General features: G+C 72.5%; 201 protein-coding genes, 1 tRNA gene and 3 pseudogenes (1 of these 205 cut by a window edge). 91 read left to right on the plus strand and 114 right to left on the minus strand.

What is annotated here, in order from left to right; all coding sequences use genetic code 11:
• Nucleotides 1-1,040, minus strand: a 1,040-nt coding sequence (locus A6A08_RS22980; RefSeq protein ID WP_242422834.1) for a DNA cytosine methyltransferase, incomplete at its 3' end; no start/stop codon positions are given.
• A gap of 526 nt (nt 1,041-1,566) precedes the next feature.
• Between A6A08_RS22980 and A6A08_RS22985 the strand changes: the two genes are divergently transcribed.
• Nucleotides 1,567-4,977, plus strand: a complete 3,411-nt coding sequence (locus tag A6A08_RS22985) for a hypothetical protein (protein WP_143181824.1) — start codon at nt 1,567-1,569, stop codon at nt 4,975-4,977.
• A 28-nt stretch (nt 4,978-5,005) separates the two neighbouring features.
• Nucleotides 5,006-10,420 carry a DEAD/DEAH box helicase gene (locus A6A08_RS22990; RefSeq protein WP_073704730.1) on the plus strand — a complete coding sequence of 1,805 codons (5,415 nt, stop codon included), beginning with the start codon at nt 5,006-5,008 and terminating at the stop codon, nt 10,418-10,420.
• 283 nt (nt 10,421-10,703) lie between these two features.
• On the opposite strand, the gene A6A08_RS27750 is transcribed toward A6A08_RS22990, so the two are convergent.
• The 6 genes from A6A08_RS27750 to A6A08_RS23015 form a co-directional block, all read right to left on the minus strand.
• On the minus strand, nt 10,704-11,081 hold the full coding sequence (locus tag A6A08_RS27750) for an ABC transporter permease (protein WP_158069300.1): 378 nt from the start codon (nt 11,079-11,081) through the stop codon (nt 10,704-10,706).
• Nucleotides 11,082-11,093: 12 nt separating this feature from the next.
• Nucleotides 11,094-13,235, minus strand: coding sequence for an ABC transporter permease (locus A6A08_RS22995; RefSeq protein ID WP_143181826.1), 2,142 nt, complete (start codon nt 13,233-13,235; stop codon nt 11,094-11,096).
• Between the two features lie 436 nt (nt 13,236-13,671).
• Nucleotides 13,672-14,562 (minus strand): dihydrodipicolinate synthase family protein, encoded by an 891-nt coding sequence (locus A6A08_RS23000; RefSeq protein WP_073704731.1) that lies wholly within the window; start codon nt 14,560-14,562, stop codon nt 13,672-13,674.
• A 491-nt stretch (nt 14,563-15,053) separates the two neighbouring features.
• Entirely contained in the window at nt 15,054-15,281 is a 228-nt protein-coding gene (locus A6A08_RS23005; RefSeq protein WP_073705021.1) for a DUF397 domain-containing protein, read from the minus strand.
• A 56-nt stretch (nt 15,282-15,337) separates the two neighbouring features.
• The gene (locus A6A08_RS23010; protein ID WP_073704732.1) at nt 15,338-15,547 is read right to left on the minus strand and encodes a DUF397 domain-containing protein; all 210 of its coding nucleotides are present in this window, start codon (nt 15,545-15,547) and stop codon (nt 15,338-15,340) included.
• Complete coding sequence (locus tag A6A08_RS23015) at nt 15,544-16,410, minus strand: helix-turn-helix transcriptional regulator (protein ID WP_242422837.1); 867 nt, start codon at nt 16,408-16,410, stop codon at nt 15,544-15,546. The genes A6A08_RS23010 and A6A08_RS23015 overlap by 4 nt, the downstream gene beginning before the upstream one ends.
• A 196-nt stretch (nt 16,411-16,606) precedes the next feature.
• On the opposite strand from A6A08_RS23015, the gene A6A08_RS23020 reads away from it, so the two are divergent.
• The 5 genes and pseudogenes from A6A08_RS23020 to A6A08_RS23040 all read left to right on the plus strand — a co-directional run bounded on the left by A6A08_RS23020 (nt 16,607) and on the right by A6A08_RS23040 (nt 21,623).
• Nucleotides 16,607-17,122 carry an ATP-binding protein gene (locus A6A08_RS23020; protein WP_378699174.1) on the plus strand — a complete coding sequence of 172 codons (516 nt, stop codon included), beginning with the start codon at nt 16,607-16,609 and terminating at the stop codon, nt 17,120-17,122.
• A gap of 10 nt (nt 17,123-17,132) precedes the next feature.
• Nucleotides 17,133-17,360 (plus strand): hypothetical protein, encoded by a 228-nt coding sequence (locus A6A08_RS23025; protein ID WP_073704733.1) that lies wholly within the window; start codon nt 17,133-17,135, stop codon nt 17,358-17,360.
• 106 nt (nt 17,361-17,466) lie between these two features.
• Entirely contained in the window at nt 17,467-17,973 is a 507-nt protein-coding gene (locus tag A6A08_RS23030) for a hypothetical protein (protein WP_083609239.1), read from the plus strand.
• A 172-nt stretch (nt 17,974-18,145) separates the two neighbouring features.
• Complete coding sequence (locus A6A08_RS23035) at nt 18,146-20,689, plus strand: penicillin acylase family protein (protein WP_242422858.1); 2,544 nt, start codon at nt 18,146-18,148, stop codon at nt 20,687-20,689.
• A 56-nt stretch (nt 20,690-20,745) separates the two neighbouring features.
• A pseudogene (locus A6A08_RS23040) lies at nt 20,746-21,623 on the plus strand (IS5 family transposase).
• 121 nt (nt 21,624-21,744) lie between these two features.
• Here A6A08_RS23040 and A6A08_RS23045 read toward each other — a convergent pair.
• The gene (locus A6A08_RS23045) at nt 21,745-22,638 is read right to left on the minus strand and encodes an oxidoreductase (protein ID WP_073705025.1); all 894 of its coding nucleotides are present in this window, start codon (nt 22,636-22,638) and stop codon (nt 21,745-21,747) included.
• 80 nt (nt 22,639-22,718) lie between these two features.
• Here A6A08_RS23045 and A6A08_RS23050 point away from each other — a divergent pair, with 80 nt between their 5' ends.
• The 6 genes from A6A08_RS23050 (at nt 22,719) to A6A08_RS23075 (ending at nt 30,207) form a co-directional block, all read left to right on the plus strand.
• Nucleotides 22,719-23,303, plus strand: coding sequence for a TetR/AcrR family transcriptional regulator (locus A6A08_RS23050; RefSeq protein WP_073704736.1), 585 nt, complete (start codon nt 22,719-22,721; stop codon nt 23,301-23,303).
• A gap of 158 nt (nt 23,304-23,461) precedes the next feature.
• Nucleotides 23,462-25,084, plus strand: a complete 1,623-nt coding sequence (locus A6A08_RS23055) for a nucleotidyl transferase AbiEii/AbiGii toxin family protein (RefSeq protein WP_073704737.1) — start codon at nt 23,462-23,464, stop codon at nt 25,082-25,084.
• 209 nt (nt 25,085-25,293) lie between these two features.
• Nucleotides 25,294-26,931 (plus strand): sensor histidine kinase, encoded by a 1,638-nt coding sequence (locus A6A08_RS23060; protein WP_073705026.1) that lies wholly within the window; start codon nt 25,294-25,296, stop codon nt 26,929-26,931.
• A gap of 122 nt (nt 26,932-27,053) precedes the next feature.
• On the plus strand, nt 27,054-27,707 hold the full coding sequence (locus A6A08_RS23065) for a response regulator transcription factor (RefSeq protein ID WP_073704738.1): 654 nt from the start codon (nt 27,054-27,056) through the stop codon (nt 27,705-27,707).
• Between the two features lie 174 nt (nt 27,708-27,881).
• Complete coding sequence (locus tag A6A08_RS27755) at nt 27,882-28,445, plus strand: hypothetical protein (RefSeq protein WP_073704739.1); 564 nt, start codon at nt 27,882-27,884, stop codon at nt 28,443-28,445.
• A gap of 460 nt (nt 28,446-28,905) precedes the next feature.
• Nucleotides 28,906-30,207: an alpha/beta hydrolase gene (locus A6A08_RS23075; protein WP_073704740.1), complete on the plus strand. Its 1,302-nt coding sequence runs from the start codon at nt 28,906-28,908 to the stop codon at nt 30,205-30,207.
• Between the two features lie 136 nt (nt 30,208-30,343).
• Here A6A08_RS23075 and A6A08_RS23080 read toward each other — a convergent pair whose 3' ends face one another.
• Nucleotides 30,344-31,243 carry an ABC transporter permease gene (locus A6A08_RS23080; protein WP_073704741.1) on the minus strand — a complete coding sequence of 300 codons (900 nt, stop codon included), beginning with the start codon at nt 31,241-31,243 and terminating at the stop codon, nt 30,344-30,346.
• A 185-nt stretch (nt 31,244-31,428) separates the two neighbouring features.
• Nucleotides 31,429-32,484: an ABC transporter ATP-binding protein gene (locus A6A08_RS23085; RefSeq protein ID WP_073705027.1), complete on the minus strand. Its 1,056-nt coding sequence runs from the start codon at nt 32,482-32,484 to the stop codon at nt 31,429-31,431.
• A 246-nt stretch (nt 32,485-32,730) separates the two neighbouring features.
• Between A6A08_RS23085 and A6A08_RS23090 the strand changes: the two genes are divergently transcribed.
• Entirely contained in the window at nt 32,731-32,925 is a 195-nt protein-coding gene (locus A6A08_RS23090; protein WP_073704742.1) for a DUF1918 domain-containing protein, read from the plus strand.
• A gap of 132 nt (nt 32,926-33,057) precedes the next feature.
• Here A6A08_RS23090 and A6A08_RS23095 read toward each other — a convergent pair whose 3' ends face one another.
• The 3 genes from A6A08_RS23095 to A6A08_RS23105 form a co-directional block, all read right to left on the minus strand.
• The gene (locus A6A08_RS23095; protein ID WP_073704743.1) at nt 33,058-33,549 is read right to left on the minus strand and encodes an FBP domain-containing protein; all 492 of its coding nucleotides are present in this window, start codon (nt 33,547-33,549) and stop codon (nt 33,058-33,060) included.
• A gap of 195 nt (nt 33,550-33,744) precedes the next feature.
• Nucleotides 33,745-34,296, minus strand: a complete 552-nt coding sequence (locus tag A6A08_RS23100; RefSeq protein ID WP_073704744.1) for a GNAT family N-acetyltransferase — start codon at nt 34,294-34,296, stop codon at nt 33,745-33,747.
• Nucleotide 34,297: 1 nt separating this feature from the next.
• Nucleotides 34,298-35,020: a TetR/AcrR family transcriptional regulator gene (locus tag A6A08_RS23105; RefSeq protein WP_242422839.1), complete on the minus strand. Its 723-nt coding sequence runs from the start codon at nt 35,018-35,020 to the stop codon at nt 34,298-34,300.
• Nucleotides 35,021-35,457: 437 nt separating this feature from the next.
• On the opposite strand from A6A08_RS23105, the gene A6A08_RS23110 reads away from it, so the two are divergent.
• Nucleotides 35,458-36,324, plus strand: a complete 867-nt coding sequence (locus A6A08_RS23110) for an LLM class F420-dependent oxidoreductase (protein ID WP_073704745.1) — start codon at nt 35,458-35,460, stop codon at nt 36,322-36,324.
• Nucleotides 36,325-36,548: 224 nt separating this feature from the next.
• On the opposite strand, the gene A6A08_RS23115 is transcribed toward A6A08_RS23110, so the two are convergent.
• Both A6A08_RS23115 and A6A08_RS23120 read right to left on the minus strand, forming a co-directional pair.
• A complete protein-coding gene (locus A6A08_RS23115; protein WP_073704746.1) occupies nt 36,549-36,953 on the minus strand; it encodes a four-helix bundle copper-binding protein in 405 nt (134 codons plus the stop codon).
• A gap of 160 nt (nt 36,954-37,113) precedes the next feature.
• Nucleotides 37,114-37,704, minus strand: coding sequence for a DUF2975 domain-containing protein (locus tag A6A08_RS23120; protein WP_143181827.1), 591 nt, complete (start codon nt 37,702-37,704; stop codon nt 37,114-37,116).
• A gap of 110 nt (nt 37,705-37,814) precedes the next feature.
• Here A6A08_RS23120 and A6A08_RS28960 point away from each other — a divergent pair, with 110 nt between their 5' ends.
• Together A6A08_RS28960 and A6A08_RS28965 are read left to right on the plus strand one after the other, a co-directional pair.
• Entirely contained in the window at nt 37,815-38,084 is a 270-nt protein-coding gene (locus tag A6A08_RS28960; RefSeq protein ID WP_242422840.1) for a hypothetical protein, read from the plus strand.
• Nucleotides 38,085-38,128: 44 nt separating this feature from the next.
• Nucleotides 38,129-38,527 (plus strand): CPBP family intramembrane glutamic endopeptidase, encoded by a 399-nt coding sequence (locus A6A08_RS28965; RefSeq protein WP_242422841.1) that lies wholly within the window; start codon nt 38,129-38,131, stop codon nt 38,525-38,527.
• Nucleotides 38,528-38,762: 235 nt separating this feature from the next.
• Here A6A08_RS28965 and betT read toward each other — a convergent pair whose 3' ends face one another.
• A complete protein-coding gene (gene betT / locus A6A08_RS23130; protein WP_073705028.1) occupies nt 38,763-40,901 on the minus strand; it encodes a choline BCCT transporter BetT in 2,139 nt (712 codons plus the stop codon).
• Nucleotides 40,902-41,202: 301 nt separating this feature from the next.
• Here betT and A6A08_RS23135 point away from each other — a divergent pair, with 301 nt between their 5' ends.
• Nucleotides 41,203-41,643, plus strand: coding sequence for a hypothetical protein (locus A6A08_RS23135; protein ID WP_073704748.1), 441 nt, complete (start codon nt 41,203-41,205; stop codon nt 41,641-41,643).
• 287 nt (nt 41,644-41,930) lie between these two features.
• On the opposite strand, the gene A6A08_RS23140 is transcribed toward A6A08_RS23135, so the two are convergent.
• The 5 genes from A6A08_RS23140 to A6A08_RS23160 form a co-directional block, all read right to left on the minus strand.
• The gene (locus tag A6A08_RS23140; RefSeq protein WP_073704749.1) at nt 41,931-42,434 is read right to left on the minus strand and encodes a macro domain-containing protein; all 504 of its coding nucleotides are present in this window, start codon (nt 42,432-42,434) and stop codon (nt 41,931-41,933) included.
• A gap of 269 nt (nt 42,435-42,703) precedes the next feature.
• Nucleotides 42,704-43,045, minus strand: a complete 342-nt coding sequence (locus tag A6A08_RS23145; protein ID WP_073704750.1) for a VOC family protein — start codon at nt 43,043-43,045, stop codon at nt 42,704-42,706.
• A gap of 187 nt (nt 43,046-43,232) precedes the next feature.
• Complete coding sequence (locus A6A08_RS23150; protein ID WP_073704751.1) at nt 43,233-43,619, minus strand: VOC family protein; 387 nt, start codon at nt 43,617-43,619, stop codon at nt 43,233-43,235.
• Between the two features lie 48 nt (nt 43,620-43,667).
• Complete coding sequence (locus A6A08_RS23155) at nt 43,668-46,262, minus strand: tetratricopeptide repeat protein (protein ID WP_073704752.1); 2,595 nt, start codon at nt 46,260-46,262, stop codon at nt 43,668-43,670.
• A gap of 159 nt (nt 46,263-46,421) precedes the next feature.
• Nucleotides 46,422-46,494 (minus strand) — tRNA-Thr (locus A6A08_RS23160).
• A gap of 243 nt (nt 46,495-46,737) precedes the next feature.
• On the opposite strand from A6A08_RS23160, the gene fdhA reads away from it, so the two are divergent.
• A complete protein-coding gene (gene fdhA / locus A6A08_RS23165) occupies nt 46,738-47,958 on the plus strand; it encodes a formaldehyde dehydrogenase, glutathione-independent (protein ID WP_073704753.1) in 1,221 nt (406 codons plus the stop codon).
• A gap of 48 nt (nt 47,959-48,006) precedes the next feature.
• On the opposite strand, the gene A6A08_RS23170 is transcribed toward fdhA, so the two are convergent.
• The gene (locus A6A08_RS23170) at nt 48,007-48,966 is read right to left on the minus strand and encodes a cyclopropane-fatty-acyl-phospholipid synthase family protein (RefSeq protein ID WP_083609243.1); all 960 of its coding nucleotides are present in this window, start codon (nt 48,964-48,966) and stop codon (nt 48,007-48,009) included.
• Between the two features lie 283 nt (nt 48,967-49,249).
• Here A6A08_RS23170 and A6A08_RS23175 point away from each other — a divergent pair, with 283 nt between their 5' ends.
• Nucleotides 49,250-50,644, plus strand: coding sequence for a YcaO-like family protein (locus A6A08_RS23175; protein WP_073704754.1), 1,395 nt, complete (start codon nt 49,250-49,252; stop codon nt 50,642-50,644).
• A 103-nt stretch (nt 50,645-50,747) separates the two neighbouring features.
• On the opposite strand, the gene A6A08_RS23180 is transcribed toward A6A08_RS23175, so the two are convergent.
• The 4 genes from A6A08_RS23180 to cysS all read right to left on the minus strand — a co-directional run bounded on the left by A6A08_RS23180 (nt 50,748) and on the right by cysS (nt 54,811).
• Nucleotides 50,748-51,770, minus strand: a complete 1,023-nt coding sequence (locus A6A08_RS23180; protein WP_073704755.1) for a DNA topoisomerase IB — start codon at nt 51,768-51,770, stop codon at nt 50,748-50,750.
• 52 nt (nt 51,771-51,822) lie between these two features.
• Entirely contained in the window at nt 51,823-52,104 is a 282-nt protein-coding gene (locus A6A08_RS23185) for a hypothetical protein (RefSeq protein WP_073705030.1), read from the minus strand.
• Nucleotides 52,105-52,313: 209 nt separating this feature from the next.
• Complete coding sequence (gene rlmB, locus A6A08_RS23190) at nt 52,314-53,276, minus strand: 23S rRNA (guanosine(2251)-2'-O)-methyltransferase RlmB (RefSeq protein ID WP_073704756.1); 963 nt, start codon at nt 53,274-53,276, stop codon at nt 52,314-52,316.
• Nucleotides 53,277-53,407: 131 nt separating this feature from the next.
• Complete coding sequence (cysS, locus tag A6A08_RS23195; RefSeq protein ID WP_073704757.1) at nt 53,408-54,811, minus strand: cysteine--tRNA ligase; 1,404 nt, start codon at nt 54,809-54,811, stop codon at nt 53,408-53,410.
• 294 nt (nt 54,812-55,105) lie between these two features.
• On the opposite strand from cysS, the gene A6A08_RS23200 reads away from it, so the two are divergent.
• On the plus strand, nt 55,106-56,932 hold the full coding sequence (locus tag A6A08_RS23200) for a DUF2637 domain-containing protein (protein WP_073704758.1): 1,827 nt from the start codon (nt 55,106-55,108) through the stop codon (nt 56,930-56,932).
• 190 nt (nt 56,933-57,122) lie between these two features.
• On the opposite strand, the gene ispF is transcribed toward A6A08_RS23200, so the two are convergent.
• The 3 genes from ispF to phoU form a co-directional block, all read right to left on the minus strand.
• Nucleotides 57,123-57,593 carry a 2-C-methyl-D-erythritol 2,4-cyclodiphosphate synthase gene (ispF, locus tag A6A08_RS23205; protein WP_199867031.1) on the minus strand — a complete coding sequence of 157 codons (471 nt, stop codon included), beginning with the start codon at nt 57,591-57,593 and terminating at the stop codon, nt 57,123-57,125.
• Nucleotides 57,594-57,628: 35 nt separating this feature from the next.
• Nucleotides 57,629-58,111 (minus strand): CarD family transcriptional regulator, encoded by a 483-nt coding sequence (locus A6A08_RS23210; RefSeq protein WP_026129182.1) that lies wholly within the window; start codon nt 58,109-58,111, stop codon nt 57,629-57,631.
• Nucleotides 58,112-58,470: 359 nt separating this feature from the next.
• A complete protein-coding gene (gene phoU / locus A6A08_RS23215; protein WP_073704760.1) occupies nt 58,471-59,133 on the minus strand; it encodes a phosphate signaling complex protein PhoU in 663 nt (220 codons plus the stop codon).
• A 148-nt stretch (nt 59,134-59,281) separates the two neighbouring features.
• Here phoU and A6A08_RS23220 point away from each other — a divergent pair, with 148 nt between their 5' ends.
• A complete protein-coding gene (locus A6A08_RS23220; RefSeq protein ID WP_083609244.1) occupies nt 59,282-60,451 on the plus strand; it encodes an ATP-binding protein in 1,170 nt (389 codons plus the stop codon).
• Nucleotides 60,448-61,143 carry a response regulator transcription factor gene (locus tag A6A08_RS23225; protein ID WP_073704762.1) on the plus strand — a complete coding sequence of 232 codons (696 nt, stop codon included), beginning with the start codon at nt 60,448-60,450 and terminating at the stop codon, nt 61,141-61,143. Before A6A08_RS23220 ends, A6A08_RS23225 begins: the two co-directional genes overlap by 4 nt.
• A gap of 185 nt (nt 61,144-61,328) precedes the next feature.
• Here the strand turns inward: A6A08_RS23225 and dtd are convergent, their stop codons facing one another.
• On the minus strand, nt 61,329-61,754 hold the full coding sequence (gene dtd / locus A6A08_RS23230) for a D-aminoacyl-tRNA deacylase (RefSeq protein WP_073704763.1): 426 nt from the start codon (nt 61,752-61,754) through the stop codon (nt 61,329-61,331).
• Nucleotides 61,755-61,786: 32 nt separating this feature from the next.
• Nucleotides 61,787-63,628, minus strand: a complete 1,842-nt coding sequence (locus A6A08_RS23235) for a DUF2207 domain-containing protein (protein ID WP_073704764.1) — start codon at nt 63,626-63,628, stop codon at nt 61,787-61,789.
• Nucleotides 63,629-63,715: 87 nt separating this feature from the next.
• On the opposite strand from A6A08_RS23235, the gene A6A08_RS23240 reads away from it, so the two are divergent.
• The 3 genes from A6A08_RS23240 to A6A08_RS23250 all read left to right on the plus strand — a co-directional run bounded on the left by A6A08_RS23240 (nt 63,716) and on the right by A6A08_RS23250 (nt 68,409).
• On the plus strand, nt 63,716-64,684 hold the full coding sequence (locus A6A08_RS23240) for a neutral zinc metallopeptidase (protein WP_242422842.1): 969 nt from the start codon (nt 63,716-63,718) through the stop codon (nt 64,682-64,684).
• A gap of 75 nt (nt 64,685-64,759) precedes the next feature.
• On the plus strand, nt 64,760-65,758 hold the full coding sequence (locus A6A08_RS23245) for a neutral zinc metallopeptidase (RefSeq protein WP_073704765.1): 999 nt from the start codon (nt 64,760-64,762) through the stop codon (nt 65,756-65,758).
• A gap of 203 nt (nt 65,759-65,961) precedes the next feature.
• The gene (locus A6A08_RS23250; protein WP_073704766.1) at nt 65,962-68,409 is read left to right on the plus strand and encodes a hypothetical protein; all 2,448 of its coding nucleotides are present in this window, start codon (nt 65,962-65,964) and stop codon (nt 68,407-68,409) included.
• 10 nt (nt 68,410-68,419) lie between these two features.
• Here A6A08_RS23250 and A6A08_RS23255 read toward each other — a convergent pair whose 3' ends face one another.
• The 3 genes from A6A08_RS23255 to A6A08_RS23265 form a co-directional block, all read right to left on the minus strand.
• Complete coding sequence (locus A6A08_RS23255; RefSeq protein WP_073704767.1) at nt 68,420-68,719, minus strand: DUF2516 family protein; 300 nt, start codon at nt 68,717-68,719, stop codon at nt 68,420-68,422.
• Between the two features lie 183 nt (nt 68,720-68,902).
• Entirely contained in the window at nt 68,903-69,847 is a 945-nt protein-coding gene (locus A6A08_RS23260) for a M56 family metallopeptidase (RefSeq protein WP_073704768.1), read from the minus strand.
• A 5-nt stretch (nt 69,848-69,852) separates the two neighbouring features.
• Nucleotides 69,853-70,215, minus strand: coding sequence for a BlaI/MecI/CopY family transcriptional regulator (locus tag A6A08_RS23265; protein WP_073704769.1), 363 nt, complete (start codon nt 70,213-70,215; stop codon nt 69,853-69,855).
• Nucleotides 70,216-70,407: 192 nt separating this feature from the next.
• Between A6A08_RS23265 and A6A08_RS23270 the strand changes: the two genes are divergently transcribed.
• Nucleotides 70,408-70,938 (plus strand): O-acetyl-ADP-ribose deacetylase, encoded by a 531-nt coding sequence (locus tag A6A08_RS23270; protein WP_073704770.1) that lies wholly within the window; start codon nt 70,408-70,410, stop codon nt 70,936-70,938.
• A gap of 46 nt (nt 70,939-70,984) precedes the next feature.
• Here the strand turns inward: A6A08_RS23270 and A6A08_RS29270 are convergent.
• Nucleotides 70,985-72,294: pseudogene (locus tag A6A08_RS29270) on the minus strand (cryptochrome/photolyase family protein).
• Between the two features lie 95 nt (nt 72,295-72,389).
• Here A6A08_RS29270 and A6A08_RS23280 point away from each other — a divergent pair.
• From A6A08_RS23280 to A6A08_RS23295, 4 genes are all read left to right on the plus strand, one after another.
• Nucleotides 72,390-73,373: a DUF523 and DUF1722 domain-containing protein gene (locus A6A08_RS23280; protein WP_073704771.1), complete on the plus strand. Its 984-nt coding sequence runs from the start codon at nt 72,390-72,392 to the stop codon at nt 73,371-73,373.
• A gap of 328 nt (nt 73,374-73,701) precedes the next feature.
• On the plus strand, nt 73,702-75,000 hold the full coding sequence (gene mshA / locus A6A08_RS23285) for a D-inositol-3-phosphate glycosyltransferase (protein ID WP_073704772.1): 1,299 nt from the start codon (nt 73,702-73,704) through the stop codon (nt 74,998-75,000).
• Nucleotides 75,001-75,011: 11 nt separating this feature from the next.
• Entirely contained in the window at nt 75,012-75,533 is a 522-nt protein-coding gene (locus A6A08_RS23290) for a YbjN domain-containing protein (RefSeq protein WP_073704773.1), read from the plus strand.
• Nucleotides 75,534-75,584: 51 nt separating this feature from the next.
• A complete protein-coding gene (locus A6A08_RS23295) occupies nt 75,585-76,331 on the plus strand; it encodes a phosphoglyceromutase (RefSeq protein ID WP_073704774.1) in 747 nt (248 codons plus the stop codon).
• Between the two features lie 180 nt (nt 76,332-76,511).
• Here the strand turns inward: A6A08_RS23295 and A6A08_RS23300 are convergent, their stop codons facing one another.
• On the minus strand, nt 76,512-76,874 hold the full coding sequence (locus A6A08_RS23300) for a DsrE family protein (protein ID WP_073704775.1): 363 nt from the start codon (nt 76,872-76,874) through the stop codon (nt 76,512-76,514).
• Nucleotides 76,875-76,888: 14 nt separating this feature from the next.
• Entirely contained in the window at nt 76,889-77,662 is a 774-nt protein-coding gene (locus A6A08_RS23305; protein WP_073704776.1) for a GIDE domain-containing protein, read from the minus strand.
• Between the two features lie 209 nt (nt 77,663-77,871).
• On the opposite strand from A6A08_RS23305, the gene A6A08_RS23310 reads away from it, so the two are divergent.
• Both A6A08_RS23310 and A6A08_RS23315 read left to right on the plus strand, forming a co-directional pair.
• Nucleotides 77,872-78,411, plus strand: a complete 540-nt coding sequence (locus A6A08_RS23310) for an FABP family protein (RefSeq protein WP_073704777.1) — start codon at nt 77,872-77,874, stop codon at nt 78,409-78,411.
• A 364-nt stretch (nt 78,412-78,775) separates the two neighbouring features.
• Nucleotides 78,776-79,798, plus strand: coding sequence for a folate-binding protein YgfZ (locus tag A6A08_RS23315; protein ID WP_073704778.1), 1,023 nt, complete (start codon nt 78,776-78,778; stop codon nt 79,796-79,798).
• 92 nt (nt 79,799-79,890) lie between these two features.
• On the opposite strand, the gene A6A08_RS23320 is transcribed toward A6A08_RS23315, so the two are convergent.
• From A6A08_RS23320 to A6A08_RS23370, 12 genes are all read right to left on the minus strand, one after another.
• Nucleotides 79,891-80,595: a DUF4352 domain-containing protein gene (locus A6A08_RS23320; RefSeq protein ID WP_242422843.1), complete on the minus strand. Its 705-nt coding sequence runs from the start codon at nt 80,593-80,595 to the stop codon at nt 79,891-79,893.
• A gap of 88 nt (nt 80,596-80,683) precedes the next feature.
• A complete protein-coding gene (locus A6A08_RS23325) occupies nt 80,684-81,604 on the minus strand; it encodes an NADP-dependent oxidoreductase (RefSeq protein ID WP_073704779.1) in 921 nt (306 codons plus the stop codon).
• Between the two features lie 119 nt (nt 81,605-81,723).
• Nucleotides 81,724-82,434 carry a type 1 glutamine amidotransferase gene (locus A6A08_RS23330; protein ID WP_073704780.1) on the minus strand — a complete coding sequence of 237 codons (711 nt, stop codon included), beginning with the start codon at nt 82,432-82,434 and terminating at the stop codon, nt 81,724-81,726.
• A gap of 12 nt (nt 82,435-82,446) precedes the next feature.
• The gene (locus tag A6A08_RS23335; protein WP_073704781.1) at nt 82,447-83,703 is read right to left on the minus strand and encodes a MurT ligase domain-containing protein; all 1,257 of its coding nucleotides are present in this window, start codon (nt 83,701-83,703) and stop codon (nt 82,447-82,449) included.
• Between the two features lie 22 nt (nt 83,704-83,725).
• Nucleotides 83,726-85,963, minus strand: coding sequence for a hypothetical protein (locus A6A08_RS23340; protein ID WP_378699217.1), 2,238 nt, complete (start codon nt 85,961-85,963; stop codon nt 83,726-83,728).
• Nucleotides 85,964-86,173: 210 nt separating this feature from the next.
• Nucleotides 86,174-86,479 (minus strand): DUF1416 domain-containing protein, encoded by a 306-nt coding sequence (locus tag A6A08_RS23345; protein ID WP_073704782.1) that lies wholly within the window; start codon nt 86,477-86,479, stop codon nt 86,174-86,176.
• Nucleotides 86,476-87,321 (minus strand): sulfurtransferase, encoded by an 846-nt coding sequence (locus tag A6A08_RS23350; RefSeq protein ID WP_073704783.1) that lies wholly within the window; start codon nt 87,319-87,321, stop codon nt 86,476-86,478. Before A6A08_RS23350 ends, A6A08_RS23345 begins: the two co-directional genes overlap by 4 nt.
• Before the next feature lie 79 nt (nt 87,322-87,400).
• Nucleotides 87,401-87,823 carry a DUF4395 domain-containing protein gene (locus A6A08_RS23355; protein WP_073704784.1) on the minus strand — a complete coding sequence of 141 codons (423 nt, stop codon included), beginning with the start codon at nt 87,821-87,823 and terminating at the stop codon, nt 87,401-87,403.
• An 82-nt stretch (nt 87,824-87,905) separates the two neighbouring features.
• On the minus strand, nt 87,906-87,992 hold the full coding sequence (locus A6A08_RS29410) for a putative leader peptide (RefSeq protein WP_352983320.1): 87 nt from the start codon (nt 87,990-87,992) through the stop codon (nt 87,906-87,908).
• 95 nt (nt 87,993-88,087) lie between these two features.
• Nucleotides 88,088-88,426 (minus strand): thioredoxin family protein, encoded by a 339-nt coding sequence (locus A6A08_RS23360; protein WP_073705033.1) that lies wholly within the window; start codon nt 88,424-88,426, stop codon nt 88,088-88,090.
• A gap of 182 nt (nt 88,427-88,608) precedes the next feature.
• Nucleotides 88,609-89,307, minus strand: a complete 699-nt coding sequence (locus A6A08_RS23365; RefSeq protein ID WP_073704785.1) for a DUF2993 domain-containing protein — start codon at nt 89,305-89,307, stop codon at nt 88,609-88,611.
• Between the two features lie 254 nt (nt 89,308-89,561).
• The gene (locus A6A08_RS23370; RefSeq protein WP_073704786.1) at nt 89,562-90,713 is read right to left on the minus strand and encodes a putative quinol monooxygenase; all 1,152 of its coding nucleotides are present in this window, start codon (nt 90,711-90,713) and stop codon (nt 89,562-89,564) included.
• A gap of 264 nt (nt 90,714-90,977) precedes the next feature.
• Here A6A08_RS23370 and A6A08_RS23375 point away from each other — a divergent pair, with 264 nt between their 5' ends.
• Nucleotides 90,978-91,781 (plus strand): HAD family phosphatase, encoded by an 804-nt coding sequence (locus A6A08_RS23375; RefSeq protein ID WP_073704787.1) that lies wholly within the window; start codon nt 90,978-90,980, stop codon nt 91,779-91,781.
• Between the two features lie 377 nt (nt 91,782-92,158).
• Here A6A08_RS23375 and A6A08_RS23380 read toward each other — a convergent pair whose 3' ends face one another.
• From A6A08_RS23380 to A6A08_RS23400, 5 genes are all read right to left on the minus strand, one after another.
• Nucleotides 92,159-93,094, minus strand: a complete 936-nt coding sequence (locus A6A08_RS23380; protein ID WP_073704788.1) for an NAD-dependent epimerase/dehydratase family protein — start codon at nt 93,092-93,094, stop codon at nt 92,159-92,161.
• A 224-nt stretch (nt 93,095-93,318) separates the two neighbouring features.
• Nucleotides 93,319-93,417 (minus strand): 30S ribosomal protein bS22, encoded by a 99-nt coding sequence (locus A6A08_RS23385; protein ID WP_013155353.1) that lies wholly within the window; start codon nt 93,415-93,417, stop codon nt 93,319-93,321.
• A 219-nt stretch (nt 93,418-93,636) separates the two neighbouring features.
• On the minus strand, nt 93,637-94,272 hold the full coding sequence (locus tag A6A08_RS23390) for a histidine phosphatase family protein (protein WP_073704789.1): 636 nt from the start codon (nt 94,270-94,272) through the stop codon (nt 93,637-93,639).
• A gap of 31 nt (nt 94,273-94,303) precedes the next feature.
• Nucleotides 94,304-95,611 carry a glutamate-1-semialdehyde 2,1-aminomutase gene (gene hemL, locus A6A08_RS23395; RefSeq protein ID WP_073704790.1) on the minus strand — a complete coding sequence of 436 codons (1,308 nt, stop codon included), beginning with the start codon at nt 95,609-95,611 and terminating at the stop codon, nt 94,304-94,306.
• A gap of 124 nt (nt 95,612-95,735) precedes the next feature.
• The gene (locus A6A08_RS23400) at nt 95,736-96,419 is read right to left on the minus strand and encodes a phosphatase PAP2 family protein (protein ID WP_083609245.1); all 684 of its coding nucleotides are present in this window, start codon (nt 96,417-96,419) and stop codon (nt 95,736-95,738) included.
• Nucleotides 96,420-96,665: 246 nt separating this feature from the next.
• Between A6A08_RS23400 and rraA the strand changes: the two genes are divergently transcribed.
• Entirely contained in the window at nt 96,666-97,154 is a 489-nt protein-coding gene (rraA, locus tag A6A08_RS23405; protein ID WP_073705034.1) for a ribonuclease E activity regulator RraA, read from the plus strand.
• Between the two features lie 71 nt (nt 97,155-97,225).
• Here rraA and A6A08_RS23410 read toward each other — a convergent pair whose 3' ends face one another.
• From A6A08_RS23410 to A6A08_RS23450, 9 genes are all read right to left on the minus strand, one after another.
• Nucleotides 97,226-97,420 carry a hypothetical protein gene (locus A6A08_RS23410; protein ID WP_073704791.1) on the minus strand — a complete coding sequence of 65 codons (195 nt, stop codon included), beginning with the start codon at nt 97,418-97,420 and terminating at the stop codon, nt 97,226-97,228.
• A 36-nt stretch (nt 97,421-97,456) separates the two neighbouring features.
• Nucleotides 97,457-98,110 carry a bifunctional DNA primase/polymerase gene (locus tag A6A08_RS23415; RefSeq protein ID WP_073704792.1) on the minus strand — a complete coding sequence of 218 codons (654 nt, stop codon included), beginning with the start codon at nt 98,108-98,110 and terminating at the stop codon, nt 97,457-97,459.
• Between the two features lie 94 nt (nt 98,111-98,204).
• Nucleotides 98,205-99,203, minus strand: a complete 999-nt coding sequence (gene hemB, locus A6A08_RS23420; RefSeq protein ID WP_073704793.1) for a porphobilinogen synthase — start codon at nt 99,201-99,203, stop codon at nt 98,205-98,207.
• 53 nt (nt 99,204-99,256) lie between these two features.
• Nucleotides 99,257-100,939: a bifunctional uroporphyrinogen-III C-methyltransferase/uroporphyrinogen-III synthase gene (locus tag A6A08_RS23425; protein WP_073704794.1), complete on the minus strand. Its 1,683-nt coding sequence runs from the start codon at nt 100,937-100,939 to the stop codon at nt 99,257-99,259.
• A 104-nt stretch (nt 100,940-101,043) separates the two neighbouring features.
• The gene (gene hemC, locus A6A08_RS23430; protein WP_073704795.1) at nt 101,044-102,036 is read right to left on the minus strand and encodes a hydroxymethylbilane synthase; all 993 of its coding nucleotides are present in this window, start codon (nt 102,034-102,036) and stop codon (nt 101,044-101,046) included.
• A complete protein-coding gene (locus A6A08_RS23435) occupies nt 102,033-103,538 on the minus strand; it encodes a glutamyl-tRNA reductase (protein ID WP_073704796.1) in 1,506 nt (501 codons plus the stop codon). The genes hemC and A6A08_RS23435 overlap by 4 nt, the downstream gene beginning before the upstream one ends.
• 135 nt (nt 103,539-103,673) lie before the next feature.
• Nucleotides 103,674-104,369, minus strand: coding sequence for a redox-sensing transcriptional repressor Rex (locus A6A08_RS23440; RefSeq protein ID WP_073704797.1), 696 nt, complete (start codon nt 104,367-104,369; stop codon nt 103,674-103,676).
• A gap of 328 nt (nt 104,370-104,697) precedes the next feature.
• Nucleotides 104,698-104,964, minus strand: a complete 267-nt coding sequence (locus A6A08_RS23445) for a glutaredoxin family protein (protein ID WP_073704798.1) — start codon at nt 104,962-104,964, stop codon at nt 104,698-104,700.
• Nucleotides 104,965-104,998: 34 nt separating this feature from the next.
• The gene (locus A6A08_RS23450) at nt 104,999-105,256 is read right to left on the minus strand and encodes a MoaD/ThiS family protein (protein WP_073704799.1); all 258 of its coding nucleotides are present in this window, start codon (nt 105,254-105,256) and stop codon (nt 104,999-105,001) included.
• 107 nt (nt 105,257-105,363) lie between these two features.
• On the opposite strand from A6A08_RS23450, the gene A6A08_RS23455 reads away from it, so the two are divergent.
• The 7 genes from A6A08_RS23455 to A6A08_RS23490 all read left to right on the plus strand — a co-directional run bounded on the left by A6A08_RS23455 (nt 105,364) and on the right by A6A08_RS23490 (nt 113,301).
• Nucleotides 105,364-106,131 (plus strand): response regulator transcription factor, encoded by a 768-nt coding sequence (locus A6A08_RS23455; RefSeq protein ID WP_073704800.1) that lies wholly within the window; start codon nt 105,364-105,366, stop codon nt 106,129-106,131.
• Nucleotides 106,132-106,413: 282 nt separating this feature from the next.
• Nucleotides 106,414-107,616, plus strand: a complete 1,203-nt coding sequence (locus tag A6A08_RS23465; protein WP_143181828.1) for a hypothetical protein — start codon at nt 106,414-106,416, stop codon at nt 107,614-107,616.
• Between the two features lie 118 nt (nt 107,617-107,734).
• Nucleotides 107,735-108,727, plus strand: a complete 993-nt coding sequence (mshD, locus tag A6A08_RS23470; RefSeq protein WP_073704803.1) for a mycothiol synthase — start codon at nt 107,735-107,737, stop codon at nt 108,725-108,727.
• 330 nt (nt 108,728-109,057) lie between these two features.
• Nucleotides 109,058-110,023 (plus strand): phosphate ABC transporter permease subunit PstC, encoded by a 966-nt coding sequence (pstC, locus tag A6A08_RS23475; protein WP_073704804.1) that lies wholly within the window; start codon nt 109,058-109,060, stop codon nt 110,021-110,023.
• Complete coding sequence (pstA, locus tag A6A08_RS23480) at nt 110,020-111,105, plus strand: phosphate ABC transporter permease PstA (RefSeq protein ID WP_073704805.1); 1,086 nt, start codon at nt 110,020-110,022, stop codon at nt 111,103-111,105. Before pstC ends, pstA begins: the two co-directional genes overlap by 4 nt.
• Nucleotides 111,106-111,160: 55 nt before the next feature.
• Nucleotides 111,161-111,940, plus strand: coding sequence for a phosphate ABC transporter ATP-binding protein PstB (pstB, locus tag A6A08_RS23485; protein ID WP_073704806.1), 780 nt, complete (start codon nt 111,161-111,163; stop codon nt 111,938-111,940).
• 395 nt (nt 111,941-112,335) lie between these two features.
• The gene (locus A6A08_RS23490) at nt 112,336-113,301 is read left to right on the plus strand and encodes a nucleoside hydrolase (protein WP_073704807.1); all 966 of its coding nucleotides are present in this window, start codon (nt 112,336-112,338) and stop codon (nt 113,299-113,301) included.
• Between the two features lie 169 nt (nt 113,302-113,470).
• Here the strand turns inward: A6A08_RS23490 and A6A08_RS23495 are convergent, their stop codons facing one another.
• A complete protein-coding gene (locus A6A08_RS23495) occupies nt 113,471-114,088 on the minus strand; it encodes a DUF47 domain-containing protein (protein ID WP_073704808.1) in 618 nt (205 codons plus the stop codon).
• Between the two features lie 424 nt (nt 114,089-114,512).
• Here A6A08_RS23495 and A6A08_RS23500 point away from each other — a divergent pair, with 424 nt between their 5' ends.
• The 3 genes from A6A08_RS23500 (at nt 114,513) to purM (ending at nt 117,653) form a co-directional block, all read left to right on the plus strand.
• Nucleotides 114,513-114,989 carry a sterol carrier family protein gene (locus A6A08_RS23500; protein ID WP_073704809.1) on the plus strand — a complete coding sequence of 159 codons (477 nt, stop codon included), beginning with the start codon at nt 114,513-114,515 and terminating at the stop codon, nt 114,987-114,989.
• A gap of 9 nt (nt 114,990-114,998) precedes the next feature.
• Nucleotides 114,999-116,495, plus strand: a complete 1,497-nt coding sequence (gene purF / locus A6A08_RS23505) for an amidophosphoribosyltransferase (RefSeq protein WP_073705035.1) — start codon at nt 114,999-115,001, stop codon at nt 116,493-116,495.
• Nucleotides 116,496-116,594: 99 nt separating this feature from the next.
• On the plus strand, nt 116,595-117,653 hold the full coding sequence (gene purM / locus A6A08_RS23510; RefSeq protein WP_073704810.1) for a phosphoribosylformylglycinamidine cyclo-ligase: 1,059 nt from the start codon (nt 116,595-116,597) through the stop codon (nt 117,651-117,653).
• Between the two features lie 150 nt (nt 117,654-117,803).
• Here the strand turns inward: purM and A6A08_RS23515 are convergent, their stop codons facing one another.
• The gene (locus A6A08_RS23515) at nt 117,804-118,031 is read right to left on the minus strand and encodes a DUF3073 domain-containing protein (protein ID WP_073704811.1); all 228 of its coding nucleotides are present in this window, start codon (nt 118,029-118,031) and stop codon (nt 117,804-117,806) included.
• Nucleotides 118,032-118,266: 235 nt separating this feature from the next.
• Between A6A08_RS23515 and A6A08_RS23520 the strand changes: the two genes are divergently transcribed.
• Together A6A08_RS23520 and bldC are read left to right on the plus strand one after the other, a co-directional pair.
• Nucleotides 118,267-119,118, plus strand: a complete 852-nt coding sequence (locus A6A08_RS23520) for a hypothetical protein (RefSeq protein ID WP_073704812.1) — start codon at nt 118,267-118,269, stop codon at nt 119,116-119,118.
• A 704-nt stretch (nt 119,119-119,822) separates the two neighbouring features.
• The gene (gene bldC, locus A6A08_RS23525) at nt 119,823-120,026 is read left to right on the plus strand and encodes a developmental transcriptional regulator BldC (RefSeq protein WP_013155387.1); all 204 of its coding nucleotides are present in this window, start codon (nt 119,823-119,825) and stop codon (nt 120,024-120,026) included.
• A 384-nt stretch (nt 120,027-120,410) separates the two neighbouring features.
• Here the strand turns inward: bldC and A6A08_RS23530 are convergent, their stop codons facing one another.
• Together A6A08_RS23530 and A6A08_RS23535 are read right to left on the minus strand one after the other, a co-directional pair.
• Nucleotides 120,411-121,727, minus strand: coding sequence for a hypothetical protein (locus A6A08_RS23530; protein ID WP_242422844.1), 1,317 nt, complete (start codon nt 121,725-121,727; stop codon nt 120,411-120,413).
• Nucleotides 121,728-122,190: 463 nt separating this feature from the next.
• A complete protein-coding gene (locus A6A08_RS23535; RefSeq protein WP_073705036.1) occupies nt 122,191-123,504 on the minus strand; it encodes an LPXTG cell wall anchor domain-containing protein in 1,314 nt (437 codons plus the stop codon).
• Between the two features lie 573 nt (nt 123,505-124,077).
• On the opposite strand from A6A08_RS23535, the gene A6A08_RS23540 reads away from it, so the two are divergent.
• The 4 genes from A6A08_RS23540 to A6A08_RS23555 all read left to right on the plus strand — a co-directional run bounded on the left by A6A08_RS23540 (nt 124,078) and on the right by A6A08_RS23555 (nt 127,274).
• Nucleotides 124,078-124,971, plus strand: a complete 894-nt coding sequence (locus A6A08_RS23540) for an N-acetylmuramoyl-L-alanine amidase (protein WP_073704814.1) — start codon at nt 124,078-124,080, stop codon at nt 124,969-124,971.
• An 82-nt stretch (nt 124,972-125,053) separates the two neighbouring features.
• Nucleotides 125,054-125,374: a hypothetical protein gene (locus A6A08_RS23545; protein WP_073704815.1), complete on the plus strand. Its 321-nt coding sequence runs from the start codon at nt 125,054-125,056 to the stop codon at nt 125,372-125,374.
• Nucleotides 125,375-125,401: 27 nt separating this feature from the next.
• Nucleotides 125,402-126,118, plus strand: a complete 717-nt coding sequence (locus A6A08_RS23550; RefSeq protein WP_073704816.1) for a DivIVA domain-containing protein — start codon at nt 125,402-125,404, stop codon at nt 126,116-126,118.
• Between the two features lie 223 nt (nt 126,119-126,341).
• Nucleotides 126,342-127,274 (plus strand): M48 family metallopeptidase, encoded by a 933-nt coding sequence (locus A6A08_RS23555; RefSeq protein WP_199867026.1) that lies wholly within the window; start codon nt 126,342-126,344, stop codon nt 127,272-127,274.
• Nucleotides 127,275-127,279: 5 nt separating this feature from the next.
• Here A6A08_RS23555 and A6A08_RS23560 read toward each other — a convergent pair whose 3' ends face one another.
• The 3 genes from A6A08_RS23560 to A6A08_RS23570 all read right to left on the minus strand — a co-directional run bounded on the left by A6A08_RS23560 (nt 127,280) and on the right by A6A08_RS23570 (nt 128,775).
• Nucleotides 127,280-127,540, minus strand: coding sequence for a DUF6504 family protein (locus tag A6A08_RS23560; RefSeq protein WP_073704817.1), 261 nt, complete (start codon nt 127,538-127,540; stop codon nt 127,280-127,282).
• A 135-nt stretch (nt 127,541-127,675) separates the two neighbouring features.
• Nucleotides 127,676-128,146, minus strand: a complete 471-nt coding sequence (locus tag A6A08_RS23565; RefSeq protein WP_073704818.1) for an NUDIX domain-containing protein — start codon at nt 128,144-128,146, stop codon at nt 127,676-127,678.
• A gap of 44 nt (nt 128,147-128,190) precedes the next feature.
• Nucleotides 128,191-128,775 (minus strand): GNAT family N-acetyltransferase, encoded by a 585-nt coding sequence (locus A6A08_RS23570; RefSeq protein ID WP_073704819.1) that lies wholly within the window; start codon nt 128,773-128,775, stop codon nt 128,191-128,193.
• Nucleotides 128,776-128,889: 114 nt separating this feature from the next.
• Here A6A08_RS23570 and A6A08_RS23575 point away from each other — a divergent pair, with 114 nt between their 5' ends.
• A complete protein-coding gene (locus A6A08_RS23575) occupies nt 128,890-130,158 on the plus strand; it encodes an ROK family transcriptional regulator (protein ID WP_073704820.1) in 1,269 nt (422 codons plus the stop codon).
• A 6-nt stretch (nt 130,159-130,164) separates the two neighbouring features.
• Here the strand turns inward: A6A08_RS23575 and A6A08_RS23580 are convergent, their stop codons facing one another.
• On the minus strand, nt 130,165-132,996 hold the full coding sequence (locus A6A08_RS23580) for a glycoside hydrolase family 3 protein (protein WP_073704821.1): 2,832 nt from the start codon (nt 132,994-132,996) through the stop codon (nt 130,165-130,167).
• Between the two features lie 197 nt (nt 132,997-133,193).
• Here A6A08_RS23580 and A6A08_RS23585 point away from each other — a divergent pair, with 197 nt between their 5' ends.
• The 3 genes from A6A08_RS23585 to A6A08_RS23595 are packed head-to-tail and all read left to right on the plus strand — an operon-like array spanning nt 133,194 to nt 136,796.
• Entirely contained in the window at nt 133,194-134,858 is a 1,665-nt protein-coding gene (locus A6A08_RS23585; RefSeq protein WP_073704822.1) for an extracellular solute-binding protein, read from the plus strand.
• Entirely contained in the window at nt 134,851-135,888 is a 1,038-nt protein-coding gene (locus tag A6A08_RS23590) for a sugar ABC transporter permease (RefSeq protein ID WP_073704823.1), read from the plus strand. The genes A6A08_RS23585 and A6A08_RS23590 overlap by 8 nt, the downstream gene beginning before the upstream one ends.
• Nucleotides 135,885-136,796, plus strand: coding sequence for a carbohydrate ABC transporter permease (locus A6A08_RS23595; protein ID WP_073704824.1), 912 nt, complete (start codon nt 135,885-135,887; stop codon nt 136,794-136,796). The genes A6A08_RS23590 and A6A08_RS23595 overlap by 4 nt, the downstream gene beginning before the upstream one ends.
• A gap of 322 nt (nt 136,797-137,118) precedes the next feature.
• Here the strand turns inward: A6A08_RS23595 and A6A08_RS27765 are convergent, their stop codons facing one another.
• Entirely contained in the window at nt 137,119-137,592 is a 474-nt protein-coding gene (locus A6A08_RS27765; protein ID WP_073704825.1) for a MarR family winged helix-turn-helix transcriptional regulator, read from the minus strand.
• 70 nt (nt 137,593-137,662) lie between these two features.
• Here A6A08_RS27765 and A6A08_RS23610 point away from each other — a divergent pair, with 70 nt between their 5' ends.
• Complete coding sequence (locus A6A08_RS23610; RefSeq protein WP_083609247.1) at nt 137,663-138,928, plus strand: multidrug effflux MFS transporter; 1,266 nt, start codon at nt 137,663-137,665, stop codon at nt 138,926-138,928.
• An 83-nt stretch (nt 138,929-139,011) separates the two neighbouring features.
• On the opposite strand, the gene A6A08_RS23615 is transcribed toward A6A08_RS23610, so the two are convergent.
• On the minus strand, nt 139,012-141,747 hold the full coding sequence (locus A6A08_RS23615; protein WP_073704826.1) for a cellulose binding domain-containing protein: 2,736 nt from the start codon (nt 141,745-141,747) through the stop codon (nt 139,012-139,014).
• 144 nt (nt 141,748-141,891) lie between these two features.
• A complete protein-coding gene (locus A6A08_RS23620) occupies nt 141,892-144,255 on the minus strand; it encodes a glycoside hydrolase N-terminal domain-containing protein (protein ID WP_073704827.1) in 2,364 nt (787 codons plus the stop codon).
• Between the two features lie 83 nt (nt 144,256-144,338).
• Here A6A08_RS23620 and A6A08_RS23625 point away from each other — a divergent pair, with 83 nt between their 5' ends.
• The 3 genes from A6A08_RS23625 to A6A08_RS23635 all read left to right on the plus strand — a co-directional run bounded on the left by A6A08_RS23625 (nt 144,339) and on the right by A6A08_RS23635 (nt 148,333).
• Nucleotides 144,339-146,342, plus strand: coding sequence for a beta-galactosidase (locus A6A08_RS23625; RefSeq protein WP_073704828.1), 2,004 nt, complete (start codon nt 144,339-144,341; stop codon nt 146,340-146,342).
• Between the two features lie 56 nt (nt 146,343-146,398).
• Nucleotides 146,399-147,556: a xylose isomerase gene (gene xylA, locus A6A08_RS23630; RefSeq protein ID WP_073704829.1), complete on the plus strand. Its 1,158-nt coding sequence runs from the start codon at nt 146,399-146,401 to the stop codon at nt 147,554-147,556.
• Between the two features lie 210 nt (nt 147,557-147,766).
• Entirely contained in the window at nt 147,767-148,333 is a 567-nt protein-coding gene (locus A6A08_RS23635; protein WP_073704830.1) for a hemerythrin domain-containing protein, read from the plus strand.
• Between the two features lie 555 nt (nt 148,334-148,888).
• On the opposite strand, the gene A6A08_RS23645 is transcribed toward A6A08_RS23635, so the two are convergent.
• The 7 genes from A6A08_RS23645 to A6A08_RS23675 all read right to left on the minus strand — a co-directional run bounded on the left by A6A08_RS23645 (nt 148,889) and on the right by A6A08_RS23675 (nt 155,992).
• Entirely contained in the window at nt 148,889-150,319 is a 1,431-nt protein-coding gene (locus tag A6A08_RS23645) for an FAD-dependent monooxygenase (RefSeq protein WP_073704832.1), read from the minus strand.
• An 86-nt stretch (nt 150,320-150,405) separates the two neighbouring features.
• Complete coding sequence (locus A6A08_RS23650; protein WP_073704833.1) at nt 150,406-151,008, minus strand: TetR/AcrR family transcriptional regulator; 603 nt, start codon at nt 151,006-151,008, stop codon at nt 150,406-150,408.
• Nucleotides 151,009-151,101: 93 nt separating this feature from the next.
• On the minus strand, nt 151,102-152,085 hold the full coding sequence (locus A6A08_RS23655) for a LacI family DNA-binding transcriptional regulator (protein ID WP_073705039.1): 984 nt from the start codon (nt 152,083-152,085) through the stop codon (nt 151,102-151,104).
• A gap of 183 nt (nt 152,086-152,268) precedes the next feature.
• The gene (locus A6A08_RS23660) at nt 152,269-153,027 is read right to left on the minus strand and encodes an ABC transporter ATP-binding protein (RefSeq protein ID WP_073704834.1); all 759 of its coding nucleotides are present in this window, start codon (nt 153,025-153,027) and stop codon (nt 152,269-152,271) included.
• On the minus strand, nt 153,024-154,028 hold the full coding sequence (locus tag A6A08_RS23665; RefSeq protein WP_073704835.1) for an iron chelate uptake ABC transporter family permease subunit: 1,005 nt from the start codon (nt 154,026-154,028) through the stop codon (nt 153,024-153,026). Before A6A08_RS23665 ends, A6A08_RS23660 begins: the two co-directional genes overlap by 4 nt.
• Nucleotides 154,015-155,040: an ABC transporter permease gene (locus A6A08_RS23670; protein WP_073704836.1), complete on the minus strand. Its 1,026-nt coding sequence runs from the start codon at nt 155,038-155,040 to the stop codon at nt 154,015-154,017. Before A6A08_RS23670 ends, A6A08_RS23665 begins: the two co-directional genes overlap by 14 nt.
• Nucleotides 155,041-155,044: 4 nt before the next feature.
• Nucleotides 155,045-155,992 carry a siderophore ABC transporter substrate-binding protein gene (locus A6A08_RS23675; protein WP_073704837.1) on the minus strand — a complete coding sequence of 316 codons (948 nt, stop codon included), beginning with the start codon at nt 155,990-155,992 and terminating at the stop codon, nt 155,045-155,047.
• A 322-nt stretch (nt 155,993-156,314) separates the two neighbouring features.
• Here A6A08_RS23675 and A6A08_RS23680 point away from each other — a divergent pair, with 322 nt between their 5' ends.
• Nucleotides 156,315-157,436 carry a hypothetical protein gene (locus A6A08_RS23680; RefSeq protein ID WP_083609249.1) on the plus strand — a complete coding sequence of 374 codons (1,122 nt, stop codon included), beginning with the start codon at nt 156,315-156,317 and terminating at the stop codon, nt 157,434-157,436.
• 22 nt (nt 157,437-157,458) lie between these two features.
• Here A6A08_RS23680 and A6A08_RS23685 read toward each other — a convergent pair whose 3' ends face one another.
• The gene (locus A6A08_RS23685) at nt 157,459-159,966 is read right to left on the minus strand and encodes a PEP/pyruvate-binding domain-containing protein (RefSeq protein WP_073704839.1); all 2,508 of its coding nucleotides are present in this window, start codon (nt 159,964-159,966) and stop codon (nt 157,459-157,461) included.
• A gap of 202 nt (nt 159,967-160,168) precedes the next feature.
• Here A6A08_RS23685 and A6A08_RS23690 point away from each other — a divergent pair, with 202 nt between their 5' ends.
• On the plus strand, nt 160,169-160,465 hold the full coding sequence (locus A6A08_RS23690) for a hypothetical protein (protein ID WP_073704840.1): 297 nt from the start codon (nt 160,169-160,171) through the stop codon (nt 160,463-160,465).
• A gap of 34 nt (nt 160,466-160,499) precedes the next feature.
• Here the strand turns inward: A6A08_RS23690 and A6A08_RS23695 are convergent, their stop codons facing one another.
• From A6A08_RS23695 to A6A08_RS23715, 5 genes are all read right to left on the minus strand, one after another.
• Nucleotides 160,500-161,162, minus strand: a complete 663-nt coding sequence (locus A6A08_RS23695) for a bifunctional 2-polyprenyl-6-hydroxyphenol methylase/3-demethylubiquinol 3-O-methyltransferase UbiG (RefSeq protein ID WP_073704841.1) — start codon at nt 161,160-161,162, stop codon at nt 160,500-160,502.
• A gap of 10 nt (nt 161,163-161,172) precedes the next feature.
• On the minus strand, nt 161,173-161,544 hold the full coding sequence (locus A6A08_RS23700; protein ID WP_073704842.1) for an STAS domain-containing protein: 372 nt from the start codon (nt 161,542-161,544) through the stop codon (nt 161,173-161,175).
• A gap of 352 nt (nt 161,545-161,896) precedes the next feature.
• Nucleotides 161,897-162,943, minus strand: coding sequence for a methylmalonyl Co-A mutase-associated GTPase MeaB (meaB, locus tag A6A08_RS23705; RefSeq protein WP_073704843.1), 1,047 nt, complete (start codon nt 162,941-162,943; stop codon nt 161,897-161,899).
• A 179-nt stretch (nt 162,944-163,122) separates the two neighbouring features.
• Nucleotides 163,123-165,345 carry a methylmalonyl-CoA mutase gene (gene scpA, locus A6A08_RS23710; RefSeq protein WP_073704844.1) on the minus strand — a complete coding sequence of 741 codons (2,223 nt, stop codon included), beginning with the start codon at nt 165,343-165,345 and terminating at the stop codon, nt 163,123-163,125.
• Entirely contained in the window at nt 165,342-167,327 is a 1,986-nt protein-coding gene (locus A6A08_RS23715) for a methylmalonyl-CoA mutase family protein (protein ID WP_073704845.1), read from the minus strand. The genes scpA and A6A08_RS23715 overlap by 4 nt, the downstream gene beginning before the upstream one ends.
• Nucleotides 167,328-167,707: 380 nt before the next feature.
• Here A6A08_RS23715 and A6A08_RS23720 point away from each other — a divergent pair, with 380 nt between their 5' ends.
• Nucleotides 167,708-168,445, plus strand: a complete 738-nt coding sequence (locus tag A6A08_RS23720) for a hypothetical protein (protein WP_073704846.1) — start codon at nt 167,708-167,710, stop codon at nt 168,443-168,445.
• A gap of 33 nt (nt 168,446-168,478) precedes the next feature.
• Nucleotides 168,479-169,240, plus strand: coding sequence for a DUF4184 family protein (locus A6A08_RS23725; protein WP_073704847.1), 762 nt, complete (start codon nt 168,479-168,481; stop codon nt 169,238-169,240).
• A 9-nt stretch (nt 169,241-169,249) separates the two neighbouring features.
• Here A6A08_RS23725 and A6A08_RS28980 read toward each other — a convergent pair.
• From A6A08_RS28980 to A6A08_RS23740, 3 genes and pseudogenes are all read right to left on the minus strand, one after another.
• Nucleotides 169,250-169,402, minus strand: a pseudogene (locus A6A08_RS28980) (spore-associated protein A); the annotation flags it as partial.
• 1 nt (nt 169,403) lies between these two features.
• Entirely contained in the window at nt 169,404-170,960 is a 1,557-nt protein-coding gene (locus A6A08_RS23735; RefSeq protein WP_073704848.1) for a PQQ-binding-like beta-propeller repeat protein, read from the minus strand.
• 118 nt (nt 170,961-171,078) lie between these two features.
• Nucleotides 171,079-171,699: a YigZ family protein gene (locus A6A08_RS23740; protein WP_073704849.1), complete on the minus strand. Its 621-nt coding sequence runs from the start codon at nt 171,697-171,699 to the stop codon at nt 171,079-171,081.
• 126 nt (nt 171,700-171,825) lie between these two features.
• Here A6A08_RS23740 and A6A08_RS23745 point away from each other — a divergent pair, with 126 nt between their 5' ends.
• The 3 genes from A6A08_RS23745 (at nt 171,826) to A6A08_RS23755 (ending at nt 173,680) form a co-directional block, all read left to right on the plus strand.
• The gene (locus A6A08_RS23745) at nt 171,826-172,479 is read left to right on the plus strand and encodes a metalloregulator ArsR/SmtB family transcription factor (RefSeq protein ID WP_073704850.1); all 654 of its coding nucleotides are present in this window, start codon (nt 171,826-171,828) and stop codon (nt 172,477-172,479) included.
• A gap of 33 nt (nt 172,480-172,512) precedes the next feature.
• Entirely contained in the window at nt 172,513-172,995 is a 483-nt protein-coding gene (locus A6A08_RS23750) for a DUF3291 domain-containing protein (RefSeq protein ID WP_242422845.1), read from the plus strand.
• Nucleotides 172,996-173,059: 64 nt separating this feature from the next.
• Nucleotides 173,060-173,680 carry a superoxide dismutase family protein gene (locus A6A08_RS23755; protein WP_073704852.1) on the plus strand — a complete coding sequence of 207 codons (621 nt, stop codon included), beginning with the start codon at nt 173,060-173,062 and terminating at the stop codon, nt 173,678-173,680.
• 76 nt (nt 173,681-173,756) lie between these two features.
• On the opposite strand, the gene A6A08_RS23760 is transcribed toward A6A08_RS23755, so the two are convergent.
• Both A6A08_RS23760 and A6A08_RS23765 read right to left on the minus strand, forming a co-directional pair.
• Nucleotides 173,757-174,473 carry a YidC/Oxa1 family membrane protein insertase gene (locus A6A08_RS23760; RefSeq protein WP_073704853.1) on the minus strand — a complete coding sequence of 239 codons (717 nt, stop codon included), beginning with the start codon at nt 174,471-174,473 and terminating at the stop codon, nt 173,757-173,759.
• A 189-nt stretch (nt 174,474-174,662) separates the two neighbouring features.
• The gene (locus A6A08_RS23765) at nt 174,663-174,953 is read right to left on the minus strand and encodes a DUF6412 domain-containing protein (protein WP_073704854.1); all 291 of its coding nucleotides are present in this window, start codon (nt 174,951-174,953) and stop codon (nt 174,663-174,665) included.
• 228 nt (nt 174,954-175,181) lie between these two features.
• Here A6A08_RS23765 and A6A08_RS23770 point away from each other — a divergent pair, with 228 nt between their 5' ends.
• A complete protein-coding gene (locus tag A6A08_RS23770) occupies nt 175,182-175,499 on the plus strand; it encodes a hypothetical protein (protein WP_073704855.1) in 318 nt (105 codons plus the stop codon).
• A 3-nt stretch (nt 175,500-175,502) separates the two neighbouring features.
• Here A6A08_RS23770 and A6A08_RS23775 read toward each other — a convergent pair whose 3' ends face one another.
• Nucleotides 175,503-176,465: a sugar kinase gene (locus tag A6A08_RS23775; protein WP_073704856.1), complete on the minus strand. Its 963-nt coding sequence runs from the start codon at nt 176,463-176,465 to the stop codon at nt 175,503-175,505.
• A complete protein-coding gene (locus tag A6A08_RS23780; RefSeq protein WP_073704857.1) occupies nt 176,465-178,060 on the minus strand; it encodes an amidohydrolase family protein in 1,596 nt (531 codons plus the stop codon). Before A6A08_RS23780 ends, A6A08_RS23775 begins: the two co-directional genes overlap by 1 nt.
• A gap of 209 nt (nt 178,061-178,269) precedes the next feature.
• On the opposite strand from A6A08_RS23780, the gene A6A08_RS23785 reads away from it, so the two are divergent.
• Nucleotides 178,270-178,650 carry a RidA family protein gene (locus A6A08_RS23785; RefSeq protein ID WP_073704858.1) on the plus strand — a complete coding sequence of 127 codons (381 nt, stop codon included), beginning with the start codon at nt 178,270-178,272 and terminating at the stop codon, nt 178,648-178,650.
• A 47-nt stretch (nt 178,651-178,697) separates the two neighbouring features.
• On the opposite strand, the gene A6A08_RS23790 is transcribed toward A6A08_RS23785, so the two are convergent.
• The 4 genes from A6A08_RS23790 to A6A08_RS23805 form a co-directional block, all read right to left on the minus strand.
• Complete coding sequence (locus A6A08_RS23790) at nt 178,698-179,354, minus strand: cyclopropane-fatty-acyl-phospholipid synthase family protein (RefSeq protein WP_073704859.1); 657 nt, start codon at nt 179,352-179,354, stop codon at nt 178,698-178,700.
• Between the two features lie 99 nt (nt 179,355-179,453).
• Nucleotides 179,454-180,065, minus strand: coding sequence for a TetR/AcrR family transcriptional regulator (locus A6A08_RS23795; RefSeq protein WP_073704860.1), 612 nt, complete (start codon nt 180,063-180,065; stop codon nt 179,454-179,456).
• Nucleotides 180,066-180,254: 189 nt separating this feature from the next.
• Entirely contained in the window at nt 180,255-180,704 is a 450-nt protein-coding gene (locus tag A6A08_RS23800) for a GNAT family N-acetyltransferase (protein ID WP_073704861.1), read from the minus strand.
• Nucleotides 180,705-180,902: 198 nt separating this feature from the next.
• Complete coding sequence (locus tag A6A08_RS23805) at nt 180,903-182,159, minus strand: cell division protein DivIVA (RefSeq protein WP_073704862.1); 1,257 nt, start codon at nt 182,157-182,159, stop codon at nt 180,903-180,905.
• Between the two features lie 395 nt (nt 182,160-182,554).
• On the opposite strand from A6A08_RS23805, the gene A6A08_RS23810 reads away from it, so the two are divergent.
• The 3 genes from A6A08_RS23810 (at nt 182,555) to A6A08_RS23820 (ending at nt 184,856) form a co-directional block, all read left to right on the plus strand.
• Entirely contained in the window at nt 182,555-183,106 is a 552-nt protein-coding gene (locus tag A6A08_RS23810; RefSeq protein WP_073704863.1) for a gamma carbonic anhydrase family protein, read from the plus strand.
• A 286-nt stretch (nt 183,107-183,392) separates the two neighbouring features.
• Nucleotides 183,393-183,971 carry a hypothetical protein gene (locus A6A08_RS23815; protein WP_073704864.1) on the plus strand — a complete coding sequence of 193 codons (579 nt, stop codon included), beginning with the start codon at nt 183,393-183,395 and terminating at the stop codon, nt 183,969-183,971.
• A 150-nt stretch (nt 183,972-184,121) separates the two neighbouring features.
• Nucleotides 184,122-184,856, plus strand: coding sequence for a hypothetical protein (locus A6A08_RS23820; RefSeq protein ID WP_073705040.1), 735 nt, complete (start codon nt 184,122-184,124; stop codon nt 184,854-184,856).
• A gap of 16 nt (nt 184,857-184,872) precedes the next feature.
• On the opposite strand, the gene A6A08_RS23825 is transcribed toward A6A08_RS23820, so the two are convergent.
• The 4 genes from A6A08_RS23825 to A6A08_RS23840 form a co-directional block, all read right to left on the minus strand.
• Nucleotides 184,873-186,063, minus strand: coding sequence for a sensor histidine kinase (locus A6A08_RS23825; protein WP_073704865.1), 1,191 nt, complete (start codon nt 186,061-186,063; stop codon nt 184,873-184,875).
• A gap of 140 nt (nt 186,064-186,203) precedes the next feature.
• Nucleotides 186,204-187,043, minus strand: a complete 840-nt coding sequence (locus A6A08_RS23830; RefSeq protein ID WP_073704866.1) for an ABC transporter permease — start codon at nt 187,041-187,043, stop codon at nt 186,204-186,206.
• Between the two features lie 54 nt (nt 187,044-187,097).
• Complete coding sequence (locus tag A6A08_RS23835; RefSeq protein WP_073704867.1) at nt 187,098-188,093, minus strand: ABC transporter ATP-binding protein; 996 nt, start codon at nt 188,091-188,093, stop codon at nt 187,098-187,100.
• Nucleotides 188,094-188,186: 93 nt separating this feature from the next.
• A complete protein-coding gene (locus tag A6A08_RS23840) occupies nt 188,187-188,831 on the minus strand; it encodes a TetR/AcrR family transcriptional regulator (RefSeq protein WP_073704868.1) in 645 nt (214 codons plus the stop codon).
• Nucleotides 188,832-188,882: 51 nt separating this feature from the next.
• Between A6A08_RS23840 and A6A08_RS23845 the strand changes: the two genes are divergently transcribed.
• Nucleotides 188,883-190,187: an alpha/beta hydrolase gene (locus tag A6A08_RS23845; protein ID WP_073704869.1), complete on the plus strand. Its 1,305-nt coding sequence runs from the start codon at nt 188,883-188,885 to the stop codon at nt 190,185-190,187.
• Between the two features lie 118 nt (nt 190,188-190,305).
• Here A6A08_RS23845 and A6A08_RS23850 read toward each other — a convergent pair whose 3' ends face one another.
• Complete coding sequence (locus A6A08_RS23850; RefSeq protein ID WP_073704870.1) at nt 190,306-192,516, minus strand: (Fe-S)-binding protein; 2,211 nt, start codon at nt 192,514-192,516, stop codon at nt 190,306-190,308.
• Nucleotides 192,517-193,133: 617 nt separating this feature from the next.
• Here A6A08_RS23850 and dnaK point away from each other — a divergent pair.
• The 5 genes from dnaK (at nt 193,134) to clpB (ending at nt 200,341) form a co-directional block, all read left to right on the plus strand.
• Nucleotides 193,134-194,984: a molecular chaperone DnaK gene (gene dnaK, locus A6A08_RS23855; RefSeq protein ID WP_073704871.1), complete on the plus strand. Its 1,851-nt coding sequence runs from the start codon at nt 193,134-193,136 to the stop codon at nt 194,982-194,984.
• Nucleotides 194,985-195,019: 35 nt separating this feature from the next.
• Nucleotides 195,020-195,790 carry a nucleotide exchange factor GrpE gene (gene grpE / locus A6A08_RS23860; RefSeq protein WP_073704872.1) on the plus strand — a complete coding sequence of 257 codons (771 nt, stop codon included), beginning with the start codon at nt 195,020-195,022 and terminating at the stop codon, nt 195,788-195,790.
• Nucleotides 195,791-195,928: 138 nt separating this feature from the next.
• Nucleotides 195,929-197,086: a molecular chaperone DnaJ gene (gene dnaJ / locus A6A08_RS23865; RefSeq protein ID WP_073704873.1), complete on the plus strand. Its 1,158-nt coding sequence runs from the start codon at nt 195,929-195,931 to the stop codon at nt 197,084-197,086.
• Nucleotides 197,083-197,643, plus strand: coding sequence for a heat shock protein transcriptional repressor HspR (locus A6A08_RS23870; protein WP_073704874.1), 561 nt, complete (start codon nt 197,083-197,085; stop codon nt 197,641-197,643). The genes dnaJ and A6A08_RS23870 overlap by 4 nt, the downstream gene beginning before the upstream one ends.
• 85 nt (nt 197,644-197,728) lie before the next feature.
• Nucleotides 197,729-200,341: an ATP-dependent chaperone ClpB gene (gene clpB / locus A6A08_RS23875; RefSeq protein ID WP_073704875.1), complete on the plus strand. Its 2,613-nt coding sequence runs from the start codon at nt 197,729-197,731 to the stop codon at nt 200,339-200,341.
• 74 nt (nt 200,342-200,415) lie between these two features.
• Here the strand turns inward: clpB and A6A08_RS23880 are convergent, their stop codons facing one another.
• The 7 genes from A6A08_RS23880 to A6A08_RS23910 form a co-directional block, all read right to left on the minus strand.
• Nucleotides 200,416-200,820, minus strand: coding sequence for a type II toxin-antitoxin system VapC family toxin (locus tag A6A08_RS23880; RefSeq protein ID WP_073704876.1), 405 nt, complete (start codon nt 200,818-200,820; stop codon nt 200,416-200,418).
• Nucleotides 200,813-201,076, minus strand: a complete 264-nt coding sequence (locus A6A08_RS23885; RefSeq protein WP_073704877.1) for a type II toxin-antitoxin system Phd/YefM family antitoxin — start codon at nt 201,074-201,076, stop codon at nt 200,813-200,815. Before A6A08_RS23885 ends, A6A08_RS23880 begins: the two co-directional genes overlap by 8 nt.
• Before the next feature lie 120 nt (nt 201,077-201,196).
• The gene (locus A6A08_RS23890) at nt 201,197-202,180 is read right to left on the minus strand and encodes an NAD-dependent epimerase/dehydratase family protein (RefSeq protein ID WP_073704878.1); all 984 of its coding nucleotides are present in this window, start codon (nt 202,178-202,180) and stop codon (nt 201,197-201,199) included.
• An 84-nt stretch (nt 202,181-202,264) separates the two neighbouring features.
• Nucleotides 202,265-203,032, minus strand: a complete 768-nt coding sequence (locus A6A08_RS23895) for an ABC transporter permease (RefSeq protein ID WP_073704879.1) — start codon at nt 203,030-203,032, stop codon at nt 202,265-202,267.
• On the minus strand, nt 203,029-203,766 hold the full coding sequence (locus tag A6A08_RS23900) for an ABC transporter ATP-binding protein (RefSeq protein WP_242422847.1): 738 nt from the start codon (nt 203,764-203,766) through the stop codon (nt 203,029-203,031). Before A6A08_RS23900 ends, A6A08_RS23895 begins: the two co-directional genes overlap by 4 nt.
• A gap of 403 nt (nt 203,767-204,169) precedes the next feature.
• A complete protein-coding gene (locus tag A6A08_RS23905) occupies nt 204,170-205,438 on the minus strand; it encodes an RNA polymerase sigma factor (RefSeq protein ID WP_073704881.1) in 1,269 nt (422 codons plus the stop codon).
• 135 nt (nt 205,439-205,573) lie between these two features.
• On the minus strand, nt 205,574-206,014 hold the full coding sequence (locus A6A08_RS23910; protein ID WP_073704882.1) for a YciI family protein: 441 nt from the start codon (nt 206,012-206,014) through the stop codon (nt 205,574-205,576).
• Between the two features lie 389 nt (nt 206,015-206,403).
• Here A6A08_RS23910 and A6A08_RS23915 point away from each other — a divergent pair, with 389 nt between their 5' ends.
• The 3 genes from A6A08_RS23915 (at nt 206,404) to A6A08_RS23925 (ending at nt 214,359) form a co-directional block, all read left to right on the plus strand.
• On the plus strand, nt 206,404-207,045 hold the full coding sequence (locus A6A08_RS23915; protein ID WP_073704883.1) for an OB-fold-containig protein: 642 nt from the start codon (nt 206,404-206,406) through the stop codon (nt 207,043-207,045).
• 232 nt (nt 207,046-207,277) lie between these two features.
• Nucleotides 207,278-209,323, plus strand: a complete 2,046-nt coding sequence (locus tag A6A08_RS23920) for a flotillin family protein (protein ID WP_073704884.1) — start codon at nt 207,278-207,280, stop codon at nt 209,321-209,323.
• 11 nt (nt 209,324-209,334) lie between these two features.
• Nucleotides 209,335-214,359, plus strand: a complete 5,025-nt coding sequence (locus A6A08_RS23925; protein WP_073704885.1) for a DNA repair ATPase — start codon at nt 209,335-209,337, stop codon at nt 214,357-214,359.
• Nucleotides 214,360-214,511: 152 nt separating this feature from the next.
• Here the strand turns inward: A6A08_RS23925 and A6A08_RS23930 are convergent, their stop codons facing one another.
• The 4 genes from A6A08_RS23930 to A6A08_RS23945 form a co-directional block, all read right to left on the minus strand.
• The gene (locus tag A6A08_RS23930) at nt 214,512-215,171 is read right to left on the minus strand and encodes a response regulator transcription factor (RefSeq protein WP_073704886.1); all 660 of its coding nucleotides are present in this window, start codon (nt 215,169-215,171) and stop codon (nt 214,512-214,514) included.
• A complete protein-coding gene (locus A6A08_RS23935; protein WP_083609251.1) occupies nt 215,168-216,322 on the minus strand; it encodes a sensor histidine kinase in 1,155 nt (384 codons plus the stop codon). The genes A6A08_RS23930 and A6A08_RS23935 overlap by 4 nt, the downstream gene beginning before the upstream one ends.
• Nucleotides 216,319-217,155: a CPBP family intramembrane glutamic endopeptidase gene (locus A6A08_RS23940; protein ID WP_073704887.1), complete on the minus strand. Its 837-nt coding sequence runs from the start codon at nt 217,153-217,155 to the stop codon at nt 216,319-216,321. The genes A6A08_RS23935 and A6A08_RS23940 overlap by 4 nt, the downstream gene beginning before the upstream one ends.
• A gap of 227 nt (nt 217,156-217,382) precedes the next feature.
• Nucleotides 217,383-217,994 (minus strand): suppressor of fused domain protein, encoded by a 612-nt coding sequence (locus A6A08_RS23945; protein WP_073704888.1) that lies wholly within the window; start codon nt 217,992-217,994, stop codon nt 217,383-217,385.
• Between the two features lie 331 nt (nt 217,995-218,325).
• On the opposite strand from A6A08_RS23945, the gene A6A08_RS23950 reads away from it, so the two are divergent.
• From A6A08_RS23950 to A6A08_RS24000, 11 genes are all read left to right on the plus strand, one after another.
• Nucleotides 218,326-218,631, plus strand: coding sequence for a YrhK family protein (locus A6A08_RS23950; protein WP_073704889.1), 306 nt, complete (start codon nt 218,326-218,328; stop codon nt 218,629-218,631).
• A 322-nt stretch (nt 218,632-218,953) separates the two neighbouring features.
• Nucleotides 218,954-219,136, plus strand: a complete 183-nt coding sequence (locus tag A6A08_RS23955; protein ID WP_073704890.1) for a thiazolylpeptide-type bacteriocin — start codon at nt 218,954-218,956, stop codon at nt 219,134-219,136.
• 152 nt (nt 219,137-219,288) lie between these two features.
• The gene (locus A6A08_RS23960) at nt 219,289-219,471 is read left to right on the plus strand and encodes a thiazolylpeptide-type bacteriocin (protein ID WP_073704891.1); all 183 of its coding nucleotides are present in this window, start codon (nt 219,289-219,291) and stop codon (nt 219,469-219,471) included.
• 138 nt (nt 219,472-219,609) lie between these two features.
• Nucleotides 219,610-220,512 carry an ABC transporter ATP-binding protein gene (locus A6A08_RS23965; protein WP_073704892.1) on the plus strand — a complete coding sequence of 301 codons (903 nt, stop codon included), beginning with the start codon at nt 219,610-219,612 and terminating at the stop codon, nt 220,510-220,512.
• Nucleotides 220,509-221,360, plus strand: a complete 852-nt coding sequence (locus tag A6A08_RS23970; RefSeq protein WP_073704893.1) for an ABC transporter permease — start codon at nt 220,509-220,511, stop codon at nt 221,358-221,360. Before A6A08_RS23965 ends, A6A08_RS23970 begins: the two co-directional genes overlap by 4 nt.
• Nucleotides 221,357-224,044 carry a lantibiotic dehydratase gene (locus A6A08_RS23975; RefSeq protein ID WP_073704894.1) on the plus strand — a complete coding sequence of 896 codons (2,688 nt, stop codon included), beginning with the start codon at nt 221,357-221,359 and terminating at the stop codon, nt 224,042-224,044. The genes A6A08_RS23970 and A6A08_RS23975 overlap by 4 nt, the downstream gene beginning before the upstream one ends.
• Complete coding sequence (locus tag A6A08_RS23980) at nt 224,041-225,189, plus strand: lantibiotic dehydratase C-terminal domain-containing protein (protein ID WP_073704895.1); 1,149 nt, start codon at nt 224,041-224,043, stop codon at nt 225,187-225,189. The genes A6A08_RS23975 and A6A08_RS23980 overlap by 4 nt, the downstream gene beginning before the upstream one ends.
• Nucleotides 225,182-226,972 (plus strand): hypothetical protein, encoded by a 1,791-nt coding sequence (locus A6A08_RS23985; RefSeq protein ID WP_073704896.1) that lies wholly within the window; start codon nt 225,182-225,184, stop codon nt 226,970-226,972. The genes A6A08_RS23980 and A6A08_RS23985 overlap by 8 nt, the downstream gene beginning before the upstream one ends.
• On the plus strand, nt 226,963-228,894 hold the full coding sequence (locus tag A6A08_RS23990; protein WP_083609252.1) for a TOMM precursor leader peptide-binding protein: 1,932 nt from the start codon (nt 226,963-226,965) through the stop codon (nt 228,892-228,894). Before A6A08_RS23985 ends, A6A08_RS23990 begins: the two co-directional genes overlap by 10 nt.
• Nucleotides 228,891-230,279, plus strand: coding sequence for a hypothetical protein (locus tag A6A08_RS23995; RefSeq protein ID WP_338013139.1), 1,389 nt, complete (start codon nt 228,891-228,893; stop codon nt 230,277-230,279). The genes A6A08_RS23990 and A6A08_RS23995 overlap by 4 nt, the downstream gene beginning before the upstream one ends.
• A gap of 68 nt (nt 230,280-230,347) precedes the next feature.
• On the plus strand, nt 230,348-230,686 hold the 5' portion of the coding sequence (locus tag A6A08_RS24000; RefSeq protein ID WP_073704898.1) for a thiopeptide-type bacteriocin biosynthesis protein. 1,380 nt of this gene lie beyond the right edge of the window; only the first 339 of its 1,719 coding nucleotides appear in the window; the start codon lies at nt 230,348-230,350; its stop codon lies beyond the right edge, outside the window.

Raw genomic sequence — 230,686 nt, forward strand, 5'->3', positions numbered from 1 at the left:
TCCCAAACAGGCCCTAGCCCCTCGGGCTGCTCGGCAGGCGCTGCCGCACCTGCGTCAGCCGCCCGTAGGGCGGCAATGACGGATTCCCCCACCGCTTGGGCTACCGGGGGCGGGAAAGCGTTGCCGACCTGCCGGTAGGCAGCCGTCTTGCGGCCCTTGAACTCCCAGTCCTCAGGGAAGCCCTGGATGAGCGCGGCCTGGGCCACGGTCAGCTTCGGTCCCCTTTCCCCGAACAGGTCGCGGTCCTCGTCCTTGGTCTCGCCCAGAGCGTCAGCGACGCCGTGTGCGTCCACTCCCAGTTCAGCCCAGGCGCGTTTGGCCCGGGTAGGGCCCAGATCAGCTCCGCCGTGCTTCTTGGAGCCGCCGACCAAGGTGGGGGCGATTGACCGAGAAGCCTTCTCCAACCACTCGCTGTAGCGCCGCAGCACCTCTTCCCGCGGCCTCGAGGACGCTGCTTTATAGCGTTTGAGCATGCTCTTCTTCAGAGCCTGGGCAACGGTGACTTCCTGCTTTACACCGCGAGGCGGAAGGAAGAAGGAGGCATCTGGCTCGCGCATAGCGACCAGGATGGACCTGGGCCTCAACTGGGGCACCCCGTAGTCTCGGGCCTCCAGCACATCCCAGCCCAGGATTCGGTACCCCATAGCCTCCAGGCGCGCCCTGATCCTAGCGCGGTAGTCGGCGAACTTCTCGCGTGGTTCAAGCAGGCCGCGCACGTTCTCGATCATCACAGCTCGGGGCTTCAGCACCTCGGCTATGTCGAGCATGACGGGGAAAAGGTCCCGTTCGTCCTCTTCCCCCAGCTGCTTGCCGGCCACGGAGAAGGGCGGGCAGGGGACACCGCCCGCGAGCAGGCTCAGAGGGCCGTCCTTCAGCGCCTTTGCCTCCAGCTCGCCCATGTCGAAGTCGGTCAGGTCCCAGGACAGGACCTCACAGTTCTCCCAGTGCTGCTTGCGAGTGTTGTACTCCAGGGTCTGCACGGCGTGGGGGTCGACCTCGATGAGCGCCCGGTGGTGGAAGCCGGCGTTGTGCAGGCCCACGGCCTGCCCGCCTGCACCCGCACAGATCTCCAGGGACGTATACACGCCCGTACCACCCGACATTCTGCACCTTCCTGTCCGTTCCCAGCAGCCGGAGCGGCTTCCGTCGACACGGCATACATCGAACACCCGATCGGGCCTCGTATCCAACCACGATGGTGTCATGGGGGCGCAGGACGCTACCGGCGCGTCGTTGAAGGTTCTCATCGCGGGACCTAGATGCCTACGAAGTGCGATTCTACGCGTGCCTCAGGAGCTCCGCTCCTGTTTCCACAGGCTGCTGCAAGGTTGCCGTACCGTCAGCACCAGGCAGTGGGCTTGCCATCCGGACAGAACCGCCGAGGGCCTGCCGCCCGCACCGCCCTCCAGAGGCCCTCTCTGCATCACACATGCATCATTTTCGGGCAAAAGCCCCTGGCCGCCGACTTGCCCTGGTAGTTAAGTCGGAGTTGGAGTGAAGTAGAGCGGAGCCGAGAGTATGGGCGGGCGGGGACACCCGGGCAGCCAGGCGGCAGAGAAGTGCTACATGCAGTGGGCTGACGCCCTCGCCGACCACTTCTTCCATGACCGGGGCCAGTGGGCGCGACCCGTGGTGCTGTACGTCGACGACGAGATCGCAGGGGAGGTCCGGCAGAGGTACGGCCTCGCAGTGGATCTCGAATCAGCGGTGCGGCCTATGCTCTACCCGCAGTCCAAGACCGCTGTCTACCGGCGGATCGAACTATTGAGCACACGCTCTGCCCGGGCCAGCAGCCGACCGCCGGCTTCCCTGCCCCTGCTGGCCGCAACTGTGCTCGCAGCCTCACGGATGAAGCCGTCCGGAAAGCGCGGGCAGCCCCCCTACTACGAACCCCTGCGCAGGGTCCTCGGGGTAAAGCAGCCTCCCCCCGGACACCTCTGTACCGCCCAGAAGAACTTCCCTCGGGTCGTCGACCTGTGGAAGGGGCTGCGCAAGTGGGCGGAGAGCTGGGGAGGCAGGTACGGCGTACTGGTCCTTCCCCAGGACCCGCGCCCTTCCAGGATCGGCTATCCGCTGTCGCAGGCCCTGATCCGCAGGACGGACCACGAACCCCTGGACCGGTTCCTCACAGAGGTGCCCGGTACGTCCCACTGGAGCGGAGGGCAGCTGCTGGAAGGCCTGCGGGACTGGCAGAACGAACACCGCTCGGACTTCTCCAAGAAGTTCGCCGACCAGCTCCGCAGCGACGTCCTGACGGAGACGTGGTGCGACCTGCTGGAAGCCTTCAGGGACAGCCAGTACGGCAGGAAGGGGGCGGTGCCCGCTCCCCTGGAAGGCCGAGGAAGCATCCGGGTCTGGTTCGACCGCCGCAACCGGTCGTTCAGCTGGGTGGGGGAGTGGCCCGCCCCTGGGGGCCGGGACGCCTTCCAGGTGAGAGGGCCCACAGGAGAGCACAGTCTCGAACGCGTGCAGGACAGCAACCTCTACCTGGGCCTCAACGGGCTTCCCGTGACGTCCGAACGCCTGCTCAGCGGTTTCACCCTGGAAGGGGAGGACATCAGTCTGAACCGCTCCCCAACGCACGTCATCCCTCTCATCCAGAGCCCGGACATCGAGGGCTTCGTCGAGGCCGATGCCGCCCAGCTGTTCACTCAGTGCTGCCTGCTCGTACATTCCTCCGCCGCCCGCGCTGCACAGCAACTGCTGGAATACGCTCTGCCAGGAGCTAGGGAGATAACACGCAGGCGCTTGCCCGGCATGCCCCAGAACTGGTCGCTCTACATGCGGCTGCGGTTCGAGGACCCGGTGAGGCTCCGACAGGCGCTCAGCCGCTCCTCCTTGAAGCTCGGATTCGCCCGCTCCCCGGGGCGTATGAAGCTGTCGGGGGGCCTGAGGATCAGGTCTGTGCCGGAAACACGCACCTACCTGGACGAAGGGCTTCCCGAGATCGCTCTCAGCGGCGAACCCGTGGCAGGTGCGGACATTGACGGGCGTCCCCTCTCCGGAAATGCCGAGCGGACGCGTCTACGGCTCCCGGGAGACCTGCGGGAGGGCCCCCATGAGGTCACTGCGGACAATGCGGCCGCCCTGCGGTTCTCGGTCCGCGGAGAGGCAGTGGACAAGGCAGGGCGAGTCCCGGCCGAGTCGCAGTGCGGAACAGCGGTCGGGGAACGCGGCGCGGCAGCAGAGGCTGTCCAAGGACTTCCCGAGGCAGCCCCGCGTGTGAGGGGGTGCGCCTTCGAGAACCTCCCTGCCTCAGTCCTTCCGGCCGTGGCAGTCGCCCCCCGGGGCGCGGACCGCCTCTTCGCGGTCGGGAGCGACCTCAGCACCGTCGGACTCCGCCTGCCGGCCCGGCCGTCCTGGCGGGAGCGGGTCCCCCAGCTCTCCGGAAGCGATCGGTTCGAAGTCGAGATCCGCAACGGAAGCGGCTGGCTCGTGCAGAGCGCAGGCGACTTCTCCCGGGTCAGCTCCTTCTCCCCCCCTCCAAAGGGCTCCTCCACGGGCCCGGATGCCTCCCCCGTGGTACGCGAACTGCTCAACGAGGCACCCCGCGTTGCCCATCAGGTCCAGGAACCGCGCGCAGGTGCCTGGAAGGCCCCGCCGGAGGAGCACGGCGACGTCCTGCTCCGATGGGTAAGCGAACTCGGCTCGGGATCCGTCTCAGAGCTCCGCAGCGGACTCGAGTGGTATGCACGCTCTTCCGGGCTCCCCGACGACCGCGGCGCGGTCTGGGGATGGATAGGGGCCATGAGCGCGCTGGGCCACCTGGACGTGGCATGGCGCAACAGCACATGGTCCTGCTCTCCCCCCGCGGTCACACGGGTCCCCTACTCCGACGGCCTGGCCGCCGTCACCGGGGAGCGGAGGCGCTCGGCGCTGAAGACCCTCCTGGACCGCGGCCCGTCCCTGGGCCTGGAGGCCATGTGGGTCCGACCGCCCTGCCCTCCAGGGGAGCTGCCGCTCCCCATGAGCCTCCTCCTCAGCCACTGGTCCCCCGACCAGCTCGGGGAGCTGGCCTCCCTGACCGGAGCCGAGTACACACCGTGCTTCGCCTTCCAGGCCGCAACAGTGCTTCCCGGCACGAAGACGGAGGAGGTTGCCGCCGGTCCGCGTTTCGATGTCCGCGTCAGCCGCTATACGCCCTTTTCGAGAGAGGGGACGGGCCTGTGGACCGAAGTGGAAGGGCGTCTAAAGGACGGCCTCTACCGATGGCGGAAGACGGACTCCCGCACGGTGTTCCGGCTGCGGCGGGGAGGGTCCTGGTTCAAGCTCCCGAAGGAGGTCGGCGTCTACGCAGAACTGCAGCGCAACGGGATCTCCGTGCTCTCCTGGACGCAGGAGCCCGGCCCGGGGCGGTGGCGGATCGGCAGCCTGGCCGTGCACCGGAACGCCCCGCTGCCCCCTCTCCACGCCAGGACCGCGACCCTGTGTAGCGGCCTTCCGGCGCGCACAGGCCCTGGCGGCGCGTACGTGTACGACAACGTGCCGTGGCGCATAGCGCGCGCGATCGCCGAGAGCCTGGGGCAGCGGGTCTTCGTCGGTATCCGGCAGACTGCCGAACCACCTCGGAGCGATAGTCCACCGCCCTCCGCCGAAACTGCACCAGAACTGTCCGCCCCCGGTCCCCGCATCTCCGAACAGGACAAGGACACCCCCTCAGGAGCGGACAGCACGCCTGGACCAGCCCCGGTGCCCGCCGCACGCCGTCCCCGCAGCAACAGCCGGTTCCGCGAGCGCATCGACTTGGGCGGCGGCTTGAGCGTCACCGTCGACGAGGCGGAGCTCGCTCTCAGCAGGGCTGCGGAGGACTTCCGCCGACAGCAGAGGCTAGGAGAGCGGGAGCGAGCGGTGACTGAGCGGATGCGCATCAGCCAGGGAATCCGCGAATTCGACTCGGCGACATGCGCATGGATCAGGAAGGTGATGGCCGAACAGGCCGGGAAGACCGTGTCCCCCGCTGACCGGATGTACCGCTGACCCCGCAAACCCAGAGGGAAACGAGCCGATGGACGTACTGGGAACCTTCGACGCAGCACGCGAAGCCCTCTTCCGCTACTACGATACCCCTTTCGGGATCGACAACCCCGAGGTCCAGAAGAAGCGGAGGGAACTCCTCGACCGGGACGGGCAGGCCTGGCGGGAGCCGATGCTCGAGATCCGCCCCCGCTACAGGAGTTCAGGCGTGCCCCTGGCGCAGTCATTCGCCGAGGCGGGGGCCCCGGCCGACCTGTTCCCGCTGGCCTCCGCCGGTCTGCTCGGAGGCGTCAAGGAGCTCCACTCCCACCAGCACGAAGCGCTCGTCCACGCCTTCCGAGAACGGCGGAACGTCGTGGTGACGGCCGGCACGGGCTCGGGCAAGACGGAGTCGTTCCTGCTCCCAGTCCTGGCCTCGCTTGTCGCCGAATCGGCCTCCTGGACGGGCGGACCAGCACCGGAGAACGCCTGGTGGCGCTCGCCGGGAAGGGAGTTCACCGCGCAGCGCGAGGGAGAAACCGGGCGCAGGGCGGCAGTGCGCACTGTGGTCCTCTACCCGATGAACGCCCTGGTCGACGACCAGGTGGTCCGGCTCCGCAAAGCCCTGGACAGCCCTGCGGTCAGGGCATGGCTGGACTCCAACCGGCACGGCCACCGCTTCTACTTCGGCCGCTACACCGGCGCCACCCCCGTCCCCGGGGAGCCCGGCACCAAAGCAGCCCTGGAAAACCTGCGCAGCTACCTGTCCGCAACCGAGGAGCGGGGAGCCGCAGCCGAAGCGAACGCGAACCGCGATGCGCGGTACATGCTCCCCCGCCTCGACGGCGCCGAAATGCGGTCACGCTGGGACATGCTCTGCTCCCCTCCCGATGTCCTCGTCACGAACTTCTCGATGCTCAACGTCATGCTGCTGCGCCCGAGGGAGGACGACTTCTTCCAGCAGACCCGTGCATGGCTCGACAGCGATCCCGCCGCGGTATTCCGGATCGTCGTTGACGAGCTGCACTTGTACCGAGGTACGGCCGGAACCGAGACCGCGTACCTGCTCCGCAACCTCCGGCACCGCCTCGGGCTCGACGACAGGCCGGACCGGCTCCAAGTCCTAGCCGCATCCGCCTCCCTGGAGAAAGGACGCGACGAGGGCTTCCTCGCGGAGTTCTTCGGCCTGGAAGCGGACAGCTTCGAAGTCCTCCGGGGGGAGACGGTGAAGCCCCTGTCAGCCGTTGTCGACCTGTCGGACCATGCTGACGTCTTCGCACAGGCCTCCGGACAGCGGTCCGGGGCAGCGGAGTCACGAGCCCTCCTCGAGCGCACGCGTGCAGCCGACGCGCTCCAGAACGCCCTGACCGACAACGGAAAGCCGGTAGCCAGGCCCGTTCCGGAGATCGCAGGAGCGCTCTTCCCCCGCGAGGACGCCGAGACGTCCCGGAAGGCCGTACGCGGCGTCCTCTCAGTCCTCCGCAGCGCTGATACCAGGAGCCAGAACCTGCCCAAACTGCGGGTCCACTACTTCTTCCGCAACATCTCCGGGATGTGGGCGTGCTCCGACCCGGCCTGCCCGGACGCCGACCGTCCTCAGGACGCGGACCGGACTGTCGGCCGCCTTTTCACAAGGCCGACAACACGGTGCACATGCGGCGCGAGGGTATTGGAGCTGCTCTACTGCCAGACCTGCGGGGACCTGTACCTGGGCGGATACACGAGCACAGGTGCGAATGCGAACCCCGGTGCGTTCGAGGGCAGCCTGCTGGCCGACCTGCCCGAACTGGAGAAGCTCCCCGAACAGGTGCGCACCGGCGCGGCTGCCGCCAACTACGTGGTCTACTGGCCCCGCACGGACTCCCTCCTGCTGGACAAGCCGAAACGGCGCAGGGCCGCGCCCTGCAGGCAGCAGTTCACCTTCGAATTCCGGCGCAGCCGTTACGAGCCCTCGACCGGGCGACTGGCCAACAACAAGGCGGAGCCGACCGGCTGGTCGTTCCACGTCACTTCCCCCGCCTCCGGGAGGGGGACTTCCCTGGAGCAGATCAGCCCGTTCCCCACCGAGTGCCCGCGCTGCGGAGACGACTGGGAGATGCCCCGGCTCAAGGGGGACCCGCTCCCGATCACGGACCCTCTGAGGCTGCGCTCACCGATCCGCACGATGCGCACCGGCTTCGAGAAGGTCAACCAGGTGCTGACCTCCGCCCTCCTCTCAGCCCTGCCCGAGAACGAGCGGAAACTGATCGCCTTCTCCGACAGCCGCCAGGACGCGGCGAAACTGGCCGCAGGCATCGGATTGCGCCACTACCAGGACATGCTCAGGTTCGCCCTCGCCGAGGCAGTACGGAAACAGGGTGATCCGGTGGGAGATCTGGAACTGGTGCGAGCGGCTTACCAGGAGCTCCCGGGAACGAACCGCGACTTGGCGCGCAGTGCCCACCAGAGACTGAAGGCCCGGTACAAGGAGGAGGTGCTCGAGCTGGCTGAGATCTGGAAAGGGAGCCCCTTCGCCGAACCGTCCAGGGAAGAGGAACTGGTGCAGAGGGTCACAGCCCTGCCGTCCCTGCATCTCCAAGCCACACTCATAGAGGCGCGCCTCCTGGAGGCAGGCTTCAACCCCGGAGGTCCTAAGGCGTCCCTGCAGAACGATGAAGGCGCGAACGCTACTCCCTGGACCCGCCTCTACGCCTGGCCCGACGGTGACGGCTCGGCCTCCGGGCAGCCCGTCCGGCCGGTGCCGTCCGCAGCGATGAGCCGGGAGCAGGACGACCTCCGCCGGAGGATCGGCGAATCCCTCACTAAGGAACTCCTCGACGGGCTGTTCGCAAGCGCCAGACGCGACTTCGAGTCGCTCGGTCTCGGCTGGCTGTGCAGGTCCGATGACAACAAGCCCTCTGAGGGGGCGGGCCTCGGCACCGCACTCGCGCGGGCCAGCCTGAGGGTGCTGGGGCAGCGGAAGCGCTTCACCGGCCTCCGCGACGGAGCCGACGCGCCCCCGGCACCGCTCAGGAGGTTCTGGGAAGCCGTCGCCGAGAAGCACGGGATGGGAGCCGAACAGGTCCGGGAGCTGGTGGAGGCCTCATGGGGCGATGCAGTCACCGAGTACCTCATCCACCCTGAGCGCGTGTCCATACGCCCGGGTACAGGAGCCGTATGGACGTGCGGCAACTGCCGGATGCCCCACCTCCACTCCGGAGCGGGCGTCTGCACCAAGTGCTTCCGGCCCCTGCCCCCAGCTCCTGTGGAAGCACCGCCCGTCGAGGACGACTACTACACCTGGCGGGCAGCTGCGGAGGAAGATGTAACCCGGCTCCACTGCGCGGAACTCACCGGCCAGACCGACCGCATCGTAGCGCAGTCCCGCCAGGCGCATTTTCAAGACGTCTTCCTGGACCACGGCGAGGTCCCCCGGGCGGACGGAGTCGACCTGCTGTCGGTCACCACGACCATGGAGGCCGGCGTCGACGTGGGAGCACTCAGCGCGGTCCTGCTCGCCAACGTCCCGCCCACCCGCTTCAACTACCAGCAGCGGATCGGTCGCGCAGGACGCCGCGGCAGCCACGCGGCAGCCGCCCTCACCGTGTGCCGCGGGCGGAGCCACGACGACTACTACTTCCAGAACCCCCACCGCATCACCAACGAGCCCACACCGCGCCCGTACGTATCGATGGACATGCCCGAAGTGTTCCGGCGGGCGCTCCTGAGCGAAGTACTGCGGCAGGCCTTCTCCGACGTCTGGAGCCGAGCGGACACCGGCGAAGCGGATCCGACCAACAACACGCACGGGCGGTTCGGCACCGCAGAGGACTGGGGCGGGCACAAGGAGCACATCGCCCGGTGGATTGAGGACAACCCGGGCCGCATCCGCGGCATCGCCGCAGCCCTGCGCCTGGGCACCCGCGGCCCTGTCACCGGAGGCGACCCAGTGGAGATCGTCAGGGAGCTGCTGCCCGGTGTGGACCGGGCCGCGGAACGGGCGGCTGGCCACCGCGACCTGAGCCAGAGACTCGCAGAAGAGGGCCTCCTTCCCATGTACGGCTTCCCCACCCGGGTGAAGTACCTCTTCACAGAGCCGCCCAAGAGGACCTTCCCCTGGCCTCCCGCAGGCGCCATCGACAGGGACCTGTCCATCGCGATCGCCCAGTTCGCACCGAACGGGGAGACCGTCAGGGACGGCCGCGTGTACAGGGCGAACGGCATCGCGGCGTTCGAGCCCTGGGGGCGCAAGCCCAAACCGGTGGAGGATCCCCTCGGTGCCGAGGTCTCCGTCGGCCTGTGCCATCGGTGCGGACACATCGACGAGACCCCCGGCAGTGACGCCTCCGACCCTGAGTGTGACGCATGCGGAGCAGCAGCACCGTCCTACGCCGTCCTCCCGATGCGCGAGCCGGCCGGTTTCCGCTCCGACCGGCCCAGGGATTTCGACGGCACGTTCACCTGGTCACCCCGGTCGACCGCAGCCAGGGCGGCGGCCGACATGGAAGCCCTCGAGCACACAGACCAGGAGTGGCTCACTGTCCGCTCCGGGCGCGGCAAACGCTACGCGGTGAACGACAACGCCGGACACCTGTTCCGCTTCCGCCCCGCCAAGCCGACCGACCCCTGGTCCGGTTACCTGGCCACTGAGGGGCCGCTTCCGGAAGGGGGTGTGGCCACGGCTCTAGGGGCCTCCCAGCACACCGACCTGTTCTTCCTGGGAGCCGGGTCCGGAACGGAGGCCGACCGCGGGGTCCGCGTCGACCTCGACACCTCATCAGACGCCTCCGGCGACGTCCTCGGGCGCCGGGCCGCCTGGTTCTCCCTCGCTGCGCTCCTCCGACGGGCAGCCGGGCCCTTCCTCGACGTCTCGCCCAATGAGTTCGTCGCGGGGATCTGCGGTTCCCCCTCCCGAACTGCCGGACCCGTCTACGCCTACCTCGCCGACACCTTGGAGAACGGGGCCGGGTACTGCACACATCTCGCAACCCCCGGAGTACTGGGCCGTTTCCTCGAGCAGATCGACTCCTATACGGCGGAACTGACTTCGGACCACGGAACCTGCGCAGGTTCGTGCCCGGACTGCCTGCGCGACTACTCCAACATGCCGGTGCACCCCCTCCTGGACTGGAGGCTCGCCAGGGACCTGTTCGACCTGCTCCGCGGACGCGACATGAGGGTGGAGACCGGACTGCAGGATAAGCTCCTACGCCGATGGGCGGAGAGCTACGCCCCCGGCTCCGAGGAACTGTCGACCCCTGACGGCCTCGTACTCCTAGTCGACGACCTGCTTCACTGCGACGGACCTACACCAGTCGCGGTGAAGCACCCCCTGGAGGGCCTCGGCAACAAGAGACTGGCGACGCTTGAGTCCGCTTCCCGAGAGCAATTCGGGCACGGGCGCATCCTGTTCGCGGACCAGTTCACCCTGGACCGCACACCGGCTACCTTCGTCACCGCGCTCGCGGATTGGGAGCCCCAGCTCTGAGAAGCCCGTTGCCGCTACTTCAAGCAGCTGCCGCCGCGTTCAGGCGTTTATGAAGCCCACGCCTGTCAGGGCAGGCGCCTGAAGTCCGCTCCTCCGCTGACCATCTGGTCGAGGTGCTGGATTCCTGAGCTCACCGTGGGGGCGGGAGCGAGCGGCACCGGTGTCCTCCCCCATCGCGATCCAGGCCGGATTCCCTTCCCGGCCTTGGTGGGGATCAACGCGCACGCGTGGCAGGCCCCGGCCGGCGGCGATGCGGAACCGCCGCCGGCCGGGGCCTTTCCGGTCATTGGTCGGTCAGGGACTCGGTGATCGAGGCGCGGGCGGCCCTGCGGGCGGGCAGCACCCCGGCGAGCAGGCCGACCAGCCCGGCGCACACGAGGAAGACCGCGATCTCACCCGCCGGAAGGGCGAACAGCGTTCCCTCCACCATCGTCCGCCCCGCCAGGGCGCCGAAGACCACGCCCAGGGCGACGCCGACGACCGCGCCGATCCCCGAGACGATCACGGCCTCGGTCGCGAGCATGAGCCGCATCTGTCCCCGCGACAGCCCCAGGGCGCGCAGGAGCGCGGACTCGCGGGTGCGTTCCAGGACCGACAGGGCCATGGTGTTGGCGATGCCGAACACCGCGATGACGATCGTCAGCGCCAGCAGCCCGAGCACGGCCAGGAACAGCTAGTCCATCATGCCCGTGTACTGCTCCTTGATCGCCGCGGAGTTGTTCAGGGCGACGGTCGGCTCGTCCGCGACCACCGACTCCAGTTCGGCGCGCGCCCGTTCCTGGGGCACCCCGTCGGCCAGGGCCACGTACACGATGTCGTCGCTGTCGCGTTCGAAACCGGCGGCGAAGTCCTCCAGCGGGAGCGTGACCTCGGGGAGGATGCTCTCCCGGTCGGCGATCGCCGCGACCTCGACCTCCCGCCGGCCCTTCCCGGTCGTGACCGGGACCGTGTCCCCGACGCCCGCGCCCAGCTCCGCCGCCGCGTCCGCCCGGAGCACGGCTGTGCCCGGGGCCGCGTCCAGTCCGCCCTCCAGGACCGCCTCCCCGGCGGCCTCCTGGAGTGAGATCCCGGTGACCGCGCCCACCCGCGCCGTACGTGCGGCGACCTCGGCGTCCACGCTCCGCACCGTGTAGACCTCGGCGAAGTCGCCGTCCTCCCGGAGCCGCCGCGCGACGTGCCCGGGGATACCCGTGTCCTGCTCGTCGTAGTACTTGGAGAGCATGTAGTCGATGGGGAACCGCTCGTCGAGCTTGTGGTCGATCGTCCGCTCCATGGTGCTGCTGACCACCGAGAAGCCGGTGACGAGCGTGACCCCCACGGTGAGGGCGGCCATCGCGGTCGCGGCCCGCCTGGGACTGCGCCGGGAGTTGTCGGCGGCGAGCATGCCCGGCACCCCGGTGCGCCACAGCGGCCGGGCCACCAGGGACGTCAGCGCGCTCACCGACAGGGGGCCCAGGACCAGGACCCCGACGAACGCGAGCAGACCCGCGGCGGCGACCATGCCCATGGCGGTCTGCCCCGGCTCGGCCCGCAGGGCGAACGCGCAGACGGCGGCGGAGACGGCGAGGAACGGCAGCGCCGCCGCGACCCGCAGCACACCGGTCCGGCGCCCTCCGGGGGCGTGCGCGGTGGCACCGGTGCGCAGCGCGGCCAGCGGCGGGACGCCGGTCGCACGCAGGGCCGGGACCAGGGCGGACACCAGTGTCACGGCGGTGCCGACGGTCAGGCCCACCGCGATCGCCGTCGGTGTGATGACCGGTGCGGTGGCCATGTCCGGATCGACCGCGCCGAGCACCGCGAACCCGCCCGCGCCCAGCCCCGCGCCCGCGGCCGCTCCGACGGCGGAGGAGAGCAGGCCCACGATGAGGGCCTCCAGCAGCACGGAGCGGAAGACCTGGGCGCGCGTGGCGCCGACACAGCGCAGCAGGGCCATCTCGGTCTGGCGCTGGGCGATGAGGATGGCGAAGGTGTTGTAGATGACCAGCCCGCCGACGAACACCGCGACCCCGGCGAACAGCAGCAGCGCCATGGTGTAGACCTCGGCCTGGAGGCTGGCGGCGTCGGACAGGAGCGCCGCGTACTCCCGCCCGGTGGTGACGTCGACGCCCTCGACCCCGGCCGCACCGACGACCTCCGCCACGGCCTCGGCGACCTCCTCCTGCGACCATCCGTCGGCGCCCACGACGTCGATCTCCACGAAGTCGTCACGGCCGGTCATCGCGGCGGCGGTGGCGGGGGTGTAGAACAGGGTGCCCCGGAAGTTCATCAGGGAGTCGACTCCGGCGTTGACCAGGCCGACGACGGTGAACTCGTGCGTTCGGCCGTCGGCGCCGTGCACCTGCACCCGGTCGCCGACTCCGTGGCCGGTCTGGCGGTGCGTGGCGGTGGCGAGCGCGACCTCGTCGGCGGACCGAGGCCCACGCCCCTCGACGACGGGATAGCGGTGCAGGGCCTCCTCGCCCGACAGCGACACCGCCAGGGTCGCCACCTGGCCCGCCGCGCGGCCGCGTTCGTCCAGCAGGGCGGCGCTGCCGTGGACCAGGCCCGCGGCCGCGTCGACCTCCGGAAGCGCGCGGACCTCCCGCAGGAGCTCCCCGTCGAGCCCGGTCGGCGCGGCGCCCTCGTCCCGGTCGGCGACGGCGAGCGCGTCGAACTCGTCCACGCCGCTCAGGGCCTGCTTGCTGTAGCTCTCGCGCATGGTGTCGGTGAAGACCAGCGTTCCGGTGACGAACATGACGCCCAGCACGATGGCCAGGGCCGTGGTGAACAGACGGCCCCGGTGCAGGCGCAGGCCCGCCAGGGTGGTGCGCAGCATCTCAGGCCACCGTCCCGGTGCCCGTGTTCGGCTCTCGCGTCATCCGGTTCTCTCCGTGTCCTCGTCCTTGTGGGCCACGGGGAGCCTAGGTCCGGAGAGTCCTCCGGCACCTCTGGCGAAAGCAAGGACCTGGCTCGGTTTCCGGGAGGAGCTTCGTGCCTCCCGACCCCCTTCTTTCGTGGGTGCCGGGGCCGACTTCCGGCGATGCCCGCGGCCGCGGCTCGGAGCGGTGATGCCGGCGCGGGAGTGGAGAGGCCTCTACCGGTTCGACCGACAGGGCACAGGGGCGGGGTCAGGGTGCGATCCCACGCTTCCCACAGCAGACGGGCCTCGGATGGTGAAGCGCTCAAGCGGGGAGACCAGCGCCGCCGAGAGCGTGGGCGCGGCGGCCACGACATGGCGGGTCACCCCCACCTGGTGCGTGCGCTGGTGCGGTTCATGCCAGGTGCAGTTCCTCGGCCAGGCGGGCCACCCGCTCCCGGTCGGCGCTGGAAAGGCCCAGGACGGGGCGGGGGAGACAATGCGGAGCGACCAGTCCCAGGTGTTCGGCGATCGCGGCGGTCACGCGCAGGCTGCCGTGGGCGGCGAACATCTCCCACAGCGGCCGCAGCCGCTCCGACTCGGCCACAGCGGACGCGGCGTCACCGTTGAGGGCGGCGCGGGCCAGGGGCAGCACGGTGTCGGGCACGGTGCCTCCCACCACGGAGAACCAGGCCTGGCAGCCGGAGTTCAGCCCGGTGGCGGCGGCGCCGTCGCCGGAGACCCCGATGCTCACATGGTCGGGAACGGCTGCGCGGATCGCGCCGACGCGCTCGCGGGCGGCGGCCGAGTCGAGCGGGACCGGGGGGATCTTGATCGCGGCCACGTTGGGCAGCTCGGCGATGCGCGCGTACAACTCGTTCGAGAAGGTGAAGTGCGTCGTGCCCGGGTTGTCGTAGACCACCAGCGGCACCGACAGGTCCGCGGTGACCTCCTCGTAGAGCCCGAACACCTCCTCGTCGGTGAGCTGCTGGTAGCTCACCGGGGCCAGCAGCACAGCGGCCGCCCCGGCTTCCTGGGCGTCCTCGGCCAAGGCGCGCACCCGGGAGGTGCGCAGCGCGCCGATACCGACGAGCACCGGCACCTCACCCGCCGAGCGCACGGCGGCCCGGGCCACCCGAGCACGCTCCTCACGGTCCAGGTAGGCGTAGGAGCCGGTCGATCCCAGCGCACCGATCGAGTCGACACCCGCCTCGACCAGGCGGGTAATGAGTCCGGTGTAGGCCTGCTCGTCGAAGCGGTCATCGTTCAGCGGGGTCAGGGGGAAGGCGCTCAGGCCGGTGAACATGGTCTCTCCTGGTTGATCGGGCAAGGATGGCGGACCACCGGGCGGCGAAGGCTTCGGCGTGCGCGGGAAGGACGGTGGAGGTGGTGGCCCGGACGGCCGACCAGCATGTCAGGCTGAACAGCGTCCCGGTGCGCACGGCCCCCGCCCGTGGTCGGCCGAGTCCTCGACCACGGCCGACGCCGGGACACCGGTCAGCGGGATCCACACGTTGCCCCCGTCCGCCCCCGGCAACCAGGCAGGTCGCGAGCGGCCGACGCGTCGGTCAACAGTCTGCCCATCGCGACCGGGTCCCTGATCCGGGTCCTGCGCATGGCCCGGGCATCCGGGGATGGCGGATGGTGCGCCGAGGTTCTCGCGGAGCTGGGTCACCAGGCCGCCTACATCGGACGGCCGGCCGAAGCCGTGGACCTGGCGGAAAAGGCAGCCGGGAAACGGACCGTTGGCCCATCTCGGTTCGGGGACTCCGGGCGGTTCCGGGGTGCCCGGTGCGGCTACGGCTGGCGCGCTTTGAGAGTGCTGAGGAGACCGGCCCACTCAGGACTGGCGAAGGTGAGGTGGCCGAGCTCGCGGTTCTGGGTGTCGCGGATCAGAACGCTCCGCCCTTCCGCCGCCTCCACACAGTCACCACCGTTGGTGCTGTAGCTGCTCTTGTGCCAGCCAGAGATCTCGACACACTGGGGACCGTCGGGGTTGCTGTGACTGCTCTTACGCCACCTCATGTACCGCTCCTCCACGCCGTTGGACACCTGGGGTAGTTCCGAGGTACCCGATGCGACTACGGCTGACGCGCCTTGAGGGTGGCGAGCAAGCCGTTCCACTCAAGGCTGGCGAAGGCGAGATGACCGAGCTCGCGATGCTGCGTGTCACGCACCAGAACACTCCGCCCTTCAGAGACCTCAATACAGTTTCCACCGCCACCACCGGAGTAGCTGGACTTGTGCCAGGCCACACGCTCGGCCTCGTTGAAAACCACCTTGTGCCTCATCCTTCGTATCGTTCGCTGCGGACGCTCTGGATGCGTTTGACGGATTCCTCGGGGTTCCAAGCCTGGTGCTGGACACGCTGAAAGATGCGCGAGAAGAGGTCGATGTCAGGGTCCTTCTCCAAGTAGAGGGCACCTGCCCGGTACTCAACGAGAACGACGTCCCCGAAGCTGACATCAGCCAGCAGGTCAGGGAACTGCATGAGGACGAAACTTCCTTCGCTGGCGGCATGGGCACCAGACTCGAAAGGTAGGACCCGGAGATCCACGTTGGGCAGCTCCGCACGTTCCACCAGGAACGAGAGCTGTTCACTCATGATCTTCGCGCTACCGATGGTGCGGTAGAGGGCGCTCTCGTTGACCACCGCGTTGAACTGGAGAGGCGGATCCTCGGTCAGGCGTTTCTGACGTTGCATACGCACGGTGACATGAGCTTCCACCTGTTCGTCCGAATCGGCATCGACATCGGCCGAGAGCACGGCACGGGCGTAGTCGGCAGTCTGGAGCAGCCCGGGGATGGTGCCGTCCTCGTAGTTCAGCACGGTGTGCGCTTCGGATTCCAGGCCGACGTAGGACTCGAACCACTCGGGAATGTCCCGGTGCCTGTGCCACCAGCCGAGTTCCTTCTGTCTGGCCAGGTCGACGAGTTTGTCTCGGTCCTCTTGGGACAGCCCGTAGAACTCGCTGAGCACGTACACGACCGGTACGGGCCAGGGGTTCTCCGCCTTCTCGTACTTGGTCAGCGTGCCTGGGCTGATGTCGGCGTGGCGAGCCGCGGTCCCGCTCTTGATACCCGCCCGGATACGGGCGCGCTTCATGACGCGGGCGATGGTGCGCCGGGTGACGCCTGCTGGGCTCTGCCCCACCGATGACCTCCAGGAGCCGGGATGTGTCCAGTTTGGCGCATCCCTACCCAGAGAGCCAACTTGTGGCAATCAGCCTTCGCGCAAATTTCTCTAGAATCCATTGCGCATCGCCCTGCGTGTCTGCATACTCATTGCTTGGAGACAGACACACCAGGTGACTGTTGGCCTAAGGGGATTTGCGATGGACAGGTTTGGCGTGCCTCGACCGAGGCGGGCGGTGGAGGAGGAGTGGCGGGCGCCCGGGAGCGGGCTGCCGCGCCGGTTCCCCAGCGGGGGCACGGGAACGCGCACGGCGTTCTTCGGCTCCCAGCCTTCGCAGGCTGCGCAGATCCGCAGCTGGTGCCAGCGGGGCGTCCGCCTGCCCGCGCACCGCGCCTTCCCGGTGCTGCTGGTGGTGAGCGAGCTGGTGGCCAACGCCTGGCGGCACAGCGCTTCCGGCGCCGAATGCGGGCGGGTGAGGGTCCAGATGCGACACCTGCTGGAGCGCGTCCTCCTCGTGGCGGTCACCGACGACGGGCCGCGCCCCGGACAGCCCCTACACGTACCCCGGTTGGCCTCGGAAGCCGACGCCTTGACCACGTGCGGTCGGGGTCTGCGCCTCGTGGACCGGCTGTCCGTGGAGTGGGGCTGGGACGGCGAACCCGGCAGGCCCCTGACGGTCTGGGCGCACATCAACCCCTACGCGCCCGTGCCCGAGACCGTCGAGGCCTGAGGAACACGGCATGGCGTGGGACCGCGGCCAGGACGACGCCCAGTACGAGGCCGCCCGCCTCCTGGAGCAGCTTCACCACCCCTGGTGGTGGGTGCTGTGGGGACCGGGCTCGCGCCGCTTCTTCGCCTTCCACCTCGGCCCTCACCACGTCGCGCCGCTGAGCGCGGCCACGCCGCACCAGCTCGACGAGCAGATCCGCGCCACCGGGCGGGAAGCGCAGCCCCACCGGGGCCAATGACACCCGCCCGAACGCGAACCCAGAAGAAAAGAAGACGCCCCGAACCGGTGCTTGCACCCACCAGGCCGGGGCTCGATCAACCACCTGAGCAAGCAGGAGGAAGACCGTGGAACACCACCCTAGCGGGAGGCACCGCAGGCCCCGCCAGAGCCTGGCCGGACGCGTGTGGGCGCTGACCGCCGCACTGCTGGCCGTCGCCCTGGCCGCCGTGTTCGTCCCGCAGCACCCCCAGTGCCTCCGGCGCCCCCAGCCCCAGAGGGCCGCGATCACGCCGCCGCCCCATCGCCGGGAACTGCCGCCCGCGCCCTCGCGGCGGCGGCCAGGCGCCCAGGACCCGCCGGACTTCCCGGCCGATGACGTCTGGCGAAGGAGCGACCACCGCGACGACAGGCGCGGGACCGATCCCGACGAGGCCGCGGGCGCCCTGGTCCGCCCCTACATGCCCCCGCTCCCCCGGATCCCGGTCGGCGACCTGCTGGCCGAACCCAGCGAGCCCACCGGGCCCGCCGCCCCCGTCAGCCCCACCGAACCCGCCGCGCCCTCCGGGGACACGGCCGACGACATGGGCGACCTCGCCGCGGTGATCCGCCTCTACCTCGACCGGGTTGGGTGAGCCGACCGCGGGGAAACACTCCAACGGGCGGTGCCCGCCGCGGACACCGCCCGTTCACCGCCGCCTCCACGGGGATCCACCGGGACCTACCAGTTGGTAACAATTGGGATCACGTGTCGCCCGTCTCTGGATACCGTGACCGGGCGCACTCTAGGGTTCCGCCATGGGTGTAATGCGTAAGCGTGTCCTCGTTCGTGTGCTTTTGGGCCTTCTCTCCACCGCCGTGGTGCTGGCCCTGGTCGGCGCGCTCCTGGGAGTGTGGACGGTCCGCAGGTCCTTCCCCGAGACCTCCGGAGAACTCACCGTCCCGGGCCTGGAGTCCTCCGTCACCGTGCTGCGCGACGAGTACGGCGTCGCCCACGTCTACGCGGACAACACCCACGACCTCTTCATGGCGCAGGGGTTCACGCACGCCCAGGACCGCTTCTGGGAGATGGACTTCCGCCGCCACGTCACGGCGGGGCGCACGGCCGAGCTGTTCGGCCCCGACCAGGTGGAGACCGACGCCTACCTGCGCACCATGGGCTGGCGGCACGTCGCCGAGCAGGAGTACGACCTCCTCGCCCCCGAGACGCAGGGGTACCTGGACTCCTACGCGGCCGGGGTCAACGCCTGGCTGGCCGAGAACGACGGGGCGGAGGCCAGCCTGGAGTACGGGCTGCTCGAAGTGCTCAACGGCGGCCACGAGATCGAGGAGTGGACCCCGGTCGACAGCCTCGCCTGGCTCAAGGCCATGGCCTGGGACCTGGGCGGCAACATGCAGGAGGAGTCCGAGCGCGCCCAGCTGATCGACGCCGGACTGACGAAGGAGCAGGTCGAGGAGCTCTACCCGACCTACCCCTTCGAGGAGCACCGGCCCATCACGGACACCGACGAGCACGGGGCGGCCGGAACCGGGGCCGGGAGCGAGAGCGGCCTCCGGGAGGCCGACGAGCACCGCTCCCCCGAGCTTCCCGAGGGCGCCGTCCCCGCCCTCGCCGACGTGGCCGAGACCGCCGCGTCGCTCCCGCGGATGCTCGGCCCCAGCACCAGCCCCGACCTCGGCTCCAACTCGTGGGTGGTCGGCGGCGAGCACACCGAGAGCGGCAAGCCCCTGCTGGCCAACGACCCCCACCTGGGCGCGGCCATGCCCTCCACCTGGTACCAGATCGGACTGCACTGCACCGAGCTGACCGAGGCCTGCCCCTTCGACGTCAGCGGGTTCAGCTTCTCCGGCCTGCCCGGCGTGATCATCGGCCAGAACGAGTCGATCGCCTGGGGCTTCACCAACGTCAACCCCGACGTCATGGACCTGTACGTGGAGCGGATCGAGGGCGGGAACTACGTGGTCGACGGCGAGACCCGACCGCTGGAGACCCGCGAGGAGACCATCAGGGTCGCGGGCGGCGAGGACGTCGACATCACCGTGCGCTCCACCCACCACGGGCCGCTGCTGTCCGACACCGGCGCGGGCTCCGACCTGGCCTCGATCGCGGAGGAGCCCGACCTGGAGGGCGCCGGAGAGGGCGAGTACGCCGTCGCCCTGCAGTGGACCGCGCTGACCCCGGGGACCACGGCGGACTCCATCTTCACCATGAACCGCGCCCGCGGATGGGACGACTTCCGCGAGGCGGCCAGCCAGTTCGACGTCCCGGCGCAGAACCTCATCTACGCGGACGACGAGGGCAACATCGGCTACCAGACCCCCGGCACGGTGCCGGTCCGCGGCGAGGGCGACGGCCGCTACCCCGCCCCCGGCTGGGACTCCGACCACGACTGGAAGGAGTACATCCCCTTCGACGAACTGCCGAGCGTGTACAACCCCGAGTCGGGGGTCATCGTCACCGCGAACCAGTCGGTCGTGGACGCGGACTACGAGCACATGCTCACGGGCGACTGGGACTACGGCTACCGGTCGCAGCGGATCAACGACCTGCTCGACGAGGCGATCGCCGAAGGTCCGGTGACCGGTGAGGACATGTCGCGCATCCACATGGACTCGTTCCACGGCGGCGCCGTCGACGTCGTCCCGTACCTGCTGGAGGCGGACGTGGAGGGCACCACCGCACGGGCGCAGGAGCAGCTGGGGGACTGGGACCTGTTCACCGGCGAGGACTCCGCCGGTGCCGCGTTCTACCAGGCCACCTGGCGCCACCTGCTGCCGCTGCTGTTCGACGAGCTGGAGCCGCTGACCATGAGCGGCAGCTCGCGCGGGATGTACGTGGTCTCGGAACTGCTGGAGGACCCGGAGTCGCACTGGTGGAAGGGTGAGCGGGCCAGCGGGCGCGAGGAGGTGCTCGCCGCGGCGATGGACGCGGCGGCCGAGGAGCTGTCCGAGCGGCTGGGCGAGGACCCCGCCGACTGGCGCTGGGGCGACCTGCACACCCTGACCGCGACCCACGAGTCGTTCGGCACCTCGGGCATCGGCCCGGTCGAGTGGCTGTTCAACCGGGGTCCGGTGGAGAGCTCCGGCGGGTCCAGCATCGTCAACGCCACCGGCTGGGACCCGACCGAGGGGTACGCCGTCACCGCGGTGCCGTCGATGCGGATGGTGGTGGACCTGTCCGACCGGGACGCGTCCACGTGGGTGCACCTGACCGGCAACTCGGGCCACGCGTTCCACGACCACTACGACGACCAGCTGGAGCTGTGGAGCCGGGGCGGGACCCTGCCGTTCGCGGTCAGCGAGGAGGCGGTCCGCGAGGCCGCCGCGGACGAGCTGGTCCTCAAGCCCTAGGCACTGTTTTTTGGAAGTGGGAGCGGAGCGGGGCTCACGCTGGCATCGTGGTTGACGTGCCTGGCCGTCATGAACTCTCCGATGCCGAGTGGGCCCTGCTCGCCCCGCTCCTGCCCGCCGACCCTGCCAAGGGCAAGAAGTGGGCCGATCACCGCAAGGTCATCAACGCGATCCTGTTCCGCGCCCGCACCGGCATCCCCTGGCGCGACCTACCAGAGCGCTACGGTCCCTGGGAGACCGCCGCCGGGCGCCACCGCCGCTGGTCCCTGGACGGCACCTGGCAAAGGATCGCCGACCGGCTGCGCATCGACGCCAACAGCGGCGAAGAGCTCATCGCGAGCATCGACTCCACCACTGTCCGGGCCCATCAGCACGCTGCCGGGGCAGCGAAAAAGGGGACGCAGCGCGGGAGGAACCGGACGGGGCCGAAGCACTCGGACGCTCCCGGGGCGGGCTGACCACCAAGATCCACCTGATCGCCGATCAGTACCGGCGCCCGCTGGTACTGGCCACCAGCCCGGGCCAGCGTGGGGACGCACTCATGTTCACACCCCTGATGGGCGACCTGCGATTGCCGCGCACCGCGGGACGATCGCGCACCCGCCCGGACCGGTTGCTGGGCGACAAGGCCTACTCCAACAGAGCCAGCCGAGCCCATCTGCGCCGCCGTAAGATCAAGGCGACCATAGCCCAACCCCGTGACCAGCGCGAACACCGCCGACGCAAAGGTTCGGCGGGTGGTAGGCCCCCGGCTTTTGACCGGGTGGCCTACCGGGGCCGCAACACGGTGGAGCGGGCGATCAACCTGCTCAAGCAGAACCGGGCGGTCGCGACCCGCTATGACAAGCGGGCCGCGATCTACGACGGCACGGTGCAGGTGGCCTCGATCCGGATCTGGCTCCGCGACCTGACCCGTTCAAAAAACACGCCCTAGGCGGCCGCTCGGCGGGCCCCGACCGGTGCCGGATCCTCCGGCGCGGCGGGGCCCGGCGTGTGTCCGGGCGTGTGGTGGAGGGCGCGGGCGGAGCGGGGACGGGGCGTGGGAGGGGTGGGCGTCAGATCCGGTCGGCGGCCCGGAGCGGGAAGGTGACCCCGGTGAGCTCCTCCGAGAGGGTCCACAGGCGCTTGGCGGCGCGGCCGTCCCAGGCCTCCTCGCTCCGGCTGGAGAGGGCGGGGGCGCCGCGCGTGCCTCCCATGGCCTTGGGTCCGGCGTAGGCCGCGCCGGGCACGTCCTGGGTGGCGGCGAAGATCGTGGGCAGGGCGCCGTTGGCGGCGCTCTGGGCGAAGATCCTGTTGCCCAGCAGCGCGATCCCGCGGGAGAACGGGTTGGCGCCGTGGCTCTGCAGGTTGGTCGCCGCGTAACCGGGGTGGGCGGCGGTGGAGAGCACCGGGGAGCCGACGGCCTCCAGACGGCGCTGGAGTTCCAGCGTGAACAGCAGGTTGGCGAGCTTGGACTGGGAGTAGGCCCTGTAGGGGGTGTAGCTCCGTTCCAGGTTGACGTCGTCGAAGTCGATGCCCCGCGCCATCCGGTGGAAGCTGGAGGAGACGGTGACCACCCGGCCCGTGACGTGTTCCAGGAGGAGGTTGGTCAGGGCGAAGTGGCCGAGGTGGTTGGTGCCGAACTGCAGCTCGAAACCGTCCTTGGTCCTGCCCTGGGCCACCGCCATGATGCCCGCGTTGTTGACGAGCAGGTGGATGTCGCCCCGCCACTGTTCGGCGAAGGAGCGCACGGACGCCAGATCCGCCAGGTCCAGGCGGCGCACCTCGGTGTCGCCGTTGACGGTGTCGGCCGCGGCACGGCCCCTCTCCTCGTCGCGTACGGCCATCACGACGCGCGCGCCGGCCCTGGCCAGTACACGCGTGGTCTCGACGCCCAGGCCGCTGTTGGCTCCGGTGACGACCGCCGTGCGGCCGCTGAGATCGGGGATTCTGACCGCTGTGGTGTCCATCTCGCCACGGTAGGCGAGCTCCCGGGGGTTGTCCACGGGAGCAATGATGACGATGGAAACATCCGTTTATCCTGGGTCTCATGGCCGATCGCCCCTACCACCACGGAGACCTGCGCGCCGCTCTGCTCACCAGCGCCGAGCGCGCCCTGGCCGAGCGCGGTCCCGCGGCGCTGTCCCTGCGCGAGCTCGCCCGTGAGGCGGGGGTCAGCCACGCCGCTCCTGGCCGCCACTTCAGGGACAAGCAGGCGCTGCTGGACGCGCTGGCCCTGACCGGCTTCGAGCGGCTGATCGGACGGTTGGAGGATGCGGCCGCCTCCGGAGGGGACGTCCGCGCCCAGGTCCTCGCCCTGGCCAGAACCTACGTGGGGTTCGCGGCCGAGCACGAGGCGCTGCTCGACCTCATGTACACGCGCAAGCACGATCCCGACGTCTCCGAGCAGCTCTCCGACGCCGTGTCGCGGCTGCTGGACCTGGTGGTACGGCCCCTCCTCGACGGCCAGGCCGCCGGTGAGATCGCCGAGGGAGATCCGGTGACCCTCGCGTTCACCGTGTCCGCGACCCTGCACGGCCTCACCGTGTTCAGCGCCACGGCCTCCCCCGAGGAGATCGAGGCGGCCCTGGCGGACGTGGTCCGCGTGCTCTTCGAGGGCCTGGCCCCGCGCTGACCCGGACCCGCGCCGGCTCCCCGGCCGAAGCCGGTCGGCTGGCGGGATCGCTGCGGAAGCACGGGGTCCGGGCCGGAACCACCGGGCTCCCCCTCGCCCCGGAACCGGGTTCCGATACGTTCCAACGGCATACCGCCGAGGCAGAGGAAGATCCCCTGATGGAGTTCTCCGGATCCTTCGAGACCCACCTGACCCTGGACGCGCCCACACCCGGGCGCGTGGCGGAGGCGGCGGAGTGGGCACGGGAGAACGGGCTCAAGTTCACCCACATCGAACTGGACCGGGGCGAGTCCCCGTCGCAGCCGATGGTCACCTACCACGGGAGGGGCACCCTGGAGGGGGAGTTGGCCGTGGCGCGGCGGTGGGCCGCGCGGCTGGACGAGGCCGGTTTCGCGGTCACCCGCACCAAGATCGAGGTGCCCCGCGAGGCCGACGGGGTCCCGGCCTCGCGCGAGGCGGCCGAGCGGCTGCCGGAGTCGTGCTACTTCGAGACGCACGTCAAGCTGCTGCTGCCGCCGGGGGCCGACCTGGCGGCGCTCTCGGCGATCGTGGAACCGCACCGCGCGCGTTTGTCCCGCAACGCGCGCAGGGCGCGCGAGGACGGCTTCCAGGAGCGGTTCGTCACCCAGCGGTGCTCACGTGCGGGCCACCGGGAGGCCTCCCGCCTGGAGCGCCACCTGTTCCGGGCTCTGGAGACGTCCGGGGTGAGGTTCGAGCACAGGCACGGCCCCTGGTCCCGGGTCCTGTCGGTCGAGCGCGAGTTCGTCGTCCACGACACGGCCCTGTCCGTGGACGCCGGGTGGATGGACGCCGCGCCGGCCCCCGGGTACGGCGATGCCCCGCCGGACGTGGACGGGATCGGCGGCGACCGGGACAGGCACCCCGACACCTATCTGCCCAACACCTCCGGCCCGGAGGCCGTTCAGGAACCGGTGTTCGACCCGGCGCTCAAGCACCTGGACGACGCCTACCGGGCGGGCGAGCCCGTGTTCACCGACCCGGCCCTGGGATCCCGCTGGTGGGACGCCAACCAGCGGGCGATGGAGCTGGCCCTGCGCGCGATCGCGGCGACACCGTGGCGGGAGAACCTGGTGCTGCGCGGCAGCATGCTCATGCCGGTGTGGGTGGGTGAGGCAGCCCGGCGCCCGCGCGACCTGGACTTCGTGGTGGTGCCCGCCGAGACCGCCCCGTTCGGCGACCCCGCGGAGCGCATGCTGGCGGACGTCGTCGGGGCGGTCGCGTCCTCGTCCGCGGACGGGATCTCCTTCGCCGCCGAGGACGTGCGGCTGGAGAGCATCTGGACCTACGAGCGGGTGCCGGGACGCCGCGTGGTCGTGCCCTGGCACGCCGAGGGCCTGCCGCCGGGCACCGTGCAGATCGACGTGGTGTTCAACGAGCCCCTCCCCGAGCCCCCGGTGGCGGTCACCGTCGCGGGGGCGGACGTGCTGGCGGCCAGCGCGGAGCTGTCCCTGGCCTGGAAGGTGCTGTGGCTCTACACGGACATGCACACGCAGGGCAAGGACCTCTACGACGCCGTCCTGCTGGCCGAGAACGCGCGTCCGTCGCGCGAACTGCTGGTCAGTGTGCTGCGCCCGGAGATGGGGGCCGAGGCCGAGACCGTGGACGAGCGGTACCTCCGGCAGGAGGAGAGCCACGCCGGAGAGCTCGTGTTCGGCGAGTGGAGGCACTTCGTCCGCGACTGCCCGTGGGTGGAGGGCGGTCCGGGTGAGTGGCTCGACCGCTTCGAGGCCGCGCTGGCGCCCGTCTTCCGGCAGGGGTGAAAGGGATGCACCGGTGGGCGCGTGGGCGTCCGGAGGTGCGTGGAGGCGTTGCGCGGGATGCTAAAAGGGCCGGGAGCGGCACACGGGAGGCCGAGCGGGCCCGGAAACGGGGCGCGAGTGCCCGTAAGCGCGGGGGATGGGGTGCGGGAGGCCCAAGGGCCGGGAGGTGACCGGGAGGGCTCCCCGGGGAGACGGCCTAACCTGTGGTGATGCGGGAAAGACTGCGCCGGTGGATCCGCCCCGCCACCGAGGCCGCCCTGTGGACGCTGCTGGGCCTGGTCATGGTGGCCGAACTGTCCGGACCCCCCGACCGGCCGCCGTTCCTGGAGATGTGCGTACTCCTCCTCGCCCTGGGCGTCGCGGCCGCCCTGCGCCGCTCCCTCCCCCTCACCGCCGTGGGCGTCATGCTCACCGGTGCGACCCTGCAGACGTCGGCCTCCGTCCTCCTGCTGGTGCCCAACTCCGTGATCTCGCCGTGGCTGGCCGTGATGGCCCTGTCGTTCCTCGCGGGGACGCGCTCCGAGCGTGTGCGCCCCATGGTCGCGACGGTGGCCGTGGCGTGCGGGTTCACCTTCGTCCTGTACCTGCTGTCGGGGATCGTGCTCGGCTCCGACACCCGTACGTTCCTGTCCGACTCCGTGGACTGGATGGGCGGCGCCCTCGCCATCACCCTGAGCACGTTCGCCCCGTGGCTGTTCGGCCGGTACCAGCGGCTGTACCGCCGGGTGGCGCGGGGCGGCTGGGAGATCGCCGAACGCATGGAGCGGTCCCGTGCCGCCGAGGCCGACCGGGCCCGCCTGCGGGAGCGCGCCCGCATCGCGAGCCGGATGCACGACTCCCTCGGGCACGACCTCGCGCTGATCGCGGTCCGCGCCGCCGCCTTGGAGATGACCGCCCAGGAGGACCCCGAGCGGCGAAGGGCCGCCGGTGAGCTGCGCACGGCCGCGCACGAGGCCAACCTGCGGCTGCGGGAGGTCATCGGGGTGCTGCGGGAGGGCGGCGAGGACCCCGGTGACGGCGATGGCGCAGGCGGCGGCGACGCTCCCGAACCGGTGGCCTCCCTGGTGCAGCGCGCCTCGGACGCCGGGATGCCGGTCCGGCTCCTGCGGGAGGGCCCCGACCCGGACCCGGCGACCCCGGGCGGCGGGGTCGTGTACCGGGTGGTCCAGGAGGCGCTGACCAACGCGGCCAAGTACGCGCCGGGGGCCGAGGTGACCGTGCGGGTGGTCCGCGAGGCCGACCGGACCCGGGTGTCGGTCAGTGACACCGGCTCCGCCGCGGAGGCGCTCCTGCCCGCACGCAGGCGGGAGGGGTCCGGCCTGGCCGGACTGCGCTCCCTGGTGGAGGAGTCCGGCGGCGGCCTCGACGCCGGCCCGCAGGACGGCGCGGGGTTCACCGTGCGGGCGACCGTCCCGGACTCCGGCGTCGGCCGCGCGGACGGCGGGGCGGAGGACGGGGCCGGGGCCTGGGAGACCCGGCGCGCCCACAGCGAGGCCCGTGAGGGCGCCCGGCGCCGGCTGGTCGCCGCCGTGACCGTCCCGGCCGCCCTGGGCCTGGGGACGGTGCTGGCCGGTCTCGGGCTGCTGGCGTGGGTCGGTGTCAACACCGTCCTGCCGCCCGAGCGCTACGGGCGGCTGTCCGTGGGAGACGACCGGGAGCAGGTGGAACGGGTGCTGCCCCGGTTCGACTACCCCGAGCGGTCGGTGCCCGGCCGGCCGCCGGAGCCGCCCGGTGCCCGGTGCTCCTTCTACCTGGTGCGGTACGAGAACGGGCTGCCTCCGGTGTACCGGCTGTGCTTCGCGGACGGGGTCCTGGTGTCCAAGGACGAGATCCAGCGCTTCGAGTAGGGCGCGTTCGGCGGGCGCCGCCCCTCGTGCGGCGGGCCCGGTCGTCCGCCGCACGCGCCCCGAGCACGCCCCGGCCGGGTGCCGAGTAGGGTGTCGGCGTGAACGCGACAGACGGTGGCGGGGTGCTGAGCGTCGTTCTCGCCGACGACGAGGCGATGATGCGCGCGGGTATCCGCGCGATCCTGTCCTCGGTGCCCGGTATCGAGGTGGTGGGCGAGGCCGGGGACGGCGCCGCCGCCGTGGCCCTGGTGGCCGAGCACCGGCCCGACATCGCCCTGCTGGACGTGCAGATGCCCGGCACGGACGGCCTGGCCGCGACGGAGGCCATCGCCGCGGAGTACCCGGGGACGGCGGTCGTCATCCTCACCACCTTCTCCGAGGACGCCTACATCGCGCGTGCCCTCTCCGGCGGTGCCGACGGGTTCGTGCTCAAGAGCGGCGACCCCCGGCAGCTGGTGGACGGGCTCCGCGCGGTCGCGGACGGCGGAGCGTACCTGTCACCGGAGGTGGCGCGCCGGGTGATCGACGAGCTGGACGCCTCCGGAGGGCGGCTGTCCCGGGCGTCGCAGGCCAGGAAGCGGGTCGGACGGCTCACGGAGCGCGAACGCGAGGTGCTGGCGCTGGTCGGCGAGGGGTGCCCGAACGACGAGATCGCCCGCCGCCTGGCGATCGCCTCGGGCACGGTCAAGGTGCACGTGGGGTCGATCCTCACCCGGCTCGACGTGCGCAACCGGGTCCAGGCCGCCATCCTCGCCTACGAGGCCGGACTGGTCTGAGGTCCGGCCAGGCCGGGCCGGACCGGGCCGGACCGGGCCCTCAGGACCACCGTCCGCGCACCGCCGGGTCGACCACTCGTGCGTTTCGATCCGGTGAACTCCTGTCGCTCGGCCCGACCCCTGGTTAACGTGTGCCCCATCCCCCAAACCCCCTGTTCGGAGAGGGCTTCACCAGTGGTCCCGATCAAACGCACGTCCCGCCCCCGATCCGCACGCCCGCCGTACCGCGCCGCACCGGCGGGCCTGCTCCCGGTTCTGGCCCTGCTGCTCGCAGGGTGCGGCGGCTCCCCGGACGATCCGGGCGCCCCGCTCTCCGAGGCCGCCGAGTCGGACGCCCCCGCTTCCGCCTCCGAGACGGACGGTTCCCCGGACACATCGCGCTTCGACCGGTTCGACCCGGAGGTGGGAGCCCTCGACACCACGCTGTTCTACTGCGCTCCGGGGTTGGCCGACAGCGTCCGGGACGGCTGCGACCTGGACCGTATCCGCTCCACGGTCACCGACGACGTGGTCGAGCCCATACGGGAGGAGGTCGAGGCGAGCCCGGACCCGGAGGAGTACGCCGACGTCTCCGCCGCGCTCGACGGACTGGACGGGGCGGTCGAGGAACTCGGCGCCTGCGAGGACTGGTTCGGCTCCGAGGAACACGGCTCGACCACGGAGTGCGGCCAGGCGTGGAGCTCCCTGAACTCGTACTGGAGGGACCTCACCGACGCGGTGGGGTACGGGGTGCCCTGACCTCGGCCGCACCGAGGCGCGGGGGCCGTCGTCCACAGGCGCGGGCCGGGCCTGGCGGTGCGGGGGTCCGCTGCTGTCTCATGGAAAGTGGGGGTCCCCAGGGCCCTCCCGCGCACGCGTGCCCTCAGCGGGTCTCCCCGGTGGGTCTCCCCGCCGCCGGTACCGGACCTCACCGGCGGTATCGGACCCGCACTATCGGCACCGGGCCTCACTGCCTGCACCGGGCCGCTCGGTCCCCGTCCACACGCCTCTCCCTTCCGTTCCCGTCCGTTCCCTTCCGCCTCCGCCCTCCACCCCCTCCCGGCCGGGTCCGGCCACGCGTGCGACCACGTGGGCCCGCGCCCCGCCGCCCACTCCCGCGGTCCTTCTCCGGCCCTTCGGCCGTCTACCCCTTTGTGCCTACCCGACCGCTGCCGTCCAGGCGATGTGCGCGAAGGGCCCGGCGGCCGAGGATACGGACATGACCACCACCAGCTCCGTCCGGAGGAAGCGCGCGCTCGCCTACGGGTCGGCCGTCCTCGTCCTCGCCGCGACGTTCTCGATCCCCACCGTCGTCACCGCCGTCACCGATCCCGGAGGTCTGGTCCTCACACCGCCCGAACCCACCGGCCCGCACGCCGTCGGCCGGACCGAACTGCACCTCGTCGATCCCGACCGGGGACATCCGTGGGTGGAGGAGGCCGCCTCCCGGGACGTCATGGTCAGCGTCTGGTACCCGGCCGGGGAGGAAGACGGGGACGGCACCGAGCCCGAACCCGCGCCCTACATCACGCCGTCCGTCGCCGACGTGCTGATGAGCCAGCTGGAACAGGGCGGGCTCCACCGCGACACCGTCGACTTCGCCGCCTCCCGCGCCAACGCCCTCCAGGACGCGGCCGTCTCCGGCGCGGGCCCGTTCCCCGTGGTCCTCTACTCGCCCGGGTTCCGGGAACCCCGCTTCCTCAACACCTCCAACATCGAGGAACTCGTCTCCCACGGGTACGTGGTGGCGGCCATGGACCACCCGTACGAGACGCTCGCCGTGGACATGCCCGACGGCCGGGTCCTGCGCACGAACGCGCCCTCCTACGACGCCGACACCGCACGGGAGACCATCGCGGTCCGGCGCGCGGACACCCGACTGGTCCTGGACGGCCTGACCGAACTGGCCGAGGGCGCCAGCCCCGACGCGAGTGACCAGGAGTCGCCCGCCGGGCTGGGCGAGGCGCTGGACCTGAACGCCGTGGGCATGTTCGGCCACTCCGCCGGAGGGTTCACCGCCGCCGAGGCCATGCTGGTGGACGACCGCATCGACGCCGGAATCAACATGGACGGCAGCATCGGCTACCACTCGGGCGACGAGGTGTGGGCGGACGCCAACCTGCGGGGGACCGACCGCCCCTTCGCACTCCTGACGGCGGGGGTGTCCGGCAGTGGCCGGGAACCGCACCACAGCGGGCACGACAAGGGTTACCGGATGTTCGTCGAGGCCTCGTCCGCGCCCGTCCTGGAGGTGTACATGGCCGACGGCGAGCACATGGGCTACACCGACCAGCAGTGGATCCTGCCCGCCATCGAGGAGTTCCACCACCCGGGCGGCCGCGCCTGGGACGACCTGGTGGCCGGGGCGATCGGCACCGTCGACCCGGAAGGGTCGGTCCGCGCCCAGCGCGCCCACATCACGGCCTTCTTCGACGCCCACCTGCGCGGGGAGGACGCCCCGGTCCTGGAGGGCCCCTCCTCCGACCTCCCCGAGGTGGAGTTCATCGACCACGACTGGTGACGGGCTCCCCGGAGGGATCCCCCGGGGCGGGAAGCCACCCGTTCCAGGGACACCGCCGCCCCGGGGGCACCGCCACCGGGGACGGCACGGCGCGGTGGCGGGGCGGCAGGGGAGCCGCCCCGCCACCGGCCCCGGCCTACACGTCCCGGACGCGCAGCTCGGTGCGGGCCACGATCTGCGCGGCCAGGGCCCAGCCCGCCACCGCGGCGATGTTCACGGGCCCGTCGTGCGGCGCCGTGTAGAACCCCACGTCACCGCCCGCGTAGAACTCGATCCCCGCCAGCCCCGGCATCAGCGCCGCGAAGTCGTTGATCGCCTGCACCCCGGAGAGCTGCATGACCATCGGCAGCCCCATGAGAAGCAGGAACCCCACGGTGAACGTGCCCGACATGCTTCGCAGAGCCGTGCCGAGGCCCACGAACAGCACGGCGAACAGGGCCATGCACACGCCCGCTCTCAGCGCCGTCACCAGGGCACCGGGAACGTCGATTTCGGTGTACCAGCCGACGAACCCGGCCAGCACCGCCACCCCGGCCACCGTGGCGAGCGTGCCCACCGCGAAGGCCAGACCGGCGGTCACCAGCGTGCGCGCCGCCAGCACCGTCCCCCGGTCCGGCCGCCACAGCAGAGTGCTGGTGACACTGCGGTTGGCGAACTCCCCGGTCGAGGCGAGCGCGGCCAGGATCAGCACCGCGAACTGCACGAGGTAGAAGTGCCCCTGCGAGATGAGCCGCATGAACGCGCGGCCGTCCGCCTCGTCGGGGTTCTCCATGATCCGGGTCCACTCCGTGTAGCCCATGAGCGCCGCGAACACGGCCATGCCCGCCAGCGCGGCGGCGACGGCCCACCAGGTGGACCGCAGCGACGACTGCCGCACCCACTCGGCGGCGACCTCGCGCGGCAGGTCCCACCGGCGGCGGCCCACCGCCCCGGCCGCTCCGGCCCCGCGCTCCCCGCCCGCCCGACGCCCGGACTCCCCGGTCTCCGTCACCTCACGCGCCCCCGCGGCCTCCCGCGATCCCGTGTTCCCCGCCATCTCCCGTGTCCTCCGCGTCCCTGTCGCTTCCGCCGTCTCCGGGATGTCAGACCCACCCGGGCCACCCGGGCCACCCGACATGTCCGGCCCGCTCCTAGCGCCCGGCCCGGGCATACCGGCCTGCCCGCGCCTTCCGCTGTTCTCCGGCCCTCGCCCGCCGTCCGCTGGTCCACCGGGTCCTCGCATCAGCGCACCGACCCGGTCGTGCCCGCCGCTCCGCCCGGGGCGTCCGCCGCGCTCCCGGGCGCCCTCGGCGCCTCCGCCGTCCCGCCGCTCCCCGGACGGGAGCCGAACTCGACGGCCTCCCCGGTGAGTTCGAGATAGGCCTGCTCCAGCGAGGCCTCCTCCAGCCGCAGTCCGTGGACCCGGGCGCCCACCGCGTGCGCGTGGTCGCCGACCTCCGCCGCGTCCAGCCCGAACACCCTCAGGCCGGGGCTGCGCGCGATGCCGCCGCCCTGGGCCTCCTCCCCGCCGACGGCGTCCCCGTCGTCCTCCACGTCCTCGGTCCGCACCGGCGGCCCCAGCCGCTCCAGCCGTTCCCGAAGCCTTCCGGAGTCAGGGCTGCGCACCAGCACGTGCGTGCGCGACCACGCCGAGATCACGTCGCCGATCGGCGCGTCCGTGATCAGCCGCCCCCTGCCCACCACGACCAGGTGGTCGGCGACCATCTCCATCTCGCTCATCAGGTGGCTGGAGACGAACACGGTGCGGCCCTCGTCGGCCAGCCGCCGGGTCAGGTCCCGCATCCACCGCACACCGTCGAGGTCGAGCCCGTTCACCGGCTCGTCGAACAGCAGCACGCCGGGGTCCCCCAGCAGGGCGTCCGCGACTCCCAGGCGCTGCCGCATGCCCAGCGAGTACCCGCCGACCCGCCGGCGTGCGACGTCGGTCAGACCGACCTCCTCCAGCACCTCCCCCACCCGGCTCCTCGGGATGCCACCGCCCACGGCCTTCGCGGTCAGGTGGGCCCGGGCGCTGCGCCCCGGGTGGGCGGCGTCCGGCGACAACAGGGCTCCGACCTGTCTGGTCGGCCACGCCAGCCGCCCGTACTCACGGCCGTTGACCAGCGCCTCACCCGACGTGGGCCGGGCCAGGCCCAGCACCATCCGCATGGTCGTGGACTTCCCGGCGCCGTTGGGCCCCAGGAAACCGGTCACCCTCCCGGGTTCGACGGTGAAGGTGAGCCCCTCCACCGCCGTCCTGTCTCCGTAGCGTTTGGTCAGTTCGCGCACCGTGAGCACGGCCACCCCTTTCTCCGCTCCTGGGTGCACCACGCTAGGAACCGGTCGGCCGCCCCCACATCCGTGGTTCGTCGGGACCCGGCTACGCACTTGTGCCTACCGGACGGGGGCCCGCGGCGGTCGGCGCCCCGATCTGGCGCAAGGGCCGGGCCCGCCGCCCCGGGACCGTTTCACCGGGTCGGCGTCCCGGGTAGGTCCCGTTCGTGGCCAGTACACGACCCGACCGGCCGAAAGCGGGGGAGGACCATGCGGGCGTCCATCGGCGACTACGTGCACACTCACGGGATCGTCAGCACCGAGGGCAGGAGCACCGGGGAGATCGTGGAGGTACGCGGCGCCGACGACGGCCCGCCGTACGTGGTGCGGTTCCCCGACGGCGAGGAACGGCTCATCTACCCGGGGCCGGACACCGTGGTGGAGCCCCGGCACCCGGTGGACTGACGGAGCCGGAGGAGTTCCCGGAGCGGCCGGTACCGGGCAGGCTCCGGAGCGCGACGGCGCCCGGAGCGGCCGGTGTCCGCACCGGGGCGCGACCGGGCCGGCGGCGGGCGCGTGCCCGCCGCCGTTCGCGTGTCATGCGGACAACCGGTCCAGGAAGCCGGCGAGGTTGGCCGACGCGCGCTCGATCTGCTCCTCCATGGTGAGGGACTCCTCGAAGCGTCCGCCGGGCCCCGGGTCCTTCTTCCGCCGGATGTACAGCGAGCACGCGAAGTCGGCGCACATGCGCAGCCCCACGGTGTTGCCGTCCCGCCCGGCCTTTCCCGCCTTGGGCGCCGTCATCAGAGTCACGCCCTGTCCGCGGTGGGTGGTCAGGCACACCGAGCACACGCTCTTGCGCAGCCCGGTGCGCACGGTCGGCAGCCGAAGCGCCACACCCAGGAGACGGTCGTCGCGCTCGACGACCATGTAGGCGCGTTCGTGCGCGGTGTGGTCCCGCCAGCCGAGGAAGTCCAGGTCCTCCCACGGGAGCCGGTCCATGTCGCGCGGCAGGGAGAGCCGCTTGGCCTCCCCCTGCGAGCAGTTCACGAACGACTTCCGGATGTCCCGCTCAGTCACAGCTCTCATTGGACGAACGCTAAACCGGACAGATCGTCCCGGGCAAAGGATTTACCGCTCCCACCAGCGCCGACGAAGCACGGGACGCTCCCCCACGCCGGTGCAGGCCCCGGAAGGCGCACGGGGCTCCGGGCGCCTCACGCCCGCGCTCCGGTCTCCCGATCTCCCGGTCCTTCAGCCTCCCGGTGCCCCAACGCCCCGGTCTCAGGGGCGTGTGAACAGGTACAGCACGAAGGGCTCTCCCCTGTGGCGGAACTCGCGCGCGTAGTGGAAGCCGAGCCGCTCCATGACCGCGCGGGACCGGAGGTTGTGGATCTCGGTGAAGGAGGCCACCTCCACCGCGCCGAGGTCGCCGAAGGCCAGCGCCAGCCCCGCCCGACCGATCTCGCTGGCGTAGCCGAGCCCCCAGAACCGTTCGCGGACCGCCCATCCGATCTCCAGGCGCCGGGCGCCGTCCACCTCCGCGTAGGACAGGCCGCCGCGCCCCACCAGTTCACCGGACTCCCGGCCGTGGGCGATCCACTTGTGCACACCCTCGTGCGCCCAGGCGCGCTCCATGTACAGGGCGCTCTCCCAGGCCTCTCCGCGGCTCCACGTGCCGCCGTACCACCGCGCGACACCGGGGTCCCGGTGCAGGTGCCACAGGTCGTCGGCGTACTCGGGGCCGATGGGCTTCAGGACCAGTCTCTCCGTGAGGCGTGTGCCGGACGGTTCCGGGAGGCCGGAGGGGCCGAGGAAGCGGGGGAAGCGGCTCATGTCACGGGTACTCCAGCCGGGCGCGGGCTCCGGACGGGGCGGCGGCACCGCTCCCGTCCCCGGACGCGGGGTCGTCTCCGCGCCCGGCCCCGGAGCCGTTCCCGTGCTCCGGTGATCCCAGCTCCACCCCGACCAGGCGGCTGATGGCGTGCTCGGTGGCGGCGGCCATGTCCACGGTCTCCGGGCTGAGCAGCCACTGCACCTGGAGCCCGTCCATCACCGCGACGATCGAGGCCGCCACCGTCCGGCTGTCCAGGTCACCGCGTACCTCGCCCGTCTCGCGCGCCTCGTCGAGCGCGGCGGCCACCATCTCCCGCAGCCCGTCGTACCGGCTCCGGAAGTACTCCTGGGCGGGGTGCCCGTCGGTCACGCTCTCCGCCGACAGCACGGTGTACAGGCGCACGATGCCCTCACGGCCGGTGTTGCCCCGGACGGTCTCCACCAGGTGGCGCAGGAACGCCGTTCCGCGCGGGCGCCCGGAGCCGCCCGCGTCCGCCGAGGCGTCACGCAGGTCCAGCACCCCGGTGAGCAGTTCGACCTTGGAGGGGAAGTAGTGCAGCACCCCGGCCTGGGTGAGGCCGACGCGGTCGGAGATCTCCGCGAGGGAGGCCTTGTTGTAGCCGCGGGTGGCGAAGGTCTCCATCGCGGTCCGCAGGATCTCCTCCCTGCGCTGCTCGCGGTCCCCCCGCGGCGCGCGCGGCCTGCCCGCCCTCTTCGCTCCCACGCGAAGGAGTCTAGGTCCAGACCGCCCAAAAGCCCATACCCCCTGTGTACTGCGGTTTCCCTCCCCTCCGCCGAGCGCTCGGAGAAGAAGGGGCAGAAGGCACCTACCAAACACTCGTTAAGTGTGTTTTCATGCGTCGGTGACGGCACCGCCACAGGTGCCGTACACGTCCCCGCGGGTCCGGCGGCCGCGTTCGCGCAGGCCCCACCGGACCCCGCGGGGTTCGTCCGGTCCCCACCGGCCCGTCCCAGAAGCGGGTGCCCCGGCCAGCCCATCCCGCCGGGGCACCCGTCCTTCCCCGTGTTCCGGACCGTGCGGGCGCGTCCCGGCGCGGAGCACCCGCGGACCGGACCGTGTCACACACTGACCCGCGCGGGGGCCGGGGAGGAGACTGGGCCCCATCCGGGACGCTCCCGGAACCACGTCGAGGAGGACACATGGAACTCGGTCTGCACGTCGCCGACTTCACCTGGGACGGCGGGACCCCGGCCATCGGACCGACTCTCGCCGACACCGCCCGCCAGGCCGAGGCGGCGGGCATCTCGCGGCTCACGGTGATGGACCACTTCTGGCAGATGGGCGGTGACAGCGGCGCCCGGGAGAACGCCATGCTGGAGGCGTACACCACCCTGGGGTTCCTGGCCGCGCACACGGAACGGGTCCTCCTGCACGCCCTGGTCACGGCGGCCGTGTACCGCGAGCCGGGGGTGCTGGCCAAGCAGATCAGCACGCTCGACGCGCTGTCCGGCGGCCGCGCCGGACTGGGAGTGGGAGCCGCTTGGTACGCGGACGAGGCGCACGGCCTGGGCATCCCGTTCCCGTCCACCGCCGAGCGGTTCGAGCGCCTGGAGGAGACGATCCAGATCTGCCTCCGGATGTGGAGCGACGACGAGGCCCCCTACCAGGGCAGGCACTACAAGCTGGAGCGCCCCCTCAACTCCCCGCAGAACCTGTCCACGCCGCACCCGTACCTGATGGTCGGCGGCAGCGGTGAGAGGAAGACCCTGCGGATGGTGGCCCAGTACGCGGACGCGTGCAACGTCTTCGGCGGCCCCGGCGCGGAGCACAAGCTCGACGTGCTCAGGGACCACTGCGAGGCCCTGGGGCGCGACTACGACCGCATCGAGAAGACCACGACCTTCTCCTTCACCCCCGACAGCACGCGGGACGAACTGGTCCGGCAGCTCCTGGGGATGAGCCGGACCGGCTTCACGGTCGCTTACGTGTTCGGCCAGGGGTTCTCCGATCCCCGCAGGGCGGTCGAGCTGCTCGCCTCCGTCCTGCCCGAGATCGCCGACGCCTAGGACATCGAACAGGGCGGTCGTCCGGGGGCGGGCCCGGCCGGGGACGGACGGCCGGGAACGGTCTGCCGGGGGGAAGGCCGGCCGCCGGCGACGGGAGCCTCCGACCGTGGGGGCCGCACCCGTTTCCCGGGGTGACCCGGGAGGGTGCGGGCCCCGGCGGGCCCGTACGCACCCGCCGACGCCGCGGACCGGGCCCGGCGACGTTCCGCGGCCGGGCCCTCAGGTCACAGCGAGTCGATCAGCTCGCGGCAGGCGCGCTGGCAGCGCCGGCACGTCTCCGCGCACACGCGGCAGTGCTCGTGCATGGAGGCGTGCGCCTCGCACTCGTCGGCGCAGGTCTTGCAGGCCTGCTCGCAGGCCTCCAGGACCGCCCGGGTCAGGTTGGCGTCGTAGCCCGTGTGGCGTGAGAGCACACGCCCGGTCGTGTCGCACTGGTCCGCGCAGTCGAGGTTGGTGCGCACGCACTTGACGAGGTCGGCGGCCGTGTCCTCGCTCAGGCAGGCGTCCGCGCACGCGGTACACGACTGGGCGCACTCGAAGCACGCCTCGATACAGGCGAGCAGCTTCTCCCGGTCGACTCCGCCCAGGTCCTTGGGATAGGTCTCCAACATCTGGCGTGCCACACTCATGGCTCGGTTCCCCCTTGGCGTCGAGAATGTCTGGGACCTGCGGGCCGGAGCCGGCGGCACCGGCCCACGTCCCCCACTAACCCCCGCCCCCCGGGCCAAACCCCCACGGGGATGACCACCCGCCCTGGTCCGCGCGACACGTGCCGGAGCGGGCGGCCCCTCACACCAGGCCCTCCACGTCGTCGCGCAGCACCGCACCGCGGCGCATGAACTCCGCGGCGGCCGCGAGGCCGAGACCGAGGACCACCGCGGCCACCGGTACGTCGACGACGGCGTCCAGGGCCGGGGCTCCCGGGAGCGCACGGCCCGCCTCGTCCACGACGGCCCGGTGTCCGAACACCCGTGCCGCGGCCGCCAGCAGCGCTCCCGCCAGCACGACGACGGCGCACGCCCAGAGCCGGCGCGCGTTGACCGGAGTGAAGGGCTCCCCGGCCCGCAGCGTCCTCACCACGCGGAACAGCAGCAGCCCGACGACCGCCACCTGCACGGCGAGGACCAGTGAGGGCGCGAACGCCCACAGCCGGTCGCCGGCGGTCGGCTCGGCGATCTCCAGCACAGCGGTGACGGGACCCGTGAGCGCGAACCCGTCCCCCTCCCCGGCGGGCACGGCACCGGCCGCCGAGGTCTCGACGGGGACGAGGACGTTGTCCGCCACCAGGGCTCCGGCGGCGGCGAAGCAGGCCAGGAGCACTCCCACCGCGGTCGCCGCGAGGGCCGCCCACTCCGCGGCGCGTTGACGTACAGCCTTCACAGGTACCCACCACATCTCACGTTGCGCTTATCGAAAATCGATAAGATCCACGCCTAATGTATCGGTAATCGATATGGCAACGCATCCCCCACACATCCGAGGTCCTCCCCATGAGCGGCACCGCACCCGCCCCCGCCAACGACACCGCCCCCGTCCGCACGTCCGCCGTCTTCCTGGCCGGCACCGTCCTGTGCTTCGTCGCCCCGCCCCTGGCGGCGGGAGTCCTGGCCCCCGCGCCGCCCCCGCCCGGCGCCCTGCTCGCGCTCGCCCTGGTCGAGCTCGTGTCCGCGATCGCGCTCGTGTTCTGGTGGCCGCGCCGGCGGGGGCTGCCGTTCGACGCACTCGGGCTGACGTCGCGCTCCTGGGGCGCGACGCCCTGATCGGGGCCGCGACCGTCCCGCCGCGCCTGCTGCTGGAGTTCGCCGTGCTGATCCCCGCGGCCGACGGCGCCGACGACCCCGGGGTCCGGGAGGTGCTCGACAACGCCTCGGCGGGAGCGCTGGCGCTCACTGCGACGCTGGTACTCGGGGTGGTGGGAGGGGGTCTGGCCGAGGAGCTCTACTTCCGCGGCTTCCTGCTGGGAGCCCTGCCCGGGTTCTTCGTCCACCGCGGGGCCGCGCTGCACGGCGCGGCCCTGGTCTCGGTGCTCCTCTTCGCCGCGCTGCACCTGCCGTCCTCGGGCCCCGACGCGGTCGCCATCGTGCTCGCCGGGCTGGTCTACACGGCCCTGTTCCTCGCGACCCGCCGCCTGACCGCGACCGTCGTCGCGCACTCGCTGTGGAACGTCTCCGCCGTCGTCACCGTCCTCGCCCTCTACGGGTGAGCGGCGGACCGGGCGGCGGGACGGCCGGAGGAAGGACCGCGCAGCAGGGCGACCGGGGGGAAGGACCGTACGGCGGGACGGTCGGGAAGCAGTGTGGCCGGCCCCCGCGAGGATCCGGCCACGCTCTCACTTCCCGGGAGGGGCCGCCGGCGCGGTGCGGCGGGTATCCGCCGCACCGCGCGCGAAGGACGTGTCGGTGTCCCGTCCCGGCTCGGTACCGGCCCCGTCCCGCGCGTCAGCGCTCCTCCTCGCCCTGCTCGTAGATCTCGGCCGTCCCGGGGCCGTGGTCGGGCATCGCCGACCGGGCGGACGCCTCCCGGTGCAGCCGCAGGAACTCCAGGTGGCGCTCGTACTCGTCGAGGATGTTGCCGATGAGCTGTTCCTTGGTGAAGCCCATCACGTCGTAGCCCTGGCTGCCCTCGGTGAGGTAGACCTCGAAGCGCACGTAGCTGTCGTGCTCGGTGAGCGACCGCATGGCGAACGCCGGGGTGGGCATCACGATCGGCCACACCCGGTAGCTGAAGTCCTCCTCCGAGCCCATCGGCACCTTCAGGTCCAGGTGCGGGATTCCGGCCTCCTCGTCGGTCCCCTCGGTGACCGACGCCTCCACGCCCTGGTTGCGCAGCTCCTCGGCGACCTCCTGGAACGCGGGACGGCACACCTCGTGGACGAACCTGACGCCCGCACGCTTGCCGGGGAAGTTCACCGCCCTGGCGACACGCTGCCGCCAGTTCCTCTCCGGTCCCCGGCGTTCGGGCGCGGTCCGGTCCGACAGCGACGACGTCAGGGTGGTCCGGAAGGCGTCCTGCCGGAACCGCTCGACCCGGAGCGCCTTGTACAGGCCCCAGATGATCAGCAGCATGACGATCGAGAACGGCAGGCCCATGATGATGGTCGCGTTGGTCAGCGCGTCCACACCGCCGACGATGAGCATGGCGAGCGTGAGCAGGCCGGTCGCCGCCGCCCAGAAGATGCGCAGCCACGGGGAGGCATCGGTGATCGGCGTCGGCAGGTGGGAGCTGAGGTTGCCCATCACCAGCGCGCCGGAGTCCGCGGAGGTGACGTAGAGCAGCAGCCCGACGAAGGTCGCCAGCCCGGCGGTGAACAGCACACCCGGGTACTGCATGAGCAGTGTGTAGAAGCCCTGTTCGGGCACGTTCATGGCGGTCTCGCCGAACTCGGTGTTGCCCCGCATCACGACACCCAGCGCGCTGTTGCCGAAGATCGACAGGAACGTCAGCGTGTACAGCAGCGGGACCACCAGCGTCGCCGCGACGAACTGCCGGATGGTGCGGCCGCGCGAGATCCTGGCGAGGAACAGTCCCACGAACGGCGCCCAGGCGATCCACCAGGCCCAGAAGAACAGCGTCCAGGCGTTGAGCCACTCGGTCGGCTGGTCGTAGGCGAAAGTGTTCAGCGTCATCGAGGGGAAGCGGCTGATGTAGTCGCCGATGTTGAGGATGAGGGCGTTGAGCAGCCGTGCGGGTCCCTCGGCGATGAGCACGTACAGCATCAGGACGATGGCGAGCAGGACGTTGAGCTCGGACAGCCGCCTGATACCCCGGTCGACACCCGCCACGGCGGACACCGTGGCCATGAGGATGGCGACGAGGACCAGCCCCAGCTGCGCCGCGATTCCCTCGGGGATGCCGAAGAGGAAGTTCAGCCCGTAGTTGAGCTGCACGACGCCGATGCCGAGCGACACGGAGATGCCGAAGATCGTGCCGAGGATGGCCGCGAGGTCGACCGCGTCACCGATCCGGCCGTGGATGCGCTTGCCGATGAGCGGGTACAGGGCCGACCGGATGGCCAGCGGAAGGTGGTAGCGGAACGCGAAGTAGCCCAGCGCCATGCCCATCAGCGCGTACATCGCCCATCCGGTGACGCCGTAGTGGAAGAGCGTCCACACCACGGCCTGCCGGGCCGCCTCGATGGTCTGCGGATCGCCCTCGGGAGGTGCGAGGTAGTGGGTGACCGGACCGGAGACGGAGAAGAACATCAGGTCGATGCCGATACCCGCCGCGAACAGCATGGCCGCCCACGCGAACACCCCGTAGTCCGGCGTGGAGTGCTGGGGCCCGAGCTTGACCTGGCCGTATCGGGACACGGCGACGAACACCACGAACCCCAGGTACAGGGTGGCGACGAGGAAGTAGTACCAGCCGAACCCCCGGGAGATCCACGACACGACCGTGCCGATCGTGTCCGCGGCGCCCGTCGGCGTGATGATCGCCCAGAGCGAGATCAGGATGATCAGCACGGACGATCCGACGAAGACCACGGGTTTGAGCCGGCTCTTCCCGACCTGGTTGTCGTCCGTGGTCTTCGGGGTCCCCGGTTCCGCTGGGTTGTCCTGCTCTCCGTTGGTGGACACCAATATCCCCTCTCGTCCGTACGGTGCCGGTGGTGGTTCACTGCGCCTGACGGCGCCGGAGCGTCACCAAGGATGGAGTCGGCGGCCCCCGGGAACACCGCCACCGGGAGGCCGTCGTGTCCCTCCACGACCGGTGGGAGGCGCGACTTTCGAACAGTCCACGCCCTTATCCTCCACGACCGCTCGGTGATGGAGCGGTAACCCGGGTATGCCGGTGTGCCGCTTCCCGCGACAGCGCCCGTGAAACCTCCCCGGCGCCGAGGAGATACATCTGATATCGGCGCGGTGGCAGGATGCCCGGATGGGGAACCTCCACCAGTACTTCCACGCCCCCGACGACAGGGCGGCGCTGACCGCGTTCACCGAGGGTCCGGACGCCGCCGGCCTCCCGGTGCTGGAGGTCAAGGGCGTCGATCCGTCGTTGCAGCTCGGTTTCGCCGAGGCCGCGCTCACGGGAGCGGAACCCGGACACGTGGGTGCCGGCCCCCGGGCCGCCGGGCTCCTCAGCGACCCCGGCGCGGAGGCGGTGTGGGTGGTCACGCTCACCGACCGGCTACGCGACTCCCTGGCCGGGGCTTCGCCCGGCCTCCTGGCCTCGGTCGCCCACACATGGGCGCGGAGCCCGGCCTTCGACCCGTCGCCCGATCCCGGGCCCTTGGCCGGCTTCCTCACGGGCCTGACCGATCTGGCCTCACGGGCCCGGTCCCAGGAGCACGGGCTCTACTGCCGGATCGTGCTGTGAACACCCGTGGTCCCGGGAACTCCGCCGAACACGGTCGTCCATCATCGGGGCGAGTACGCACGGCCTTGGGACGTTCGACGGATCCCTCGGCGGTTCACCTCCGCGTGCCCGGAGCTCGGGACGCGATTCGGTGGAGCATGGGAGGTTCCCTCTTCGACCACACCACCGTGTTCGGCGTTCGATACCCCCGGTCGAATGGACGGTCTGGAGCCAGAACCCCGTCGGAGTGTTCGTTGTGCCGCGCGGGGCCACCGTGTGCCGGGGCCGACCGTCGCTCCCGCCCCGGATCAATCGGTGTCGTAGACCGTCACCACGACACCGCGGGCCAGGAGCTCCCGCTCCACGAGAGGTTGGATACGGTCCCACTCGCCACCGGCCAGCCCGCAGCCGATCCGGGGCATGTGCACGGTGGCACCGAGTTCAAGGGCATGAGGGTTCAGCGCGCGCAGGCAGGAGGCCACCGCTTCGTAGCGGATGGGCGGGCCGCCACTGCCGCGGCGCGTGCCGTGTTGGGCGACCATGTTCGCCACCCACGTGTCGGAGCTGACCTGGACCAGGCGCACGGCCCCGAGTGCGAAGTCGTTGCGGGCGCGCTCGCGGTGCCAGGCGCGGTAGTCGCGTTCGGGTTCGGGCCAGCGGCGGGACAGCGCCAGGACGAACCCTTTGCCCCAGCCACCCCGGTTGTTGCACACGTGGGCGATGATCTTGGGTCCTGGGGCCTGCGGGCTCGTGGCGTCTCCGCGCGAGATGCGCAGACCGGTCGGTGGGGGGACGCGAGGGGAGGTGGGCATGCGGGCACGATAACGGACGGGTTCGACACCCGTCCGAGACCCCTGGCGAGCAGTGGAGGAGGGATGTCCGGTCGGCCGCCGGCTGGGCACGGCCACCGGACCTCCCCAGCCGGTCTGCTCCTGGGGGAAGTTCTCGTCGTCCTGGAGATCGTTGTTGCTCCTGCGCCAGTCCTCCACCCGGTACGGCATATCGGCCGGTTGCCCCGGGGGCTCTCTCACAGAGGAGGGCGCCGGTTCACCTCCGCGTGCGCGGAGCCCGGCCTTCGGCCTCAGCTCAGGACGCCTCCGAGGCTGATCTCGTTGCCTTCCGTGTCCCGGTAGACCACCTTGGCCACGCCACCTTCGTACGTCTCGCGTTTCGCGGGTTCGATGCCCCGGCGGGCGATCTCGGCGACCCGGTCGTCGAGATCGTTGACGAAGGACAACACCAGGGCGTTTCCCGCCCGCTCCGGGTCCTGCACGATGTAGACGTACCGGTGCTCGGCCACTTCCCACACCGCCTCGACGTCATTCGGTAGAAACGTCGGCTGCCGACCGAAGAACCGCTCATACCAAGGCAACGCCGAGGCGTAGTCGGTGACGGGGATGCCTGCGAAGAGGTCGCGTGCCATGCCACCCTCCCTGTGTGGTCGGTATGTCACCGGTACTGACCCCTACAGCACCGGAAACTCATCGTTGTCCGCCTCGCGACGCCCTGACCGCCCCGCTTTCCACAGCACGGTGACCGCAACCGACCGCCCGCGTACACGGAGCCCGGGCGGTGGATGATCGTGAGGCTCCCATCTGTGCCGGTCGCCTTCAACCGAGCAGGTCCCAGCGGTTTCCGGCGATGTCGAGGAAGACCGCGACGCGGCCGTAGGGCTCCGTGCGCGGCTCGGTGACGAAGCGGACTCCGGCGGCGGTCATCCGCGCGTGGGCGGACTCGAAGTCCTCCACCCTCAGGAAGAACCCCACACGCCCGGCCACCTGCTCGCCGACCACGGCGGCCTGGCGCTCTCCGTCGGCTCGGACGAGGAGCACGCCCGTCGCCGCCCCGGGCGGGCACACCACGACCCATCGCTTGGGGCGTCCGTCGTTGGTCAGTGAGGGGGAGTCATCCGTGAGCTCGAACCCCAGGGCGTGGACGAAGAAGTCGATCGCGGGGTCGTACTCGTCGACGACGATCGTGATCAGGTCCAGGTTCATGCCGTCTCCTCCGTGCTCCGACCGTGGATCCGTTCTCCTGTGGCCCGCTCACCGCGGGGCCCGCCGGCGCGGACCGCCGGAGGCGCCGGACCGCCCTCCCCTGCCGGCGCGTGCCTTCCGGCGCCAGAACTCCAGGTCGGACCGGATCTGATGGGTCTTGGGGTGCTCGGGCCCCAGGACGCGCAACTGGTCTGGCAGGAGGGCCTCGATGTCCTCGGCCGCCCGCACGGGATCGCCCGCCTCGCCGCGGAAACGGGCCAGGCTGTGGCGGGTGGTGAGGACGTGGGGGTGGTCGGAGCCCAGATGCCGGACCTGGTCCGGCAGGAGCCTACCGAGTCCGTCCAGCGCACCCGCGTGGTCTCCCGCCGCACCCCGCCACTCGGCGATCTGGCCACGGGTGCTGAGGGTGTCGGGGTGGCCTGGCCCGAGGAGGCGCAGCTGGTCGGGGAGGAGGACCTCGAACTCCCCGATGGCGCCGTCGACGTCGCCCGCACGCCCCCGCCAGCGGGCGGTCTGGCTCCGGATGACCATGGTGCTCGGATGGTCGGGGCCCAGCACGCGCCGGTGGTCGGCGATCAGCGACCGGTAGGCCTCGAAGGCGGCCCGGGTGTCACCCGCCCTGCCCCGCAGGGAGGCCAGGTGACCGCGTGCGGCCAGTGCTTCGGGATGGTCGGGGCCGAGGCGGCGCAGAAGGTCGGGGAGGAAGGCCTCGAGTTCCTCACCCGCGTCGGGGAGGGCGCCCGCGCGCCCGCGCCACCGCGCCGACTGGACCCGGGTGACCAGGGTCTGCGGGTGGTCGGGACCCAGGGCCCGAGTCATCTCGTCGACCAGGTCGCGGAAGGCCCGGGCGGCGTCGGTCGCCTCACCCGCCATACCGCGCCACAGGACGAGTTCGTGGCGGGCCGCCAGCGAGTCCGGGTGCCGGGGGCCCAGCCGGAGGCCGGCGGCCTCCACCAGGGATTCGAACCAGGCCGTGGCCTGGGAGAGCGCACCGGAGCGGCCGAGACTCTGCCCGAGCACGAACAGCACGCGGTGCGCGCCGCCGTCCCACAGGCATTCCTGGGCGTGCTCGTACAGCGCGGAGGCGTTGGCACGCAGCCGCTGCCCCAAGGAACTGGCGTGCACGCGGACGGGCCAGACCGACAGGAGCGCCTCCGCGGCCGTGTGCGCGGTGTCGCGGTCGGTGCCGGTCGCGGGGTGGTCGCGGGTGGCGCGCTGCACGAGGCGGTGCGCGCCCACCACGGCGTCGTGTCCGAACCCCGTGCGGGTGACGAGGTGCAGCCTGGCCAGCGCGGACAGGGCGTCGTCGGCGTCCTGGGCCGTGGGCCGGGGACCGTCGGGACGTGCGCGGTGGAGGTGGTCGAGGACGGGCTCCGAGGTCAGGGCCGAAACGGGGATGCCGGTGGGGTCCAGCACGCTGACCAGTCGCATCATCGGCCGGGCCAGCCCTGCGGGGGCGAGGGCGTTCGCGTGCTCGACGGAGACCGCCCAGGTGGCGGCCACCGTCCGGGAGCCGTCGTCCGGCAGGCTCTCCCCCTCCGGGAACACCCGTTCCAGGGTGCGGCGCCGGTCCTGGAGCAGAGCCCGGTAGGAGTCGCAGGTCATGCCGCTCCTGCGGTCGCGGATGTAGGCGGCGGCGTGGGACAGGGCCAGCGGCAGGTGGCCCAGTTCGTCGGCCAGGGCGGCCAGTTCCGCCGCGTCGAGGGGTCGGGGCAGGTCCCGGAGCGCGGTGGCCAGGTAGGCGAGGGATTCCTGTGGCGTGTAGGTACCGACGTCGATGAACGTACGGCCCTGCCCGGTCAGTGCGGTGTCGGTGCGGCGGGTGGTGACCACGAGGCGGCCCTGCGGCTCCGAGGCGTCGGCGGCGGAGGGTGTGGCGCTGGGCGGCCACAGTCCGCCGGCGTGCCCGGGGACGTCGAGGTTGTCCAGTACGACCAACCAGCGCCGGTCGGTGTTCTGCAGCCAGGTGAGGAACTGGTGGGCCGCCCGTTCCGGGTCCTCGTCCACGTGGACGGAGAGAACCTGGCGGGCGGCGTCGGCGTAGGTCTGTGAGATGGAAGACCGCTCGGCCGCGGGAACCCACACCACCAGGTCGACCTGCTTGCCCGCGAGGAGGGCACGGGCGTGGTGGGCGGCCAGTTGGGTCTTGCCCGCCCCGCCCATCCCCGTCAGGACCTGTCCCAGTACGCCCCCGGGAGGGGCCTGGGCGACGTGGCCGATCCGATCGGTCAGGTCCCGTTCCTGGAAGTGGTCGGCCTCGTTGGGCAGGACTCCGACGACGATCGGCCAGTCGGGCTCGGTGACCGGTGCCTGAACGATCTGCGTGTCGATGACCGTGTGGTGCCTCGGCTGGTGCACGGTGAGGCTGCGGCCCTGGAACACGGTGCTGTCACTCACGTTCCCGGCGAGGGTGTTGGCGGTTCCGCCGCCGCTCGCCGGTACCTCCGAGCGCGGCGCGGGCCGCCCCAGCCCCACCCAGGCGAGCACGGTCGCGGCGAGTACCAGCACGGCGGCGGCGCCGACCCCGTCGGCCGCCCGGCCCCGGAGCGGTTCGAGGTCGCCGACGAACCACAGGACGGCGGCTGCCGCGCCCAGGACCAGGGTTCCCACGGAGCCCGCCCGGACCCACCGCCGACGTGCCATGGCGCCGATTGTGGCGTGGAAACGCCTGTGCCGCCAGGTTTCCTGGTCTTTGGGGTGGAGGCGCACGCGCCCGACCGCCGCAGGCGAATGCTGGCGGAGCGGCGCGGCCGCTCCGGCGACGCGGCCGCCCGGTGGTCGTCCCGGGCCGGGCCGTAGGAGAGCCAGCGAGGGGAATCGAACCCCTAACCTATCGCTTACAAGGCGATTGCTCTGCCGATTGAGCTACGCTGGCGGGCCGCCGAGACCGTGGCCCCGACTGCGTCCCTGGGAAATGGTACCGGCTCCGGAGCCGCCGGGCCTACTCGGCTACCTCCGAGCCGCGCGGGCGCCGCCCCCGCCCGCCGCCACCGACCGCGTCCCCTCCCCGATCGGGCAAAGAAGCGCCGGGCGGCGCGCGGAGCCCGATTAGCCGCCGCCCCTCCCGGAAACCACAGGGAGACATGCTCCCTCCCGGGGGCGGAGAGGTGGAAGGGACATGGCGGGCAACAGAGGCGTGGTGTACCAGGGCGCGGGCAGGGTCGAGGTCCAGGACATCGCCTACCCGGAGTTCGAACTCAAGGACGGCCCGGGGGTCAACCCCGCGAACGTGGGGCGCAAGGTACCGCACGGGGTCGTCCTGAAGGTCGTCGCCACCAACATCTGCGGAAGCGACCAGCACATGGTGCGGGGGCGCACCACCGCGCCGGAGGGGCTGGTCCTGGGCCACGAGATCACCGGGGAGGTGGTCGAGAAGGGGCCCGACGTCGAGTTCATCGAGGTCGGCGACCTGGTCTCGGTGCCGTTCAACATCTCCTGCGGGCGCTGCCGGAACTGCAAGGAGCGGCGGACGGAGATCTGCCTCAACGTCAACCCCGACCGCCCGGGTTCGGCCTACGGCTACGTCGACATGGGCGGCTGGGTCGGCGGTCAGGCCAGGTACGCGCTGGTGCCCTACGCCGACTGGAACCTGTTGAGGTTCCCCGACCGCGACCGGGCGATGGAGAGGATCCTCGACCTGACGATGCTCTCGGACATCTTCCCGACCGGCTACCACGGCTGCGTCACCGCGGGCGTGGGCGTGGGGTCGAGCGTCTACGTCGCGGGTGCCGGACCCGTCGGGCTGGCCGCGGCCGCGTCGGCCCAGCTGCTGGGTGCGGCGGTGGTGATCGTCGGTGACATGAAGGAGGAGCGCCTGGCCCAGGCCCGCAGCTTCGGGTGTGAGACGGTCGACGTCTCGAAGGGCGACCCCGGCGAGCAGATCGAGCAGATCCTGGGCAGCCCCGTGGTGGACTGCGCGGTGGACGCCGTCGGCTTCGAGGCGCACGGGACCGGGAAGGACGCCGGGAAGGAGGCGCCCGCGAGCGTCCTGAACACCGCGATGGCCCTGACCAGGGCGGGGGGCTCGATCGGCGTCCCCGGCCTGTACGTGACCGGTGACCCCGGCGCCTCCGACGAGGCGGCCCGGGAGGGGTCCCTGTCGATCCGGCTCGGGCTGGGCTGGTCCAGGTCGCACGCCTTCTTCACCGGCCAGTGCCCGGTCATGAAGTACCACCGGGAGCTGATGGCGGCGATCATGACCGACCGCGTGCGGATCGCCGAGGCCGTCAACGCCGTGGCGATCCCGCTGGAGGAGGCCCCGGAGGGCTACCGCTCCTTCGACGAGGGCGCGGCCGTCAAGTACGTGCTCGACCCGAACGGTTACCTCGGCACGGGCTGAGGCAGCCCGCGGAAGCCGTCCGGGGGACGCCGCGCGGCGGAGGCGGGGTCACGGGGCGCGGGCGGTGACGAGGGTGAGGGTCCGTTCCGGGGTCCGCACGCACCGCACGTCCCGGTAGCCCGCCGCCGCCAGGTTGCGCGCCGCCTCCTCCGGTCCCCACGGGGTGATCCGGCTGCGCGACATGCGCCAGCGCACGACCGCCTCGCGCACGTCGCCGGCCGGGTCGTCGCGCAGCACGGTCGCGGTGAGCAGGCGCGCGCCCGGCCGCAGGGCCTCGCGCACGCGGGGCAGGGCCCGCTCGACGGCGTCGGGGGCCAGGGCCGCCAGGGGGAACCAGGCCAGGTCGTAGGCGTCCCGCTCGGAGAGGTCGGCCACGTCCTGCAGGCGCAGTTCGACCCGGTCGCCCAGGCCGCGTTCGGCCAGGTGGCGCTCGGCCAGGCGCAGCGCCCGGGACTGCACGTCCAGGCCGACCGCACTGGCTCCGGGGACCCGGTCGAGCACCGCGGCCGCGATGGCGCCGACCCCGGTCCCCACGTCGAGGAAGCGCAGGCCGCTCTCCTCCAGGAGGTCGCCGAACCCCGGGACGCGCTCCACCAGCAGGTCGAGGAAGGCCCCCATACGCTCGCCGGAGGCGGCGCCCTCCGCCAGGAGCGCCGCGTCGCTCTCCTCCTCGTGGCCGTCCCGGCCCGCGGCGGCGTCGGCGGCCTGGTGCAGTTGCCGCGCGACCCTGCGGGGGAAGGCCGACGGGCCGGAGGGGCCCGTCAGGAGGGTGCGGTAGGCCGGGAGCAGCCGCCACCCGTCACCGTCGGGTTCGGCGCACCCGGCGGCGAACAGCAGCCTGCCGTGCTCCCGCGACAGCGGTCGGCCCTCCGCGGCGGCGGCGAGCGCCGCCAGCGTCCAGGCTCCGTTGAGCCACGCGTCGACGCGGGCCGCGGGGTCGGGCCCCGCGGTCACGGGATCTGCGGTCGCGGGGTCGGCGGCCTCGGGGGCGGATCCGGCGTTGGCCATGGCGTGAGTGTGCCATCCCCCGCGGCCCGACGCACTCCCCCGAATCTCGGGACCCGGTTCCATATGAGCAGAACGCCTACTTTTCCGCGCTTTCATGGTGACAAGCATCACCATACTGGGGTAAAGAGTACGGGGGCGCGTACAAACCATCGCGTCCCGTGTGCCTACCGCTGAGGAGTCACGACATGGCCTGCGCCGGTTACGAGTGGACCGTTCCGCTGGAGAACGCGGACGACATCGCCCCCGCTGTCGAGGAACTGGACGAGGAGACCGCGGAGTAGCGGTGCCGCGATCCTCGTGGGTCCCCGTGTCCGGGGAGCGGGACGGCTCCGTCCCGCTCCCCGGACCGGGCGACCGGAAGTGGTCCGGTACGCGTGAGCGCGAGCTCACGCTGGAGGAGGCGGAGCGGCGGGTCCTCGCCGAAGTGCGCGCCCTCGGCTGGAGTTCGCGGTACCGGGTACTCGACGACCGGGATCCGACCGCCGTCCAGTGCGGCCTGTGGGACGCCGATGGAGCGGAGGTCCCCTACGGGCTCGGCGCCGGCAAGGGCTTGGGAGCCCCCGCGCGCGTCGGCGCGCAGTTCGAGGCCCTGGAGCACGCGTTCACCGGCCCCACCGTCCTGGAGTCCCTGCCGCTGCGGCTGGTCGACGCCGCCGACCTGGCCCGGGGCCCCTTCGCCGACGACCGCGCGGTCCGCGGCGTGGCCGCCCAGGACGGTGCCCGGGTGGCCTGCGTGCGCCACGCCGCGCTCGACGGCGGACCGCCCGTCGACGTCCCCGTGTTCCTGTGGGCGCCCTGGTACCCGCTGCCTTCCGGGGAGGCGGCGGAGCTGCGCCGCGCCGTCGGCGACACCGCCGACTACGGATCGGCGATGTCCTACAGCGTCAACTCCGGCTGCGCCATCGGCGCCACCCGCGACGAGGCGCTCCTGCACGCCCTGAACGAGTGGGTGGAGCGCGACGCGTTCTCCCTGTTCCTCCTGGGCTGCGTCTACGACGGCGGCCCCATGCCCGCGCGCGTGCCCCGCGAGGCGCTGCCCGACTTCCTGCGCGCCCACCTGGACCGCGCCCGCGACCTCGTCGGCGGCCCCGTGGTCCTGCTCGACCTGACCACCGACCTCGGTGTCCCCGTGGTCATGGCCTACGCCCCCGGACGGCGGGGAGGAGCCCCGGACCACCGCTACGGGCTCGGCGCCTCCCTGTCGGGCGAGCTGGCCGTGGAGCGCGCCGTCACCGAGTTCGTCCAGGGCGAGCTGCTCGCCCGGGTCGTGGCCGAGCAGTCGGCCTCACCGGAGCGCACCGGCCCCTTCGCCCGGCTCGTCGCCGACCACGACGTCGCCGCGGGGGTCCGGTCCCGGTTCGCCGGGCATCCCCGGCTCCTGGCCTGCGCCATGCTGGACTTCGCCGACCGGCTCGGCGAGACGGCCCCCGCCATGATGCCTCCCGAGACCGTTCCGCCGGGCACCGGCGTGGCCCTCCAGCGGGCCGCGGTCGTGGAACGGCTCTCCGGAGCCGGCCACCGCGTCGCGGCGCACCCGCTCCGGACGCTGGAGCACGGAACGACGGTCGTGCAGGTTCAATGCCCCGGCCTGGAGCGGTTCCACCTCGTCACCAAGGGCCTCCTGGCCCTTCCCGGCCGGCGGGGCCGCCGGTCCCGCCGGCGGAGCGGAGCGGGATGAGCACCGCCCCGTTCGACGGGCCCCACCGGATGCCGCACACGGCGAGGCGCCCGGCCGGTGCCGCCCCCGACCGGCACCGAACGCGGCGGCGCCCCGGCCGGGGTCAGGCGTCACCGTGCTCGCGCAGCATGCGCAGCACCGACTCCTCCACCCCGCCCTGGGTGGCGAGTTCCCCGGCGGGCACCTCCTTGCCCAGCTCCGGTAGCGCCGGGGCGATCGTCACGCCCCGCTCGTGCAGCCGGAAGACCCGCGGGTCGATGTAGGAGCCCCGGGCCACGGCCTCGGTGTTGCCCAGGTAGTCGGCCACCTCGCGGACCACGTGGGCCCTCAGGCGCGCGAGGGCCCTGTCGTCCTCGGGGGGCACGGCCACCGCGAGCCCCACCGCGGCCAGCACCGTCGCGTGCCAGGTCCGGAACTCCTTGACCGTGTGGTCCCGCCCGCTGACCTCCCGCAGGTAGGAGTTGAGGTCGTCGCTGGTCACGTCGTGCCAGTCGTCCCCCACCCGATAGGCGAACAGGTCCTGTCCCGGGGAGCGGACGCGCTGGAGCCCGGAGACCACCCGGCAGATCTCGGGTTCGGCGCACTCGACCCGCTGCTCCCTGCCCGACTTTCCCTGGAACTCGAACACGACCGTGCCGCCGGTGCGGTGGACGTGCTCGCGCAGCAGGGACGCCACCCCGTAGGAGTCGTTCCGGGCGGCGTAGGCGTCCCCGCCCGCCCTCAGGAAGCCCAGATCGACCAGCCGGACGGCCGCCGCCAGGACGCGCTCGCGCACCAGTCCGCGACGGCGCAGGTGCCCCGCCACCGTCTCCCTGATCCCGGGGAGCAGTTCCGCGAAGTCGAGCATCCTGTCGTACTTGGCCTCCTCGCTCCTGCGCCGCCACTCCCGGTGGTAGACGTACTGGCGGCGGCCCGCGTCATCGGTGCCGCACGCCTGGATGTGCCCCTCCGGGAAGGGGCAGATCCACACGTCGTGCCAGCCCGGCGGCACCACGAGTTCCTTCACGCGCCGTATCTCGCCGGGATCGGTGAGCGGGTTCCCCCGGGGGTCGTAGTAGCGGAAACCGCGCCCGCGGCGGACCCGGGTGATCCCCGGCCCGGCCGGATCACTGCGCCGCAGTCTCATGCCGCGGCCCTGCCACGGGTGGTCACGAAACCTCCTGGACCGGGGCGGCTGGTCAGGACCGTTCCGTCCGTCGGTCGGGCGCCACGTCCGCGCAGGCGTCGTCCTCCGGGTCCGGGCCGTCCTCGGGGCCGGGACCTCCGGGGATCTCGTCCCCCTCCGTGAGCCCGTCCAGACGGTCCTTGAGGAGCTCCAGCACCTCCATGCGGTCGGCGTGGCTCTCCTCGTAGCCGATCAGCGCGCGTACCTGCTCCGCCGGCAGGGAGCGGACGCGCTCCCGCAACTGCCCGACCGAGAGGTCGTCGTAGTCGGGAAGGGGAGGTGTCGCCGCCGACATGTCGCTCACCTGCGTTTCCTCTGCGGACGGTACGGACGTAGCTGCACCGCTACCCGTACGGCCGAGAGGGAAAACGAAGGCGGCGCCCCGCACGGCTCCACCGCACGGGACGCCGCTCCCCGCCAGGACCGCCACCCCGCCGGAACGGCGGGTTCCCCGGTCCCGTCAGGCCGTGTGGAGGGACGGGCCGGTCTCAGGGACGGACCTGTCTAGCCGTCGTTCTCGGCCCGGCGGCGGGCCACCTCGTAGAGGGACACCCCCGCGGCGACGGAGGCGTTCAGCGACTCCGCGTTGCCGATCGGGATGCTCGCGACCACGTCGCAGGTCTCGCGGACCAGGCGGGACAGGCCCTTGCCCTCCGAGCCCACCACGACCACCAGCGGTCCGGTGGCCAGCTCCAGGCCCGTGATCGGGGTGTCGCCCTCGGCGTCCAGGCCCACGACGAACAGGCCCTCCTTCTTGAAGGCCTCCAGGGCCCGGGTCAGGTTCGTGGCCTGGGCCACGGGCAGCCTGGCCAGGGTACCGGCGGAGGTCTTCCACGCGGTCATGTTGACCCCGGCCGAGCGGCGCTCGGGGATGACGAGGCCGTGCGCGCCGAACGCGGCGGCCGAACGCGCGATCGCGCCCAGGTTGTGCGGGTCGGTGACCCCGTCCAGGGCGACGACCAGCGGCGGGGTGTCGGACTCCAGCGCGTTGTCCAGCAGGCCCTCGGGGGTCCGGTACTGGTAGGGCCGCACCTGGAGCACGATCCCCTGGTGGGCGGCGCCGGGCTGTCCGTTGCTCTCGCAGCGGCGGTCGAGCTCGGCGCGGGTCACCTCGACCACGTCCACGCCGCGCTCACCCGCGATCCGGGCGGCCTCGTTGACCCGGTCGTCGGGGTCGAGGCTGTTGGCCAGGAACAGGCGGGTGGCGGGCATCCCCGCGCGCAGCGCCTCCACCACCGGGTTGCGTCCGACCAGCAGGTCGGAGTCCGGACGGCGGCGGTCCGAACCCGGGCCGCCCCGCGGCTGCCCGTCGGAGGGCTTGGCGCGCCGGGCGGCCTTGGCCCGCTGCTTGCCCTCGTACCAGTGCCGCTGCTCGGCGGGCAGGGTGCCGCTCTTGCCCTCGAGCGAACGACGGTTCTTGCCGCCGCTGCCCTTGGTCGGGCCCTTCTTGTTCTTCTTCGCCGGCATGGTCGCCGCCTCCCCGTACGTATCGCGAACATGCCGGAGGCACGGAGCATCCGGCTGGTGGAATCGCCGACCGGTGCGAACACGGCGGCAAACTCCCAGCCTAGTGCCGCCGTGTCACCGCACGTGCCGCCTCAGCCGCGGCGCAGGTCCCAGCGCGGGCCCTGCGGGGTGTCCTCGACCACGATGCCCGCCTCGGTGAGCTGGTCGCGGATCGCGTCGGCCGCCGCGTAGTCCTTGCGCCCGCGTGCCGCCTGGCGCTGCTCCAGGGCGACCGCCACCAGGGCGTCGACGACCTCGCGCAGCCCCTGGTCGCCGCCGTCGGCCCACTGCTCACCGAGCGGGTCCAGGCCGAGGACACCGAGCATGGTGCGCAGCTCGCCGGCGATCCGGGCGACCTGATCCTTGTCCACGGCGGCCAGCGCCGTGTTGCCCTCGCGGACGTGCCCGTGCACGACGGCGAGGGCCTGGGAGACCCCGAGGTCGTCGTTGAGCGCGGACGCGAACTCGGCGGGCACGTCGGCGGCGGGGTCGACCTCGCCCAGCACCTCGGCAGCCCGCGTGAGGAAGCCCTCGATGCGCTGGTAGGCGGTGGCCGCCTCCTGGAGTGCCTCGTCGGAGTAGTCGATGGCGGAGCGGTAGTGCACGTGGCCGAGGTAGTAGCGCAGCTCGACGGGGCGGACCTTGCGCACCATCTGCGGGATGAGCAGGGAGTTGCCCAGCGACTTGCTCATCTTCTCGCCGCCCACGACGAGCATCCCGTTGTGCAGCCAGTACTGGGCGAAGCCGTCACCGGCGGCGCGGGACTGGGCGAGCTCGTTCTCGTGGTGCGGGAAGACCAGGTCCAGGCCGCCGCCGTGGATGTCGAAGCTGGGGCCCAGGTACTTGGTGGACATCGCCGAGCACTCCAGGTGCCAGCCGGGGCGGCCGCGTCCCCACGGGGTGTCCCAGCTGGGCTCGCCCGGCTTGGCGCCCTTCCAGAGGGCGAAGTCGCGGGGGTCGCGCTTGGCCCGGCCCGCGTCGGAGTCGGCCGACTCCACGACCTGGTCGGGGCGCTGGTTGGACAGCTCCCCGTAGGACGGGTAGGAGCTCACGTCGAAGTAGACGTCACCGGAGCCGTCACCCGCGGCGTAGGCGTGGCCCTCGTCGATGAGGCGGCGCATGAGGTCGATCATCTCGGGCACGTGGCCGGTAGCCCGCGGCTCGACGGTGGGCGGCAGGCAGCCCAGGATCTCGTAGGCGTGGGTGAAGGCGCGCTGGTTGCGCTCGCTGACCTGCCACCAGGGCACGCCCTCGTCCGCCGCCACCCTGATGATCTTGTCGTCGATGTCGGTGACGTTGCGGCAGAAGGTGACGTCGTATCCCAGGTGCGTCAGCCAGCGGCGCAGGATGTCGAAGTTCACCCCCGACCGGATGTGCCCGATGTGCGGGGGCGCCTGCACCGTGGCACCACACAGGTACAGGGAGGCGGATCCCTCTCGCAGTGGGACGAACTCGCGGACCTGTCGGGCACTGGTGTCATAGAAGCGCAGACTCACGTTGTCAAGCCTATCCGCTTCCCCCTCGCACGGGCGTCACAAACCAGGAACCACAGCCCCTGCGGAAGCCCTCGCGGACATCCCCAAGTGCGTATATGTGATTAGCCGTATTCGGGCACCTGGGATGTGGGCCGGCCCTACCGCAAAGTCAGCTCCCGCGGATCGCCGGGTCGCTATCCCCTGCATATCCCGACAGAACGACACAGAACACCTTCGGGACGGCTCGTCTGGAAGCGGCCATAATCATCCGGAATCTCGTGTTCGCGGCATCGCCTCGACTACGCTGCGAAGGCGATGGCCCCTTACAACAACGCCCCCGAGTCAGGGACACGGGACGCTCGTCCCACGACAGGTCGCGGTTCGGGAGCCGGTGCTCCCGCCGGTGGCGCCCTGTTCGTCGGCCTCGTCGCCCTGTGCGCCCTCGTCATCTCCTACAACGGCATCTTCCGGTTCGCCGAGTACGGCGGGCACGAGGGCAGCTTCCTCGCCCACCTGTTCCCGGTGGCCTACACCCTGCTGCTGGTCATGGCGTGCTGGGTGAGCTACCTCCTGCGCGACGCGCACCCGCGTGAGCGGTTCTGGGTCGACCTGGTGCTGATCCCGCTCCTGGTCCTGTTCGCGGTCGCGGCGATGCTGCTGAACAACTTCCGGCTCATCGAGCGGATGCACCAGGGGGTCGCCAACGTGGTCGTGGCGGTGGCGCCGCTCGCGGGCCTGCTGGTGGCGCTCCTGCTGTGGATGGCCCTGCGCGCGCACACGCGCAGGAGGCACCGCCGCGGACCCGTCGCACGGCCGCGCCCGGCGGACGACCCCACCACGGTGCTGCACGCCCGTGCCGTGGCCCCTCCGGCGCGGGGCTCCGCCCCGTCCGGCCCCCGCGGAGAGGGGGAGGGCGCCGCCGACCGGGGCTGGAACTGGGAGAGGGACCGGTGGGACGACGAGACCGTCGCCGCCGAACCGCCGCCCCGGCTTCCCCGTGAGGACGCGCCCGGGACCGGTGAGGCACCCGAGGACGCGACGGTGCCGGAAGCAGCGCCGGAGGCCGAGGCGGTGGCCGGGACCGATGCGGTGCCGGAGACGGCGTCCGGACCGGAGGTCGACGCGGAGGCCGCCATGGACGAGGCGGACGACGCGGAGTCCTCCGTGTCGGCCGCTCCCCTGCCCCGGCGCTCCCGGGCGGAGCACAACCCGATCAGGCGGGCCGCCGAGCAGGTCCCGGTGGTGCCCGGCGCCGCCGCACCCGCCGGTCCCGAACCCGAGCCGGTCGTGGTGGTGCCGGACCACCTCGCCGACGAGGGGTTCGACCACGAGCCGCCGCCCGGCGACCCCGCCTCGGACGAGGCCGACTCACCGACGGCCGAGGCTCCGGCGTCCGCGGACTCCCCGGAGCCCGAACCGGAGCCCGCGCCCGGACACGGGCCGCCGGACGCCGACCGGGACCCCGGAACCGGGTGGACCCCCGAGCGGGAGTCCGGGCCGCAGACCGGGCGGGAACCCGAACCGGAGCCCCGGCCCGGACCGGGACCCGAACACGTGTCGGCGGAGGGATCCGGGCGACCGCGGGAGCCGGAGGGCCCGGTGGAGCCCGAGGAACCGGAGCCCGTCCCGTCCGCGAGGGCCTGGGAGGAGCCCGGGACCGGACACGACCTGCCGCCCGAGGCCCCGGACGGGACCGAAGGGACTGATGGAGCCGACGGGGCCGAAGAGCCGGGCACCGCGCTCTGGGAGCCGCCCGAGGACGACTCCGACGCCGGTGCCCGCGTCCTGTCGGACTACGTGCCGCCGGTGTGGACACCGCCGGAGGATCCCTCACCGCCCGCGGAGGAGTACCGGGCGCCGGAGACGACACCCGTGCTGGACCACGACGCGGGCCCCGAGGTGCGCGCGGCGCTGCGGATCGACGACGTGCCCCCGGGTGCCGCACGTCCCTCGGACGAGCCCGCGGAGCCCGCTCCGGAGCCGGAGGTCCACGGCGGACCCGCCACGGAGCGGCGGGCCCCGCAGTCGCCGTTGGAGAAGCGCCCCATGGTGCTCAAGCCGCGCAGGCCGCCGATGACGGACTTCACGTCGGGTCCGCCGTCACGGCGTGTGCGCAGTGAGCCGCTCCGCCCCGACGAGTGACCGCGCCTGTCGGCGCGCGGGGGACGGCGGTCCGAAGGACCCCGGTCGCCCCGCGCGCGTGGCCGGCCAGAGGGCTCCGCCTCGGCGCCGGGCCGCGCGGACACCCGCACCGCGTCGTGTCCCTCGTCTTCGGGCCCTTCCGCCGGGTCCTTCGGCGGCACCGGTCGGCCCGTCGGCGAGGGGAGCGGGTTCAGTCCGCGGGAGCGCACAGGGCCGTCGCGACGGCCGCTATGCCCTCTCCTCTGCCGGTGAGGCCCAGGCCGTCGGTCGTGGTCGCCGACACGCTCACGGGCGCTCCCACGACCTCTGAGAGCGCCTTCTCGGCCTCCGCGCGCCTCGGGGCGAACTTGGGGCGGTTGCTGATGATCTGGACTGCCACGTTGCCGATCTCGAAACCGGCCGCGCGTACGCGTGCGGCGGTCTCGGTCAGCAGGGCGGCGCCCGAGGCGCCCTTCCACCGCGGCTCCGCGGTCCCGAAGTTGGACCCGAGGTCCCCCAGACCGCAGGCGGACAGCAGCGCGTCGCACGCGGCGTGGGCGGCGACGTCGCCGTCGGAATGGCCGCTGACGCCCTCTTCTCCCGGCCATTCCAGGCCGGCGAGGAAAAGTGTGCGTCCAGGAGAAAACGGGTGGACGTCGGTTCCGACGCCCACCCGAGGCATTTTCGTCATGAATTACGTGGTTCCGAGACCGGGATTCAGTTCGTGAGAACCTCGTCGAGGAGGGCCTCGGCCTTGTCCTCGTTGGTCTTTTCGGCGAGGGCGAGTTCGCTGACGAGGATCTGCCGCGCCTTGGCGAGCATCCGCTTCTCGCCGGCGGACAGACCGCGCTCCTTGTCCCGCCTCCACAGGTCCCGAACCACCTCGGCGACCTTGTTGACGTCACCCGACGCCAACTTCTCCAGGTTGGCCTTGTAGCGCCTGGACCAGTTGGTGGGCTCTTCGGTGTGCGGTGCGCGCAGCACCTCGAAGACCTTGTCCAGGCCCTCCTGCCCCACCACGTCGCGAACGCCGACGTCCTCGGCGTTCGCGGCCGGCACACGCACCGTCAGATCGCCCTTGTCGACCCTCAGAACGAGGTAGGTTCTGTCCTCGCCCTTAATGGTGCGAGTCTCGATCGCTTCAATACGAGCAGCCCCATGATGGGGGTAGACAACAGTGTCGCCGACCTTGAAAGCCATGTGACAGGTACCCCTTCCGCTACCACAAGGATACCATGAATCTGTGACTTAACGTACCTATTAGGTTTGCGAACACGCAGGTCAGGCCACACTTTTCAGGGCTTGACAAAGTCTACCCGAAGCCCGCGGCATGCCTGGTCAGGCCATGTACGGAAGGGCTTCCGGGCTCTCGGGCGGGGCCTCGGACACCCCTTCGCGCGGGCTTCTCCGGGGGCGCGCGAGGGCGCCGGAGCGACGGATGTCACCACACCGGGTCACCTCCGGCACACGGCCCCGGAGACGGCCGCCGGCCCCGGCCGGACCGGCCCGGGAGGTACCGCGCACGGGCCGCGGCCGCCCCCGTCACCCCCTCCGGACCGTCACCCCTCCGGGTCGTAGTCCTCCCGTTTCTCCCCCGTCACCATGTAGACGAGGTTGTCGGCGACGTGCACCGCGTGGTCACCGAAGCGTTCGTAGAACCGGCCGACCAGGGTGACGTCCATGGTGGCCTCCACCCCGTACTCCCACCCGGGGGCGAGGATGCGCTGCAGCAGCTTGCGGCGCAGCCGGTCCATCGTGTCGTCGTCCTTGTCCAGCTCCAGCGCGGTGTCGGGGTCGCGCCCGGTGATGACCTCGCCGGCCTTCGTCACCAGCAGCTCCGCCTGGTGCCCCATCTCCAGGACGATCGACCTGATCGGCTTGGGGATCGCCGAGTCCGGGTGCCGCCGCCTCGCGATCTTGGCCAGGTGGACGGCGTGGTCGCCCATCCGCTCCAGGTCGCCGCGCATGTACAGCGAGGTGATGATGGTCCGCAGGTCCGAGGCGACCGGCTGCTGCCGCGCCATCAGGCTGAAGGCGGTGTCCTCGATATCCTGGTCGAGTCGGTTGATCGCCTCGTCACCGGAGATGACCTCCTGTGCCGCGTCCAGGTCACTGTCCAGCAGTGCCGTGGTCGCACGCGCGACGGCGTGCCGGGCGAGCCTCGTCATCTCGACGAGGCGTTCGCTCAGGCTGTCTAGGTCCTCGTGGTAGGTATCGCGCATGGCGTCAATGCTCCCAGTGGTTGCTTGAAGGATCGGCCAAGAATCGGTGAACGATGGAAGAAGCTCGGTTGTGTCACATGCCCTGACCGGGTAAAGATCCCGTCCGCACGTTTACGATCGAAACGTGCAAGGGGAACTTCTCGCCGCTGTGACCGGCATCATCGGACTCGTCACGGGCGTCGTCATCGGCGTCCTCGCCGGTCCCTTCTTCCGTATGGGCGCCGCCTCCCGACAGGCGCCGGCGCCGGAGCGCCGGGACGGGAGTACGCTTCCGCCCGGTATCGCCGAGGTGCTCTCCGCGCTTCCCTCCTCCGCCGTGGTGCTGGACTCCGCGGACAGGGTCCTGCGCGCCTCCTCCGCCGCGCGCGCCTTCGGCATCGTCCGGGGCGAGGAGCTGGTGATAAGCGAGCTCCTGGCCCTGGCCCGGCAGGTGCGGCGGGACGGCGTCATCCGGGAGACCGACATCGAGGTGGCCGTACGCAAGTTCGGCCCCGACGCCACGTCCTTCGCCGTGCGGGTGGCCCCCCTCGGGGGGACCGGGCTGGTGCTGGTCCTGGCCGAGGACCAGACCGAGCACCGGCGCCTGGAGGCGGTGCGCCGCGACTTCGTCGCCAACATCTCGCACGAGCTGAAGACCCCGGTGGGTGCCCTGTCCCTTTTGGCGGAAACCGTACAGGACGCCAGCGACGACCCGGAAGCCGTGCGACGCTTCACCGAGCGCATGCAGACGGAGGCCTCCCGGCTGACCGCCGTCATCCAGGACCTCATCACGCTCTCCCGCATCCAGGGCGCCGAGCCGATGGCCGAGCCCACCCGGGTCGACCTCGGCCCCGTCGTGGAGGAGGCGCTGGACTCGGTGCGGATGCCCGCGGACGCCAAGGGCATCGAGCTGGTCGGCAGCGGCGCCGAGGGCGTCACGGTCCTGGGCGACGAGGGGCTGCTGGGCACGGCCCTGCGCAACCTGGTCGCCAACGCCGTGGCCTACAGCCCCAAGAACACCCGGGTCGCCGTGTCGGTCGGGGTGTCCAGGTCCAGCGTGGACATCAGCGTCGCCGACCAGGGCATCGGGATCCCGCAGCAGGACCTGGAAAGGATCTTCGAGCGGTTCTACCGTGTGGACGCCGCTCGGAGCCGGGCCACCGGAGGTACCGGTCTGGGCCTGGCGATCGTCAAGCACATCATGACCCACCACCGTGGAGAAGTGACCGTGTGGAGCAAGGAGGGGTCGGGGTCGACGTTCACTCTGCGTCTGCCCAGACCTGAGAGCCGGGGGCCCGAGGCCGCCCGGAACACCGACCGTCAGGAGGCGGCACAGTGACGCGTGTACTCGTTGTCGAGGACGAGGAATCCTACAGCGACGCCCTGTCGTACATGCTGCGCAAGGAGGGCTTCGAGGTCGCCGTGGCGCCCACCGGGACCGTGGCGCTGGAGACCTTCGACCGTACCGGGGCCGACCTGGTGCTGCTGGACCTGATGCTGCCCGGGCTGTCCGGCACCGAGGTGTGCCGGACCCTGCGGCAGAAGTCCAACGTCCCCGTGATCATGCTGACCGCCAAGGACTCCGAGATCGACAAGGTCGTCGGTCTGGAACTGGGCGCCGACGACTACGTGACCAAGCCCTTCTCCTCCCGCGAGCTGGTGGCACGTATCCGCGCGGTGCTGCGCCGCCGGGGCGAGGACGAGGTCGTGCTGCCCGCCGCCCTGGAGGCCGGTCCCGTCCGCATGGACGTGGAGCGGCACGTGGTGACCGTGCGCGGCGACAACGTGCAGCTCCCCCTGAAGGAGTTCGAGCTGCTGGAGGTGCTCCTGCGCAACGCCGGGCGGGTGCTCACCCGGATGCAGCTCATCGACCGCGTGTGGGGCGCCGACTACGTCGGTGACACCAAGACGCTCGACGTGCACGTCAAGCGGCTGCGCGCGAAGATCGAGGAGGACCCCGGCAACCCGAGGTACATCGTGACCGTGCGCGGTCTGGGCTACAAGTTCGAGCCGGTGACCGTCGACGTCTGAGGGGCACGGGACCTCCTCCACCAGCAGCTCCCTCCTCCCCGCGGGTCCTCCCGTGTCCCGGGCCGCGGCGTCGGCCGCAGCCCGGGGCGCGCGCCGTTCGGGCCCCGGGGCCGTCGGCGGCCCGGGCCCCGGGCGCGGCCCCGCCGTGCGGCGGCCCGCACCGGGACGGGGCCTCCCGCCCCGGGTCAGGCCTCCAGGACGACGGTGAAGGGCCCCTCGTTGGTGAGGGCGACCGACATCTTCGCGCCGAACACCCCCGTGGCGACCTCGGCGCCCAGCTCACGCAACTCCTTGACGACCGCGTCCACGAGGGGTTCGGCGACCTCTCCGGGGGCGGCGGCCTGCCAGGTGGGGCGGCGGCCCTTGCGCGCGTCGCCGTAGAGCGTGAACTGGCTGACCACGAGCAGCGGCGCGCCGGTGTCGGAGCACGAGCGCTCGTCCTCCAGGATCCGCAGCGTCCACAGCTTCCTGGCGATCCGGGCCGCCTCGGCCGCGGTGTCGGTGTGGGTCACCCCCACCAGCGCCATCAGGCCGGGCTCGGTGATCCGGCCGACCACCTCGCCGTCCACCGTCACCGACGCGTGCGACACCCGCTGTACGACCGCGCGCATGGTTCCTCCCTCGTGTTGCCTTCCGGACGGTCCTACCGCCGCTGGAGCTGGTTGAGCAGCCGCAGCCGCCGGGCGTTGGTGATGATGCCGGTCAGCGTCACCGCGAACGTGCTGATGGAGTCGGCGAAGTCCTCGATCCGCCACTCCCGTGGTCCCGTGTACCAGGCCAGGCCGTCGCCGGTCAGCTCGTCGGGGGTCAGGTCGGTGAGCGCCGCGGAGGCCAGGATGTTCGCCCAGCGGTCGACGTCGCCGAAGATCACCGCGTAGGGCAGGTAGCGCGAGTACAGCTCCACGCGCTGGCCCGGGGGCGCGCTCGCCGAGCGCGGGCCCAGCAGGTAGTCGCGAAAGCCCACGGTGTGCGCGTACACCGAGCTGCCCAGTGCGGTCTTGGCGGGCATGTACTGTGCCCCCGCCGTGACGGCGGCGCCCGCGATGATGACGGCCAGGCCGGTGAAGGCCGCGCTGGTGAACACCGCGAGGACGCCGGTCAGGACCACGCCCGCGGCCGTCACGGCCATGCCGGCCGTGCTCCAGCGGCTGCGCACCTGGTTGGGCGAGCGGGCGAACCACCTCATCCGCACCATGTCCCGGTACAGCTCCTCGCGCACCCGGTCGATGCGTGCCGGGAAGTCGGACGACGTGTGGGGGGAGCCGACCTGGGACAGGCGGATCGTCCGGCGTCCCCCGAACAGGGCGTCCAGCAGCATCCACTCGTAGGCCAGGAGGGTGTCCTCGGGCGGGCCGTCCAGGCGGACCAGGCGCCAGTCCACGGACGTGAAGTTCTCGTGCGGCAGCTCCTCCAGGCGGACGTAGCCGCGGACCGCCAGGTCGACCACGGCACCGGTGAGGTCGGTGATGTCCACGGTCTCGTTGACGAGCGTGCCGATCTGTCCGGCGTGCACGCCGTCCGGCGGGGCGAACCTCAGCCGTCCGTGCTCGCTCTCGGCCACCGGCGCCTGTTCGCCGGCCGCGGCCTCCTTGCGCAGCGCGCGCTCGTCGCGGCCCCGGACGCGGATCAGCACCGCCAGGCCGCCCAGCAGGACCACCAGCAGGAGGCCGAACACGCCGGCGGTGGCCGGGGTGACCGCGAACGCGGACGCCAGCGACCAGCGGCGGGTGAGGATGGGCTCCCCCTCGGCGGTGCCGGAGGGGTAGTTGACGACGATGTCGAGCCTGTCGTCGGGGTCCATGTCGGCCTGGAGGAAGTGCGCGACCCCGGCCTCGGGACCCATGTCCGAGGCCGTGCAGTACATGGCGCTGCGGGGCTCCCCCGCCAGGCAGGAGAGCGCCTCGGGGGGCAGCGGCGCGGTGACGGTGACGTTGGTGGACTGGACGGTGTGGCTGTAGGCGCCGACCGCCCGCCACTCCATCTGGACCCCCTGGGCGACCTCGCTGACGGTTCCGCTCACCCGGTAGGTGAGCACCGCCCCCGCGGTCCCGGCGGTGGGGATGTCCGCGAAGAGGGCCCCGTTCTCCTTGCGCACGTCCACGTCGAGGGGGTCGCCGTCCAGGTCGGTGGCACGCACCCCCGTGACCTCGAACTCGCGGTCGTGGTCGGTGTCGTACAGCATCGTCTCGGTGAGGGCCCGGGTGAAGACCGCCGGGGCGCCGCCGGAGAAGGAGATGGTCTCCTCGCCGTGGAGGATGCCCGCACGGTCGAGTTCGAGCCGGATGTCGTTGGTGATCTCCGGGTCCGAACGGTCCCCGGAGGCGGCCGTGGGGCTCCCCGGTACTGTGGGGGCCGGTGCCGCCCCCGTCGCGGCGCGGGCCTCCCCTCCCGGCCACGCGACCGCGGCCCCGGCGACCAGCGAGGACAACACGAAGACGGCCGTCGCCACCGCGACGGCCGGGCGCCAGGAGCCAACCCACCACATGACGCGAGAGCCTATCCGGTCCCCCGGTGTACCTTCCCTCCAGGGCACGGCGTCCGACGTCGTGCCCCGGCTCCGCGGGGAGCCGCCGTGCTGAGGCGCGGGCCCGCCGCGGGCCCCGACTTCTGGTCCGAGCACCCCGGGTTCCTCCAGCGGATGGGCATCGGGGTGTCGCTCACGCTGGGCACGGGCCTGGCCGCGGCGGGGTTCACCGCCTTCCTCACGATCTCGGCCCTGCTGCCGTCGTCGAACGCGTGGTCGCACCCCGCGTCGCTCCCGGTCGCCGAGGCGGACGAGGAGGCGGGCCGGACGGCGGACGGGGCGTCGGCGGGGCGGCCGGTGGCCGGGACCGGCGAGGGCGACCTGCTCGGCGGCAACCTGCTGTACCGGATCGGCGAACTCGGCGAGGTGACCTGCGAGGCGCCCGTGCTGGACGAGGAGGACCCCGCGTCGGTGGAGGCCTTCGTCCATGAGATCGCCGACTGCCTGGACCGGGCGTGGGGCTCCTACTTCGAGGCCGCGGGGATGGAGTTCACCGCTCCCAACCGGGTGTACTGGTACGCCGCCGGGCACAGCCCGTGCGGGGCGTTCCCCACCGAGGGCACCGCGGCCTTCTACTGCCAGGCCAACCAGGGCCTGTACCTGGGGGTGAGGGACATCGTGGCGGCCTCGGCGGGCAGCGACAGGCCCGAGGCGTACACGTTCCTGCTCAGCCACGAGTACGGGCACCACGTGCAGGGGCAGTCGCGCATCCTCGCCGAGTTCCACAGTGCGCGCGCGGGTGTGGACCAGGAGGAGGCCGACGAGCTGACCAGGCGAAACGAACTCCAGGCCAATTGTTTGGGAGGGGTTTTCCTGGGTTCCTCGAGTCAGTCACTGGGGTTCGGCGGGTCCGAACGGGAGAATATCCTCGACGACGTCGAACTCCGCGCCGACCGGGGAGACGAGCACACCCACGGTTCGGTGGGGAACAGCCGCCTGTGGACGGCGCACGGCATGGACCGTGTGGATCCGGCGGCGTGCAACACGTGGAACGCCCCCGAGGAGCTGGTGCGGTGACGCGTCGGCGGGGGCACGGGCAGGAACCGGTCCGTACGGCCCGGTGGACGGTGACGACAGGGCGGGCGGACAGGGGTGTACGCAGGGTTCGGTGATTCGCCGGCGTCCGCGGCGCGCCGCGCCGACCGGCGGGCGTCCGGTCTGGTGACCGCTCTCGTGGTGGTACTGCTGGCGCTGGCGCTGCTGTCGTGGACCACGGCCGGTGACGAGGAACCCCGGCCCGACGCGTCCGCCGACGGCACCGGCGCGGTCCCCGACTCCGACGACAAGCCCGGCCAGGACCCCTCGGGGTGGACCGGGGACGGGGGTCGGACGGGGCTGTCGGAGCGGTTCGGGCAGCGGGAGCGCCCCTCGGGGCACGCGGCGCTGGTCGACAACCCCCTGTACGGGACCGGGCGGCTGAGCCCGCGGCCGTGCCCGGTGGCCGAGCCGGACGTCGACGAGGCGGAGTCGATGGAGGCGTTCCTGAACTCGGTCGCGGACTGCCTGGACGACGCCTGGCGCACCCAGTTCGCCCGTGCGGGGCTCCCCTTCGCCCCTCCGGAGCGGGTGTTCTGGGAGGAGCCCGGGGTGAGCCCGTGCCGCTCGTACCCGTCGCGGGCCGGCGCGTTCTACTGCCGGGCGAGCGCCAGCATCTACATCGGCACCTCGGACGTGGTGGAGAAGTGGAACGGCGCCACCCGCAGCGTGGTGTACGCCTCCCTGCTGGCCCACGAGTACGGCCACCACGTGCAGGGGGAGTCGGGCCTGCTGGAGTACTACCACGAGCAGCGCGAGCTGAGGGAGGACCCCCTGGAGCGCAACTCGTGGACGCGCCGCAGCGAACTGCAGGCGAACTGCCTGGCCGGGGCTTTCCTGGGGTCGGTCCGGGTGAGCTATCCGCTGGACGACGGCGACCTGGCGGCCCTGTTGACGGACGCGGCGGCCACCGCCGACCGCGAGGACAGCCCGCCGGAGGACCGCACGCACGGCTCGGCGGACAACAGCGTCAGGTGGACCCGGAAGGGCTGGGAGGAGCAGACGCCGGGGGCGTGCAACACCTGGGACGTGCCGGACGAGTCCCTCGTGCACTAGGCCCTCCGGCCCGCCCCTCGACCACGCTGCGGACGGGGACCGGGCCGCACGCCCTGAGCACCCGGCGCGCCCACATCCCCGGTGGCGCTTCCCCGCGCGCTTTCCCGCGGCCGGGCGGCGCCGTGGGAAGGGCCCCGTCGGCGTCCTCCACAGGTTCGGTGGAGTGCTGCCGTCCGGACACCCAGCGTGGCAGGATGCTTGATATGTCGGACCTCGCCGCATCCCCCAACCCGTACGAGCCTGACCCGACCGCCCCCGTCCCCCGCTCCCCCGAGACCTCCGCCGTCCCGCCCGAGCGCGCGGGTCCCACGCGTGAGCGCGTGGAGTTGCGCGTGCACGGTGTCAGCGGCGGGCAGGCCGAGGAACTGCTGGACGTGGAACCCGCCATGCGGGTGGGCGGCGACCGGTTGGCGGGGTTCTTCCGGTGGCGCCGCGAGCCCGACACCGAGACCGTCCCGGGCGTACGCCGGGAGATCTTCGCCTGGGGCAACCTCACCTCCGGGAGCTCCTCCCGGGCGTTCTGGCTGCTGCTGTTGCCGTTCATGCTGGTCAACGTGGCGTACTGGATGCGGCCGGGCCGGATGGACCGCGACCCGACGGGGGCGCGGAGGCTGGCCAACAACACCTACGGCGCGGGCGTACGGCTGCTGGCGCTGTCCCTGACCGTGCTCATCACCCTGGCCGCGGCCGGGTTCGGCATGGACCTGGTGGCCTGGCAGTGCGCCGCCGGGCAGGGTGAGGCGTGCGTGCGGGCACGCCCGTGGCTGGCGTTCCTGGGCTCGCCCTCCTCCCCGCTGTCCGCGCCGGGCCCGGCCCTGGTGGTGGGCGCGGTGCTGCCGGTGGCCGTGGTCGTGGTGCTGTGGCGGCTCTCCCGGCGCACCGCCGCCGACTACGAGGTCGTGTCCAGCTCGGTGCCGCCCCGGCCCAGCGCGGCCGCCCCGCTGAGCCACGCCGACTTCTGGCGCAACAGCGAGACCATGGCACGGCTGCGGTCGGCACACATCTCGGTGGCCCTCGGCACGGTCGCCGCGCTGCTGCTCCTGCCCGCGCTCCGGCACGACCTGGCGCCGGCGGTGGAGGGCCTTCCCGCCGGGCCCGGCCCCTGGGTCGCCGGCACGGTGCTGGCGGTACTGCTCGCGGTGGTGGCCGCGGCGAGCACGCTGAGCGTCCTGGTCCCGGGCGCGGACCCCCGCTGGAACGCTCGGGCCGACCGGCTCTGCCGCCTGCTGCGCGACGCCACCCTGGTCCTGGGGCCGGCGGTGGTCGCGTACACGCTGTGGCCCCGCCCGGAGTGGACGGCCTCCGGACGGCTGCCCGGCGGCGGGGCGATGCTCAACACCCTGTTCGCGGTCCAGGTGACCCTGGTGCTGGTGATGCTGGCGGCGGCACTGGTGCTGTTCGCCTCCGACCGGGCCCACGACGACACGGCGATGCTCGGCGTGGCGGGGCCGGCCACGGCCGCCTTGGGCGCCCTGCTGGGCGGTGGCTTCTCGGCCGCGCTCGTCTACCAGGGCTCACTGCTGCTGAGCGGCTGCGGCTCCCTGGCCACGCCGGAGGTGGACTGCCTGCCCCTGTCGGTGCCGACCGCCTACTCGTGGCTCCAGCTGGCCTTCGCCCTGGAGGCGGCCATCGCGCTGGCCGTGGTGATGGTGCTCGCCCTGAGGCTGCGCCGCGGCACCCGGGCACACCTGACGGGGGTCACCGAGGACTACGCGCGCAGCGTGCGCGACCGCCGGACCTGGCACATCGCCCACGCGCGGGCGTCGGGCCGGATGACCGAGGTCCTGCCGTCCGTGCTGGGGGCGTTCCTGCTCCCGGTGGTGGCGCTGGGCGCGCTCGCGCTGTACTCGGCGCTCTCGGACGACCTGGCGGCCGGTCCGGCGGCCGCGGCGACGGCCGCGTCCAGCGCGCCCCACGAGGTGCGGGAGGCCGCCCAGGGGGTGGTGTCGGGGCTGACCGGCGTCGGATCGCTGCTGGGCGGCGCCGCTCTGGTGGCGCTGGTGTGGATCGGGCGCAGCGCCTACCGCGACCGGCCCACGCGGCAGGCGGTCGGGGCGCTGTGGGACGTGGGCACGTTCTGGCCCAGAGTGGCGCACCCGCTGGCGCCGCCGTCCTACGCGGAGCGGGCGGTGCCGCAGCTGTCCGCCCGGGTGGCCCTGATGTGCCGGGAGGGCACGGACGTGGTGCTGTCGGGGCACTCACAGGGCTCGGTGCTGGCGGCGGCCACGGTGTGGCAGCTGCCCACCGACTGCCTGGGCCGCATCGCGCTGCTCACCCACGGCTCGCCGCTGGACCGCCTGTACGCCCGCTACTTCCCCGCCTACTTCGGTCCGGGGCCGTTCGCCGACCTGCGGGAGCGGGTGTCGGCGTGGCGCAACCTGTGGCGGGTCACCGACGCGATCGCCGGGCCGGTGCGGATGCGCGCCCCCTCCGGCGGGCCGGGTGCCCTGCTCACCGTGGAGCAGGCCGAACCTCTGCCGGACCCGCGCTCGTACGACGCACCGCCGGGCGAGGCAAGACGGCCGGAGGTCCTGGGCCACTCCCACTACACGGGTGATCCCGCCTACGCCGCCGCGCTCCGGCGGGTGCTGGGGGCCATAGAGGAGGCGGAGGCGCCCCGTGAGGGCGCCGTCGGGGGGTGTTCTCCGTGAGGCGGATGCGCTACCAGGGGCCGTAGGGACCGCTGTTGTTGCTGCCTCCGGTGCCCTTGACCGCCGGGCGCACGTCGAGCAGGAAGACGAGGGTGGCGACCAGGCCGAGGATGACGAACATCCCCCTGCCGGAGAACACCGCCAGCAGGGACAGGGCGGTGGCCACGCCGGTGAGGACGACCCACAGCTTCTTGGTCTGCTTGTCCATCAGCTCGAACGCCGCGGCCGGTGTACGGATCGCCTCGATCAGGGCGTACAGGCTGGCCACGAAGGTGACCAGGTAGATGGCCTTCCAGATCAGGTAGAACAAAACGCACACTCCCGAGGACGTTCAGAGCGGGGGGTCCGCCCGCTCTCCCACCGTAAACGGACCGGCGGCGCCGATCGTGCCCGCCGAGGCACGTCTCACACGCGCCGTCGGGCCGGGGAGGCGGGCGGGCCACGCGGGCCGTCCCGGGGCCGGAGGGCGGCCGGTCGCCACCGGCCGGAGAGGTCAGAGAGGGATGTGCCAGAGGCAGGTGACCGTCGCCAGGAGGAACGCGGACGCGCCCATGATGAAGGCGCCCGTGTGGTACGGGAGTTCGTCGTCGGGGCGCAGGAGGCGGTTGACGCGCCGCATCACCCCGGGCTCGGCCTCGGGGACGGCGGCCATCGCACCGGCGGGCACCGGGGCCGGTCCCGCGGCGCCGAAGCGCAGCAGCGCCATGGCCAGCTCGCGCGAGGAGCTCTTGCGGCGGGCCTGGTCGTCGGCGCACATCTCGATGAGCAGCGCGACGCTCTCGTAGTAGGTGCGCACCAGGCGCACCCGCGGGAAGGCGCGCTTGAGCGAGGAGAAGGGCAGCAGCACGAGGTCGTGGCGCTGGCGCAGGTGCGCGCGCTCGTGGGCCAGGACGGCGGCCAGCTCGCGGTTGTCGAGGACCGCGAGGGCTCCCGCGCTGATGACCACCTGCGAGCGGAGCACGCCCGGGAGGCAGTACGCGGCGGCCGCCGGGTGGTCGACCACGCGGGCGCCGGGGACGTCGGGGTGGTCGCTGGCGACGAGTTCGAGGAGGTCGTAGTGGCGCCGGCGGACGCGGACCACGTGGACGAAGGAGGAGACCAGCCCGCAGAAGAGCACGAGGGTCAGCACGACCGCCAGGACCACGGCCGCGATGTGGGTGATGCCCTCGAAGCCCTGGGAGAGCTCGGCGAGGAGCAGTTCGCCGGTGACGATGTCGGTGGCCAGGGCCATGGAGCCCCCGGCCGCGCCGAGCTGGTAGGAGGAGAGTCCGAAGGCCAGCAGCGCGCCGATGGTGGACACACCCCAGGCCAGTCCCAGGGCCTGCCAGGTGATCACGGCGGTGTAGGGGCCCCTGGAGGGCCACTCGGCCCGGTGGAGGGCCTCCATTGCGATGAGGCAGCAGACCGCGACGAAGGTGAGAAGGGCGGCACTGACCATACGGACTAGTTCCTTGGCTGCTCGGTTTCCGCGAGTGCGCGCCGAAGCGCGTCAGCCTGCTCGCCGTCCATGGACTGGACGAAGGCGGCCAGGGCGGCGTCGCGGTCTCCTGTCTGTCCGAGCGCGTCGAACATCAACTCGGAGACGTATGCCTCGCGGCTGGCTGCCGGACGGTAACGCCACGCACGACCCTCACGTGCCCGGGTGACGACCTTCTTCTTGGCGAGCCTGTCGAGCACGGTCATGACGGTCGTGTGCGCCAGGTCGCGTTCGGCGAGAGCCTTACCGACCTCACGAACCGTCATTGGTTCGTTCCGTGCCCACAGTACATCCATCACCGCGCGTTCGAGTTCGCCAAGCCGATTCATGCCTGTGAGTCTACTGGGGGTCGTACTACCCGTTGTCGTACCCCCAGGTTAAATCCTCATCACCTGCGGGACAAGGGATTGCGCCCTCACAGCCAGAGGGGATCCACGCGGCGAACCGGCCGTCCCGGAGGCTGGACTCCCCCGCGCCCGTGGTCGATACTGCCCACCGAGCACCGGAAGGAAGCACCGCCCATGGCCTCTCCGAACCACTCCCGGATCTCCGTCGTCCGGGGCGACATCACCGAGCAGAGCGTCGACGCGATCGTCAACGCCGCCAACAGCTCCCTCCTGGGCGGCGGCGGGGTGGACGGCGCCATCCACCGCAGGGGCGGCACGTCCATCCTGGAGGAGTGCCGCCGGCTGCGCGCCGGGCACTACGGGGGCGGCCTGCCCGTCGGGAACGCGGTGGCGACCACGGCCGGCCGGCTGCCCGCCCGGTGGGTGATCCACACCGTCGGCCCGGTCCACAGCACCACCGAGGACCGCAGCGCGCTGCTCGTCTCCTGCTACGGCGAGTCCCTGAGGGTCGCCCATGAGCTGGGCGCGGAGTCGATCGCCTTCCCCGCGATCTCCGCGGGCGCCTACAGGTGGCCGGTCGAGGACGCGGCGCGCATCGCCGCCTGGGCGATCCACTCGGCCCGGGTCCGCGTACCGGAGATCCGCATGGTCCTGTTCGACGACACCGCGTTCCGGGCCTTCCAGGCGGCCTTCGCCCCCCGCTGATCCGGCCGCGTTCCCATGTGCCCGGGAGGGCCCGCCGCGCCCGGCCTCACCGGCCGGGATCGCCGACGGGCGGCGGGTAGCCGCGGGGCGGGCGCTCCTCCCGCCACGGAGTGCGGGCTCTTGCGCCGGGCAGGTCGGCCAGCTCCGGCAGGTAGCGGCGGACGTAGACGCCGTCGGGGTCGAACCGGCGTGCCTGGCGCAGCGGGTTGAACGACCGGTTGGGCCGGGTGTCGTTACCGGTGCCCGCCACCCACTGCCAGTTGCCGTAGTTGTTCGCCACGTCCCCGTCCGTGAGGTGGGCGTGGAAGTGGTCCGCGCCCCGGCGTCAGTGCACCCGCAGGGTCCGGGTGAGGAACGCGGCGGCGATCATGCGCGCCCGGTTGTGCATGAAGCCCTATGGAGCCCTCCCGCAGCAACTGGCGCATCCCGGCGTCCACGATCGGTACACCGGTCCGTCCCTCCCTCCAGGCGTCGAGGGCGTCGGGGTCGTCGTGCCACCGCTTGTCGCGGGGCCGGTAGTCACGGACGTTCATCCCCGGGAAGGCCGAGGTGACCTGGTGGTGGAAGTCGCGCCAGGCGAGCTGGCGGACGAACGCGCCTCCGCCGGGGCGGCCCCTCGCGGACAGGGCGACCTCCAACGGGGACAGGCAGCCCAGGCGCAGGTCGGTCGACAGCCGCGAGGTCGCGGCGTCGGCCAGGTCGTCGTGCCGGTCGGGGTAGTGGGCCAGTCCCCGCCGCAGCCATGACCCCAGGCGTTCGCGGGCCGCGCGCTCGCCGCTCCGGGGCAGCTCCTCGGCGCGTCCGCCCAGGCCGCCCTCGTCCCCGTGGGGAGGCTCGCCGGGGGAGAGGCCCTCGGGCAGGCGCACGCGGCCCGGAGCCGGGGCCGGCGCGCGCCAGGCGCGGGCCTCCCACGCCCGCCAGTAGGGCGTGAACACCTTGTAGTGGTCTCCGCCCACGGGGGTGACCTCCCCCGGGGGGACCACGGTGAGTCCCGGGAAGGCGCGCACGTCCGCCCGCCTCGCGCAGACGGCGCACGCGGCGGGCGGCGAGGGAGCTGACGCCGTCGATGACGTGCACGGTCGCGGATCCGGTGGTCCTGGCCAGGGCGGCGATCTCCTCCGCCGTGTCCCCTCGGCGGAGGACCAGGTCGCCGCCGCGCTCGCGCAGCGCGGCCCGCAGGTCGGCGAGGGCGTCGGCGAGCAGGGTGACGCGGTTGCGCGCGGACCGCTCCGCCACGGCGGGGTCGAACACGAACACCGGCAGGGTCGGGCCCGGACGTTCGAGCGCGGCGGCCAGGGCCGGATGGTCGTGGACGCGAAGGTCCTGCGTGAACAGGACGATGGTGGCCGGGGCCAAGAGGCGCTCCCTCGCTCGACGCGATCAGGCGGAAAACCATGGTCCTCCCCCGTGCGGATCCGGTGCCGAGGCCGGGGCCGGGGTAGGAAGCTTCCATGAAGAAGAGCCTCTCACCTGCGAGGACCCACACGGTTCGTCCCCGGGTCGGAGTGTCCAGTTGCCTGCTCGGCGCTCCGGTGCGCTACAACGGCGGGCACTCGCGCTCACGTTTCCTCACCGACGAGCTCGACCGGCACGTGGACTGGCTCCCGGTCTGCCCCGAGGCGGAGATCGGCCTGGGCGTCCCGCGCCCGACCCTGCGCCTGCAACGCCGGGAGGGGGAGGACCGGGTGGTCTCCAGCGCCGACGGGGCCGACCACTCGGACGAGCTGGCGCGGACCGCCGACCACCATCTGGCCCGGTTGCGCCTTCTGGACGGGTACGTGCTCAAGAACAAGTCGCCGAGTTGCGGCCTCTTCGCCCTGCCGGTGTTCGACGACGACGGCGGCCGCGTGGACGGCAAGGGGAGGGGCGCCTTCGCACGGCGCCTCACCGAGCTCCTTCCCGCGCTGCCCGTGGAGGAGCAGGGCCGCCTGATGGACCCCGTGCTGCGCGAGATGTTCGTGCAGCGGGTGTTCGCGCACGCCAGGCTGCGGGAGCTGTGGGAGTCGCCCTGGCGCCCGCGCGACCTGGTCGTGCTGCACACGCGGCACAAGCTCCAGCTGATGTCGCACTCGCCCGACGGCTACAGGGAGACGGGCCGGATCGTGGCGCGCGCGGGAGCCTCCGCCCCCGAGGAGACCGAGGCCGCCTACACGGAGGCGTTCCACCGGGCGATGGCGGTGCGGCCGAGCCGGGGCAAGCACGTCAACGCCCTACAGCACGCCTTCGGGATGCTGAGCCCGCTGCTGGACGACGCCCGCAGGCACGACCTGCTGGCGGCGATCGAGGACTACCGGCACGAACAGGTACCGCTGAGCGTCCCGGTGGCCCTGTTGCGCCACCACTGCACGGCGGAGGACGTCGCGTGGGCCCGCGACCAGACCTACCTCCGCCCCTACCCCGACGAACTGCGGCTGCGGCACTCCGTCGCGGTCTGATCCCCGGACGGCCGCGGCACGGACACGCCCACGGCGCCGCCGGCCGCGGTGAACGGTGTTCCCGGGTCCCGGTCGGCTCCCGCCGACCCGGCCCCGACGCCGCCGGGCTCCCTGTGGCGGTCGCCACGTTCGGCCCGCGCGCGGTGCCGCGGCCCCGCGGAGGCCGGAGGTGCTCCCCGCCCGGCGACGTGGGCATCCCCGCGCCGGTTACACCGGGGAACGCCCGGAGTCAACACCCGGCCCCTCGAACGAACCGGTGGGGAACAGTGTGTACCTTCGTCGCTGTTGACGACAGCGGCTGTGCACACGACCTGAAGGGACCCGCCCGGTGTCTGGAATCGTTCCCGTGGGAGGACAGGCGTCGGACCCGTCCCGAGTCGCGACCGTCAGTCTGCACACCTCCCCGCTCGACCAGCCCGGCACCGGCGACGCGGGCGGCATGAACGTGTACGTGGTCGAGGTGGCCCGGCGCATGGCCGAACGCGGTGTGGCCGTGGACGTGTTCACCCGCGCGACCAGTCCCGACCTGCCCCCGGTGGTGGAGCTCGCCCCGGGTGTGAACGTGCGGCACGTGCCCGCCGGTCCCTACGGCCGCCTGGACAAGAACACCCTCGCCGAGCACCTGTGCCCGTTCATCTTCGGGATGCTGCGGGCCGAGGCCCAGAGCGAACCGGGGCACTACGACCTCGTGCACGGCCACTACTGGCTCTCGGGCCAGGCCGGCGTGGTGGCCGCCCGGCGCTGGGGCGTGCCCCTGGTGCAGTCCATGCACACCATGGCCCGGGTGAAGAACGCCTCCCTGGCCGAGGGGGACGAGCCCGAGCCCGAGACCCGTGTGCTCGGGGAGGACCAGCTCGTCCGCCAGGCCGACCAGCTGATCGCCAACACCGACGACGAGGCCCGCCAGCTGAGGGACCACTACGGTGCCCGCGACAACCAGATCAGCGTCATCCCGCCCGGTGTGGACCTGGAGGTGTTCACCCCCGGCTCGCGCCAGGAGGCGCTGGCGCGGATCGGGCTTCCCGCCGGCACCGAGCTGCTTCTGTTCGTGGGGCGCGTGCAGCGGCTGAAGGCCCCCGACGTGCTCATCCGTGCCGCGGCCGAGCTCCTGGAGCGCGACCCCTCGCTGCGGGAGCGCCTGGTGGTGGGCGTGGTCGGCGGCCTGTCCGGCGGCGGCATGCGCGAACCGGGGCTGCTCACCGGCCTGGCCCGCTCCCTGGGCGTGGCGGACGTGGTGCGGATCGAACCGCCGCAGAGCCGCGAGCGGCTGGCCGACTACTACCGCGCGGCCGCGGTGACCGTGGTGCCGTCCTACTCGGAGTCGTTCGGCCTGGTGGCGGTGGAGTCGCAGGCATGCGGCACCCCGGTGCTGGCCGCGCACGTGGGAGGGCTGGCCACGGCGGTGGCGGACGGGGTGTCCGGGGTCCTGGTGAAGGGGCACGACCCCGTCGACTACGCGGCCGAGCTGTACCGGATGATCTCCGAGCCGATGTGGCGTGCCAAGCTGGCGATGGCCGCGCCGGCGCACGCCGCCACCCTGGGCTGGTCGCGGACCGTGGACGAACTGCTTGACGTGTACCGGGCGAGTACGGCCCCGCGCGCGCTGCCGCTGGCCGCGTGCAGATGACCGAGGGAGGGATGTACGAGGTGGGTAGGGAAGCGGCCCGCACCGTCGCGGCCGAGGCGATCGCCGCCGCCGTGGAGGAGTCCGGACTGGAGGCGGAGCGCCCCCGCGAGGGGTCGTTCCTGGTCACCCTGCCTGGCAGGGCCAAGCTCAAGACCCTCGTGTGGCTGGAGGTGGGGCCGCACAGCCTCACCCTGACGTCGTTCTTCTGCCGCCAGCCGGACGAGAACCACGCCGGGTTCTACCTGTGGCTGATGCGCCTGAACGCGGACATGTACGGGATGGCGTTCGTCGCGGACGAGGTCGGCGACGTGTACATCCGCGGCCGCCTGCCGCTGGAGGGGGTCACCCCCGAGGAGGTCGACCGGCTGCTGGGGTGCGTGCTCACCTACTCGGACGAGAACTTCAACGGGGCGCTGGAGCGGGGGTTCGCGTCGGCGATCCGCAAGGAGTGGCGGTGGCGGGCCGAACGCGGCCACGACATGCGCAACCTGAGGTCGTTCGCCCACCTGGTCGGACCGGGAGAGGACCGCTAGGAGCGACGGGTGGGCTCCCGGGCCAGGGAGCGGGGTGGCTAGGCTGACCCCATGGGAACTCTGGTACTGCTGCGACACGGTGAGAGCGTCTGGAACGCGAAGGGCCTGTTCACCGGCTGGGTGGACGTCGACCTCTCCGCCAAGGGCGAGGAGGAGGCCCGCCGGGGCGGCGAGCTGCTCAAGGAGGCCGGTGTACGGCCGGACGTGGTCCACACCTCCCTCCTCAAGCGCGCCATCCGCACCGCGAACCTGGCGCTGGACACCGCCGACCTGCACTGGCTGCCGGTCGAGCGCTCCTGGCGTCTGAACGAGCGCCACTACGGCGCGCTCCAGGGCAAGGACAAGGCGCAGACGCGCGAGGAGTACGGCGAAGAGCAGTTCATGATCTGGCGCCGCTCCTACGACACCCCGCCGCCGCCCATCGCCGACGACGACACCTACTCCCAGGCCGGTGACGCCCGCTACGGCGAGCTGCCGCCGGAGCTGCTGCCGCGCACCGAGTGCCTCAAGGACGTGCTGGAGCGCGCCCTGCCGTACTGGTACGACTCGGTCGTCCCGGACCTGGCCGCGGGCAGGACCGTGCTGGTCGCCGCGCACGGCAACTCGCTGCGCGCGCTGGTCAAGCACCTGGACGGCGTCAGCGACACCGACATCGCGGGGCTGAACATCCCGACGGGCATCCCGCTGCGGTACGACCTGGACGACCGGTTCAAGCCGACCAACCCCGGCGGTACCTACCTCGACCCGGAGGCCGCCAAGGACGCCATCGAGGCCGTCGCCAACCAGGGCAGGAAGTAGCCCTCCTCCCCGGTCCTTCCGCCCGCTTCCCGTGCCCGCGCCGCCGCCGGCGCGGGCACGGCCGTGTCCGGGGGCCGGGGGGCGCGGCGAGGCGGGCGCGGGTCCTGGCCCCGCCACAGGGCGGGGTCGCGCGGGGGCGCCACGCCGGAGCGCCCCCGTCCTGGGGGCGGCGCGTACCCCTCAGTAGACGAGGGCCTGCGCGCCCTCCCGGACGGCCTCCTCCACGAAGGTCGGTGCCCCGGCGATGCGCACCCCGTCGAGGAGGTCGTCCCGGGTGAGGTCGCGACGGGCCGCGCACTGGGTGCACACCGTCACCCCGCCCGCTGCGAGCACCGAGTCGAGGAGGTCCTTGAGGGGCGCGGCGTGCGGGAGGGAGAAGCGCTCGGCACGGCCGGGGACCGCGAACCACGCCGACTCCCCGGTCAGCCACAGCGAGACGTCGACACCGCTGGCCAGGGCCGCGGCGGCCACCGTGAAGGCCTGGTTGCACCGCTCGGGATCATCCTCACCGGCGGTGACCTTGATCACCAACGAACGAGACATGGCCGCCACCCTACTCAGCCCGTGACGGCGGTGAGCACGGCGCCCGCCACCGAGCAGAACACGAAGGCCGCGGTGAGCACCAGCGCCTCGGTCCGGCGGGGGGAGACGCGCGCCGGCTGCTCGTCCACCCCGTGCTCGATGCCGAGGGCCGCGCCCTCGGACGCGGCCAGGACCACGCGTCCGCCGCGCACCTGGACCTGGCCGGTGACGCGCACACGGGCGCCGGGGCGGATCACCCACTCGCGGTACTCGAACTCGATGGTCTCGCCGCGGAAGACGCCGGAGATCCGGCCGCGCACACGAGGCAGCAGGTCGTCGGCGGGGGAGGCCACACCCGGCTGGGGGCGCCCCACCACGCGCTTCAGGCACAGTTCGGCGTCCCGGGGCGCGGCACCGCTCGGATCGACGAAGACCCGGTCGGCTTCACCGGAGCGGCCCTCGGCCACGATCCCGAACAGGTCCTCGGAGGAGTAGTCGGCGATGGAGTCGCAGGCCCGCTCGCGGACCGCACCCCCCTCCGGGCCCCGGTTGGGCGACCAGTAGTGGCGCAGCACCTCGTGACCGTGCCACACGCACTCCGCGCCGGCCAGGCCGGAGGCGACGGGTCCGTCGGGACCGGGAGCGGCCACACCGGTGAGTGTGACGCGCCTGCCCTCCCGGGCCGCCACCGCTCCGGGACGCAGCCGGGCCAGGCTGAGCTGCCGCAGCCAGCGCCGCAGGGCGAGCACCGTCAGGGGGAGCAGGATCACCGCGACCACGAGCAGCGCCGAACCGATCACCAGTAACACAGGCCGCCCCTTTGGAAAGTGCGTGAGGTCATACGACAGCGGCGGACATAACACCCCGTGGCCACACCGCGTTGCTGACAATCTTTACCAGTTCTCCGGGAAAGCGGGGCCAATTGGGCATGTCCGTACCGGGACACCGGAGTGGCGGTCGCCACGTGGGCCCGCCGGTGGTCACCGCCACCCCCTCGTCGCCGCTACGCTCGGGGGTTATGGACGCTGAGGTACACCCCGATCTGGCGAAACTGTCCTTCCTGCTCGGCCGCTGGGAGGGCGTGGGCGTCGCCGGCTACGCCGACGTGGAGGAGTTCCAGTTCGGCCAGGAGCTCGAGTTCTCGCAGAGGGCGGATCTGCCGTACCTGGCCTTCACGAGCAGGGCCTGGCGGATGACCCCGGGAGGCGAGCCGGGCGAGCTGGTCACCGAGGAGTCGGGCTACTGGCGCGTGCGCCCGGAGTCCGAGGCCGGGGAGCGCGGGTCGGACGAGCCCGTCGTACACCTGGAGGCGCTGATCGTGCACCCCGAGGGCTTCACCGAGGTGTACCTGGGCAACGTGTTCGCGAACCGGGTGGAGATGTCCACCGACGCGGTGGTGCACACCGAGACCGGGATCGACGCGACCGCCTCGCACCGGCTGTACGGCCTGTTCGGCGACAACCGGGAGACGCTGGGGTACGCCTGGGACCTGGCCGCGCGCGGCCACAGCCTGCGCTCGTACATGTCCGCGCAGCTCAAGCGGGTCGAGGCGAAGTAGCCGAGCAGCCGGAAGAAGCGGCGAAGGCGCCCGGGGAGGCGGTCGGGGCCCGTCCCCGGACAAGGGCAGACCCCGGGCTGTCTCCCGCCTTGGGGCGGGGCCGGTCGGACGAGTCCGGCAGCCCGGGGTCCGGGTGTCCGTCTGGGATTCGCTGCGAACGGCGTCGCGCGAACGCGAGCGTCGTCCTAGCGGACGGCCACCTCGCCAGTCCTAAGATCAACCATTACTTGGACCACCTCCTTTCCTGCGTGCCACCGACAGTACGTCCCACGCGAGCCGTGGGGCAAATGTTTTTTCTGTGAGCAAAACCGCAGGTGGTAGACGTGCTTTCGGGCCCCTTGGCGGGGCGGCTAGGCTCGGCGGTATGACTTCGCCGCTGCTGAGCACACCGGGCGCCGTGAGCGCCGAGTCCCCCGACTCCGGGATCGCCGCGCACTACGGCGACCCCTCCCACGAGGGGCGTGCCGTCGAACGTTCGAGCGCGTGGGTCGACCGGAGCAACCGGGGCGTGGTCCGGGTGTCGGGGCCCGACCGCCTGGGCTGGCTCAACGATCTCACCAGCCAGCTGACCACGGGCCTGGCTCCGGGGACCGGCACCGAGGCGCTGGTCCTGGACACCCGGGGACACCTGCGGCACCACCTCTGCCTGGTGGACGACGGCGAGGCCACCTGGATCCACACCGAGCCCGGGGACGGCCCGGGCCTGGCCGGGTTCCTGGACTCGATGCGGTTCATGCTGCGTGTGGAGGTGGAGGACCTGAGCGACTCCCGCGCGGTACTGACCGTGCTCGGCCCGGACCGCGCCAAGGTGGTCGGGGCCGTCGCGCTCGACGACGTACCCGCGCGCGCGACCGAGGGGGAGATCGACCTCCTCCTGCCCGCCGACCGGCTCACCGGCGCGGCCGAGGCGCTCACGGAGGCCGGGGCGCGCCCGGCGGGCATGTGGGCCTACGAGGCGAACCGGATCGCGGAGCACCGGGTGCGCCCTGGACTGGACACCGACGACCGCACGATCCCGCACGAGGTGGACTGGGTGGGCCGGGCGGTGCACCTGGAGAAGGGCTGCTACCCGGGCCAGGAGACGGTGGCGCGTGTGCACAACCTGGGCCGCCCGCCGCGCCGCCTGGTGATGCTGCACCTGGACGGCACCGCCGAGCGCCTGCCGGAGGTGGGTGCCGCGCTCGAACTGGACGGACGGGCCGTGGGCCGGGTGGGCACGTCGGCCCGCCACCACGAACTGGGGCCGATCGCCCTGGGGGTGGTCAGGCGCGCGGTGCCGACCGAGGCCGACCTGGTGGTGGACGGCATCGCCGCCGGGCAGGAGGTCGTGGTGGACCCGGACACGGGTGCCAACGCCCAGATCAACCTGCGCCGCCGCCCCCGCTGACGCCGTGCCGGAAGGGGTTCGCGGCCCCGCCCCGCGCGCTCCCGCGCCCGTGACGGGGCCGTCCTGGGCGGGCCTCGTGCGGCGCACGGGCCTCAGTCCGGCTCCAGGAGTGCGCGACCGGCGATCCTGACCTCGGTGAACCCGGTCCCGACGGGGACCAGGAACAGGATGTGCGTGGTGACGGTCTCCCCGGGGTTGATGTCGTCCCAGAAGTAGTCCCACGCCACGGTGATCTCGGCGTCGATGTCGTTGGCGTACTCCAGGCCGTCGGTGGTCAGGCCGGTGGTCCCGTAGGTGTCGAAGACCGCCGGCCCGCTCCCCTGGTTGGTCACGTGGAGCCGGTAGATGTGGAACTCCATGCCCGAGGGCGCGGTGTCGGAGGACCCCATCCCGTCGGTGACGGTGGTGTCGGTGTAGGCCTTCTCGACCTCCACGAGGAAGGTGTCGAACTCGGTGGAGGCCCCGTTGTAGGACTCCGGCGGCACCGGCTCCGGGGCGGCGCCCGCCCCGCCCTCCCCGGTCCCGGGTTCGTCCCGCTCGGGCTCCGTACCCGGCGGCTCCCCGCTCGGCTCCTCCCCCGGTTCCCCTCCCGGCTCCCGCGCGGTGCCCGGTTCGGCCTCCTCCTCCGCGACCACCCGGAGGTGCGGAAGCGGGACGCTCGCCAGAGCGAGGAGCATGACGATGCAGCCGAGCACGGCCAGGAACACGGCGACGGGGATGGCGAGGACCCGGACGAGGAAGCCGGGTCCCCGGGGCGGTGGTTGCGGACCGGTGGTGCTCATGCTGGTGTGACGCAAGGCACGTGCGGTTCATTCCGGTTGCGACCGATTTTTCCTGTTCAGGGCCCGACCGACGCGTTCCGGCCGGGCCCCTCCGCCGGAACCGTCAGACGGTGAGGACGATCTTCCCCCGGGTACGGCCGGCCTGGTTCAGACGCCACGCGTCGGCCGCCTCGGCGAGCGGGAACTCGCGGTCCACGTGCACGGTGAGCCCGCCGCCGTCGGCCATGCGGGCCAGTTCGGCGAGGTCGGCGGAGTCCGGGCGCACCCACAGCCAGTGGCCGCCCTGCTCCTGGATCTCGGGGTCGGCGATGGACACGACCCTGTCGGCGCCGCCCACCAGGGGCAGCGACTCCCCGGCGACCCCGCCGCCGACGAAGTCGAGCACCGCGTCGACCCCGTCCGGGGCCAGGGCGCGGACCCGATCGTTGAGGCCGTCGCCGTAGACCACCGGCTCGGCGCCCAGGGAGCGCAGGAAGTCGTGGTTGCGCTCGCTGGCGGTGCCGATGACCCGGGCCCCGCGGGCGACGGCGATCTGGACGCCGAACGACCCGACGCCGCCCGCCGCGGCGTGGATGAGCACCGTGTCACCGGAGCCGACCCCCACCCGTTCGACGGACTGGTGGGCGGTGAGGCCGGCGAGCGGGACCCCGGCGGCCTGCTGCCAGCTCAGCGACCTCGGCTTGGGCGCGATCATGCGTACGTTGGCCGACACGAGCTCGGCGTAGGTGCCGTTCTTGGCCCAGTCCTTGCGGAGGTAGCCGTAGACCTCGTCCCCGACCTGGTACTCGTGCGCGTCGGGCCCGACCGCCTCGACGACGCCGGCGACGTCCCATCCGGGGATGAACGGGAAGTCCGCCTCCATGAGGGCGTCGAGCCCCCCGGAGGCGAGCTTCCAGTCGACGGGGTTGACCCCCGCGGCCCTCACCCTGATCAGAACCTCGCTCGGCGCGACCTTGGGGTCGGGAAGCTCCTCCAGGGAGAGGTCGTCAGCGGATCCGTACTGCTGCAGTGCGATTGCCTTCATGTAACCGACAGCGGTTGCCCCAGGCGGTTCATTCCGCGACACGCCGCAACGTGCCGGAGCACACCCGGGGCCCGGCGGGACGTACCCGCCGGGCCCCGCCGGTGCGGTTCCGCCGGGGGTCAGCCCATACCGGCGGCGAGGCGCTCGTCGTGCAGGCGCTCCCCCCAGGACGGGGCGAGCGGAGCCAGCTGGCCCACCCTCCAGCGCAGCAGCAGGTCGGCCAGCTCAGGGTTGCGGGGCAGGGCCGGCCCGTGCAGGTAGGTGCCCAGCACCTGTCCCTGGTAGGCGCCCTCGGTGCGCTCGTCGTTGCCGATGCCGCGCACCGTGGTGGACAGCGGCCTGGCCGACGGGCCGATGGCCGTGCGGCCCTGGTGGTTCTCGAAGCCGGTGATCCGGCCCACGCCCAGGGCCGGCTCCACGTCCGCGACGATCTCGCCGACCGCGCGGGTCTGGCCGCGTCCGCTGCGGATGTCGAGGATGCCCACGCCCGGGAGCGGGTTGGACTCGTCGTCGCCGTAGGACTCGCCGATGATCTGGTATCCGGCGCACACCGCGAACACGCAGGCGCCACTGGCCGCGGCGCGGGCCAGGCCGCCGTCGGCGCGCAGGCGCTCGGCCGCCAGGATCTGCGGGCGGTCCTCGCCGCCGCCGAGCAGGTAGATGTCTCCCTGCGCGGGTACGGGGTCGCTGGAGTGGACGTGCACGATCTCGGTGGGGATGCCGCGCAGCTCGGCCCGGCGCTTGAGGATCAGCACGTTGCCCTGGTCGCCGTAGGTGCTCAGCAGGTCGGGGTAGATCCACACGATCCGCAGAGCGCTGGTGTTCGTCATGGGTCCTTCTCCCTACTGGACGCGGCCGTAGGCCGTGCGGATCTGCTGGAAGGCGGTGTAGTTGGCGATGAGGTCGACCTTGGTGATGTCGGGCTGCTCCGCCTTGAGGCGGCCCAGGACCTCGTCCACCCGGTCGGCCACCTCGAACTGGACGCCGTCGGTCTCCAGGCGCAGCGCGAGGTCGGTGCGGCGCTCGCCCATGACGAACACGCGGCGGCCGCGCAGCACGGTGTAGTCGACGTCCCACAGCCAGGAGGTGTCCTTGCCGTCGGGGACCTGCGCGTTGACCGCGAGGATCACCGGCGTGCGGGGCGGGTCCAGGACCGCGAAGGACTCCAGCCATCCGGCGGGGTTCTTGGAGAGCAGCAGGCGCACCTCGACGCCCATGGTCACCACGGAGGTGTAGCGGCCCGCGACCGAGGTGATCTCGCGCAGCCGCTCCACGGTGCGCTCGGGGTGGATGCCGTACCCGGCGGCGGTCGCCGCGGCGATCGCGGCGTTGGAGCGGTTGGCGTCACCGGGCAGGTTCAGCCGCAGCTTGACGCGCTGTCCCTCCGGGGTGACGAGGACGTCGGAGTCGTTGTCCACCGCCCAGGTGGTCTGGGGCCTGGTCAGTCCGCACTCGGGGCACTCCCAGTGCGGGTCGACGTCGCGCTTGAGGTGGCCGCCGCACTCGGGGCAGCACCAGGAGTCCTCCTTCCAGCGCTGGCCCGCGGAGACCCAGGTGGCGTTGGGCGCGCCCAGGCCCGCCCAGGCCACGAGCGGGTCGTCGGCGTTGGCGATGACGTGGGCGTTGCTCTTGCCCAGGGCGATGCGCCACTTCTTGGCGAGCAGGTTGATCTCCGAGGCGCGGTCCATCTGGTCGCGGCTCAGGTTCATCAGCACCACGAACGCGGGCTGGGTGGCGAGGAGGACCTGGGGGAGGTACTTCTCGTCGACCTCCAGCACGCCGTTGACGGCGGACTGGTTGTCGGACAGCGCGGTGATGTGCCCGGTGGGCATGTTCGCGCCGTACTCGTTGGTGGCCACGTCGCCGAACTCGCGCAGGGCCTGCGCGATGAGCCTGGTGGTGGTGGTCTTGCCGTTGGTGGCGCTGACCAGGGTGAGCCTGCGGCCCCGGGCGAGCTTGGCGAGCAGGTCGGGTTCGACCTTGAGCGCCACCCGGCCACCGATCACGGAGCCGTCTCCCCGCCCGGTGGCACGGGACAGGCCGGCTGCGCTCCTTCCCAGAACAGAGGCCAGTTGGGCGCGCAAGGGAAGCTCGCTCATCTCATTCTCCAGAATTGCTGGATCACCTGCGCCGTTCGCTCCTGGGAGGCGGCGGGCGATGTGTCGGGCCAAGCCTATTGTCCACCTTGGGACGGCTTCGCCAGTCCAAGCGCTCGGGCGGCGGACCGAGGTTGGGCGGCATCTGGCCGTCGGGTCCCACCTGCTCGGGGGAGCCACTCCCGAGGGCGGCTCCGTCCGGCGTGTCGGGGGTGGCGGGCCCCGGGGCCACGATGCGCGGGCGGCCGCCCGCGGTGCGACGTCCGCTCCCGGCCCGGTTTCCGGCCGCGGTGCCACCGTCACCAACGTCCGGGCCGGCGGCGGTGTTCCGGGAGTCGTCCACCGTGGCGAGGGTGGCCGTGGACAGGGTGAGGATACCCGGGTTGGTGTCGGCCAGCACGGGGCCGTCGGCGGTCAGGACCAGTGCCGCCGTGGAGGGCAGTCCGCGCAGCGACCCGGCGTCCAGGCCCCAGGTGCGGACGGGTCGGGCGCCGCCGTCCCCGGCGGTGGCGGGCGCGTCGGCCTCGGCGGCCTGCGCGGTGGCCCGGCCCCATGCGGTGGCGGATCTCACATGCCGGACGAGGTCGAGGGGGGCGAGCGCGGCGGCCGCGTTGCGGATCACCGCGCCGGACTCGGTGTGGGGGGAGGGGAAGAACCGGTCGTCGGCCTCCACCTCGGCGTCGGGGTCCTCCCCCGACCCGGCCACCGGGTCGCCCACGGCCTCGCCGACCACTTCGGTGAGCCGGTGCAGCCGCAGCCCGTCGGGGCCGTGCCCGGCGACACCGGGAGCGGCGGCCACGGCGCGGGCGACGGCCTCGGCCGAGCCGCCGCCCTGGCGCATCACCACCGGCAGGCATGCGGGGTCGGAGAAGCGGGCGAGGGCGGCGGGCGTGGCCGCGCGGAACATCAGGACCACCTCCACCCCGCTGTCGGCCGCGGCGGCGAGGACCTGGTCCACCTCCCCGGGCGGGAGGGTCTCGGCACCGCAGACCACCACGGTGCGGGTGCGCTCCGGACGTGCCCGGGCGCGTCCGCCACCCACGGTCCTGGGCTCCTCGGGCACCTCCAGCAGCTCGCTGAGCGCGGACACGGCGTAGGTGCCGTAGACGCGCGCGGCGGCCCTGCCGGAGGCCCGGTCCGTGGAGATGATCTTGACCTGGGCGTACTCGGCGCCGTCCGCGCGGGTGCCGACGGCCTCGAAGGGGCTGAGACGGCGTTCGAGCTCCCAGGCGCGCCTGCGGATGGCGGGGCCGTCGGCGCAGCGCTCACGTACCCGGACGCGCTGCGCCGGGGTGAGCAGTGCGAGCGCGGGGTCGTCCTCGGCCGCGTCGTCCTCGGGGGTGAGGAGCGCGCGCAGGCCGCCGATGAGCTCGGCGATCCCGGCACGCGGTCCCAGGACCTCCAGCAGGCGCAGCAGGAGGGTCTCGTCCGCGTCGGCTCCGTCGGTGCCGGTGCCGGTGCCGGTGTCTCCGGAGGCGGCCGCGACGGCGGAGAGGATACGGGCGCGCTGGCCCGCGTCCAGGTTGGTGCCCAGGGTCATCCGGGGCAGGTCGGCGGGAAGCACCCAGCGGCGCGGGGCGACGGCGCAGCGGCGTGCCAGCCGGACGAGCTCGCGGACCACCGAGCGGCCGGTGAGGTCGACGACGGTGAGGTCGCCGCCCTCGCGCAGGCGGGAGACACCGATGGTGGTGAGCAGCGCGGACCATCCGGCCTCGTCGCCGCCGACCACGACGACGGTGCCGGCGTCGGCGGTCACCCCGTACCAGAGCGGCTGCGCCTCGTAGGCGCGGGCGGCGGCCTGCCACTCGGTGTACCTGCGGGCGTGCTCGCGCTGCCGCTCGTGCAGGGCGCGGTCGCGTTCCTCGCGTTCGGCGGCCAGGCGCTCGCGGGCCCGCTCCAGCCGTTCGGCGACGACCCGGCGGCTCTGGAGCAGGGCGAAGGAGACGGGAGCGGCGATGGCGGCGCAGGCGAACACGCCGCCGAGGGCGAAGCTGCCGGGGAGGATGCGCAGCGTCCACAGAAGCGGGAACAGCAGGGCGAACAGGGCGAGCCCGGCCAGGGCGAAGTAGAGCGGCCGGTTGGTCTGGGCCTCACCGTGGCGCTGGGCGGCGATCCACTCCTCACTGAGGGTCTCGGCGTCGGTCGGCGCCGGACGGCGCGGCGCCGGGCCCGGGTGCGGCAGGAGCACGGTGTGCCGCCAGCCGACGTAGGTACGTCCGGCCTCGCCTCGGTGTGATGCGCCGCCTGACCGGGGGTTGGGCACCGTCCGAACACCTCCTGGCCGGCCGTCGTGGGTGCGGCCGGGGACTCGTCCATGCGGGGGCTCCGACCGGGGCCGGAGTGTGGGCAGAATGCTGTCACCCGCCCCGCGTGTTTGTCACGGCCTCGGGCACAGAAGGCGGGGCGCCGGCGCCGGACGGTTCCCCGTCGGCACCGGCGCCCCGTGCGCCCGCTGTCCGCTGTCGCGGCCCGTCTAGGCCTGGACCTGCAGGTCGATGACCTTGCCCACCTCGGCCTGCACCGTGTACTCGGCGGTGAAGCCCTTGGAGGCCAGCACGCGGACCTTCCAGGACCCGTCGGCGGCGAAGAAGCGGAACGTGCCCTCCTCGCCGGTGGCCACCTCTCCGACGAAGTCGTCGGAGGAGTTGAGCAGACGGGCGTAGGCCCCGCGCAGCGGCTCGCCGTCACGGGTCACCGTGCCCTGGATGACCGCCTGGTTGCCCGCGTCGACGTCGGCGAGGGCGACGCCGCCGACCGGTGCTCCGCAGCTGTCGCTCACTTGGCCTCGGCCTCCCCCAGCTCGACCGGGACGCCCACCAGGGAGCCGTACTCGGTCCACGAGCCGTCGTAGTTCTTGACGTTCTCCAGCCCCAGGATCTCGTGCAGGGCGAACCAGGTGTGCGAGGAGCGCTCGCCGATCCGGCAGTAGGCGATGATGTCCTTGTCCAGGTCCACCCCGGCCTCGGTGTAGAGCTCGCGCAGCTCTTCGGCGCTCTTGAAGGTGCCGTCCTCGTTGGCGGTCTTGGCCCACGGGATGTTGCGCGCGGTCGGGATGTGGCCGGGACGCTGCGAGGTCTCCTGCGGCAGGTGCGCGGGAGCGAGCAGCTTGCCGGTGAACTCGTCGGGCGAGCGCACGTCCACCAGGTCCTTGGCGCCGATGGCCTGGACGACCTCGTCGCGGAAGGCGCGGATCGAGGAGTCCTGCTCCTTGGCGGTGTACTGGGTGGGGGCCCGGTCCGGAACCTCCTCGACCAGCTCACGGGAGTCGAGCTCCCACTTCTTGCGGCCGCCGTCCAGCAGCCGGACGCTGTCGTGGCCGTAGAGCTTGAAGTACCAGTACGCGTAGGCGGCGAACCAGTTGTTGTTGCCGCCGTACAGGATGACCTGGTCGTCGTTGCCGATGCCCTTGGCGGACAGCAGCTTCTCGAAGCCGGTGCGGTCCACGAAGTCACGGCGGACCGGGTCCTGGAGGTCCGTCTTCCAGTCGATCTTGACGGCGCCGCGAATGTGCCCCTTGTCGTAGGCGGACGTGTCCTCGTCGACCTCGACGAGGACCACGTTGTCGTCGTCCAGGTGAGCCTCCACCCAGTCGGCGTCCACGAGGACGTCGGAGCGGCTCATAGGGAACCTCCTGTGTTTCTTGTGCGGTGTCGCGTGTACGTCGGTGCTCCCGGGGTCGGCCGCCCCGGGAGGAGGGGGGTCAGGCCGTCCTCCCCGACGCCAGCAGGCGTCGGCCGAGAAGGTAGGTCTCGCATCCGGCGCAGTAGCCGAACGCGGCGCTGAGGAAGGCGGCGAAGAGTGCGAGGGCGGTCGCGGCGATACCGAGCCACTCGGGGCCCGCCAGGTATCCGACGAGTCCGAGAGCGGCGAAGGCGAGTCCCACTCCCTGTGCGAACCGGGGAGGCCGGGCGTCCTCCGACGAGGCCGCAGGGCCGAGCCGGGGCCGTACGACGAAGGCGAACAACAGGCCGTAGGGCGATCGTCGGACCCCCATGGCCACCGCGACGGCGAAGACCAGCGCCTGGAAACCGAGAACCCAGGGGTTGCCGGTGGCGAGGGCCGTGGCCAGTACGAGGGTGGTCAGGGCAGCCGCGAAACGCTGCCCGCGAGGGTCGACCTGCATGGCGTGATGTCCCCAGCTGCGTACGAGGAGAACGAGGAACCGGTCGCACGGAGGAGGCGTGGGCCCTTGGGGGCCGTCCGCCCTAGGGACACAGACAGAGCGCGGCGGCGACGCGGCAGAAGTCCACCGCCCGTCGCTTCGTCAGATACGCGCTCGTCAAGGAAGTCACACCCCAGACGCTACAGGCCCCGTTACGCGTTTGTCACGGGTGTGCTGGGTCACAGGGCGGTATCCGCCCCGGTGGGGCGTTCGTCGGGAGGGTGCTCAGGAGACCGCCGCGCCGATCGCGGCGATCACGTCCGGTTTGCGGGGCTGCCCGCCGGCCCGGCGCACCACACGCCCCGAGGCGTCCAGGACCAGGACAGTGGGGGTGCGCAAAATGTCCAGGCGGCGGACGAGGTCGAGCCTGGACTCGGCGTCCACCTCCACGTGCGCCACGCCCCCGACCATGTCCGCGACCTCGCCCAGGATCCGCCGGGTGGCCCGGCAGGGCTGGCAGAAGGCGGTGGAGAACTGCACGAGCGTGGCCCGCTCCCCCAGCGCCGCGCCGATGTCCTCGGCGGTGAGGACGCCGACCGCCGTGTCCTCGTCGGATCCGGCCATGTCCTCTCCTTCCCCCGGGGTGCTCTCCCTCCGGTGTACCGTCCATCGCCCGCCCGTGGGAACGGCGCGCCCGCGCGGGGGCGCCGGCGCGCGGAAGCGCCCCAGACCCCGCCGCCACACCAGTCCGGCGACGGTGGCCAGGAGCAGGGTCGTCGCGAGCACGACGACGCCGGGCAGGTCCATCAGGCCGCCTCGGACCCCATGATCGGGACGTCCTGGGCGGTGCCGGTGACCCGCAGGCCGCTGGAGGTGGTCTCCGCCTCGGTGATGGTCAGGCCGAAGGGCAGCTGGGGCACCTGGAAGCTGGAGGTGAGCATGCCCGAGACCATGTCGCCGGCGCCGGAGGGGGCGTCGCCGATCTGGACGTCGACCGGGGTGACGGTCACGGTGTCGCCCTCCACGGCGAACTCGCCGCCGGCGTTGACGGGGGTGCTGATACCGGACCCGGGCAGGGCCAGCTCACCGGTGATACGGGGCTCGTCGCCCTCGGTGGTGATGGTGATCCCCTCGGGCAGGTACGCGTTGAAGTAGGAGTAGGGGACGGTGAAGGAGCCGTCCAGTCTCCCGGCCACCACGCTGGGCTGGTCGAGCAGTTCGGCGAGGGGCGCCTCGACCTCGGTGGCGGTGACGTCGACCTGCTCGACGGTGATGTCGTCCATGGTGGCCGAGGCCGCGCTGATGTTGATCTCGGAGTAGGTGCCGCTGAGCGCCTGCGGCAGGAAGGCCCAGCCCTCGACGGACACCTCGGGCTCCTCCGACATCTGGAGCTGCTGGGCCACCTGGCGCGCGACCATGTCCTGCGTGAAGCTGCGGGCTCCGACATCGGCCGCCACCACGAGGGCCGCGAGGAGGACGAGGAGAACGACGAGGAACTTACGCATCGGAGATCCCAGCACACTTTCTTTCGTTCCGGCGCGTTCGCGGCTGGGTCGTCCCGCCGGTCCTGGTCACACGCCATCGGCACCCGACGGGCGCCGGTCATGAAAAACCTGTAGGGAAGAGTACTTCACCCGGGGTGGGACGCCGGGAGCCTTCCGGTGGTTCGTCATGCCTGGACAAGTACACCGTTCCGAGACATTCTCCCGACGCGGAAAGGCGCGGTCACGGGCTTTCCCGGACCGCGGACCCGTGCTCCTCAGTGGGGCATCAGCATGCCCGCGAGACCGTCACTGGCCGCCGCGCCCGAGAGGGAGAGCTCGATCACGTTCGTGGCGACCACGTACTGGGGGCTGAGGCGGGCGAACTCCAGCACGTGCGGCTGCTGCTCGTGCTCCTCCTGCGCCAGCTCGTCGCGGTAGATCGCGTAGACGATGCGCTGCAACGGGGCGCTGGGCACCGTGTGGCAGGCGAACAGCAGGGTGTCGGGCTCCCGGGCGGAGACCTGGGCGACGACGGCGTCGGCGAGGCGGTCGAAGCCCGCCCCCCGCCCCTCGGCGAGCGTGTAGATGGTGATGACGCCGCGCAGCTTGGCGGGCGGGGCCTGCCGGACCGGCGGGCCGTCGTAGTAGTCGTCGTAGGGGTCGGCTTCGCGGCGCTTGCGGCGCACGGGCTCCTCCAGGAGGTCGTCGGGGTCCTCGTCCGCGTCGCCGTAGTCCTCGTAGTCGTCGTACTCGTCGTACTCGTCGCCGTAGGGGTCGCGACGGGGGCGTGCGGCCATGGCGGCCGCTCCCCACAGGGCGGAGACGGCGCCGAGCATCAGCAGCGCCCCCCAGGCGCCGAGGCCGAGGCGGCCGACCAGGACGGACAGCAGCGCGGCCAGGGAGACCAGCCCCAGCACCGACAGGTCGGTGCCGCGGTTGGCGGAGGCGCGCCTGGCGACCGAGACGAGCGCTGTGACGAGGAGGACGGCGACGAGTGCCTGCGCGGCGTTGACGAGCGAGCGCGGGATGAGGTCGTAGTGGTCGCCCAGGGCTGGGTAGGAGGCGCCGAAACGGGTGCTCACCCGGTCGACGGACAACACCACCAGGGGAACGATGGTGAGCGCGCTGAGGAACAGGCGCGAGGTGAACCGGCCGCGGGGCGAGCGGACCCCGTACTCGAAGGCGCCCCAGGCCATGTAGAGCGGGCCGAGGAGGCTGATGCCGATGTGCAGTATTCGGAAGGTGGGCTCGCCGAAATCGAACATCGCCCCGACCACGCCCGCGCTGAGCCCGACCGTCGTACCCAGTGCGGCGACGAGCCAGCCGACGGAGGCCACACCGGGACGGCGCTGGGCATAGGCGGCGAGCGCGGCGGTGGCGCTCCAGCCCACCAACGCGCTTATGAATGCCAGTCCTACCGTCACCATCCCGACAATGATGCTGCACGTTGACGGGTGGATGTGCACTCGGTGCAGGTATGGGGGATTCGCCTCGGGGAAGATCCCGCAGAGTGGAGGCCACGGCGGCGACTCGCACTGTGAGCTTCATCACGCAGTTTGCCGCCGCATCACAGCGGCCCCACCCGCCCCGCAGGTGGCCGTAGGCTCGCAACGCGGGGAGCGCCGCCCCTGCACCGGAGGGCCCGACCGCACCGGAGGGCCGTCTCCCCCCGCCCAAGCCAGGAGAGAACCGTGTCACACGACGCCGCGCCCCCGCCTCCGCCTCCGAACGGTCCCGGGGCCGCCTTCTTCGACGTGGACAACACCCTGATGCGGGGTGCGTCGATCTACCACTTCGCCCGCGGCCTGGCCTCCCGCGACCTGTTCACCACCCGCGACCTGGTGCGGTTCGCGTGGGGGCAGACGGTGTTCCGGGTGACCGGGAGCGAGCAGCCCGAGCACATCAACGCCGCGCGCGAGGCCGCGCTGGCCTTCGTGGCGGGGCACGACGTGAACGACCTGGTCACCCTGTGCGAGGAGATCTACGACGACACCATGGCCGACCGGATCTGGGAGGGCACCCGCGCGCTGGTCCAGGCGCACCTGGACGCGGGGCGGCCGGTGTGGCTGGTGACGGCGACCCCGGTGGAGCTGGCGCAGATCATCCGGCGGCGGCTGGGGCTGACCGGTGCCCTGGGCACCGAGGCCGAGAGCGTGGACGGGGTGTACACGGGACGCCTGAACGGGGACCTGCTGCACGGCCCGGCCAAGGCCGTGGCGGTGCGCGACCTGGCGCGGAGCCAGGGCTGGGACCTGGCGTCCTGCTCGGCCTACAGCGACTCCTCCAACGACCTGCCGCTGCTGTCCCTGGTGGGGCGCCCGCACGCGGTCAACCCGGACGCGGACCTGCGCCGGTACGCGCGCACGCACGGGTGGCCGGTACACGACTTCCGGCGGCACCGGACGGCGCTGCGGGTGGCGGTTCCGGCCGCCATGGCGGGCGCGGTCGCCGGCGCGGTGGCACTGCGCGCGGTGAGACAGCACAGAGCGGGCTGAGGAAGGCCGGGGAAGCGGGCTCCCGCCGGACGTGCCGGGTGCGGCCGAAAGCGGCGCACGCACCCGGGGGCGCCGGGAGAGGATCGAAAGAACCGCGCACGTACCGGGGAGCGCGGGGAGCGCGGGGAGCGCGGGGAGCGCCGGAAGCGGTCGCCGGTGGGGACGGCCGGGGTCCGCAGCGGCCGGGATCCGCGGGGGCCGCACGGGCACCGTTCGTCCACAGGCTGTGGAGGGGCGTGGCGCCGCCGGGCGCCGGCTGCTTCCATGGATATGGGGGCCCGGGGGGCTGACATGCTTCGGGCCGCCCGAAAAGCCCTCAGATGCCCTTTCCGGGCGTGTGCGGGATCAGGCCGCACTCCGGTCAGGGCGGAGGGCCCTCAGCGGCCCAGTGTGGCCCTGGCGAGCGCGAGCACGTGGACGGGCCGCAGACCGCCTTCGCGCGAGGACGGGCGGCGGCTGTCGGCGTAGGCGTCGAAGGCCTCCACCGAGCTGTAGGCGGGCGACCAGTCCAGCACCCGTTCCAGGGGTTCGGAGTCCATCCCGGAGGTGTCCAGCTCCGTCCGCACGGCGCGGGAGGCGCTGGAGCTCGCGTAGGCGATCCGGCCGTGCCTGGCCAGGCCGCGCAGCACCCTGAGGCCGCGCGCCGGGACGGGGAGCCGCTGGCCGCCGACGCGGCGCAGGCAGTGCGAGAGCGGGACCGAGTCCGCGCCCGCCACGTCGAAGGCCCCCGTGCTGTCGCTGAGCGCCATGCGCACCAGCGCCTCGGCGCCGTCGTCCTCGTGCAGGAACTGCACGCGGGGGTCGCTGCCGAGCACCGTGGGCACGACGCGCGAGTCCAGGTAACGGGTGAGGGGGGTGCGTACGGAGGGGCCGATGAGGTTGGCGAACCTCAGCACGGCCACCGACAGGTCGGGGCGGCGGCGCTGCAGGCCGCGGGTGTGCCGCTCGACCTCGGCCGCGTCGTCAGCGTCCAGGGTGGCGCTGGACCGCACCACCAGGCGCCGGACGGTGGTGGAGCGCTGGGCGGCGCCGAGCACCCGCATGGTGCCCAGGACGTTGTCCTCCCGGTTCGGGACGTTCGCGGTGTCCAGGCCCAGGTGCAGGACGAGATCGGCACCGGAGTCGGTGACGATCCTGTCCAGGCTTCCGTCGTGCAGGTCGACATGGGCGTACTCGACCCCCGGTGCGTCCGTGGGCGGCGGCGAGGAGTCCGCGCCGATCACCCGGCGGACAGCGGGCGCCTCACTCAGGGACTGCGCGACCCTGGTGGCCAGGGGGCTGGACACCCCGGTGACGAGTACGACACGAGCCATGGCGACACGTTCCTTGGAAGGAGACGGGAGCTGTTCCGGCGGGCCCGCGGACCGTTCACCCCGAGGGTGAACCGGCGACCGCGACCCGTGAGGCACAACAGCACCTCACCCAGAAAATTCCATTGCTGCGGCAAAGGCCGCGCAAGGACGAAGGTGTCTCCGCGTCCGGGGCGTGCCTGTGGCGCGCCCGCGCCCGCGGAGAGACGACGTTCGCCGCGACCGGTCTACTTCTTGTTGCGACGCGCGACACGCGTGCGCTTGAGCAGCTTGCGGTGCTTCTTCTTCGCCATCCGCTTGCGGCGCTTCTTGATGACGGAACCCATGGGATCACCTTCTCGCTGACGAGAGTTACGGACATGCCGCACCGCTGGGCGGTGGAAACCGGCAAGGATTCGGATGCGGTCGCTGGGCCCACCGGGCACCGGCCCGCGCAGGACGCGGGGTGGCCGGTGCGACCGGGACGACCCCGGGGAGGCCAGCGCTGGAGAGCGCACCCACCGCACCCGAAGCCCCAGCTTACCGCCACGGGTAAGCGCTCCGGGTCACGCCCCGGGGATCGCGGGCTCGTCCTTGTACAGGACGGCGGCCGGCTCGGCGTAGCTGACGCTGGTCAGACGCTGTTCCGTGAAGGTCAGGGACGTCACGCTCGCCAGGTTGCACTCGCGCAGGTCCGGCCGGTGCCACAGGCGCTTGCCCTCGGCCGCGCGGCGCGCCATCCAGATCGGCAGCTGGTGGCTGACACACACGGCCTCGCGCCCCCACGCGGCGCGGCGGGCGACCTTGACGGCCTCCACCATACGGGCGACGATCTCGGAGTAGGGCTCGCCCCAGGACGGCAGGAACGGGTTGTAGACCCGGCTGAACACGCGGGGGTCGCGCACCGAGCGCCGCGACAGCGCCATGCCCTCGAACTTGTTGGCCGCCTCGATGAGCCGGTCGTCCAGGGTGACGGGCAGGCCCGTCATCTTCTGGAAGGGGACGGCGGTCTCCTGTGTGCGGTCCAGCGGCGAGGAGAACAGCGCCGCGATGTCGTGACCGTCGAGCCACTCGGCGGTCATCTCGGCCATCTGCCGGCCCCGATCGCTGAGGTGGAAGTCGGGGAGCCTGCCGTAGAGCACCTTGCCGGGGTTGTACACCTCTCCGTGCCGCAGCAGGTGCACGACGGTGGTCGTCGTCATCGTGTGTGTCTTTCCTTCGGGGTCATGGGCGTCAGGAGCGGGGGCGGCCCTGGGCCTCGGCCGCGGCCCGGGCCGCTCCGGGCAGTGCCGAGACCACCCTGTCGACGGCGGTGTCGTCGTGCGCCGCGGAGAAGAACCACGCCTCGAAGGCGGCGGGCGGCAGGTACACGCCCTGGTCGAGCATGGCGTGGAAGAACGCGGAGAAGACCGCGGTGTCGGTGGTGCGCGCGGTGTCGAAGTCGACGATCTCCCGGTCGGTGAAGAACACCGTGAAGAGGCTGCCGCCGCTCTGGACGCGGTGGGCGACCCCCGCGGCGGCGAGCTCCTTGGAGACCTCGCTCCGGACCTGCTCGGAGACCTGGTCGATGCGGGAGTAGACCTCGGGGGTGGCGCCCCGCAGGGTGGCGAGTCCGGCGGCGGTGGCCAGCGGGTTCCCGGACAGGGTCCCCGCCTGGTAGACGGGACCGTTCGGGGCGAGGCGGTCCATGATCTCGGCCCGGCCGCCGAACGCCGCGGCGGGAAGGCCGCCTCCCATGACCTTGCCGAAGGTCATGAGGTCGGGGGCGACCTCCTCCAGGCCGTACCAGCCCGAGGAGCTGACGCGGAAGCCCGTGAGGACCTCGTCGAGGACGAGCAGGGCCCCGTTGGCGTGCGCGATCTCCTTGAGGCGCGCGTTGAACCCGTCCCGAGGCGGCACGACGCCCATGTTGGCGGGGCAGGCCTCGGCGATGACGCAGGCGATGTCGTCGCCGTACTCGGCGAAGGCGCGCTCGACGGCCTCGGTGTCGTTGTAGGGCAGCACGAGGGTGTCCGCGGCGCTGGCGCCGGTCACCCCCGGGGAGTCGGGCAGGGCGAAGGTGGCCAGACCGGAGCCGGCGGCGGCCAGGAGAGCGTCGACGTGGCCGTGGTAGTTGCCCGCGAACTTGACGATCTTGCTGCGGCCGGTGAAGCCGCGCGCGAGGCGGATCGCGGACATGGTGGCCTCGGTGCCGGAGTTGACGAGGCGGACCTTCTCCACGGGGGTGCGTCCGACGATCAGCTCGGCGAGTTCGACCTCGCCGGGGGTCGGCGCGCCGTAGGAGGTCCCGGCCCCGACCGCGCTGTGGAGGGCCTCCACGACGGCGGGGGCGGCGTGGCCGAGGACGAGCGGTCCCCAGGAGCACACGAGGTCGACGTACTGGCGGCCGTCGGCGTCGGTGAGGTAGGGGCCCTCGCCCTTGACGAAGAAGGGCGGGGTGCCGCCGACGGCGCCGAAGGCGCGCACAGGCGAGTTCACGCCGCCGGGCACGACGGCGGAGGCGCGCTGGAAGAGCTCTGCTGAAGTCTGTTGAGTACCCACCTCACCAGTGTGTCAGCTGTGTCCTGTTCCGAAACCGTGACCCGCCCCGCACGGGCGGGGGTCCGGCCAGGTCCGGGCACGTGTGCCCCGTCCCGGGAGGGGGCGGGGCACACGGGGAGGGCGCTCAGACCCGGGCGGAGCGGTCCTCGGCGGAGGGCTCGGCGGCGGCGGAGCGCCCGCCGGCCGTGTCCGGGACATCGGGACGGTCGGCGCGCACGAGGGGGCGCAGGCGGTCGTTTCGGGCCAGGAGTCCGGCGAACGCGGTCATCGGGCGGGACATGGCGAGGGAGGCCAATGCGGCGACGGCGGCTCCGAGGAGGAGCCCGACGGTGACGTCGTGCGGGTAGTGGACGCCGACGAGGACCCGGGAGAAGGCCTCCAGGAGGGCGACGAGGACGGCGACGACGGCGATGCGGCGCCAGGCGAGGACGAGTGCCGCCGCGGCGGCGCCCGCGATCGCGGAGTGGTTGCTCGGGAAGGACCAGTCGCCGACCGGGTCGCAGGTGGCGATCGTGACCAGGTCGGTCATCGCCTGGCAGGGGCGCATCTGGTCGAAGAACGACTTCACCGTGTTGCTGACCGCGTAGGCGGCGACGGTCGCCACGGGGGCGAACAGGGCCAGGCCGACCAGGCGCGTGTCCACGGACCGGGCGCGCCACCAGGCGGCGAGGAAGAGGACGGCGAACACGCCGAGGAGGAGGTCGGTGCCCGCGTGGACCGCGTTCTGCACCCACGCGGGAAGGTGTACCGCGAACCCGGTCACTGCTCGGGACCAGGCGGCGCTGACGTCGAGGATCTCGGAGACCATCTCTCTCCAGTGGGTCGTACGGGGAGAGTCGCGCAGGGGGAGGAACTGGGCGACGCCCCGTCCAAAGATGACGGGACTCCCACGGTTCGGTGACAGGAAGGGCTTCATCCTGTCATCGAGCAGACCTCCTGGACGCCCGAAAAGCGTCGTATCGACGAAAGAGACGGGCAGGACCGACCAAGGAGTCGGCGGTACCGGCGAGTAACTTTGGTGGTGTCCATCCGCTTCCCCGAGACCGGAGCTGTCATGACACCGAACTTCTCCACGGCGGACCTCATCGACGACCACGGCGACACCCTGCGCAGCTGCTCCACGCAGTTCCGTCAGTTCGGGGGGCGCGCGGTGTTCTCCGGCCGGATCCGCACGGTCAAGTGCCATGAGGACAACGGCCTGGTCAAGCAGGTCCTCAACACCCCCGGCGACGGCGCCGTCCTGGTGGTGGACGGCGGCGGCTCGCTGCGGTCCGCCCTGATGGGCGACATGATCGCCGAGGCGGCCGTGGCCAACGGCTGGGCCGGCGCCGTGGTCTTCGGCGCGGTCCGCGACACCCGCGCCCTGGGAGGGCTGGACCTGGGGGTGAAGGCCCTGGGCTCCAACCCCCGCAAGTCCCTCAAGGACGGCGCCGGGCGCCTGGACGTGCCGGTGTCCTTCGGCGACGTCGCGTTCGTCCCGGGCGAGTGGCTCTACAGCGACGAGGACGGTGTGGTCGTGAACGCCGAGGAGATCGCACTCTGACGTCCGGCCGCGCGCATGCGGACGGAGGGGGTCGTCGCGACGGCCCCCTCCGTCGCGTCCGTACCGTGCGCTCAGACCCGGCCGCGCAGAAGCGGGTAGGCCATGGCCGCGCACATCGCGGGGACCAGCGGCACCGGGACGAGGGAGGAGGCCAGCACGTGGTCGACGGCCAGCGCGACCGCACCCGGCTCGCCCTGTGGGTGAACGGCCGGGAGGGCCAGCCTCGCCGGTCCGGCGGGGGTGGACCGGGGGTCTTCTCCGGTCACAGCACGGGGTCGGTCCCGTGGACGCCCGCGCGCGACCTAGCCGGAGAACTCCTCGCTGGCGTCGGCGAGGATGCCGAGCACCGCGATCGGGTCGGGCAGCACCACCGAGCCGTCCGTGTCGTGCGGGGCGCGGATCCAGGTGAACCGGTCCCCGGAGGGCAGCCGCGACGGGGCGCCGAGCACGAAGCTGTCCCGGCAGTGCCAGCGCAGGCCCGGCATCTCCTCCACGGCCTCGGGCACGCAGTCCAGGTGGCAGGACCACCACTCGTCCTCGTCGACCGGGGAGCGGGTGGCCACGAAGAACAGGTAGCGGGAGGACTCCACCGCCGCCACCGGCCCCGAGGGCACCCCGGAGCGGCCCATCCGCGCCAGCGCCATCACGCCCGCCTCGCGGGGCACGTCGAAGACGTCGAAGACCCGGCCCGTGGGCAGGATGATGTTCGCCTCCGGGGTGGCCGTCCACCACCGGCGGATGGTATCGGCGTCGGTGCTGGCCTCCACGCCCCAGGCCATCGTCACCGGATGCGCCGCCGGGTCCGGACAGCCCATCCGGTCGCAGCTGCACGCGCGGTCCTGGCCGGGCGAGGTGCCGCGCGCCACCGGCCAGCCCAGACCGGCGTAGCCCAGTGCGGCGTCGAGCATGCTGTCCGCCGCATGACGCCGTTTACGTCGGTACAGAACCTCGGCCATGGAGCCTCCCCGGTGGTCCTCGTGATCCAGGCGCGGCCTCGACGTCGTGAGGCCCTGCGCCCGGAGACCGCGGCCGGGGCGGGGCCTGGTCGCGTTACCGCAGCAGGCGGGCGGCCTCGGTCGCCCAGTAGGTGAGGATCTGCTCGGCCCCCGCCCGCCGGTACGAGGTCAGGGTCTCCAGGATCGCCCGCTCGCGGTCGAGCCAGCCGCGCTCCGCCGCCGCCTCGATCATCGCGTACTCGCCGCTGACCTGGTAGGCCGACACGGGTACCGGGGAGGCCTCCGCCACCCTGGCCACGATGTCGAGGTAGGCCAGACCCGGTTTGACCATCACCATGTCGGCGCCCTCGGCCACGTCCAAGGCGACCTCGCGCAGCGCCTCGCGCGCGTTGGCGGGGTCCTGCTGGTAACCGGAGCGGTCGCCGAACTGCGGCGCGCCCTCGGCCGCCTCGCGGAAGGGGCCGTAGAAGGCCGACGCGTACTTGGCGGCGTAGGCCAGGATCGGCACCCGCTCGTGCCCGGCGCGGTCCAGTCCGGCACGGATGGCCGCGACCTGGCCGTCCATCATGCCGCTGGGGGCCACCACGGCGGCGCCCGCCTCGGCCTGGGCGGCGGCGATGGACGCGTACCGCTCCAGGGTGAGGTCGTTGTCGACGTGTCCGTCGGTCAGCAGCGGGCCGCAGTGGCCGTGGTCGGTGTACTCGCACAGGCACAGGTCGGCCATCACCACGATGTCGTCGCCGACCTCGGCGGCCAGGTCGCGCAGGGCCACCTGGACGACGCCCTCGGGGTCGTCGGCCGCCGAACCGCGCTCGTCCTTGTGCCCGGGGATACCGAACAGCATCAGCCCGCCGACCCCGGCGGCGGCCGCCTCGTGGGCGGCCTTGCGCAGGCTGTCACGGGTGTGCTGCACCTGGCCGGGCATCGAGGAGATCGCCACCGGCTCGGAGATCCCCTCCTTGACGAACATCGGCAGGACGAGGTTCTCCGGGAGCACCCGGTTCTCGGCGACCAGGCGGCGCAGCGCCGCTCCACGGCGCAGGCGGCGCGGCCGGGCGACGGGGAAGGCGGCGTCGTTGCTGGAGGCGGTCATCGCGGGGCTCCCGGTGTGGGTTCGTGCGGCGTGCTGGCGGCTGGGCGGGGCTCTCAGAGCTTGCGGCGGCGCCCGCGCCGCTTCTGGCTGGGCTTGAGGACGGGCTTGCCCGCCTCGATGGCTTCACGCCTCTTGGCGGCACCGTACTCCGAAAGGGCCTGCGCGAGGGCGGAAACGGACGCCTTCGGTGCCACGACGTCCACGCGCAGTCCGAACTCGATCGCGGTCTTCTCGGTCTCGGGGCCGATCACGGCGATGGCGGTGGTGTTGTGCGGCTTGCCCGCGATCCCCACCAGGTTGCGCACCGTGGAGGAGGACGTGAACAGCACCGCGTCGAAACCGCCGCCCTTGATCGCCTCTCGGACAGGGGCGGGCGGGGGCGCGGCGCGCACGGTGCGGTAGGCGGTGACGTCGTCGACGTCCCAGCCGAGCTTGTCCAGGCCCGCGGCCAGGGTCTCGGTGGCGATGTCGGCGCGCGGCAGCAGCACGCGCTCGATCGGGTCGATCTCGGCGTCGTAGGGCGGCCACACCGACACCAGGCCCGCGCTGGACTGCTGCTCCTCGGGCGGTGCCAGGTCGGGCTGGATGCCGAAGTCGCGCACGGCCCTGGCGGTGGCCTCGCCGACGACGGCGACCTTGACCCCGGCGAAGGCACGCGCGTCCAGTCCGTAGGACTCCAGGCGCTCGCGGATCGCCTTGACCGCGTTGGCGGAGGTGAAGGCCACCCACTGGTAGCGGCCGGTGACCAGGCCGCGGACGGCGCGCTCCATCTGCTGCGGGGTGCGCGGCGGCTCCACGGAGATGGTGGGCACCTCCTCGGGCACCGCGCCGTAGCCGCGCAACTGGTCGGACAGGGCGGCGGCCTGCTCCTTGGTCCGGGGCACCAGGACCCGCCAACCGAACAGCGGCCGGGTCTCGTACCAGGACAGGTCGGGCTGGCGGGCCGCGGCTGGACCGACGATCATCAGCGCGGGCGCGGTGGCGTGGTGGCCCTTGGCGTCCTTGGCCTTGAGGTCGGCGACCAGCCGGGCCAGCGTGGAGGTGACCGTGGTCTGGCGGGTGGTGCCACCGGCGCGCACGACCGAGACGGGGGTGGTGGCGGGGCGGCCGCCCGAGACGAGGGCCTTGCACAGCACGTCGAAGCCGGGCCCCTGGTGCTCGGGGGCCTCTCCGGCGGGCGCGTCGGCGCCCATGACGACCAGGGTGGCGTCGCTGGCGGCCGCCTCGTTCCAGTCGATCCCGCCCTCGGCCCGGGCGTTGAGCACCCGCACCTCGGGGCTCTCCGCGTTCATCAGCGGCACGCCCGAGAAGGTCGGCACGGAGGTGATGGCGGAGACGCCCGGAGCGACCTCGACCTCCACCCCGGCCTCGTGGCAGGCGGCGACCAGCTCGGCTCCGCGGCAGCCGAAGAACGGGTCGCCGGAGTACAGGCGGACCACCCGCCGGCCCTCACGGGCACGGGCCAGGGCGAGGGCGTTGACGTCGCCGCCGCACTCGGCCGCCTCCACCACGGAGACGTCCTCGGAGCAGTGGGAGAGGAGCTCGCCGCGAAAGCCCGAGAGCTCCTCGGCCGCTGGCTCGCGCAGCGTGATGACCACGTCGGCTCGGCGCAGCAGCTCGGCGCCGCGCAGGGTCAGCAGGTCGGCACCGCCCGGACCGGAACCGACCAGGGCGACGTGCCCGGACCGCGTGGTGGCACGCGGTTCCTCCGGCTGGGGGTTGGCGTTGGCGTTCACGTACTGGCTCCTCTGTGTGGGTCGCCCGCGCCCCGGTGCGCGGTATCCGGGACGGTTGCGGATGCGGCGGGCTCCGGCCGAGGACACCCGCCGTCGGCTCCTGGTTAGGGTGTGTCCCTCTCCGCGAAGGCCTCCGCCACGATGCGGTCGGCTCCCTCGTCGATCATCTGGCGGGCCAGGTCCCGGCCGAGCGCGGTGGCGGCGGCCAGGTCCCCGGCCGAGTCGAGGCCGACGGCGCGTTCGCGGCGTACGGCGCTGGACCCGTCGGTGGCCACCACGGCGGCGCGCAGGTTCAGGCGGCCGGCCCCGGCGTCGTACTGGGCGTAGGCGCCGACGGGGGCGGCGCATCCGGCTTCGAGCTCCGCGAGCACGGTGCGCTCGGCCACGACCTCGACGCGGGTGGCGGGGTGGTCGACCGAGGCCAGGTAGGCGAGGTCGCCCTCCAGGCGCTCGGCGGGGCACTCGACGGCGAGGGCGCCCTGGCCCGGCGCGGGCAGCATCTGCTCGGGCTCGAAGACCTCGGTGGCGTCGTCGGCGCGGCCGACGCGGCCGAGCCCGGCGTAGGCGAGGACGACGGCGTCGAGCTCGCCGGAGGCGACCTTGCCCAGGCGGGTCTCGGCGTTGCCGCGGATCGGCACGTAGGTCAGGTCCGGGCGCAGCAGGGCGAGCTGGGCGACGCGGCGCGGGGATCCGGTGCCGATCACGGCCCCGGGGGGCAGGTCGGCGAACTTGAGGCCGTCGCGTGCGCACAGGGCGTCACGCGGGTCGTCGCGCTCGGGGATGGCGGCCAGCACGAGCCCGTCGGCCGGGGTGGTGGGCAGGTCCTTGAGCGAGTGCACGGCGAAGTCGACGGTGCCCGCGTGGAGCTGGTCGCGCAGGGCGTTGACGAACACGCCGGTGCCACCGAGCTGGGTCAGGTGGGCCTTGGTGACGTCGCCGAAGCTGGTGATCAGCTCCAGCTCGATCGCCCGGCCGGTGCGTTCGGTGATGGCGTCGGCGACCATCCGCGACTGGCTGGTGGCCATGGTGCTGCGGCGGGTACCGAGCTTGGCGGGGGCCCTGTCGACGGGGCCGCCGTTGGTGTGCGTGCCGGTCATGGCTTCTCCTGGGCGGTCGGTGCCGCGGTGGCGGGTCCCTCGGGAGCGGCCAGCGCCTCCGGGTTCCCGGGGTCGAGTGCGAAGAGTTCCCGCAGGGCCGCCTCGTAGGACTCCCCGTCCGGAGCGGCGGCCAGTTCCTTGACGCGCACGGTCGGTCTGTGCAGGAGCTTGTCGGCGACGCGGCGCATGGCGCGCGTGATCTCCTCGCGCGTGCGCTCGTCGAGGTCGTCGGGGAGGCGTCCGTGCAGGCGCGACAGCTCGGACTCCACGACGTCCCTGGCCTGGGCGCGCAGGGCGACGACGGTGGGGGTCACCTGGCTGGCGCGGCGGACCGCGCGGAACTCGGCGACCTCCTCGTCGACGATGCCGCGGGCGAGGGTGAGTGCGCTGTCGCGTCCCGTGTCGGTTCCGGGGTCCGTGGCGGCGGCCTGGCGCAGGTCCTCGATGTCGACCAGTTCCACACCGGCCAGTCCGCGCACGGCGGGGTCGATGTCGCGGGGCAGCGCGAGGTCGAGGAAGACCAGGGGGCGCGTGCGCCCGGCGGTGGCGGCGGCCACGGCGTCGGCGGTGAGGACGAGGCCCTGGGCACCGGTGCAGGAGATGACCAGGTCGACGTCGGCGAGGGTGCCGGCGGCCTCCTCGAAGGCGACGGCGCGGGCGTCGACGGTCTCGTACGCCTCGGTGAGGCACTCGGCGAGGCGGTCGGCGCGCTCCAGGGTGCGGTTGGCCACCACGACCGCCGCCGCGCCCTGGCGGGAGACGGTGTTGGCGGACAGGGCGCTCATGGAGCCGGCGCCGAGGACGAGGACGCGCACGCCCGTGAGGGGCCCGTGCGCGGGCTGGGCGAGGCCGGGCGCGTCGTCGGTGTCGCCGGGCTCGGCGGACATGGGGCAGCCCGCGGGGGGCACCGCGCCCACGGTCTGGACGGTCTGGCCGGCGGTGGTGCGGGGGGCGCCGGTCGGGCCGAGGCCCAGACCTCCGGACGCCACGGTGAGGCCGAAGCTGACCATGTCGGCGCCCGCGTGGTCCAGGTGGGTCTCGGTGTGGGCGCGCTTGCCCACGCGCAGGGCGCGCTGGCCGAGGTCGTTGAGGACGCGGCCGACGGAGCCGGTCTCCTGGCCCTCCTTGAGGGCGTCGCGCACCTGTCCGAGGATCTGCCCCTCGCCGACGACCATGGAGTCCAGGCCGCAGGTGACCGAGAACAGGTGCTGGACAGCGCGGTCCTCATAGTGCACGTACATGTGCTCGGACAGCTCTCCGAGGGGGACTCCCGTGTGCCAGGAGAGGAGTTCGGTGATGGCCGCGACACCGCCGTGGAAGGCCGAGACGTCGGCGTAGACCTCGGTGCGGTTGCAGGTGGAGACGATCATGACCTCGTTGACGGAGTCGGAGGCGATCATCTCCCCGACCGCGTTGGTCCGCGTCTCCCCGTTCAGCGCGACACGTTCGAGCAGAGCCACCGGCGAACTCCGGTGGCTCAACCCCACGGCCAGGACACTCATCCGCATTCTCCTATGCAGGCACTACACAGCGTCTTCGTATGTCCCCGGAGGCGGCCATACCTTCCGGGGCGCGGCGCACGCTCGCTCATCGCCCACCGCTCATGCAGGCCCAACGGCCCCGAATCGTCGAACGTCTCACGTCAGTTCCAGTCCCGCGCGTTCCGCGCCCCGGCCGTCGCCGTCGGCCCTGCGCTGCGCGTGGAAGGCGAGGATCTGGAGTTCGATGGACAAGTCGACCTTACGCACATCGACCCCGTCCGGCACATTGAGGACGACCGGAGCGAAGTTGAGGATGCTGGCCACCCCGGCCTCGACGAAGCGCGTCGCCACTCCCTGGGCCGCGGCCGCCGGAGTCGTGATGACACCTATGGAAACGCCCTTCGTACGCACAACCTCCTCCAGGTTGTCAATATGCCTCACGTCCAGGGACGCCACGTTCTGTCCGACCATCGCCGGGTCGGCGTCGAGCAGGGCCGCGATACGGAAACCGCGGGTGCCGAAGCCCCCGTAGTTGGCCAGTGCGCGGCCCAGGTTGCCGATGCCGACGATGGCCACGGCCCAGTCCTGGGTGAGACCAAGCTCACGAGAGATCTGGTAGACGAGGTACTCGACCTCGTACCCCACTCCGCGCGTCCCATAGGACCCGAGGTGGGAGAGGTCCTTGCGCAGTTTGGCCGAGTTCACACCGGCGGCGGAGGCGAGGGCCTCGGAGGAGACGGTGAGGGTTCCCCGGTCCTGGAGCGCCTGGAGGGCGCGCAGGTAGACGGGGAGCCGGGCCACGGTGGCCTCCGGGATGCCCCTGTCCCGGGGCCGTGGTGGACGACTGATCACAGGCGGGCGCTCCTGAGCGGCGATCGGTGCGGGCTGGTGCGGGGACGGGCCGCGCGGGAGGCGGGCCGCGCGGTCCGGCGCCAGGAGCGGGCGGGGTGCGCCCCGCTCCCCCGACAGGTCTGGAATCCCTAGATTACGTGCTTGTGAAAGCGCGCACAAAGTGGGGTCCGCTGTGATCGAGGGCTCATAAGTTCCCATCCGGAAGGGCCTTGGCACGCCTTCGGGAAATCGGGAGTTCGCGTTACGGCAATGAGGCCAACCGAAATGGCACAGATGTGAGGATTTGTGGACACAGCCGATCTTTCCTCTTCACCCGGGGCGTTCCCCGTCAACCGCCGAGGGCGGCGCGCAACCGATCCTCGCTGACCCTCCAGAAGTCGTGGCGGCGGCCGTCCACGAACGTGACCGGGACCTTGTCCCAGTACTCCTCGCGATCGGCCTCTCCCACACCGTCCAGCTGCTCCTGGCCCCGGTCCGCGCCCAGCTCGTCGGTGACCCGCTCGATGACCGACCAGGCCTCCTCGCACAGGTGGCACCCCGGTTTGCCGAGCATCACCACGCGCGCCCGGCCCGCCCACTCGGGGGTTTCCGTCATCTTCCCTCCCTGTCTCGCGGCTGTTTCGGCCCTCTCACCCGCCCGCGAAGGGCGGTAGGACCTCGATCACAGTCCCGTTCGCGACCTCGACCTCACCGTGCGGCCTGCGCCCGACCGGGCGTTCGTCGACCAGGAGCGACGAAGACCCGAGTACGCGCTGGAAGCGATCGTCGGGATGCAGCCGACACGCCGCCGCGAGGGCTTCTCCGAGCGTGTCGGCGGTGACCGTTTCCTCGGCCGTTCCGGCCGCTTCCTTGGCCGCTGCCCAGTACCTGATAGTGCACTTCGCCATCTGTTGATTATCCTTGTGTTGCTCGGAGGCGACGTACAAGACATCTTCACCCGGGGGCAATGGCGCCTTCGATCGCCCGCACAGCGCGGGATGACGAGAAGAGACGCATGAGCCATCTGCTTCTGTTGACGAACTCGAACGAACCGTCGGACCACGTACTGCCCGCCCTCGGCCTGCTCCTGCACTCCGTGCGGGTGGCGCCGGCCGAGGCCGGAGCCCTGCTGGCCTCGGGCGCGGCCGGCGGATCCGGCGCACCGGTCGACGCCATTCTGGTCGATGCCCGGACCGATCTCGCCGCGGCCCGCAACTTCTGCCGCCTGCTCGACACCACCGGCCTGGACTGCCCGCTGATCGTCATCCTCACCGAGGGCGGCGTGGCGGCCCTGACCCCCGACTGGCAGGCGGACGACTTCGTCCTGGCCACCGCCGGTCCCGCGGAGGTCGAGGCGCGCCTGCGGCTGGCCGTCGGCTCGGCCGACGCCGGAACGGACGACCCCGACGAGATCCGCAGGGGCGATCTCGTCATCGACGAGGCCACCTACATCGCACGCCTGCGCGGCCGCATCCTCGACCTCACCTTCAAGGAGTTCGAGCTGCTCAAGTTCCTGGCGCAGCACCCCGGCCGGGTGTTCACCCGGGCGCAGCTGCTCCAGGAGGTGTGGGGCTACGACTACTTCGGCGGCACACGCACCATCGACGTCCACGTGCGGCGCCTGCGCGCCAAGCTGGGCTCGGAGTACGAGTCGCTGATCGGCACCGTACGCAACGTGGGCTACCGCTTCGTGCCCGACCCGGTGGCCAAGGTCCCCTCGGCCCCGGTGGAGGACGCCGAGCCGATGCCCGCCGCCCGGGTCGCCGAGTCCGAGAACAGGTAGCCGCGCGGAGCGGCGGGGTCCGCGGGCCGTGCCCGCACGGACCCGTGGACGGCTCCGGGGCGCCCGTGCACCGCGCGGGCGCCCCGGAGCCGTTCGCGCTCTCCGCCACCGCGACATGACCGACGGTGCGGAAGAGGGAGCGTGGACCCTCGTGTTCGGCGCCCCCAGGTCCTAAGATCGGGGAGCACCCGAACGCCGGGACGTCAGGCGCGGCGAAACTCCCCGCGGCCGGGTGTGCCGCAACCGTTTTGGCGCGTCATCCGCGAGGAGGAGAACGCCCCGATGTCCACGTCCGCCGCGAGTTCCCCGCTCACCCCCGGCCTCCGCCGCGCGGGTGCCGCTCTGGGCGCCGTCTTCGTCGGTTCCAGCCTGGTCGCCGTGATGTCCCCGGCGTACGCCGAGCCGGGCCCGTCCGCGAGTCCCTCGTCCTCCGCCTCTTCCTCTCCTTCCGCCCCGGCCTCTCCCCCACCCTCCGCCTCGCCCTCATCCCCGCCCTCGTCCTCACCCCCGCCCTCCCCCTCCGAGCCGCCCACCGCGTCGGCCGTCATCGCCTTCGCGAACGACGCCAGTGAGGTGGAACCGGGCGGATCGGCCCCGGCCAACGCCCTCACCGCGACCAACACCGGTGACGCCGACATCTGCCTGACCGGGCTGGCCGTGAACGTCCCCGAGTTCGGCGCGCGGGGCTTCGAGCCCCGGGAGGTCGCTCCGGGCGAGACGGCGCCCGCGGGCGAGGTCACCGGCACGCCCAGCGAGACGACCGACGTCGTGGCGGTCCTCACCTACGCGCTCGCCCAAGAGGGCGTCGACTGCGCGGACCTTCGGCCGGCGACCCGGCACACCGTCTCCACCGGCACGTGGACGGTCTCGGTGACCGTGCCCGACCCCACGCCCTCCCCCGATCCGACCCCGTCGCCGGACCCCACCAAGGAGCCGAGCCCGGAGCCCACCAGCGAGCCGGACGGGGACAAAACCGAGAGCCCCGCCGACGAGGAGACGTCCCGGCCGGATCCGGGCACCTCCGAAAGCGACGACGACCGGACCGGGAACTCCGGGAACTCCGGCGGTTCGGGGGGGTCCGGTGACTCGGGCGGCTCCGGTGGTTCGGGCGGCTCCGGTGGTTCGGGAGGCCCCTCCACGCGCCCGGAGTCCTCGACCGGCGGCGGAGTCGGCGACGTCCCCATCAGTGACGTGCCCACCAGCGGCTCCGACCTCCCGGCGCTGCCGAGCGACGAGGCCGCCCTTCCCGGTGTCTCCCCCGGCGCCGAGGACCTCGCCGAGCTGCCGACGGTGACCCCGGGGGCCGGCGACGACGAGCTCGACGGCACCGAGGTGGCCGCCGACCACGGCGACCTGGGCCCGAACATGGCCCCGGCGGTGCTGCTCGCGGCGTTCCTCCTCGCGCTGCTGCTCGCGACCCCGCTGGCGCCGGTGCGGCGCGTCCGGGTCGGCGTCGGCTACCAGGGCAAGCGCCGCAAGCGGTAGGGCCGAGGCGGGGCCCGGCCCCGCCGCCACGCGGGGCCGGGCGACTCACCAGGACAAACCCCTCAGCGGCCGTGCCTGTCCGAATCCCCGTGGCCGCTTCGTCGTAGGCTTGCGCTCCATGAGCACCCCGCTAGTCACCGACGACCTGGCTCCGGCCCTCGCCGACCAGGTGCTGACACTCGCCGAGGCCGCGCGCGCGGCCGACGGCGTCGCCCCTCTGTCGGAGCACACGCTGCTCCGCGTCAGACACGGCGCCCCCTCCGGGAGCAGCCGCTTCCACCTGGTCGTCGAGGACGAACGCGCGGTCGGCTTCGCCTTCGTCGAACGGGTCCCGGGCGAGCCCGACTCCGGGGAGGTCGTCGTCGACCCCGCCCACCGGGGGCGCGGACACGGCACCGCCCTGCTGGAGTCGGTCCACCGGGACGCCGGCCCCGACGGGGTACGCGTGTGGGCGCACGGGCGCACCCCGCAGGCGGTCTCGGTCGCGAGGGAGGACGGCTGGACCGCCGTCCGCGAACTCCACAAGATGCGGATGCCGCTGCGCGACCTCACCGCCGGGGAGGCGGGCGGCCCCTGGGCGGCCCCCGAGCTGCCCGAACCGGAGCTGCGGCCCGACGTGGCCGACCAGGTGCGGTTGCGGACCTTCGTGGTGGGCCAGGACGAGCAGGCCTGGCTGGAGGCGAACGCGCGCGCGTTCGCCGACCACCCCGAGCAGGGCCAGCTCACCCTGGACGACCTGCTCCAGCGCGAGGTGGAGGACTGGTTCGACCCGGAGGGCTTCTTCCTGGCCGCCGCCAACGACGGACGGGTCGCCGCCTTCCACTGGACCAAGGTCCACTCCGACGGTGCCGGACTCACCGACGGCGAACCGGTCGGCGAGGTCTACGTGGTGGGCGTGGACCCCGACTGGCAGGGCACCGGGCTCGGCCGCGCACTGACCCTGGCCGGTCTGCGCCACCTGCGCGACGCCGGGCTTCCGTGGGTGCACCTGTACGTGGACGGTGACAACGGGGCCGCCGTGCGGCTGTACGAGTCGCTCGGCTTCGGCATGTGGGACACCGACGTGATGTACGCGCCGCCCGCCGACGGGGGCCGGCAGAACTCCTCCTGACGTGCGAAGCGTCACATTCACCGAGCAATTTCCCTATCGCCACGGGAGTGCGACACCCCGTTCATTTTCCGTTCATCTCCCTTGGCACAACTCGTCACCTTCCACGCCTACCTTCACATTCGGCGCGATACGGCCACCGCACGTCACGACCATGGCGGGCCGGCCGGCGACCGGCCGCACACGGAACCCGGACGGGCCCTCGACGGGAGGGCGGTCCCCCGCCCCGGGGAGGACGGCGCCCCGTCGGGAACAACGAGACCAGGCACGCACGAAGGTGCACCGCACCGCACGGGCGAACCGCCCTGAGACCTTCCGAACCGGAGTCAACCCATGACGACCACGGACGCGCCCGAGACGGCACCGCCGTCCTCGGGCAAGCGCCGGATCGGCGACGTCGCCTTCGCCGGGCTCGCCCGAGGCTCGGGCCTCCTGATCCTGCTGATCCTCGCCGGGGTCGCAGCCTTCCTGATCGTTCAGGCCTGGCCGTCCCTGGCCGCCAACACCGCCGGCTTCCTGACCACGCGGGAGTGGGAGCCCAACGTCCGCGAGGATCCCGCGTTCGGTGTCGCCGCGCTGGCGTTCGGCACCGTGCTCGCCGCGGCCATCGCGCTGCTGCTGGCCACACCGGTGGCGATCGGGATCGCCCTGTTCATCGCCTTCTACGCGCCGCGCAGGCTGGCCTCGGTGCTCGGCTACCTGGTGGACCTGCTGGCCGCCATCCCCAGCGTCGTCTACGGCCTGTGGGGCATCGGCTTCCTCGCGCCGCAGCTGGTCCCCGTGTACCAGGCCATGACGCGCTACCTGGGCTGGATCCCGCTGTTCTCCGGCCCCGCCTCCACCTCCGCGCGCACCATCCTGACCGCGGGCGTGGTGCTGGCCGTCATGATCCTGCCGATCATCACCGCGATGTCGCGCGACGTGTTCCGCCAGACGCCGCAGGGGCACCGCGAGGCCGCCCTGGCCATGGGCGCCACCCGCTGGGAGATGATCCGGCTGGCCGTCCTGCCGTTCGGCAAGTCCGGGGTGATCGGCGGCGCCATGCTCGGCATGGGCCGCGCCCTGGGGGAGACCATGGCCGTCGCCATGATCCTGTCCCCCTCCCTCGTCCTCTCCTGGGACCTGCTGCAGAGCGGAAACCAGACCATCGCCGCGCACATCGCGCTCCAGTACCCCGAGGCCACCGGGTACGGCGTGTCCGCGCTGATCGCCGCCGGCCTGGTCCTGTTCGCGATCACCCTCGTGGTCAACATGGGCGCGCGCTACGTGGTGGCGCGGGGGAACAAGGAGTCACGATGAACACGACGACCACCCAGTCCCCCACGCCCGGTCCGGACACGGGCGCGCCCCGGCGCGACCTGCGCGGAGGGACGCTGCCGCGCCGCTTCCCGGCCGTCCTGCTGGCCTCCTGCGCCGCCGTGGTGGCGGGGGTCCTGCTGGCCTTCTCCTCCTTCGGCTTCCTCCTGTGGGGGGCGCTCACCGCCGTCGCGTACGTGGTGATCGTCGTGACCGCCTCGGCCCGCGTCGAGGACGGGCGCAAGGCCAAGGACCGGCTGGTCACCTCGCTCGTCTACGGGTGCTTCCTGCTGGCGATGCTGCCGCTGGCGTCGGTGCTGTGGACCGTGCTCACCAACGGCATGGCCCGGCTCGACGTCTACTTCCTCTCGGTGTCGATGAACGGCGTCCTGCCCAGCATGGACGCGGGCGGCGCCTACCACGCGATCGTCGGCACCCTGGCGATCACCGGCATGGCCACGCTCATCTCGGTGCCGGTCGGTGTGATGACCGCCGTCTACCTGGTGGAGTACGCCCGTGGCCGCATGAAGAAGCTCATCATGTTCTTCGTCGACGTCATGACGGGCATCCCGTCGATCGTCGCCGGCCTGTTCGTGGTGGCGCTGTGGATGGTGCTGTTCGGCCCGGGCCGGACCAACGGCGCCGCGGGCGCGATCGCGCTGGCGGTGCTGATGATCCCGGTCGTGGTGCGCTCCAGCGAGGAGATGCTGCGGCTGGTGCCGCAGGACCTGCGCGAGGCGGCGTACGCCCTGGGCGTGCCCCGGTGGCGGACCATCACCAAGGTGGTGCTGCCGACCTCCGCGGCCGGGCTGACCACAGGAATCATGCTCGCCATCGCGCGCGTTATCGGAGAGACGGCTCCACTGATCCTCACGGCGGGAACGTCGGCGGTGTCGATCAACTGGAACCTGTTCGACGGGCAGATGATGAACCTCCCGGTGTTCATCTACTCGCAGGTCCGCATGGGCGGCGCCATCAACTACGAGCGGGCCTGGGCCGCGGCGCTGACGCTGATCCTGGTGGTGATGCTGCTGTTCTTCCTGGCCCGCATGATCGGCCGCCTGTTCGCGCCGAAGGCCCGCTGACCCCAGACCAACCGCCCACGCCCCGCGCGCGGAGCAGACTCACGAGGAACTTCCAGTGGCGAAACGTATCGACGTCTCCGGACTCCACGTCTACTACGGCGACTTCCTGGCCGTGGAGGACGTGTCGATGACCATCGAGCCGCGGTCGGTGACGGCGTTCATCGGATCGTCCGGCTGCGGCAAGTCCACCTTCCTGCGGACCCTCAACCGGATGCACGAGGTGACCCCCGGCGCCCGTGCCGAGGGCAAGGTGCTCCTGGACGACCTGGACATCTACGGGCCCGACGTGGACCCGGTCATGGTGCGCAGCGAGGTCGGCATGGTCTTCCAGAAGGCCAACCCCTTCCCGACGATGTCCATCTACGACAACGTCATCGCCGGCGCCCGGCTCAACAGCAGGCGGATGAGCAAGTCCGAGGCGGACGACCTGGTGGAGGAGTCGCTGCGCGGCGCGAACCTGTGGGAGGAGGTCAAGGACCGGCTGAACAGGCCCGGTGCGGGCCTCTCGGGCGGTCAGCAGCAGCGGCTGTGCATCGCCCGCGCCACGGCGGTGAAGCCGTCGGTACTGCTGATGGACGAGCCCTGCTCGGCTCTGGACCCGATCTCGACCCTGGCGATCGAGGACCTCATCCACGAGTTGAAGGAGGACTACACGATCGTCATCGTCACGCACAACATGCAGCAGGCGGCTCGTGTGTCCGACCGGACGGCGTTCTTCAACCTGTCGGCCCCGGGCAAGCCCGGCAAGCTCATCGAGATGGGCGAGACGAACCAGATGTTCACGCGGCCGGAGAAGAAGGAGACCGAGAACTATATCACCGGCCGGTTCGGCTGATCCGTCACCTATACCTCCCCGAGAGTGGCCGGTGATCGAGTGGCCGGTGATCGAGTGGCCGGTTCGGCCGATCCGTCACCTGTACCTCCCCGAGAGTGGCCGGTGATCGAGTGGCCGGTTCGGCTGATCCGTCACCTGTACCTCCCCGAGAGTGGCCGGTGATCGAGTGGCCGGTTCGGCTGATCCGTCACCCGCAGCACCCCCGGAGTGGCCGGTGACGGAGTGGCCGGTTCGGCTGATCCGTCACCTGCACCTCCCCGAGAGTGGCCGCTTCGGCCGATCCGTCACCTGCACCTCCCCGAGAGTGGCCGGTGATCGAGTGGCCGCTTCGGCCGATCCGTTGCATACTCGTCTCCCATCGGAGGCGACCGACGGCGGCGGGCAAGAGGAGAAGCGTGACCACACCACTGGTGATCGACACCGACACCGCTCAGGACGACTGCGTGGCCCTCCTCGTCGGGCTGCTGGACCCGGAGGCCGACCTGCGCGCCATCACCATGGTGGCCGGGAACGTGGGCTTCGAACAGCAGGTGCGCAACGCCTTCCTCACCCTCAGCGTCGCCGGGCGCCTCGGCGAGGTGCCCGTGCACCTGGGCTCCCGCCGCCCGATCGTGCGGCCGTGGGTGAGCGCGGAGAACGTGCACGGCGACGGGTCGGGGGGCCTGTCCATGGACTGCTCGGGACTGGAGCCCGAGCGGGAGCACGCGGTGGACGCCCTGGTCCGGCTGGCCGCCGAGCACCCCGGTGAGCTGTCGATCGTGGCGATCGGGCCGCTGACCAACATCGCGATGGCCATGGCCAAGGACCCGGACTTCGTCAGCAACGTCGGCGCCCTGTACGTCATGGGCGGGTCCAACAACGGCCGCGGCAACATCACCGCCGCCGCGGAGTTCAACTTCTACGTCGACCCGGAGGCCGCGAAGGCCGTGTTCGCCGCGGGCTTCGAGATCACCGTGGTCCCGTGGGACCCGCTGACCCTGCGCGACGCGGTGTTCGACCAGGAGCGGCTGGACACCGTCGCCGCCCTCGGCACCCCCCTCTCGGACTTCTTCGGCCGCGTGTGCGCGGCGACGCTGGAGTTCGACCGCAGGGTGGGTATCGACGGCACCACGCACCCGGACTCACTGACCGCCGCGGTACTGCTGCACCCGGACCTGGTGCGCCGCTCCGGGCGGTACCACGTGGACGTGGAGACCTCGGGGGAGCTGACCCGCGGGTACGCGGCCATGTCCTGGGGTGTCCACGGGCTGGAGGCGAACGCGACGGTGGTCGAGGAGGTCGACGCCGACGGGTTCTTCGCCCACCTCGTGGAGGTGCTGTCCCGGCGGACCGTCCCCGCCCGCGAGATCACCGGCCTGTAGCCCCCCGCCCGCCTCCTCGCGCCAAGGGCGGCCTCGGCGGCCCCGGGCCGCCTTGGCACCTCCTGGGGCCCCTCGGCGGGCAGGAGGGCACGCCTGCCGCCCGCCGCCGGTCCTCACGGGGGTCTCGTTCGGGATGTCGGGGGTCTCGTTCGGGGGATCCGGGGCGTTCTCAGCCGTTCTTGACGACGATGGTCTCCACGGTGTTCGCGACGTGCTCGAACGCGTCGGCGGCCGTCTCCAGCTCCTCGATGACGTCCTTGAGCTTGAGGACGGTCAGGGCGTCGTACTCCCCGCTGAACAGGCGGGCGAGGAGCTTGCGGTAGATGCGGTCGGCCTGGTTCTCCAGCTGGTTGATCTCGATCCAGTACCGGTTCAGGTCCTCCAGCGCGCGGAGCCGGGGCATGGCCTCGGCGGTCAGCTCGGCGGCGCGCTCCAGCACCTCGATCTGGTCGATGATCCCCTTGGGAAGGCGCTCCAGGCCGTAGAGGCCGATCAGGTCGACGGCGGCCTCCATGGAGTCCATGACGTCGTCCAGGTTCGAGGCCAGTCGGTAGATGTCCTCACGGTGAATGGGTGTCGCCGAACTCTTGTTGAGGCGGCGCATGATCGCGTGGGTGGCGTCATCACCCGCGTGCTCACAGGCGCGCATCTTCTCGGTGATGGCCTCGCGGTCAGCCCCGTCGCTCATCAGCTCCACCAGCAGGCGGGCCGCGATGACCAGGTTGTTCGCCGAGTCGGTGAACATCTCGTAGTAACTGTCATCACGCGGGCGCAAGCGCAGGCGCACGTCGTTCTCCCGATGGTGCGGTGGTGTTCCTTGGTGGATGGTAAGCGCGCGGGCCGTCCGGTCCCGCGCGTCAGGGCAGGGCCGTACGGGTCCGGCGCCGCGGGGACGGGCGGACACGGACCTGGTTACCCCTTGTTCATCTCTGTCGGTGCCGCCGTATGGAACGCCCTGGGGGTAGGGGGTCCATCGCAATCCTCCCAATCTCGACAACACCGGGACGGTTCGGGACGCTACCGTGTCCCGCTCCCGCTGACCAGCGGTGCGCTGAGACAGGAATCACCCAATCGAGTGGAGACCGGCGAACAGTTCCGCCGATGTTCCCCGATGTCCACCTTCGGTCTATTTCTCGGCAATGACAAGTACCCGCCTCGTTCACCCACCCGATGCCCCGCGGCTCGCCGACCCGCCCCGTAGGCTTTCGCCCATGCCTTCCGCTCTGAGCGCGAGCGCCGCGCGGCGCCTGCGCGAGTCCCTGGACGAACAGCTCTCCGCGCTGGGAGAGGCCCCCTTCGAGGGTGGTGACGAGGCCGCCGTCGCCGCCTGCGCGGACGCGGTGCTGCGCGCCGACGAGCCGCTGCGCGCGGCCGTCAAGGCCGCCGTACGGGGCAGTCTCGCGGTGCTCGCGGACCGCGCCCCCGGTCACAGCCTGGAGGTGCGCGTGCCGCCGTACGGCGCCGTCCAGGCGGTCGAGGGGCCGCGGCACACCCGGGGCACCCCGCCGGGCGTCGTGGAGACCGACCCCCTCACCTGGCTCCGCGTGGCCACCGGACGCCTCCCCTGGGAACAGGCCGTCTCCGCACACCTGGTGCAGGCCAGCGGAGCCCGCTCCGACCTGTCCGGGCACCTGCCCCTGTGGCCGGTACCTCCCCCGGGTGGTGCCGGGCCGACGGCCAGGCACTAAGCTGTGGGTGTGTCGTACTCCGACGGCCGGCTCTCCATGGACCTCGATCCGCTCGAACGCGGCCCGCAGGACGCCTGCGGTGTCTTCGGGGTCTGGGCACCCGGCGAAGAAGTCAGCAAGCTCACCTATTTCGGCCTCTACGCCCTGCAGCACCGCGGACAGGAGTCCGCGGGCATCGCGCTGAGCGACGGGGAACGGATCGTCGTCTACAAGGACATGGGACTCGTCTCCCAGGTCTTCAACGAGGCGACCCTGGACTCCCTGCGCGGCCACCTCGCGATCGGCCACTGCCGTTACTCGACCACCGGTTCGCCGGTGTGGGAGAACGCCCAGCCGACCTTCTACACGGCGCGTGAGGGGGGTCTGGCGCTCGGCCACAACGGCAACCTGATCAACACCCCGGAACTGGCGGCGATGCTGCCCGACACCCGTCGGGACGCCACCACGGACACCGAGGTCCTCACGAACCTGCTGGCCGACCGCGCCAAGCACGGCAGCTCGGTGGAGGACGCGGCGGTCGAGCTCCTCCCGAAGGTCAGGGGCGCCTTCTCCCTGGTGTTCATGGACGAGAACACCCTGTACGCGGCGCGCGACCCGCAGGGCATACGCCCGTTCGTGCTGGGCCGCCTGGGCGAGACCTCCGACGCGGGCGGCTGGGTGGTCGCCAGCGAGACCGCCGCGCTGGACATCGTGGGCGCCACCGTGGTCCGCGAGATCGAGCCCGGTGAGCTCCTCACCATCGACGAGCGCGGGGTCCGGTCCCGCCGCTTCGCACCCGCCCGCCGCAAGGGCTGCCTGTTCGAGTACGTCTACCTCGCCCGCCCCGACACCACCATCGCGGGCCGCAACGTCAACTCCACCCGTGTGGAGACGGGCCGCCGCCTGGCCAGGGAGCACCCGGTGGAGGCCGACCTGGTCATCCCGGTGCCCGAGTCCGGCACGCCCGCCGCGGTCGGCTACGCCGAGGCCAGCGGCATCCCCTTCGCCCAGGGCCTGGTGAAGAACTCCTACGTGGGACGCACCTTCATCCAGCCGAGCCAGACCCTGCGCCAACTGGGCATCCGGCTCAAGCTCAACCCGCTGCGCGAGGTCATCGAGGGCCGCCGCCTGGTGGTCGTGGACGACTCGATCGTGCGCGGCAACACCCAGCGCGCCCTGGTGCGGATGCTGCGCGACGCGGGCGCCGCCGAGGTCCACGTGCGCATCTCCAGCCCGCCCGTGCTGTGGCCCTGCTACTACGGCATCGACTTCGCCACCCGCGCCGAGCTCATCGCCGCGAACCTGACCGTGGAGGAGATCGCCGAGTCGGTGAACGCCGACTCCCTGGCCTATGTGGACCTCGACGAGCTCATCGCCGCGTCGGAGGTGCCCAAGAACGACCTGTGCCGGGCCTGCTTCGACGGCGTGTACCCGATCGAGGTGGACGCCGACTCCCAGGGCAAGTACCTGCTGGAGAAGGCCTGCGGCACGCCCGAGGGCTCCACCCTGGCCACCAGCGACAAGTAGTCCGAGCCGGACCGGAACCCGGCGCGGCGGCTCCGCCGTGCCCGGGGGCGGGCCGCCGGAACCGCACCACCAACGCAACACAGCACGAGGAGAACTCGCGTGGCAGCCGACAGCACGGGGACGACGGGCGCGTACGCGGCCGCGGGCGTGGACATCGCCGCCGGTGAGCGCGCCGTCGACCTGATGAAGCGCCACGTGGCGCGCACCCGCCGGCCCGAGCAGGTGACCGACGCCAGCGGCTTCGCGGGCCTGTTCCGGCTCGACACGAGCAGGTACAAGGACCCGGTCCTGGCCACCTCCACCGACGGCGTGGGCACCAAGGTGCTGCTCGCCCAGCAGATGGACAAGCACGACACCATCGGCATCGACCTGGTGGCGATGGTCGTCGACGACCTCGTGGTCAGCGGCGCCGAGCCCCTGTTCATGACCGACTACGTCGCCTGCGGCGCGGTGGTCCCCGAGCGCATCGCCGAGATCGTCGGCGGCATCGCGGAGGGCTGCCACCAGGCGGGCTGCGCGCTGATCGGCGGGGAGACCGCCGAGCACCCGGGCGCCATGGAGCCCGACGAGTACGACCTCGCCGGTGCGGGCACCGGCGTGGTGGAGGGCGACGCGATCCTCGGCCAGGACCGGGTCCGCGAGGGCGACGCGGTCATCGCCATGGGCTCCTCGGGGCCGCACTCCAACGGCTACTCGCTCATCCGGCACATCGTGGACCGGGCGAACCTGGACCTGTTCGCACACGTCCCCGAGCTGGACGGGGTACTGGGCGAGGTCCTGCTCACACCGACCCGTGTGTACGCCAAGGACTGCGTCGCGCTGACCGGCGCGGTGGAGGTGCACGCCTACGCACACGTCACGGGCGGCGGCCTGGCGGCCAACCTCTCCCGGTCCCTGCCCGACCACCTGGACGCGGAGCTGGACCGCGCCACCTGGTCGCCCGCCCCCGTGTTCGGCCACCTCGCCGACAGGGGCGGGGTGAGCCGCGAGGACATGGAGGCCACGTTCAACATGGGCGTGGGCATGGTGGCGATCGTCGCGGCGGAGGACGCCGCACGCGCACTGGAGGTGCTGGCCGACCGAGGTGTCCCGGCCTGGTGGCTGGGCACGGTGACGGCCGGTTCCGGGCAGGCCGTCCTGACCGGCGAGTACGCGTGAACGGACGCGAACATAGCCGGTGCGAACCACCAGGGTGGTTCGCACCGGCTATATCCACCTGTCCGCTACGGCTTCCGAGTCGGAAAGCCGTGACCGCCACAGGTCAGCGGTTGTTGTCCGAGCGACCTGAAAGTCTCGGCCGACCAGGTGCTACTTGTCGGAGTCCGAGTACTTGTCGGCAAGATCCGCGTAACGGTCGACCAGGTCGTCGTGAGGATCCGCGTAGGCATCGTCCGGGCCCGACGGCCCGGAGGTAGACCCCTCGTCCTCAGCGACACCCAGCTCCGACCGCAGCCGATCAAGGTCGGTCCCGCCGGAGCTGTACTTGAGCTTCCGGGCGACCTTCTGCTGCTTGGCCTTGGCTCGGCCGCGCCCCATTGGCTCGACCCCCTCAACGATTGGGTTCCGACGAACCCCAGATCACTTACTAACCCGCACTATCGGGCTGACGGCCGTCAAACGCGACTGACGACAGGCGCCAGCTTACGTACACATACAACCGTACCTGGTCGGCCCCCGTCGTGCCTACGCCACCCGGGTGTGACGGACGTGGTGCGCACACGGAACGACGGCCTGTCAGGGGATCGCAGCGGTGAGTGCCACACGCAACGATATGTGCCACGATGCGTTCGTGCTGCCCTACACCGCCTACCTCCGCGTCTACCAGCCGATCCACGCGTTCTCCCCGTGCGACCGCAGCTACTGGGAGGAGTACGCGGCCTCGCCCGACCGGCCGCGGCGGATCAACGCGCTGGCGGCCGAGCACGCCGAGAGCCTGCGGCGGGTGGTCACGACCCCCCCGGTGGTGGCGCCGGCGGAGGAGAGCCGCAACGCCTACCTGCGGCGGGTGAACGAGCGCCTGTACGTCTGCCCGTGGCAGACGAGGCTGCGCTCGTGGCGGGCCTTCACGGAGTTCACCGACACGATGCCGGCGGGCGTGAGCGGGGCGTTCGTGCCGGTCCCCGAGGCCGAGCGCACCGCGGAGCGCTACCGGGAGTGGCGGGACTCGGGCGCGCTGGTGCGGCCGGGCATCCTGTCGAGCAACTGGACCATCCCGGTCCCCTGGTTCGTGCCCTTCCAGTCCCAGGAGCGGTGCCTGGTGCTGTCGTCCAACTCCACCCGGACGCTGCTGTACCTGACGCGGACCTCGCTGGCCATGCGCCGGGTCGAACACACGCTGGCGGTGCTGCGGGAGCACATCGGGGAGCAGGGGGTGTCGGCCTCGACCGAGAACCTGGCGGACTGGCTGTCCCTGACGGCCCATCCCGACTCGCTGCTGGAGCTGGACTACGGGGGCCTGCCGCACCTGCTCGACGACGACCACCTGAGCGAGGACCACTCGGTGGCCGAGGTGTCGGGGGCGGTGGAAGCCCTGGCGGCGGGGGAGGTCGAGCGCGTGCTGGAGTTGCGGGAGAGGCTCACGCGGCGCTGGAGGTCGGTACGCGCCCTGGAGCACGCCAACTGAGAGTTACGGTATCCCCAGTTTTTCGTGGACACACGCATGCCTTCCGTCGTCTCCGCATGGCCGGGGCACGCGCGCGCCACGCCGGTGTCCAACCTGGTACACCAGGTTTCTCGGCCCCCTCCGAAGACCTTTGCGCACGTAGCAACGGTGTGAGCCCGGACGTCGTCCGCGCACGACATCAAGCGTCGTGAAACTGGGCATAACGCCCGATAGGGATCGACGTAGACTGTGACCAGCCGATCACTGAGTGCACTCTGAGTAACCACGAAACCCTTGCCACACGGGCGTTCCGCGCATACCGACCCACCAGACGAAGCGCACGCAGTCCCGCCTCCGCCGGTCCGCTCCAGACCCCCCACACGGCGGCCGCCCAGGGCCACGCCCTCCTCCCCCCGGAGCGCGACACCGGGTTTCGGACAGGCCTACGTAGCACTTCGGGAACTCCGGATCGAGAAAAACGAGGCCGGAGAACGAAGTTTTGACCGAATACGCCACATGCCACTAAACGTGTCGCTAGAATCACTTAGCGTGACGCGGCCACGGGCGGCTTTCTGGCCTCCCATGTGCAAAGTTGCTTGGAGTGGTCGTACAATCACCTCGGGTGATGCCAATATAGACCTAGAGGGAATATTGGACATCCGGGCCAAGTGCCAGGATTAAGGCTCAAGGATCGGCACACAGATCCAGGAGGAGAGGCCGTACACATGTCAACTCGCACGCCCGAGGCGGAGCCCCTGTTGACCCCCGCCGAGGTTGCCACCATGTTCCGCGTGGATCCCAAGACCGTGACACGCTGGGCCAAGGCGGGCAAGCTGACCTCGATCCGCACCTTGGGCGGACATCGCCGCTACCGCGAGACTGAGGTCCGCGCCCTGCTGGCCGGAATCCCCAGCCAGCGTACGGAGTGATCTCCCGGTCTGTGCCGGTTCCGGGGGGAAACGGTCAGGCAGGCTCCGGCTGCTAACAAGGCCGGGCAAGGCTGACAATGGTCGAGGGCGGGTCTTCCGAGAAGGAGGCCCGCCTTCCGTGTGTCCCGGGCCGGGACCGAGCCGGGACGGGAACAGGGGTCCGACGCGGGGTCCGGGTTCCGGCCCCGGCGCCATGGGGGCCGGGAGGTCCGCCAGGCGGTGTTCCCCAGGACCTCCGCATCGCTCCGATCCGTGTCCGGGCGCCCGGAGAGCGGGAGCCCGGGCGGGTCCACCCGTTCCCCGCGGACCCGCCCGCGCCATCTCCGAAGCCCGCTGGCGCCCGCACAACCCCACGGGCGAAAAAACCCGGTCAAAAGACAGGCCCTAGCCGATCCGGTCGTCCATGGCGGTGGTGCGCTTGCGGGCCAGGAAGGTCGCGGCCGAACCGCCGCCGACCGCCACCACCGCGGCGGTGATCAGCGCGGCGAGCGAGCCGCCCGTGGTCGCCAGGCGCCCGACGCCCCCGGCCGCGTCCCCGGTCTCCGCGCTCCCCTCGCCCTTGTCCCCGGGCACCGGTGACGTGCTCGCGGCGCGGGTGGAGCCGAGGACCCACGAGTCCGCGAAGTCCACCGCGAACCCCTTCTCCTCCTCGGGTTCGCCCACCTGCACCCACACGGTCACCCAGCTGCGGCTCCCCCGGCCCTCCCACTCGGGGTCCTCGTCCCCGAAGGCCGTCTCGGCGGCCACGAAGCGGACGCTGACGGGCACCTCCAGGACCACGTCGCCGTCCTCGTCGAGCACCTCCAGGAGGTCGCGCACCACGATCCCGTCCTCGCCCGCCTCCAGCGGTCCCACGGAGGAGCCGAACGCGGTCAGGTCGCCGTGCGCGAACGTCGCCCCGGTCTCGCCCCCGTACGAGGCGGTGGCCGTGGTGGTCACGTCGGCGAGGGTGAACTCCACCGCGTTGCCGTCGGCGGAGACCGTCTCGGAACCGGTCTCGTCGAGGACGAACACGTCGTCCTCGCCCGGAGAGGCGCTGGGGGACGGGGTGGGGGAGGCGGTGGGGGACGCGGTGGCCCCCAGCGGTTCGTGCGAGGGGTTCTCTGAGGGCGTCCCGCCCGCCTGGGCCTCCTCCTGGCCCCCGGGAGCGGCGTTGACACCTCCGTCGGTCCCGGTTCCCCCCTCGCCGTCCACGGTCCCCCCGTCGCCCGGGGCGGGCCCGTCCCGCAACGGCGCGGGCTCCTTCTCCACCGGCTCGGCGGCCGAGGAGGGCAGGGGGGCCGGGGAGGGGACGGGGAGCGGTGAGGGGTCGGCGAGCGCCGCGTCCGGCGGTACGTCGATCATCCCGTGGGCGGCGAGGTCGGCCACACCCATCCGGAAGGACGCGGTCCGCACGGTGGAGGCGGCACGCGCCCCCGCGTCGTCGACCACGGTGTAGCTCTCGCCGTCGACCTCCAGGTAGTCCGCCATCGGGCCGAAGACGTCGTCGGCCGTGGCGCTGCCCTCGGTCGTACCGCCGAAGCCGGTGGCGGTCGAGTAGCCGGTGACGACGTCGCCGTCGGCCACCCAGGCCTGGGCGTTCCCCCAGACGAGCTGGTCCGCCAGGGCCGGCGGCACGGACACGGAGCCGATCACGCCGAGTGCGGTGAACAGGGCGCCGGCGCTGGCGAGGCGGCGTGCGGTCGACTTGGCGGGAGACACCACAACACTCCTGTTGTATCTGGGGGATGTCCGACCCGGGGGTCGGCCCGTGTCCACCGCGGGCGGCGGACAGGGTTGCCGGGCCGTCCTGGAAGGGTCGGCCGCGGTGTGCGGGGCGGTTCGGCACCGGGGCCCTCCCGCCCCGGAGGGGACTTACCGGTCTACGGCGCGTGGAGGGGCCGCTACCGCGAGCCTAACCCCTGGATCACAAAACGGAAACCATCTCTCGTACGGCGATCGGCAGACATATATGCACCAACCACCAGATAACGGAGGCAATTGGCAAGAAGTTCCGGGGTCGCGGGCGCAGGTCCGACAGAAGTGTCCAAGGACGGGCCCGGGTGCCGGGTGCCGAGGGCCGGGACGGTGGAACCGAGGGGAGGCAAGGGGGCTGGAAACACAGGAAGGCCCCGGGGAACACGTCCCCGGGGCCCGGTCGGCTCAGCCGACCGTCAAGCTAGGCCTAGCCCTCGCTGGTCTCCGCGGCGGAGGCAGCGGTGTTCTTCTTGCGGCGGGCGAAGTACGCGGCCGCGCCACCACCGGCGGCGATCGCGGCACCGGCCGCGATCAGGCCGCCGACCGGGCTGCCGGTCTGGGCCAGGGACTCGGTCGCCTTGGGCTCCGGCTTGGGCAGCGTCTCGGGGTCGCGGTTCGGCGGGTTCTTGTCGTCGCCCTCGTCCTCGTCCTTGCCGTCGTTACCGCCGTCACCGCCACCGGTGCCACCATCGTTGTCGGTCGACCTGACACCGATGCCGGCGTAAGCCGACCCGAGGGTGTACTGGCCGCCGAAGTACTCCGGGACGGTGAAGTCCAGGAGCAGGCTGGCGTGGGCGTCTTCCCAGGCGTAACCCGCGTCGTCGGTCTCGTGGATACCCTCCTCCCCCAGGACCGGCGGGCCGACCTTGGCGTCGACCTCGTTCACGGTCTCGCTGACCGTGCCTTCCACGTACGAGTACTTCTCCTCACCACTCCAACTCTGGGTGGTGGTGACACTCGCCCCGGTGATCGTGACGTCGAGGACGATCTCCTCACCGTTGGAGGACAACTCAGTGTTCTCCTCGCTCAGCGTGGTGACCTCGGGATCTGCACTCGGGGTGGGCACGGGGTCCTGACTGTCGGTCCCACCACCACCGACCTCATCGTCGTTGCCGTCACCCTCGTCGCCGCCGGTGTCACCATCGTTGCCCTCACCGTCGGAAGGACTCGGCGACGGGTCGCCCCCGGCACCATCACCCTCGTCGCCGCCGGTGTCACCATCGTTGCCCTCACCGTCGGAAGGACTCGGCGACGGGTCGCCCCCGGCACCATCACCCTCGTCGCCGCCGGTGTCACCATCGTTGCCCTCACCGTCGGAAGGACTCGGCGACGGGTCGCCCCCGGCACCATCACCCTCATCGTCCTCGTCGTTCTCTTCCTCCTCCTCGATCTGGTCGAGAATCTCCCCGAGATCGGAAGCGGTGAACACGAGGCGGGCACTGTTCACTGTGGTCGTGGATGAGGCGCCATTGGCATTCACCGTGGCCGTGGTGGAGGCGTCGATGGTGAGATAGTCGTCAATGACGAACTGGCCACCGTTGGAGCCGCTGTCCTCCTGCCCCTGCGGGGTGACATAGGTATCGGCAGCACCGGACCCGTAGGCGACGTGGGCACGAGCCCAGCCAGCAATCTCGGAGTCGGCGGCGGCGGGAAGAGCCGTGGCAATGCTGAGCGCGCCCAGGGCGGCGAAAGCGGCACTACCCTGCAGAATGCGGCGCGCTGTAACGCGGGTGTTCTTCAAGTCAATCCTCTTCGGATCGCCACAGTCCGAACTCGTCGGACTGGCCTGGATACGCATATCCACCACAGGCGTGGGGAGCCCGGGGGCGCGGACACGAACCAGGGTCGGATGGGGGACGGCGGGGGCACACAGAAGCCCCCTGCCAGCGAAAACGGGTGGAAACGGCCGCAACCACAAGAGCAAGGAGCCTGCGGGGCCGAATCGGAAGCACTTCCCATTTCCTACACAGGAGCCTACATCCACACAAAGCAAGAACTCAACCAAAAGAATAACAAAAGGATCACAGTGGACACTTCTGTTACCCTGGGCGACACAGCCATTCGCTACGGAAAAATTTTCGCGAACCCTGTAAACCCAACTCCGAGTCAAGCGTCTTACCAATAAGTGTGTCGCGCGGAAATGTCTTTGAATGGCTTCCGCCACCCGGCGTTCCCCCGCGGTCCACCGTGCGGTCCGGCGCCCTCCGCCCGTCCGACCGACCGGCTCCCGTGTCCCCGCGCCGACCGCGCTCCCCCGGCGCACGCCCCCTTTCGGGGGTAGGTTCCGGGCACCGCGAACGGCTAGGTTGTGGGCATGCCCGTCTCCGCACCGCCAGGGCCCCGGAGCCGCGCCACCCGCGCCCTGTCCCTCGCCTCCTCGCTCCTCATCCTCACCGCCGCCTGCTCGGCGCCCGGGACACCGTCCGCCGCCGACCCCACCGCGGCCCCGCCGCTTCCCGGGCCCGAGGACGGCGCCGGCCCGTCCGGAGGCGGCGCCCCCGGCGGGGACGCCAGGGGATCCGACGGCGGGCCCGCGGACGAGGGCCCCCTCCGCGCCCGGGTCGTCGTCATCGACCCCGGCCACAACGGCGGCAACGCCTCCGCGCCCGACGAGATCAGCGAGACGGTCCCCGCCGGACCGAACGAGAAGGCCTGCGACACCGTGGGCGCCGAGACCGCCAGCGGGTACGCCGAGCACGAGTTCAACTGGGACCTGTCCGTCCTGGTCAAGGAGAGGTTGGAGGAGGACGGCGCCACCGTCGTCCTCACCCGCGAGGACAACGAGGGCGTCGGACCGTGCATCGACGAGCGCGCGGGCATCGGCAACGACGCTGAGGCGGACGCGGCCGTGTCCCTCCACGCCGACGGCGGCCCCGAGTCCGGACGCGGGTTCCACGTCATCATGCCGGGCGGCGTCAGCGGTTTCACCGACGACATCGTGGAGCCCTCCCGGCTGCTCGCCGAGGACCTCCACCGCGCGTACCTGGAGGGCAGCGGCGTCCCCCACGCCGACTACCTCGCCGACGAGGGCCTGGACGAGCGCACCGACCTGGGCGGGCTGAACATGTCCGACGTGCCCAAGGTGTTCCTGGAGACGGGCAACATGCGCAACGCCGAGGACGCCGCGCTCATGGAGGACCCCGAGTGGCGTGAGCGGGCCGCCGACGCCATCGCCCGCGGCCTGGCCGACTACCTCATGCGCCGGTGAGGAGGACACGGGAACGTCCGCACCCGGCCACGAACGCCCGCGAGTGTGGCGGCGGACACCCCCTGGCAGGCATAATGCGTCCATGACGTCCCCTGCGCCCCAGCCCCTGCCCGCCTTCGACGTGATCCTGCGGGGCTTTCACCGCCGCCAGGTGGACGACCTCCTCGACCGCGTCAACTTCACCCTGGCCACGCTCACCGGCACCCCGGCCTTCACCGACGCGGCGATACCGATCACCGGTCTGCCCCCCGAGCAGACCCCGGAGCCCATCACCGCCCAGGAGCTGCGGGATGCCACCCTGGACCTGGTCCTGCGCGGATACGACCGCGACCAGGTCTCCCACGTCCTGTCCGACCTCGTGGAGCGGCTCGCCGACGCCGAGTCGCGCACAGCACGGGGATGACCGCCCGGGGAACCTCGGAACTGCACAATGGGGACCATGCCTCTGACACCGGCGGACATCCGCGAGAAGAAGTTCCACACGGTGCGTCTGCGCCCGGGCTACAACGAGGAGGACGTCGACGAACTCCTCGACCGGGTCGAGGCGACGCTCGTCGCCCTGGAGGGCGGGCCGCGCACCGGCCCCCTCATCACGGCCGACGAGGTGCGCAACGCGCGGTTCCGCACCACGAGGCTGAGCCCGGGCTACCGCGAGGACGAGGTCGACGACTTCCTCGACATCGTGGTCGCCGACCTGGCCGGACGCGGGCTCGGGCGCACCAGCGGCCGGGAGCAGCCGCCTCCCCTGCCCCCCAGGGCCGCGGGCGGCCCCGCCGGCCCGGGCACCGCCTCGCGGACGCACGGTCACCAGCCGGGCGAACCGCCGAGGCACACCGGGACCGGGATGCCGGGCCGACCGCCGCGCCGCTTCGGGATGACCCCCGAGGACGTCCGGCGGCAGCAGTTCGCCACGACCCGGCTGACCACGGGCTACAACGAGCAGGAGGTCGACGACTTCCTGGACCGCGCCGAGTACACGCTGGCCATGCTCCAGCAGGGACGTCCGGACCAGGTGTCCCTCACCGCCGCGGAGGTGGAGCGGGTCCAGTTCGCCACCACGCGCGCGCGGCCGGGGTACGACCCCGCGCAGGTGGACCGCTTCCTGGACGTGCTCGCCGAGGAGCTACACCAGTACGAGCAGTCCTGACCGACCTTCACTCCGTGTGAGGGACCGGGGTCGGGGCGCCCGGGTGACGGGAACGCTCCGGCACCGGTGGCGCGCCAGGTCCTGCCCGGTGGAAGCGGACAGGGTTTCGGACACGCCGTCGCGCGCCAAGCCCACCCTCAGGGCAGCGGAAAGTAATATTTGGACACAGGAAGTAGTCATCCCCCGCTGTCCCGCAGACCGCAGCGACCCGAGGGGAGGCAGGATGTCCCATGTGACGCCGCCGGAGGGGCGTACAGCCGCCTGTTCGATCCACGGTGCGCCAGGCTGTTGCGCGGCGTCCGGCCCGGGAGCGGACCGGCGGCACTCCCCGCCCGGCTACTCCGATGAGCTGTACGCGCTCGACTCCGACGAGGAGGTCGTCCCGGCTCCCGCGCACCCGTGGGAGGCTCCGCTGCTGGCCGTGTGCGTGGGCGTGACCCTGCTGATGGCCGCCGGGCTGGTCCACCTGGTGTGGTCCGCGACGGGGTCGTGGGTGTGGGCTGCCGCCGCCCCGACCGCGGTGGCCGCGGTGCACTGGAAGGCGCGGGGGCTGCTGTACGCGCGGCTCAGGGCGGAGTCGGTGAAGATCTCGCCCACCCAGTTCCCCGAGGTGTACCGGACCGTGGTGTCGCTGGCCGCCGGGATGGGGCTGCACCGGACCCCGGAGGCGTACGTGCGGGTGGGAGGGCGGTCCTGGGGGACGGACGCCGCCGGGCACGGACTGCACCGGTACCTGGTGCTGTCGGACGAGCTGTTCGGTCCGGACGGCAGGGTCCGCGACCCCCGGGCGCTGGCCTTCCTGGTCGCGCACCAGCTGGGGCACGTGGCCGCCGGGCACACCGGCTTCTGGCGAAGGACCGCGACCCTGGGCGCGGACCTGGTCCCCGGCCTGGGGGCCGCGCTGTCGCGGGCCATGGAGTACACGGCCGACAACCACGCCTACGCCCACGTCCCCGAGGGGGCGCACGCCGCGCGGATCACCGCCGGGGGCGGCCGCATCCACACGCGGGTCAACATGGGCGAGATGGCGGACCGTGCGCGCACCGACCGGGGCCCCTCGCTCCTGCTGTACCACCTGCTGGTCCGGCGCCCCGGCAACACCCGCCGGATGGCCGCCCTGCGCGACCGCACCCGGCGCGGCAGGATCTTCCTGTAGTACCGCTAGTTCCACTGGCGGCGCATGGTCCAGCGGTCGGACCCGGCGTCACGGGAGATGTCGACGATGCTGGGCTCCCCGGCGTCGGACTCGGCCGAGACGCGGAGCATGTGCACCCGGGCGGCGGGAGCGCCGGACGCCTCGGGGGGCGCGGGCCAGTCGCCGATGATCCTGCGTACCCGGAACGTCCGGCCGCGCCAGGTGAACCGCACGGGGCTTCCGCCCTCGGTGGAGCGGACGTCGATCTGTTCGTTCAGAAGACTCACGCGGGCAGCCTATCGAACTCGTGTTCGAACAAGTCAAGGGTCTTGGAAGGGCCGGACCCCACGGGCCCGGCGGTCGCGGAACACCCTAGGGGCATGCGGTGCGGAGGGTGGGGGACCCTCGGTCGGCGTGTCGGCTCAGGTGACGTAGAAGGGGGCCGGACGGTCCTCGCGGGCGTACCCGATGCGGTCGAGGATGCGCTGGGGCATGTCCGGCAGGGCGTTCGGAGCGAACCAGCGCACCTCCAGCGTCTCGTCGCCGCCGGCGTCGGGGGCACCGCCCACGGGGCGGCAGCGGAAGGCCAGGTCGAGGAACTGCGCCCGGTCGCCGTTGGGGTAGGTGAAGGGCTCCTGGGCGGCCACGCTGGCGAGCCGCTCCACCTCGACCTCCACACCGGTCTCCTCGCGGACCTCCCGGACCACGGCCCGGGCGGGTTCCTCCTCCGGCTCCAGGATGCCGCCGGGCGTGGACCAGCGGCCGTCGTCGGCGCGCCGGTGCAGCAGGACCCCGCCCTCCTCCCCGATCACCACGGCCGTCACGCCCACGAGGGGCAGGAGGCCGTGTCCGACGTGGCGGCGCAGTGCGAGGACGAACTCGGGAACGGGCATGGACCCGAGACTAACCGCTGTGCGGCCGACGGGCCGCGCAACCGCTACCCGTTCCGGGCGGCGCGCGGCCCGGCGTACTCCTCGGCCAGGATCGACATCAGCACCGCGTCGTGCCACTCGCCGTCCCAGCGCAGGTACCCGCGCCAGACCCCCTCCCTCACGAACCCGGACCGGGCGTAGGACTTCTGGGCACCGGTGTTGAACGCGAACACCTCCAGGGCGACCCGGTGCAGCCCGGCCACGGTGAAGGCGTACTCCAGGACCAGGTCGGTGGCCTCGGTGCCGTAGCCCCTCCCGGTGACGGACATGCTGTTGAGCGCGATCCGGTAGCCCGCGCAGGCGTTGTCCGGGTCCAGGTCGATCAGGGCGCACTCGCCCAGGGGCGCGCCGCTCTCCTGGTCGAAGACGACCCAGTCGGCGCGGTCGTGGTGGTCGGGGCGGGTCGCGGCCCAGCGGCGCAGCTCCTCCTCGGTGAACCCGCGGTGGGTGCCGGTGAGGCGGCGCACCTCCGGATCCATGTTCAGGATGGGTTCGATGAAGTACTCGCCGGTCACGGCGTCGAGCGGTTCGAGGCGGACCCTCGCCCCGGTGAGGACGGGCTGGTCGCGGAAGACGTCGTGAGGCACCATGTCCGGATCCCACCAGAGTCGGCAGGAGGGCACAACCGCTTTTCGGAACGTGCCCGGGCACCCCTGTACGATCCGGGCACAGTGTGCCGCGTCGGGCGAGGCGAGGGGGACCAGGTGACGGTCGGTTCGGGAACGGTGAGTTTCCAGAGGGTTCGCGAGACGAACCTGGGGGTCGTGCTGCGCACGGTCCGCGAACTGTCCCCCTGCTCGCGGGCGGCGGTCGCCTCGGCCACCGGGTTGAACAAGACCACGGTGTCCAGCCTGGTCGCCGACCTCATGGCACGCGGGCTGGTCCGTGAGACGGGGCGCAACTCCCGGCAGCGGGTGGGCCGCCCCGGGGTGCTGCTGGCCCTGGACGACTCCTCGATCGCGGCGGTCGGCCTGGAGGTCAACGTGGACTACCTGTCGGTGGTCGCCGTGGACCTGCTCCAGCGCGAGCTGGTCAGCCGCCACGTCCCCTTCGACGCCCGCTCGGCCGGCGCGAGGGAGTGCGCGCGGCACATCGCGCGCACCCTGAGCGCGATGGCGGCGGACCCGGAGCTGAGCGGGCGCACCGTGGTGGGGGTGAGCGTGGCCGTCCCGGCGCTGATCGACGACGGGACGGTGACGCACGCGCCCAACCTCGGCTGGCGCGACGTGCCGCTGCGCGACCTGCTGTCGGAACTGCTGTGTGAGGCCGGGATGGCGGACGTCCCGGTGCGTGTGGACAACGACGCGAACCTGGGCGCGGTGGCCGAGTACCGGGTGGGATCGTTCGCGGGCACGTCCGACCTGGTGTACCTCACCGGCGAGGTGGGGATCGGCGCCGGGCTGCTGGTCGGCGGAGAACCGCTGCGCGGCTCCAGCGGGTTCGCGGGCGAGGTGGGCCACCTGTCGCTGGTCCCGGACGGGCCGGAGTGCGCGTGCGGGCGGCGGGGGTGCCTGGAGGCGCTGGCCGGGATCGGGACGATCCTGCGCGGGGCCGTCCCCGACCGGGTCCCGGACCGCCCGCTCTCGGGCGAGGACATCGCCCGGCTGGTGGAGGCGGCGGTGGAGCGCGCCCGCGACGGCGACGGGACGGCCGTGGGCGCGCTGGAACGGGCGGGCACGTGGCTGGGCCGGGGCCTGGCCATGCTCATCAACGTCACCAACCCGGGCCTGGTGGTGCTGGGCGGCTACTTCGTGCCCATGGGGCCGTGGCTGCTGCCGAACTGCCGGGCGGAGGCGGTGGCGAGCTCGTTCGCTCCGGAGGCCGGCGGCTGCCGTGTGGAGCTGTCGTCGCTGGGGCTGAGCGCGGCGGCCCGGGGCGGGGCCACCGCGATGATCCACTCGCTCGACGCGGGGCTGCTGCCCCTGCCCGGGCCCCGGACCCCGGCCGTCCCCACCGCCCCGGACCCCGCCTGAACCCCCTCAGCCGCGGGTGAACCCCAGGGTCGCGACGGCCGCTCCCGGCCGGTCGAAGACCAGGTAGAGGTCGCGGATCCCCCGGGCTTCGGTGACGGCCGCACCGGCCTCGGTGAAGTCGTAGCCGTCCTTGCCCGCCGGGACGTCGACGACGGCGGCGGTCGGCCCCTCCTCGGGGTCGTCCAGGCGCAGCCGGAGCGTGCAGGCGTGCTCGGCGTTGACCTCCAGACGGCACCCGGTGACCCCGTCGCCGAGGTCGACGTCGCGGAAGGCCGCCCACGCGCCCTCCCCGCGTGAGCGCACGGCGTCGCCGCGTTCGGGGGTGAGCGGGCACAGCGAGGTGTTCCGGGCGTCGTCGTAGCCCGCCGCCGACCACGGGGTGAGCGCGTCGCGGGGCGGGATGGCCTCACCCGGCACGTCCAGGGAGGCGGTGGCGCGGATGTCGGTCGCCGAGCGCCCGACGAGCACCTCGCGCGGTGCCTCCTCCACCACGAAGCGGTCCCGGGTGGTGTCCCACAGGGCGAGCCGGTCCACGTCGAAGGACACCGCGGCCACGGCGCTGCCCCCGGGCTCCACGCGCACCCGGGCGAACCCGCGCAGCGCCCGCAGCGGGGTCCGCACCCGCGAGGCCAGCTGGCGGGTGTACACCTGCACCACCTCCTCGGCGGTCCGCGTCCCGGTGTTGGCGACCATGACCGTGACGGTGACCCGTCCGTCCTCCACCCCGACCACCGGCGCCGCGTACTCGACACGCGTGTAGCCGAGGCCGTGCCCGAACGGGTAGAGGGGCTCCCCCTCGAAGTACAGGTAGGTGCCGCGCGCGCCGATGATGTCGTAGTCGAGCATCCCGGGCAGGTCGTCGGCGGACCGGTACCAGGTCTGGGTCAGCCGTCCGGCGGGTTCGGCGTCGCCGAACAGCACGTCGGCGAGCGCGTGCCCGTACTCCTGGCCTCCGTGCGCCGACCACAGGATCGCCGGAACGTGCTCGTCGGCCCACGTGATCCCGAACGGGTAGCCGCTGCTGAGCACCAGGACGGTGGCCGGGTTGGCCCCGCGCACGGCGCGCAGCACGCGTTCCTGCGCGGCGGGCAGGTCCAGGTCGGTCCGGTCCTCGGTCTCGCGCCCGTTGACCATGGGGTGGTCGCCCAGGACGACCACCGCGGCGTCGGCGGTGGCGGCCACCCGCGCGGCCTCCTCGGCACCGGTGCCCAGTCCGCGGATCCCGAGGGGCACGGCGCGGTCGGCCTCCTCGGCCAGCACGAGCGTGGCGCCGTCGGAGCCGACGCCGACGCGGCGCCCGGTGTGGATCTGCACCAGGGCGAACCGCTCCGGCTCCACCTCCTCCAGGCGGAAGGTCTGCCGCACCTCCCAGGTGCCGGGGCCGGGTGCGGTGCAGGCCAGGGTGCCGTCCGGGCCCTCGTCGAGGTACCCGCCCGTGGCCGTCGAACGCAGCACGAGGGCCCCGCCTCCCCAGTCCAGGAGGTCGAACGCGCTCCCCTCGGCGTCGTGGACCGCTCCCTCCAGCCGCAGCGGCTCCCCCTCGCCCGGTTCGACGACCACGCGTCGACCGGACGAGCTCAGGTGCACGCGGTCGGCCCCCTCGCAGAACACGGTCTCGACGCGTTCGGCGATCCCGGCCCGCGCGGTCACGGAGTAGGGCAGCGTGCCGCTGTACCAGTCCTCCAGCACGGTGTCGCCGAGCTGGCCGATGACGGCGATCCGGCGCGCGCCGCGCAGCGGCAGCGCCCCCTCGTTGCGCAGCAGCACGAACGCGCGGGTGGCCGCCTCACGGGCCAGCGCGCGGTGCTCGGGGGTGTCGACGGCGCCCTCGTCCGCGGCGCCGACCGGGCCGTCACCGGCCAGCAGGTCCCCACCGCCGGGCTCGGGGTCGAACTCGCCCAGCCGGAGGCGGATCGACAGCGCGCGGCGTGCGGCGCGGTCGATGTCGGCCTCGGTGAGCAGTCCCCGCCGCAGCGCCTCGCCCAGGTGCCCGAGGGTGGCCTCGGGGCGGTCGTCGTCCTGGGTGAAGCTGTCGAGCCCGGCCCGGACGGCGTGCGCGTAGGCGGTGGGAAGGTCGGGGTGGAAGCGCTGCATCTCGGTGAGGTTGGCGGGGGCGTAGGCGTCGCTGACCACCAGGATGTGGTCGGGGGCGGTCCGGCGCAGCACGTCGCCGATCAGCGGGCTCAGGTGCGCGGGACGTCCGTTGACCAGGTTGTAGGAGGGCATGACGGCCACGGCCGCCCCGTCTGCCAGGGCGGGCAGGAAGGCCTCCAGCTCGTACTCGCGCAGGACGCGCGGCGGCAGGTCGCTGGAGGTGGTGCAGCGGTCCTCCTCGTTGTTGTAGGCGAGGAAGTGCTTGAGGGTGGGCGCGGTGCGCAGGCGCGGGCCCTCGCCCGCCAGGCCGCGGGCGTGGGCGGTGGCCAGGAGGCCGGTCAGCCAGGGGTCCTCGGAGTAGCCCTCCTCGTTGCGGCCCCACCGGGGATCGCGCAGCGGGTTGACCACGGGCGCCCAGACGTTGCGCCCGGCCCCCGCGTCCTGCCGGGCGAGCACCTCGTCGGCGGTGGCCCGGCCGACGCGGCGGACCAGGTCCGGGTCCCAGGTGCTGGCCAGGCCGACGGCCTGCGGGTAGACGGTGGCCGGACCGAGCCAGGCCAGTCCGTGCAGGGCCTCGGTCCCCGTCCGGAAGGGCCCGAGGCCGAGGCGTTCGACGGGGGCCTGGTGCTGGTGGAGCAGGCCGAGCTTCTCCTCGGTGGTGAGGCGTCCGAGCAGGTCGTCCAGGCGCTGCTCGTCCGGCAGGTCGGGGTTCCGGTGGGGCGGTACTGGCGTCTGGCTGGTCATGGGGGGTGTCCGCCTCTCGTGCACGGGGGTATTGTCCTTTGAAATCGAACCGCTTCGACTTCGATACCGGAGGGCCTTGTGTGCTACTTCACAGTGGAGTAATTTGTTTGTCTAAACGGCCAACTAATTCATAGCAAAATGGCCCTTCGTTTCCTACCCCCCTGGGCTGCGGCCTGGCCTACCGAAGGAACGACGCTATGCCTTCCCACCCCCTGCGTCCGGCGATACGCCGGCGCCGCTTCCTCGGCCTGGTGGGCGCCTCCACCACCGCCGCGCTCACCGCGGGCGCCCTCTCCGGCTGCGGGGCGGGCCCGAACGGCGGCGGCGGTGGCGGATCCGCCTCCGACGCCGGCTCGCTGGACGAGCTGATCCCCACCCACATCCCGTTCGACGGGGTCGCCCCCGACATCGAGGGGCAGCACGGTGCACCCGACGGGTTCACCGCCTACCCCGAGGACTTCGTCCGGGCCGTACCCGAGCCCCCCGGCAGGGGCGGGCGGTACACGGCGATGACGCCCCTGTGGGGTCCGATCCCGCCCGGCCTGGGCAACAACTCCTTCTTCGACCACGTCAACGGACGCCTCGGCGCCACGGTCGAGTTCAACTTCCAGGACGGCAACACGGTCATCGACAAGATGAACGCGGTGATCGCCGGGCGCGACGTCGCCGACATCACGATGATCCCCGACTGGACCATCAACCTGATCCCGCAGTTCAACCGGGCCGTCGGCGAGCTCTTCGAGGACCTGACCCCCCACCTGGCCGGCGACGCGGCACAGGCCTACCCCCTGCTCGCCAACCTGGAGAGCGACGCCTGGCGGTGGAACGTCTTCAACCAGCGGCTCCACGGGGTGCCCTGGCCCTCCGAGCCCTTCGGCAACTGGGTCCTGTACCGGCGCGACCTCATGGACGAGTACGGCCTCGAGCCGCCCGCCAGCCCCGACGACCTCTTCGCGATCGGCGAGGAGGTCAACGACCCCGACAACAACCGCTGGGCGTTCGGCGACTTCAACCTCAGCATGCGCCAGATCTTCGGAGCCCCCAAGCAGTGGCGCTACGAGGGTGGCGAGCTCATCCACATGTTCGAGACCGACGAGTGGAGGGCCAGCGTCGAGTACATGCGCAAGGTGTTCGACGCCGGGCTGGTCCACCCCGACATCGTCGCCCAGGGCGACAACGCCAAGGAGCTGCTCAACTCCGGGCAGATCGTCTTCAACCAGGACGGCATCGGCGCCTGGCACGAGGCCTACATGCAGATGCTCGGCGACAACCCCGACTTCCGACTGGACCTGATGCCGGTCTTCGGCAACGGCGGCAACGACCCCGTCATGCACCGCAGCGACCCCTCCGGCCAGTCCGTGTTCGTGCGCAAGGGCATGGAGCCGGAACAGGTCGAGGAGATCCTCGGCATCCTCAACTTCTGCGCCGCGCCGTTCGGGACCCAGGAGTACATGGACTACCGCTACGGCGAGGAGGGCGTCCACCACGAGCTCAACGCCGACGGCGCCCCGCAGCTCACCGAGAAGGGCAACGCGGAGGTCAACGACGGCTACTACTTCCTGAGCGGGCGCCCCCCGGCGGTCACCGAGAGCCAGTACCCGGACTTCGTGCAGTGGAAGTGCGACTGGTACAACCACGCCGCGCAGTTCACCGAGGAGGACCCGTTCGCGGGCATCCGCATCCAGCGCCCCGAGCGCTTCTCCGCCGCCGAGACCCCCATGACCGACAGGGTGGAGGACATCATCCGGGGCCGCGAGGACCTCGGGGCACTGGACGAGGCCGTCGCGAACTGGCGCCGCGACGGCGGTGACGAGGGCCGGGAGTTCTACATGAAGGTCCTCCAGGAGCACGGACGTGACTGAGCGGACCGCGACCACGAGCAAGACGCCGCCTCCGTCCCCCGCGCCCCGTCGGCGCGGCGGCCGGGGGCGGCCCCCGGTCGTCCCCGACCACCGGGGCGGGCGGCCCTCGGTGCGTTCGGGGCCCTCACTCCCCGCCAGGCTGCGCCGCGACTGGCAGCTGCTGCTGATGACGCTCCCGGCGATCGGGCTCCTGGCGGTGTTCCACTACACGCCGACCCTCGGCAACATCATCGCCTTCCAGGAGTACAACCCCTGGGACGGTGTGCTGGGCAGCCCGTGGGTGGGGCTGGCCCAGTTCGAGCGGCTGTTCACCGACCCCCGCTTCTGGAGCGCGGTCGGCAACACCCTGACGATCGCCGCCGTCCAGCTGGTGTTCTTCTTCCCCATCCCCATCGCCCTGGCCATCCTGCTGGACAGCGTCCTCTCCCCGAGGATGCGGCTGGTGCTCCAGAGCATCGTGTACATGCCGCACTTCTTCTCGTGGGTCCTGGTCGTGACCCTGTTCCAGCAGATCCTGGGCGGCGCCGGACTGTTCTCGCAGATGCTCCGGCAGAACGGGCACGCACCGCTGGAGATCATGACCGACCCGGACGCGTTCCTGTTCGTGGTCACCTCCCAGATGATCTGGAAGGACGCCGGGTGGGGGACGATCATCTTCCTCGCGGCGCTGGCGGCCGTGAACCAGAACCTCTACGAGTCCGCCGCCGTGGACGGCGCCGGGCGGTGGCGGCGCATGTGGCACATCACCCTGCCCGGCCTGCGGCCGGTGATCATCCTGCTGCTCATCCTCAAGCTCGGCGACATCCTCAACGTCGGCTTCGAGCAGTTCTACCTGCAGCGGGACGCGTTCGGATCGAACGTGTCGGAGGTCCTGGACACCTTCATCTACCACCAGACCCTGGTGACGGGGAACTTCAGCGCGGGAGCGGTCGCGGGCCTGGTCAAGGGCGTGGTCGGACTGATCCTCATCCTGCTGGCCAACAAGCTGGCCCACAAGATGGGCGAACACGGAATCTACCGACGAGCATGAGCACACTGTTCAAGGACCGCCCCGTCTGGGCGGAGCGCCCGAGCCTTCCCGCACGCGCGGCGAAGAGCACCACACTGGCCGCCATCGCGGTGGTCATCGTCTTCCCCCTCTACGTCGTGATCCTGACCAGCCTCTCCCCCGCCGCGGCGGTGAACAGCGCGGGCGGCCTGGTGCTGGTCCCGCAGGGGATCTCCTTCCAGGCCTACGCCGACCTGTTCGGCGGGGGCGTGGTGACCCGGGCCGTCCTGGTCAGCCTGGGGGTCACCGCGGTGGGCACGCTGGTCAGCCTGGTGGCGACCGTCCTGGCCGCGTACGGGCTGTCCCAGCCGGGATCGCTGTGGCACCGACCGCTGCTGTTCGCGGTGCTGCTGACCTTCCTGTTCGCGCCCGGGATGATCCCGCTGTACCTGCTGGTCAGCGACCTCGGGATGATCGACAGCTACTGGTCGCTGATCCTGCCCACGGCGGTGAACGCGTTCAACCTGGTGGTGATGCGGGCGTTCTTCATGAACCTGCCCCAGGAGATCGGCGACAGCGCCCGCGTGGACGGGGCGAGCGAGTGGACCATCCTGACCCGGCTGGTCCTGCCCATGTCCAAGGGGGTCACCGCGGTCGTCGGCCTGTTCTACGCGGTGGGCTACTGGAACGCCTTCTTCAACGCCATCCTCTACATCAACGACAACGCCAAGTGGCCGCTGCAGCTGGTGCTGCGCCAGTACGTGCAGCAGGGCCAGCAGCTCAGTTCGAGCTCGGTGATCGGCAACGCGGTGCAGGGAACCGCGTCGGCGCCCAACCTGGCCATCCAGATGGCCATCGTGGTGGTGGCGCTGGTACCGGTCACCTTCGTCTACCCGCTGGTGCAGAAGCACTTCACCAAGGGCGTCATCATCGGCGCCGTCAAGGGTTGACCGCCCGCTCCGACGGAACGGGACCGCCCTCCCGAACGCGGGCCGGGAGGGCGGTCCGGCGCGCGGCCCCGGTCGTGGGGCACAGGACCGGTCAGAAACCCCGTTCGTAAATGTCCCTGCGGTCTCCGACCGCGATCACCCGGACCCACACGACCGGTTGCCCGTCATCGCCCTTGTCCAGGGTGTAGACGGCACGGTGGTCGCCGACGCGGAGTCGCCGACGGCCCTGATGGCCTGTGAGGGACCTGATGCCGAAGCCGCTGGTGTCGCCGGCGTCGAGTGCCTGCCGGAGTCCGGACAGACGGCGCAGGATCCCGACCGTTCAGGATGGGTCCGGCCGGCCGTCCGCTCCGTTCGAGCGCAGTGCGCGCGCGAGGCCGTCGAGCAGGTCCGCGGCGTCCGCGATCCGTTCACGGCGTCCCCCCGCCACCGAGGCCAGCCGCCGCGCCCACAGCGCGCGCAGGCGGCGCATGTTCTCGTCCGCCCGCTCCGTGGGGTGGAGCCGGATCACGCGCGCGTCGGCGCCGTCGGGCTCGCGGTGGACCAGCTCCTGCTCCTGCAGTACGCGCAGGGCCGCGCTCAGGTTGCTGCGCTGCAGGCCGAGCGCCTCGGCCACGGCGGCGGGCCGGGCCCCGGGGTGCTGGTGCAGGTAGCGCAGCACCGTCACCTGGGTGCCGGTGAGGCGCACGATCCCGGGGTCGTCGTCGCGGCGGGGCCTGAGCTCCCGGGCCAGGTGCTGGACGGCGTGGGCCAGGTCGGCCAGCAGCTCGTCGTGATCGTCGTCATCTGGTGTCACCCGTCCAGTGTATTTATTATGTATGGATAGTTATTTATTCATAATCACTATCGCAGACGAGGAGACCCGTATGAGCGACACCGCGCAGCGCCCCCGCAAGGGGCCGCCCGCCGCACCCGTTGCCGGGGACCAGGTCGGGACCGGCCTGCTGCTGGTCCTGGGCCTGCTCGCCGCGGTGGCGCCCCTGGCCATGGACCTGTACCTGCCGGCCTTCCCCGCCATGGCCGGGGAACTGTCCGTCGGCACCACCGCGGTCCAGGCGACGCTGACCGCGTTCCTCGTCGGCCTGACCGCGGGCCACCTGCTCTTCGGCCCCCTCTCGGACCGCCTCGGGCGGCGGCGGCCCCTCGTCGCGGGCGCCGCCCTGTGCGTGGCGGCGGGCGCGGTGGCCGCCCTCGCCCCCACGGCGGAGGTCCTGGTCGCGGCCCGCCTCCTGCAGGGGCTGGGCGGTGCCGCCGGCATGGTCATCGGCCGCGCGGTCGTCTCCGACCTGGTCCGCGGGCGGGCCGCGGCGCGCGCCTTCAGCCTGATGATGATCGTGGGCGGTGTGGCGCCGGTCGTGGCCCCCGTGCTCGGCGGCCTCCTCCTGGAGCCGCTGGGCTGGCGGGGCCTGCTGGCCATCGTGCTCGCCCTGTCCGCGGTGATGCTGCTCGCCGTGCTCGTGGCCGTACCCGAGTCCAGGCCGCCCGAGCTCCGGCGGCCCGTCCGCTCGCGTCCGGACGCGGGGCGCTCCGCGCCCTCCGGGCTGCGCTCGCGCACCTTCCTGGGACACGGGCTCGCGTTCGGCTCCGCCTTCGCCGTCATGATGGCCTACATCTCGGCCTCACCGTTCGTGTACCAGGTGATGATGGGCCTGGACGCGACGCTGTACGGGGTGGTGTTCGGCGCCAACGCGCTGGCGCTGTCGGTCGTCAGCGCCCTGTCGGCCCGCCTGTCCTCCTCCTACCCGGTGCGCGGACTGCTGGGCACGGGCCTGGCCGTGTGCCTGGGCGGCTGCGTCGGCACCGGGCTGCTCGTGGTCACCGGAGCGCCCGTCGGCTGGCTGGCCCTGACCCTGTTCGTGTCGGTGGCGAGCATCGGCCTGGTGCTGGGCAACGCCACGGCCCTGGCCCTGGCCGCCGTGCCGCGCGCCGCGGGAAGCGGGTCGGCGCTGGTCGGCGCCCTGCAGTTCGGCCTGGCCGCCGCGGTCTCGCCGCTGGTGGGCCTGGGAGGAGAGCACACCGCCGGACCGATGGCCGGGGTCATGCTGGCCGCGGCCGTCCTCGCGGTCGGCTCGTTCCTCCTGGCGGACGAGGGGGAGGGCGGGGGCCGCCCGGCGGCGGACCCCGCACCGTAGGAGGCGCCTCGTCCCGTCCGACCGCTCCCCGACGCGGAAGGGGCCGGGAACCGCGTGGTCCCCGGCCCCGCCGTGTCAGGGCGTCAGTCGCAGGCCCGACCGTTCAGGGTGAGTCCGGTCGGCTCCGCGGGCTCGCCGTCGACGACGCCGTTGAAGCCGATCCGCACCGAGTCGCCCGGGGCGATCCGGGCGTTCCACCCGGAGTCGGTGACCCGCACGGACGCGCCGTCCTGCGTGTGGGAGCCGTTCCAGAGGCTGGTGACCTCCTCGCCGGCCGTGAACTCCCAGCCGACCTCCCAGCCGTCGAGGTCCTCCGTGCCGGTGTTGGTGACCGTCACCCCGGCCTGGAACCCTCCGGTCCACGTGTTGTGGACGCCGTACTCGACGCCGCAGTCGCCCGGTTCGGGCTCCGGGTCCGGGGAGGGTGAGGGCTCGGGGTCCCCGCTCGGCTCCTCCGTCGGGTCCGGTGACGGGTCGGGGTCGGGCCCGCCGCCGTCCACCAGGTCGCCGTAGACGATGCCGCGCCCGTTGGTACCGACGTAGACCCGGCCGTAGACGTTCGGGTCGCCGGTGACGACCGCTCCCGTCCAGCCCCACTGGTGCTGGTCGTCGTTGATCCGCACCCAGCTCCGGCCCGCGTCGTCGGAGCGGAAGATCCCGCGCACGCCGTCGATCTTCGAGCTGGTGTAGACCGCCGGGTAGTCGGCGCCCGGCGCGGGCGCGCCGAAGCCGACCGCGTCGCCCTCGTCCACGGCCCCGATCCGCTCGAAGGTGGCCCCGGCGTCCGTGGACCGCCACATGCCGTAGTGGTCACCGGTGCCTCCGGCGACCCACACGTCTCCGGTGTGGCCGGGCACCGCGCCGAAGCGGATGTTGCCCTCGGCCGGGAGCCCGTCGAAGCCCGCCGTGAAGGTGGCCCCGCCGTCGGTGCTGGTGTAGAACGTGCCTCCGGAGACCGCGTAGAACACGTCCGGGTCCACCCGGTCGGCCTCCACCCGCGCGCCGTCGGGAACACCGGTGGAGGCGGTCCACGAGGAACCCGTGGTGGTGGAGACGTGGACGCCGGTGCCCTCGGGGCTCCACACGACGGACGAGCCGTCGGCGCCCACCGCGACCGTTCCGCCGCCGCTCACCCCGGCGGGCTCCTGTCCGGCCCACCAGCTGTCGCCGCCGTCGGTGGACAGGCCGATGGCGGCCTCCTCGTCGCTGCCGCCGACCCGTGCGATGGTCGCCGGCGCCAGCTCGGCGAAGTCCAGGCTGCTCCCGTGGCCCCAGTAGGGCTGCTGGTACATCCGGTCGGGGACGGTGTCCAGGTCCTGGTGGGTGAAGCCGCCGACGTCCAGCAGCGCCGAGTGCAGGGGTGCGCCCTCGGGCGGGCTGATCAGGTCGTTGACCGCCGTCTCCTCCAGGCCCTGCACCTTGACCTCGATGTCGAAGGTGGTGTCCGCGTCCCAGTTGGTGAGGTTGTCGCTGCCGTAGATGGTGGCGCCCGTGCCGTACATGAAGCGGTCGGAGTCGAACGGGTCGATCGCCATCGCCTGGGTCATCCAGCCGAGCTTGGGCTGGGTCTCGGGGGGTGTCCCGCCGCCGCCGAAGTCCAGCCAGGGCGCGGCGGAGATGTCCATCTCGTAGCGCTTGGCGCGCTCGGGGTAGGAGCTGTACTCCCACGCCTGGGTCCAGGTCTCGCCGCGGTCGGTGCTGCGGTAGATCTGGATGTCGGGCCACCAGGAGATCTGGGTGGCGACCATCAGGGTGTCCGGGTTCTGCCGGTCGATGGTCAGGCCGCCGTAGCCGAAGTAGTTGTCCTCGGAACCGGAGGGGACGGGGCTGATGTTGGTCCACTCCCCCGTCGCCAGGTCCATGCGCCACACGTCGCCGGAGTCGCCGTCGTAGGGGCCGGGGGTGCTGGTGGTGGCCACGTAGAGCTGGCCGCCCTCGTGGTCCACGACCGAGTGCGCGGGCAGGTGGCCGGTGGGCGCGTCCGGGACGGGCTCCCAGGTCCGGCCGCCGTCCTGGCTGCGGTAGACCGGGTTCTCCAGGTCGGCGACGCCGACGTAGACGTCCTGCGTGGCCGAGCCCTCCCCGCCGGTGCGGGGGTCGAAGTCCACCCAGGTCACGCCGGTGATGTCGGACATCATGCCGGTCTCGTCGGCCGGGTCCTGGACGTAGTCGCCGGGGTTGGGGAAGGCCTCCACCTCGGACCAGGTGGCGCCGTGGTCGGTGCTGCGCCACAGGCCGTGGCCGCCGCGCGCGCCGAAGTAGACGACGCTGTTGTCGTTCGGGTCGACGGCCAGGCGCTCCCCGAGGCCGCGGCCGGGCATGTTGCCGCCGAGCTTGAAGGGCAGCTCGGCGACGTCCCAGGTCTCGCCCCGGTCGTCGGAGCGCAGGATGGCCCCGTTGTTGGGGTCCCAGTCGTTGGTGTAGGTGCCCACGGCCGCGTACACGCGATCGGGGTCGACGGGGTCGGTGGCGATGCTGACGACGCCCGTGTAGCCCCAGTCGTCCCAGCCGACCCAGTCCAGCAGGGGGATCCAGCGCTCGGTGCCGGGGTTCCAGCGGTAGGCGCCGCCGATGTCGGTGCGGGCGTAGGCGAGGTCGGGCTCGGTCTCGTTGAAGACGATGCCGGGGACGAAGCCGCCACCGTTGATCCGGACGTTGTCCCACTCGTAGGCGCTCTGCGCGGCCGACGGCTCGGCGGGTGCGGCGCCGGCCGTGGCCGTGAGGGCGACGGTGGAGGCGGCCAGCGCCGTGGTGGCCGCGAGGACGAGCGCGGACCACCTCCGCCCGCGTCTGGAGGGCCGTTGTCGTTCGGGAGGCATGTGCGGGCTCCTTGGGGGAATCGGGGGGGTACGCCCGCCCCGGGAAATCCGGTTCCCGGGGCGGACACGAATTCCCCATTAGTCTGGGTAGCCGACTAACTACGCGGCAAGGGGTGTTGGACAAGAAATTTCGAAGCGCTTCGACTACTCATCGGTAACCAGTCGGAATTGCAGGGACACCGCCCGGTCCGGCGCCAGGGACACCCGCCGCCGCGTCCCGTCGGGCAGCCCGACCAGCGTCCGGCGGGGCTCCACCGACCCCAGCCGCGCCGTCCCCCGGCCGCCGGACCACTCCAGGAGCTCCACGACGACCCCGCCGCGCGCACGCAGCCCCTCCACCCGGCCCGAGGACCACTCCCGCGGCAGGGCGGGCAGCAGGTCCAGGCGCCCCTCCGCGGATCCGGCCAGCGTCGCCGCCACGACCGCCGGAAAGCCGCCCCCGATGTCCACGTTGAACAGGCTGCCCCGGTTGTGGGTGGGCACCAGGGTGGGCCGCCAGTAGCGGGTGGACAGCAGCGCCAGGGTCTCGTGCGCCTCGGCGGCCAGGCCGAGGTTGGCCGCCGCCAGGCCCAGTTGGACCAGGCCGAAGGCCATCTCGTCGGACTCCTGGCCGCGCCACCAGTCCAGGCGGGCGCGTACGGCGGTGATCGCCGCCGTGCGCAGCCGGGGCGAGGCGAACGCGGGGTCGGGCTCGTACCAGAGCGGATAGAGGTGGGAGGCGTGCCGGTGGCCGTGCCGCTCGGTCTGCCGGAGCGGTCCGGCCGGACCCGCCCACTCGGCGAGTTCACCGCCCCCGGCGATCCGGTAGCCGGGCAGCCGCGCGCCCAGCCGGGTCCAGCGGCGGGCGCCGGGCTCACCCAGGACGCGGTGCGCCCGCACCAGGTTGCGGACCAGGTCGCGCACGGCGGCCACGTCCATGGTGGCGTTGACGGCGGCCTGCCCGTCGCCGTCGCCCGGGGTGTTCTCGGGCGAGTAGGAGGGGGAGAAGCCCCCGTCGGTGAGGAAGTCCTCGTGGAACTCGGCGGCGGCGGTGAGGAAGGGCAGGGCGCGCTCGCGCAGGAACACGCGGTCGCGGGTGTGGGAGTAGTGGTCCCAGTACAGGCGGGACATCCACGCCGCGCCGGCGGTCCAGCAGGTCAGGCACCACTCGGGGCCGAAGTGGTTGTGCCGCCCGGAGGTGGAGGCGTGCGGGGGAAGCAGGGCGCCCCGGCAGCCGTAGAGCCTCCGGGCGTTCTCGGCGAGGTCCCCGGCCATGCCGTCGAGCAGGTCGAACAGGCCGCCCATCAGCTCGGGCGTGCCGGTGGCGTGCAGCGCCGCGACGGCGGAGGGCAGGTTGCCGTCGAAGGTGTACCCCGACCTCCACGGGGGGTCGTAGGTGCCGCTCCACACCCCCTGGAGGGTGGGCGGCAGGTCGCCGCAGCTGGAGACGATCGCGTACCGTCCGGCGTCGACCAGCCGGGCGACCAGGCCGGGGGTGGGCCCGGCCGCCAGGAGGTCCTCGCCCAGGGCGTCGCGGGCGGGCCCTCCGGAGCCGCCGTCCAGCTCCAGCCGGAACCGGGACATGAGCTCGCCGTGCACCGCCCGGTGGCGGTCGAGCATGCCGTCGAAGGCGGTCCCGGAGGCGGCTCCGCCGGAGGGAGCCCCCGGCACCGGGCCTCCCGGCGTCCCCGGGACACCGGGTTCCGGCCGGGGTGCGCCCGCACGCCCGGAGGTGTCCGGGGCCGCTCGGTCCGCCTCTCCCCGGGCCGCGGGACCGTCCTCCGCTCCGGGGGCGTCCACCCGCACGCGGGCCACGAGCCGGAGCCTCGCGACCCCCCGGAGCTCCAGTCCGGCGCCGTCGGCCCGGACCCGCCCTCCCTCCGCGGTGACGGCGCAGGTCACCGTGTACCCGGCCAGGGTGCCGGGGGGCCGGTCGGGAAAGCCCACCCGCAGGGTGAGCAGGTCGGGGGCGGCCCCGGAGTCCACCGCGAGCCGGACCGGGGGGCGCTCCTCCAGCGGGGTGAGCCGCAGCCGTCCGTCCAGGCCGGCCGGCGAGACGGTCTCGGCGACCACCGCGTCGTCGGCCCGGGAGGCGAAGACCCGGTGCACGGTCCCGTCCGGCAGCTCCTCGGTGACCAGCCCCGAGTCCAGGTCGCAGGTGCGCGTGACCGGCCCGCCTCGGGGGTCGAGTGGCGTGAGGGAGAGTACGGCGGCCCCCACCAGGGGGTCGATCCACCGGGTGTCGGCGTAGCCCGGGTGCTCCTCGGCGGCCGCCGCCACGATCCGCTCGGCCGCGGCACGGGAGCGGCCCCGGCGCAGGAGTTCCCGCAGTTCGGGCAGGAGGCGCGCGGTCCCGGGGGCGGGCAGCGACTCGGTGACGGGAAGGAAGAGCCTCTCGTGTCCGAGGGTGAGGCGGAGCCTGTCGGCCGTGGAGTGCACGAGCGCCCCCTGGCGCCCGTTGCCGGTGACCAGCGCGTCCTCCCAGTCCCCGACGGGGTGGCGGGTGCGGACCTGTCGTGCTTCGGGCATGTGTGCTCCTCGCGTGGGGGGTGTCGCCGAAAAGGTTTTCGCCCTACTTTGTTGGCGCACACACCAAACTAGAAGGAGTCCCCATGTCCTCTCCGCTCTGGTTCGGCGGCGACTACAACCCGGAACAGTGGCCGGAGGAGGTCCAGACGGAGGACGTGGAGCTGATGCACCGCGCCGGGGTCAACCTCGTGACGGTCGGCGTCTTCTCCTGGTCCCTCCTCGAACCGAGGGAGGGCGAGTACCGTTTCGGCTGGCTGGACCGGGTGATGGACCGGCTGGCCGACAACGGGGTCGGGGTCGCGCTGGCCACCCCGACCGCCTCTCCCCCTCCGTGGTTCGGCCTCGCCCACCCCGACGCGATGCCGGTGACCGCCGACGGCACCAGGCTCACCCACGGCAGCCGCGACACCTATGACGTGTGCGCCCCGGCCTACCGGGAGGCCTCCGTCCGGATCGCCCGGGCCCTGGCCGAGCGGTACGCCTCCCACCCGGCGCTGCGGATGTGGCACGTGCACAACGAGTACGGGACCTGGTCCCACTCCGAGCACACCGCACGGGCCTTCCGCGAGTGGCTGCGCGGGCGCCACGGCGACCTGGACCGGCTCAACACGGCGTGGACGACGGCGTTCTGGAGCCAGCACTACTCGGAGTGGGAGCAGGTCCAGCCGCCGCGCGCCACCCAGTACCTGCCCAACCCGGCTCAGGTACTGGACTTTCGCCGGTTCCTGTCCGACGCGATGCTCGACCACTTCCTCTCCCAGAGCGGCGTGCTGCGCGCCGCGCGCCCGGACGTGCCGGTCACGACCAACCTGGCGTTCGGCGACTGGGTCCCGGTGGACCCGTGGCGGTGGGCCGAGCACGTGGACCTGGTCGCCGTGGACGACTACCCGGACCGCACGGGAGCGGGCGGAGCCGAGCAGACCGCCTTCGCCGCCGACCTGGCGCGCTCGTGGGCGGAGCGGGTGCCCGGCCCGGGGCGTCCGTGGGTGCTGATGGAGCAGGCGGCCGGGGTGACCTACACCGGTGAGGCCACACGGCCCAAGGCCCCCGGCGAGACCGTGCGGCACAGCCTGGCGCACGTGGCCCGGGGCTCGCGGGGGGCGATGTTCTTCCAGTGGCGGGCCTCGCGGGGCGGCGCCGAGCAGTGGCACTCGGGGATGGTGCCGCACGCCGGGCCGGACTCGCGGGTGTTCCGCGAGGTGTGCGAGCTGGGGCGCCTCCTGCCCCGGGTGGCGGAGGTCCGCGACGCCGACGTGGTGGCCGACGCGGCCCTCACCTGGGATCCGGAGTCGTGGTGGGCGCTGGGCAGTCCGTCGCTGCCCTCTCGGGACGTGGACTACCTGGAGGCGGTGCGCCAGGCGCACCGGGTCCTGTGGCGGTCGGGACGCACGGTGGACATGGTGCGCCCCGACCGGGACCTGCCCCGGGTTCCGCTGCTGGTGGTGCCCGCGCTGTACCTGCTGTCGGACGCCGCGGCCGAGCGGCTGGCCCGCTACACCGAGGACGGCGGGACCCTGGTGGTGACCTTCCTGAGCGGGGTCGCCGACCCGGACGGGACCGTGCGCACCGGCGGTTACCCGGGCGCGCTGAGGGACCTTCTGGGAGTGCGGGTGGAGGAGGTGTACCCGCTGCCGCCCGGTGAGTCGGTGGGCATGGACCTCGGTTCGGTACGGGAGGAGGTGACGCTGTGGAGCGAGCACGTCCACCTGGCGGGGGCCGAGGCGGTGGCGCACTACGCGGGCGGACCGCTGGACGGACTCCCGGCGGCGACCCGGCGGCGCCACGGCGCGGGCGAGGCCTGGTACCTGTCGGCGCGGCTGACGGACCGGGGACTGGCCCGGCTGCTGGCGGAGGCGGCGGGGACGGGCCCCTTCCCCGAGCCGGGGCTGGACGTGGTGCGGCGCGTGGACCGGGACGGGGCCTGGGTGTTCGTCACCAACCACGACAACCGGCCGCGACGGATCGATCCGGCGCGGTTCGGGCTGGACTCGGGAGCGCGCGACCTGGTGTCGGGCGCCTCGGCGGAGGGGATGGCCCTGTCCGGAGGCGGGGTCGCGGTCCTGCGCGGCCACCCCGTTGACAATTAGTTGGGAAACTAGACAAACTAATGCGGAGTCCCGCGCCTACCTCAGGAGACACGATCATGAACGACTACCGGCCTGTGCCCGCGGACAGGTTCACCTTCGGCCTGTGGACCGTGGGATGGCGCGGGGTGAACACCTTCGGCGACCCCGTGCGGCCCCCGCTCGACGGGGCGGACGCGGTGCGCCGCCTCGCCGACCTCGGCGCGTACGGGATCACCTTCCACGACGACGACCTCATCCCGCCCGGCAGCTCGGACACCGACCGCGAGGCCATCCTCAAGCGGTTCCGGACCTCCCTGGACGAGACCGGCCTCGCCGTGCCGATGGTGACCACCAACCTGTTCACGCACCCGGTGTTCCGCGACGGCGGGTTCACCTCCAACAGCCGCGACGTGCGCCGCTACGCCATCCGCAAGGTCATCCGCAACATCGACCTGGCGGTGTCGATGGGCGCGAGGACGTACGTGTGCTGGGGCGGCCAGGACGGCGCCGAGACCGAGGCCGGCAAGAACGACGCCGCCGCCCTGGACCGGCTGCGCGAGGCCTTCGACATCCTGTGCGGCTACGTGCGCGAGCAGGGCTACGACCTGCGGTTCGCCATCGAGCCCAAGCCCAACGAGCCGCGCGGCGACGTGCTGCTGCCGACGGTCGGGCACGCCCTGGCCTTCATCAACGAGCTGGAGCACCCCGAGATGGTCGGGGTCAACCCGGAGGTCGGCCACGAGCAGATGGCCGGGCTGAACTTCGCGCACGGCGTCGCGCAGGCGCTGTGGTCGGGCAAGCTGTTCCACATCGACCTCAACGGGCAGCGCGGGGTGAAGTACGACCAGGACCTGCGCTTTGGCGCCGGCGACGTCAAGGAGGCGTTCTTCCTGGTCGACCTGCTGGAGAGCGCGGGCTACGACGGCCCCCGGCACTTCGACTTCAAGCCGCCGCGGACCGAGGACATGAGCGGCGTGTGGGAGTCGGCGTCCGCGTGCATGCGCAACTACCTGATCCTGAAGGAGAAGGCCAAGGCCTTCCGCGCCGACCCCGAGGTGGCGGAGGCGCTCAAGGCGTCGCGCGTGCCCGAGCTGTCCCAGACCACGCTGGGCGAGGGCGAGTCCCTGTCCGACCTGCTCGCCGAGGAGATCGATCTGGAGCAGGTGGGCGAGCGCGGCTACCACTTCGAGCGCCTGGACCAGCTCGCCCTGGACCACCTCTTCGGCGTGCGCTGACCCGTGCCGGGGCTCCCGCCCCGGAGCGCTGGGCCGCCCGGCGGGCGGCCCGGCGCCGTGTCCCGGGCGTGTGCGAGGACCGGGACACGGCCCGGACCAGGCCCGGGTCGGAGAAGTCGGGGAAGCGGTGGCCGGTCGGGCCGACGTCTGAACACCGGGCCCGTGGGTAGTGGCGATGGTCGCAGTGACACCACCGAAACGGAGGCGAACATGGCCGAGGACGCCGTCACCCTGATCATGAAGGACCACCGGACGATGGAGGAGCTGTTCGACCGGCTCCAGTCCGAGCCCGACCAGCGGCCGCGCCTGCTGGAGGAGATCGAGGCGATCCTCACCGCGCACAGCCGTGCCGAGGAGGACGAGGTGTACCCGGCCGCCGCCAAGGCCGCCGGTGAGGGGCCGGAGGTCCACCACGGCACGGAGGAGCACCAGGAGGCCGAGGAGCTGCTCCAGAAGCTGAAGGACTGCGACCCGAACAGCAAGGAGTTCGAGAAGCGGTGCAAGAAGTTCGTCGACGCGGTCAAACACCACGTCGAGGAGGAGGAGAGCGACGTCCTGCCCGGCCTCAGGGAGGCCGTGAGCGAGAAGCGCGCCCAGGAGCTGGGTAAGGCGTTCTGGGAGCGGCGCGAGCAGGAGCTCAAGCGCTTCGACCTCGGGGGAAGGGTCCCCAAGCAGCGGGAGCTCTACGAGGAGGCCCAGGAGCTGGGCATCAAGGACCGCTCCAAGATGAACAAGGAGGAGCTGGCCGAGGCCGTGCAGAGGGCCAGGCAGCACTGATCCCCTCCGGGCACCGGACGTGGAACGGCCCCGCCGGGCTGCTGCCCGGCGGGGCCGTCACGTGTGCTGGACCGATGCGGCGGTCGCCTCACGGCGCGGGGCACAACACGGCTCCTGCCGCCCTTGCGGGCGCGGTATTCCGTGAAGGCTATGTGTGGAGCCCGGGGGACACTTGCTACCGCACCGTCCAGCACCCCGTACAACGGGAGGGGCCGGGTCGGTATTCCGCGTCGGAGGAATCGTTTCCGAGTGTGTTCCGACGCGGTCCCCGCGGCCCCCGGCCGGGGCCGGTCCGCACGAACGGGCACGTCGGAGCCCCCGCGCGGTCGGGATGTCCGGGCGCTTCCCCGGACGGGCCCCGCGCTACCGGCCCGCCAGCCGCGCGGAAGCAGTCCCGTACGGGTGCGGGATCGATGCTGTCGCCCCGGTGGGCGACGTACTTGTCCGGCCGGACGAGGTACAGGCTGGGTCGGCGCACTCCGTACCGGTGGTGGGCCTCGCTGCGCATGTCCGCCATGACCCCGTCGACGGGCTCCGCCGGCAGGTGGCCGCGTGTCACGACGTGGACCTCCCCGTACCCGTCCATGGCCTCGCGGCCGGCGGCCGCCCAGGAGGCCAGGGTGGCGGGGTCGGCCACGTCGGCGGCGAACAGCACCAGGTGGTGCCCGGGGCCCCGGTAGACGTGCCGGAGCGCCCTGATGCCCGTGCGGGTTTCGAGGTAGGCGTCCCGGACCACCTCCCCGGCCCCGGGCCCGGCGCCGGAACCGTCGCTCCACGCCGGGGCCCCGATCCGTCCCATCTCTCGGAGACGAGCGCGCTGTCGCGGTAGTTGACCAGGTGTTCCCCCAGAGTGTTCGACAGTCGCCGCTGGGCGGGGTTGGACCGTCCCAGCAGACGCAGCGCGTGGTGGCGCGCCCGGCGTAGTGCGGGGTTCCTCGCGGTGGCGACACGGGTGGCGGTGGACGTGGCCTCGACCACGGCCCGGGCCACGGGCCGCCGTTCCTCCTCGAAGCTGTCCAGCAGGGAGGGGGTGGCACGGCCGGTGGCCACCAGTGCGAGTTTCCAGTCCAGGTTGTAGGCGTCCTGCATTCCCGTGTTCATGCCCTGGCCCCCGATCGGGCTGTGGCTGTGCGCCGCGTCGCCCGCGAGCAGCACCCGGCCGTGCCTGAACCGGTCGGCGAGCCCCTCGCGCACCACGAACGCCGAACTCCACCGCAGGTCGCGAAGGCGCGGGTCCAGCGGAGTGCGCCGACCGACGTAGGCGGCGTGGTCGCTCAGGCCGGGGTCCCCGGGCGGGTTGTCGTCGGGTGTGTTGGCCAGGATGCGCCAGTGGCCGCCGACCATCGGGAAGACGGCCAGGATGCCGCCCGGGCCGAAGAACGCGTGGAAGCGGTCCCTCTCCAGGTCCCAGTCGGCCGCCACGTCGCCGAGGATGAAGCCCCGGTGCAGGTCGGCGGTCTCCCAGCCGAAGCCCGCCGTGCGGCGCACGGTGCTGTGCGCTCCGTCGCACCCGACCAGCCACCGCGCCGTGTGGTGCTCGACGCGGCCGTCCCCGTGGACGAGCTCCGCGGTGACGCCGTCCCCGTCGGCTTGGCGGGAGGCCAGGCGCGTGTTCCATTCGACGGAGACGCCCAGCTCCTCGGCCCGCTCCCGCAGCAGCCCGACCGTTCGCCACTGCGGGATGCACAGGTCCATCGGGAACGGCGAGTCCAGGGCCGACAGGTCCAGGTCGGCCAGGGTGGTGCCCCCCTGGTGGAAGGACAGGCGACGCAGGGGCAGGCCCCGCTCGACGGCGGCCTCGGCCAGTCCGATGTCGTCCAGCATCTCCAGTGACCGGGCGACGACCGCCACGGCCCTGCTCTCGCGCATGTCCGGGGGACCCGCGTCGACGACGCGGGGGACCACCCCGCGCCGGGCCAGCTCGCTGGCCAGCACCAGCCCGGTGGGGCCCGCACCCACGATGAGGACGTCGTCGTCGGTACTCAAGGCAACCTTCAAGAACGAACGTTCGTTCTCTCAATATGAGCACGAAGGCGCCGCCCCTTCAAGAGCGAACGTTCATTCTCTGAGTTTCACCGGCGGGGCGGGGCGCCCATCAGAGCCCTCAGCCCGTCCCGGAACGCCGTCGGGTCGGCGTCGCCGTAGACCGCGCGCCGGACCACGAAGCCGTCGACGAAGGCGATCAGGGAGTCGGCCACACTCTCCGGTGGAACGTCGGAGGAGAGCCGCCCCTGCTCCTGGTGCCGGGCCGCCATACGGCTGATCAGGGCGCGCACCTCGTCCATGACCTCCTGCAACCGTGTCGCCAGGGACGGTGACCGCAGGGCCTCCGCCCAGATCTGGACGAGCAGTCCGGCCGATTCCCGTGACACCGCCAGCGAGGGCCCGTCACCACGCAGTACGAGGTCGACGAGGTCGTCCAGGTCCGGGGGACGCGCGCCGTCCCGAGCCGTGAACGCCTCCGTGACCTCGGCGAGGGCCTCGGAGGCGATCGCCCCGATGATGGCCTCCTTGCCGCTGAAGTAGCGGTAGACCGCGCCCGCCGACAGACGGGCCTCCGCCAGCAGGTCCTGCATGGACGTGGCGTGGAAGCCGTTGCGGACGAAACAGCGCCGTGCGGCGTCCAGAATCTGCCGACGGCGCGCGTCCAGGTGCTCCTGGGACATTCGAACCATGGCACCAACGTAGAACGAGCGTTCCTTCCGCGACAAGGCGAGGCCGCCGCCACACGGGGCGCCGCTCGGGCCGCCGGGTTCCGAAGTCCTGGATCAGACCGGGGAGGCGGTGCTCTCCCGGGCGGTCAGCCTCGGCTCCAGCAGGGTGACCCCGGGGTGCGCGGGGCCGTCGATCTTGTCCATGAGCAGGCCGACCGCACGGGCTCCGACCTCCTCGGCGGGCAGGTCCACCGAGGTCAGCGGCGGTCCCCCGGGAGGAACGGGGCCGATGGCGGCCACGGACAGCGCGGGGGGAGTGCGGCCGTGCTCGGCGAAGGCGTCGAGCAAGGGACCGACCGAGGGCTCGTTGTGCACGATGAGGCCGGTGGTTGCGGGCCGTTCGCGCAGGAGCTCCTCCGCGACACCGCGCGCGGTGTCCGGCGAGCAGGGGCGCAGGGTGGCGCGGACGCCGCGCTCGGCGGCCGCGAGCTCGAAGCCGGTGACGGTGCGCTCGGCGAACCCGGTCCGCCGCTCGTAGACCGAGGGCGGCTGGCCGACGAAGGCGATGTCGGTGTGGCCGAGGTCGGCGAGGTGGTGCACGCAGGCCGCGCCCGCGGCGGCGAAGTCCAGGTCCACGCAGGTCAGGCCCTCGGTGTCCTCGGGGACGCCGATGAGGACCGAGGGCAGGTCCAGTCCGCGCAGAACGGGCACGCGCGCGTCGTCGGCCTCCACGTCCATGACGATGACGCCGTCCACCATGGCGCTGCCGGCGACCCTGCGCAGTCCGTCGGGCCCCTCGCCCTGGGTGAGCAGGAGGACGTCGTGGTCGTGCGCGCGGGCGGCGGTGACGACGGAGACGGCGAAGCGCATGGCGACGGGGACGTGCACGTCCTCGCGCAGCGGGATGACCAGGGCGATCACGTTGCTGCGGCGGCTGGCCAGGGAGCGCGCGCCCGCGTGCGGCTGGTAGCCGAGGGCCTCGATGCTCTCGCGCACCCGGCGCCTGGTGGACTCGGAGATCGACCGCTTGCCGCTGAGGACGTAGGAGACCGTGCTCGGCGACACACCGGCGTGCCGGGCCACATCGGAGATCCGCACCGTGCCGTCCCGTCCCTCGTCGAACCGATTCGAGGAGATGTTACGCACCCCACCACCCTGGCGCAACGCCGCGTGCACCGCCAGGGGATACGGGACGGCGCGGTCAGCCCTCTCCCCGACCGGCGCCCGAGGGTTCGGGACGGCTGCGGCCACAGAGTTCCCGGACCCGGCCTCCCCCGCGGGTCATCGGTAGTAGACGCCGATCCGGGATCCCGCGATCTCCTCGACCCGCACGTCCAGGTCGAACACGTCACCGAGCACCTCGGGCGTCATGATCTCCTCCGGAGTACCGGTGTGGACGACCCGGCCGTCGCGCATGGCCACGATCCGGTCGGAGTAGGCCGAGGCGAAGTTGATGTCGTGGATGACGATCACGATGGTCCGGCCGAGCGCGTCGGCGGCCCGGCGGATCTGCCGCATCATCGACACGGCGTGCTTCATGTCGAGGTTGTTCAGCGGCTCGTCGAGCAGTACGTAGTCGGTGTCCTGGCACAGCACCATCGCCACGTACGCGCGCTGGCGCTGGCCGCCGGACAGCTCGTCCAGGAACCGGTCGGCGAGCGGGACCAGGTCCAGGAACCCCAGGGCCGCCTCGACCTGCGCGTGGCACTCGGCGGTCAGCCGCCCCCGCGAGTGCGGGTAGCGGCCGAAGCGGACCAGGTCGCGCACGGTCAGCCGGGTGGTGAACCGGTTCTCCTGGCGCAGGATCGACAGCTTCCGGGCCATGTCCCGGCCGGGCGCCGAGGCCACGTCATCCCCGTCGACGGTCACACGTCCCCCGTCGGCCCGGAGCAGGCGGCCGATGATGGTGAGCATCGTGGACTTGCCCGCGCCGTTGGGCCCGATGATCGAGGTGACGCCGCCTCGCTCGATCCGCAGGCACACGTCCCGCAGGACGGTCTCGGCCCCGTAGGCCTTGGTGAGGTCGGTCAGTTCGATCAACGCGCGGCCTTTCGCATCAGGAAGTACAGGAACAGGGCGCCCCCGGTGAACTCGATGACGACGCTGAGCGTGCCCGCGTGCCCGAGGAGGTGTTCGAGGACGAACTGTCCGCCGACCAGGGCGCACAGGCCCACGAGGAAGGCCACCGGAAGGACGTACCGGTGCTCGTGGCGGCCGGTGACCTGGTAGGCGAGGGTCGCGGCCATGAAGCCGAAGAAGGTCATCGGCCCGACCAGCGCGGTGGACACCGCGGTGAGCAGGGCGACGGCCACCAGGATCCGGACGGCCGCGCGGGTGTGGTCCACCCCCAGGCTCACGGAGGTGTCCCGGCCCAGCGCGAGCACGTCCAACAGCCGGTGCCGGCGCCACACCAGGACGCCCACGAGCACGACGACGACCGCGACCCAGGGCAGCAGGTCGGGGTCGGCGCGCGTCAGCCGGGCGAACAGGCGGCCCTGCAGTGCGGTGAACTCGTTCGGGTCGAGCAGCCGCTGCATGAGCTGGGAGAGGCTGGTGAACAGCACGCCCAGGACGATGCCGACCAGCAGCATCAGGTGCAGGCCGCCGAACCCGTCGGTGAACAGGCGTCTGAACAGGAGCAGCGCGAAGAGCACCATCAGGGCGGTCTGCGCCAGGAACGCCGCCACCGGCGGCAGCGCGCTCAGGCCCGCGACGCCGAACACGAAGACCAGGCACGTCTGCACCAGGACGAACAGGGACTCCATCCCCATGATGGAGGGGGTGAGGATGCGGTTGTCCGTGACAGTGTGGAACAGGACCGTGGAGACCGCGCCCGCGAAGGCCACCACGAACATGGTGAGGACGACGGCGGAGCGGCGCTCGACCACGTAGGCGACGTCACCGGTCACCCCGTGGGTCAGATAGGCGACCGTGCACCCGGCGGCGGCCGCGGCCAGCAGCGCGATCCTCGCCCAGACCGGGAGACGGCGGGCGGGGGCGGCACCGCGGACGGGGGCGGCGGAGCGTTCAGCGACCGGCATGTGGACTCCTCCGCAAGAGCATGAACAGGAACACCGCCGCGCCCACGACGCCCAGGACGCTGCCGACGGGGATCTCGAAGGGCGCGCGGATGGTCCGGGAGAGGATGTCGCAGAACACGAGGACGCCACCGCCGAGCAGGCAGACCCAGGGAACCCCCCTGCGGACGTGGTCTCCGACCGCCATGCTGACCAGGTTGGGAACGATGAGGCCGAGGAAGGGCAGGCTCCCGACGACGGACACCACCACGCCGCTGACGACGGCGACGATGCCGACGCCCGCCGCCATGACGGTGCGGTGGTTCAGACCGAGGCTGCGGGCGATGTCGCGGCCCAGCCCGGCCACGGTCAGGCGGTCGGCGATGAGATAGGCGGTCAGGGCGAGGAGGCCGACCAGCCACAGTTGTTCGTAGCGGCCCCGCATGACCCCGGAGAAGTCTCCGGACTGCCAGACGCCCAGGGTCTGGAGGAGGTCGTGGCGCAGCGCGACGAAGGTGGTGACCGAACTGATCACCGCGCCGAGCATGATGCCGACCAGGGGGACGACCAGCGAGGACCTCAGGGCGACGCGTCGGAGCACGCCGAGGAACAGGGCGGTACCGGCGAGCGCGGCGACGCAGGCCACGGTCATCTTCACGGGCAGCGGCGCACCCGGGAAGAAGAGGGTGACCAGCAGGATGCCGAGGGCCGCCGACTGCACCGTGCCCGCGGTGGAGGGCTCCACGAAGCGGTTCTGGGTGAGCATCTGCATGATCAGGCCCGCGACGCTCACCGCGGCACCGGCCAACAGCAGGGCGAGGGTGCGCGGGACACGGCTGACCAGGAACAGCCCACGGGCCTCCGGGTCGCTCAGGAGCCGGGCCGGGGTGATGTCCCCGGCACCGGTGAACAGGCTGGCCACGGACAGGGCCGAGACCGTGAGCACGGCGAGGACGAGGACGGAGCGCGGGGTGCGCCCGCCCGGGGAGGGGGCGCTTCGCCGGTCCCCGGGCGCGGCGGCGGTCGTGGACGTCACCGGATCAGGAGAGGGCGGCGTCGATGTCGTCGATGGTGTTGAGGTGCGCCTGGATGCCGCCGACCAGGTACAGCTCCGCGGAGTCGAGGTAGAGGACCTGGTCCTCCTGGGCCGCGGTGGTGCGGTCGACCAGCTCGTTGTCGAGCACCTGCTCGGCCGGGGAGGCGCCCTCCGTGCCGATGGCGTTGTCGCGGTCGATCACGTAGAGCCAGTCGGGGTCGGCCTCGGCCAGGGCCTCGAAGGACATGGCCTCGCCGTGGCGGGCCTCCTCGTTGACGATCTCGATGGAGGGCTCCAGGCCGAGGACGTCGTAGAAGAAGCCGAAGCGGGAGCCGGGGCCGTAGGCGCTGATCTCACCGGCGTTGGACATGAGGACGAGGCCGTCGCCCGACTCGGCGACCTTGGCGCCGACCTCCTCGACGCGGCTCTCGAACTCGGTGACGAGGGCATCGGCCTCCTCGGCCCTGTCGAAGATCTCACCGTAGGCGGTGGTGCGCTCGGAGATGCTGCCGAGGATGTCGGCGGAGTCGAGGGACATGTCGATGGTGGGGGCGATCTCGGCGAGCTCTCCGGTGACGGCGGAACTGCGCCCGCCGCTGATGATCAGGTCGGGGTCGAGAGCGGCCACGGCCTCGAAGTCCGGCTCGAACAGGGAGCCGACGTTGGCCACGTCGTCGCTCTCGGCGTAGTCGGCGAAGAGCTCCGGGACGACGTCGGCGGAGGGGATGCCCGCGACGTCCACTTCGAGGGCGTCGAGGATGTCGAGCTGGGCGTTGTCGAAGACGACCACGGTCCCGGGGTCGCGGGGAATCTCGACCTCACCGTTCTCGGCCTCGACGGTGACGGTCTCGGCCGGTTCCGTGGTGTCCGCCTCCGTCTTCGTCGAGCATCCGGCCAGGACCAGGACCGAGAGGGGGACCAGGGAGAACAGGGGGAGGAAACGTGGGGACACGACGGCTCCAGACACAGGGGAATCCCGCCAAAGTTCGGCAAGGCTTGGCTTAGTAAGGCAAGGCTAAGGTTACACGCCTCCCAAAACACGACAAACCACCCCCCCGGGTTGGTACGTGACCCCGAGGTGGTGGTGAGGTCCGCCGCCTCACGCGCACGCGCCCCCGCGCCGACCGTGGCCGGGGTGAGGGGGCGGCACCGGTCCGTGCCCATCGGTTGCGTTAGCGTGATCCGCGGATTCCCGGCTGGACAGCCGCACACACCACCGGCCCAGGCTCTCCGCGCCCTTTCACCGGGATCTCGGACGAACCTCGTGGGGGACAGTGACACGCAAACGCAAGAGGCACCACCTGCGACGCCGTCCAGACGCCTGGGGGACCAGACCGGCCGAGCGCGGCGAACGCCGTCCCCGGACCTGGGACTTCGAGCTCATCCGGATCTGGACCTGGGTGGTGGCCAGCGTGGCCATGGCACTGGCCCTGTTCGGGGCGATGGGCGGAATGGCCCTCAACGCCCTGGTCCACCCGCTGGTCGCGGACGCGGCCTTCGCCCTGGGCGGCCGGACCGCCGAGGCGCGGGTCACCGGTGTGGTGGAGGGCGAGGCACGTGTGGCTTTCACCGTCGACGGCGAGCGGGTGGAGACCGCGGCCATCGGAACCTACGATCCCCGCCACGATCCCCGTGACGTGGAGGTCCGCTACCTGGCGGAATCCCCGCACGATGCGGCTCTGGCAGGCCACGACGCCTCCTGGGCGCCTGCGCTGCTTTCCGGGCTCGCCCTGGGCGGACCGCTGTCCTGGTTGTTGGTCCGCACCTGGTACAGGAGCGGGACCCCGCCCGCCCTCAGGGCCCGCCTGCGAAGGCAGGCCCCGGCCCTGCCGGTCGTTCGGTGGGCGGTTCCGGCCGTACTGTGCCTCTGTGCCGGCGCCTTGCTCTGCGCGTGGCCGTACCTGAACGCCGCTCCCGAGGAGATGGTGCGCCTCGATCCCTCGTTCACCTGGTTCGCGGCGGGAACGGCCGTGCTCCTGGCCGCTGTGCCACTGGCCTGGCGGGCGGTCGCACGCCACGCGGCCCTCAACCGTGCGGCCCTCCCCGCGCGCCCGCATTCTCCGGCAAGGGAGATACGGGTGAAGGCGGCCGTGGTTCTGGGATGCCTGCTGGTCCTGGTGGGGCCGGGGCACCTGTTGGCGGAACGTCTGCGGAATGAGGCGGCCCTGTCGTCCGGACCGACGGTTCGGGGGACCGTGGAGGCGGTCGACAAGAGCAGCAGGAGGGGCTGCTGGTTCTCTGTGCGGGTCTCCTACCGCATGGAGGGCCTTCCCCACGAACGCACGCTCAGCGTCCGCTGCCCCGGCCAGAGGGGCCACACCGTCGGCCACACGGTCCTTCTGGAGACGAGTTCCACCGAGCCCACCCTGGTGAGGATCGCGGACCGTCCCGGGTAGCCTCCGGCTACCAGGTGCGGTCCTACGGCGCCTGCGTCTCCCCGGGACCCCGCGGGGCCTCCGCGTCCCCCGGCACCCCCGGCTCCTCCAGACGAATGGTCCCGGCACCGCCGTCGATGGTGACCATCTGGCCGTCACGGAGCAGCTCGGTGACGCCGGGCACGCAGATCACGGCGGGAATGCCGTACTCCCGGGCGACCGTGGGCCCGTGCGCCATGGTCGAGCCGGTCTCCACCACCAGCCCTCCGGCGGTCATGAACAGGGGCGTCCACCCGGGGTCCGTGGTCTGCGCGACCAGGATCTCCCCCGGCTCCAGCGAGGCCCCCGCCGGGTCGTGGACCACCCTGGCCCTGCCGGTCGCGGTCCCCGACGAGGCGGGCACGCCGACGAACTCCCCGTCCCCGCCCGCGGGCAGGGCGGGCAGGGCCGTCTCGACGTCGGTGCCGTCGGACAACAGGAGCGGGGGCACCCGGCGGCGCCGCCGCTCGCGCAGGTACTCCGCGCGGCGCTCGGCGACCAGCGCGCGCTGGTCCGCTCCGTCCACCAGTGCGCGCGCCTCCGGGAGCCGGAGGAACATGATGTCGTCGGGCCGGTCCAGCCGGCCCTCCCCGGCCATCCGCTCCCCGACCAGGAGGAGCTGGCGGCGCGTCTCGGCGATCGAGTACAGCCAGGCGAACTTGGGATACTCCCGCATCCCGGCCAGGGCGCGCGCACGCCCGAAGAAGAAGTCCGACAGGCGCGCGCGGACCGGGCGGGTGTCCATCGCGCGCCCGACCAGTTCGCCGCGCACACGCTCCGCCTCGGCCACCGCGCGGGCGAACCTGCGGTCCGGCGCCTGCTCGGGGTCGGTCACCCGCAGGTAGTTGGCGAGCGCCGTGAACAGGGGCGCGGGGTCCTCCGACCAGCGGGGCACACCGGCGTCGATCTCGGCCGCGCCCCGGTGCCCGTACCTCTCCAGGAAGCCGCCGAGGCCGATGTCGGGGAGCGTCCCCGCGCGGTACCGGTCCGCCAGCTCCTCCGGAGGGGTGTCCCGCAGCAGGTCCCGGTGCTCGCGCGCCCCGACCGCCAGCCGCCACAGCGCGAGGTCCATCTCGGTGGTGACGTTGTGCGGCATCCCGCCGAGGACGGCGGCGACCTCGCCCGGTTCCGCGATCCCCCGGAGCAGCAGGTCGGGTGCCCTGGCGGAGAGGAGGCCGACGTACAGGGGCCCCATCATCGGGATCAGGCCCCGCGTCAGCGCGTGGCTCTGGACGGCCGTGGCGTGGTCCAGCCGGTCCCGGGCCGTGACCACGTGCTCCGGGGTACGGGAGGCCCGCTGACGCATCGACTCCCCCGCCCGCAGCATGCGGCGCCTGGCGTCGTCGGGGTCGGCGAGCGCGGCCGCGCCCCGGGCGATGACGCCCCCGGCGAGCAGCAGCGCCCGCACGGCTACCCCCGCCGCCCCGCGCGGGTCGATCCGCCCTCCGTGGCGCGGAGCGAAGCGGGGGTCGTCCAGGAGGGAGCGCATGGCCGCCGAGGCCCGGGGACCGTAGAGGGCCATGCCGTCCGGCATCGAGCCCCGGGTCCAGCGGTTGCGCAGGAGGGGGGTCAGGTCGAGGTAGAACCTGCCTCCCACGTCGACCATCATGCCGCCCTCGCCGTCGGGATCGACGTCGGCTCCCAGGGCGCCGAACCACGCGGCGGCGACGGCCTTCAGCGCGGACATGCCCATCGGGGTGAAGGGGCGGAGCATGCCCTGCATGTGCCCGCCCTCGAAGTAGACGCGGGGGCCGTCGTCGTGCCGGGGAGGCAGGGGGAAGAGGGTGGTGATCGCCCGGGACTGGAGGAACCAGGGGGTCCCGTCCCGGTCGAGGGCCCACTCGATGTCCTGCGGCGCACCGAGGTGGTCCTGGAGCCGCTCCCCCGCCGCGCGCAGCGCCTCCACCTCACGCGGGGACAGGCACCCGTCGCCGGGGCCCTCGGTCGCACCGTCCGCGGCCACGACGTAGTGGTCGGGCCGGACCGTGCCGTCGACCACGGCGGTGCCCAGGCCCGGGACGGCGTCCACGACGGTCTCCCCCCGCGTGCCGGTGACCGGGTTGGCGGTGAACAGCACGCCCGCCGCGCGCGGCTCGACCATGCGCTGCACGACGACGGCCATGTGCGCCGCGTCGTCGTCGATGCCCCGGTCGCGCCGGTAGGCGACGGCGCGGTCGGTCCACAGGGAGTCCCAGCACCGCCGGACGGCCCTGAGGAGGTCGTCGGTGCCCTCGACGTCGAGGTAGGTGTCCTGCTGGCCGGCGAAGGAGGCGTCCGGGAGGTCCTCCGCGGTGGCGCTGGACCGCACCGCCACCCGCCCCCCGCCGAGGGCCTCGTAGGCGGCGGCCACCTCGCCGGTCGGCAGTGTCCCGGAGCGGTGGGCCTCGGTGGTCACGCAAAATCCCGGCGGGACGCGCTCCCCGGCGGCGATCACCCCGCCCAGGCCGACGGCCTTGCCGCCGACCAGGTCGATCATGCCCTCATCGATCCGGTCCAGTTCCACCACGAGCACGGCGTCACCTCCGACTGTCCTGCCGTTCCCCATACTCCCCGCCGGAGCGAGGGTTTTCCACAGGGAAGGGCGCGCTGTGGAGAACTCCCGCGCCGAGTCCGTCGTCCTACGGCGCACAGGCGGGCGGCCGGCGACCGTGTCGACACGCAGAACCGACCGGCGTCAGGGTCCGACATGCAGTCATCCCCAGGAAAGACCCCGGATGTTCGATCTCTCCCTCGTCTTCTACACCCTGTCCTCGCTGCTCGAGGGCGTCCACGTGGTGATCGGGGTCGTCGTGCTGGCCCTCACCGCCAAGGTGGCCACCGACCGCAAGGGGCTCGTCGCGGCGGGCGGCATCGTGTTCGGCATCGGTGCCCTCGGCGACGTGGTGACCCGGGCATGGGTCTTCTACGTCCTGTACCTGGGCCCGCTCACCGATCCACTGTCCGGTCTGCCGTTCGTACTCCGCTCCGACGGCGGGGGTTCCGGCGGAGGCGACGGTGGCGGCGGTTCCTGAGCGCCGCCCACGCGCGTCCGGCTCCCGTCCGGGGTCAGTCCGGGCGCCTGTACACCAGGGAGTAGCGCCAGAACAGCAGCCGCCTCAGCCGGGCGCCGGGCAGGCGCCCGGCGGCCTGCGCCGCGATCTCACGCAGGCTCATCCGCGGATCGCGCACGGGCATCTCGGCCGTGGGGCCCGCGCTGTGGAGATCGGGCACACCGGTGAGCAGGCGTCCGAGGGCCATGCCGGCCCCGACGGCCCACTGCGGCCCCAGGGCGGCCAGACTCGTCGCGGCATCGGCCGCGCTCTCCTCGCGGTACAGGCCGAGGACGGCCAGCGTGCCGCCGGGGGCGAGGACGGCGGCCATCCGTTCGAGCGAGGGCCCGAACGGCATGTGGTGGATGCTGGAGACCGCGCTGACGAACCCGTATCCCCCCGGAACCGGGTCCGTCTCCTCCAGGGAGGCCACGCGGTACTCGACCGGCAGCCGCGACGGCGTCCACCGGCGGGCCACGGAGATGATCCGCGGCTCCGGATCGACGGCGTCGACGGTGATGCCCCGGGAGGCCAGGACCCTGGCGAACCGGCCGCCGCCGCACCCGACGTCGAGCGCTCGGGTGCAGTGCGGGGGCACGTGTCGGAGGAGGTGGCCGTGGTAATGGCTGTTGTGGTCCCAGGAGAGGTCGAGGGAACCCGGGGGGAGGAGTCGGCTCATGCGCCGGAGGCTATCCGGCCTGGCGCTTGGCCTCCAGAGCCTCCATCGCGGTCACGGCGGTGGCCACGGTCTGGTGGACCGGGACCTGGCGGTGCAGGCCGACCAGGCGGACGACCTTGGTGACACGTTCGTTCAGCGCGGCCAGCGCCAGCGATCCGCCCAGCTCGCGGACGGTCCTGTAGGCGTTGATGATGACGTTCAGACCGCTCGAGTCCATGAAGTCCAGACCGGACAGGTCCAGGATCAGCCAAGGACCGTGGTCGTTGATCGCGGACTGGATGTGTTCCTGGAGGTCGGCGGCGGTCGCGATGTCGAGTTCCCCCTCGATCGCGACGATGACGCTGCGGCTCTCTACCCGCGTGCTCAGCCCAAGCCTGTGCACGTTCACTCCTCCCGGCCCCACGTTGAGATGGTGAGGGGTCCCTTCGTTTAACCATACGCAGACTGGCGGACCGCGCCCGCCCGGTCCGGCACCACTCCCACAGAACCGGACCAACGAGGGGAGAACGCTTACACGTCCGCGAACCTGGTAAGTCGTTGGACACACACGGTATAAGCGAACCGCCCGTTCGGGAATGGCATACCGGAAGAAATTTTCGCCTCCTGGGCACGAACCCCACCAAGAGTACTCGGTATGACACGTTTACCGTGGGTTATTTCACGACATGGAACGCACCCTGGACACGTGTTCATCGAACATCGACCCTATCAGGGACGACACGGCTACTATGTGTTCATCCACCTGGGGAATGGTCACCCTGGGTGAAGGATTCCAGCAGCGTGCGTGCGGCCAGGGTGGCCGTGGTCCTTCCCGAGCGCACCTCGGCCTCCATGCGCGGAAGGAGCTCCGCCACCGCCGGGTCGCGCAGGAAGGTGTCCATCAGCCGGTCCCGGACCTGGTCCCACATCCAGCTGACCCCCTGGTGGCTGCGGCGCTCGGCGAGGGCGCCGCCGCGCTCCAGCACCGCGCGGTGCTCCACCACGGTGTCCCACACCTCGTCCAGCCCCTCACCGGTCATCCCGCTGCATGTCAGCACCGGCGGACGCCAGTCCGGGTGGACCGGCTGGAGCAGCCGCAGCGCCCGCGACAGCTCGCGGGCCGCCTTGCGCGCGTCGCCGGCGTGCGGGCCGTCGGCCTTGTTGACCGCGACCACGTCCACCAGCTCCAGCACGCCCTTCTTGATGCCCTGGAGCTGGTCGCCCGTGCGGGCCAGCGTGAGGAAGAGGAAGCAGTCCACCATGGCGGCCACCGCGACCTCGGACTGGCCGACACCCACGGTCTCCACGAGCACCACGTCGAACCCGGCCGCCTCCATGAGCAGCATGGTCTCCCGGGTGGCCCGGGCGACCCCGCCCAGGGTCCCCGCCGTGGGTGAGGGGCGGATGAACGCGTCCGGGTCCACCGCCAGGCGGGCCATCCGTGTCTTGTCGCCCAGGATGCTGCCGCCGGTGCGCGTGGAGGAGGGGTCCACGGCGAGTACCGCCACCCGGTGCCCGGCCCCGGTCAGGCTGGTGCCCAGCGCGTCGATGAACGTGGACTTGCCGACGCCGGGGACGCCGGTGATCCCGACCCGGTGGGCCTCGCCGGTGTGCGGCAGGATCCGGACGAGCAGCTCCTGCGCCGCCCGGGCGTGGTCCGGGCGCCGGGACTCCACGAGCGTGATCGCGCGCGCCAGCGTGGGCCGGTGCCCGCCCAGGACCCCCTCGGCGAGGGCGTCCACGTCCACGGGGCGGCGCCGCCCCGAACCGCGCGTTCCCCGCGCGCCACCCCGGTCGTCCACGCTTTCCCCCTTTTGTTCCGGTTCTCGGGCCGCGTACGGTCACTCCCTGGTGGGGGGCCGTCGAGGCCGGCCCCTCCGCGGTGCGCCCGGCGGCGGTGGTCCTGCTCCCGGCGGCACTGCCGGCGGTCGGGAGCGCCACCGGCATCAGGGCCTCCCGGCGGGGGCTCCCGTCCACCGACCTAGCCCAGCCGCTCCTCCAGCTGGTCGAGCAGGTCGACTGCGGCGTCGGCGATGACCGTCCCGGGCGGGAAGATCGCCGACGCGCCCGCCTCCCTCAGCGGCGCGAAGTCCGCCGGGGGGATGACCCCGCCGACCACGATCATGATGTCCTCGCGGCCGAGTCCGTCCAGCTCCTCGCGCAGGGCGGGGACCAGCGTGAGGTGCCCGGCCGCGAGCGAGGACACCCCGACCACGTGCACGTCGGCCTCCACCGCCTGGGCGGCGACCTCGGCCGGGGTCTGGAACAGCGGGCCGACGTCCACGTCGAAGCCCAGGTCGGCGAAGGCGGTCGCGATCACCTTCTGGCCGCGGTCGTGCCCGTCCTGGCCCATCTTGGCGACCAGGATGCGGGGACGGCGGCCCTCCGCCTCGGTGAACTCGTCCACCCGCCGGGCCACGCGCTCCATGAGCCCCGCCGTGTCGGCGCTTCCCGACGCCTCGTCCCTGTACACACCCTGGATGGTACGGATCTGCCCGGAGTGGCGGGAGAAGACCCGCTCCATGGCGTCGGAGATCTCGCCGACGGTGGCCTTGGCCCGGGCCGCGTCGACCGCCGCCGCCAGGAGGTTGTTGTCCAGGCTCTCGTCCGCCCTCGACTCGCGTCCGGCGGCCTCGGTGAGCGCGTCGAGCGCGGCGCGCACCCGGGCCTCGTCCCGCTCATCGCGCAGGCGGCGCAGCTTCTCCAGCTGCTGGGCGCGCACCCGGGAGTTGTCGACCTTGAGGACCTCGATCTCGTCCTCGGTGTCGGGGCGGTACTTGTTGACGCCGATCACCGGCTGGCGGCCGGAGTCGATGCGGGCCTGGGTGCGGGCGGCGGCCTCCTCGATGCGCATCTTGGGCAGCCCCGCGTCGATGGCGGCGGCCATGCCCCCGGCCTTCTCGACCTCCTGGATGTGCGCCCACGCCTTGGCCGCCAGCTCCTGGGTGAGCCGCTCCACGTAGTAGCTGCCGCCCCAGGGGTCCACCACGCGGGTGGTGCCGGACTCCTGCTGGAGCAGCAGCTGGGTGTTGCGGGCGATGCGCGCGGAGAAGTCGGTGGGCAGGGCCAGCGCCTCGTCCAGGGCGTTGGTGTGCAGCGACTGGGTGTGGCCCTGGGTGGCGGCCATCGCCTCCACGCAGGTGCGGGCCACGTTGTTGAACACGTCCTGGGCGGTGAGCGACCACCCCGAGGTCTGGGAGTGGGTGCGCAGGCTCAGCGACTTGTCCCTGGTCGCGCCCAGGTCCCTGACCAGGCGCGCCCACAGCAGGCGGGCGGCGCGGAGCTTGGCGACCTCCATGAAGAAGTTCATGCCGATCGCCCAGAAGAACGACAGGCGCGGCGCGAACGCGTCCACGTCCAGCCCGGACCGCTGTCCGGCGCGGATGTACTCCACCCCGTCGGCCAGGGTGTAGGCCAGCTCCAGGTCGGCCGTGGCCCCGGCCTCCTGCATGTGGTAGCCGGAGATGGAGATCGAGTTGAAGCGCGGCATCCGCCGCGAGGTGTAGGCGAAGATGTCGGAGATGATCCGCATCGACGGCTGCGGCGGGTAGATGTAGGTGTTGCGGACCATGAACTCCTTGAGGATGTCGTTCTGGATGGTCCCGGACAGCTTCTCCGGGGGCACACCCTGCTCCTCGGCGGCCACGATGTACAGCGCCAGGACCGGCAGCACCGCGCCGTTCATGGTCATGGACACGCTCATCCTGTCCAGCGGGATGCCGTCGAACAGCTGGCGCATGTCGTAGATGGAGTCGATGGCCACGCCCGCCATGCCGACGTCGCCCGCCACACGGGGGTGGTCGGAGTCGTAGCCGCGGTGGGTGGCCAGGTCGAAGGCGACCGACAGCCCCTTCTGTCCGGCGGCCAGGTTGCGCCGGTAGAAGGCGTTGGACTCCTCTGCCGTGGAGAACCCGGCGTACTGGCGGATCGTCCAGGGCTGGTTGACGTACATGGTCGGGTAGGGGCCGCGCAGGTAGGGCGGGATGCCCGGCAGCCCGTCCACGAAGTCCAGGCCGGCCCGGTCGGCGGGCGTGTACAGCGGTTTGACGCCGATGCCCTCGGGGGTCTCCCACTCCAGGGCGTCGGCGGCCTTGCCGGTGCCGGCCTCCAGTGCACGCTGCCAGGCGGCCGCGCCGCCTTCCGGCGCGGTGCCCTCGGAGAACCCGGGGAGTTCCGGGGCCACGGTGGAGAAGTCGGGGATCATGCGTGCGCCCCCTGGGCTGTGGCGGACGTTTCCGGTGGATCGGTGAGCAGGACCTCGGCGAGGTCGGTGAGGAGGGCGACGGCGTCGCACCCCCGGTGGGCGAAGACGTCCACCCCGGCCTCGCGGTAGGCGTCGTCGGGCGCGCCCGCGAGCAGGACCCGTCGGGCTCCCGCGCCCTTGAGCGCCCGCGCGGCGGCCTCGGCGTCCTTCGCGTACACCTCGTCGGAGGAGCAGATGACGGCGACGCGGCTGCCGGAGGCGGCGAAGGCCTCCGTGACGGCGGCGGCGCCGTCGAGCGGGCCGGGGTTCTCGGCCGCGATGCCGCCCGCGGCGAGCAGGTTGGCCGCGAAGGAGGCGCGGGCGGTGTGCGCGGCGACCGGGCCCAGCGTGGCCAGGAAGGCGGTGGGCCGGCGTCCGGTGTCACCCGCCTGGGTGTCGCTGCGGTCGCGCAGGGCCTCGTACTCCTCGGCGTAGCGGCGCACCGGGAAGCCGCCGGGGGCCGGTACGCCTGAGTGGGACCGCGCCGCGGGCGTCGTCCGGGTGTGGTGGAGGGCGACGGGCTGGCGGGCGGGGTCGGCGGGCCGGACCAGCGGGGTCTCGTCGGCGTCGGGGAACTCGCTGACGCCCGTGAGCGGGGCGCGGCGGTGGGCCAGGTCGAGGCGGCGGCGCGCCCACACCGCGTCCACCCGCTCGCGCAGGAGGCCCTGCTCGAGGGCCTCGGCGGCACCGCCCGCGGCCTCCAGCTCCTGGAAGAAGGCCCAGCCCGCCCGGTACAGGTCGCGGGTGAGCGCCTCGACGTAGAAGGAGCCCCCGGCCGGGTCGATGACCTGCGCCAGGTGCGACTCCTCGATGAGGAGGGACTGGGTGTTGCGGGCGATGCGGCGGGCGAAGTCGTCGGGCAGGCCCACGGCGGAGTCGAAGGGCGCGACCGTGACCGAGTCGGCGCCGCCCACTCCGGCGGCGAAGCAGGCCACGGTGGTGCGCAGCATGTTCACGTGCGGGTCGCGGCGGGTCATCATCGCCTCGGAGGTGGCGGCGTGCAGGCGCATGGCGCGCTGGTCGGCTGGCACGCCGCTGGCGGCCAGCACCTGGTTCCACATGGCGCGGACGGCGCGCAGCTTGGCGATCACCGAGAACTGGTCGGCGCTCGCGGCCATGCGGAACTCGACGCGCCGGGCGGCGTCGGGCAGGTCCAGCCCGGCGGCGTGCAGGGCGCGCAGGTAGGCGGTGCCCGCGGCGACGGCGAAGCCGAGCTCCTGGCCGTCGGAACCGCCCGCGTTGTGCACGAGGGTGCCGTCGGCCACGACCAGGCCCAGACCGGGGCGCCCTTGTGCGCGGTCCACGGCGAAGCGGACGGGGTCCATGACGTCGGGGCGCTCACCGGCCCGGGCGGCGGTGGTGAGGGGGTCCACCCCCAGGTGGGAGGCGATCCGGCCGTCGGGCACACCGGCGTCGGCGTGGGCGCCGAGCAGCGCGTCGGCGGCGTCCGCGTAGCCGGCGCCGGGGTCCAGGACCACGGGCGCGAGGTCGAGGTGGACGTCGGTGAGGGCCTCGCCGAGCGCGGACGCGGGCAGGCCGGTGCCGCCGACGGCGATCCACAGGGAGCTGACGCCGTTCATGAGGTCGTTGTGCAGGCGGCGCCGCAGGACGGCCGGGTCGGCGTCGGTGTGGCGGGCGCGGATGTCCCAGCCCTGGGAGACTCCCCCGTCGGGCCGGTAGCCCCGTACGAAGGGGGGCAGCCCGGGGAATCCGGGGTCGGCGGCCGGGGGGTCGGCGGTGTGGAGGGGCTCGATGTCGAACCCGTCGTAGGTGTGCGTGGCGAGTACCGACTCGGGTGCGTCGGCGAGCCGCTCCTCGGGGACACCGCTCTTGCGCAGCACCCCCGAGACGAGTTCACGCCACCGCTCGTGTGTGGCGGCCGGGAACCCACCGGCCAGGTTGGGGGCGCCGGATCCGGTGGCCCCGCTCTCAGGGACGTCCATATATCGGATGGTAGGGAATCGCGTTCGGTCTCGGGGCCCCGGGGTGTGCGTGCGGGGGGCGTGGCCGTACCGCTTCGGGAGTCTGGAGTGACATGCGGCACACCATCGGCGCGGGGTGGAACCGGTGCGTTCCGGGGGTGCGCGCTCCGTGCCTGCTCACCACGGAGCCGGGCACGCACGGGAGGCCGTGGGCCCCTTCGGGGAACTGGGTTTCACGAAAACGACACCATGTACTTTCTTTCAGTGAGGTGGGACATACTCCGGGTGTCCGACGAACCGACACAGAGTGACGGAGGACGGACACACAGGCCACCCCACGCGCTTTGCGGCCTGCGGCACCTTTCACCCCCCACTCCCCACCAAGGATGAAAAGGACAGAAATGCCCTTCTTCCCCCGTGACAGCCGCCTCTCCCTCACTCCGGTGGCTTCCCTCACCCTCGTGCTCGCCCTGTCCGCCTGCGGCGGGGAGGAGCCCGCCCAGGCCTCGGCCCCCTCGGAGGAGACCGCCGAGGACACCGCCGCGGAGGGCGGCCCCGCGGACCAGCTGTCCCAGGAGGAACTCGCGGGACTCCTCGTCGAGAAGCCCGTCCCCTCCTCCAGACCCCAGATGGACGAGTCCGCCCTGCCGCCCGAGCCCGAGGACTCCGCGCCCCTGCCCGAACGGGTGGCCTGGCTCCTGCTGGCGGAGGTGTCCCGCAAGGCCTCCCACGTCGCCCCGGGCTCCGCCGCCGTGTGCCCCGAGCGGATGGAGGAGGTCGCCGGGCGCAGCTACACCTGCACCCTCTCCTACGGCGGCCTGGACATGCGGTTCCCGGCCCTGGCCGAGGACGGCGGCGGAGGCGTCGGCTTCCGGTTCGAGTACCCGGAACTGCCCACCGTGCGCGGGGTCGTCGAGGACACCATCCGCTTCGACCACGGCGTCGAGGAGGTGTACTGCGACATGGACGACGTCGTGGCCGTCGTGCCGGGGGCGGACCGGGCCCCCTACCTCTGCTACGCCGCGGACGGTGGCGACGCGTCGGTGGAGGACTCCCCGGACGCGGCGATCACCCCCTACGAGGTCTATGTGCTCGTCGGCGGCACCCTGGCCACCTACCCGTACCTGAGCGGGGAATAGGGGGCGCGCGGACCGGGAGGAGCGGAGGAGGCCGTGCCCCTCACCCCCAGCCACGCCGCGGCGGTCCTGCCCCTGGCCCGCACCCGGCTGCCGCTGCCGGCCCTGGTCGTCGGTTCGGTCGCACCCGACCTGCCGTACTACCTGCCCCTGCCGGTGGCCGCGACGACCACGCACGGCCTGTCGGGGCTGTGGGCGGACGTGCTGCTCGGCGGCGCGGTGCTGGCGGTGTACGCGTACGTGCTCCGGGCCCCTCTGTACGCGCTGGCGGGGCGGGGCCCCGCGCCGCCCGTCCGCGTGCCCCGATCCGCGGGGGAGGCGGTGCGCGCGCTCGCGCTGACCGCCGCCGCCCTCGCGGTGGGGGCGGCCACGCACATGGCCTGGGACTCCTTCACCCAGACGGGCGGCGCACTCGTCCGCGCGTGGCCGGTGCTGAGCACCCCCGTCGTGGGTCCGCACCTGCTCCACAACGTGCTGGTGTACGCCGGTTCGGCCCTCGGCCTGGCCGCTCTGGCGTGGTGGGTCCGCCCAAGGCGCGGCCGCCGCACGGTCCCCCATGCGGCCCGCACCGGCCGCGGCGGCCCGGAGGCGGGCGGCCGCGTGTGCACGGCGGCGCTGGCGGCCGTCGCCGTGTGCGCGGCCGCGGGGGCCGTGGCGGGCGGTCTGTCCGAACGCGCCGCGGTGGGCGGCTACGACCTCGTGCGCTGCCTGCTCGTCGGGGCCCTCACCGGCACCGGGGCGGGCCTGGTCGCCTGGACCGCCGCCTGGTGGGCCCGGTTCCCCGGGACGGCGCGCTGAGGGGACGGCTCAGCCGCAGTCGGTGCCGTTGCGCACGACCCACTCGTCGCCGATCACGCCGCCCCAGTCCACGCACCGGCCCGCGGCCTCGACGTAGACCTGGCCGGCGTACTCCGTCCAGTCGCCCGGATCGGTCCGCCACGAGGTGGAGTCGCTGCGTTTGTCAGCCGGACCCGCCGTCGGAGGCCCCGGCGGACTCGGCGGGTTCTGAGGGACCGGCGTCCGTGGGTCCCGCCGAGGGGGCCTCCTCCGGGGGCGGCCCGTAGACGAAGCGCTGCCGGTCCTGGACGAGGACGGCGTGCCCGCTCTCGGTGACCGCCTCCACGTACGCGGGCATCTCGTCCTCGACCACGTCCATGGTGACCGCCTCGAACACCAGCTGCCGGTCCCCGCCCGTGTTGGCGCGGGAGTCCCCGTAGACGAGTCCGTCGAAGGCGAAGGCCGGGGAGATCGAACCGGCGTCCTCCTCCAGGCCCCACAGGACCTCTCCGTCGGCCAGGCCGATGGCGACCACGGGGGCCTCACCGCTGGCCTGGGGCAGCAGCAGAGTGCCGGTGGCGTCGTCGTACAGGCTGCCCGCGACCCCGGACGGATCGAACGCTCCGGCGACCGGGTTCGCGCCCGGCTCCTCCAGGGTCCACAGCAGGTCGCCGGTCTCCGGATCGTGCGCGGAGAGCGTGGAGGGGGTCTCGGGCTGGGCCCAGCGCAGCAGCAGGACCTCCTCGGCCCCGTCCTCTGCGGCCTCCCCGCCGTTCCCGCTGGGCTCCTCGTCCCCGCTGGGCTCCTCGTCCCCGCTGGACTCCTCCCGCGGCCCGTTCACGGAGCCGGGCAGCGGATAGAAGCCGATCACCTGCGGCGCGGGGACGGGCGCGGAGGTGGGCAGGCCCAGGTCCGCGTCCTCGCCGTCCACCGTCCACAGCTCCTCGCCCCCGGGACCGGCGTCGTCCCCGGCGTCTTCGTCGGAGTCCTCCTCGGAGCCGACGGAGTACGCGTGCAGGGCGGGACCGCCGGAGGCGAGCAGGACCAGGCCGTCCCGGGCGGCCACGGGCACGCCCAGGTCGGGCTCCTCCCCGGACTCCTCCGGCGCGTCCTCGGCGGCCTCTCCGTCCTCCCCGCCCTCCTCGGACACGGGTTCGGGCGGTGCCTCGAAGTCGTAGGACCACAGCTCGTCGCCCCCGGCGTCCAGCAGCGAGAAGGCGCCGTGGGGCTCCTGTGCGCTCCACCCGCCGGGGCGGCGCACGGCGAGGCCGTCGAGGTAGGCGTCGCCCTCCTCCGCGGGCTCCCACAGCCGCTCGCCACGGGAGTCCAGGACGAACGGGGTCCCGTCGGCGTCCGCCATGAGCAGGACCCGCTCGCCGTCGCGGCCGGTGTCGAACCCGCGGAAGCGCGCCTCGCCCTCCCACAGGGTCTCGCCGGTGGCGGCGTCGTGCAGCAGGTGGCGGTCCTCCCCGCCGGAGCTGATGAGGAAGGCGTCCCCGACGGGGCTGATCCGCACTCCGAGGGGGTCGTCGAGGATGTCGTGGGCGTGCGCGGTGTCACCGTGCAGGTACCGCAGCACCTCGCCCTCGATCCCGGGCGGCGCCTCTCCGTCGAAGGCGGTGGGGACCGGGCTCGGCTCCTCCTCCGACGGGGGCTCGGGGTCCGGATCGCCTGTGCACGCGGCGGCCAGCAGCACCGCGAGGCCACAGGTCAGGGCCTGGGGCACCCGTGAGCTGCGCATGGACGGTTTCTCCCCACGAACGATGACGTTTACGGCAAAATCCTAAGCCGCGCCGGGGTATGCCGACACCCGCGGGCCATCACTCGTTACAGCTGTGGAACGTCGTGCGCGCCGGGGATCACGGCTCCACCTCCACGACCGTGGTGCCCCTCACCTCGAACTCCGCCCTGCCCCCGCTCAGCTCCGCCAGGCGGACCTCGAAGTCGGGGAGCCCGTCCTCGGGCAGGGCCACCTCGATGCGGACCCGGTCGGCGTAGGCGACGTCGCGCACGGTCAGGGAGGAGTCGCGCAGGTCGCTCTCCAGGCGTCCGCCGAGCACGTAGTCGGTGAACACGTCCACGACGAGGAGCCGGCGGCGTTCCAGGATCCCGAACTCGTCCACGGCGGCGGACACCGCGCTGCCGTAGGCCCGGATCAGCCCGCCCGCGCCGAGCTTGACCCCGCCGAAGTAGCGGGTGACCACGGCGACGGTGTCGGTGAGCCGCCGGTGGCGCAGCACCTCCAGCATGGGCACCCCGGCGGTCCCGGCGGGCTCGCCGTCGTCGCTGGAGCGCTGCACGCCGCCCTGGTCGCCGAGCACGTAGGCGGTGCAGTTGTGGTTGGCGCTCCAGTGCTCCTTGCGGCGTTCGGCGATGAAGGCCCGTGCGGCCTCCTCGCCGTCCACCCTGGCCAGCGCGCAGATGAAGCGGGACTTCCTGATCTCCAGCTCGTGTTCGCCGCCGCGTCTGATCGTTCGCATGTCGCCTGTTCGGCAGGGGTCGTGGTCGTCCACCAGTGTCCCATCCCGGTGGCGGCGCCGGTCACCCGGCGGATCCGCGGGGGCCGGCGGGGGAACGCGGTGGGCCCGCGCGCGGACAATGGGGGCATGGACGACTCCTCGATCGACGCGGCACAGGCCCTGGCCGACCCCGTGCGCCGCAGGCTGTACGAGTACGTGGCGGCGGCGGACGGCGAGGTCGGCCGCGGGCAGGCCGCCGACGCGCTCGGCATCCAGCGCACCCTGGCCGCGCACCACCTGGACCGGCTGGCGGACGCGGGACTGCTGGAGGTGTCCCGGCGCAAGGTGAGCGGCCGGGAGGGGCCGGGTTCGGGCCGCCCGGCCAAGCTGTACCGGCGCGCCGACCGGGAGCTGTCCCTGCACCTGCCCCCGAGGGACTACGAGCTGGCCGCGCACGTGCTGGCGGAGGCGGTGGAGCGGCACGGCGCCGAGGAGGCCCTGTACGCGGCGGCGCGCGAGGAGGGCCGCCGGATCGGGGCCGGGAACCGGGACGGGACGCTCGCCGAACTGCTGCGCGCGCGGGGGTACGAGCCCGGGGAGGAGCCGGAGGCCGGCGGCGTACGCCTGCGCAACTGCCCCTTCCACACCCTGGCGCGCACCTTCCCGCCGCTGGCCTGCGGGCTGAACCTGGAGCTGCTGCGCGGTGTACTGGAGGGGCGCGGCGAGGACGGCGTGCGGGCCCGGATGGACGCCCGGCCGGATCGCTGCTGCGTGGTGATTTCCAAAAATAATGATCATTGACATAGAAGCGCGAACCGTGGTGTGCTGTGCGCCATGAGCGCGACCCCCTCCCCCGGCCACCACCTGGCCCAGATCAACGTCGGCATCCTGAAGGCGCCCCTCAGCGCCCCCTCCATGGCGGGGTTCACCGCCCGGATCGACCCCGTCAACGCCCTGGCCGACAGAGCGCCCGGATTCGTGTGGCGGCTGGTCGAGGAGGGCGAGGGCGACGCCACCGGCCTGCGGCCCTTCGGCGACGCGCTCCTGATCAACTACTCCGTCTGGGAGGACGTGGAGTCGCTGTGGAACTTCACGTACCGGAGCGAGCACCTGGAACTGCTGCGCGGCCGCAGGGAGTGGTTCGACCGCCTCAAGGAGGCGCACCTGGCCCTGTGGTGGATCCCCAGCGGTACGATCCCCACAGTCGAGGAGGCCGGAAGGCGCCTGAGTCTGCTGCGCGAGCACGGCCCCACCCCGGAGGCCTTCACCCTCAGGACGTCCTTCCCACCCCCGGCAGATCGCGCTCCGCACGCCTAGTCATCATTTGAACACCTTGGGTAGTCTTGCGGGCGACAGTCGAGAACACACCGGGAGTTCCGTCATGCGCACGACACCACTCTCCGTCGGCCTGGCCCTGACAGCGATCCTCGCCTCCGGATGCGCGCAGTCCGAGCCGGCCTCCAGCGACGGCTCCGCCTCCTCCGAAGCCACCTCGGGGACCCAGCCCACCGCCTCCCCCATGGTGACCGCCTCCACCTTCCTGCCGCCCGGCGAGGGCACGGGCGCCATCACCTACGACGAGACCGCCGTACCCGCGGGCGCCACCTCCGACGTGCAGGTGCGCGAGCAGGACGGCGGGACCTACGTGCAGTTCACCGGCACCGACCTGGCGCCCGAGCGCGACTTCGGCGCCCATGTGCACACCCGGCCCTGCGGCGAGAAGCCCGGGGACGCGGGCCCCCACTACCAGAACGAGGCCGATCCGGCCGCCACCGAGGACGAGCCCTCCTCCGACCCCGAGTACGCCAACCCCGAGAACGAGGTCTGGCTGGACTTCACCACCGACGAGAACGGCAACGCCTACGCCACCTCCACGGTGGACTGGGAGTTCCGCGAGGGCGAGGCCCGGTCCCTGGTACTGCACGAGCACCACACCAGCAGCGAGCCCGGCGAGGCGGGCACCGCCGGGGACCGCCTGGCCTGCGTCAGCGTCGACTTCTGACGCCGGCGGCCCCTCCCCGGACGCGAGGTCCGGGCAGGGGCCCGCGGGAGGCGGGACGGGACCGCCGCGTCCCCGCTCAGTCGGGGATGATCCGGCGCAGGAGGAGCCGCTCGCCCAGTGCCCAGGCACCGGAGGTCAGCAGGTACAGGCCCGCGGCCAGCGGCACGAAGACGGCCACCACCACGGTCGTGAACTGCATGTAGCTCAGGGCGCCCGCCTGCGGCCGGCCCGGGTCGGCCACCGCGTCGGCCCGCATGGCGGGCAGCATGAGGTAGCGGCGGCTCGCCCAGGCCACGAGGGCGATCAGGGCGATGACGACGGCGAACACGGGCGCCACGGACAGGCCGTCGGCACCGGCCGCCATGGTCGCGCCCAGCTCGACACCGCCGAAGGCGTGGTCGAGCATCGGCTCCTCGATCCCCCCGGCCCCGATGAACACGCCGTAGAGCGCGACCATGACGGGCATCTGCGCCAGGGAGGGCAGGCAGCCCGCCAGCGGCGAGGTACCCGCCTCGGCGTAGACCCTGCGCTGTTCGGCGGCGAGCCTCTCGGGGTTCTTGCCGTGCCTGGCCTTGACCTCGGCCAGTCGCGGGGCCAGGCGCGCGCGGGCCTTCTCCGCGCGGACCTGCATCACCCCGAGGGGGACGAGCAGCAGGCGCACGATCACGGTCAGGACCACGACGGAGAGTCCGGCCGCCAGGCCCGCGGTGAGGGGTGTGAGCAGTGAGGTGAGGGTGGCGAGAGTCGTCGAGAGCAGGGTCATGGCGGCCGCGATCGGCCCGAAGCTGTACAAGGTCGGATGGCCCTTCGTCCGGTGGGGAGAGATCAGACGTCGGGCCGCTCGCGGCCGCCTACCCGTGGGGTCCGCGGGGTGTCCGGGGCGGTCGGCGCCCCGGACCCGCCGACGCGCGGGGGCGCCGGAGAGCACACGGGCACGCGTGCACACCGGCACGTGCCGAAGGCGGGGAAGGTGCGGGAGCGGTCAGCGAGCGGCCGGGAGGGCCGCGCCGGGCGCTCTCGGACGGGGCCGCCCGGGGGCGTCGGGGTCGCGGAGGGCGGGCACGGGCGCGCGCGCCGACCTGCGGCGCATCGCGTGGGCCGCACCCGTGGCCGTGTCACCCGCGGGCCACGGGCCCGCGCCGTACAGGACGCACAGGGCGACGGCCGCGCCGACGGTGGCCAGCAGCAGGGCCAGGGTGTCGGGGGCGGGGAGGAGTTCGGCCGGGACCACGCCCAGCATGAGGAACTCGAGGAACGCGAGCACGAGGCTCATGGCGCCCTCCCTCCTCGCTCGCGGCAGGACCGCATCCTATCCGCCGCGCTCCCGGCCGACAACGCGCCTTCCGCCCCCGGACCGGCACGGCCTGGAGAAATCCGCCGACACTCCGCCCGGGCTCCTCTCGGTTCGCGTGATCCTGTAGCTAAATGACACAGAGTAACCAACTCAGTACTCGCCAGGAGCCGTCGCGCCCGTGCGAGCCCGGCAGAGAAGGGGAATCACGTGCCGATCCGCCCTGCGAACCTCGCCACCATGTCCGCCACCATCGCCGGAGCGATCGCCGGACTCTCGAACAGGGAGGAACAGGCGCCCCCGGTCCGGGTCACCTTCGAGTCCGGCTACGAGCAGACCCTGGAGAACGGGGGGTGCCGCACGCTCAAGACCGGGCAGGGCGGCGTCACCGGGATCACCACGGAGAGCAAGGTCAGGTTCGCCCTCTTCGCCGGCACGAGCTGCCAGGGCAGCCGCGCGCTGGCCTCCGGGCACGGCTCGGTGAGCTTCGGCGACCCGGTGCTCGCGGGCGCCATCGTCATCGGCTGACCGTCACCGCCCCGCGTGCGCGCGGATCTCGGCGACGCCCTCGGGCAGGGCCTCCAGGGTGTCCCCGGGTGAGCACAGAACCGCTCCGGCGACCGCGTGGCCGAGGGCCAGCCGCCGCTCCACGGGCAGGCCGTCGAGCAGCCCGGACAGGAACCCCGCGGCGAACGCGTCGCCCGCGCCGACCTCCTCGACCACGTCCACCGCGGGAGAGGGCACGAACACCGCGCCGTCCGCGTCGAAGCAGGTCGCGCCGTGCTCGGCGTCCTTGACCACCAGCACCGGGACCTCGGGCAGCACCGCGCGCACGTCCTCGGCGGCCGGGGTGCCCCACAGCCGTTCGGCCTCGTCCCGGCCGACGAACACCACGTCCGCGCGGCGGGCGAGGTCGAGCAGCACCGGCGCGGCGGCCTTCGGAGGCCACAGGGCGGGCCGGTGGTTGACGTCGAAGGAGCGCAGCACGCCGTTGCCGGCCCCGTGGTCCAGCAGGTGCTCCACGAGCGCGGCGGCCCGCGCCGACAGCGCCGGGGTGATGCCGGACAGGTGGACGGCGCGTGCGCCCCGCGACCACACCCTGTCGGCGTCGGCGGCCGACAGCGCGGACGCGGCCGACCCGGCGCGGTAGTACAGCACCCCCGCGCCGCCCGGAGCGGTGTCCTTGACGTACAGGCCGGTGGGGCGCCCGGGGTCCACCTCCACGCCGCGCACGTCCACGCCCCACTCGGCGACGGCCTCGGTGACGATCCTGCCGAAGGGGTCGTCGCCGACCCGGCTGACCCAGGCGGCGGTGTGCCCCAGGCGGGCCAGGGCGACCGCCACGTTGGACTCGGCGCCGCCGGTGCCCAGGACGAGCTTCGTTCCGGCGTCGAGCGCCTCGGAGGAGGCGAGCACGGCCATGGTCTCGCCGACGCAGACGACGTCGACCTCGCAGGCCGACCCGCTCCCGTCGCCGTTCCGGCACTCGGTCATCAGCGGTTCCTCCGAACGGATCGGCCGGGCAGGCGGTCGGTGCGGCGGCCGTCCCGGACGGTGAACTCGCCGGACACGAGGACGTGGTGGATGCCCCGGGGGGCGAGGCGGGGCTCGTCGTAGGTGGCGCGCGCGGCCACGGTGTCGGGGTCGAAGACCACCAGGTCGGCGACCGCCCCCGTCTGGACGACGCCCCGGTCGGTGAGGCCGAGTCTTCGGGCGGGCCGCGAGGTGAGGTGGCGGACGCACTCCTCCAGGGTGAGCACACCGAGTTCGCGCACGTAGTGGCCGAGGTAGCGGGGGAAGGTGCCCCAGCCGCGCGGGTGCGGCTTGGCGCCGACGAGGATGCCGTCGCTTCCGGCGGTGTGGGATCTGTGCCGCATGATGGTGCGGATGTTCTCCTCGTTGCCGACCTGGAGCAGGCAGCCGCTGCGCAGCTCGTCGGCCACGAGCAGGTCCGCGTAGAGGTCGGCCGGCTTCTCGCCGCGCCTCTCGGCGAGGTCGGCGACGGAGGAGCCGACGGCCCAGGACAGGGCGGGGTCGCCGACACCGGTGACGACGATGGCCGACCAGTCCATGGGGACGCCGTGGTTGCCGTCGGTGCCCTCGACCTCGATCTCGTGCAGGACGCGTGCCCGGGTGGGGGCGTCGCGCAGGCGCTCCAGGGTGGCGGCGGTGCCGCCGGCCTGGGCCCAGCCGGGCAGCGGGGCGCCGAGGTGGGTGGCGCTGGCCCGGTAGGGGTAGCTGTCCAGGGTGACGTCGAGCCCGTAGCGGACGGTGGCCTCGTCGATGGCGTCGAGGACCTCGGGGGCGCGTCCGCGGTTCCGGGGGAAGTTGACGTGGCAGTGCGCGAGGTGCAGGGCCACCTGGGCGCGGCGGGCGATCTCCAGGCACTCCTGGTAGGACTCCACGACCCGGGAGCCGTAGTTGCGGTGGTGGGGGCAGTAGTAGCCGCCCGCGGCGTGGACGGGTTCGAGCAGCGCGGTGATCTCGTCGTCGGTGGCGTACATGCCGGGGGTGTAGGTCAGACCGGTGGAGAGGCCGTGCGCGCCGTCGTCCATGCCCTGGGCGACGATCCGGCGCATGCGGTCGAGTTCGCCGGGGGTGGGCGGGCGGTCGTCACCGCCGACGACCATCATGCGGACGTTCCCCTGGGGGACGAGGCAGGCGACGTTGACCGGGGAGCCCGCGTCGATCCGGTCCAGGTAACCGCCGACGGTGCGCCAGGAGTGGTCGATGCGGGGGCGGCCGTTCCATCCTGCCAGGCGGGCGCGGAGCTCCTCGGCGGTGTCGTCGGTGACGGGGGCGTAGCCGAGGCCGTCCTGGCCGAGGACCTCCAGGGTGACGCCCTGGAGGGTCTTGGCCTCGTGCGCGGGGTCGGCGAGGACGGCCAGGTCCGAGTGGGAGTGCATGTCGATGAAGCCGGGGGCGACCGCCAGCCCGTCCACGTCGACGACGGTGCCGGTGGTGCGCGCGCCGCCGGGCGGGAGGACGCGGCTGATCCGGCCCTGGCGCAGGACGAGGTCGGCGCGGCGGGAGGGCCCGCCGGTGCCGTCGACCACCCGTCCGCCGGTGAGTACGGTCTCGGACTGCACTGTTCCTCCGATCGAAGTGCCGATCCCCGCCGGAGCGGCGCGCCGCCGCCGGTGTGTCGGTGTGGCCCAAGATACGCTGTCGGAAAGACAATTGGTAACTTTGTTGCCAATAAATGCGGCCGCAACCGCTCCGCATCGGCACGGGCACCGGCGCGTGCGCATGCACGCGGCACCCGGCGAGGCCCCACCCCCAGCGAAGGAGTCCACGGATGTCCAAGAAGGCGATCCGCACCGACAACGCCCCCTCCCCGGCCGGCGCGTACAGCCAGGGAGTCGTCGCGGGCGGGTTCCTGTACACCGCGGGCTTCGGGCCCCAGGAGCCCGGGACCGGCCGGGTGGCGCCGACCGTGGGCGAGCAGACCGCCCAGGTGCTGGCCAACGTCTCCGCCGTTCTCGCCGAGCACGGCCTGACCCTGGACGACGTCGTGAAGGCGACCGTCCACCTGGAGAACCTCAAGGCGGACTTCGCCGAGTTCAACGCCGTGTACGAGAAGCACTTCACGGCTCCCTACCCCGTGCGCACCACCGTGGGATCGGACCTCGCGGACATCCTGGTGGAGATCGACGTGGTGGCCAAGCTCCGCGACTGACGTACCCCGAGGGGCGTCCGGTGCCTCCGGCCGCCCCTCGGGAGCGGTCAGGCGCGACGGCGGGCGCGGACCACCACGTCGTGCACGGTGTGGGTCCTCCCGTCCATGGTGACCGTCCCGGGACGGGCCTCGTCGACCAGCACGGTCCACTCGCCCTCCGGCAGGGCCGCCACCACCTCGTCGCCCGTGTAGAACATCTCGGGGATCGGCGGGCGCGGCACGCCCTCCTCCAGGTCCCGGGGATGGTGCGCGACGACCAGGAGTTCTCCCCCGGGCGCGACCGCCGAGGCCAGCGCCGGGAAGAGCCGTGCGCGGTCCTTCGGCCCCAGATGCATGAACTGCGACGTCACCAGGTCGAACGCGCCCTCGGGCGGGGTCCACGCGGTCACGTCCGCCCGCGTCCACGTGATGCGCCCGGCCACGTCCCCGCCGTGTTCGCGGGCGTGGGCCCCGCCCTTCTCCAGGGCCACGGCCGAGATGTCCACCGCGGTCACCCGCCAGCCGCGCCCGGCCAGCCAGACCGCGTCGGCGCCCTCGCCGCTGCCCACGTCCAGCGCCCGGCCGGGAGCCAGGTCCGCGGCCTCGGCCACCAGGTGACGGTTGGGGTCCGCGCTCCAGATCCGCTCGTCCGAGCGGTAGCGCTCGTTCCAGAAGTCCTCGCCCATGTCCTCGAGCGAGGGGTTCTCCGGGTGTTCCCGGGTCATGTGCACCACCTCCGCGCCCCACTCTCCCCACAGGCTCCGCGGCGCGCGAGGTTCTTTGCCGTAACGGCAAGGACATGTCCCGTCGGCGTTCCCGGGCCCTCAGCCCTCCCCGGGGCCCTCCGCCTCGCCGAAGTCCTCCAGGCACAGGTCCAGCAGGGCCTGGAGCCGCCTCGTGAGCAGCTCGCGGTCCAGGGCGCGCAGCGCCGTCGCCCCCTCGACCAGCCGCACCCGGGTCAGCCCCAGCATCACCGCGGCCATCAGCGACGCGTGCGCCCGTGCGCCGTCCGCGCCCAGGTAGGCCGTCAGGGGGTCGATCATCGCGCTGGTGATCCTCCCCTGGTAGACCGCCTGCAGGTCGGGGTCGCCCGCGGAGTCGTCCAGGGCGCGCTGGAGCGCGGTGCCCTCGCCGTGCAGGCGGCTGACCGCGTGTTCGGCCAGGCGCCGCGTGAGGGTGGCGGGGTCGCCCTCGATCAGCCCGGGGAAGACGCCGTCCTCGCGGAGGATCTCGGTGAGCAGCCCGCGCTTGGCCCCGAAGTAGCGGTTGATCAGCGCGACGTTGACCCCCGCGTGCGAGGCGATCATCCTCGACGACACCGAGCCGTACCCCTCGTTGGTGAACAGCTCCTTGGCGCTGGCGAGGATGCGGGCCCTCGTCGCCTCCCGGCCCCGAGTCGGCCCGGAGACACCTCCGGTCTCCTCCGGACGGTCCATCTACACACCCCTTGGCGGCTGTGATCCGGCTTGCGGTCCTCCAGGTTGGCACCTTCGCGAACCCAGCGCATACCGGAACGTGGGTAGAGACATCGATTCGACAGGTCAGCAGTGCCCGCCCGTACCCCGAGAGCGGCGCTGCCGTGTCCGGCGCGGCGGCGGGAGCCGGGGCCGGGGCCCCGATCCCGGTCAGAGGTAGCGGCGGAAGCCCTCCGCAGAGCTGTCGAAGCCCAGCGAGGCGTAGAACCGGTGGGCGCCGTGCCTGCTCTCGTGGGACAGGAGCTCCACCTTGTAGCACCCCGCCTGCGTCGCCCGGTCCAGCGCGTCCTCCATCAGGGCCCGGCCGATGCCCCGGCCCCGGGTCAGGGGGTCGACCACGAGGTTGTCCACCACCGCCCAGGGCTGGGCGTCGTGGGTCAGGTTGGCCACCACCAGCAGGCCCAGGGTGCCGATGATCTGCCCCCGCTGCTCGGCGACGAGGATCGTGCGGTCGGGGTCGTTCTCCATCCTCGTCCAGGCGCGTACCGCCGCGGAGGACATGCGGACGTGAGCGCTCTGCGCGTGGGTGGCGTCGCCGAGCTCCCTGAGCAGACGCAGAATCGCACCGAGGTCGGACCTGATGGCCGCGCGGATAATCATGGCTGTCGGCATCGTAGCCGACAGCCTGCGACAAGGCGGACGTCCCCCTACAACCGGCCACAAAACACCAGGGGGCGGGGACTACGTCCCCACCCCCGGAGAACCGTTCCGTGCGAGGGTCGACGTGCCGGTTCCCCGTCGTCGCGGCGCACGGTGCACGGGCGGCGCGGGTCGGGTCGGGTCGGGTGTCGGGGCTTCCTACGGCTTGCGGATGATCCGCACGCCCTCGTCGCCCTTGGGAGGCTGGTTCGGGCCGGACTGCTGCCCCGGGCCCGGCTCCGGCTGCCGGTAGACACCGGTGATGCCGGGGTCGCCCGCGGGGGCCTGCCGATCCGAGTGGCCCTGCTGCGGGCCGGACTGTCCCTGCTGCGGGCCCTGGGCGCCCTCCGGCGCGGGGGCGTCGAAGCGGGCGCCCTGCGGAGGACGGGGTGCGGCCTGGGCCCCCTGCTTCTCCTCCCCGGACGTGGCCTTCCCGTCCTTCTGCGGGTCCTGTGCGTCCTGCTCCGGCCGGGCCACCGGCTTGATGCGCACGGTCGCCTCGTCCGCCTCCTGCTGGAGCGGGGGCAGCTTGGTGGTCGTCTCGGTGGAGTCCTCCTTGCGCTCCGGCTCGGACCCGGCCTCCTGGGCGGGCTTGGCCGCCTCCGGCCGGCCGGCCTCGGGGTGCCGGCCCCCGGCGCCGCGCTCCTGGGGCTTGGCCGCCTCCTGCTTGCCGGAGGCGGGCTGCGCGGCCTGGGCGGACTTGTTCCGGGCGGGCTTGGCCGGACCGCCCTGCCTGCCCTCCTGGCCCGGATCGGAGGGCGCCTCCTCCCGGGCGAGCCCGGCCTCCAGCGCGCCCGCCTTGTCCTCGGCCGCGACCAGTTCGGCCAGGGTCGAGTGCATGTCCTTGAGGCGGCGCAGCGCCTCGGAGTGCGTGGCGGTGAGCGTGGCGAGCCTGCGGTCCGCCGTGTCGTGGATCTTCTTGGCGCGCGCCTCGGCCTCGCTCAGACGGCGCTCGCCCTCCTTCTTGGCCTGCTCGCGGAGCTGGTCGGCCTCCTTCTTGGCGCTGTCGACCATCTCGTTGGCCTCCGAGCGCGCGGAGGAGATGACCCGCTCCGCGTGCTGCTCGGCGTCCCTGCGGTGCTTGGCGATCTCCTCCTGGGCCTTCTTCTCGGATTCCCTCACCTCGGCCTCGACCCTGGAGCGACGCTCCTTGGCCTCCTCCTCGGCGATCCGCAGGATCTCCGCCATGCGCTCACTGATCTGCTCGTGCTCAGGCTTGACCTGGGCCTTCTCGCGGGCGATGGCAAGGTCGCGCTTGTACTGCTCCAGCTCGTCGTCCAACCGCTGCAGGCGCTCGCGGAGGCTCTTGACCTGGTTGTCCATCCGTACGTAGTAGTCGTCGACGTGCGCCTTGTCGTAGCCGCCCTTGCGCACTGTCGGGAACCTGTCTTGTTGCAGTCCGCCGCCCGGCAACATATCGCTCATGTGCCTTTCATGTCCTTACACCGTTCGACTGCACGTCGCAGAAGGTGAGAGTTGACCCGTACCCATTGTCACAAGGACACCCATCGGGCCCTGTTAGCGACATCCGCCCGATAGTGTCCTTTTCCGCGCCGGCTCGGCCGTGTGGGGCTCCGGTCGAGGGCGGAGCGTAACGTCGTGGACACCGTCCAGACGACCAAGGTAGGCACGCGCGGCGCGACCGCGTCAAGGTCCTTCGACCGGCGCATCGCCGTGCGGTCCCTGGTCACGTTCTTACTAAGGTATGCGCGATCATCCCCGTACGGGGGCAGAGCGGTCAACTTCCCGCTGATCCGGCCCCTCGCGGGGGATACGGACACGGCGGCACGGGACTCAGGGAGGGCCACGGTATGGACAGTGCGAGGGAGAACGGGGCCGCGGGGCCGCGTGTGGGCGGCGCCGGCTTCGGCCGGCCGGAGGTCCACCCCACCGCGTGGATCGCGCCCGGCGCGGTCGTGGTCGGCCGGGTGCGCCTGGGCGAGCGGAGCAGTGTCTGGTACGGGTCGGTGCTGCGCGCCGACACCGAGGACGTCGTCGTCGGGGACAGGGTCAACATCCAGGACCAGTGCGGTCTGCACTCCGACCCCGGGGAACCCGCCGTCCTGCACGACGACGTGAGCCTGGGCCACAAGGCGATGGTGCACGGCGCGGTCGTGGAGGAGGGCGCGCTCATCGGTATCGGCGCGATCGTCCTGGGCGGCGCCCGCGTGGGCCGGGGCGCGCTGGTCGCGGCGGGATCCCTCGTGCCGCCCGGCAAGACCGTCCCGCCGGACACCCTCTGGGCGGGCGTGCCCGGCAAGGTGGTCCGCGAGCTGAACGACGACGACCGGCTCGTGCTCCAGCACACGCCGGCCCACTACGCGGCGCTCGCCGTGCAGCACCAGGACGTCACCTGGGAGTAGGGGACGGCCGGACGGCCGGGACCGGAGCGGGGACGCCTGCCGCCGGACACCGGTGGAGGGATCCGGCACGGTGGCCCGAAAGCACCGCACCGGCCGTTCCTGGCTAACACGGGTGACCCCTCTTCTGGTCCTCACGGGTCATGTGCGGGCCCCGCGCGCCCGCGTAGCCTTGAGGACGCATGCCGCGTGGGGCCGGTTTCGTCGCGCCCGGGCCCACGCCAGCCCCATCCGGGGCGACCGGTACACCCTTTCCGCGACACCGTTCGTCGCCGGGAGGTGAGTGCACGTGGAACACGACACGCGACCACGACCGCGTGACCACGCCACCCTCCACGACCACGTCGCGCTGGACGAGATCGAGCTGTACGCCGAGGTGCTCATCGCCGTGGCCGACGCCGACCACCGGCTCACCCACGCCGAGATCGACCGTGTCCTCGGGGTCTCGCCCCCGGACGGCGCAGCCGTGCCCGCCGGCGGGACGCCGGCCCCGCGGACGGACACGGCGGGCGAGCGGTGCTCGCGGCCGGTCCGGCCCGAGAAGCGGTCCGCGCCCCGGAGCGAGGCCGGGGAGACCACCCACGGGACCGGGACCGGCCGTCCCGCGGGCCCCGAGCGGCCGCCCGGCCCCACGGGGCCGACCGGACCCCCTCCGCGCACCCCGGACCGGGGCCCGGTCACCCGGCCGCCCAAGCCGTGCGAGGAGGAGCCCGAGGCCCGCGTGCTCCCCGCCACCGGGCCGCTGTTCCCGGAGGCGCGCGTCCTGCCGGAGGCACCACCGTTCACCGACATGCTCCCGGTGCCGTTCGACGGGCCCCTCGCCGCGTGGTTCCCCTCCGGCCTCCCCCTCGCCCCCTGGACGTCCTGACGGGACGAGCAGGTTCCCCCGAACCCGGTCCCCGGCGGAGAACGGCCTCATCCGGCCACCCCCGTCAGGTCCATCCCGCCCTCTCACGGGGTATTGCCCCTGCGGGACGCCCCCTCGCGTCCCGCGGCCAACACCTACCAGGAGAGGTACATGCAGTCAGAGGACCCGGACCGCCAGGCGCCCCGGAGCGGTGTAGGCACGCGCCCACGAGACCGGGAGGAGCCCGGCTCCGCGCGCGGGGCGACACTGACCGTCGCGCTCACCGCGACCTTCGCCTTCCTGCTGGCCACCGCCGCCGGCCTGGTCTGGCTCCTGTCCGGCGAAGGCCCCCTCTCCGGTGCGGGGGACGCCGTCTCCGGCGGGAGCGGGGAGCCCGCCGAACCGGGAGACTCCGCGGCCGGGGACGCCGGCGGGGACACCCCGGCGCCGGAGGGCACGGTCGAGGACCCCGCGTCGGGGCTGTCCTACCGGCTCCCCGGCGAGGACTGGCGGCGGCTCGGCGACGACGAGGTCCCCCCGGAGTACTCCTCGTACGCGGTGTACGGGTCCCCGGACGAGCCGGACGCGTTCATCGTGACCGGCAGCGAGGGCCTCGGCCCGGCCGAACCGCCGTCCGCGGCCGGGGCGCGCCTGGCCCTGGACGCGCTGGGCGGCCTGGTCGCCGACCCCGGGTCGCTCCGGGTGGAGCCCTCCGGCCCCGCCGAGGTGGACGGCTCCCCCGCCTTCGAGGCCGCCGTGAGCGGTGGGGAGGAATCCTACGGCCGGTTCCTGCTGGTGGAGACGGGCGACCGGAAGGGCGGGTTCGTCCTGGGGCTCAGCACGGGCGGAGGCCAGGACGCCTCCGACGCCATCGACGAGGCCTTCGAGACGGTCGACCTCCTCTGAGGCGGCCGGGAGGGCCTCAGAGGGGGACCACGGCACGGAGCAGGAAGCCGCCGTCCCCGGTGTGCGCCGCGGACAGGGTGCCTCCGCTCATCGAGACGCGCTCGGACAGTCCCGCCAGTCCGTTTCCGGAGGACCCCTCCACGGCTCCGTCCCCGCGCGCCCGGTCGTTGGACACCTCCACCACCAGGACCCGTCCCACCGCGGTGTCCCTGGTCGGTGTGAAGGCGATCTGGCACTCGGTGGCGTCGCTGTGCCGCAGCACGTTGGTCACGCCCTCCCGGACCACCCACGCGGCCAGCGACGCCCGTTCCGGGGGCAGCGCCAGGCCGTCCAGTCCGGTGACGGACACCCGGGTGCCGTTGGCGGCCAGGACGGAGCCCACCGCGTCCACCTCGTCCGCGAGGTCGACCTCTCGGTAGCCGCTCACCGCCGCGCGCACCTGCTGGAGCGCCTTGCGGGCGAGTTCGTGCACCTCGGCCATCTCCGCCGCGGCCCTGTCCGGAGCGCGCTCGGCCAGCCTGCCCGCCAGTTCGGCCTTGACCGCCAGGGCCGACAGGCTGTGGCCGAGCAGGTCGTGCATGTCCCGGGCGAAGCGCAGGCGCTCCTCGGTGACCGCCAGCTGGGCGCGTGCGGCCTGGCCGCGGACCGCGTCGTTGGTGACGTCCCACAGCCAGAGCGAGGCGAGGGAGCCCGCGGCCAGGACCAGCGCCCAGGCGATCGCGGAGGCCCACATCACCAGGTAGGCGAGGAGGTCGATCTCCGCGGGGGTGAACGGGATGAGCAGCCAGGGCACCACCATCAGTCCCAGGGTGACCAGCGCTCCGCGCCTCCGGGACGCCACGAACACCCCGATTCCCCACCACGCGGCCAGGAAGAACATGGAGAAGAGGGGGTTCTGGAGGGCGGCGGCACCGATGACGGCCAGCGCGACCGAGCCCCAGTAGAGCCGGGGGGAGGGATCCCGCCGTCCGTCGAGCCTGCTCCGCAGCAGCAGCACGAGCACGAGGCAGAGCAGGACCGCGGCGACCTCGGCGAGAAGGGGGCGCCAGAGGGAGTAACGCTCCTCTCCCGTGGTCGCCTCCGCCAGTGGGAAGAGGACCAGCGCGACGAGCAGGAACGATATCGATCCCAGGATGATGAGCCTGGCGACGCGGAGTTTGCGGTCGTTGCGGGAGTCCTCGACCGGCGGTGTCCCGTGCTCTGTCAACGCGGTGTCTCCTCCTGGGGCGGTTCCCGACCGGGCCGGGTCCCCTCCCCGGCCCTCGTGTCCACACCTGTGGACGGATCCAGTGTGCCGCGACGGGGAGACCGTCCGTCCCCGGCCTCCCCGTCCCGTACCGCCGCCACTCAGGGCTGGCGGGGGTCCCACCTGAAGTACCGGCGCACCAGCAGCCCCAGCACCGCGATCCAGGCGAGCATGACGCCGATGGAGGGCAGAGCCGCGATCCACAGTCCGAGGTAGCTCTTCTCCTCCCCCGTTCCGAAGCCCCGGAAGGCGTCGTAGCCGGAGTAGGCGGTCTGGGCCATCTCCCCGGCGGGGACGGAGGGGAGGAAGCCGAGGACCAGGCGGGCGCTCTCCGGCAGGGACTCCAGCGGGATGATGCCTCCGCCCAGGAACAGCAGGACCATCATGGGCAGCATCGAGACCATCTGGGCGGCCTCGGCGTTGCGGACGACCGGGGTGAGGAGCAGCCCCATCAGGGAGAACATGACGGCGCTGAGGACGACGGCGACGACGAGCATCAGCGGGTCCTGGGGGAGGCTCCCGAAGACGGCGAAGACCAGGACGGCCACCACCACCGCCATGGCCAGGGAGAGGGCCACCACGACCGCGATGACGCCGCCGAAGATCGCCTGCTGGGGCACCCCGCTGACCCGCAGCCGCTTGAGGACCAGCGCCTCCCGCCGTGCGGTGAACACGTTGGAGGGGTGGCCGACGCCCAGGATGAGTCCGATGGAGCCGATGGTGGCGACCATGGCCATCTGCCCCGTCCCGAACCCGGGAACGATCTCGTTGTTCGGGAGGTTCATGGCCATGAAGGCGAAGAACGGCGGTAGGACCAGGTACATCCAGGCGGTCTTGTACCGCACGAACAGGGTGAACTCGGTCCGGGTCAGGCGCAGGCCCTGCTTCAGCGGGCTGACGGCGGGTCGGGGGCGCCGCGGGGCGGCGGTGGTCGTGCTCATGTGTGCTCCTGGCATCTGTGGAGGACGGCGGGGGGCGTGCGGGCGGGAGGCCGATCAGTCCGGGACGAGGTCCGACGCGCCGTCCGCGACCTGGAGGAAGACGTCCTCCAGGGAGGCACCGCGCACCTGGAGGTGCTTGAGCGTGGTCCCGTGTTCGTCGGCCCAGGCGATCAGCGCCGCGACCGTGCGGTGCGCCCGGTCGGCCACGTCCTCGCCCCCGGCCGTGTAGGTGGCCCACAGGACGTGGTCGCGGGTCTCCACGGCCAGTTCGGTGCCGGGCAGGTCGGGCAGGTCGGCGGTGCGCACGCCGGGGGACAGGGCGAAGCCCACCCGGTCGCCCCAGCCCGCGAGGACGTCCTGGAGCGTCCCCTCCACACGGACCTCGCCGCGGTGCATGATCGCCAGCCGGTCGGCGAGCCGCTCGGCCTCCTCCAGGTAGTGGGTGGTGAGCAGGACCGCCACGCCCTCGCTCTTGAGGTCGTTGATGATGCGCCACGTCTCGATACGGCCCTCGGCGTCCATACCGGTCGTGGGCTCGTCCAGGTAGAGGACCTCGGGCCTGGTCAGCAGCGCCAGCCCCAGGTCCAGGCGGCGCTTTTGCCCTCCGGAGAGCTGGCGGACCGCGACCCCACGCCTGTCCGCCAGGCCGACCAGCTCCAGGACCTCGCCCCCGTCACGGGGGGTGGCGGCGAGGTCGTGGGCGAGGTCCATGGTCTCGCCGACGCTGAGGTCGTCCAGCAGGCCGCTGCCCTGGAGGACGGCGTTGGTGCGCTCGCGGACCCCCGCGGGCTGGCCGTGGGGGTCGAGGCCGAAGACCCGCACGGTGCCCGAGCTGGGGCGGCGGAAGCCCTCCAGGGTCTCGATGGTGGTGGTCTTGCCCGCGCCGTTGGTGCCGAGGAGGGCGAACAGCTCGCCGGGGTGGATCTCGAAGGAGACCCCCTTGACCGCCTCGAAGTCGCCGTAGTGCTGGTGGAGGTCGCGGACGACCACCGCCGGTCCGGTGGTGTCCCGGTGGCTGGGGGCGGCCGCGGTGTTCGCTGTCGTCGTCATGTGTCCAGACTCCCGTGGGCCGGGGTCCGCCGGACAGACTCCGTTGTCACCGGCCGCCGGTGTGGAACCTCCTGGTGGGCGCACTGACAAATGTCATCCGCGGCGCGTCCCCCGGCCCTCCCCGCCGGTGACGGCGGCGACGGCCGCCGACACGGCCGCGCGCTGGGCGTCCAGCGAGGCCCCCGGCGGACGGCGGACGGCGCTGAGCCAGATCCCGTCCACGAGGACCAGCAGCAGTTCCACCAGGGCGTCCGGGTCCTGGCCCGGCGCCAGCTCCCCCTGTTCGGCGGCCCAGCCGACGGCGGCGCGCAGGGCGGCGCGGGCCCGGGCGTCGAGTTCGGCGAGGGTGTCCGCGAAACCCGGGTCCACGGCGGCCCTCGCGTAGAACGCGGACCAGACGCGGGCCTCGGCCAGGCGCTCGTCGTCGGTGGGCAGCAGGTCGGTGAGGACCCGGCGCAGCCCCTCCGCGAAGGACAGCCCTCCGGGACCGACACGGATCCCGGAGAACCGCCGCGACACGTTGGCGAGCGCCTCGCGCAGGGCGAATCGGAGCAGGTCGTCCTTGGTGCCGAAGTCGCGCTGGACGGCCCCCACGGAGAGTCCGGCCTCGGCCGCCACGGTACGGATGCTGACGCCCTCCAGGCCCTCTCTCGCGGCGATCCGCCGGAGCGCGGCGGCCACGTGGCGGCGGCGTTCGTCCTTGTCTACGTACCTGGGCACGGCCGTATTCTGGCACATCCTCCGTTTTGATACAGTCGTATCGATACATTCGTATCGAAAGGAGGACGCATGACCCCCCGACGTTCCGCACGAGACCGCCTGGCCGCCACCGGACGCTGGGCGGCGACCGTTGTGGCGGGCGCGACCGCCCTCCTCGGCATGGGCGCGGCGGCGCTCGTCCTGCTGCCGCCGCCCTCCTGGACGGCGTGGCGGTTCGGCCTGCTGGCACTGGAGTTCAGCCTGGTGTTCGCCGTTCTGGCCGCCCTCGGCCTGCTGCTGTCCCTCCCCGCCTCGGTACGGCCCCGGCGGCGCGCCGGGACGGAGACCGGACGGCGCCCGCGCACCGGGGCCGCCGTGGCGGTGCGGAGGCGGCGCCTCGCGGCGGTGGCCGCCGCGGCCAACGCCGCCGTACTGGCCGCGGCACTCGTCCCGCCCGCGGCGATCTGGTCCACCGCCCGCGCCGAGGGTGTCCCGCTCGACCTCGGCGAGTACACCGCCGGGCTCGCCACCAGCGCCGACCGCGAGCCCGGGACCCGCGTCTACCTGCGGACCGGCGGGTCCGGTGCCGCAGGCGCCTCCGCATCCCAGGACCTGGAGGTGGACGTGTGGGAGCCGAAGGAGCGGGAGGACGACTCCCCGCTGCCGGTCGTGGTGAACGTCCACGGGGGCGCGGACGACCTGCCGCAGAGCTTCCTCCCCCGCTGGGACACGTGGCTCGCCGACCGCGGGCACGTGGTGTTCGACGTCGACTACCGCTACTTCCCCGACGGCGACTGGTCGGTACCGGTCTCCGACGTCAAGTGCGCGATCGGCTGGGCCCGCGAGCACGCCGGTGAGTACGGGGCCGACCCCGGGCGGGTCGCCGTCACCGGCCAGTCGGCGGGCGGCCTGCTCGCCCTCCTGGCCGGGTACACGTCGGCGGAGGAGATCCCGCCGAGCTGCGACGTGCCTGCCCCCGGCGTCGACGCGGTCGTGGCCTGGTACTCGGCGGCCGACGGGACGGCGGACGCCCCCGAGGTGCCGTGGCGCCAGCGGCACTCCCCGATCGGTGAGGAGCTGGCCGGGGACACCGTGCGGATGATGGGCGGCACCCCGGACGAGGTGCCCGGTGAGTACGCGATGATCTCGCCCCTCACCCACGTCCGCCCCGACACCCCTCCCACCCTGCTCATCATGTCCGGCCACGACCTGTTCCTGGGCGTGGAGGACAACCGCCGCCTCGCCGCGCGGCTCGACGCCGCGGGGGTGGAGCACCGACTCCTGGAGATCCCCTGGGCCGAGCACATGTTCGACCTGAACTGGGGAGGGTTCGCGAGCCAGGTGGCCCGGCACGGCGTGGACGGCTTCCTCACCGATCACCTCTCCCCCTCCTGAGGAGGCCCCGGGGCGGCCGCGGGGACGCGGGCCCACGGACGCGCCGGCCCGAACGCACGAGGGGCCGGGCACCGACCCGCGGTCGGTGTCCGGCCCCCGGAAGGCGCCGAGCCGGGCGTCAGCCCCGGGGCTGTGCGTCGGCGGCCTCGGGCTGCTTGGGAGCCTCCCGGACCGAGCGCAGCAGCAGCTGGGAGACGTCCACGACCTCCAGCGACTCCTTCGCCTCGCCCTGCGACTTCTTCTCGTTGATCGCGTCACCGAGCATGACCTGGCAGAACGGGCACGCGGTGGAGACGGTGTCGGGGTTGGTGGTCAGCGCCTCGTCCACACGCTCGGTGTTGATGCGCTTGCCGATCCGCTCCTCCATCCACATGCGCGCGCCGCCGGCGCCGCAGCAGAAGCCCCGCTCCTTGTGGCGGTGCATCTCCTGCGTCTTGACCCCGGGGACCTGCGCCATGATGTCGCGCGGCGGCGTGTACACCTTGTTGTGGCGGCCCAGGAAGCAGGGGTCGTGGTAGGTGATGTTCTCGTCCACGGAGTTGACCGGCGTGAGCCTGCCCTCCTCCACGAGCTTGGCCAGCAGCTGGCTGTGGTGGACGACCTCGTAGGTGCCGCCGAGCTGCGGGTACTCGTTGGCGAGGGTGTTGAAGCAGTGCGGGCAGCTGGCCACGATCTTCGTGACGCCGGCCTCGTTCAGCGTCTCCACGTTCTGCTGGGCGAGCATCTGGAAGACGTACTCCATGCCGAGGCGGCGCGCCGGGTCACCGGTGCAGGCCTCCATGCCGCCCAGGACGGCGAACTTGACGCCCGCCATGTCCAGCAGCTCGGCGATGGCCTTGGTGGTCTTCTTGGCGCGGTCCTCCAGGGCGCCGGCGCAGCCGACCCAGAACAGGTACTCGGTGTCCTCGGGCAGCTTGTCGTCGACGACCTGGACCTCGACCGGGTTCTCCTGGGAGGCCAGCTCCTCGATCCAGTCCATGCGCCGGTCCTCGGCCATGCCCCACGGGTTGGCCTTGTTCTCCAGGTTCTTCAGGAGCGTGTTGGCCTCGGACGGGAAGTTGGACTCGACCATCACCTGGTAGCGGCGCATGTCGAGGATGTGGTCGATGTGCTCGATGTCGACCGGGCACTGCTCGACGCAGGCACCGCAGTTGGTGCAGGCCCACAGCTCGTCGGGGTGGATGACACCGTTCTCCTCCTCGGTGCCGACCAGCGGCCGGTTGAGGAGGGAGAGGACGTCCACGCCCGCGTGGCTCTCGTCGGGCTTCTCGGCGAGGGTCTCCTCGGTGATGCCCTGGAGAAGGTACGGGGCCTTCTCGTAGGTGTGCGCCTGCAGGTCGAGGATGACCTTCTTGGGCGAGAGCGGCTTGCCGGTGTTCCAGGCCGGGCACTGGGACTGGCAGCGTCCGCACTCGGTGCAGGTGCTGAAGTCCAGCAGGCCCTTCCAGGTGAAGTCCTCCAGCTTGCCCGCGCCGAACGGGTCCTCGTCGGGGTCGGCCTCCTCGAAGTCGAGGGGCTTGGTGCCGGACTTGTCCATCATCTGCTTGGCCGCGCCCAGGGACGGGGACCCGTCGGCGTTGCGCTTGAGGAAGATGTTGACCGGCGCGATGAAGCGGTGCCAGCCGATGCCCATGGTGAGCACGCGGGCGATGACGATGAAGAACAGGTAGCTGATGATCAGCTTGAACGCGGCGACCAGGGCGATGGCGGGCTCGGCGATCGCGGGGTCGCCGGGCAGGACCGCGCCGAGGCCGGTGGAGATCGGCGTGGCCCAGGCCGGGAAGGGGAAGTCGCCCATCGCGGACTTGAGGCCGCGGATCACGAAGATCGAGATCAGCAGGCCCCACAGGTAGGCCTCGACGTAGTAGGCGGTCCAGTGCCGGGAGTTGGTGAACCGGGACTGGCGGCCCTTGCGCTTGGGGCCGTTGAGCAGCCGGTAGATCGTCAGGCCGACGATGCCGGCGAGGCTGGCCGCGGCGATGAACTCGATGACCAGGCCGTACAGGGCCCAGTCGTAGATGACCGGCAGCTTGAAGTGCGGGTCGAAGACCTCGCCCTGGGCCTCCACGACCGTGAAGACCAGCAGCGGGAACGAGATCATCACGAACCAGTGGGCGACGCCGATCCAGGGCCGCTTGAGCATCCGCCCGTGTCCGAGGATCTCGATGAGCGTCATGGTGAGCCGCTGACCGAACGGTCCCTTGCGCTCCGGCTCCACCGCACGGCCCACACCCACGGTTCGCACGATCTGGCGGATTCCCAGAGCGAACATGGTGAACGCGACCACGGCGAAGACCGAGGTGATGATGCCCAGTGTCAGGTACAGCATCGTCCGTGGCCTCCCATCCTGCTTCGTCGTCCGGTGCGCCACACACCGGCGGTCCAAGTCTATGTTACTTACGAGTAATAGCGCGGCCACCACCGGAGGGCCCGACCGGCCCCGAGAGACCCCCCGTGAACGCCGCCGCACACCCCCGGGCCTCGGAACCCGGCCGGGGCGCGCACGCCGGCGCCGGACGGCGCCGGCACGACGGGCCGCACGGATGCGGCCGAACGGGGCTCGGGCGCACCGCACGTCCTACCTATGTGTAGCGGACGGCGGTCACGGGACGGCGCGACGGGGGTATCGGTGACTTCACCGTTCCTCCCGATTCCCCCGTACCAGGTTGCGGCACGCACGGGAGTGAGGCGGCCACCGCCCCGGCACACCCCCCCCGGACATCCCTGAGGATCCCTGGTTTCCGAGTCAAGGATCTCCCCGAGTTGTCCCCGGGTTCACCCGCGTCCGCGCCGGAGAAGGCCCAGGCCGGGAACATCACGGGCGGGTCAACCGTTGTCAGGGCGTAGGACCTAACTTGAGTCGGGGCGACTCAACTGATTTGACAGCCGCCACTCGACGAAGCAAACTTACGCCTGAACGACTCAACCTTGACGGAGGAAGCAACCATGGCACGTGCGGTCGGAATCGACCTCGGTACGACGAACTCCTGCGTCGCTGTCCTGGAGGGCGGCGAGCCGACGGTCATCGCCAACGCCGAGGGCTCCCGCACCACCCCGTCCGTCGTCGCCTTCGCCAAGAACGGCGAGGTGCTCGTCGGTGAGGTGGCCAAGCGGCAGGCCGTCACCAACGTCGACCGCACCATCCGCTCGGTCAAGCGCCACATCGGCACCGACTGGACGGTGGAGATCGACGACAAGACCTTCAACCCCCAGCAGATCAGCGCCTTCGTGCTCCAGAAGCTCAAGCGCGACGCCGAGGCCTACCTGGGCGAGGACGTCACCGACGCGGTCATCACCGTCCCGGCCTACTTCAGCGACTCCCAGCGCCAGGCCACCAAGGAGGCCGGCACCATCGCGGGCCTCAACGTCCTGCGCATCATCAACGAGCCGACCTCGGCCGCGCTGGCCTACCACCTGGAGAAGGAGGACGAGGCCACGATCCTCGTCTACGACCTCGGTGGCGGAACCTTCGACGTCTCCCTCCTGGAGGTCGGCGACGGCGTCGTGGAGGTCAAGGCGACCAACGGCGACAACCACCTGGGCGGCGACGACTGGGACCAGGCCATCGTCGACTGGCTGGTCGAGCGCTTCAAGAACTCCAACGGCGTGGACCTGTCCAAGGACAAGATGGCCCTCCAGCGCCTGCGCGAGGCCGCGGAGAAGACCAAGATCGAGCTGTCCAGCTCCAGCGAGTCGGCGATCAACCTGCCCTACATCACGGCCTCGGCCGAGGGCCCGCTGCACCTGGACGAGAAGCTCAGCCGCGCCGAGTTCCAGCGCCTGACCGCCGACCTGGTCGAGCGGACCAAGACGCCGTTCCAGCAGGTCATCAAGGACGCCGGGATCCAGCTCAGCGACATCGACCACGTGGTGCTGGTCGGCGGCTCGACCCGTATGCCCGCCATCGTCGAGCTGGTCAAGGAGATGACCGGCGGCAAGGAGCCCAACAAGGGCGTCAACCCGGACGAGGTCGTGGCCATCGGCGCCTCGCTGCAGGCCGGTGTGCTCAAGGGCGAGGTCAAGGACGTCCTGCTGCTGGACGTCACCCCGCTGTCGCTGGGCATCGAGACCAAGGGCGGCGTGTTCACCAAGCTCATCGAGCGCAACACGACCATCCCGACCAAGCGCTCCGAGATCTTCACGACGGCCGACGACAACCAGCCGTCCGTGCAGATCCAGGTGTACCAGGGCGAGCGCGACATCGCCCAGTACAACAAGAAGCTGGGCGTCTTCGACCTGACCGGCCTGCCCCCGGCGCCGCGCGGCGTCCCGCAGATCGAGGTCACCTTCGACATCGACGCCAACGGCATCGTCAGCGTCACCGCGAAGGACCTGGGCACCGGCAAGGAGCAGTCCGTCACCATCTCCGGCGGTTCGGCGATGTCCAAGGAGGACATCGACAAGATGGTCCGCGAGGCCGAGCAGTACGCGGAGGAGGACCGCAAGCGCCGCGAGGAGGCCGAGGTCCGCAACAACGCCGAGTCCCTCGTCTACCAGACCGAGAAGGTCATCAAGGACAACGAGGACAAGGTCCCGGCGGACGTGCGCTCCGAGACCGAGGCGGCCATCGCGGAGCTGAAGACCGCCCTGGAGGGCACCGACGTGGAGGCCATCCGCTCCGCCAGCGAGAAGGTGGCGCTGGCCAGCCAGAAGATCGGTTCGGCCATCTACAGCCAGGGCCAGCAGGGCGCCGAGGGTGACGCGGGTCAGGGCGCCTCGGACTCCTCCGCCGACGACACCGACGTCGTGGACGCCGAGATCGTCGACGAGGACAACGGCAAGGGCAACCAGTCCTGATCCGCGGTCGAGCCGAGGAAGGAGACACGTCGCAGATGACTCCGTCGGAGAACACGAACGGCAACGGCGACGGCGAGGAGCGCCGGGGGCCGGTGATCCGCGACAACCGCCGGATCGACCCCGAGACCGGTGAGGTCAGGAACCCCGAGGCCGAGGGCGACGCCGCCGAGGAGATCCCGGAGGTCGCCGAGGAGGAGGTCGTCGAGGCCGACATCGAGGACGACGCCCCGGAGATCCCGGACACCCCGGAGTCGGTGGTGACGGAGGCGATCAACGCCGACGAGCGCGTCATCGAGCTCACCAACGACCTCAAGCGGGTGCAGGCCGAGTACGCCAACTACCGCAAGCGGGTCGACCGCGACCGCGTGGCCGTCCGCGAGATGGCCACCGCCCAGGTCGTCGGCGAGCTCCTGCCGATCCTGGACGACGTCGGGCGCGCCCGTGAGCACGACGAGCTCAACGGCGGGTTCAGGGCGGTGGGCGAGGCCCTGGAGGCCACGGTCACCAAGCTGGGCCTGGAGCGGTACGCGGAGAAGGGCGACGAGTTCGACCCCAATCTCCACGAGGCGCTCACCCTGGTCCCGGTTCCGGGCATCTCCGCCCAGACCGTGATCGAGGTGTTCCAGCCCGGGTACCGCATCGGTGAGAGGATCCTCCGTCCGGCCCGCGTGGTCGTCGGGGACCCGGCGGAGGAGGGCGACGGGGCTTCGGCCGAGTCGTCGGAGTCCGCCGGGGACGCCGCCGGGGACGGCGGGGGCACCTCCGAGTCGTCCGGCACGGCCGACGGCGGGGAAGACGACAAGTAACGGGTCCGCCCGTGATCCTCCGGCCGCGGCCTCGCATGACGCGGGGCCGCGGCCGGAGACGGACCCCGGACCGACGCGGTCCGGGGCCACGTGGAAGCATCGGACGCAACCGGCACCAGCGGGAGAAGGCACCAGTCGATGAGCACCAAGGACTACCTGGAGAAGGACTACTACAAGGTCCTCGGAGTCTCAAAGACCGCCTCGAAGGACGAGATCAAGCAGTCCTACCGCAAGCTGGCCCGGGAGAACCACCCCGACGCGAACACCGACGACCCGAACGCGGCCGAGCGCTTCAAGGAGATCTCCGAGGCGTACAACGTCCTGTCGGACGACAAGCGCCGCAAGGAGTACGACGAGGCGCGCTCGCTGTTCGGCGGTGCCTACCGGCCGGGCGGCGGCGGTACCGGCCCCGGCGGGTTCGACATGGGCGACCTGTTCGGACAGGGCACCGGCGGGGCTCCCGGCGGTGAGCGTCTGAGCGACCTCTTCGGCGGGCTGTTCGGCGGCCGCGGGCGCGGCGGCGGAGCCCGCAGCAGACGCGGCGCCGACGTCGAGACCGAGACGACACTGACCTTCCGCGAGGCGGCCGAGGGGGCCACGCGCTCCTTCAAGCTGGCCAGCGAGGCGCCGTGCCCCACCTGCAAGGGCACGGGTGCCAGGTCGGGGACCGCCCCGCGGATGTGCCCGAAGTGCTCCGGCACCGGGCACGAGAACACCAACCTGGGCGGCTTCTCGCTGTCCGAGCCGTGCAGCGAGTGCAAGGGCCGCGGCCTGGTCGTGGACGACCCCTGCGCCACCTGCAACGGCAGCGGGCGCGGCAAGAGCACCCGCACCATCCAGACCCGCATCCCCGGCGGCGTGTCCGACGGGCAGCGGATCCGCATCAAGGGCAAGGGCGCGCCGGGCGAGAACGGCGGCCCGGCCGGGGACCTCTACGTCGTCGTCCACGTGAAGGAGCACCCGGTGTTCGGCAGGAGCGGCGACAACGTGACGATCACCGTGCCCGTGACCTTCCCCGAGGCCGCGCTGGGCGCCGAGGTGCGCATCCCGACCCTCCAGGGCTTCCCGGTGACGGTGAAGATCCCGCCGGGCACGCAGAACGGGCACAAGCTCCGGGTACGCGGCAAGGGCGCGACCCGCAAGGACGGCACCGCGGGCGACATGCTCGTCACGATCGAGGTGACGGTGCCGAGGACACTCAACGGTGACGCGCGCGAGGCTCTGGAGAAGTTCCGCGCCGCGACCTCCGACTACGACCCGCGCGACGGTCTTGAGGCGCGGGCGAAGGGTGTGTGAACGACGTGAACGACTCCTTCGGCACTGACGCTCCGGTCTACGTGATCTCGGTGGCCGCCGAGCTGGCGGGTATGCACCCCCAGACCCTGCGGCAGTACGACCGACTGGGGATCGTCTCGCCCGGCCGCGCGTCCGGCCGCGGGCGCCGCTACTCCATGCGCGACGTGCAGACGCTGCGCCAGGTGCAGCGGCTGTCGCAGGAGGAGGGTGTCAACCTCGCCGGGATCAAGCGGATCCTGGAACTGGAGCACGAGGTGGAGCAGCTGCGCGAGCAGGTGTTCCACCTGGCCAACGAACTGGAGGCGGCGCGGCGGGCCGTGGCCCGTCGGGGCCGTCCGGCACGGCCCGAGGGCGGCACGGGGGGCGTGCGGGGCGAGCTGGTGCGCCGCACCCGCGTGACGATCTTCAACACCGCCGAGCCGGGGAGCGCCGAGGAGCCCCGCGACGGCCGGCCCGGGGCGGACGGCTCCGGAACGGACGTCCCGGGGCAGGGCGGCCCGGCGAAGGGCGGTCCGGGCAGGGGCGGCCCCGGCCGCACCGAGGACGAGCAGGGCTGACGGAGCTCCGCCATGGTGACACGGGGCGTGGTCGGCCACAGGTCATCACCCTCCGTGACAATACTTGCGAAAGGGGTCACAGGGCATGAACTACAAGCTCACCCAGAAGAGCCAGGAAGCCCTGTCGGTGGCGATCCGGCGGGCCACCACCGACGGAAGCCCGCAGACGGAGCCCGTGCACCTGCTGTCGGCGCTGCTGGACCAGGCGGAGGGCATCACCCGGCCGCTGCTCAAGGAGGTCGGCGCCGACCCGGACACGCTCAAGGACAAGGTCGAGGCGGCCATCGGGGCGCTGCCCAAGGCGGCGGGCTCCACGGTCGGCTCGCCGAGCTCCTCGCGCCAGCTGATCGTATCCATCAACACGGCGGCGCAGCGCGCCCAGCAGATGGAGGACGAGTACGTCTCCACCGAGCACCTGCTGGTGGGGCTGGCCGCGGACGGCGGTGAGGCGGCCCGCCTGCTCACCGAGGCCGGGGCGACCCCGGAGGCGCTCCTGGAGGGGTTCGAGCGGGTGCGCGGCTCGGGCCGGGTCACCTCCGAGAACCCCGAGGACACCTACCAGGCCCTGGAGAAGTACGGGGTGGACCTCACCGAGCGGGCCCGCGAGGGCAAGGTGGACCCCGTGATCGGCCGGGACGGCGAGATCCGCCGTGTCATCCAGGTGCTCAGCCGCCGGACCAAGAACAACCCCGTGCTCATCGGCGAGCCGGGCGTGGGCAAGACCGCGGTCGTGGAGGGCCTGGCCCAGCGGATCGTGGCCGGCGACGTACCGCAGTCGCTGCTGGGCAAGCGCCTGGTGGCCCTGGACCTGTCCGCGATGGTGGCGGGCGCCAAGTACCGGGGCGAGTTCGAGGAGCGGCTCAAGGCGGTGCTCTCGGAGATCAAGGAGTCCGAGGGCCGGATCATCACGTTCATCGACGAGCTGCACACCATGGTGGGCGCCGGCGCCGCCGAGGGCGCCATGGACGCGGGCAACATGCTCAAGCCCATGCTGGCGCGCGGCGAGCTGCGCATGGTGGGCGCGACCACGCTGGACGAGTACCGGGAGCGGATCGAGAAGGACGCCGCCCTGGAGCGCCGGTTCCAGCAGGTCATGGTGGGCGAGCCGTCGGCCGCGGACACGGTCGCGATCCTGCGCGGCCTCAAGGGCCGCTACGAGGCGCACCACAAGGTGCAGATCGCCGACGCGGCGCTGGTGGCCGCCGCGACCCTGTCCGACCGCTACATCACCGCGCGGTTCCTGCCCGACAAGGCGATCGACCTCATCGACGAGGCGGCCTCCCGGCTGCGCATGGAGATCGACTCCAGCCCGGTGGAGATCGACGAGCTGCAGCGCACCGTCGACCGCCTGAAGATGGAGGAGATGGCGCTCGACAAGGAGTCCGACCCGGCCAGCCGCCAGCGGCTGGAGCGGCTGCGCGCGGACCTGGCCGACCGCCAGGAGCAGCTCAACGGGCTCGTGGCGCGGTGGGAGCAGGAGAAGGCCGGGCTCAACCGGGTCGGTGAGCTCAAGGGGCAGCTGGACGAACTGCGCACGCGGGCGGAGCTGGCCCAGCGCGAGGGCGACTTCGGCGAGGCCTCCCGTCTGATGTACGGGGACATCCCGCAGCTGGAGAAGCAGATCGAGGAGGCGTCCAAGGCCGAGGAGAACGCCGCCAGCCAGGGCGGCGACACCATGGTCAAGGACGAGGTGGGCGCCGACGAGATCGCGGACGTGGTGTCGTCGTGGACCGGCATCCCGGTGGGGCGGCTGATGGAGGGCGAGACCTCCAAGCTGCTGCGTATGGAGGACGAGCTGGGCAGGCGGCTCATCGGCCAGAAGGACGCCGTGGCGGCGGTGTCGGACGCGGTGCGGCGGGCCCGCGCGGGCATCTCCGACCCGGACCGGCCCACGGGGTCGTTCCTCTTCCTGGGCCCCACGGGCGTGGGCAAGACCGAGCTGGCCAAGGCGCTGGCGGAGTTCCTGTTCGACGACGAGCGCGCGATCGTGCGCATCGACATGAGCGAGTACTCCGAGAAGCACTCGGTGTCGCGCCTGGTGGGCGCGCCCCCCGGCTACGTGGGGTACGAGGAGGGCGGCCAGCTGACCGAGGCGGTGCGTCGCCGCCCGTACACGGTGGTGCTCCTGGACGAGGTGGAGAAGGCGCACCTGGAGGTGTTCGACACCCTGCTGCAGGTGCTGGACGACGGCCGGCTCACCGACGGCCAGGGCCGACAGGTGGACTTCCGCAACACCATACTCATCCTCACCTCCAACCTGGGATCGCCGTTCCTGGTGGACCAGTCACTGGAGGAGTCGGTGCGCCGGGACCGCGTGATGGACGTGGTGCGCGCGACCTTCAAGCCGGAGTTCCTCAACCGGCTGGACGACGTGATCATGTTCGACGCGCTGTCCACCGAGGACCTGACGCGGATCGTGGACCTGCAGGTCGACAGGCTGGCCAGGAGGCTGGCGGACCGGCGGCTGGAGCTGGAGGTGACTCCGGGCGCCCGCGAGTGGCTGGCCCTGACGGGCTTCGACCCGAACTACGGCGCGCGTCCGCTGCGCCGCCTGGTGCAGTCCGCGATCGGCGACCCGCTCGCCCGCGAGCTGCTGTCGGGCGAACTCGCCGAGGGCGACACCGTGGTGGTGGACGTGGACGACTCCAACGACCGCCTTCGGGTGGAGGTGCGCAGGACCGGGGTGCCCTCGGTCTGAGCCGGATTCCGTGAAAGGGCCGTCCCCGAGGGGCGGCCCTTCGCCGTGTCCGCGGCCGAGACGGTGGGGCTTCCTCACACCGGAACGATCCGCACCATGCTCTCGAGGCCGAGGAAGTCGTCGGCGTTGCGCGTGTACAGGGGCAGTCCGTGCAGCGAGGCCACAGCGGCGATCATCAGATCCAGGCGGCGCGGCTTCGGGGAGCGGTTCGCCGCGAGGGTGAGGGCGACGAGCGTTCCGAAGCGGGCCGCGGCCTCACCGTCGAACGGCAGGGGAGAGAAGTCCGTCACCGCGGCCTGAAGCTTCTCCGTGCGCTGAGCCCTGCCCACCGGGTCCTTCGCCATCGCCACGCCCTGGTGGAGCTCGGCCATCGTGACGGAGGTGATGTCGGGAAACCTGGGAAGCTCGGCCGGATCGATCTCCCCGAGGTCGATGAAGACGCACGTGTCGAGGATGCCCCGGTCAGGCCGCTCAGCCACGTTCGTCGTCCCCGATCCGGTCCTCGCCGCCGAAGAACTCGTCGGCGTCCTCCCGCATCCGCGCGTAGTCCACCCGGGGAAGCCTGCGGTGACGCTCCACGAGCTCTTCCGCGCTGAGGCGCCGACGGCGTGTGACAGGGCTGACCTGGGCCACCTCGACCCCGTTGCGGGTCACGTGGAAGCTCTCGCCCGCTTCCACCTGGTCCATGACGGAGGCCGCGTTGTTGCGGAACTCGCGCTGGGTGATGGTCTTCATAGACTGATTGTAGCTCTCCGTGTCCCGTTGTGCTACACATCTTCCGCTGGCACTGGCGGAGCACCGCCTGGGCGCGTCCGTCCCGGCGCATCCGCGCGGTTCCCGCGATCCGGATCCGCGTCAGGCGCCGAGCAGGCGGGCCTCCGTCTCCGGGTCCAGGCCGACCCGGGGGCGGTCGGGGCGCTGGGGCGCTCCACCCTCCAGCGTCCGCAGCCACGCCCAGGTGTCGGCGACGGTCTCGGCCACGGGGCGGCAGCGCAGCCCCGTCCCGAGCGCCTTGGACACGTCGCCCTGGTGCAGGGTCTCGTGCAGCTCGCCGGGCGGCAGCCAGATCGGCAGCTCGGTCCACGGCTGGATCCCCGCGTCGAGGACGGCTCCGGGGTCGGTCCAGCGCAGTTCGGCGTCGGAGCCGGTGACCGCCGCGCAGGCCTCCAGCAGCTCCCCGGTGGTGGTGTGCCCGGGCGGGCTCACCAGGTTGTAGGGGCCGCCCAGCCCCTTCCCGACCGCGTCGAGGGTCCAGGCGGCCAGGTCGCGCGCGTCCACGTACTGCAGCGGCAGGTCGCGCGGGCCGGGTGCCAGGACCGGGCCGCCCCGGGCGACGCGCTCCAGCCACCAGGGCAGGCGGCCGATGTTCTCGTACGGGCCGAGGATGAGACCGGCCCGTACGAACAGCGCCCGGTCGCCGAAGGCGGCCTCGGCCGCCAGCTCGCCCCCGCGCTTGTCGTGCGGGTAGTCCGTGGCCCCCGCCTCGGGGTCGCCGTCCACGACCGGTCCGTCCTCGTCCAGCCCCGCCTCGGCGGGGAAGGGGTGGACGGACCGGCTGGAGACGTAGGCGTAGTGCCCGGCCCGGCCGGCGAGCAGCCGCGCGGAGGCGGCCACCGCCGCCGGGGCGCCCGACCAGGTGTCGACGACCGCGTCCCACCGGCCCGGCGCCAGGGCACCGAGCCCGCCCTCCTCGGTGCGGTCCCCGTGGAGGACGGTGGTGCCGGAGGGCGCGGCGTGCCTGCCGCGGTGGAAGACGGTGACGTCCCAGTCCCTGGCGAGCGCGTCCTCCACGACGGCTCGCCCCACGAACTCGGTGCCACCCAGAACCAGGAGTCTCATGGCGGGCAGTCTGGCGGTTCGCGGGCCGGCGCGCCAGGGTCTCCTGCCCAGGGCAGAACCGCGCGGCCGGCGGGGCGCGCGCCCTCAGACCACGTCGCGGCGGAGGGTGGTGACCGAGGCCAGCGCGACCGCCACGGCGGCGTAGCCCACCAGGACCAGGGCGGCGCCCCACACGGGGAGCAGGTCCGCGGCGCCGAGGCCGTAGTCGATCCCCGTGTCGTAGAGCGCGGAGACCGCGCCGCCGGGCATCCACTTGCCGACGTCCTGGAGCTGGGGGATGACGACCAGGATCGGCTCCAGCATGAACACCCACAGGATGCTGACCACCAGCGCGGCGACCTGGTTGCGGATCAGGGCGCCGAGCCCCACGCCGATCATGGCGTAGACGACGTAGGCGGCCACGGAGCCGGCGAGGATGCGCGGCACCTGGTTGTCGACCAGGTTCAGCTCTCCCCCGCCGCTCAGGATGGAGGCGCCCGCCACGAGGGCGGACACCCCGACGACGACCACGCCGAACACGAGGCTGACCAGGGACGCGGCCACGACCTTGGACAGGACCACGGGCAGGCGCCGGGGGCTGGTCAGGAAGGTGACGTTGATCGTGCGGTGCTGGTATTCCGAGGTCACCATCATGATGCCGATGACCATGACGAACAGGGTCCCGGAGGCTCCCATGGGCCAGACGGACCCGGCGTACTCGGTGCTGTCGCGGCTGAGGCCCTCCCCCATCCCCGAGGCGAGGACCACGACGCCCAGCGACAGGGCCACCCAGGCCAGTGAGGCCAGGAGCAGGATCCACCACAGCCGGGTGGTGAGGACCTTGCGGAGTTCGGACTTGACGAGCGCGGTCACTTGGGGTCTCCAACCGTGTGGGGGTCCGTCCCCGCGGAGGTGAGGCGGAGGAAGGCGTCGTGCAGGCTCTCTCCGTCGCCGGTGACCTCGGTGAGGGTCCCCTGGTGGACCAGCCGGCCCCTCGCGATGATGACGACGTCGTCGACGGTCTGCTCGACCTCGGCCAGGACGTGGCTGGACACGAGGACCGCCACGCCCTTCTCGTGCGCCTGGTGGCGCAGGAACCTGCGCAGCCACTCGATGCCCTCGGGGTCCAGTCCGTTGGCGGGCTCGTCCAGGATCAGCACCCCGGGATCGCCCAGGAGGGCCCCGGCCAGGGACAGGCGCTGGCGCATGCCCATCGAGTAGCCGCCGACCCGCTTGTTCCCGGCCTCGGCGATCCCGACCTCGGCGAGCACCTCCTCGGCCCGGGACACCGGCAGGCCCGCGGCGTCGCACATGACGCGCAGGTGGTTGCGGCCGGTGCGGCCCGGGTGCAGGTTGGTGGCCTCCAGCACCGCGCCGACCTCGGCCAGCGGGTTGGGCAGGCTCGCGTAGGAACGGCCGTTGACCAGTCCCTCTCCGCCGTCCGGCCGGACCAGGCCGAGCAGGCACCGCAGGGTGGTGGTCTTACCCGCGCCGTTGGGTCCCAGGAAGCCGGTGACCGTGCCCGGCTCCACCGTGAAGGAGACCCGGTCGACCGCCTGGTGTCCGCGGAACGCCTTCGACACTTCCCTTATCTCGATCGCTGACATTTCCTACGCTTTCCTAGGGGAATGGCAGGGAGAACCACCGTGCGGGAATACCCGTCTCCCCGTCCCGGCCCTTTTTCCGTCTCCGCTGCCGTAAGGAGGCTAACAAGGAAGCGGCGGCCCCCACGGCCTCCGCGAGGCCCGGACCCGAACCGCGCGACCCATGACTTTCGTTGATTGCGGGCCACACCGAACAGCGGATAAGGCCCAGTCGGCACAGGCCCGGGGCCCCTCAGGGAAACGATGCGCCCGACCGGAAAACGGCACGTGCCGCGGCCCGCACATCCTTCGTCATACAGGCACATGACTTTCGGTGTGCCGACCCCGGAGGGAAACGGATGCGGGCTCCGGAAAACGTCCCCGGAAAAGCCGTCGACCCCTCAGAAAACGGCCACATGCGGCCAGGTCACGTGTGGGGGCCGCAGTCGCGCGCACGGCCGTCGAGCAGGACGCGCTCGCGCTCGTTGCGGGTGAGGGCCGCCGCCCGGTGGAACTCCGCGCGGGCCTCGGCCCGGCGGTCCAGCCGCACGAGCAGGTCGCCGCGTACGGCGGGCAGCAGGTGGTAGTCGGCCATCCCGGGCTGGTCCCGCAGCGCGTCCACGATCTCCAGCGCCGGACCGGGGCCGAAGGCCATCGACACCGCCACGGCCCGGTTCAGCTCCACCACCGGCGAGCCCGTGACCCTGGCCAGCGACAGGTACAGCCCGGCGATCCCCGCCCAGTCGGTGTCCTCGTGGGTGGCCGCCTGGGCGTGCTTGGCCGCGATGGCCGCCTGCAGCGCGTAGGGCCCCCAGGGTTCGTCCCGGGTGGAGGGAAGCGCCTTGGCCAGGGCCCCCAGCCCTCTGGTGATGAGCAGCCTGTCCCAGCGCGAGCGGTCCTGGTCGGCGAGGGCGACGGGTTCCCCGTCGGGGCCGAGGCGGGCCCGGAACCGGGAGGCGTGCAGCTCCATCAGCGCCACCAGCCCGTGCACCTCGCGCTCCTTGGGCAGCAGTCCGGCGAGCACCCTGCCCAGGCGCATGGCCTCCTCGCACAGCTCCGGGCGCATCCAGTCCGTGCCCGACGTGGCCGTGTAGCCCTCGTTGAACACCAGGTAGACGACCTCCAGGACGGAGGCCAGCCGGGCGTCGCGGTCCTCGCCGACGGGGACCTCGAAGGGCACCCTCCTCCTGGAGAGGGTGCGCTTGGCGCGCACGATGCGCTGGGCGACGGTCGGCTCGGGCACCAGGAACGCGCGGGCGATCTCGTCGGTGGTGAGACCGCCGAGCAGGCGCAGGGTCAGCGCGACACGGGCCTCGGTGGACAGCACCGGGTGGCAGCACACGAACATCAGCTTGAGGAGGTCGTCGCCGAAGTCCTCCTCCAGGACCGCGTCGAACTCGGCCTGCCCGTCGCGCTCGGCGATCTCGCGGCCGAGGTCGGCCATGCGCCGCTGGAAGCGCTCGTCGCGGCGCCAGCGGTCGAGCACGCGGCGCTTGGCGACGGTGGTCAGCCAGGCGCCGGGGTTGTCGGGCACGCCCTCGACGGGCCACTTCTCCAAAGCGCCGACCAGGGCGTCCTGGGCGAACTCCTCGGCGAGGCCGACGTCTCCGACCATGCGGGTGAGCGCACCGACGAGGCGGGCCGACTCGATGCGCCAGACCGCCTCGACCGCGCGCGTGGCGTCAGTGTGGCTCACGAGGCCATCTCAGCACCGCGGGTCGCCCGTCGCAAGCAGGGCGGAGCCGGGTCCACGCCGCCGACACCTCGCGGCGCCGCCGGTGCGGTCCGCGGACGCCTCAGAGGACCGCGGGCCGCACCGGCGCGGGCACGGTCAGCTCCCGTGCGCGTATCCCTCGGCGCGCAGCTCGCGCTCGCGCTCCTTCAGGTGCTCGGGCATCTCGTCGCCGAAGTCATCGGTGTCGAGGATGCGCCGCAGCACCAGGTGCGTCTCGGTGTCGTCTCCCTCCGGCGGGTGCGGGCAGCGCTTGGCCCACTCCACGGCCTCCGCGTGCGAGGACACCTGGATGACCCAGTACCCGGCGATGAACTCCTTGGCCTCCGCGAACGGGCCGTCGGTCACGTTCGCCCTGCCGTTGCTGAAGGTGACCCGGGTCGCCTCGGAGGCGGGGGCCAGGCCGTCACCAGCGAGCAGGACCCCGGCCTTGACCATCTCCTCGTTGTAGGCCGCCATCGCCTCGAAGACCTCCGGGCCGGGCTCGTAGTGGACCGCCTCGATCTCCGGGCTGGACATGATCGACATCAGGTAGCGCATGGCGTGTTCCCTTCGTGCGGCGTGGGGGCTCCGATCCCCCGCTCTCATCCACACGTCGAACGGCCCCGCGCCGGATCGACACCTCCCCCGAACTTTTCCCAGGGATTTTTCGGCGGACCCGAACACTTCCCCTACGAGGCTCTGAACAGGCAATACGCACCGCCGGGAGCCGAGCCGACCGCGATGGCGCCTCCCCGGGCCGGCCCCGCCCGCCCGGCAGCCGTCCGCCGGACGGGCCCCTCCGCGTTCGGCCCCTTGGCCACAAACGGCCAGCGGGTCACCCTCCCGCCTCCCGCGCACAGGGGTTCGGTAGAGTTCCGGCACGGTTCCACCCGGACCGGCGTACCGGGTCGGGCACCGGGACACCACGGGCGCGAAGGAGTACACAGGTGGGGCTTTTCCTGAGTACGGCCTTCGGTTTCCCCACGGTGCTGTTCACGCCGCTGCTGATCGTCGTCGCCCTCTACTGGGTGTTCGCCGTGGTCGGCGCCACCGACTCCGAGGTGCTCGACAGCGTGGACGACTCCGGTGACGCCGCGGGCCTGAGCGCCCTCATGAGTCGTGTGGGGCTCGGCCGGGTCCCGGTCACCGTGGCGCTGAGCATGCTGGTCTGCGTCGCCTGGTTCGTGAGCATGTTGGGGAGTATCGTGACCAGCCTTCTGGGGACCACCTCCACCCCCCTCCTCATCGCCCTGGGCGCCGTGGTCCTGCTGATCGCGGTCGTGGCCGCGTGGGCGGTCACCAGCGGCCTGGTCATGTCGGTGCAGCGGTTCCTGCCCAAGCGGCGCGGTGACTCCAAGCACGAACTGGTCGGGCGCACCTGCACGATCCGCATCGGCGAGGCGAGCGAGGGCTTCGGCCAGGCCGAGATCACCACCGCGGGCGGCGCGGCGATCTCCATCCCGGTGCGCACCACCGGCGGCGAGGTCCTGCCGGTCGGCAGCACCGCCCTGATCTTCGAGCACAGCTCCGAGGACGACGTCTTCCTCGTCACCCACTTCGACGCGGCGCTGGACCCCGGCCAGGGCTGAGCCGCGCTCCGCGGCGCTCCCCCGCCGTACCGAGGCCCCGGCGCGAGGCGCCCTGACCGGGGCACACGGACCACTGCCCGGCACGTCCCGGGACGCGGCCCGGCCCGTCCCCGCACGGCGCCGGAGCACGGCGCGGAACCGTTCCCGCCCGTACCGCGTCACATCCTCCGAGCGCCCCTCCAGCGACGCTCTCCCCCTCTTAAGCACGTCACTCGCAGAAAGAGACCCCTACGTGTTGCTGAGTGCCACCACGAACGGTCAGGAGGCGGCGAACGCGGCCTTCCTGACCGTGGGCGTCGCCATCGCCGTCGGCGTCCTCGTCCTCATCGCCCTCCTCCTGATGGTCACCCGGCTCTTCCGCAAGGTCGAGCAGGGCAAGGCGCTGATCATCTCCAAGATCCGCGACGTGCACGTCACCTTCACGGGCGCGATCGTCCTCCCGGTCCTGCACAAGGCCGAGGTCATGGACATCTCGCTCAAGAGCCTGACGCTCGAACGCGGCGGACGCGACGGACTGACCTGCAAGGACAACATCCGCGCGGACATCAAGGTGTACTTCTACGTCCGGGTCAACGAGACCGCCGAGGACGTCAAGAAGGTCGCCAAGGCGATCGGCACCGAGCGGGCCAGCGACCAGGACACCCTCCAGGAGCTGTTCAACTCCAAGTTCTCCGAGGCGCTCAAGACCGTCGGCAAGCAGTTCGACTTCGAGGAGCTGTTCACCCAGCGCGAGGAGTTCCGCCAGGCGATCATCTCCCTGATCGGCACCGACCTCAACGGCTACATCCTGGAGGACGTGGCCATCGACGAGCTGGAGCAGACCCCGCTGCACCAGCACGACGCCAACAACATCCTCGACGCGCAGGGCATCTCGAAGATCACGGAGCGCACCGCCAAGGAGCACAAGCGCACCAACGAGTTCGAGAACGACCGCAAGAAGGAACTCGACCGGCAGAACACCGAGACCGCCGAGACCCTCGCCGAGCTGGAGAAGCGCCGCGAGGAGGCCGCCGCCAAGGCCAAGCGCGAGATCGGGATCATCCGCGCCCGCGAGGAGGCCGAGACCGCCCGGGTGCAGGCCGAGGAGCGCCTCAAGGCCGAGACCGCCAACATCCGCACCTCCGAGGCGCTGGGCGTCCAGCACCAGAACCAGCAGCGCGAGATCGCGGTCGCCGAGAAGAACCGCGAGCGCGTCATCGCCATCGAGAGCGAGCGCATCGAGAAGGACCGCCTCCTGGAGGTCATCGGACGCGAGCGCGAGACCGAGCTGAGCCGCATCGCCAAGGACAAGGAGGTCGAGGCCGAGAAGCGCGAGGTCGCCGACGTCGTCCGCGAGCGCGTGGCCGTCGACCGCACGGTGGCCGAGCAGGAGGAGGCCATCAAGAAGCTGCGCGCCGTCGAGGAGGCCGAGCGCCAGCGGCAGGCCGTCATCATCCACGCCGAGGCCGAGGCCCAGGAGAACCTGGTCAAGGACATCAAGGCCGCCGAGGCCGCCGAGGCCGCCGCCAAGCACCGGGCGGCCGAGGAGCTCACCCTGGCCGAGGCCCGCCAGCAGGCCGCCGAGCTGGACACCCGCGCCAAGATCCGCCTGGCCGAGGGCCTGCAGGCCGAGGCCGCCGCGGCCGGTCTGGCCGAGGTCCAGGTACGCCAGCAGGACGCCGACGCCATCGAGAAGGTCGGCCGCGCCGAGGCCGCCGTGGCCCGCGAGAAGGCCCGGGTCGAGGCCGATGCCGTCGAGCAGAGGCTGCGCGCCGAGGCCGCCGGCCTCACCGACAAGGCCGAGGCCATGTCCGCCCTGGACCAGGTCAGCCGCGAGCACGAGGAGTACCGCCTGCGACTGGAGGCCGACAAGGAGGTCCGCCTGGCCGGGATCGACGTGCACCGCCAGGTCGCCGAGGCCCAGGCCACCGTGCTGGCCACGGGGCTGGAGAACGCCGACATCAACATCGTCGGCGGCGACGGCGCCTTCTTCGACCGCATGGTGGGCTCCATCGGGCTGGGCAAGGCCGTGGACGGCTTCGTCGGCAGCTCCCAGACCGTGCAGGCGCTGGGCGGCAACTGGCTCAACGGCGAGGGCGGCTTCGCCGAGGACATGCGCCGGGTGCTGGAGTCGGTGGACACCGAGGACGTCAAGAACCTCACCGTCTCCGCGCTGCTGCTCAAGCTCATCAGCGCGGGCGGCCCGCAGGCCGACAAGCTGGACGGCCTGCTCGGCACCGCCCGTTCCCTGGGCGTGGACACACTGCCCGCGACCGCACTCGCCCACGCGAAGCAGTGAGGTAGCCCTCCGTGACCGAGGCCCTGTCCCAGGAGACCGAAGGCACCGGGCCGGACGCCGACGACGCGCGGTCGCTGGACGCGGGCACCTACGAGGTGCTCCGCGCCCGGCTGCGTGAGCAGACCGGCGAGCTGGCCCGGCGGACCGAGGAACTGAACGCGCGCCGACTGGAGGTGTTCGGAGGCACCGAGCTGTCCCTGCTCGGCACCGAGCGCATCCGCACCGAGCACAACTGTGTGCCCCGGGACATCGTGAGCGTGGGGCGTTCCGTCGGGGCCGGCGCCGACGGCGCGATGATCCTGTTCGGCTACAACGTCTTCATCGGCATGCAGCGCGAGACCCACGTCCCCGACGTGTTCTCACTGCACCGGTACAAGTACGACGGCGAGGGCTTCTCCTTCGCCGACGCACCGGGAGACGCCCTCCCCGGACTGCTCTCCGACGAGCGGTTCCAGCAGGATTTCGGCCAGCTCTACCGCTACTACCGCGACGCGCACCTGCTGCAGCTGCGCCGCGTCGAGGACCGGCTGCTGGCCGTGTTCCAGACCGGCCCGAGCACCGAGGACGTGCGGGTGCTGCGGTGGTCGGTCGCGCCCTCGGGCGAGATCGCCTACCTCGACGCCCGCGGCGAACGCGACCACGTGTTCCCCCCGTCCCACGACTTCACGTGGGTGGAGACCACCCGCGAGGACCACGTGTCGGGCCGCCACCCGCACATCTCGGTCCTCGACGAGCTGTTCGTGGAGACGCTGGGCGGCGACCTCACCATCAAGGTCGAGAACAACACCGAGGTCGGCGAGGGCGTCTACAGCGAACCCGTGGACGAGCCGCTGCAGAGCCTGGCCGACGCGTCGGTGCACTACGCGCGGGTGGGCGCGCTCATCCTGTTGCGCGTACGGCCCTACAACGAGACCGCATGGCGGCACCTGGTCTTCAACACGCGGACCAAGGAGGTCGAGCGCCTCGACGGCGTCGGCCAGTCCTGCCAGCGGCTGCCCGACGACCAGGGGCTGATCTTCCCCGGCGGCTACTACCTGGCCACCGGGACGGCGCGGACCTTCGACACCGACGTCACCGACCTGGAGTTCGAGCGCGTGGTGCGCTCGCCCAACGGCGAGGACGTCCTGTACGTCTTCCACTCCCGCGCGGACGGCCGCAGCCTGCTGCTGCCGTACAACACCATCCGCAAGGAGGTCGCCACCCCGATCGTCTGCCACGGGTACTCGCTGTTCGACGACGGCACCATGACGGTGTTCCGCGACAACTCGGGCGAGCCGGCCCGGGTGCACCCGATGCAGGTGTGGCGGACCCCCTACGTGTCGGACGTGTACGCGGCGGCGCAGCCGGCGGGGACCGGACCGCTGGAGCGGATCGGCAACGCCGAGCTGGTGCGGGGCGTCTCCGAGTGCCTGTCCGTGGCGCGGATGGCCGAGGACATGCGGCCGTCCACCGAGGTGTTCGAGGCGATCATCTCCGCCTGCCGCCGGGTGTGCAACCGCTTCCACTGGCTAGGCGAGGAGGAGCTGGGCGACCTGGCGGCTCCCCTGTCGGAGGTGCGGGCCACCGCCGCACGGGTCCTGGAGGAGTTCGAGACCGTCCAGTCCCTGACCCGGCAGGCCGCCGACACCCTGGCGGAGACCGAGGAGAGGGTGGTCGCGCTCATCCGGACGGCCCGCGGGGAGGCGCCGCGGTCGGCGGAGGGCTGGGTGTCGCGGCTGACCGGGCTGCGCCGCGCCCAGGGGCAGGCGGCCACGCTGCGCGAGATGCGCTACGTGGACACCGGCCGCCTGGACGACCTGGACGGCAGACTCGGTGAGGAGATCGCCGCGACCGGCCGCCGCACGGTGGCCTTCCTGGAGCAGGACGAGGCCTTCACCGGCTACCACGACGAGGTGGACCGGCTGGTCGCGGACGCCGAGGGCATCGACGCGGTCAGCGCGGCGACGGCCGTCGGCGAGCGGATCGCCGAGCAGACCGAGGGCCTGCAGGTGGTCACCGAGGTCGTCGGGTCCCTGGACATCGGCGACGCCCAGGTGCGCACGCGCATCCTGGAGCGGGTCAGCGAGGTGCTGGCCGGGATCAACCGGGCACGCGCCACGCTGGAGGCACGGCGCAAGGAGCTGCTGGCCCTGGAGGGCCGGGCGGAGTTCGCGGCCGAGTTCGCCCTGCTGGGGCAGGCGGTCACGGGCGCGCTGGCCGCCGCCGACACCCCGGACCGGTGCGACGAGCAGCTGGGGCGCGTCATGCTCCAGCTGGAGAACCTGGAGTCGCGGTTCGCCGAGTTCGACGACTTCCTCGGGGAGCTGGCGGACAAGCGCGAGGACGTGTACGAGGCCTTCTCCACGCGCAAGCAGGCACTGGTGGACGAGCGGTCGCGGCGGGCCGACCGCCTGGCGTCGTCGGCCGCCCGCGTCCTGGAGGGCGTGCACCGGCGGGTCGCGAAGCTGGACACGCTGGAGGACGTCAACACCTACTTCGCGTCGGACGCGATGGTGGCGCGGCTGCGCCGCACCGCCGAGGAGATGCGCGAGCTCGGCGACACCGTGCGCGCCGAGGAGCTGGACGGGCAGGTCCTGGCCGCCCGGCAGGAGGCGGGACGGGCCCTGCGGGACCGCGCCGACCTGTTCGAGGACGGCGCGGGCGGCGAGACGATCCGCCTGGGCAGGCACCGGTTCGCGGTGAACACCCAGCCGATCGACCTGACCCTCACCCCGCACGGCGGGGAGATGTCGGTGGCGGTCACCGGCACCGACTTCCGCGCACCGGTCACCGACGGGGAGTTCGGGCGGACCCGGCACCTGTGGGACCGGGTGCTGGTGTCGGAGAGCCCGGAGGTGTACCGGGCCGAGTACCTGGCCGCGTCGGTACTGGCCGCGGCCGAGGAGGGCGCGGACGGGCTGTCGCTGGAGCGGCTGCGCGAGGCCGAGGTGCACGCCGAGAACGGTTCGTCGCTGCACGCCCTGGTGCGCGACATCGCCGGGGCCCGGTACGACGAGGGGTACGAGCGGGGCGTGCACGACCACGACGCCGCGCGGATCCTGTCGGCTCTGCTGCGGCTGCGCGCTGGTGCCGGGCTGCTGCGGTACCCGGGCGCGGCGCGTGCGGCGGCGCAGCTGTTCTGGGCGTTCGGTACCACCGCGGAGCGGCGTTCGGCCTGGCGGACCCGGGCGGGCTCGCTGGTCCGGGCCCGCGAGGTGTTCGGGGTGCGCAGGTCGGCGGCGATCGACGGGCTGCGCGCCGAGCTGGCGGCCGGTGTGGACGGCTTCCTGACCGAAACCGGGCTGCACCAGGAGGCCGACCTGGACCTGGTGGGCGAGTACCTGTTCGAGGAGATCGCCTCGGACGCGCCCGGCGAGCGGGGGTTCGTGTCCGGCGCGGGCGCCCGCCTGCTGCTGGACCGGTTCCACCGGGCCCTGGGCAGCGCGCGGGAGACCACGCGCAAGGCCTTCGAGGAGGACCTGCGCGAGCTCGACGGCGACCTGGCGGCGCGGCACCAGCTGGTGGCGGCGTGGCTGGAGGCGTTCGCGGCCACCCAGGAGGAGGTGGACCCGGGCGACCTGGCCGAGGCCGCCGCGATCGGGCTGGCCGCTGTGGACCGGTACGAGTCGTCGGCGTCCGTGTACGAGCGCGTGGACGGGCTGCTGGGCTCCCACCCGCGCGTGCGCGAGCGGTCGCTGGAGGTGCGGCTGGACGAGTTCCTGCCGCGCACCCGGCGGTTCCGGCTGGAGGAGGTGCCCGCCTACCGGGACTTCCAGCGGCGCCGCAACGAACTGGTGGCGGCCGAGCGCGAGCGCCTGCGGCTGGAGGAGTACCGGCCGAAGGTGATGAGCGGGTTCGTCCGCAACAGGCTGCTGGACGAGGCGTACCTGCCCCTGATCGGCGACAACCTGGCCAAGCAGCTGGGCGCAGCCGGGGACGGCAAGCGCACCGACCAGAGCGGCCTGCTGCTGCTCATCTCCCCGCCCGGGTACGGCAAGACCACGCTCATGGAGTACGTGGCCAGCCGTCTGGGGCTGGTGTTCGTGAAGGTCAACGGGCCCGCTCTGGGGCACGCGGTGACCTCGCTGGACCCGGACGACGCACCGGACGCCACCTCCCGCCAGGAGGTCGAGAAGATCTCCTTCGCGCTGGAGATGGGCGGCAACACGATGCTGTACCTGGACGACATCCAGCACACGAACCCCGAACTGCTGCAGAAGTTCATCTCGCTGTGCGACGGGCAGCGCCGCATGGAGGGCGTGTGGAACGGGCGGACCCGGACCTACGACCTGCGGGGCAAGCGGTTCGCGGTGTGCATGGCCGGCAACCCCTACACCGAGCAGGGCAAGCGGTTCCGGATCCCGGACATGCTGGCCAACCGCGCCGACGTGTACAACCTGGGCGACGTGCTGTCGGGCCGGGAGGAGCTGTTCGCGCTGAGCTACGTCGAGAACGCGCTCACCTCCAACCCGACCCTGGCGCCGCTGTCCACCCGGGACCGGGAGGACGTGTACCGGTTCGTGCGGATGGCGCGGGGCGACGACTCGGTGGGCGCCGACCAGCTCAGCCACCCGTACTCGGCGACCGAGGTGGACCGGATCGTGTCGGTGCTGCGCAAGCTGCTGCGGGTGCAGGAAGTGGTGCTGGCCAACAACCAGGCCTACATCGCCTCGGCCGCGCAGTCGGAGGACGCGCGCACCGAGCCGCCGTTCCAGCTCCAGGGCTCGTACCGGAACATGAACCGGCTGGCGGAGAGGATCGTGCCGGTCATGAACGACGCCGAGGTGGAGGCCGCGATCGACGACCACTACCTGGGCGAGGCGCAGACCCTGACGTCGGGCGCGGAGGCGAACCTGCTCAAGCTCGCGGAGCTGCGCGGGGTGATGACGCCCGAGCAGGAGGCCCGCTGGACGGAGGTCAAGGAGGCCTTCCGCCGGGGCCGGGCACTGGGCGGCGCCGACGACGACCCGATGACCAGGGCCATCGGCGCGGTGGGCCTGCTCGCCGACCGGGTGGGCGAGATCGGCACCGCGATCGGGCGGAGCTCCGAGCGGTAGCCGGGCGGATCGGCCACGGGACCCCACGGGCCGCCACCCCGGAAACCGTCCGGAGGTGGCGGCCCGCCCGTGTGACCGGGGGGACGGGTGTTCTCCGGCGACGCGTACCCCCGACCACGGTCCCGGCGCTCCGCCGCCGTCCGCACGGCGCGTCAGGTCACCAGGCCGTGGCGGTAGGCGTAGACGACCGCCTGGACGCGGTCGCGGAGTGCGAGTTTGGCGAGGATGCGTGACACGAAGGTCTTGACGGTCTCCTGGCTTATCAGGAGGGTCGCCGCGATCTCCCTGTTGGAGAGGCCGTCCGCGATGAGGCGGAGGACCTCCAGTTCGCGGGGGGTCAGCGGGATGTCCTTCGGGCCGCCCTCCGCGGGCCGGATCCGGGCGGCGTACCTTCCCACGAGCTGGCGGGTCACCTCGGGGTCCAGCAGTGCCGCGCCCGTGGCCACGGTACGGATCCCGTGCAGCAGCTGGGGAGACGGAGCATCCTTGAGCAGGAACCCGCTCGCCCCCGCGCGCAGCGCCTCGTAGACGTACTCGTCCAGGTTGAACGTCGTCACCACGAGCACCTTGACGGGACGCGGCACCCCGGCACCGGCCAGCAGGCGGGTGGCCTCGATGCCGTCGAGCACCGGCATGCGCACGTCCATCACCACGACGTCCGGGCGCAGACGGCCGGCGAGGTCGACAGCGGCCTGCCCGTCCCCGCACTCGCCCACCACCTCCAGGTCGGGCTGGGCGTCGATGATCGTCGTCAGCCCCGTGCGGATCAGCACCTGGTCGTCGCAGACCAGGACCCGGACCGGCGCGGTCACGACGGGCTCCCCGCGGGTATGCGCGCCCGCACGACGAAGCCGCCGTCCGTCCGCCGACCAGCGCTGAAGTCGCCGCCCAGGACGTCGACCCGTTCGCGCAGACCGGCGAGGCCGCGCCCGCTCCCGTTCGGGAACCCGGCCCGCGTGCCGGTACCCTCCGTGCCGACCTCCACGGTGATCTCCCTCGCCCCGTGGCACACCTGGACCGAGGTGCGGCTGCCGTGGGCGTACTTGAGGGCGTTCGTCAGGGCCTCCTGCACGACCCGGTGGGCCACGAGGTCGGCGCTGCCGCTCGACTCCGCCGGGGTGCCCTCCTCGGTGAACTCCACCGGCTGACCGGCCCGGCGCGTCTGCTCCACGAGGGTGAGCAGTCTGCCGACAGGCGGCGTCCCGGCCCCGGTGCCGTGGTCGGGGTTGAGCAGGTCGAGCAGGTGCCGCAGGTCGGTGATGGCCCGTCGGCCGGTGTCGGTGACGGCGGTCAGGGTCTGGTCGAGCCGGTCGGGCACGGCGGTCAGGTAACGTGCCGCCTCGGCCTGCACCACCATCGCCGTCACGTGGTGGGTCACGACGTCGTGGAGTTCGCGCGCGATGCGGGCGCGTTCGGCGGCTCGGGTGTCCTCGGCGACCCGGCGGCGGCGTTCGGCCTCCACGGCCCGGGTGGAGCGCAGCCACGCCCCGATACCCCAGAAGAAGACCAGGGCCAGGTAGAACGTCGCGAACTCCACCGGCGGTTCACCCGTACCGATCCGGAAGAGCACGACGGCCAGGGGCACGTAGGCCGCGGACAGCAGGAGCGCGGTGACGCGCCGGTACCGCTCCAGGTGGGCTCCCGCGCTCAGCACCGCGACGGCCAACCCGGCACCCGCGACCGTGTGGTAGCCGCTGAGCTGGTCGATGACGAAGCCCAGGGACACCAGGGCGAGGCAGAGGACCGGCCACCGCCGGCGCCCGGCCAGCGGAAGGCTCTGGAGGGCGACCACCACGACGGCCAGCGCGTCGAAGGGGCGGTCCGCCACACCGCCGATCTGCGTCCCGTAGCCGTGCCACGCCGGCACGAACGACGTGGCGAGGAGCAGCAGCCCGAACGGGAGGTCCCGGACCGTCACGTCCAACCCGTGCCACCGGTCGCGGAGCCAGCGTGGATCGATCACCGGGAAAGTGTAGTGGTGGCGCCGGTCCCTTCCGCACGCCGGCGGAGGGGCACCAGACGGCCGCGCCGGTGGGCCGTCCACAGGAGCACGATCGTCGCCAGCGTGCAGAACAGGACCGAGTACAGGCTTCCCTCCGGCCCGAAGTCGCCGCCGGTGATCAGCATCGGGCCCGACAACGCGGTGTCCAGCAGTCCCTGGGGAGTGTTGTTGCCCGAGACATCGGTGCTGAAGATGGCGGACCCGGCGAGGTTCCAGCCGAAGTGCAGGCCGATCGGCAGCCACAGGTTGCGGGTGGCGACGTAGGCGGCGGTGAGCATGCCGCCGGCCTCGATCGCGATGGCGATGGCGCCCCACATGCTGGCGTGCGGGTTGAGCAGGTGCGCCAGGCCGAACAGCACACCGGTCAGCACCAGCGCGATCCACGTCCCGGTCCACTCCTCGACGATCCGGAACAGGACGCCGCGCCACATGAGTTCCTCGCTCACCGCGACCGCGGCCATGAAGCCGAGCAGCCCCACCGCGCCCGTCACCGAGCCCAGGCCGTTGACCTCGTAGAACCCGAGGAAGGCGATGTTCGCGATGACGAGCCCGAACAGCGCGACGCCGATCAGCGTCCCCAGACCGGTCGCGGACACGACGCCTTTCCGGGCGATCTCCGTGACCTCGCGGCGCTCGGTCCGGCGTACCACCCACCCGTAGACGAGCACCGAGAGCACGGCCGTCAGAACACCGATGGCGAGTGTGAGCCACAGGTTTCCCTGCACCGCGGCGAGGCTCTGACCTCCGATGAGAGCGACCACCGCAACGGCCAAGAACTGCCACACCAGTCTCACGAGAACTCCTTTGCCGGATCCGCGGACGGAGCGCCGCGGCTGCGTCGAACACTACGGATCCGGAAGGGTCGGAGTCGTCACCCCGCGGTGGACACCTGCGCGTAGCTCGCACGGGGGACGAGGGGCCGGGTCGGAGTGGAACGACCCACGCGCCCGGGCACCGGCGGGGAGGCCCGCGTCCCGGGCCCGAACGCGGGACGCGGCTTCACGGGGCTCGGGCTCCGCGGCTACCGGTCCAGCCGGACGGGCTCCCTGCCCGGGTCGGTGAGCAGCTTCGGGTCGCGGTCGCGCAGGAGGGCGACGAGCGGGGCGGCGGTCCGGGCCTCCTGGACGTCGGCGCCCTCACCGGACGTCAGGCCGACGACCTGGTGGAAGAGGACGATCCCGTTGGGGGTGTCCATGGCGCGGATCTCGACGTCGGGGACGATGACGAGGGAGGTCATGTCGCCGTTGGCGGGCTCGCCGCCGAGCGGGGACGGGGTGATGACCCAGTGGCCGACGTCCAGGTCGCTGCCCGAGAGGAAGTGGTCGGCCAGGGCGTGCAGGACGCGCAGGATCCAGGCGGGGACGGCCTCGTCCCCCTCCCCGCGCGGGATCCGGCAGGTGAACTCGAAGCCCGCGCCGGAGACCCGGGGTTCCTCGCTGGTCTTCTCGCCGAGCTCGGTCAGGCCGAAGGTGACCAGCAGCCAGTGGCCGTCGAGGGGGTAGGCGAGCACCCCGTCGAGGCCCTCGCCCTGCTTCCCGTCCACCGCGAACTGGATCGTCAGCGGCTGCACGTCGGGATACCGCTCCGCCCACTCCTCGTAGATCCGGACGAGTCCGGGCAGCATCTCCAGCATCGCGTCGTCGCTCTCCAGGCCGGTGGCCTTCGTCGGTGGTCGTTCGCCTTCCGAGGATATGAGCGCGCGGCGGGCGGACCGGTCACCGGCGGTCGTGCGGTCACGCTCCCGGGGCCGTCTCGGGTGCCCCTTCCGGCGGCTCGCCGGTCCGCGTCCGGGGCCGCGCCGGGCCACCGGCCTAGGCTGGGCCGGGTGGACGATCTGCCGAGGAGCTGTGACGCCGCCGTCGTGGGAGCGGGTGTGGCCGGGCTGGTCGCCGCCGATCTCGCCGCGTCGGTCCTGGCCGACCTGGCCGGGGACTGAGGGCCCGGGGAAGGGGAGGGAACCGGGTATGCCGGAGTCCGGGTCCGAACGCTCACTCGTCCTGCGTGTGGGCCACGACGAGCTGCTCGTCCGACGCCGGTACGAAGCGCTGAGCATCGTGAACGACACCCTGATCGCGCTGTGGTTCATCGCGGGCAGCGTCATGTTCTTCTCCGAGTCCTGGACGACCGCAGGAACGTGGTGCTTCCTGATCGGCAGCGTCGAGCTGCTGGCCCGCCCCCTCATCCGGCTCACCCGGCTGGTCCACGTACGGCGCATCCGCTCGGGCGGCGGCCCCTCGACGGCGCCCCCGGAGGCCTCCCCCGACTTTTGACCCGGCCCCGTCCGCCGACCATGCGTGCGGGACCGGCGCCTCGCCCCGGCCGCACGGCGGGAAAACCCGCCCGTCGGCGAGAACGGAGAGTATTCGATTCGCAACACGAATTCTCCACTTTGCCAGGGGATAATCCCGGGTACCCATTCCGCCCGGCACCGGGGCCCGGAAAGCGTGGCGGCGGCCTCCTTGTTACGGGGGGTATAACTGGCGACCACACCTGAGGAAATGATCAATACAACCCCTATCTACCTCGCCCGCCGCATGTTATTTTCTTTCAGCCCGGGGGATCAGGCACAAACGAACTAACGAAGAGGCAACTATGCCCCATTCGACAGCACCCGACATCGACCTGCCGGAGCTGGACTTCGACAACATGGAGGTCATGAGCGTCCGCGAGGCCGTCGCGGTCCCCGAGACGGGCGCCACCAGCGGCTCCAGCAGCTGCACCTCCACCTCGTGCTGCGGCTCCAGCAGCTGCTGCTCAGGCGGCTCCTGCGGCTGAGCCGACCGGTTATCGTTCCCGGTACCAACGTCCCCCAAACCCCTGATCCGACAATTCATGCCGAGACAACGGGTCAAGGCATGAACTGTTTCGGCGTGCCTGAACCAAGGCATGTACATCCCCTGAAAACCAGCCTCAGAAGAAGGTGCTTGATGGCTATGCAGGACTCCCCCGTGATCGACCTCCCCGACCTCGACTTCAACGACATGGAGGTCATGAGCGTCCGCGAGGCCGTCGCGGTCCCCGAGACGGGCGCCACCAGCGGCTCCAGCAGCTGCACCTCCACCTCGTGCTGCGGCTCCAGCAGCTGCTGCTCCTCGGGGTCGTGCGGCTAGCGGTGCCCTCCCGGGGCGCCGCCTGACGTCGCCCCGGTCCGGCCGGCATCGGCCGGACGACACCGCCAAGGGCGGCCCCCTCTTCGGTCCGGGGGCCGCCTCCTCACGCTTCACCCCGACGAACCACGAGGGCCGCACGTGCACGCCATCCAAGCCACCGACATCACCAAGGACTACGGGAAGGGGGAGGTGCTCCACGGCATCTCCTACCAGGTGCCCACCGGGCAGATCGCCGCGCTGCTCGGCCCCAACGGAGCGGGCAAGACGACGCTGATCGAGATCCTGGAGGGCCACCGGGGGCGCACCTCGGGACGGTTGTCCGTGCTGGGGCTCGACCCGGGCAGCCGCCGCGACTTCGCGCAGCTCCGCAGGCGCATGAGCGTCGTCCTCCAGCAGACCATGCTGGAGCCCGGCATGTCGGTGCGCGACATCCTGCGCCGCCACGCCTCCTACTACCCCGATCCGCTCGACATCGACGAGGTCCTCGACCAGGTCGACCTCGCGGAGAAGCGCTCCGCCCTGGTCAAGTCCCTCTCCGACGGCATGCGCCGCCGCCTGGACCTGGCCCTGGCCCTCACCGGCCGCCCCGAGCTGCTCTTCCTGGACGAGCCGACCACCGGCCTGGACCCGGTGTCGCGCCGCCGCATCCGCGGCCTCGTCTCCGGGCTGCGCGACAGCGGCACCACCGTGGTCCTGACCTCGCACGACCTCACCGAGGTCCAGGAGCTCGCCGACCGGGTGGACGTCATCCGCGACGGCGAGTTCATCGCGTCGGGCAGCCCCGAGGACCTGGTCCGCGGTTCCTCGGCCTTCACGGTGGTGGAGTTCGCCGACCCCGGCGTCGCGTCCGAACGCCTGCCGGAGGGCGCCGCGATCGTCAACGGGCGGGTGCGCATCCGGACCGAGGACCAGGACGCCGTCGTGCGCGAGGTCCAGGAGTGGGCCGAGCGGGAGAGGACCGAGATCAGCGGACTGACGATCGTTCCGCCCAGTCTCGACGACGCCTACATCGCGATGCTGGAGACGGGAAGGACCGAATGAGCACCATCGAGACCGTGCGCCCCAGGCGCCGTCCCAGCAGCTTCCTCCTCCACGTGGACGGGGAGCTGAAGGAGTTCTGGCGCTCCCCCATCACCCTGGCGTTCATCGTCCTGATGCCGGTGATGTTCTACGTCGGCTTCGGACTCGCGTTCCGCTCCCAGGCCGACGCGGTCCGCGTGGTCGGCGACCACGAGATCACCCAGGCCAACCTGAGCTACGGCGGCATCCTCGGCTTCGCCCTGATGTCGGTGGCCTTCGCCAACGTGGCCATCGGCCTGGCCATCCGCCGCCACCACGGCCTGTTCAAGCGCTTCCGCACCACCCCGGTCAGCCCGGCGACGGTGATGGGCGCCTACCTGGTGAACACCCTGCTCACGGCGGTGATCGTGCTGGCGGTCGTCACCGCGATCGGCCTGCTCGGCATGGGCGTGACCATCGACCCGGCGCGTGTGCCGCAACTGCTCGCCGCGCTGCTGCTCGGCTTCGTGTGCATGGCCCCGCTGGGCGCGGCCGCGTCGCTGCTGCCGCCCAACGCCGACGCCGCCGTGCCGATGGTCAACGGCATCTTCTTCCCCGCGGCCTTCCTCGCGGGCGGGTTCGTCATCCTGCCGCTGGGCGACACCGTCGGAGCGGTCGTGGACCTGCTGCCCGGCCGCCCCCTGACCGTCCTCATCCAGGGTGCCCTGGCCGAGTCCGGCCCCGTGTGGGACTGGTCGGCGGTGGGGCTGCTGCTCGCCTGGTCCCTGCTGGGCACGGTGGCGGCCCTGCGCTGGTTCCGCTGGGCCTCCGAGCGCGAGCCGCGCGGGTTCGGGTCGGCCCGGCGCAAGGGGTCGGAGGGCGAGGGTTGAGTCTTCCTGAGTTCGACTGCGTGGAGGGCCCCTATCTGGTCTCCCGTGTGAACCTGTACCCCTACCTGCCGCTGCGCGGCGCGGCCGTGGACGCGGACCGCGAGCTGGTGCGCGCCCTCGCCGAGGAGGAGGAGCACCGGGAACGGATCCGCCGGCGGCTGCTCGACGCCCTGCACGACGCCGCCCCGGAGATCGGGGACGAGGAGCACCGGAGGGCGGCGCTGGCCGCCAAGCGCGACGTGTACAACCGGCGCCCGCCCCGGGCGTCGCTGGCCGGCCATCCGGTCACACGGCGGATCGGCGCGCTCGGCGAGTGGGTCCGCAGCTGGGAGCGCACGCGCGCCGCCGCGGAGGAGCTCGACGCCGCGCACGGGCCCGCCCTGGCCGACGAGCGCGGCGTGCTCGCGGCGTGGGCACGCGACCCGCTCACCGACCGCAGCACGGCGATGTCCAGCCCGGACCTGCACCGGGCGGTGGCGGCGCGCGCGGCCGCCGACGGCCCGCCCGACAAGCGGATGCGCAAGGCCGAGCCGTCCCTGGTGCGCTACCACTCGCGGTCCACGGTGAAGGTCAGCCCCTACTCGCTCTACACGGGCGTGCACTTCGACGACGTGGAACAGCCGTCGTCGGCCGCGCGCGACGGCGAGCCTTTGAGGTTCACCACCGAAGCCGACCTGCGCCGCCTGCTGGCCCGGCAGGCGGGACGCGTGCTGGCCGCCGACCCGGAGGCCCGCCTGGGCATGGAGTGGGTGTTCACCGGCGGGGCCCGGCGCGAGGGCGACCGGCTGCTGGTGCGCCGCCGCCGGTGGGTGCCGCCCGCGCCCGGACTGCGCGCGGAGGCCTTCGGCGAGGAGGAGGTGCGCGTCCCGCTCTCGGGCGCGTGGAAGCACCTGGTGGCGGTGCTCGAACGCCGTGCCGCGCGGCCGGTGCTCCTGTCCGGGCTGCGCGACGGCCTCGCGGCGGACCTGGGACAGGAGCCCTCCGCGGCCCTGGCCGTGCTGGACAAGCTGATCGGGGCGGGTGTGCTGGTGCCGTGGGCACCGGCCGCCGAGCAGTCCCCGGACTTCGTGCGGCACTGGCACGAGCTGGCCCGGAGCCTCCCGGGTGCGGCCGCCGCGCGGGTGGCGGCGGCCTTCGAGGCCACCCGGGACGTGCTCGGCGGCTTCGGGGAGGCGACGGGCAAGGAACGGGCGCGCTCCGTGCTGCACCTGCAGCGCCTGTGGTCGGCCGCGGTGGACCCGGCGGCCTCCGCGGACCCGGACGGCCACGGGGACGGGAGCGGCGCCGGGACCCGGGAGGCCTCCGGTGACACGGCCTCCTCGCCCCTCGTGGAGGACTGCCACGTCTCGCGCGGCGCACCGGTCCCACGCGAGTGGACCCGCACGTGGTCCGACGACCTGCGCGGGCTCATGCCGCTGCTGTTCGCCCTGGACGACCAGCGGGTGCTGGCGGGCGCGCTGGAGAGCGTGTTCGTGGACCGCTACGGCCGGGGCGGACGGTGCACCGACCTGGACGAGTTCGCCGGGCACGCCCGCGCGGCCTTCCCCATGACCCAGCGCCTGATGGCGGGCCGCACCGAGGACGCGGACGAGGACCTGTCCCGGCTGCTGGCCGCCCGGCGGCGCGCGGTCGGCCACCTCAACGACCTGGCCCGGCAGGACGCCGAGGAGGTCGAGGTGGACCCGGCCGTGGTGGACGAGGTCGCCGCGCTCCTGCCCGAGCGGGAGTTCACCGCGCGGCGCTCCTTCGCCGTGTTCGGGCAGCCGGACCGGGGCAGGCTCGTCCTCAACCACCTGTACGGCGGGCGGGCGCGCTACTTCAGCCGGTTCCTGTCCGCGCTGCCGGACGGCGTGCGCGACCGGGTGGCGGCGCATGTCCGCCGCCTGGGTCCGCCGGACGCGGACACCGTGCACATGCGGTCCGCGCTGGGGTTCAACGCCAACCTGTCGCCGCTGCTCGCCCCCGAGGAGCTGGCGCTGCGCGACGAGCCGGTCCTGGCCGACGGGCCCTCCACCGGCGAGCTCCACCTCGTGCACACCCCGCGCGGGCTGAGGCTGGTGCGCGGCTCCCGGGAGATCGACCCGGTCTACACCGGCTTCCTGGTGCCGCACGCGCTGCCCTACGACGAGATGCTCGTGGCGATGCTCGCCGACTCGCCGTTCTTCTCGTTCAGCGACACCGTCATCGACCTGCACGAACGCTGGGAGGAGGGCCGCGCCGACCGCCGGACGCCGGTCGGTGCCCCGCGGATCTCCTTCGGCGACGTGCTGCTGTTCCGCCGCCGCTGGGCCCTGGACGCCGACCTGCTGGCCGCCCGCCCCGGGGAGGGCCCGGAGGAGCTGCACCGGCGGGTCAACGTCGAGCGGACCCTGCGCGGCATGCCCGACCAGGTGTTCGTCCGACCGCTCCAGGGCTCGCGGATGGGTCCGATGGAGCGGGCGATGGCGCCCAAACCCCAGCACGTGGACTTCCTGAGCAGGCTGCACACGGCGACCGCCGCGAAGCGGCTGGCCCACCTGGGCCCGACCCTGTTCGCGGAGGAGCTCCTGCCGTGCCCGTCGGAGGGCGGCCTGAGCGGGCCGCGCGGCCGGCACGCCACGGAGGTGTTCCTCGAACTGTCCACCGTGCCCTCCCCCGTCCCTCCGATGCCCGTTCCCCCAGGCGAAGTGAGGCTGGTGCCTTGACCGTCGGACTCCGAGTGACCTACTACGACAACGACAAGGCCGCGTTGCTGGGCGAGTGCCTGGTGCCGACGGCCCTGGAGACCGCACGGAGGGAGGGGATCACCGCCGCCTGGCTCCACCTGCACTGGCGGCTGGGTCCGCACTGCGTGCTCTACGCGGACGGTGACGCCGGGGCGGTGGACACCGCGCTGCGCGACGCGGAGTCCCGCGTGCGGGGCTTCCTGGACCGTGAGCCGTCCACGCGCGTGATCGACCCCGACCAGTACGCGGCCTTCTCCGCGAGGATGGGCCGCCTGGAGCTGGTGGAGCCGCCCTACACGCCGCTGGAGCCGGACAACTCGGTCCGGCGGCTGGAGGGCGACCCGGTGGACACGTTCCTGCGCGGACGCGAGGCGGTCGAGCTCAAGGGCCGGGTGCTGACCGACGGGATCTCCCGGGTGGCCGACCAGGTCGGCGGGCGGGCCGACGGCCGGACGGCGACCGCCCACGTGTTCGCGGGGATGGGCGCGATCGCCTCCCAGTACCCCGAGTGGGGACTGCGCTCCGGCTACCAGGCGTTCCTGTCGCACTGGAAGGAGTACTTCCACTGGTCGGACCCCGACGGGAGGGCGCAGGCGCGGCTCGCCGAGTCCTACCTGGCGCAGCAGGAGGGCCTGGTGGAGACGCTGCGCGCGGTCCACGAGGGCACCACGGACGACCCGTCCGCGCTGTCCTGGCTGGAGTGGACGCGACGCTGGCTGCCCGAGGCGGTGGAGCTGGCACGCGGGGAGCACATCCTGCCGTTCCCGCACCCGGACCGGCTGGACACGGCGTCCCGCTTCGGCGAGGACACGCGGATCCGGTGGAGCGGCTCGGACGAGCGCTCCTACAGCGACTTCCACCGGGAGTTCCGCAAGCTGGACTTCACCCGGCTGGGCGACGGGTACGGGTTCGCGGCCTTCCGCTTCGTCATCAACTGCTTCTTCGACCTGCTTCCGCTGATGGGGGTCTCGCCGATCCAGCGCTACTCGATCGCGTACCTGTTCACCGAGGCCGCCCAGGAGGTGGTGGGTGAGACCTGGGAGGAGACCGTGCGCCGCGTGGTCGACCACCAGAGCAGCGACCCCGGGCTGAAGCCGACCCTGCCGTGGGTGGGCGATGCCTGAGCACACCGACGTACGCCGGCTGAAGAGCGCGGTCCGCGCCCGCTCCCTCGCCGAGGAGGGGGTCGCCCTGAGCATGGGCGCGACCGCCGTCGTGGTCCGGGGCGCCCGGGCCGACACCGTGTGGCGTGCCCTGGAGCCCGCGCTGCGCGCCGGGTTCACCCGGCAGGCCCTGACCGAGCGCTTCCCGGCCGGGGGCAGACCGTTCCTGGAGGGCGTCCTGGACCAGCTGGAGGAGCACGGCTTCCTGCGGGAGGTGGAGGAGGAGCACGGGCTGTCGGAGACCGAGCTGGCCGCCTACCCGCACGTGGAGTCGCTGACCGCGCGGCCGTACGCGGCGCTGCGCGCGCTCGCGGAGAGCACCGTCCGGGTCCGGTCGTCCTGCCCGCTGCTCGAAGCCGAGGTGCGCCGTGCCCTGGGTCGCGCCGGTTTCCGCGAGGTGCACGCCGACACCGGACCCGGCACCGGTGCGCTGCTGACCACCAGGCTCTCCGTGCCCGGGAGGGAGGAGGCGCTGCACCTGGTCGACACCGGACGCGGGGTGTGGGTGTCGGGTCCGCGCAACGCGCCCGGCGGCCCCGGGCTGGTGGAGCGCGTGCGGGCCTGGTTCGCGGCTCCCGGGGCCTCGGGGGAGGGTGCGTCCTCCGGGGCGGACGGCGCCGCCGGGGTGGACGAGGAGAACCCCGCGCTGGCGGTCACCCGCTCCCTGGTGGCCGCCCAGCTGGCGCTGGCCCTGGTGGCGCAGGTGGCCCGGAGCGTGGACGGGACGGAGCCCCCGGGCGATCCGGAGTTCATGGTGACCACGGACGAACTGGTCAGCGAGCCGCACCCGTTCGTCGCCCTGCCCGCCCTGGACCCCGGTACCGAGGCGCCCCCGCCCGGGGGAGCCGCGCCCCCGGAGGAGGTGCCCGACCAGCTGGACGCGGTGGCGCACCTGTGGGACCGGGTGTTCGGCCCGGTCGGCGAGCCCCGGCCGGACGACCTGGAGCAGCTGCCCGTGGGCCTGGCCCGCGTGGAGCGCTCCCCCTTCCTCGGCGCGGGTACCACCACCGCGTCGGCACGGCTGGACGCGCTGCTCACCGCGCTGCACGCCGTCGCCTGGCCCGGCGGGGCCGGTCGCGAAGCGGGAACCGGCGCTCATGGCCGGGTCGATGATGCCGGGGAGCGGACTCCCGCGGCGGAGCCCGCGGATCCCGTCGACCTCGGACCGGAGCCGCCCCCGCACACGACCGCCCGCGGTGGCGAGGACACTCCGGAGGAGCGTGGCCACGCCCGGAATGAGGACTCCGTCGGTCTCGGTCTGGGTCTGACCCCGGTGGCGGCGGTCGGCGAGGCCGTCGGCGACCTGGTGGTACGCGCCCGCGACCGCTGGAAGGACGTGGACCCGCCGGAACCGATGCCGGCGTCCGCCCGCAGGCTGTGGGCCGCGCTGACACTGCGCTTCGGGGTCGGGGCGCGCCTGCGCCACCAGGAACTGGACGGCACCGGCCTGTGGCGGGTCGCCGTTCTCGGCCCCGACGGGGAGGCCATGGGAGTCAGCGCCGCGCCCGACGCCGACGCCGCGACGGTCGAGGCCCTGCTCCGCGCCGTCGCCCGCGTCCAGTCCTCCCGGGACGGGGGCGCGCCCGGGGCCACCGTGTCCGCGACCGCGACGAGGACCGGGGCGGTGACCGCCTCCCTGGCGCGGTGGGCGCGCGAGACCGGCCTGGTGCGGGTGTACGCGCCCGGCGGGGCCGGCGCCTGGGCGGAGCGCGGCGTGTACGCGGCGGTGGCCTCATGGACCTGACCACACGGAACCGGGGAGACCGGCAGGACGTGCGTGACCAGCAGGCCCGAGGAGACGGACAGGACCGCCGGGACGGGTGGGACCACCAGGACCAGCAGGACTCCCGGGACGTAAGTGACCAGCGGGACCATCGGGACGTGCACGGCCGCGCCCGGGTCCCGTCCCCCGCGGGGGCGACGCTGGCCGAGCCCCGCACCCTCCGCGTGGGCGGGGGCGTGCTGCACCTGGCGATGAGCGGCGCGCTCGCGGTCGTCGGCCCGTGGACCCCCGACGCCTCCACGGGCTGCGCGCGGTGCGCCGGGCTCTGGCGCCGGGACGTGGAGGGCGACACCGCCCCCGACCGGTCCGTCCCCGAGCTCCTCCCCCTGTGGGCGGAGGCCTTCGCCGGTCTGGCCGACGCCGCGGTGCGCGACCCCGAGGACCTGCGGTTGGCACTGGTCGCCCTGGACTGCCGCACCGGCGGGGTCACCCGGCACCGCCTCGTCCCGCACCCGGGTTGCCCGCACTGCTTCCCCGGGGGCGCCGGGCTCGCCGTGCCCGGCGGCCTGGACCTGCGGACCCCGAGGCCGGTCGTCGGCGACGTCCTGCGCACGCGCTCCATGGACCGCGCCGGCCTGCGGGACCGGCTCCTGGACTTCCGCTTCGGGCCCGCCGCGCACATCTACCGGGACGAGGAGTCGCCGCTGTCCCTCATGACCTGCGAGACCGTCGCCCCCGGCCACACCAGGCGCGAGGGCGGCTACGGGCGCTCCACCCGGTTCTCCGACAGCGAGGTCCCCGCCTTCCTCGAAGGCGTCGAACGCGTCACCGGCGGCCACCGGCACAACGGCGCGCCCACGGTGCTCGGCAGCTACGCCGACCTCGCCGACGACGCCCTCGACCCCGAGCGGCTCGGCCTGCACGAGCCCGAGTGGTACGGGCACCCGGCCTTCGACCTGGTCCCCTACTCGCCCGACGTCCCCACCTCCTGGGTCTGGGGCTGGTCCACCCTGGAGCGCCGCCGGATCCTGGTGCCCGAGCACGTCGCGTACTGGCACGCGGGCGCCGAGGGCACCCGCTTCCTGTACGAGTCGTCCAACGGCTGCGCGGTCGGCGGGACCCTGGAGGAGGCCGTCCTCTACGGACTGTTCGAGGTGGTGGAGCGCGACGCGTTCCTGCTCGCCTGGTACTCGCGCACGCGGCTGCGCGAGATCGAGGCGGACCCCGGCCTCGCCCACCTGACCGACCTGCTGGACGAGCGCGGCCTGCGCCTGCGGCTGCTCGACCTCACCTCCGACCTGGGGATCCCCACGGCGCTGGCGGTGGTCACCGCCCCCGAGGAGGCGGTGCGCTCGGGGCTGGCCCCCGCGCTGAGCCTGGCCACCGGCACCCACCTCGACCCCCGGCGCGCGGTCATGGCGGCGGTGGAGGAGACCGCCACCAACGCGCTCATGTACCCCAAGTGGGTGCGGATGCGCGCGTCGGTCGACGTGGAGCGCTGCCGCCCCATGCTGGAGGACTTCACCCTGGTGAGGACGCTGGAGGACCACACCGGGATGCACGGGCTGTGGGAGTCGCGTCAGCACTGGGAGTTCCTGGAGTCCCCGACCGCCACCGTCCCGGCGGAGGTGTTCGCCGCGGGCCGCCCCTCCTCCTTCGCCGGGGCCGACCTCACCGCCCTGCTCCGCGAGCGCCTCGACGCCGTGCACGCGCTCGGGCTGGACGTGGTCGTGGTGGACCAGAGCAGCGCCCCGTACACGGACGCCGCCGGGGTCCGCTCGGTGAAGGTGATCGTCCCCGGAGCCCTGCCGATGACCTTCGGCCACACCCACCGCCGTACCCGCTCCCTGGAGCGGCTGACCCGCGCTTCCACGCTGTTCGAGGGAGGAGTCCCATGGGAACGACACGGCCAGGTCCACCCGGTCCCGCACCCCTTCCCGTGACCGGCTCCCGCGTTCCCGCGGCCGGTTCCCACGCTCCCGCGCCCGGCTCCCGGGTCCTGGCCGGGTTCCACGGCCAGTCACACGACAAGGACGTCTCCCCGGTCCGGACCCTGTTCTTCGGACCTGACCTGTCCAACGGCCTGGCCCGGCCCGTGCCCGGGCAGGCGCGCCCGCGCCTGCCCGCCCTGGGCCCGCTGCGGGGCACGGACGCCGCCGGGCCCCCGCTCGGCGGCACCTGGTCCCGGGCGCAGCGCCTGCTCGCCGCGTGCGTGGAGGCGGTGCGGGTGCGCCGGATCTCGGCCGCCGACCGCTATCCGGTGCACCGCGCCTACCCGTCCCCGCGCGGGCTCTTCGGCGCCGACCTGTTCGTGGTCCGCGAGGGGCCCGGGCCCCGGTGCCTGCGCGTGGACCCGCAGTCGCACGCGCTGCAGCCCTGGGACGGGATGCCCGCGCCGGAGGATCCCGAGGACCTCGCCGACGCACACCTGGTGGTGGCGGTGGACCACCATCGCTACCCGCCCGAGTACGGGCGGCTGCGTCCCTCGCTCGCCCTCCTGGAGGGCGGCCACCTGCTGGCGGCGCTCGGTCTGGCCCTGGAACGCGCCGGGCTGCGCCCCCGTACCCGCTTCGGGCCCACCGGTGTCCCCGGGCCCGACGGCTTCTCCCCCTGCGGCACCGTCACCGTGGAGACCGCGGAACCGGCCGGGGCCCCGGAGCGGGAGGTGCTCACGGGGGCGGGCGGGGCCGGTACGGGCACCGCCCCGGAGGTGTCGGCCGAGGCGCTGTCCCGGGTCGCCGCCGCCTCCGCCCCGACGGGCACCACGCTGCGCCGCTGGCTCGACGACCGCACCAGCGGCGTGTCCACCGCCAACCTGGTCACCAGCGCCCACGTCCGCCCCGAGGAGGGGGCGGGCGTCACCGCCGCCCTCGCGGCCGCCCTCGGCGCCGCCCGGGAGGCCGCCCCCGCCCCCGACGCGCTCCGCCTGTACCGGAAGGTCCTCGTGGCGGACCGCGTGGACGACCGCGCCGCCGGTGAACTCGCGCCCGACGGCACCGCGCTCCCCTCCCGGACCGTGCCGCGCACCGGGGAGACCAACTTCTCCTCCTCCCTCGGCTACACGCTCACCGTGGACTTCCACCCGTGGGCGCGCGCCCACGGCGACCACGCCCAGACCGTCCTGCACACCCTCCTCGGCTGGACCGCCCAGTGGGGCTGCCTCGGCGCCGCCGCCACCGGGCTGTGCGCCCGTCCCATGCGCAACTACCAGGAGGCCGACTGGGCGGCCGTACTCGGGCTCGATCCCGACCAGACCCCCGCCTACCAGCTGTGGGTGCGCGCCGAACGCGGTTCCTACATGGACCTCCCCGTCGACGCCTCCCCCTGACCCCCGCCCCCGAACCCGCCCACGCCCCCCGAACGGGGACCGCGCCCCGGCACCAAGGAAGATCCCCCATGACCCGTACCTGGTCGGCCGTGTACGTCCACCTCCACCGCGACCGCGACCGCATCGACGCCTTCCTGCTGGACCACCTGGCGCCGCGCGCGGAGGAACTGGTGGCGCGGGGCAGCGCCAAGGCGTGGTTCTTCCTGCGGTACTGGGACGGCGGCCCCCACCTGCGGGTGCGCTTCCTGGACGCGGACACCGACGCCGTCGACGCGTTCTCCGGGCACATGCGCGCCGCCGCCGCGGAGACCGCCGACGACGCGGTCGCCCTGGACAGCGCCGCCTACTACGCGAACCTGCCGCAGGCCGACCCCGACCGCTGGCACGGTGACGGCGACGTGGTCGGG

This window comes from Nocardiopsis sp. TSRI0078 (assembly GCF_001905145.1).
Classification (GTDB): Bacteria; Actinomycetota; Actinomycetes; order Streptosporangiales; family Streptosporangiaceae; genus Nocardiopsis.

Coding starts and splice junctions, on each gene's coding strand:
- A6A08_RS22985 (WP_143181824.1), top strand. CDS start 1,567: ATGCAGTGGGCTGACGCCCTCGCCGACCACTTCTTCCATGACCGGGGC.
- A6A08_RS22990 (WP_073704730.1), top strand. CDS start 5,006: ATGGACGTACTGGGAACCTTCGACGCAGCACGCGAAGCCCTCTTCCGC.
- A6A08_RS22995 (WP_143181826.1), bottom strand. CDS start 13,235: ATGCTGCGCACCACCCTGGCGGGCCTGCGCCTGCACCGGGGCCGTCTG.
- A6A08_RS23000 (WP_073704731.1), bottom strand. CDS start 14,562: ATGTTCACCGGCCTGAGCGCCTTCCCCCTGACCCCGCTGAACGATGAC.
- A6A08_RS23005 (WP_073705021.1), bottom strand. CDS start 15,281: ATGAGGTGGCGTAAGAGCAGTCACAGCAACCCCGACGGTCCCCAGTGT.
- A6A08_RS23010 (WP_073704732.1), bottom strand. CDS start 15,547: ATGAGGCACAAGGTGGTTTTCAACGAGGCCGAGCGTGTGGCCTGGCAC.
- A6A08_RS23025 (WP_073704733.1), top strand. CDS start 17,133: ATGGCGTGGGACCGCGGCCAGGACGACGCCCAGTACGAGGCCGCCCGC.
- A6A08_RS23035 (WP_242422858.1), top strand. CDS start 18,146: ATGCGTAAGCGTGTCCTCGTTCGTGTGCTTTTGGGCCTTCTCTCCACC.
- A6A08_RS23045 (WP_073705025.1), bottom strand. CDS start 22,638: ATGGACACCACAGCGGTCAGAATCCCCGATCTCAGCGGCCGCACGGCG.
- A6A08_RS23050 (WP_073704736.1), top strand. CDS start 22,719: ATGGCCGATCGCCCCTACCACCACGGAGACCTGCGCGCCGCTCTGCTC.
- A6A08_RS23055 (WP_073704737.1), top strand. CDS start 23,462: ATGGAGTTCTCCGGATCCTTCGAGACCCACCTGACCCTGGACGCGCCC.
- A6A08_RS23060 (WP_073705026.1), top strand. CDS start 25,294: ATGCGGGAAAGACTGCGCCGGTGGATCCGCCCCGCCACCGAGGCCGCC.
- A6A08_RS23075 (WP_073704740.1), top strand. CDS start 28,906: ATGACCACCACCAGCTCCGTCCGGAGGAAGCGCGCGCTCGCCTACGGG.
- A6A08_RS23080 (WP_073704741.1), bottom strand. CDS start 31,243: ATGGCGGGGAACACGGGATCGCGGGAGGCCGCGGGGGCGCGTGAGGTG.
- A6A08_RS23090 (WP_073704742.1), top strand. CDS start 32,731: ATGCGGGCGTCCATCGGCGACTACGTGCACACTCACGGGATCGTCAGC.
- A6A08_RS23095 (WP_073704743.1), bottom strand. CDS start 33,549: ATGAGAGCTGTGACTGAGCGGGACATCCGGAAGTCGTTCGTGAACTGC.
- A6A08_RS23100 (WP_073704744.1), bottom strand. CDS start 34,296: ATGAGCCGCTTCCCCCGCTTCCTCGGCCCCTCCGGCCTCCCGGAACCG.
- A6A08_RS23110 (WP_073704745.1), top strand. CDS start 35,458: ATGGAACTCGGTCTGCACGTCGCCGACTTCACCTGGGACGGCGGGACC.
- A6A08_RS23115 (WP_073704746.1), bottom strand. CDS start 36,953: ATGAGTGTGGCACGCCAGATGTTGGAGACCTATCCCAAGGACCTGGGC.
- A6A08_RS28960 (WP_242422840.1), top strand. CDS start 37,815: ATGAGCGGCACCGCACCCGCCCCCGCCAACGACACCGCCCCCGTCCGC.
- A6A08_RS23135 (WP_073704748.1), top strand. CDS start 41,203: ATGGGGAACCTCCACCAGTACTTCCACGCCCCCGACGACAGGGCGGCG.
- A6A08_RS23140 (WP_073704749.1), bottom strand. CDS start 42,434: ATGCCCACCTCCCCTCGCGTCCCCCCACCGACCGGTCTGCGCATCTCG.
- A6A08_RS23145 (WP_073704750.1), bottom strand. CDS start 43,045: ATGGCACGCGACCTCTTCGCAGGCATCCCCGTCACCGACTACGCCTCG.
- A6A08_RS23150 (WP_073704751.1), bottom strand. CDS start 43,619: ATGAACCTGGACCTGATCACGATCGTCGTCGACGAGTACGACCCCGCG.
- A6A08_RS23155 (WP_073704752.1), bottom strand. CDS start 46,262: ATGGCACGTCGGCGGTGGGTCCGGGCGGGCTCCGTGGGAACCCTGGTC.
- fdhA (WP_073704753.1), top strand. CDS start 46,738: ATGGCGGGCAACAGAGGCGTGGTGTACCAGGGCGCGGGCAGGGTCGAG.
- A6A08_RS23170 (WP_083609243.1), bottom strand. CDS start 48,966: ATGGCCAACGCCGGATCCGCCCCCGAGGCCGCCGACCCCGCGACCGCA.
- A6A08_RS23180 (WP_073704755.1), bottom strand. CDS start 51,770: ATGAGACTGCGGCGCAGTGATCCGGCCGGGCCGGGGATCACCCGGGTC.
- A6A08_RS23185 (WP_073705030.1), bottom strand. CDS start 52,104: ATGTCGGCGGCGACACCTCCCCTTCCCGACTACGACGACCTCTCGGTC.
- rlmB (WP_073704756.1), bottom strand. CDS start 53,276: ATGCCGGCGAAGAAGAACAAGAAGGGCCCGACCAAGGGCAGCGGCGGC.
- A6A08_RS23200 (WP_073704758.1), top strand. CDS start 55,106: ATGGCCCCTTACAACAACGCCCCCGAGTCAGGGACACGGGACGCTCGT.
- ispF (WP_199867031.1), bottom strand. CDS start 57,593: ATGCCTCGGGTGGGCGTCGGAACCGACGTCCACCCGTTTTCTCCTGGA.
- A6A08_RS23210 (WP_026129182.1), bottom strand. CDS start 58,111: ATGGCTTTCAAGGTCGGCGACACTGTTGTCTACCCCCATCATGGGGCT.
- phoU (WP_073704760.1), bottom strand. CDS start 59,133: ATGCGCGATACCTACCACGAGGACCTAGACAGCCTGAGCGAACGCCTC.
- dtd (WP_073704763.1), bottom strand. CDS start 61,754: ATGCGCGCGGTCGTACAGCGGGTGTCGCACGCGTCGGTGACGGTGGAC.
- A6A08_RS23235 (WP_073704764.1), bottom strand. CDS start 63,628: ATGTGGTGGGTTGGCTCCTGGCGCCCGGCCGTCGCGGTGGCGACGGCC.
- A6A08_RS23250 (WP_073704766.1), top strand. CDS start 65,962: ATGTCGGACCTCGCCGCATCCCCCAACCCGTACGAGCCTGACCCGACC.
- A6A08_RS23260 (WP_073704768.1), bottom strand. CDS start 69,847: ATGGTCAGTGCCGCCCTTCTCACCTTCGTCGCGGTCTGCTGCCTCATC.
- A6A08_RS23265 (WP_073704769.1), bottom strand. CDS start 70,215: ATGAATCGGCTTGGCGAACTCGAACGCGCGGTGATGGATGTACTGTGG.
- A6A08_RS23270 (WP_073704770.1), top strand. CDS start 70,408: ATGGCCTCTCCGAACCACTCCCGGATCTCCGTCGTCCGGGGCGACATC.
- A6A08_RS23280 (WP_073704771.1), top strand. CDS start 72,390: ATGAAGAAGAGCCTCTCACCTGCGAGGACCCACACGGTTCGTCCCCGG.
- A6A08_RS23290 (WP_073704773.1), top strand. CDS start 75,012: ATGTACGAGGTGGGTAGGGAAGCGGCCCGCACCGTCGCGGCCGAGGCG.
- A6A08_RS23295 (WP_073704774.1), top strand. CDS start 75,585: ATGGGAACTCTGGTACTGCTGCGACACGGTGAGAGCGTCTGGAACGCG.
- A6A08_RS23300 (WP_073704775.1), bottom strand. CDS start 76,874: ATGTCTCGTTCGTTGGTGATCAAGGTCACCGCCGGTGAGGATGATCCC.
- A6A08_RS23310 (WP_073704777.1), top strand. CDS start 77,872: ATGGACGCTGAGGTACACCCCGATCTGGCGAAACTGTCCTTCCTGCTC.
- A6A08_RS23315 (WP_073704778.1), top strand. CDS start 78,776: ATGACTTCGCCGCTGCTGAGCACACCGGGCGCCGTGAGCGCCGAGTCC.
- A6A08_RS23325 (WP_073704779.1), bottom strand. CDS start 81,604: ATGAAGGCAATCGCACTGCAGCAGTACGGATCCGCTGACGACCTCTCC.
- A6A08_RS23330 (WP_073704780.1), bottom strand. CDS start 82,434: ATGACGAACACCAGCGCTCTGCGGATCGTGTGGATCTACCCCGACCTG.
- A6A08_RS23335 (WP_073704781.1), bottom strand. CDS start 83,703: ATGAGCGAGCTTCCCTTGCGCGCCCAACTGGCCTCTGTTCTGGGAAGG.
- A6A08_RS23350 (WP_073704783.1), bottom strand. CDS start 87,321: ATGAGCCGCTCCGACGTCCTCGTGGACGCCGACTGGGTGGAGGCTCAC.
- A6A08_RS23355 (WP_073704784.1), bottom strand. CDS start 87,823: ATGCAGGTCGACCCTCGCGGGCAGCGTTTCGCGGCTGCCCTGACCACC.
- A6A08_RS23360 (WP_073705033.1), bottom strand. CDS start 88,426: ATGGCCGGATCCGACGAGGACACGGCGGTCGGCGTCCTCACCGCCGAG.
- A6A08_RS23365 (WP_073704785.1), bottom strand. CDS start 89,307: ATGCGTAAGTTCCTCGTCGTTCTCCTCGTCCTCCTCGCGGCCCTCGTG.
- A6A08_RS23370 (WP_073704786.1), bottom strand. CDS start 90,713: ATGGTGACGGTAGGACTGGCATTCATAAGCGCGTTGGTGGGCTGGAGC.
- A6A08_RS23380 (WP_073704788.1), bottom strand. CDS start 93,094: ATGGCTCGTGTCGTACTCGTCACCGGGGTGTCCAGCCCCCTGGCCACC.
- A6A08_RS23385 (WP_013155353.1), bottom strand. CDS start 93,417: ATGGGTTCCGTCATCAAGAAGCGCCGCAAGCGGATGGCGAAGAAGAAG.
- A6A08_RS23390 (WP_073704789.1), bottom strand. CDS start 94,272: ATGACGACGACCACCGTCGTGCACCTGCTGCGGCACGGAGAGGTGTAC.
- A6A08_RS23400 (WP_083609245.1), bottom strand. CDS start 96,419: ATGGTCTCCGAGATCCTCGACGTCAGCGCCGCCTGGTCCCGAGCAGTG.
- rraA (WP_073705034.1), top strand. CDS start 96,666: ATGACACCGAACTTCTCCACGGCGGACCTCATCGACGACCACGGCGAC.
- A6A08_RS23415 (WP_073704792.1), bottom strand. CDS start 98,110: ATGGCCGAGGTTCTGTACCGACGTAAACGGCGTCATGCGGCGGACAGC.
- hemB (WP_073704793.1), bottom strand. CDS start 99,203: ATGACCGCCTCCAGCAACGACGCCGCCTTCCCCGTCGCCCGGCCGCGC.
- hemC (WP_073704795.1), bottom strand. CDS start 102,036: ATGACCGGCACGCACACCAACGGCGGCCCCGTCGACAGGGCCCCCGCC.
- A6A08_RS23435 (WP_073704796.1), bottom strand. CDS start 103,538: ATGAGTGTCCTGGCCGTGGGGTTGAGCCACCGGAGTTCGCCGGTGGCT.
- A6A08_RS23445 (WP_073704798.1), bottom strand. CDS start 104,964: ATGACGGAAACCCCCGAGTGGGCGGGCCGGGCGCGCGTGGTGATGCTC.
- A6A08_RS23450 (WP_073704799.1), bottom strand. CDS start 105,256: ATGGCGAAGTGCACTATCAGGTACTGGGCAGCGGCCAAGGAAGCGGCC.
- A6A08_RS23455 (WP_073704800.1), top strand. CDS start 105,364: ATGAGCCATCTGCTTCTGTTGACGAACTCGAACGAACCGTCGGACCAC.
- A6A08_RS23465 (WP_143181828.1), top strand. CDS start 106,414: ATGTCCACGTCCGCCGCGAGTTCCCCGCTCACCCCCGGCCTCCGCCGC.
- mshD (WP_073704803.1), top strand. CDS start 107,735: ATGAGCACCCCGCTAGTCACCGACGACCTGGCTCCGGCCCTCGCCGAC.
- pstC (WP_073704804.1), top strand. CDS start 109,058: ATGACGACCACGGACGCGCCCGAGACGGCACCGCCGTCCTCGGGCAAG.
- pstA (WP_073704805.1), top strand. CDS start 110,020: ATGAACACGACGACCACCCAGTCCCCCACGCCCGGTCCGGACACGGGC.
- A6A08_RS23500 (WP_073704809.1), top strand. CDS start 114,513: ATGCCTTCCGCTCTGAGCGCGAGCGCCGCGCGGCGCCTGCGCGAGTCC.
- A6A08_RS23515 (WP_073704811.1), bottom strand. CDS start 118,031: ATGGGGCGCGGCCGAGCCAAGGCCAAGCAGCAGAAGGTCGCCCGGAAG.
- A6A08_RS23520 (WP_073704812.1), top strand. CDS start 118,267: ATGTGCCACGATGCGTTCGTGCTGCCCTACACCGCCTACCTCCGCGTC.
- bldC (WP_013155387.1), top strand. CDS start 119,823: ATGTCAACTCGCACGCCCGAGGCGGAGCCCCTGTTGACCCCCGCCGAG.
- A6A08_RS23540 (WP_073704814.1), top strand. CDS start 124,078: ATGCCCGTCTCCGCACCGCCAGGGCCCCGGAGCCGCGCCACCCGCGCC.
- A6A08_RS23545 (WP_073704815.1), top strand. CDS start 125,054: ATGACGTCCCCTGCGCCCCAGCCCCTGCCCGCCTTCGACGTGATCCTG.
- A6A08_RS23550 (WP_073704816.1), top strand. CDS start 125,402: ATGGGGACCATGCCTCTGACACCGGCGGACATCCGCGAGAAGAAGTTC.
- A6A08_RS23555 (WP_199867026.1), top strand. CDS start 126,342: ATGTCCCATGTGACGCCGCCGGAGGGGCGTACAGCCGCCTGTTCGATC.
- A6A08_RS23565 (WP_073704818.1), bottom strand. CDS start 128,146: ATGCCCGTTCCCGAGTTCGTCCTCGCACTGCGCCGCCACGTCGGACAC.
- A6A08_RS23570 (WP_073704819.1), bottom strand. CDS start 128,775: ATGGTGCCTCACGACGTCTTCCGCGACCAGCCCGTCCTCACCGGGGCG.
- A6A08_RS23580 (WP_073704821.1), bottom strand. CDS start 132,996: ATGACCAGCCAGACGCCAGTACCGCCCCACCGGAACCCCGACCTGCCG.
- A6A08_RS23585 (WP_073704822.1), top strand. CDS start 133,194: ATGCCTTCCCACCCCCTGCGTCCGGCGATACGCCGGCGCCGCTTCCTC.
- A6A08_RS23595 (WP_073704824.1), top strand. CDS start 135,885: ATGAGCACACTGTTCAAGGACCGCCCCGTCTGGGCGGAGCGCCCGAGC.
- A6A08_RS23610 (WP_083609247.1), top strand. CDS start 137,663: ATGAGCGACACCGCGCAGCGCCCCCGCAAGGGGCCGCCCGCCGCACCC.
- A6A08_RS23615 (WP_073704826.1), bottom strand. CDS start 141,747: ATGCCTCCCGAACGACAACGGCCCTCCAGACGCGGGCGGAGGTGGTCC.
- A6A08_RS23620 (WP_073704827.1), bottom strand. CDS start 144,255: ATGCCCGAAGCACGACAGGTCCGCACCCGCCACCCCGTCGGGGACTGG.
- A6A08_RS23625 (WP_073704828.1), top strand. CDS start 144,339: ATGTCCTCTCCGCTCTGGTTCGGCGGCGACTACAACCCGGAACAGTGG.
- xylA (WP_073704829.1), top strand. CDS start 146,399: ATGAACGACTACCGGCCTGTGCCCGCGGACAGGTTCACCTTCGGCCTG.
- A6A08_RS23635 (WP_073704830.1), top strand. CDS start 147,767: ATGGCCGAGGACGCCGTCACCCTGATCATGAAGGACCACCGGACGATG.
- A6A08_RS23650 (WP_073704833.1), bottom strand. CDS start 151,008: ATGGTTCGAATGTCCCAGGAGCACCTGGACGCGCGCCGTCGGCAGATT.
- A6A08_RS23665 (WP_073704835.1), bottom strand. CDS start 154,028: ATGCCGGTCGCTGAACGCTCCGCCGCCCCCGTCCGCGGTGCCGCCCCC.
- A6A08_RS23690 (WP_073704840.1), top strand. CDS start 160,169: ATGTTCGATCTCTCCCTCGTCTTCTACACCCTGTCCTCGCTGCTCGAG.
- A6A08_RS23695 (WP_073704841.1), bottom strand. CDS start 161,162: ATGAGCCGACTCCTCCCCCCGGGTTCCCTCGACCTCTCCTGGGACCAC.
- scpA (WP_073704844.1), bottom strand. CDS start 165,345: ATGATCCCCGACTTCTCCACCGTGGCCCCGGAACTCCCCGGGTTCTCC.
- A6A08_RS23715 (WP_073704845.1), bottom strand. CDS start 167,327: ATGGACGTCCCTGAGAGCGGGGCCACCGGATCCGGCGCCCCCAACCTG.
- A6A08_RS23720 (WP_073704846.1), top strand. CDS start 167,708: ATGCCCTTCTTCCCCCGTGACAGCCGCCTCTCCCTCACTCCGGTGGCT.
- A6A08_RS23735 (WP_073704848.1), bottom strand. CDS start 170,960: ATGCGCAGCTCACGGGTGCCCCAGGCCCTGACCTGTGGCCTCGCGGTG.
- A6A08_RS23740 (WP_073704849.1), bottom strand. CDS start 171,699: ATGCGAACGATCAGACGCGGCGGCGAACACGAGCTGGAGATCAGGAAG.
- A6A08_RS23745 (WP_073704850.1), top strand. CDS start 171,826: ATGGACGACTCCTCGATCGACGCGGCACAGGCCCTGGCCGACCCCGTG.
- A6A08_RS23750 (WP_242422845.1), top strand. CDS start 172,513: ATGAGCGCGACCCCCTCCCCCGGCCACCACCTGGCCCAGATCAACGTC.
- A6A08_RS23755 (WP_073704852.1), top strand. CDS start 173,060: ATGCGCACGACACCACTCTCCGTCGGCCTGGCCCTGACAGCGATCCTC.
- A6A08_RS23765 (WP_073704854.1), bottom strand. CDS start 174,953: ATGAGCCTCGTGCTCGCGTTCCTCGAGTTCCTCATGCTGGGCGTGGTC.
- A6A08_RS23775 (WP_073704856.1), bottom strand. CDS start 176,465: ATGACCGAGTGCCGGAACGGCGACGGGAGCGGGTCGGCCTGCGAGGTC.
- A6A08_RS23785 (WP_073704858.1), top strand. CDS start 178,270: ATGTCCAAGAAGGCGATCCGCACCGACAACGCCCCCTCCCCGGCCGGC.
- A6A08_RS23790 (WP_073704859.1), bottom strand. CDS start 179,354: ATGACCCGGGAACACCCGGAGAACCCCTCGCTCGAGGACATGGGCGAG.
- A6A08_RS23795 (WP_073704860.1), bottom strand. CDS start 180,065: ATGGACCGTCCGGAGGAGACCGGAGGTGTCTCCGGGCCGACTCGGGGC.
- A6A08_RS23800 (WP_073704861.1), bottom strand. CDS start 180,704: ATGATTATCCGCGCGGCCATCAGGTCCGACCTCGGTGCGATTCTGCGT.
- A6A08_RS23805 (WP_073704862.1), bottom strand. CDS start 182,159: ATGTTGCCGGGCGGCGGACTGCAACAAGACAGGTTCCCGACAGTGCGC.
- A6A08_RS23810 (WP_073704863.1), top strand. CDS start 182,555: ATGGACAGTGCGAGGGAGAACGGGGCCGCGGGGCCGCGTGTGGGCGGC.
- A6A08_RS23820 (WP_073705040.1), top strand. CDS start 184,122: ATGCAGTCAGAGGACCCGGACCGCCAGGCGCCCCGGAGCGGTGTAGGC.
- A6A08_RS23830 (WP_073704866.1), bottom strand. CDS start 187,043: ATGAGCACGACCACCGCCGCCCCGCGGCGCCCCCGACCCGCCGTCAGC.
- A6A08_RS23835 (WP_073704867.1), bottom strand. CDS start 188,093: ATGACGACGACAGCGAACACCGCGGCCGCCCCCAGCCACCGGGACACC.
- A6A08_RS23840 (WP_073704868.1), bottom strand. CDS start 188,831: ATGTGCCAGAATACGGCCGTGCCCAGGTACGTAGACAAGGACGAACGC.
- A6A08_RS23845 (WP_073704869.1), top strand. CDS start 188,883: ATGACCCCCCGACGTTCCGCACGAGACCGCCTGGCCGCCACCGGACGC.
- A6A08_RS23850 (WP_073704870.1), bottom strand. CDS start 192,516: ATGCTGTACCTGACACTGGGCATCATCACCTCGGTCTTCGCCGTGGTC.
- dnaK (WP_073704871.1), top strand. CDS start 193,134: ATGGCACGTGCGGTCGGAATCGACCTCGGTACGACGAACTCCTGCGTC.
- grpE (WP_073704872.1), top strand. CDS start 195,020: ATGACTCCGTCGGAGAACACGAACGGCAACGGCGACGGCGAGGAGCGC.
- dnaJ (WP_073704873.1), top strand. CDS start 195,929: ATGAGCACCAAGGACTACCTGGAGAAGGACTACTACAAGGTCCTCGGA.
- clpB (WP_073704875.1), top strand. CDS start 197,729: ATGAACTACAAGCTCACCCAGAAGAGCCAGGAAGCCCTGTCGGTGGCG.
- A6A08_RS23885 (WP_073704877.1), bottom strand. CDS start 201,076: ATGAAGACCATCACCCAGCGCGAGTTCCGCAACAACGCGGCCTCCGTC.
- A6A08_RS23890 (WP_073704878.1), bottom strand. CDS start 202,180: ATGAGACTCCTGGTTCTGGGTGGCACCGAGTTCGTGGGGCGAGCCGTC.
- A6A08_RS23900 (WP_242422847.1), bottom strand. CDS start 203,766: ATGTCAGCGATCGAGATAAGGGAAGTGTCGAAGGCGTTCCGCGGACAC.
- A6A08_RS23910 (WP_073704882.1), bottom strand. CDS start 206,014: ATGCGCTACCTGATGTCGATCATGTCCAGCCCGGAGATCGAGGCGGTC.
- A6A08_RS23945 (WP_073704888.1), bottom strand. CDS start 217,994: ATGCTGGAGATGCTGCCCGGACTCGTCCGGATCTACGAGGAGTGGGCG.
- A6A08_RS23950 (WP_073704889.1), top strand. CDS start 218,326: ATGCCGGAGTCCGGGTCCGAACGCTCACTCGTCCTGCGTGTGGGCCAC.
- A6A08_RS23955 (WP_073704890.1), top strand. CDS start 218,954: ATGCCCCATTCGACAGCACCCGACATCGACCTGCCGGAGCTGGACTTC.
- A6A08_RS23960 (WP_073704891.1), top strand. CDS start 219,289: ATGGCTATGCAGGACTCCCCCGTGATCGACCTCCCCGACCTCGACTTC.
- A6A08_RS23970 (WP_073704893.1), top strand. CDS start 220,509: ATGAGCACCATCGAGACCGTGCGCCCCAGGCGCCGTCCCAGCAGCTTC.
- A6A08_RS23985 (WP_073704896.1), top strand. CDS start 225,182: ATGCCTGAGCACACCGACGTACGCCGGCTGAAGAGCGCGGTCCGCGCC.
- A6A08_RS23990 (WP_083609252.1), top strand. CDS start 226,963: ATGGACCTGACCACACGGAACCGGGGAGACCGGCAGGACGTGCGTGAC.